Genomic DNA, 226,543 nt, shown 5'->3' on the forward strand with positions numbered 1-226,543 from the left:
GAGGTGTACCGCTTCAACCACGTTCCTGCTTCCAACACCTCAGTTGGACACCTCATTTTGACCCCGAAGGAAGACTAAGAATGACCGTCAATATTGCTGTTGTTGGCCTGGGTGCCTTCGGTCAGAAGCACCTGGATGCTCTGGCTAACATCGCTGACGCCAACATTAAATACGTCGCACACAGCCGTCAGAACGTGGCGGATGAAATCGCTGAGAAGTATGGGGCTGAGAAAGGTTTTGATAGCTATACCGAGCTTCTAGCCCAGCCAGATCTCGATGGCGTAATCTTGGCCACCCCCACCCAGATGCACCATGACCAGACCATTGAGGCACTGCGAGCAGGAAAGCACGTCATGGTGGAAATCCCTATGGCAGATAACCTGCAGGGTGTTCAAGAGATTGTGGACGTTCAGCAAGAAACCGGTTTGATCGCCATGGCAGGTCACACCCGTCGTTTCAACCCGTCACACCAGTGGGTTCACAACAAGATCACCGCCGGTGAATTCAGCATTCAACAGATGGATGTGCAAACCTATTTCTTCCGTCGCACTAACATGAACGCACTCGGTCAGCCACGTTCGTGGACTGACCACCTGCTGTGGCACCACGCAGCCCACACGGTGGACCTGTTCCAATACCAAACTGGCGAGAAGATAGTTAAAGCCAACGCTATTCAGGGTCCCAAGCACCCTGAGCTGGGTATCGCGATGGACATGTCCATTCAGCTGGCCACCGAAACCGGCAAGATTTGCACCCTGTCCCTCTCGTTCAACAACGATGGGCCACTAGGAACCTTCTTCCGCTACATCGGCGATACTGGCACCTACATTGCCCGCTATGACGACCTGGTCACTGGCAAGGAAGAAGTGATCGACGTCTCCAACGTTGATGTGTCCATGAATGGCATTGAGCTGCAAGATCGCGAATTCGTGGCAGCTATCCAGGAAGGCCGTGAACCTAACGCGAGTGTTGCTCAGGTTCTTCCCTGCTACATCGTTCTCGACAGATTGCAGCAGCAGCTGGATTACTAAAGCTTTCTGCAACCTCCAGGACTTAACGAGTTATCCCCGCACACTGTGCGGGGATAACTCGTTAAGACTTCTTAGTCGGGGGCTGAGCGTGAGGAATTTTCTTGCCATGCATGATGCGACCGTGCGTGAACTGGATGGGCGCAATCATCGTGCTTTCGTAACCGCTTTGCGACAATATCTCCACCACATCCTGCATTTCTATTTGGTGGCGTTTGAAGTTGTGCGCGGCATCATCGATGAGTTCTTGAGCGCGGGCAGCGGTCATGCCATCGAATTGCCGCTGAATTTCTTGGCACGCAAAGTCTTGCATGCCGACGCTCTCGGCTGCCCACAGAGTATCCGTAAGAGCACCGGTGAGAGATTTTGCCAGCAGATTTCGCAGTAACTGACGTAACGCAACATCTCCTGCCTTATCAGAAATGAAGTAGGCAGGAAAGGAAAGGGCAGTGAGCTCAGAAACCAGGCGCAACGCTGCTGCCCCAGATGCTTCCACTCCCAGCTCGTCAACGATGGCGGCATCCGCATGGGCTTCTTCAGGAACTGTTTGAGCAATGCGCTGTTTGAGCTCAGGAGTTGCTGTAGTGAAATCTGCATAGATTGCTCCTGCTTTCAGGACAGGAGCAATCTTCTCTGCTGTTGAATGCGCGAGATGTGGTGTGCTGTGCACAAGAACAATATCTGAGCTTGTGACAGCATCTTCGATACTGGAGCTCACCGTGATCGGGACATACTGTGGGGTGTGAGTATCAAAGCCCACCACTTCAGCGCCAGCGTCCTTGAGTGATACTGCTAACGCAAGTAGGGAATCGGATAAGCCGATTACAGCGATACGAGTCATTAGTTTCCTAGCGGTCAAACATTTTCATTTGCGCAGCCGTGTGGTGATCACCAATGGGCTGAGTGACATTATCCAGACGTGCCACGAGATCATCGCTGAGCACAATATCCACAGCTGCGAGGTCCTCTTCGAGGTGGTTGATTCGCACAGTGCCCGGAATGGGGGACCAATCAGAACCTTTCGCCAACAACCAGGCAATAGCGAGCTGAGCAGGCGTGCAGCCTGCTTCTTCGGCAATGGCGATCACTTCGGTCAGGATTTCTTTGTTCTTTTCGAAAGCTTCTGGCTCAAAGCGGGGATTCGTCAAACGCCAGTCATCAGGGTCGAACTGGTCCAGTGAGGTGATCTTTCCGCTGAGCATGCCACGACCCAAAGGGGAGTATGGAACAAAGCCAATACCTAACTCTCGCAACACGTCAAGAGTGCCGTCTTCACCATCACGTGTCCACAGCGAATACTCTGACTGCAGCGCGGTAATTGGGTGAACGGCGTTTGCCCGGCGAATGGTTTCTTTACCTGCCTCTGAGAGGCCAATGTGCCCAATCTTTCCTTCAGTAATGAGTTCCTGAAGAGTTCCGATGACGTCCTCGATTGGGACGGACTTATCCACGCGGTGTTGGTAGTAAAGATCGATGTAATCCATATCTAGACGCTTGAGAGATTGTTCCACCGAATAACGAATGTTCGTTGGAGTGGAATCCATACCAAGTTTGCGATCGGGACCCTCGCCAGTCATCAGGCCAAACTTGGTGGCAATAACAACATTGTCACGGTGTGCTTTGAGGGCCTTGCCCACAAGAACTTCATTCTTGAAGGGACCATAGATTTCAGCAGTGTCGAAGAATGTCACACCAAGATCTAGGGCACGGTGAATCGTGGCAATGTGCACTTCGTCGGGCTGATCCTTACCCGTGAACAAGTGAGACATCCCCATGCAGCCCAAACCAATTCGAGAAACGGTGAGCTCGCGTAACTGGGTGTATTTCATGCGTGGATCTCCAGGTTAGGGATGTGTCATGGACAGCACATCAAGGGCACTGTCGAGTTGTTCGAGTGTGAGCTTCTTGCCATCGACATAACCCAGTTCCAGTGTGGCTTCACGAATAGTGATGCCATGAGCAACGGCATGTTTGGCAATCTTTGCAGCTGCTTCGTAACCGATGAATTTATTCAGTGGTGTCACAATTGACGGACTGGACTCAGCCAGAGCTCGAGCTCGCTTCACATTGGCCTCGAGGCCGTCAACGGTCTTATCAGCCAAGATGCGTGCAGAGGCAGAAAGTAAACGGATTGATTCCAGCACAGAGCTTCCCATCACGGGTATAGCAACATTGAGCTCAAAGAGTCCAGACGCGCCCCCCATCACAACGGCTGCATCATTCCCGATAACGCGCATGCACACCATGAGCACGGCTTCGGGAACCACAGGGTTCACCTTGCCAGGCATGATGGAGGAGCCTGGTTGCAGATCAGGGATATGAATTTCAGCAAGGCCAGTATTTGGACCTGAGCCCATCCATCGAATGTCATTACAGATTTTGGTCAAGCTCACCGCGATGGTGCGCAAAGCACCTGAGGCCTCCACCAAACCGTCACGGTTGGCTTGGGCTTCAAAGTGGTCGCGGGCTTCAGTAATCGGGAGTTTGGTTTCTTTGGCTAGTTTCTTAATCACCAGCTGAGGGAAACCCTTGGGGGTGTTTATTCCCGTTCCCACAGCAGTCCCTCCGAGGGGAACCTCTGCCACACGGGGCAAAGCTGCTTTGATGCGTTCAACGCCTAACCGAATCTGTGCTGCATAGCCACCAAACTCTTGGCCAAGTGTGACAGGGGTGGCATCCATGAGGTGGGTGCGGCCTGACTTGACTACTTTTGCCCACTTTTTGGCTTTCTTCTCCAACGCTTTAGCGAGATATTCCAAAGATGGAATGAGATCTTTGATTAGCGCGCTGGTCACGGCCACGTGCACGGACGTGGGGAACACATCGTTGGAGGACTGTGAGCAATTCACATGATCATTGGGGTGAACTGGCTTCTTCAGCTTCTTCGACGCAAGAGTAGCCAGCACCTCGTTCATGTTCATGTTGGAGCTGGTACCAGAGCCTGTTTGGTAAATATCGATAGGGAACTGATCGTCATACTTGCCCGCAATAACCTCATCAGCTGCCCAAGCGATTGCCTCGGCAATGCGTTGGTTCAACACACCTAGTTCAGCGTTGGCCAGGGCTGCAGCTTTTTTGATCTGCGCCAGTGCTGCGATGTGAGCTGCCTCGAGAGTGGAACCTGAGATGGGGAAATTTTCCACTGCGCGCTGAGTTTGTGCTCCATAGAGTGCAGTGATGGGAACCATCACTTCACCCATCGTGTCGTGTTCGACGCGGAATTCCTTGTTTGTGGCCACGAGTACTCCTGAGGTGGTGAAGAGATGGGAAAAGTTAGATGCCGATGTCTCCTACGACAACATCGGGCTTAACAGCACCTTGGCCCAAGCGATAGTTGGCGCCCACGATGGCGAGTTTGCCGTCGGCAATTGCTTGGGTAATGAGCTCGGAGCTTTCCATCAGCTCAGCAATTGTGTCGCGCAGATGTTCGCGACCCACCTCGAGGGCATCAACGTCTGCAGGGTTGAGGGAGCCATCAGGAGCAAACTGTCCTGCTTTGCCGGCAACGCGACGAATAGCAGGAACGATCCGCGCGACCAGGCTTGCGATGTGGGGTGGAAGCTGAGAGGCATCTGGGCCCAACATGTTGATCGCGCCCTTGACGGCACCACAGTTATCGTGACCAAGCACAACGATGAGGGGAACTTCTAAGATTCCCACGGCATATTCGAGGGAGCCCACGACAGAGTCAGAAATAATCTGGCCTGCATTGCGCACAACAAATAAGTCACCCAAGCCCTTGTCGAAAATGATTTCTGCGGCGAGACGTGAGTCAGAACAGCCAAAGAGAGCTGAGAGTGGACGCTGTTCTTCCATGAGTTCAGCCCGACGTTCTACATCCTGGCGAGGGTGAGCGGGGGCACCAGAGACGAAGCGTTCATTACCGCGAATCATTTCAGCCCATGCGTCAGCTGGGCTTAGTCGCGTTCGGTTCACTGGGCGCTCCTCAGGTCTGCTGTTATCGAGGTGGCAAGCTGTTCAAATTCAGCAGGTTCTGCCGTGCCAAAAAGCACGATGGTGGCATCACCGGAGGTGGTGACCATCGCGTATTCAACATTGCCGGGGTCACTCATGGAGCTGTTGTCATAGATGGTCCAGACGTGCCCATCAATTGTCATTTCACCCGTTGGAGGATATTCCTTGAGGGTTTGCGAAACCCATGTTGCATCTGCGTCAAAGGCTTCGTTGAAAGCAATAAATTGATCGTTGGGAGTGATGAAACCGATATACCAACTGGTCACTTTGCCATTGTTGGCATTACGCAGCTCTGCTGCGTTTGCTCGCCAATCTTTTGGCATGGCCGGCACAAGTAAGTCACGGTTGAGTGTTTGTGCAGCAACCTCACTCTGGGCCACATAGTCGATATTCCATTGAGGGTCACCGTCCGGGCGAGGCACGAGGAAATAGATCACCATGACTAAAGCCAGCGTGACCAGCATGGAATAGACCAGGTTGTTGATGGTCTTGCGAGATTTGTACAGTCTGGAGTTTTCCGCTTTACGCGCAGCAGTCTCTTCTGGTGTCTCGGGCCTGCCTAGCTCCGCGACAATCTTGGGTTCTTTCTTCCGGGGGCTCATTCTGCTGAGGCGCCTGCAGAATCTATACCAGCTCGAGCGGCGTTGAGGCGCTCTTTGGCTCCAACCAGCCATTCTTCACAGCGCGCAGCGAGTGCTTCCCCTCGTTCCCACAGGGCGAGAGTCTCCTCGAGAGTGGGGCTGCCCTGCTCGAGTTGCGCCACAACAGCGACAAGCTCGTTACGTGCTTCCTCGTAGCTGAGCTTGGAGACATCTGCTGGTGTTGCCATAGCTCAATTCTACCTGCAGCTGTGCAGTGCGTTCACGTCCGTATGCACAGCATTCCTGTGGGGCAGACAAAGACCACCCTGGTGAGTCAGAATGAGGGTATGCGTGCAGCCGTAGCAATCAGTCAAGACCCCGCCAACCCTTTAGCAGGATTGGTTGTTCAAGATATGCCGAAACCAGAAGTAGTTCCTGGCTGGGTCACAGTAAAAGTGGTTGCCTCATCGGTGAACCCACACGATCTGTGGACACTCAAGGGTGTGGGCCACCCGGCAGAACGTATCCCGATGATTTTGGGATGCGATGCAGCTGGGTATCTCGAAGATGGAACCCCAGTGATTGTTCACCCCGTCTTTGGCGATGCGCAGCGCGGACATGGTGACATCACCATGGATCCGCAGCGCGCTTTGCTCTCAGAGGTTCACAACGGTGGTTTTGCTGAATGGGTGCTCGTTCCCGAAACACACGTTGTCCCCAAGCCTGACTATTTCAGTTTTGAGGAAGCAGCGGTGCTTCCCATCGCGTGGGGAACCGCGTACCGCATGCTTTTTACTCGTGCAGGACTCAAGCCTGGAGATAAAGTCCTCGTGCAAGGTGCCACCGGTGGTGTTGCCAGCGCAGCGATTTCTTTAGCGAAAGCAGCTGGTGCCACGGTCTATGCCACCACTCGCGATGACGCAAACTTTGATTTTGCGAAAAAGGCAGGAGCGGACGAGGTATTCCTCACGGGAGCCCGACTACCAGAACGTGTAGATATTGTCGTGGAAACCATCGGGGAAGCTACCTGGTCTCATTCACTCAAAGCACTTCGTCCTGGGGGAACAGTTGTTATTTGTGGCGCAACCTCGGGCCCGAATGCTTCAGCAGATCTGAACCGGGTGTTCTATCAGCAGCTTTCGGTAATTGGGTCGACAGGATGCACTGTGGATGAATTCACTCACCTTCTCGCATTTATGCAGTCTGAAGGATTACGTCCCACCATTACCGACACGGTGAGTCTCGAAAACATCCACGAAGGATTCCAGAAGCTCATCGCTGGCAAACAGCTGGGCAAGATTGCCGTGCGCGTCAGCGAAGAACACTAAGCACTTCGCCAAGCACGAAGCACACTACTTCTTTTTCGGAGCACCATTCGAGACAGCATCAACCACACCTTCGGCAAGGTTCAGTGTGAATTCTGTGTGTGCCGGAGCGTCCTTCGCACTGCGTACGACGGAGCCATCGGCCAAAACTGCGATGGCGTAGCCACGATCCAGAGTCTGCTGAGGCGAAAGCGCTCGCAGTTGAGTCTTCAAAGACACCGTCTCTTGCATGGCGTTATGGAGTGCGCGGTCGACAAGGTCAGAACCGCGCTGCACGTTGCGCACAATCTCTTCAGCCCGAGTGGCAATAATCCAGTCAGAATCCGCAAGCACTGGCCGAGAACGCAGGCTCTCTAGGCGCTCCAGTTCAGTTGAAAGGAAACTTGTGACCTTGTTGCTGATGCGACTCTTCGCATCGGCAACGCGAGCAAGTTCCTCACTCACGTCGGGAACAACGCGCTTCGCTGCATCAGTGGGGGTGGAGGCGCGCAGATCTGCCACGTTATCTAACAGCGGCGCATCGGCTTCATGGCCAATGGCGCTCACCAGGGGGGTGACACAGGCAGCTGCAACCCGCAAAAGTTTTTCATCGCTGAACGGCAACAGGTTTTGGAAATCGCCACCACCGCGGGCAATGATGATCACATCAACCGCGGGGTCGGCATCCAGTTTTTGGATTGCAGCGATAACCTCGGGAACTGTTTGGTCGCCTTGCACTTTGGTGTGGATCACTTTGAACTCAACCTGAGGCCAGCGCAAATGAGCGTTGCGCAAAACATCTTTTTCTGCGTCAGAGTCTTGACCTGTGATTAGTCCAATGCATTGCGGCAAGAACGGAAGCGGAACTTTCCGGTCTGCGTCAAAAAGACCCTCTTTGGCCAGCTGAGCGCGAAGGCGCTCTAACTTTTCCAGTAGATCGCCTAAGCCAATGTGGCGCAGTTCGAGAACATTAAGCCCCAACTGGCCATTCTTTTTCCAGAAGTCCACTTTGACCAGGGCAACAACACGGTCCCCTTGTTTGATGTCATCAGGCATCTTGGTGCGCGCATTTGACCAAATAGTGAAGCCCATAGTGGAGTCTTCGGTGAGGTCTTTGAGTTTTCCAAAGATTCCAGAAGAACGTTGATCCCACTGGGTAATCTCGCCTTCAACCCACACCAGACCGAGGCGGTCAAGGTATGCCTTGAGCTTGGTCGTCAAAGCAGCAATGGGCCACGGCTCTTCCCGGGTCGATGCTGCCTCACTCATACCTATCAGGCTAGTCGAGACCACGGGCAAACACTCATCTTCGTCGCCTAAGCTGGAGTATGTGAGCGCAACGAATATAGGTCTGGGCATGCCCCGCATTCCCCGCCCCATGAAAACCCTGGTTGAGATGCCATCGCCGAACCCTAAGAAGGTTCTCTTGGCTTCCCCACGCGGTTATTGTGCTGGCGTTGACCGTGCGGTTATCACGGTAGAGAAGGCACTTGAGACGTATGGTGCACCCGTCTATGTGCGCAAAGAAATTGTTCACAACAAGTATGTGGTTTCTACCCTCGAAGAGGCTGGCGCCATCTTCGTCGACGAAGTCGATGAAGTTCCAGAAGGTTCACATCTCGTGTTCTCGGCTCACGGTGTCTCACCAGCGGTCGTCGCTAGTGCTGAAGCCAAGAACATGCAAACCATTGATGCCACCTGTCCGCTGGTGACCAAAGTTCACCGGGAAGCAGTGCGCTTTGCCCGTGACGATTATGAAATCCTTCTTATTGGGCACGTCGGCCACGAAGAAGTAGAAGGAACCGCAGGAGAAGCACCCGACCACGTCACCATCGTGGATGGCCCTCACGCGGTTCCCGACATCGAGGTCAAAGACCCCAACAAGGTTGTCTGGTTGTCTCAGACCACGTTGAGCGTGGACGAGACAATGGAAACAGTGCGCTTACTGCGTGAACGCTTCCCGAACCTGCAAGATCCCCCGAGCGATGACATTTGTTATGCCACCCAAAACCGTCAGATTGCCATCAAGAAGGTTGCAGCAAACTCTGACTTGGTCATCGTGGTTGGTTCAGCAAACTCCTCAAACTCCGTGCGATTGGTGGAAGTTGCCTTGGAATACGGGGCCAAAGCGTCGTATCGCGTCGATTTCGCTGATGAAATTCAGCAGGAATGGTTTGACGGTGTTTCCACTGTTGGTGTCACCAGCGGTGCTTCTGTTCCCGAAGAGCTCGTTCAAGATGTTCTCAAGGTGATTGCCACTGCCGGATATACCGACATCGAAGAAGTAAAGACAGCCGAAGAAGACCTCATCTTCTCACTGCCTAAAGAATTGCGACCTAAGCGCGCAAGCTAAAACTACTTCGCAGAGTTCGCCATATTGTTGATGGCTTCCTGGAAACCAGGGTCAGCCAACAACGAAATAAAGATGCATGCGGTGGAAATAACATTTGCGGTTACTGCTCCGATAACCGGAACCCACCACGACTTCTTCTTTGCCTGCATGCGCTCGCGTGACTTCCACACAACCAAAGCAAGAATGATTGCCTGAATAGTCACGGCAATCCAGCCCATTTGTGTCGCGAATGCCACACCAGTGAACGTGCCCATGTTGAAGTCGGGCATCAGGGTGTTGAGTTCGTCAACGAGTGCATTCATCACCGGCCGAGGGTTGATGTAGTCGGCAAGTCCAGAGAAAACCGAATACACACCAACGAAGATTAAGCCCCAGGTGACGAATCGATCCAGAGCAAGGCTCCGCTCCTGCTTCTCCTCGGGAGTCAGCGGAGTCGGAGCCTGCTTGGAATCTTCAGGCTTGGGTGCCTGCGGTTTTTTATCTGACAAGAATTACTTTCCGGAGTGACCGGCAGAACCCAGCTGCTCGGTGGAGTGGACGACGCGAGCTGCCATCGCAGTCTCGGCAAGCTTGCCCCAAGCGCGGGGGTCGTAGATCTTCTTGTTTCCTACTTCACCATCAACCTTGAGCACACCGTCGTAGTTGCGGAACATGGTGTCTGCCACCGAGCGAGTGAAGGCGTACTGGGTGTCAGTGTCGATGTTCATTTTCACCACTCCGTTATCAACGGCTTCAGCAATTTCTTCATCCGTTGAGCCAGATCCACCGTGGAATACGAGGTCGAAAGGCTTGGGGCCGGTGCCGAACTTGGCTGCCACACCCTCCTGGATGTCCTTGAGCAGTTCTGGACGAAGCTTGACGTTACCTGGCTTGTAGACGCCGTGAACGTTTCCGAAGGTCATGGCGGCCATGTAGCGACCATTCTCTCCCAGGCCGAGAGCTTCAACGGTCTTGATGCCATCTTCAACGGTGGTGTAGAGGCTGTCGTTGATGTCGTGAGAGACGCCATCTTCTTCTCCACCAACAACACCGATCTCCACCTCAAGGATGGCGTGGATGTTCTTAGTCTTTGCCAGCATCATCTCAGCGATGTCGAGGTTCTCGGTCAGGGGCACTGCCGAACCATCCCACATGTGGGACTGGAAGATGGGGTTACGCCCTGCGCGGACTTCTTCTTCAGAAGCGTTGATCAAGGGGAGAACAAAGTCGTCAAGAGCGTTCTTGGGGCAGTGGTCGGTGTGCAGTGCCACGGTGATGGGGTAGCTCTTCGCTACTTCGTGTGCAAACTTCGCGAAAGCAAGTGCACCCGTTGCACGAGCCTTGACCGTGTGGCCGGCAAAGTAGTCAGCACCACCAGTGGTGACCTGGATAATTCCGTCGGAACCTGCCTCGGTGAGGCCCTGAAGAACAGCGTTCAATGTCTGAGAGCTCGAGACGTTGAATGCAGGGTAAGCAAAGCCCTTGGCTTTTGCTTTGTCGAGCATCTCTGCATACTGTTCCGGGGTTGCGACGGGCATGTCATCTCCTTGATTCTGGCGCGAATATAGGTGGGAAAGCGCCTCTCTAGTCTAATCGGGATGTGAGACCGCTCTTTATTGGTATTTCGCATCCAAATGTGTTGCCGCGCGCTCGTCGAATAGAAGGTGACGCGCGTCGACGCCTAGGCTGAAGTCGTGACGTCAACAAACACAGGCATTTTGAACCTCCACCCCGATCGCAACCTAGGTATGGAATTGGTGCGCGCTACGGAAGCGGCAGCGATTCGCGCAGTTCCCTTTATCGGTCATGGTGACAAGAATGCAGCTGATAAGGCTGCCGTCGACGCCATGCGCGCGTTTCTTTCAACCGTGAATTTTGAGGGCGTTGTCGTCATTGGTGAGGGTGAAAAAGATGAAGCCCCCATGTTGTTTAACGGGGAAAAGGTGGGAACCGGTCGTGGTCCTGCCTGCGACATTGCGGTAGACCCCATCGACGGCACCAGCCTGACGGCTGCGGGCCGTCAGAACGCGGTCTCCGTCATTGCCGTCTCTGACCGCGGCACCATGCTGGACGCCTCTTCTGTTTTCTACATGAACAAAATCGTCACTGGGGAAGCCGGTGTTGGTGTTGTTGATATTCGCAAGCCCATTGGCGAGAACATTCGTGCCTTGGCTAAAGCAATGGGCAAGCCGGTGGGCGACATTCGTGTGGCCATTCTTGACCGCCCACGTCATGAGGGTCTTATTCAGGAAATCCGCGATGCTGGGGCAGGAACACGTTTGCTGCTGGATGGCGATGTTGCCGGTGGTATCAACGCAGCTCGTTACGAATCACGCATCGATATGTGCGTCGGTATCGGTGGAAGCCCTGAGGGCGTGGTCACCGCCTGCGCTATCAAGGCCCTTGGCGGACAGATCCAGACCATGATGGCTCCCAAAGATGACGAAGAGAAGCAGCGCGGTATTGATGCTGGCCTGAAGTTCGATTACGTCTACGACCAAGACACCTTGGTCACCAGTGACAACACCTTCTTCGTTGCCACCGGTGTAACCGACGGTGGTCTCGTGGAAGGTGTTCGCCGTAAGGGGCCGATTATCCGCACCGACAGTATCATTTTGCGAGGTAAGTCCGGCACTATCCGTCGTGTGCAGACCGACTACCGTGCCGACCGCTGGTTAGAACTTTAAGTAGCTGCCGCTAATTCTGCGTCAACTGTTCGGTTGCGACGCAGAATCACTGCCGCCGGTATATTTGCAGCGATGGAAATCACCATCAATGTGGTGAGAACGACGGTCCAGTCTGCAGTCGTTCCGTACAATAGCCCCATCAGCGGGGGAGCCATAGCCGCGCTGACATAAGCAACAATCTGGGCAAAGCCACTGAGCGCCATCGAGCTTTTCATGTTAGCTGTGCGCAGGTTGACCAAGGTCAACGACAGCGGAAATTCCAAACAGCCAGTCCCGAGCACAGCGACCCAGAGCCATGTGAGGTGTTCTGGGGTATACAACAGTCCCAAATATCCCACCAGATAAAACAAGCTGGATATTGTCACAAGCCAGTGAACATGTTTCCCCATTTTTTTGGCAAGCCCCGGGGTTGCAAAGGCAAGAGGCAATCCAATGCCGGCGAATAGTGCAAGCAAAGCTCCGGCTTGTGCCGCAGATACGCCTGCAATATCGATCAAGATCACGGGCATCCAGGCATACATTGCATAACCGGTTACCGACGAAACAGCGAGCACAATTCCCACGGACCACGCAGTGGGGGAGCGCCACGGGTGAATCTTGCGAACGAGGACAGACTCTTCTGGGGCATCAAATGTGGTGTCTTGTCGATGTTTGCGAAACTCTAAAATCCACGGCACCAGTGCGATAACTGCAAAGACCGCCCATTCGAGCAATGATCCACGCCACCCAATGGCGTCTGCAACTGGAACAGCAACAAGAGCCGGAAGAAAAGCGCTCACCGACATGACCGACATATAGATGGCCGTCATTGTGCTGACACGATCAGGGAAATACTTCCTCACCGCAGGAGGCATAGCGACGTTGGCAAAGCCCATACCAACCAGCGCCAATAACGTTCCCGCGGCGAGAGTTTGCCAGTTTACAGAAAGAGCACGGATGACATGTCCAAGGGCCATGAATACCAATGCCACAATGAGTGTGCGCTCGAGCCCAATTCGTTTTTCGATTCGGGGAGTCACAATTCCCCCAAATGCAAAACTTAACGGTGCAATGGAGCCCAAAAGGGCAATGGCAGCGGTAGTGAGCTCATAACTCTGAGAGATGTGTGGAATCAAAGGGGAAAGTGCCGCAACAGCTGCGCGCATGCTGAAAGCTACGAGAACAATGCCCGCAAACGCTAAAACGCGCCCGGCGAGCAAAGCGCGGGGCGCGTTAGAAGCTGAGGAACTCACTGTCCCATCATGGCATTAGCTTGCTTCGGTCGTGTCATCGGGATCCACGAGCTCACCTGCTGTGAGTGGTTTGGGAGCTTCGTGGACCTCGATACCTTCGGGCAAGATCTTGGTGGGATCAATACCGGGGAACTTTCGAGCGGTTGAAAGAACGCGAGTTTCGAGTGAGGAAATAAAGCCGTTGTAGTGCTTGACCGTGTTCTCGATTGCTTTACGTAGATCTTCGGTGTGCTTGGTCATGGTGCTGAGTCTGCTGTATAGCTCAATACCGAGATCAAAGAGTTTCTTTGCTTCATCAGTAACGACCTGCTGCTGCCAGGTATAGGAAACCGTTTTGAGAACAGCCCACAGGTTGACCGGGGAGGCTAAAGCGACGCGTTTACCGAAGGCATAATCCAGCAGAGTGGGGTCTGCTTCCAGCGCTGAGGCCAGCAGAGATTCGCTAGGAATGAACGCGAGAACAAACTCTGGACTGAAATCAAATCCACTCCAGTAACTCTTAGAGCTCAGGGCATCAACGTGGGAGCGAACAGCCTTGACGTGCGCTTTCATCAGGCTTTCACGGCGAGCTGCTTCTTCACCAGTTGCCGTGACTGGAATCTGACTTGCTTCCAAGTAGGAGTTGAAAGGCACCTTGGCATCAATCACGATGGTCTTGCCGCCAGGAAGATTAATCACCATATCTGGACGGATGGTTCCACCATCGGTTGTCATGGTGGTTTGAGTATCAAAGTCCACGTGGGCAGTTAGGCCAGCGACCTCCACGAGGCGGCGAAGTTGTGCTTCACCCCAGGTGCCTCGGACACTATTGGAACTCAACGCTGAAGCAAGAGATTGTGTCGTCGCGCGTAGCTCTTCACCGAATTGACGAGATTGGGTCAGTTGTTGCGCTATTTGGCCGTATTGTTCCTGGCGCTGGTTTTCCAAATCATTGACTTTGGTCTGCATCGCTTGCAAGGTCTCTTTTACCGGAGCAAGTGCCTCAAGGACTTTGTGTTCCTCTTGAGCACGAGCAGCATCATCTGCTTGCCTGCGGTCGTTTGCTTCGCGGAGCTCCGAGAGCATGCGCTCAAGAATTTGGATTTGCTCGTCTTTACCCGCAAGGCGAGCCTCGGCAGTTGCGGCACGCACAGCTAAATCTCCAGCATCACTTGGAAGTGATCTGCGGGATCGAAGAGCCCAACCGATAGCTATTCCGGCAATAATTCCGGTAAATAATCCAAGAAAGAGGAAGAGTGTTGAGTCCATCTTCACAGTGTCTCAGGAGGTGCGGACATTTCGCTGTTGCGCTCGCAGTTTGACACGCGTAATCTCAAACTTGTCAATATGTCCTAACATATGTACCTTAGAGCTTAGAAATAAGCAGTTCCCTCTTTCCAGAAAGTTGTACACCGAAGTATGACCTCCGCATCCAAAACCCCATACGATGTGATTACCATCGGTCGCGTTGGTATTGACATCTACCCACTCCAGGATGGCGTTGGCCTTGAGAAGGTTGAAACCTTCGGTAAGTACCTTGGTGGCTCCGCCACCAACGTTGCAGTTGCTGCTGCGCGCCATGGACTCAAGTCTGCTGTGATTACCCGCACGGGTAATGACCCCTTTGGTACATACGTTCACGAAGAACTTCGACGTTTGGGCGTCAGTGACGAATTTGTCTCTGGCGTAGAGGGGCTCAACACTCCTGTGGTGTTCTGTGAAATTTTCCCACCTGACGATTTCCCTCTTTATTTTTATCGTGATCCCATCGCTCCTGACCTGGTGATCAAAGCTAACGAGCTGGATCTCGATGCGATTACAAACGCAAAGATTTACTGGTCAACCGTGACCGGTCTGTCTGAAGAGCCCAGCCGCACCGCACACTTTGCTGCTTGGGAAGCCCGTGGACGCAAGCCACTGACCATCCTTGATCTTGACTACCGCCCTATGTTTTGGAAGCACCCAGAAAACGCTTCGATCCAGGTTGCAAAGGCGCTGGAGAACGTCACCGTTGCAGTGGGAAACAAAGAAGAGTGTGAAGTAGCAGTCGGGGAGACAGAACCTCACCGCGCAGCAGACGCTCTGCTCGAGCGCGGTATTGAGCTTGCCATTGTGAAGCAAGGCCCCAAGGGTGTTCTGGCCAAGACCAAGGACGAGACCGTTGAAGTTCCTCCCTACTTTGTTGATGTCATCAACGGGCTGGGTGCTGGAGATAGTTTCGGAGGAGCGCTGTGCTACGGCCTACTCCAAGGCTGGAGCCTAGAAAAGATTTTGCGCTTTGCCAACGTGGCAGGTGCTGTGGTGGCGAGCCGCCGCGAATGTTCAACTGCCATGCCAACGACGGCAGAGGTAGAGGCAATTCTGAAGGAGATCGGCGCATGAGCACCATCGATTTAGACGCTCTGCGCAAAGCGCGCGCAGAATACCCCGGCAAGATTACCGAGATTCTTGCTAACCGCAAGCGCCGTGAGCTCCTTCGTGGAGATGGCAAACTCTTCATCGTTGCTGCGGACCACCCAGCTCGTGGCGCTCTCGGTGTAGGCAAGGACGATATGGCCATGGCAGACCGTAACGTTCTACTGGAGCGACTAGCCCTTGCATTGTCTCGTCCAGGAGTTGATGGTGTTTTGGGGACCCCCGACATCATCGAAGACCTTGCGCTACTCGGTCTCCTAGATGACAAAATTGTCGTCGGGTCTATGAACCGTGGTGGACTCAAAGGTGCCTCATTCGAGATGGATGACCGCTACACCGCTTATGACGTCGAAGGCATAGTTGAAGCTGGACTTGATTTTGCGAAAAACCTCGTTCGTATCAACCTCAAAGACCCCGGCTCTGTCGACACTCTCGAGGCAACTGCACTAGCTGTGTCTGAAGCAGTGGACGCACAGCTTCCTATCATGCTCGAACCCTTTATGAGCGAGTGGGTAGATGGCAAGATTGTTAATGACCTCTCACCCGATGCGGTCATCCTGTCGATTGCTATTGCGTCAGGCCTGGGTAACTCCAGCGCCTACTCGTGGCTCAAGCTTCCTGTTGTTCCAGAGATGGAACGCGTAATGGCGTCGACTACCCTTCCAACTCTCCTTTTAGGAGGAGACCCCAATGGCGATGCAGAAGAAACTTTCGCCTCGTGGGAAGCCGCCCTCGCACTCCCCGGAGTGAGAGGACTCGTTGTTGGTCGAAGCCTGCTTTACCCCGCTGACGGAGACGTAGCCTCCGCCATCGACACCGCTGCCGCACTGGTTCACGGTTCATAAGTTCGTATAGAAACCCTCACGAAAGAAGATCAATGTCTACTCTTCCCGTAGTTGGCCACTGGATTGATGGAGCTGAAGTTGTCAGCACCTCTGGCCGTACCGCTCCCGTTTACGACCCTGCTCTTGGTGAAATCACCAAGGAGGTAGCTCTTGCTAACCAGGCAGAGATTCTTGCTGCTATTGAGTCTGCTCAGGCTGCTTTCCCTGCATGGCGCGACCAGTCGCTTGCTAAGCGTCAGGCCATCATCTTCAAGTTCCGTGAACTCCTCAACGAGCGCAAGGGTGAGCTGGCAGAAATCATCACCTCCGAGCACGGGAAGGTTCTCTCGGATGCTCTCGGTGAGATCACTCGTGGTCAGGAAGTTGTGGAGTTCGCTTGCGGCATGAACCAGATGCTCAAGGGTGAATACTCCGAGAACGCTTCCACCGGTGTTGATGTTTACTCAACCCGTCAGCCTCTGGGTGTTGTGGGTGTGATTTCTCCCTTCAACTTCCCCGCCATGGTTCCCATGTGGTTCTTCCCTGTTGCTATTGCTGCAGGAAACACCGTTGTTCTTAAGCCTTCTGAGAAGGACCCCAGTGCGGCAATTTGGATGGCGAAGCTGTTCAAGGAAGCTGGTCTTCCTGATGGTGTATTTACCGTCCTCAACGGTGACAAGGAATCTGTTGATGGTCTCTTGGAGCACCCTGCAGTCCAGGCGATTTCCTTCGTAGGTTCTACCCCGATTGCTCAGTACATCTACGAGACCGCAGCGAAGAATGGCAAGCGTGTTCAGGCTCTTGGGGGCGCGAAGAACCACATGCTTGTACTCCCCGATGCAGACCTCGACCTGGTTGCTGACTCTGCCATCAACGCAGGCTTCGGTTCTGCCGGTGAGCGTTGCATGGCTATCTCTGTTGTTGTGGCCGTTGAGCCCGTTGCTGACGCACTGATCGAGAAGATCGTGGAGCGCATGAGCAAGCTGACCACCGGTGATGGTCGTCGTAATTGTGACATGGGCCCCTTGGTCACCAAGGTTCACCGTGACAAGGTTGCTTCCTACATCGATATTGCTATCGCTGATGGTGCAACTGTTGTTCACGATGGCCGTAACGACACCTTCGACGGTGCCGAGAACGGTTTCTGGCTTGGCCCCACTCTGATTGACAACGTTCCTACCTCTTCCAAGGTCTACACCGAGGAAATCTTCGGCCCTGTGCTCTCTATCGTTCGGGTGAAGAGCTACGACGAAGGTGTTGAACTCATCAACAACGGTGCGTTCGGTAACGGAACAGCAATCTTCACCAACGATGGTGGTGCTGCTCGTCGTTTCCAGAACGAGATCGAGGTCGGCATGATCGGTATCAACGTGCCCATCCCCGTTCCTGTTGCGTACTACTCCTTTGGTGGGTGGAAGAACTCCCTGTTCGGAGACACCAAGGCTCACGGTGCTGAAGGCGTGCACTTCTTCACTCGTGGAAAGGCCATCACCAGCCGCTGGCTTGACCCCAGCCACGGTGGCATCAACCTGGGCTTCCCCCAAAACTAATTACCTATCACCATGATCCCGGCCGGTTGTTCTAGGGGCCGGCCGGGATTTTTTTCTAGCGAAGGAGCTGACAAACATGGCCCACACCACCAGTGGCGAATGGTTTTATGAACGCACCTCGTTAGCGCGTGACGGCTGGGAAACAGTCGTTGACGGAGCCATCGTAGGATGGCAGTACACCGGTATTCGTGTCGCTGAACTTGCAGGAACTTCTGTTCCTCTTGAGGCAGCAGCTGTGGAACGCATCGTTGTTCCACTGTCTGGGTCGTTTACAGTTACCTTTCAACTCGATGGTGATCCGGGAACCCACACCCAGGTATTAGCTGGCCGAAAGTCTGTATTCCACGGACCTACAGATGTGCTTTATCTTCCGACCGGAACAGATGCAGAAATCTCTGGCACAGGACGAGTTGCTGTCGCGGAAGCGCCAACCAACAAAAAATTCCCTGTCGCCTACATAGCTGCTGAGGGGGTGCCAGTTGAACTCCGTGGGGCCGGACGGTCGAGCCGCCAGGTGCACAACTTTGGCACCCCTCAAGCATTAGCTGCTGACCGTCTGATTGTTTGCGAAGTCATTACTCCCGCAGAAAACTGGTCTAGCTACCCTCCTCACAAGCACGATGAGCATATTCCTGGACACGAGTCACACCTCGAAGAGATTTATTATTTCGAAACTGCGACCTCAAAGGGCCTGGATTCTCCAACCTCTGCAGAGCCTTTTGGCTACATGAGGACCTATGCATCTGCAGCTGGTCCAATAGACACCCTCGAAGAGGTTCACTCGGGTGATGTTGCTCTCGTGCCTCACGGTTGGCATGGACCCTGCGTGGCAGCACCAGGCTATGACCTGTATTACCTCAATGTGATGGCAGGGCCAGACCCTGATCGGGTCTGGCAAATCAGTGATGACCCTGCCCACGCGTGGATCCGCGAGACCTGGAATGGCCAAGAGATTGACCCCCGACTTCCTTACACGGCATAGAAACAAAGAGAGAAAACTATGACTACCCGTCGCATGACTGTCAGCCAAGCACTCATCGAGTTCTTGGGACACCAGTACACCGTGGATGGTGATTACCGTGAACGCACCATTGTGGGAACCTTCGGTATCTTTGGCCATGGAAATGTCGCTGGTGTGGGCCAAGCACTCAAGCAGTTCTCAGTTGACCAGCCAGAACTCATGCCCTACTACCAAGCCCGAAACGAGCAAGGCATGGTGCACGAGTCCGTTGCCTACTCACGCATGACACGTCGTCGTTCTACTTTTGCTTGTGCCGCATCCGTCGGCCCCGGTGCTACCAATATGCTCACTGGTGCTGCTGTGGCCACTACCAACCGCCTTCCGGTTCTCTTGCTTCCTTCGGACACTTTCGCAACCCGCGTCTCCGACCCTGTGCTTCAGCAGCTCGAGCTTCCACACGATGCAAGCATGAGTGTCAATGATGCGTTCAAGCCACTCTCTCGCTTCTTTGACCGCGTGCACCGCCCAGAGCAGCTGTTCTCTGCTGCTCTCGGTGCAATGCGTGTCTTGACTGACCCAGTTGAAACAGGTGCGGTCACCATCGCTCTTCCTGAAGATGTCCAGGCTGAAGTTATTGATGTTCCCGCTGAATTCTTAGCGGACCGCGAGTGGCACATTCGCCGCCCACGACCTGACGCTGGATTGATGGCTGAGGTTGCACGCCAGATCTCCAAGGCCAAGAAGCCCTTCATCGTTGCTGGTGGTGGCGTGATCTACTCCGACGCTGCCGAAGCACTGCGTTTGTTCGTTGAAGCAACCGGCATCCCTGTGGGAATGAGCCAGGCTGGTGTGGGTTCACTGAACTGGGATCACCCCCAGAACATGGGTGCTGTTGGTGCAACCGGTACTACCGCTGCAAATCGCCTCGCACGTGAAGCAGACCTCATTATTGGTATTGGTACCCGTTACAGCGACTTCACTGCCGCAAGCCGGACTGCTTTCCAAAACCCTGATGTGAAGTTCATCAATATCAACGTGGCATCTTTCGACGCCTTCAAGCACGGAAGTGCACTACCGGTTGTTGCAGATGCACGTGAGTCCATCATCGAGCTTCACTCCGTTATTTCTGGATTCCACATTTCTTCTGAATATGCTGCAGAAGCTGCACGTCAAAAAGAAACATGGGATTTTGAGGTTGACAAGGCATTTGTTGACCGCGGATTAGTTCTTCCCAGCCAGACAGAAATTATTGGAGCAGTTCAAGAAGCTTCTGATCCTCGAGATGTTGTAGTGTGTGCCGCCGGTTCACTCCCCGGTGACCTCCACAAACTTTGGCGCGTGCGTGACGATCTGGGCTACCACGTCGAATACGCCTTCTCCTGCATGGGCTACGAAATTGCCGGTGGTATCGGTGTAGCTCGTGCTGATAAGACCCGTGATGCCATCGTGATGGTTGGTGACGGCTCCTATCTCATGATGAACTCTGAGATCGTTTCCGCTGTGGCTGAAGGCATCAAGTTCATCATCGTGTTAATCCAGAACCACGGTTATGCCTCCATCGGTCACCTTTCAGAAGACGTGGGTTCCCAGCGTTATGGAACGCTGTATCGCACCCACGACAAGGAGGGCAACAACTTCGAGCAGGGCGAGATTCTCCCCATTGACCTCGCAGCAAACGCTGAGTCATATGGCATGAACGTCATTCGCGTTGAGCCCACCACCAATGCCATCGCTGACCTCTCAGCTGCCGTTAAGGCTGCAAAGGCTAGCGATGTTGCCACTTTGATCCACATCAACAGTGATCCTCTTCTCTACGCTCCTGATGGAGAAGGCTGGTGGGATGTTCCTGTAGCGGCGACCTCCACCTTGGCCTCCACCCAAAAGGCGCGTGCAGAGTACGAAGAAATCCAGAAAACCCAGAAGCCATACCTCGGTCGTGGCGTATCCGAAAGGAACAACTAACAATGTCTGATGCACAAATCCGTGTTGGTACGGCACCTGATTCCTGGGGTGTTTGGTTTCCTGATGACCCCAACCAGGTTCCTTGGGAGCGCTTCCTCGATGAGGTTCAGGCAGCTGGATATCACTGGATTGAGCTAGGTCCATTTGGATATTTGCCTACTGATCCTCACCAGCTCGAAGACGAGCTAGCTAAGCGCGACCTCAAGCTGTCCGCCGGAACTGTTTTCACCGGATTCCACAAGGGTGATGATCAGTGGAAGCGTGCTTGGGATCAAGCACTCGATGTCGCTGGATTGGTATCACAGCTCGGGGCAGAGCACTTGGTGGTAATTCCAGACCTATGGCGTTCAGACGCAACAGCTGAAGTTCTAGAGGCTCGTACCCTTGACAGCGACCAGTGGAAGAAGTTGGCCGCTGGCCACGACAAGCTGGGTAAGGCGCTACTAGAGGAATATGGAATCAAGCAGCAGTTCCACTCTCACGCTGACAGTCATGTTGGTACGTACAAGGAAGTCGAGCGCTTCCTTCAGGAAACCAACAAGGAATACACCAACCTCTGTTTAGACACAGGTCACTTTGCCTATTACCTGGGTGACAACGTTAAGTTGATGAATGCTTACCCAGACCGCATTGGCTACCTTCACCTCAAGCAGGTTGAACCAGACATCTTGGCCGAAGCTCTCAAGAATGACATGCCTTTTGTGGATGCTGTTGCAAAGGGTGTCATGACTGAGCCTGGTGGTAACGGTGTTCCCGAGTTCGCTCCCATCATTGAGAAAGCTGCCGAAATCGACCCAGACATGTTCGCCATTGTTGAGCAGGATATGTATGGCTGCTCGGTGGACTTCCCCTTCCCGATTGCCAAGCGCACTCGTGACCACATCCACAGTTGCACCCACGCAGCCCGTTTTCAGTAATCCCACACGTTAGAGATAAACAAAGAAAGAAGCTCATGGAAGAACTTCGTATCGCCGTTGTTGGCGCAGGCATGATGGGTGCAGACCACGTCACCCGAATAACTGAGCGAATTGTTGGCGCTCGCGTATCCGCCATTGTTGAGCCAGATGAGGCTCGCGGTAAGGCGGCAGCTGAACATGCACCTGGCGCATCTGCTTTTTCAAACATCGAGGACGCTATCGCAGCCAAGGCAATGGACGCAGTTCTCATTGCCACTCCCGGACAGTTCCACGAGCCTGTTCTGCTTCCTGCTTTGGCAGCTGGCCTTCCCATTCTGTGCGAGAAGCCACTGACCATGAGCGCTGAGGCATCTTTGCGAGTGGTTGAGGCAGAAATTGCTGGTGGTAAGCAGCTCATTCAGGTTGGCTTCATGCGCCGCTTCGACCAGGGCTACATGGATCTGCGTGAACTTATTGTTTCAGGCAAGGCAGGTGACCTGCTTGCCATGAACTGCGCACACCGTAACCCTGCAGTGCCTGACACGTACACCAACACGATGTTAATTGAAGACTCCGTTGTTCACGAGATCGATGTTGTGCGATTCCTGACTGACTCTCCAATTGCTGCAATCGAAGTCAAGCACCCTAAGCGCAATGCTCTTTCTCCAGATCACCTGGATGAGCCCATCTTCGCTCTCCTGTACACCGAGAGTGGAGTTCTAGCCAACGTCGAAATGAATGTATCTGTTCAGTTCGGCTACCAAGTCAAAACCGAAGCTATTTTCCAGAGGGGAATTGCGGAGATAGGCCGGACCGCAGGTTTGAACTTGTGGCAGGACGGACTGCTCTCCACTAACGAGCACATGTCATTCAAGACGCGCTTCGCGGCTGCCTATGACAGCCAGATTCAGCGCTGGGTCAACGCCACAATGCAGGGCAAGATTGACGGGCCAAGTGCGTGGGATGGCTACCTGGCCTCCGCGGCGGTCACCGCAGGTGTTGAGGCACTCACCACAGGCAAGCGCGTTGAGGTTGAATACGCTCCTAAGCCTGCTTTCTACAACTAAATGTCAAAAGAATAAGGATCGAAGGAGATCACGATGGTGAAAATTGCTCTGGACCCCACCCCGTTCCACCACTCACACGGACTGATGGAATTCCCTCGTGTGGCAGCGGATTTGGGCTATGAATGGCTGCAACTCACCCCGCACCCAGACATGATTCCTTTCTTCAACCATCCGAAGGCCGATGACGACTACGTCAAGGCATTCAAGAAGGCCTGCAAGGACGCAGGGGTGGGTATCGCCTCCACTCTTCCAGTGTTGCGCTGGTCTGGTCCTGATGAGGATGCGCGTGAAGCAGCTGTCCGCTACTGGAAGCGTGTGATTCGCATTACCGCTGAGTTGGGTGTGGACACTATCGGCACTGAATTCTCTGGACGTCCTGAGCGTGCTGAGGAATCAGAGCGTATGTTCTACCGATCGATGGAGGAACTCGTTCCCATCATCGAGAAGGAAGGCATCAAAGTCTTCATTGACCCGCACCCAGATGACTTCGTTGAGAATGGCCTGGCAGCTTGGCGAGTGATTCGTGGCATCAATTCCAAGAACTTCGGAATGGTCTATGTAGCGTCACACACCTTCCACATGCAAGAGCAGCCTCTCGAGATTATGCGTACAGCGGGGGAGCGGATTGGCATCGTTCACGTCTCTGACACCATGGACCACACCCGTTCGCACGGCCTGCGTTACATCTCCAACCCTCCAGGAAACGCAGTGCGCGTTCACCAGCACCTCAAAATGGGTGATGGCGATGTGAACTGGGATGAATTCTTTGGCGGCCTCAAGGAGATCGGATTCTTGGACAACCCCAATTCTGTGATGTGTTCAAGCGTCTTTGCGGAAAACGAAAACGCAGCTGAGGTTGCTAAGTTCCAGCTTGAATCAATGAAGAAATACATCGAAAAACTCACATAGATCACATTTGTCACCAAATTGTGATAATTGAAACCCCGACAGGCAAGTCCTGCCGGGGTTTCTTATTTTTAGTTTCTGAACTGGGATTTTTCTCAGCAAAAAAGGCCTATTTTTGCCAAAAAGGTGTGTCGATTTGCGCTAGGGTTATGAAATGACGTAAATATGTCATAACAAACTGTTGACCTTCTTCGAAATTGAAGTTACGTTGGCAGTAGAAAGTCGCTGAGGTTCACCGTAACCAAGGCGGTGAACACAAATCCGAAAGGGACACAAAGAAGTGAAACTCACATTCAAGAAAGGCCGCGCACTTGCCGCAGCCGCAATGGTTGGTGCAGCAGCACTCGTACTGACCGCATGTTCAGCAGCAACACCTGCAGCTGACACCGCATCTGGCCTCGAGTCAGGGCTCGGTTCTCGTGCAGAAAACCGCAGCGCTTACTTCTTCACCTACTATGACCCAACAGGTGACGCATTCTGGGCACAGATCCAGGCTGGTGCTGAAGACGCAGCAGCACTCACTAACCTCGACATGACCTACCAGACCGCTAAGGGCGACTCTGCAACAATGGTTGACCTGGTTCAGGCATCTATTGCTAAGAAGCCTGCAATGATCTTCATGCCTTTCAACGAAGGTGAAGCATGGGTTGACGTAGCTTGCCAGGCTCACGATGCAGGTATTCCTGTTATCGCATTCAACGTACCTGCTCCTGAATCAGCAGGTGACTGTGTTCTCGCATTCGTAGGTCAGGACTTCTTCGCAGTTGGTGAAATCATCGGTCAGGCTGCCCTCGCACAGGGTCTTGTCAAGGCTGGCGACACCGTACAGATCACTGCTGAAGAGCCAGACCAGCCATACGCTCTCCAGCGTGGTGGCGGTGTAAAGAAGGTTCTCGAGGCAGCAGGTGTCAACGTGCTTCCTGAGTCCGAATGGCTCCGTACCGGTGGTGACGACGCTCCTGCACTGGACGCACTGACCTCTTGGATCGTTGCTAACCCTAACGTGAACCTCATCGTTCCTGTTGGTGGTACCCCTCACCGTAACCTTCCTGCTGCTCTCGAAGCTGCAGGTAACACCACTATGAAGGTCATCGGTTTCGACACCTCTCCCCAGGTTGTTCAGGGTCTGAAGGACGGCGTCCTCACAGCTACCGCTGACCAGCAGGGCTACATCCAAGGCTTCCAGTCTGTGATGCAGGGTGCACTCTACCTTGACTTCGGTTTCAGCCCCGCTAACATCAACTCTGGTGGTAACGGTCTGATCACCGCAGACAACGTAGCAAACATTGAGGCTGAAGACCTCCAGGGAATCCGCTACTAATTAGTAGCTCCTTGAAATAACATCAATCGGGGCCGGTCGGAAATCTTCGGTCGGCCCCGATTCCTTCCCTCAGCACGAACTTGATTTAGGCATAGACGCCTAGAACCAAAGGAAAAACAATGTCAGACAGTAAGTCAGGCAAAACGGTTACCAACATTGAAGCTCCAGCTCCCACTGAAGCAGTGAAGACTGGTCGTAACCTAGCCGGCAATAAGCCCACAACCGCCATGGGCCGCTTCAAGCACAATCTTCAGTTTGTGCGCGGACGTGGTGCACTCGAAATCACTTTGGTCTTCGTTGCCATACTTGCTGTATTCAGCATTATGAGCGCGATTGACCCATCCGGTTTCCCTTTCCTAGACGCGAATAACCTCTCAGGTGTTCTCACACAGTCCATTCCGCTCATGGCTATTCTTGCCATCGGCGTGGGCATCTTGATGATCGCTGGAGAATTTGACCTTTCTCTCGGTTTTGCCCTGACATTCAACGCAGTTGTATTCGTCATGTTCACTAAATCGGTCGGACCAGAAATCGGTATCATCGCCGGTTTGCTCTCTGGCGTCATGATTGGGCTTGTCAACGGAGCAATTGTAGTTTTCACCAAGATCCCATCCTTCATTGCCACTCTCGGTATGGGTTTCTTCTGGGGTGGAGCTTCTATCTTCATCAACGGAACAAACGCAGCACAGCTGCCCCCTTCACTGTCTGCAGATGGAAGTTGGTTTGAATTCCTGTTTGCTCACGACTTCGGTTGGTTCCGTTCACAATTTGTTTGGCTGATTTTGATTGGCATCATTGCTTATCTGTTCCTTCAGCGCCACAAATTGGGTAACCACATCTACGCAGTGGGCGGAAACCCTGCAGCTGCTCAGGCTATTTCAATTAGTCCAACACGCGTCAAGTTGATGGCATTCGGTATTGAAGGTCTGCTGGTTGGATTTGCTTCCATCCTCTTTGTTGCACGTATCCCTTCCGTTCAGCCAGGTGGTTCAGCAACTCAGGACTTCACCCTCTTTGCTGTCGCAGCAGCGGTTGTTGGTGGAACCTCCCTTTTGGGTGGACGCGGAACAATCCTGGGCATGATTATTGGTGCCGCACTCATCGAAGTAATCAAGAATGGTCTGATCCTGGGTAACGCACCTGGCTTCTACCTACAGCTCTTCGTTGGTGTGACCATTGTTATCGCCGCCATCTTCAACCGATTCATGGAAGGAAAGGCGTCATGACGAACGAACTTCTCCGCCTTGAAAAAGTAAACAAGCAATACGGGCCAAACACCGTCCTCAAAGACGTCTCCTTCACCATCAACAAAAACGAAGTTGTTGGACTGCTCGGTGACAACGGTGCTGGAAAGTCCACACTGGTCAAGATCATGTCTGGTGTTGTTCCCATGAGCTCTGGTGAGTACTTCTGGGACGACAAGAAGGTCAACAACGTAACACGCGCAGAAACCGAGCGTTTGGGTGTTGAAACCATCTTCCAGGACTCTGCTCTGGTTCCACAGATGACCATTTCCCGCAACATCTTCATGGGCCGTGAAATTACCAACAAGCTTGGTTTCATGAAGCTCAAAGAGATGGATGACATCGCGGCTGAGGTTCTCGACAGCGTTGTCACCATCGAGGGAATTAAGAGCCCTAAGCAACTCGTGCAATCACTTTCTGGTGGTCAAGCACAGGCTGTAGCTATTGCTCGTGCAGTTCACTTCAACAGAAGCCTGCTCATTCTTGACGAACCAACCTCTGCTCTCGCTGTGCGCGCGACTGAGGCTTTGCTGAACTATCTCACCCAGCTCAAGAGCGAAGGTGTGAGTTCGGTTCTCGTCACACACAACCTGCACCACGCCTATCAGGTCTGCGACCGTCACATTGTGATGAACCACGGTCAGAAGATCCTGGATGTGCGCAAGGAAGACACCAGCGTTGAAGAACTCACTGCTGCCGTGGTCGAAGGCCGCACCGGTGTAGAGCGATTCCGAAAGGGCACCTTCTAGGTCGCCCTTGAGGGAGGGAACAACAAAGCCCAGGCTTCTGCCTGGGCTTTGTTGCGTTTGTCTGGAGATAGGGTGAAAACATGGCCACTCAGACAGTGAAACCCACCTGGTCGTTGAGTTCAGTGCTGTGGATCATTGTGTTATCCATCATGGCTGGATTCCAAACCTGGCGGGGTGCTTATGTGGATGGCATTTTATTTTTTGCACTAGTTGCCATGCTTATTGTTGATCGCCTCACCGGTGGCCGTCTGGTCATCATGAAGAAACCAATTATTGCCCCCAAAAAAATTACCCTCGCAATCACCGGTGTATTAGGTGTAGTGCTTGTCGTGGCTCCACGTCATAGTTGGGTAGATCTCGCTGTCTTTATTGCAATCGGTGTGACAGTACTTCTGGTTGCATGGGAGCCTGCGCCAGACCGCGAAAAACGGCCTCACAAAGCTTTACTGCGCTCGATGTGGACCTGGTCGATGTTGGCTATAGCGATATGCATATGGGAAGCCACTGCCTTTGTATTGAGCGTCAGCATGCCTGGGGGAAGCGAAGATTTTCCAACTATTTCTGTCCTTCTTGACCCCTTTGTTGAAAACATTATTGGCCGCATGATTTTTGTGGGACTGTGGCTGGCTGCGGGATACGGTTTACTTCGGTTCTGGAGACGCTCATGACTCGCTTCATCGTTATTGCTGGGTATCTCGTTATCGTTGCCGTTGCAATTTGTTGTGAAATCTATGCTCAGCACAGACCAAACAAATTTGCTCCCATCGGTGACATGCTTGAGCATGTGATGACCTCGCGTACCACCCGAGTCAGCGTCATCGCAGCCTGGTGGTGGTTCGGTTGGCACTTTGCCTTTGCCGACACCGTTCAGTTGGAGCTGTAATTGGCTACTTCTCGACGAGGGTGACGGAGAATGAATAAAGGTCTGGACGGTAGCAGTGATGACCGAATTCCACTGCACGACCAGAGTTGTCGAAAGCGGTTCGATCCATCGTTAATAGTGCAGCGTGCTTTTCTACGTCGAGAAGCTCGCTTTCGAGATTAGTTGACTTTCGTGCACCAATTCTCTGTTTTGCAACACGCATCGTTACCCCTCGAGAACGGAAGACAGCGTAGAGACCGTGTTCTGCAATATCGTCAGGATTAAGGTCGATGAACTCTTCTGGTAACCAGTTTTCTAGTACAGAAACTGGAACTCCGTCTGCCTTTCTTACTCTCTTGAGGTGGAGTGTTGGGGCGCCAACTTCTACTGCAAGTTCTTCAGCAATTTTCGCGTCGGCAGCAATTACTTCACAGATGAGCATGTCTGTCGACGGCTTTTGTCCACTTCGGCTGAGGTCGTCATTGAGGGAGGTCAGTTCAACTCCGCGTGTTACTTGGCCATGAACTACTTGGGTACCAATTCCCCGACGGCGAACAAGTAATCCCTTGTCTACGAGGTCCTGAATGGCTCGGCGGATGGTTGGCCTGCTCAGACCTAATCTTTCGCCTAGTGCGACCTCGTTCTCAAGTCGAGATCCTGCTGGCAACGTGCCATCTAATATTGCTTTTTCAATGCGGGTTGAAACCTGAAAATAAAGCGGAATTGGGCCGGTTCGCTCAAGATCCATAAAGATCGACAGAGGAAGTATCTGTTCCGTCGGGTTCACGCTTTTTCCATTCGTCTACATTGACAATTGTGCTTTGGTGGCAACTTGTTAAGACATTAGCACTACAAAAGCCTATGAGATGTGTATTCATAGCTCATGTTTTTGTTGCTTGTGGTTTGTAGGTAGGTGACACCAATCTGCCTCAGGATGTCCTCAACAATCTCTAGGGCCCTCACCGATTCCTGATGCGAATGAACAGGAGATTCCGTCATACCAGCACCAACGTAGTGTGCAAAAGCTGTTGCTTGGTAGCACAAGCCTTGGTGACCTTGTGGCAGGTTGGTATCTTCCCAAGCTTGGCCTTTCTGGTTGAAACCAGAGGGAAGGAGACTGATTCCTGAAGGCACAACAAACGGAGTCTTATATTCAATAATTCCTTGGTCGCCCGCAATAGTTGCATGGTGGGGAGCATGCGTAAGCCCTGAGACAGTAAATATTGCTCGTGCTGAATTTGCAAAATCCATTACTACGGTTACCTCTGCCTCAGCACCATGGTCATTGAGCTTTCCGATTGCCTGGACACGAGTTGGGTCGCCCATAATTTCTAAAGCGAAAGCAACGGGATAAATCCCCATATCTAACATGATGGTTCCATGGTGGGGGTCCCATTTGCGTGGATCCTGTCTTTGGTCCTGACAAAAATCAACCAACATGAGTTGTGGTTTACCAATGAGATTATTTTCCAGAATTTGCCGGACTATTGATGCTTGGGGGAGATATCGGTTCCACATTGCTTCCATTGCAAAAACACCCTGTTTGGAGGCAGCGTCAAAAATCTCTTGAGCATCTGAAGGCGTTGTTGCAATTGGCTTTTCAATGAGCACATGCTTTCCAGCATTGATGGCAATGAGGGCATGTTCAAGGTGGTCACGAGGGCGAGTAGCAATGTAGACAGCGTCAATATCCTCTCGGGCAGCTAGGCTCTCATAACTTTCGTCCCACTCAGGTAAGCCATGGCTCTCGGCAAATATTTGAGCTTTTCCAGGAGTTCGCGATGCAATGGTGACGATGTCTTGGGAGGTGTGTTTCATCGTGCTGGTGGCGAATTCTTCTGAAATCCAGCCGGTGCCAAACATCCCCCATCGCAAGATGGGAGCGGATTCGGGGCGAATTACCACCGGAGGTGGTATTTGTAATGACATATTTACAAGATTAGTCACTCTTGCTCTAAGATGACAGGAAAATACAAAAATCCGATTACAAGGACCTGCAATGAAGCTAGGCGTGTATAACGCAATCCTGCATGATCGTTCTCTGCCAGAAGCCATAGAGGTCGTGGCCAACCTTGGCTTAACTGGTCTTGAAATCAACACCGGAGGATTTTTACCACCGGTTCATGTTCCGAACATTGATGAAATTCTCTCCAGTGACGTTGCTCGCGACGAATATTTAGGGAACTTCGAAGGAACCGGGGTTGAGATTGCAGGTCTGAACTGTAATGGGAATCCCTTGCATGCCTTTGAACCAATAAGGTTGCAACATTCCCGGGATGTTCGACGGTCAATAGAGTTGGCCGGTCGCCTTGGTCAAACCCGGGTGGTGACGATGTCAGGTTTACCCGGGGCAGAGCCTAGTGCACGCTACTCGAACTGGATTGTAAACGCATGGAATTCTGCGGCATTAGACGTTCTTGAATATCAATGGAGTATTGCGGTTCCTTTTTGGAAAGAAATGGACCACATCGCTCGCGATAACGGAGTCAAAGTTGCACTTGAACTTCATCCACAGAATCTGGTGTTCAATCCTGCATCTATGCGTGAACTTGTTGAGCGAGCAGAAACAACGAATATTGGTGTCGAATTAGATGCTTCTCACTTGTTCTGGCAGCAGATGGACCCCGTAGCTGTAGTTCGCAATCTGGGGGAATTGGTTGTGCATGCCGCAGCAAAAGACGTGAGAATAAACCCCAACGTCGCAATTGAGGGGGTACTTGACAACAGTTTCCGTCGAATGGGTGAAAACGAACCCCGAACCAGTTTGGGTTTAGGCGAATGGGTGAACGAATGGCCCAAAAACTCGGCATGGGACTTTGTCGCCCTGGGACGCGGCCATGATGTGTCATATTGGGCAGAATTCCTCACAGCACTCTATGAAGTGGACCCCAACATGATGGTCAACATTGAACATGAGGATGTCTCGCTCGGCCGAATTGAAGGACTCGAGGTGGCAAGCTCAGTTTTACTAGAAGCCGCTCAGCTAGCCAAGATAACTTTGGAGTAATGGTGAACGAGGCCTCTATGAATCAAATCGAATTCACCACGCGTAAGTGGGTGCGTCCAGAAGATCTCAACGCGAACGGAACGCTTTTTGGGGGTTCGCTGCTGAAATGGATTGACGAAGAAGCCACCATCTATGCAATTTTGCAGCTGGGCAATCGTCGCGTCGTAACCAAAATAATTTCTGAAATCAACTTCGTTGCTTCCGCTATCGAGGGAGACCTTATTGAGATGGGCCTCATTGCGACAAAATTCGGCACGACATCTATCACGATGCGTGCTGAGGTGAGGAACATGATCACCAGAAAATCCATCCTTACCGTCGATCACATTGTCTTCGTAGGTCTTGGTCAAGATGGAAAACCGACCCCTCACGGATATACCTCTGTGACGACAGAACGCGACCGTATACCTACTAACTGACGGTCGGGGAAGTCATCCCAAGACCGGTACGCTTAACCCTTGTGGCTCTAACTATCGGAATCGTCGGACTACCCAACGTAGGCAAGTCCACCCTCTTTAATGCACTGACCAAAAACCAAGTTCTTGCGGCGAACTATCCATTCGCCACGATTGAACCCAACATCGGTGTGGTCAACCTCCCTGATGCACGCTTGAACAAGCTGGCTGAAATATTTGGCAGCCAACAGCTGTTGCCAGCTGCGGTGTCCTTTGTTGACATTGCCGGCATTGTGAAGGGTGCCTCCGAGGGTGAAGGTCTGGGAAATAAGTTCCTCGCCAACATTCGTGAGGCAGACGCCATTGCCCAGGTTGTGCGCGGATTCTCTGACCCTGACGTTGTTCACGTGGACGGCAAGATTTCACCGGCAAGTGACCTGGAGACCATTAACACCGAGCTCATCCTTGCTGACCTAGAAACCCTAGAGAAGGCCATCACGCGCCTGGAGAAAGAAGTCAAAGCCAAGAAGGCGGAACCCGCAGCCTTGGAAGCAGCAATCGAAGCACAAAAAGTGCTCAACGAAGGCAAGCTGCTTTCGGTTTCTGGCATTGATCTTGCTCCCATCAAAGACCTAGGTCTCATGACGGCCAAGCCTGTGATCTTCGTTTTCAACGTGGATGAGTCCGTGTTGACCGATGAGGCAAAGCGCGCTGAATTAGCTGCTCTTGTCACTCCTGCCAAGGCAGTGTTCTTGGATGCCAAGCTCGAATCTGAACTCATTGACCTTTCTGCAGAAGATGCTGCTGAACTGCTTGCATCTACCGGTCAGGAAGAGTCAGGTTTGGATCAACTGGCACGTATTGGTTTTGACACCCTCGGCTTACAGACCTACCTCACCGCAGGTCCCAAAGAAGCGCGTGCGTGGACCATCGGGAAGGGGTGGAAGGCGCCTCAAGCAGCCGGTGTGATTCACACTGATTTTGAAAAGGGCTTTATCAAGGCAGAAATCATTTCCTTCGACGACCTCGTCGAGACTGGTTCTGTCGCTGAAGCCCGCGCCAAAGGTAAGGCACGAATGGAAGGAAAGGACTACGTCATGCAAGATGGCGACGTGGTCGAATTCCGTTTCAATGTCTAACGTTGTCTACTTTGTCGCCTCATCTCTCGATGGCTACATCGCTGACTCTGATGGATCACTAGAGTGGCTCACAAATATTGAGGGGGCTCCCGAGGAGATCACCTCCAGCTTTATGTCTACTGTGGGCGTTCAAGTTATGGGTTCTCGAACCTACGAATGGCTGCTCGAGAATGAAAACATCCTTAGCCATCCAGAAAAATGGTCACAGTTCTTTGGCGAGATGAGAACAGTGGTGTTCAGTTCGCGATCACTACCTCTCCCAGAGAATGCAGATATTGCCTTCGTCCATGGCTCACCTGAAGAGCATTTTGATGAGATTGCCACACGTGCTGGTGAGGGAAACATCTGGCTGGTCGGGGGTGGTCACTTGGCTTCGCAATTTCTTGCGGCAAATCTGATTGACCGGCTTGAGGTCACCTTCGCTCCTGTAGTGCTTGGCGGTGGGGTCAAGCTGTTTGGTGATCTCAGTAACTTTGTTCGGGTCGATATTCGTGAAACACTTTCGAGTGGAAACTTCATTCACGTGAATTGTGACGTTTCTCTCAGGTCCTAAATCGCCCTCAGGAGCTCACCATGTGTGGAGGTTACGCGCTCGCAGAACCCACCGAAGTGCTTGAGGACGTCTTCCATGTCGATGTCATCGGCGAAAACCTGCCAGGTCCCAGTTGGAATATTCGGCCCACGAACCAGGTTCCTATCGTGGTCGACACCATCGATACACAAACAGGCACTCAGCTTCGCCGTCTAGAAAGCGCTCGCTGGTCCCTGATTCCCTCGTGGGTCAAAGGTGAGCCACCCAAGTTCTCCACCTTCAACGCCCGCAGCGAAGATGCGGCCTCCAAAGCTTCCTGGCGTGATGCGGTCAAGTCCAAGCGCTGCCTTGTTCCTGCCTCGGGGTATTACGAGTGGGTTGTCGAAGACGGTGTGAAAGTTCCGCATTACATTCACTCCAACAACCTGATTGCTCTTGCGGGGTTGTATTCGTGGTGGCGAGCTGCCGACAGTGATCCGTGGATACTCACGGCCACCATCTTGACAATGCCGACTGTGCTGGAGCTTGCATCCATTCACGATCGCAATCCTGTGCCGCTGCCTGAGAAGTTCTGGGATGAGTGGCTCAATCCTGCAACGGTAGGAACTCAAGAATTGGTTGATGCTGCCGTGGCTGAAGCAATCCCTGTTGCATCTAGCTTGAGCGAATTCGCTGTCAACCCTCTTCGCGGTAACGGACCTGAACTGATTGTGCCTCGCTAGCTCAAGAATCGCTGAAACTTCTGCGCCATTTATTGCTTTAGCTGGCTCAAGCGAGCAGACTGACACCTAACGGGGACTTTCTCCAGACAACACAGGACGGTGCACAGTGGCTCGGAAAATTCGCAGTGAAGACGAACAAATTAAACGGCTTCGGGTGTACAACATCGTTGCCGGAGCAATACACCTGCTACAAGGTCTTGCGTTCTTGTTTATTCTCACCAAGCTCAGTTCCCAAGTGATGTTCCCTGTCACAGTGGACTACATGACCGGCCCTCCCGGGGTCGATCTTCCCACCGAGCGTGTGACTTTGTTTGAAGTCAACTTGGGGCTTGGTGTGGTGGCGTTCTTGTTCATGTCTGCTTTCTTCCACTTCCTCATTTCTTTACCCGGTGTCTTCACCCGTTATGCCAATGGCCTCAAGCTCAACCACAACTATTTCCGGTGGACCGAGTATTCGCTCAGCTCTTCGGTCATGATTTGGCTGATAGCTCAACTCAATGGCGCGACAGACTTCGCGGCATTGTTCGCCATCTTTGCGGTGAACGCCTCCATGATCTTCTTCGGAGCACTGCAGGAGAAGTATGAAAAGCCAGGAAGCAAAGGCTTCCTGCCGTTTATTTTTGGTTCCATGACAGGCATCGTCCCCTGGATTATCATCGCGATTTACGCCCTGCAGCCAGGATCAACCAGCGCAGCAGAAGTTCCCGGCTTTGTTTATGGCATCGTGATTTCGCTCTTTATTTTCTTCAACACCTTTGCCATCAACCAGGCCCTGCAGTATCGCCAAATTGGCGGCTGGAAGAGCTACCTGCGTGGTGAGCGTGCGTACATCACCCTTAGTTTGGTCGCCAAGAGTGTGCTTGCTTGGCAGGTGTTCTCGGGAGCTCTTGTTCCTCTTTTTGTGAGCTAACTAGAAAAAGCCAAACTACTTGCTGGGCTTGATTTTCACGGTGTTGAGAATCAAGCCCGCGCCGTTGCGCATAATGAGCTTGGCATCTGGGGTGATTTTGGTCAGCAGCGGGTACACCGCTGTGGCCAACATCATTCCAATGGCCATAGCAAAGAAGGTAAGCCCTGCCGTTCCAGCAACATCGCTCAAATTTTGTGATGACTCCAGCTCACCCGTGAGAGCGACGAAGCCTGTCGATCCAGGAACAATCAGCCAGAAGGTGGGAAGGAAGATTGCCAAATCTCCTGGGCCACCACCCAAACGCGCATTGATTGCCCAAGAGGTGATGAGCCCAGCAGCTGTTGCTAACCCAGCTGAGAGGGGAACACCCAGGCTGGGAACTGCCAGGACAGAGATAGCAAAGCTAAACATCATGACAAACAAGCTGGGAAGCCACAGTCGAAGTGGCGTGCAGAAGTAAAGGAATGTTCCCACCCCGTAGATCGCAGCACCTGCCCAGGCTACCCACTGTGGGGTGAGCGTTACTGTGACGTCCTCCAGTCTGCTTGCAGGAATTCCACTAACAGTGATGGCTAACACACCTCCGAAAGCCATACTTCCTAGAATCATGAGCGCATACATCAGTCGCGATGCCCCAGAGACCATATACCCGCTGACTAATTCAATAATTCCCGAGGTCAGTGTTGCCCCAGGTAACAACACCACAATGAGCATGGCAACCATGCGGACAGGGTCTGGTTTATCAAAGAGAATTGAGATTCCAGCAACCATCAACCCGGCAACAAAGGTCGCCATCAGGGGCAGAAGCGCGACAAAGCGTGTGCTTCTACTGAGGTTGAGTACCATGATTCCCACAAGCACACCCATGACAGTGACTGCCACCAATGCTGGGAGATCCAAGCGGAACGCTGCACCAAATCCCAGAGCAGACAGCGCGTAGCCAATAACCCTCAACCAGGAAGGATAGATGGGTTTCTTGGTTGAAATAGCACGGAGGCTTTCGGCAACATCGTGGGCGTTGTCTTTGTTGTGGCGGGCTTGTGCGAGTACAGATTGAACTTGCGTCATTTGATCAAAGCGATAACTACTCTTGACCACTCGCAACTGAGGAACCCCGTGTTTATGAGTTTCTGTCAAAACCATTGTCGGCAGCAACACAATCTCAGCATCGGCGTTGTACGCCTCTGCCAGCCCCCGGAGAACACTTTCTGCTTGAGGGGCAGGGTATGTGGAACTGACCATGGCTGCAGCTGCCTCGGTGAGCATGTCTGTCACATCAGGACGTGTCGGAGGTTGCACAGCTTGCTCAGTCATGACTCAACGCTAACAAATCAGTGACACAACCTAGACTTGAGACCACAAGATCTTTGCTGAAAGAGGACAGTAATGGAATACACGGGCAGTACTGCACTGATTACCGGAGCAAGCGCCGGCATCGGTGTTGCCTATGCAGAGGGTTTTGCTGCGCGCGGCGCAAATCTTGTCCTTGTGGCACGTCGAAAAGACCGTCTTGACAGCCTCGCAGCGCGCTTGCGCCAGCAATATTCCGTGAGCGTGGAGGTCATTGCTCTGGATCTCACTTCTGCAGGTGCCGTGGCCAAGCTGGAAAAATCGATAGCCACAAAGAAACTCACCGTTGATGTTCTGGTCAATAATGCAGGTTTTGGATTGAACGGTTTCTTTGTGAAGGAAGACCGAGCACTGACTCAACAAGAAATCACGTTAAATATCGGTGTTCTTGTTGATCTCACTGCTGCATTCTTACCCGGCATGCTCGAACGTGGCCGTGGAGCTGTGGTCAACATTGCCAGTACGGCTTCTTTCCAGCCTGTTCCTGGCATGGCTGTCTATGGAGCCACGAAAGCTTTTGTGCGTTCCTTCACTGAAGCTCTCTGGGGAGAGCTAGGGACATCGACAGTCCGGGTGCTTGCTGTGAGCCCTGGCGCAACAGAATCTGAATTCTTCATCGTTGCTGGCGGTAAGCCATCGGGCAAAGCTGTTCCTGCAACGGATGTGGTCGAGAAGACTTTCTCGGCGCTCGAGAAGAACACGCCCTCTGTCGTGGTCGGTGGAGCAAATGCTGTTGCCGCCAGTCTTGTGAAGTTTTTCCCCAAGAAAATGACCATCAACTTGGTGGGCAAGATGTTCCTGCCGAAGGAGAAGTAATGCAGCACACTTTCCTATACTCCGTCGAGCGTGAGTACACCCAACCCATGTCCCGTATCTGGGAAGCATGGACCGATGCGACACAACTCGAGGAGTGGTATCACCCCACCGATCTCAAGAATGTTCCCGGGTCTTCCGTCTCAGAGCCTGAGGTCGGCGGCATGTGGGCTATTGCTGTCGATGTTCCTGAGTACGGCTTCCAATCTTGCTTTTGGGGCACCTACACCGCTCTCGAACCAGGCAAACTCATCGAGCACACCATGTTCTATTCCCAAGATCCAGCAGAATTCGCCGCCAAAGATCTAACAGGAGAATTTGCCAAGATTGTGGTCGATTTTGAAGAACGCCCTACTGGAAGCTGGGTTCGCTTTACGCAGTACGGTGAGCTACCGGAAGAGCATATTCCTCTGGCAAAAGCAGGAATGGAAAGTTACTTCCAGTCCTTAGCCGATTACCTGGGATAGCTAAGCCAACAGAGATTTCATCTGCTTGTAGATCAGGGCAGCTGCCTTTTCAGGCATAAGCCTGGTGAGCTTGTCCATGGTTTTGGCATCTGAGCCGATGAAGACTTTGTACGCATTCTTTTCAATTGCGCCGATGATGGTTTGTGCGGCCACTTCCACACTGGTCGTTTTGAACTTGTTTGCCTCATGAGGGTCCATGTTGGCGGGCATAGCCATGCCGGAGTTCTGGGCAATATTAGTTGCAATGGCACCGGGGTAGATGGCAGTGACATGCACGTTTGTGTCCATGAGCTCAGAATGTAAACCCTCGGTCAGAAGCTTCACGGCTGCCTTGGTAGCCCCATAAATAGTTTGCCCTGGAACAGGGGCGTACCCGCCCATGCTGGAAACATTGGCAATGTAACCCTCGGGGCGTTGAAGTAACTCAGGCAGGAACGCTTTCACGGTGTTGATGGTTCCATAGAGGTTGACATTCATGACCCGTTCAATGGCGTCAAAGTCGAGGTCGTTGACTTTCACAAAGGGTTGAATAATTCCGGCAACGTTGACCAGCGCATCGACCTGACCGTGCTTGGTAATCACTGTTTTGGGAAGTGCCATCACTTTGGCTCGGTCAGTGATGTTGAGCGTGTGCGTAGAAAGCTTGGCACCAGGTCCGGCAAGCTTCTTTGTCTCCTTGAGGCCTTCCGCACTCAGATCGACAGCGGCAACGGTTGCCCCTTTTGCGAGAAGTTGTAAAACCAGCTCGCGTGCAATTCCGTTACCCCCGCCGGTAACGACGAATACTTTTCCTGCGATGTCCATCAGTGAACTCTTTTCTGAATGAGAACAACCCATCCAGTTTCAGTATCCTCCTGCACAGTTACCAGTGGTTAGTGGTTTTTGCCACTGAGCGGTCCTAAACTAAATCGTCGCTTTATCACTAAGGAACACCATGTTTTTAATCGAATTGAATTGGATTGCCATTCTTGTGGCATTTGTTGCCGCATTTATTGCTGGAGCTGTGTGGTTTGGCCCAAAGACGTTCTTCCCTGCGTGGTGGCGAGCTATGGGCAAAGACCCCAACAACATGGAAGTAACCGGCAATATGGCGGTCACTTTCGGTGCCACTGCCATTGCTGCCTTTATCGAGGCCGTCACTGTTGCATCGGTCATTTATTTTGTGGCACAGTCAAACCCCAATTTTGGTGTTCTGGACGGTGGCCTCGTCGGCCTTCTCCTTGGTCTTGGTTTAGCAGCAGCGTCGTCCTTATCTCACCGGTTGTTCGCTGGTCAAGGATTCAAGGTGTGGATTATTGAGGTCGGAAGTGACGTGGTTAACCTCACCATTATGGGCCTCATAATTGGCGCGTGGCGATAATCTAGAACCACCCACAGAACAGGAGTCATCATGGGTTTTGTTGCATTTATGTCCTCAACATTTGGTCGTTGGTTACGTATCGTCGTCGGCCTTGTTCTTGCTATCGCTGCACTGACGTGGGGACCCATTGGTGCTGTCTTCTTCTTTATTGGTATTTTCTTGATCTCCGCTGGAGCGTCTGACACCTGCATGTTTGCACCGCTATTTGGCCTGGGATTCAACGGAAGTGAATCTCGCCGATAAACACGGTGTTCTGACTGTGCCTCCGGAATTTCGGAGGCACAGTTCGTTAACTTCACCTTTGTTCATGAGATGACTAGCCTCGAAGTATGAGTGAAAAAGTCACCGGACCCGCCTCCTATTTCCCGTCAATTGAGAAGAAGTATGGCCAGCCCATCGATCACTGGATGGGCCAGCTCGATGCGGTGAAAGACAAGAAACACATGGAACAAGTGGATTACCTCAAGACCGAGCACGGCATGGGGCATGGTCATGCCAATGCGGTTGTTGCGGTGTATCGCGCAAACAATGGTCTGTCATGACTGTTGCTGAGGTAGATGCCTATATCCAGGCACAACCTGAACCGCAACGCTCTACTCTGGAGCATCTGAGGTCTCAAATACTTGCAATCATTCCTGAGGCAGAACAGTGCATTTCCTATGCCATGCCCGGATTCCGTGTCAACGGCAAAGTTGTTGCGGGATTTGCTGCTTACAAGAAACACATTGGGTACTACCCTCACTCGGGTCAAGTTTTCCAAGTGATGATGGATGATCTGGCCGGCTATGAGGTCTCTGAAAAGGGTGGGGGAGTGAAGTTCCCCATCGATCAAGCTGTTCCAGATGCACTGATTGAAAAACTTATTGCCGTGCGAATGGCTCAAGCTTTCCCAGCTGGATAACAGTCGGCAGGAATACACTCGCACTATGACTGCTGAACAGCCCTATACGCTTGTGAAGCACTACGACGGTTTCGATGTGCGTCACTATCCCGATTACGTCCTTGTCCAAGTAGACGTCGTTGGCGATTTCATGCGTGCTGGGAATGTGGCCTTTGGGCCACTTGTGAGCTACATCTCAGGAAACAACACGGCGAACAAGAAGTTCGCCATGACTGCGCCTGTCATTCAAGAAACCACGGCCCAAGAAACACATACGGTTTCCTTCGTTCTTCCCGAAGGTGTCGATATTTCTGAGGTTCCTGTGCCTGCCAATGCACGCGTGCGCACGGCACACGTTCATGCTCACGATGCAGCAGTGATGAAATTTGGTGGTGGCTGGAACGCGACGCGTTTTCAGAACAACGGGGAACTCCTCCTTGAGCGTGTGAAAGAAGCAGGCCTGATTCCCGAAGGCAATGTCTACTTTGCCCGTTTTGATCCACCCTGGAAACCAGGATTTCTCAAGCGCAATGAGGTCTTAGTTGCCCTAGCGTCACGTGGTTAGGCCTGGAGGGCACAAATTATTGGGCTAGTCCGCTCACTGTTGAAACTGCGCTCACAAAGGCAGCAGCTGCCATGGCGAGTTCTTCTGCTGTGGTGTTGTGGCTAAAGCTAAAACGAATTGATGTTCTGGCAACATCTGGGTCGATCCCGCACGCCACAAGTACGTGAGAGGGTTCGTCGCTTCCAGCTGCACACGCAGAGCCGCTCGAAACAATCACACCTTGCTGTTCCAACTCCAGTAACAAGGTCTCACCGTTGAGCCCGGCACACGTGAAACTGGCAATGCCGGGGTGACGTTGTATGGGGTTTCCTGTCAATGCGGCCTGGGGGATATTTCCTACTACCTGTGCAATAAAGTCATCACGCAGTGTGCTCACGCGAGCCGCTTCTGCTGTGGGCTCCGGAAGTTGCTGCAATGCTGTTGAAAGCGCAACAGCCCATGCAACGTTTTCTGTCCCTGAACGGCGTCCGAATTCTTGGCCGCCCCCGTGGAGCACAGGCTCCACGGCCAGGCGCCCACGAATATAGGTCAGGCCGCTACCCTTGGGGCTTCCTATTTTGTGACCAGAGATGGTCAGCGCATCCACACCGAACACGAGGGTGTCAGACGAACCCACTCGTAGATCGAACCAGCCGGCAGCTTGGACTGCGTCCGTGTGTACGAGTGCCCCCACTGCATGAGCCGCTTCGATGATCTGGGGAAGCGGATGTAGGGTACCAATTTCGTTATTGGCCAGCATGAGGGTAACGAGAGTGGTGTCGGATCGGAGGGCGTCTTTGAGCTGAGCGAGGTTGATATTTCCCTGGGAGTCAACCTCAAGCCAGGTGATTTCAAAGCCGTGAACCCGTTCAAGGAAACGCAGTGTCTCGAGTACTGCCTCATGTTCTGTCAGGGCAGAGATAATGTGCTTGCCGCGAGGATAGGCCAAGGCAAGACCAGTGATGGCGAAGTTGTCTCCCTCTGTTCCACCGGAGGTGAAGATAATGTCTGAGGCTGGAACACCCAGCCACGAGCCGCAGTAGCTGCGGGCATCCTCGAGGGCGTTCTTAGCCCGGAAGCCAAGTTCATTGGTGCTCGAGGGGTTACCAAACTCGGATGTCAAGAAGGGCCAAGCAGCCTCCAGTGCAGCAGGAACCACTGGGGTGGTTGCGGCGTTGTCGAGGTAAATCATGGCGGTCTTAGTTCTCGGGAGTATCTATGGTGACGTCAAGTCCGAGGTCGAGTGCGCGGGCGGAGTGGGTCAATGCTCCAACAGAAATGACATCCACACCTGTTTCGGCGATGGCACGAACCGTGTCGAGGTTCACCCCGCCACTTGCTTCCACCACGGCACGACCGGCAACCTGGGCAACGCCGGTTTTCAAATCTGTAAGAGAGAAGTTATCGAGCATGATGATGTCGACACCACCGGCAATCACCGGTTCAATTTGGTCGAGTCGATCGACCTCCACCTCAAACTTCACGCCCTCGGGAAGTTCCTTTTTCACTCGCTGAAGTTCGGTGGTGAGATCCTTGCCTCCGGCAAGAAGCACGGCAAGGTGGTTGTCTTTGGCCATGAAAGCGGTGGAGAGGTTGAGGCGGTGGTTTGTTCCGCCACCGCACGTCACAGCATGGCGTTCAAATGCGCGCAGGGTTGGTGTTGTCTTTCGGGTATCCAAGATGGTTGCGTGAGTCCCTTTGACAGCATCAACATACGCTGCTGTCAACGTGGCAATTCCGCTCATGCGCTGGGTGAAGTTCAAGCCAATACGCTCTGCGGTCAAGATCCCTCGTGCCGGGCCAGACACGCGGGCGAGGATATCTCCGGGTTCAAAACTGTCCCCATCATCTTTGATGAGTTCTACGTGGATGCGGGGGTCTGTCAGGAAAAATGCTGCCTGAAAAACCTCAGCACCAGAAAAGGTTCCCGCTTCGCGGGCCGAGAGCACTGCTGTGGCGGTGGCGTCTTCTGGGATGACGAGCAGTGACGTGATATCTCCGGTGGGAGCATCCTCTAATAACGCTGCTTTCACGACAGTTTCGATGGTCTGTTTGTCCAACATAGTTATGCCTTTCGAACCAGCGTGATGGGGCGAGCCTGTGCAGGGTTGGTCTCGGGGAAATCTAGCCGGTAGTGACCGCCGCGAGATTCTTCACGAGAGAGAGCGGCTTCGGTTACCGTGCGAGCGAGCAGAAGGAGGTTGGCATCCTCCCAGTCGGGGAAGAGGCGGTGTGCGGGATCTGCTGGACGCCAGGAGTGAAGTTGTTCCAGTGCGCGGGTCAAATCTGTACCTGTACGTGCCAGGCCAACGCTGTCCCACATCAGTGTCTGTAACTCCACGCGGTCTACAACCTGCGCGGTTGAGGTGTGATCGGGCTCCAGGAGTTCGAGTTCTGCAAGCGGTTCGCTTGCATTCCACCGCACACTAGGTGCATCGGTAGGCCATGCTTCACCCAGGGCAGAAACTGCCCGGTGGGCAAAGACAATGCTCTCCAGTAGAGAGTTAGAAGCCAGACGGTTAGCACCGTGCGCTCCCGTGCAGGCCACCTCACCGACAGCAAACAAGCCTGGAATAGATGTGCGCCCAAAGGTGTCGGTGGCGATCCCACCCATCCAATAGTGAGCGGCTGGTGTGACCGGAATCGGGTCGCGACCCCAGTTCAAACCATAGGAACGGCATGCCTTGGTAATGCTGGGGAAACGTTGCGCAAGGAACTCACTTCCCAAAGCGGTGGCATCCAGCAATACAGGTTGTCCTCCCTGTTCGATCATGGTTTGTTGAATGCCACGAGCAACAACATCACGCGGTGCCAACTCTGCTAGGGGGTGGATCTTCTGCATAAAGCGCTCGCCCTGCGCATCAATGAGCACAGCTCCCTCGCCACGCACCGCCTCGGAAATGAGGAAGGAACCTGGCACAGCGAGCGCTGTGGGGTGGAATTGATAGAACTCCACATCTGCCAACACAGCTCCGGCACGAAACGCTGCAGCGACACCATCGCCGGTGGTCACGGTTGGGTTGGTGGTGTGGCGATACAGCTGGCCGGCACCACCACTGGCCAAAATGACAGCATCTGCGGAAATAAAGTGCATTCCGTCTGCATCGAGAACCTGAACACCACTGACGCTTCCGTTATCGACCACTATCTCGGCTACAAACGTGTATTCACGAATTTCTGTGGCACTTTTTTGGACAGTGTTAACCAAGGCGTCACTGGTCACCGCGCCGGTGGCATCGCCACCGGCATGCAAGATACGTGGATGCGAGTGAGCTGCTTCTAAGCCCATGGCAAAGTCTGTTCCACTGCGGTCAAACTCCACACCAAAGTTCACGAGGTCGTTGATGCGGCCTGGGCCCTCAGAGCACAGGACTTCCACGGCTGGCTCCCAACACATTCCCGCACCGGCAAACATGGTGTCTGCGATGTGTTCTGCCACGGTGTCTTCAGTAGAGACCACAGCTGCAATACCGCCTTGGGCGTAGTGAGTGTTGCTTTCGGCTAGGTTTGCCTTCGTCACGAGGACAACCTCGTGGTGCCGGCTCGCCTGAGCAGCGGCGATCAGTCCTGCGACGCCACTGCCGATAACAACTACTTTGGCCATGGATTAATGAGCTGGCTTGGCAGCCAACATCCTCTCCAAAGCAACACGCGCAGGCTCTGCCACGCTCTCATCGACGGTGATGTGGTTCACCACCTCACCGTCCACCAGACGTTCTAGTACCCAGGCGAGATAGCCGGGGTGGATGCGGTACATCGTGGAGCAGGGACACACGACAGGGTCGAGGCAGAAGATGGTGTGTTCAGGGTGCTGGGCCGCCAGGCGTTGCACCATGTTGATCTCGGTACCGATAGCAAAGGTGGTCGGTTCAGTGGCTGCTTCGACGGCCTTGCGGATGTAATCGGTGGAACCGTATTCATCTGACGCGTCGACGACAGCCATCGGGCTTTCAGGGTGAACAATCACGCGCACACCAGGGTGTTCGGCACGGGCTTTCTCAATCTGCTCCACGGTGAAGCGTTTGTGCACGGAGCAGAAACCATTCCACAGGATCACTTTGGCGTCGTGGAGTTCTTGCTCAGTGTTGCCACCGAGAGGCTTGCGACCCCACCACAATGGCATTTGCTCAACGGGAATGCCCATCGCCTTGGCAGTGTTGCGTCCAAGGTGTTGGTCGGGGAAAAACAGTACGCGTTGTCCGCGCTCAAATGCCCACTCCAGGACTGTGGCGGCATTGGAGGAGGTGCAGACAATGCCGCCGTGTTCACCACAGAAACCCTTGAGTGCTGCAGATGAATTCATGTAGGTCACCGGAATTACCGGAACCCGGCCATTCTCATCTGGTTCTGTTCCATAGAGTTCCTCGAGCTGTTCCCAGCACTGAGTTACAGAGTCGATATCGGCCATGTCAGCCATCGAGCAGCCAGCTGCCAGGTTGGGAAGGATTACTTTTTGGTTTTCTCCGGAGAGAATGTCTGCGGTTTCCGCCATGAAGTGCACGCCGCAGAACACAATGGCTTCTGCCTCGGGGCGTCCCTTAGCTGCTACAGCGAGTTGGAATGAGTCGCCGAGGTAATCTGCGTGCTGCACAATTTCATCTCGCTGATAAAAGTGGCCCAGCACGACAACTTTGTCACCAAGTATTTCCTTAGCAGCACGAATCCTGGCGTGAAGTTCTTCATTGGTCGCAGTTTTGTATTCCTCTGGAAGGCCGCCTTGAACAGGAGCACCAGTCGGAATGACATCGCCCATTGAAGCACCTGGGCCGTATCCGGGTGCACCGTTATCAAACTCCCAGGGGCCCTTTGCTAAAGCCGGAGAACAGGTCGTGTCTTCGCTCTTGCCTGCAGCAATGAGTTGAATGCGGTCGTTGACCGAGGCGGTCGGGGTCATGAGTGTTCTCCTCGGGTGAATGCCAGAGTGCGGGATGCCTCGAGCTGTGAGAGTGGACCATCGTCCGATAAATCAATAGAGGTGTTATAGCGATAGAGCTGTGGTGGGCGGTGTGGTGTACCGGCGAGGCGCTCGCCGGTTGGCACCACGGTTCCACTGGCCTCGACCATGCGGCGGAAGTTGCCAGGGTCTACAGGCTTGCGCAGAACCACTTCATAGACTTCACGAAGCTGAGCGAGGGTGAAGGTCTCGCCCAAGAAGCCGTGGGCAATTCTGGAATATTCCAGCTTGGTGCGTAAGCGCCACAGCGCATATTCCACAATCAGATTGTGGTCAAAAGCCAGTTCGGGAAGGTTATCGGCAGTGAACCACTGGACATTTTCGCTTTGAATGGCGCGGTCAGCCTCATCACCGGCTACCAGGGCCCAATAGACAATCGAGACCACACGGTCATCGGGGGAGCGGTCAAGCTGGCCAAATGCATAGAGCTGTTCCAGATAGCGCGGTTCCAGTGCTGTTGTTTCCAGCAGAGTCCGTGAGGCGGCCTGGGAGAGGTCTTCATCCAAGTTCAATGGTCCACCAGGAAGAGCCCAGCGCCCTTGGTAAGGCTCACGAATGCGTCGAACTAGCGGCAGAACCAGCTCTGGAGTTCCTGAACTATCCGGGCGCAGCGCAAAGATCACCGTGGAGACGGCGAGGGAGACTTGGCTTTGCTCGGTTGACATTGCTCCAACTTTGTAAGAGTCAGGATGACTCTAAGTAAATCCATCTTAGTGTCATTGTGACTCAAACGCGATGCCTAGTTTCCTACCTTCAACTCTCACTTGAAGCATCTTTTCTGTATTGGAAGTTTTCGTCCGGCGCAGTGGGAACAAAAAGGCAATACCGCCGTAGACTTGGCATGACAACTGAATATCGAGGTCAATCGATCATTGCGGGAGAGTTCACCCTCGAGGTGAACACCGAAGGAGCAATCCTCCCCGACAATCTCTCAGGTACGCGTACCGCAGTGAACGGGCCACTCTGAAAAGAAGATGGTGAAAGAACCATCTCGCCCACGGTGAAAACTGCCTTAGGTAGTGAAGCTCTCAGGCACAAATGACAGAGGGGGAGTTCCATACGAAGGTTTCTAACCGATCGGAGAACTCAATGTCTGATACACCTCGATACTCACCTCTGCACGCGGTGCATGAGTCACTCGGCGCAAGCTTCACTGACTTCGCAGGCTTCATGATGCCTGTTCGATATGACAGTGACCTCGCCGAACACCACGCTGTGCGCACTGCTGCGGGTATCTTCGATATCTCCCACATGGCAGAAATCTCCATTACTGGCCCTGATGCAGGTGCGTTCTTGGATTACGCACTCGCCGGCAAGCTGTCCGCCTTAAATATCGGTCAAGCAAAATACTCACTGCTTCTCAATGAAGCAGGCGGCATCATTGATGATCTCGTAATCTATCGCTTGGGTGAAACTCACTGGTTAGTTGTGGCCAATGCAGGCAATCGTTTCCCTGTAGTTGAGGCCCTTAATCACCGCACCACCGGCTTCGATGTCAACGTCAAGGACGAAAGTGACGCAACAGCTCTCATTGCCGTGCAAGGACCGACCGCACTCGAAATCCTCCAGCACACCGTTGGCCTCGAACTCTCTGCTGAAGCGCAAGATCGCCCAGAGAACACCCTGGAAACACTCAAATACTACTGGTCATTGCCTGCAGTATTCCTGGGCAACCCTGTCCTGATCGGACGCACCGGATACACCGGTGAAGATGGCTTCGAACTCTATGTCGATGTTCAGCATGCAGCAGTGCTGTGGAACTCACTGATGGCTGCTGGAGAGAGCCGTGGCCTCGTTCCTACCGGTCTTGCGTGCCGCGACACTCTCCGCCTTGAAGCCGGTATGCCTCTGTATGGCCACGAGCTCAACCTCACCACCGCTCCCGTTCAAGCAGGCCTGGGTAAGGTCGTTGCCTTGTCCAAAGAAGGCGACTTCGTTGGCCGTGCCGCAACAGAAAAGGGCGTCGCAGCTGATGCTCCGGTGCTGGTGGGCCTCGTTGGGGAGGGCAAGCGTGCTGCGCGAGCTGACTACGAAATCTATCTCGGAGATAACAAGGTGGGCGTAGTTACCTCTGGTGCCCTTTCTCCCACCCTGGAATACCCCATTGCTATGGCTTTTGTTGATCCATCTGTCTCCGAAATTGGAACCGTCATAGATGTTGATATCCGTGGCACTCGTCTTCCCTATACCGTTACCGCTTTACCGTTTTACAAAAGAAAGAAGAACTAATCATGGCTAACCCCTCACACCTCAAATACACCGAAGAGCACGAGTGGCTCGACATTAACGGTGACAGCGCCACCGTCGGTATCACTGCCTATGCAGCAGAGAAGCTCGGCGATGTTGTCTATGTGGAACTTCCAAAGGTTGGTTCTTCCATCAACGCTGGAACTGTCGTTGGAGAGATCGAGTCCACCAAGAGTGTTGGTGAGCTTTACGCTCCAGCATCAGGAACAGTTGTCGAGGTTAACGACGCCGTCGTTGCAAGCCCAGAATTGGTCAACGAAGACCCATTCGGTGCTGGATGGTTGATCAAGATCAGCATCACCGACTTGCCTGCACTGCTTGAGGCAGACGCCTACACCGCGCTTACCGGCGAATAATTCGTCGCTACCTTCGGGTAGCCCCCTGTACCACTTTCACAAAGCCCTGCCCTTTTCACGCAAGGAACATACATGTCGAACGCGTTCGTCAACCGCCATATCGGAACAGATTCTGCTGCTCAAGCACACATGCTCACTCAGTTGGGATACGACAGCATTGAGCAGCTCATTAAGGCTGCTATCCCTGAGTCCATTCATGTGGATCAGTTCCGTGCTGCAGGTTCTTCCCTCCTTCCAGAACCCGCAACCGAACGTGAAGCACTTGCTGAACTGCGAGAGTTGGCGTCAAAGAACACTGTTCGTCGCTCACTCATTGGTCAGGGATACTACGACACCATCACTCCTGCGGTAATCAAGCGCAACGTTCTTGAGAACCCCAGCTGGTACACCGCATACACCCCATACCAGCCAGAAATCTCGCAGGGTCGTCTAGAAGCCATCATCAACTTCCAGACGATGGTCACTGACCTCACCGGTCTGTCCACCGCGAACGGTTCCATGCTCGATGAGTCGACCTCTGCCGTAGAAGCCATGCTGCTGGCACGTCGCTCCTCCAAAGTGCAATCCAATGTGTTTGTTGTTGACTCTGATGTCTTGCCTCAGACCAAGAGCCTCATTGCTGGTCGTGTTGGTGCTGTCGATATCGAGGTCGTGGAACTGGATCTCGCCTCCGGTGCACAGCTGCCTGAAGCTTTTGGTGTGCTCATTCAATACCCCGGAGCCTCGGGTCGTATTTGGGACCCCAGTGATGTCATCGCCAAGGCGAAAGAAGCTGGTGCTGTCACCATCGTGGCTGCAGACTTGCTTGCTCTCACGCTAATTACATCCCCCGCAGAATTGGGTGCTGACGTTGCTGTGGGATCTTCACAGCGCTTTGGTGTTCCCCTGGGCTTTGGTGGACCGCACGCCGGATACCTTGCTGTTCGGGAAGGTCTTGAGCGCAGCATGCCAGGTCGTCTTGTTGGTGTCTCCGTTGACGCTAACGGTGAACCTGCTTACCGTTTGACTCTGCAAGCTCGTGAGCAGCACATTCGTCGCGATAAGGCGACATCCAACATTTGTACGGCACAGGTGTTGCTTGCTGTGATGGCTGGAATGTATGCCGTGTACCACGGTCCAGAAGGCCTCAAAGAAATTGCAACCCAGGTGCACGAGCGCGCAAATGCGCTGGCAGCGATTCTTCGCGCCGGGGGAGTCCAGGTCGCCCATGACAGCTTCTTTGACACACTCACCGTGTCTGTTCCTGGCAAGGCTCAGGCTATCTGTGATGCAGCTAAGCAGGGCGGTTTCTTGCTCAATCTTGTTGATGCAGACACTCTTTCCATCTCGGTGGATGAAACCACCACCCCTGGTGAGGTTGAAACTGTAGCTGGATTCTTTGGGGCTAACGCCGCCTACCAAGTTGTTGCCGCTACTGTTCCCGCGAAGCTAGTTCGTACCTCGCGCTACCTCGAGCACCCAGTGTTCAACACGCACCGAAGCGAAACCAGCATGATGCGCTACCTCAAGCGACTTGCGGACTTCGACTATGCTCTCGACCGCGGCATGATTCCTCTGGGCTCGTGCACCATGAAACTCAACGCGGCAACCGAAATGGAAGCAGTCACCTGGCCTGAGTTTGGCGGATTGCACCCCTTTGCGCCTGCTGATGATGTTGCCGGTTATGTTGAAATGATTGCTCAGCTTGAGAAGTGGCTCATTGACCTCACCGGTTACAACACCATCTCTCTCCAGCCCAACGCAGGAAGCCAGGGAGAGCTTGCTGGATTGCTAGCTATTCGTGGATATCACCTGGCTAACGGGGATACCCAGCGCACCATCTGCCTCATTCCTTCCAGTGCTCACGGAACCAACGCGGCCTCTGCTGTTCTTGCCGGCATGAGCGTAGTTGTTGTTGCTTGTGACGAGGTCGGAAACGTTGACCTCGATGATCTTCGCGCCAAGATTGCTGAGCACGGTGACAAGCTCGCCGCCCTCATGATTACCTACCCCTCCACCCACGGTGTCTACGAGCACGCCGTACCCGACATCACCGCCGCTGTTCACGCAGCAGGTGGTCAGGTTTATGTTGATGGTGCAAACCTCAACGCAATGACCGGTTTTGCCCGCTTTGGTGACTTTGGTGGAGACGTCTCACACCTGAACCTTCACAAGACATTCTGTATTCCACATGGTGGTGGTGGCCCCGGTGTCGGACCAGTTGCAGCCAAGGCGCACCTTGCTCCCTACTTGCCTAGCCACTTTGCAATCCAAAACCCGCACCACGTGTTGGTTGAAGATGGCATGGTCTCCACGGTTACACACGATGGTGTTCAGATCTCGGCTGCTCCCTATGGTTCACCCAGCATCTTGCCTATCTCGTGGGCTTATGTGCGCATGATGGGTGAAGAGGGTATTCGCCAAGCAACAGCCTCTGCTGTGTTGGCTGCAAACTACATCTCTCAGCGTTTGGCTCCGTATTTCCCCACTCTCTACACCGGGGATAACGGGCTTGTTGCACACGAGTGCATCTTGGATCTTCGTCCTCTGACTGCAGAGACCGGCGTAACCGTGGATGATGTCGCTAAGCGTTTGGTGGACTTTGGTTTCCACGCTCCCACCATGAGCTTCCCTGTTGCGGGAACCCTCATGATTGAGCCCACCGAATCCGAGGACCTCGATGAGATCGAACGCTTCATCAACGCCATGATCACCATTAAGGCTGAAGCAGATGCTGTTCTTGCAGGTGAGTGGCCAGCAGATGACAACCCGCTGCACAACGCGCCTCACACTGCCGCCTCCATCGCAGGGGAATGGAACCACCCCTACTCTCGTGAGAAGGCTGTCTATCCCTTCGCTGAAGGACTGGATGCTGCGACCCGCACGATGCGCGTGCGCAGCAAGTACTGGGCACCTGTTCGTCGCGTCGATAACGCGTATGGTGACCGTAACCTCGTCTGTTCATGCCCACCGCCTGAAGCATTCGAAAACTAAGGTTGAGCCCCTCGAGAGAGGGGCTCAATTCTTTTTGCGCGCTTGTCGAAATTAACGATATATCGCTATAAGCTGGGAATGTTCTACCAATATGGTGACGCCAAGCCCCAAAGTAGGGGTATTGACTTTGGGGCTTTCCGCCGCCATTAGTACGTCTCACTAATGGAAGGTTCCACCCCAATGAATAATCTGTCCGACCTGTTGACTGATAGCCAGTTCAACATTGTCTTCAACATGCTCTCGCTGGGTATTGCCAGCATGTTGTTCACTACGTTCTTCCTGGTATTAGCCAGAGATCGTGTGCTCCCGCGTTATCGACTCGCAGTCCTCATCTCTGCAACAGTGACAGGCATTGCGGCCTACCACTACTTCAGAATGTTTGACTCGTTCAACCACGCATTCTCTACTCTTGACGGAGCAGTGAACAATGCTGCTATCTACAACGTGGGATACCGCTACGTAGACTGGCTGCTCACCGTTCCACTGCTGCTGATGGAAATCGTTGCCGTACTCGCATTGACCAGACAGCTCCAAAGCTCTCTGCTCAAGCGTTTGGTACCAGCAGCGGCCCTGATGATTATTTTGGGTTACCCCGGAGATGCCAAGCTCGACATTTGGGGCATTGCTCCCTCAGTCTGGGGTCTGCTTTCCACCATCCCCTTCCTCTACATCCTCTACGTGCTCTTCATTGAGCTCAGCAAGAGCCTGGTTCGCCAGTCTCCCGGAGTTCAAAAGAAGATCAAGCAGCTTCGTCTCTTGCTGATCGCAACCTGGGGCGTTTACCCCATCGCCTTCATCTTTGCGATGAACAGCGATGGCTTCGTAGCTGACCAGTTTGTTGCACGCGAGGTCGGTTACACCATCGCCGACATTCTGGCGAAGTGTTTGTTCGGTCTGCTCATCTTCTCGATCGCTCGCATGAAGTCCGCTGAGGACGATGCAGAGTTCGCAAAGACTGAGTTCCGCGACTAAACATCACAGAAGAAAAGGCAGGCCCTCTATCGGGGGCCTGCCTTTTCTCTTATGCTCAAGACATGACGAAGAATGCACTCATTGTGGTTGATGTTCAGCAAGGTTTTGACCAACTGGATTACTGGGGACCTCGAAATAACCCCGCCTGCGAAGACAACATTCGTGCGCTTCTGACGAAGTGGCGCTCGGAAGGTCAGCCCGTTGTGTTGGTGCGACACGATTCCGTGGGTGCTAACTCGCCTCTTCGCCCGGGGCAGCCTGGAAATGATTTCAAGCCCGGTATCGACGGTGAACATGCGCTGCTGATAAGCAAACAAGTTAACTCTGCCTTTTATGGAACTCCTGACTTAGATGCATGGCTCACAGCATCAGGAATATCTGCGGTCACTATCTGCGGTATCACCACGAATCACTGCTGTGAGACCACGGCGCGCATGGCGGGAAACCTGGGTTATGACGTGACGTTTGTTCTCGATGCCACCCACTGCAATGACAAAAAAGACGTAGATGGCAACGTCATTTCTGCAGATGAGATTGCCCGGGTGACCGGTGCAAATCTTCATGGCGAGTTTGCCACCGTTCGTTCAACCGCTGAGGTGTTGAAGGACTAATTCAGAATGGCCTTGTCAATGACGGTCATGATGAGGTCAACCCAGTCTTGAGGATCAACTTTGTCAGGGGCGATATCGTCCACGACACGGCCGACAGTGTATGCCTGGACAAATACCGCGGCGGCTCGGGGGCTGATATCAGTTGACATCCAACCCTTGTTTTGGGCCTCAATGAAAAGATCAGTAAATGCGTCAGTGAGTCGTTGTTGTTCGACACCGAGCGCGTCATGAAAACGGGGGCTGCTGTAAGTTAGGCCAGCTGCTCTGGCGCGTTCCAAACGAAATTTAGCGCGTGATTGAGCTTGGTCGTGCGCATTCGCTTGGCGAAGGGCCACAACCAATTCTTCACGCGACTCAACGGTTGCCAGAATCTGTGAAAGACCGTCAATCGTTGAGTCGACGTTGACACTAAAACGTGAAATGAGTGCCGCTTCGAGCAGATCCTCAAAGTCCTCAAAGTGGTGATAAAGAGAACCTTTGGAAACGCCGCTGGCATTGAGAACCTGATCTGCTGTGATGTGTTCTGGATCTGAACCATCTAACAGCTCTGCCATCGTCTCAATGAGACGATCGCGAGTGGGATGGGAGGACTTGGGCATAGTTAATTCTACGCCCGGGATGAGGGAGCTAACGTGGACTAAAAGTCTTGCTTTATTGCGCAGGTGCTGTTTCGACTGCGCTGTTAAACAAGGTCCGAGACTCGTCGCTGATGCCGTACTTAATCACAACAATCTGAGGGTCTTGTGAACCGGAGGTGCTGCTCCAAATGTTGGACTTGTAGACAAGGTCGTCTGTCACAAAAATTTCAACAAGAAAGTCTTTTCCCTGAATCGTGAAGATGTTTTTCGCCAAGGTAACTTCGGCATCCTCAAGAAGAGGGGTGGTGAGCAGTCGCTCGAGTGCCAACAGTGAAACTGTTTCGAGAGAGTCAAAAGTCGCAGGGGACTCATCAGTTAAGTTTGCGGTTACGACCTGTTTTCCCTCAGGAGCAGTGGGGTCATAAATAATCGCGTAGGTTGTCTGACCAACGGCGAGTGTTTCAGCGCCACCTTCAGTTGTCATTTTCTTGACTGAGTTCTTCACCACTGTGTTCAGTGCTTCTTGTGCTGCCTGGCCGGAAAGGTTCCGGTTATCTGTTGCGCTACACGCAGTTACCGTCAGTGAGGCAACCAGAGAAAGGACCAGGGCAATGACAATGCGTTTGAACATAGGTTCTAGCCTAGGCGTTGTGAGCCTAGGTTCCTGCCAGGAAGCCGGGAGCTAGTGCCTTCATGGCGGCGTAGCCGGTGAAGGAGACAATATCCAAAATCCAGTGTGCAATCACTAGAGGCATTGTCCGCCCCCAGCGCTGATATGCATACCCAAAGACAACTCCCATGACTACATTGCCGATGAAGGGCCCAAAGCCTTGGTAGAGGTGATAGCTACCGCGAAGGAGTGCACTTGCGGTGATGATCTGCCAGGTACGCCACCCCAACTCCCGCAAACGAGTAAAGAGATACCCCACCACGATGAGTTCTTCCAGCAGTGCGGCACGCAAAGCAGCCAATACCAGCACGGGAATTGTCCACCAATAGGTATCCAGCGCTGTGGGAACAATCGTGACAGTAATGCCCAGTGCGTGGCCTACTAAATAGAGCGCTAAACCAGGTATGCCTATAACTGCTGCAAGACCGAAGCCGCGTAGTAGGTCCCTACCAGGTTCCTTGAAGTTGAAACCTAGTTGGGTGAATGCACTCTCGCCGGGCTTCGCCAAGAGCCAGAACACCAGCACCACAGGGACCAAGCCAAAAGTAATCCCTAAGAGTTGGTAAACCAGATCAAAAATGGGTTGATCCGCAAGTGGCTGGTTGATGACCGTCTTCTGCGCATTGAGCGCTTCAGGAGTGGTCAGCTTGCGGATGAGGGAGACGATGGAATAAATCGCAGATGAACCCAGCGAAAGCGCGAGAACGATAGCAATTTCGAGCCAGGTGCGCGCACGCTGCTGTTGTGCTGTCCATTGCATCATGGCGATAAGCCTAGTTAGTTCAGCTCAGGATTGGTGAATCATGCGTTGTGTGCAACAAATAGCTCCACATTGGAGGACTTTCACAACAAATGGAACGTCAATTGTGTCGAGTTTGTAACAAATACTGTATTTCGCCCCAGTTGCACTTTCCGAAGCGTAGTTTTGAGCTACAGCACACGCCGCTTCGTCAAGGCGGTTATTTAAATCTCACCAGGAGGAACAGTGCGTTTATCAAAAATTGCGGTGGCTGCCGTTGCGCTTGCCACTGCAACAGCCTTGGTTTTCACAGGCTGCTCATCAGGAGGTTCGAGTGGAGGAAACTCGAACATCATCTCCACTAACGGTTCTGAGCCACAGAACCCCCTTATTCCGACAAACACCAACGAAACTGGTGGCGGCAAGATTGTCGACTCTATTTTCGCTGGCTTGGTTTACTACGACGCTAATGGTGCTCCTGTTAATGAGGTTGCCAAGTCAATCGAAACCACAGACAACCAGACCTACACCATCACATTGAATGATGGTTGGACATTCACCAACGGTGAGCCAGTTACGTCAGAGTCTTTCGTTAATGCGTGGAAGTATGGAGCGCTTCTCAGCAATGCTCAACTCAACAGCTACTTCTTCGATGCCATTGAAGGATTCAGTTATGACGAAGACACAGACCTGACCGGTCTGCAGGTTGTTGATGACCTTACCTTCACCGTCACGCTTTCAAGCCCACAGTCTGACTTCCCACTCCGTTTGGGATACTCCGCCTTCTTCCCACTGCCATCAGTGGCTTTTGATGACATGGAAGCGTTCGGAGAAAACCCCATTGGAAACGGGCCATACATGCTGGCTGAAGAGGGCGCATGGAAGCACAATGTTGAAATCAACCTGGTCTCTAACCCTGATTACAAGGGTGGGCGTAAGCCAATGAACGGTGGACTTGACATTGTCTTCTATGCGACTCAGGACGCTGCATACGCTGACCTGCTCAGTGACAACCTTGACGTACTGGATGGAATTCCTGACAGCGCACTCAAGACCTACACCACTGATTTAGGTGACCGCGCAGTGAACCAGCCTGCGGCAATCTTCCAGTCATTCACCATTCCAGAGTCTCTGGAGCACTTCTCAGGTGAAGAGGGACAACTGCGTCGTCAGGCAATCTCCATGGCCATCAACCGTGACGAAATCACTTCGGTGATCTTCGATAACACGCGCACCCCAGCTCGTGACTTCACTTCTCCTGTCATTGATGGATGGTCAAAGGATCTGAAGGGTTCAGATGTTCTGGACTACAACGAAAAGAAGGCACAGGAACTCTGGGCTCAGGCAGACAAGATCTCGCCCTGGACCGGAACCTTCCAGATTGCATACAACGGTGACGGTGGCCACCAGGCATGGGTTGACGCTGTAACCAACAGCATCAAGAATGTGCTTGGTATTGACGCCTCTGGCGCTCCATACCCCACCTTTGCCGAACTGCGTACTGCAGTAACCGACCGCACTATCACCACCGCTTTCCGTACCGGATGGCAGGCAGACTACCCAGCGCTCGCGAACTTCCTCGAGCCTCTGTACCAGACTGACGCCGGTGCAAACGACGGTGATTACTCCAACGAAGAAGTAGATGCTCTCTTCGCTCAGGGTAACGAGGCCGGTTCCCTTGATGAGGCAAACAAGTACTTCCAAGACGCTCAGGTAATCCTGCTTCAGGATCTCCCTGCTGTTCCCCTGTGGTACAGCAATGTCAACGGTGGTTACTCAACCCTCGTACAAAACGTGGTATTCGGTTGGAACTCTGTTCCTCTCTACTACCAAATCACTAAGAAATAATTCCTAGAAATTAACTGAAGTGACGGGGTGGCGACAGACTGTGTCGCCACCTCGTATCTTCTAAGCTGACAATCGTGCTTGGTTATATCATTCGCCGCATACTGCAGGCGATTCCCGTATTCTTCGGCACCACCCTGCTGATTTATTTCATGGTTTTTGCCATGCCGGGTGACCCTATCGTTGCTCTTTTTGGTGACAGAGGAGTGAACGAAGCCGTCGCTGCACAATTGCGGGAACGCTATCACCTTGATCAGCCCTTCATCATTCAATACTTGATTTACATCGGTGGAATTTTCCGCGGTGATTTCGGAACCTCGTTCTCAGGCCAACCTGTTGCCGATATTCTGGCCTCCACTTTCCCTGTGACACTGCGCTTGGCAACGTTAGCTCTCTTTTTTGAAATGGTCGTTGGAATCACCGTTGGATTGTTCTCCGGGCTTCGAAAAGGCAAACTTTTTGACTCATCGGCATTGGTCGTCAGTCTGATCCTGATTTCATTGCCCATCTTTGTTATTGCCTTCGTGATGCAATTAGTTTTTGCATTGAATCTTGGCTGGGCACGACCTACGGTTTCAGCATCTGCGGAGTGGGGCGAATTGATACTGCCAGCAATCGTCCTGGCTACAGTGAGTATTGCTTATATCATCCGTCTGACGCGCAACTCTGTCATTGATACCGAAGGTCAGGACTTTGTCAGGACCGCATTTAGCAAAGGCTTGGGGAGACGGCGAGTTATTGGAGTTCACATCTTGCGAAACTCGCTCATCCCCGTAGTAACATTCCTTGCTGTTGACTTTGGAGTACTTCTGGTCGGAGCGACAGTGACCGAAGGAATATTCAATGTTCCCGGTGTTGGACGCACCCTCTACCAGGCAATTATTCGTGGTGAGGGTCCCACTGTTGTCTCATTTGTCACCGTGATGGTCTTGATTTATTTGGTCGTCAACCTGATTACAGACTTGCTGTACGCCGCACTTGACCCAAGGATTCGCTATGGCAAATAAACCAACGCATTTCGTGGCTCCCATTGAGGAGACTCCAGTTGCGGCAGTTGATTCTGTCTCCATTTCTGAGAAACCCAGCAATCTCTGGATTGATGCCTGGCGTGATATGCGCAAGCGGCCGATGTTTTACATCTCCGGTGTTCTTATCCTGTTGGTCACTCTTGTTGCACTCTTTCCAGGATGGTTTACTCAAACCTCACCAGATTCCAACTGTCTACTTGCCAATAGCAATGGGGCCCCGGTTGATGGACATCCGCTCGGATTTACCAAACAAGGTTGTGATGTATATAGCCGCATCATTTACGGAACCTCAACATCGCTCTCGGTTGGTATTGTCGTCACCATCTTGACGGCGGTACTAGGAATTGTTTTTGGAGCATTTGCCGGTTTCTATGGCGGCTGGCTAGATGGTCTGCTCTCCCGCGCTGGAGATATTTTCTTCTCCATTCCTTACATTCTCGCTGCAGTGGTCATCATGTCTGTGTTTTCGGAACACAGAAACGTCATTGTAATCTCGCTCGCAATTGGAATTTTCGCGTGGCCTTCTACGGCACGAGTCTTGCGTGCCGAAATTCTTCGAGTGAAAAACTCAGATTATGTGATGGCGTCCACTGCTATTGGAGTAAGTCGATTCCGTATTTTGCTCAGACATGTATTGCCAAACTCAATTGCACCCGTAATCGCGGTAACAACTATTTCTTTAGCCGCTGCGATTGTTGCTGAAGCCACCCTTTCATTCTTAGGTGTTGGATTGCCTCCGACGTTCATGTCGTGGGGAAATGACATTTCTCAGGCACAAGGTGACTTGCGTACCGCACCTCAAACCCTCATTTGGCCTTCTCTTGCTCTCTCCATCACTGTTCTTGCGTTCATCATGATGGGCGAAGTCATCAGAGATGCGCTCGACCCGAAGGCGAGGGCGCGCAGATGACATCCCAAAACCCACTATTAGAAATTCGAGACCTCAAGGTTGGTTTTTCCACGCAGAATGGCGAGGTGACAGCTGTTGATGGCATCGACATCACATTGATGCCAGGACAGACCATGGCCATCGTGGGGGAGTCAGGCTCTGGTAAATCGACCACAGCTCACGCCATCATCAATTTGCTCCCTGGAACAGGAAAAATTACTGGCGGAAGCATTCGTTTTGATGGCCAAGAGTTAGTTGGTCTCGGCGAATCTGACTTAGAAAAAATCCGAGGAAGGCAGATCGGATTTGTTCCTCAAGATCCCATGTCTAATCTCAATCCTGTGTGGAATGTGGGATTTCAAGTCGAGGAAACAATCAAGGCAAATGGGGTTGCTTCGGGGAAAAAAGAGGTTCGAGCCAAAGCAATCGAAGTTCTTGAACAAGCCGGTCTTGCGGATCCAGAAAAACGCCTCAAGCAGTTTCCACACCAATTCTCTGGCGGAATGCGCCAAAGAGTATTGATTGGTATCGGACTCTCCGCTAACCCCCAACTCCTCATTGCAGATGAGCCGACTTCTGCATTGGACGTGACAGTGCAGCGGACCATTCTCGATCACTTGGATGAGCTCACTCGTGAAAAAAACACTGCGGTGATTCTTATCACCCACGACCTTGGGCTTGCAGCGGAGCGGGCAGAACAACTTGTCGTGATGTACAAGGGCAAAATTGTTGAGGCAGGACCAAGTAAAGATATTCTCAGTAATCCTCTGCACCCCTACACTCAGCGGCTTGTCGCTGCAGCACCAAGTATCGCCTCAAAGAGAGTGAGTGGAACGCACGCAGTACAAGGAGCTGATAAAGACTTTGATCTAATTGAGGTGGCAGCCCAACGGACTCAAAAAAATTCAGCCAGCGATATTGCAATTGAGGTGTCACAGCTGTGCAAAGATTTTGAAATTCGTGGCGGAAATGGGTTGAAGAAATCACTCTTTTCGGCAGTAAAAAATGTTTCTTTCTCCATACCCCGGGGAACCACTATGGCCTTGGTCGGGGAATCTGGTTCCGGAAAGTCCACCGTGGCAAAGATGTTGCTGGGCTTGGAAAAACCTACCTCAGGATTTATTGAAGTTGAGGGCAGCAACGTGGGTTCTTTGAACAAGAAAGGTTTGTTTGATCTGCGCCGTCGGATGCAACCCGTTTTCCAAGATCCGTATGGCTCTCTGGATCCATTGAGGAACATTTTCAACACTATTGCTGAGCCCCTGTTGACTCACCGCGTCGGTTCGAGGCAGGAGAGAAACGCTCGAGTGATGGAGCTTCTTGATCAAGTCTCGCTACCGCAGACCATCGCCACACGATATCCCAACGAGCTTTCTGGCGGGCAGCGTCAGAGAGTCGCCATCGCTCGTGCATTAGCGCTCAAGCCGGAGATTGTCATTCTCGATGAAGCGGTGTCAGCACTCGATGTTCTTGTTCAAGCGCAAATTCTCGCGTTGCTCCATCAGCTTCAGCAAGATTTAGGTCTGACGTATCTCTTCATCACGCACGACCTTGCCGTTGTTCGTCTCATCGCTGACAATGTGTGCGTCATGAACAAGGGAGAAATTGTCGAGGCTGCAGCGACGCAAACCGTGTTTGATAATCCGCAGCAGGAATACACGAGAAAGTTACTGGAAGCTATTCCCGGCGCACATATTCACTAAGGATTTCTCCTCCTTTCTCGTTGTGTAAAGAACTCACAGCGGTATTCTTTCAGGCCTGCGGTATGCTTGAACTGCTCGATTTTCCCGGCATCGCACACTTGTGGTGCCGCTGGTACACGTTATTCGGGCGCTCACTTTTCACAAACGATGACCAGGTGAGGTCATCGAGAGGATTTTTCATGGCGCACGCCCTCCGCTCAGACCTGCGCAACGTCGCAATCGTTGCTCACGTTGACCACGGTAAGACCACTCTTGTTGACGCAATGCTCAAGCAGACCAACTCGTTTGACGCCCACTTTGCTGGCGAAGACCGCATGATGGACTCCAACGATCTTGAACGCGAAAAAGGCATCACCATCCTTGCGAAGAACACTGCAGTGTCCTACGAGGGAAAGCACGCCACCAACGGCCCGATCACCATTAACGTGATTGACACTCCTGGCCACGCTGACTTCGGTGGCGAGGTGGAGCGCGGTCTGTCTATGGTGGACGGCGTTGTGCTTCTGGTTGATGCCTCTGAAGGTCCTCTTCCTCAGACCCGCTTCGTTTTACGCAAAGCACTGGAAGCAAAGCTTCCCGTGATCTTGTTGGTGAACAAAACTGACCGTCCCGATGCTCGTATCGACGAGGTTGTGGGCGAAAGTCAGGATCTGCTGCTCGGTCTTGCTTCCGATATGGCTGACGATGTTCCCGATCTGGATCTGGATTCCATCCTTGATGTACCTGTTGTTTATGCATCTGGCCGTGCCGGCGCTGCAAGCCACAACAAGCCCGCAGATGGTTCTTTGCCAGATAACGATGACCTTGAGCCTCTTTTTGAAGCCATTCTCGAGCACATTCCTGCTCCCTCCTACGATGATGAAGCACCGCTTCAGGCGCACGTCACCAACTTGGACGCCTCGCCCTTCTTAGGTCGTTTGGCTCTGATTCGTGTGTTCAACGGAACGATCAAAAAGGGGCAGACCGTTGCCTGGGTGAAACACGATGGCACTGTCTCCAACGTTCGCATTACCGAACTATTGAAGACCAAAGCCCTCGAGCGTTTCCCTGCTGAGAGTGCTGCTCCTGGTGACATTGTTGCTGTGGCAGGTATTGATGAGATCACCATTGGTGAAACTCTTGCTGATCCGGATGATGTTCGTCCTCTTCCCGCCATTACAGTGGACGACCCCGCTATTTCGATGACGATCGGAACGAACACCTCTCCTTTGGTAGGTAAGGTCAAGGGTCACAAGCTCACCGCTCGTATGGTGAAAGACCGTCTCGACCGTGAGCTCATTGGTAACGTTTCGCTCAAGGTTGTTGATATTGGCCGCCCTGACACCTGGGAAGTTCAGGGTCGTGGTGAACTTGCGCTGGCTATTTTGGTTGAAAACATGCGCCGTGAAGGTTTCGAGCTCACCGTGGGTAAGCCTCAAGTAGTGACCAAGAAGGTTGATGGCAAGGTTCACGAACCTTATGAGCACCTCACCATTGATGCACCTGAGGAATACCTCGGTGCAATCACGCAGCTCCTTGCCGCACGCAAGGGACGAATGGAATCGATGGTTAACCACGGAACCGGGTGGGTTCGTATGGAATTCATCGTTCCTTCCCGTGGTCTGATTGGTTTCCGCACTGAGTTCCTCACGGCAACCCGTGGTACCGGTATCGCGAACGCGATTGCTCACGGTTATGAAGAGTGGGCTGGCCAGATTGTCACCCGCGTCAACGGGTCAATCGTGGCCGACCGCGCCGGTGTTGTCACACCCTTCGCCATCATTGGTCTACAGGAGCGCATGAGCTTCTTCGTTCAGCCCACTGAAGAGGTTTATGAGGGCATGGTTATTGGTGAGAACTCTCGTGCTGATGACATGGATGTGAACATCACCAAGGAAAAGAAGCTGACAAACATGCGTTCGTCGACGGCAGACAGCTTCGAGTCAATGACTCCCTCACGTCAGCTTTCTCTCGAGGAGTGCCTTGAGTTCGCTCGTGAAGACGAGTGTGTTGAGGTCACACCTGAAACGGTGCGCATTCGCAAGGTTGAGCTTGATGCTCAGTCTCGTGCACGTAACGCAAGCCGTCTCAAAAAGCAGAACGAGTAATCGGATTTAGCTACGACAAGCCCTCGCTTTATTTGGCGGGGGCTTTCGTTTTCATTGAACGTAGGAAAACCGTCATGGTTATTCCGACGTAGAGAACCCAGCCGATAACCTGCAGCCAAGACATTTCGGGCGTAAAACCAACTGTTCCTCGAAGTAAAACGGCATACCAGGTGTCTGGAGCTATGACAGCTTCCACGTTAAAGGCCTTGCTGGCATCACCTGGAAGCAAACCAGCTTCTTGCCATTCGTGGATTCCATAGCTGAGGATTCCGGCAGCCACAATGATGAGGAAAGCTCCTGACCAGGTGAAGAATTTCTTGAGATCCAGGCGAACCATTCCCTTGAAGATCAGCCATCCCAGCAGAGCTGCTATTCCGAGACCAATGACGGCGCCCAGTGTTGGCAGAAGGCGTTCACCTGTTGCGTTGGCTGCAGCCCAGATGAAGACGGCTGTTTCAATTCCCTCACGCCCAACAGCCAAAAATGCGACAAGCATGATTCCCCAACCGTTTCCGGCAAGGTTCTTGTCTACATCTGATTCCAAATGTGCTTTGATGCTGCGGGCAGTTTTGGACATCCAGAAGATCATCCAGGTTACAAGCACCACAGCCAGGAACGACAGCGCCCCTGCGAGGATTTCCTCTGATCTGTCATCCAGCGTTGCAACACCAACACCGAGAATGATTCCTATTGCAGCAGAGAGAAGTGCAGCTATACCAACACCCGCCCACATCTTGGGCAACACATCACGGCGATCTATCTTGATCAGATAAGCACCGAGAATACCGATGATCAGTGCCGCTTCGAGGCCTTCACGAAGACCGATGAGCAAGTTTGCGAACATTATTCTGGCACTGGTCTTTCTGGTTGCATCGAAGGGGTTAGGTTAACCTAAGTAAGGTTTACCTTAGTAAGGATAACCTAACTTGGTCAAACTGTATATTCTTTAGGATGGAAATAATCATACGGATACGAATGATTTTTAGCTAGGTACACTACATAAATGGTCGAACAACCCACCGCACGCCCCAGGTCCACCCAATTATTGCTGTGCCTCGGAGCACTCGTGATGGGGCTTTTGGTTGGATCAATCACCACCGTTGCTCATCAAAACGTCGTGACAGTGTTGGGAATCGATATTCCCTGGGGCTTGATTCTTTCTCTCATCGTGCTTATCGGTTTCCTCGTGGGTTTGAGAATGGTTGTTCAAGACAGGCTCATTGTGCTGTGTGCGGCACTGGGAATCATTGGCATGGTTTTTCTCTTGAGTTTGCGTAGCGTTGGGGGATCCGTTCTTGTGCCTAACAATCTGCTGGGCACAATCTGGGCTGTAGCTCCCACGCTCATTGCCCTCGTCGTCGTCGCGTGGCCCAAATTGCCTGAACACCGCCGTGGCGAGAGCATCAGCAGCTCATAAAAGAACAGTAAAGTTAAGTCAGACCCACCTGAACTTTCGATAGAGGAGCCCCACCTTGACCTACGTCATCGCCTTGCCATGTGTAGATGTCAAAGACCGTGCCTGCATCGATGAATGCCCCGTAGATTGCATCTACGAAGGTGACCGTATGCTTTACATCCACCCCGATGAGTGTGTGGACTGCGGTGCATGCGAACCAGTGTGCCCCGTTGAAGCTATCTACTACGAAGATGATCTCCCAGAGCAGTGGGCTGACTACTACAAGGCAAACGTAGAATTCTTCCAAGAAATTGGATCTCCCGGTGGAGCTGCCAAGGTTGGCGTTATCAAGGGCGACCACCCTGTCATAACTGCGCTGCCCCCACAGGCCTAAGTTTCATGCTCACAGAGCTGCCTGATTACCCATGGGATGCCATGTCGCCCTTTGTGGCCAAGGCGAAAGCTCATCCCGGCGGCGCCATCGATCTCTCCATTGGTTCACCGGTAGACCCCACGCCAGAAGTCATTCGTGCTGCCCTTGCTCAGGCAACTGATTCACACGCATACCCCACGACAATCGGAACTCCCGCCTTACGCGACGCAATCGTTGAGTGGTTCGCCCGCCGTCGTGGAGTGACGGGACTTGGTGTGGAGAATGTCCTGCCCACCATCGGATCTAAAGAATTTGTTGCCTGGCTGCCGTTTATGTTGCGCCTGGGGCCCGGTGATGTGGTCGTGCACCCCACTGCTGCCTATCCGACCTACGAGATCGGCGCTCGCATGGCTGAGGCGACTCCTTTCCCCTCAGATGATCCAGCAACATGGCCTGAGAGCACCAAGCTGGTGTGGCTCAACAGCCCTGGTAATCCAGATGGTCAGGTCCTGGATAAAGTGCAGCTCAAGGCGCGTGTTCAGCGAGCGCGTGAACTCGGTGCCTATATCGTCGGCGACGAGTGTTATGCCGAGCTGGGATGGTCTGGGCGCTGGGAACACGAACCTATTCCTAGCCTGCTTGATCCCGAGGTAACCGGGGGCGATCTCACGGGAATTCTCACCGCGTATTCCCTGAGCAAACAGTCCAACCTCGCTGGATATCGTGCAGCATTTGTTGCTGGGGATGCCGCGTTGATTGCCCAGCTCACCAACATTCGTAAGCACGCAGGCATGATGCAACCGGGGCCAGTCCAGGTGGCGATGCTTGCCGCACTCACTGATGATGCACACGTTGCAGTTCAAAAAGAACGCTATCGCGCTCGCCGGGAGTTGCTCATTCCTGCGTTGAACTCTGCCGGATACCGCATCGATCACAGTGAAGCGGGACTCTACTTATGGGTCACCGAAGGTGTGGATGCGTGGGCGTCGATTGACAAGCTTGCAAGCTTAGGAATCATTGCTGGCCCAGGGGTTTTTTATGGTGATTTCTATCCCAACCATGTTCGTTTGTCTCTGACTGAAACTGACGAGCGTATTGCTGAGGCTGCACGCAGACTTCTCAGTGTTTAGCAACAGTACTTTTTGCCAATAGGCTTGGATAACTTGGGGATTTCATCACCATGAATGAACTTGAGTATCCACTCACCTAAGACAGTTTCCACAAGGAGTCTTCGTGACTGAAGCTACTAACTCAGTGCCTGCGGGGGAGAACATCTCCCTCACATATAACGGCAAGACCATTGAGCTACCCGTTTTGCATGGTACCGAAGGCAATCCTGCAATTGACCTCTCAACTTTGACCAAGCAGACAGGCCTCACCGCACTGGACTATGGCTTCGTCAACACCGCTTCCACCAAGTCGAAAATCACCTACATCGATGGTGAGGCTGGAATCCTGCGCTACCGCGGATATCCCATTGACCAGGTGGCCACTAACCTGACCTTCCTTGAAACTGCTTACCTGCTTATTCACGGCGAAGTTCCACATGCAGTCGAGAAAGAAAACTTCGAAGAAAACATTCGTCGTCACACACTCCTGCACGAAGACCTCAAGGATTTCTTCTCCGGATTCCCACGTCGCGCACACCCTATGCCGGTGCTCTCTGCAGGTGTTTCAGCTCTGTCGACCTACTACGAAGACTCACTAGATCCCAAAAACCCGGAGCAGGTTGAGACCTCGACTTACCGTCTACTGGCCAAGCTTCCCGTTATGGCCGCCTATGCTCACAAGAAGAGCATCGGACAGGCACGTCTTTACCCAGACAACTCGCTGTCCTATGTTGAGAACTTCTTGCGTTTGACCTTCGGCAATAAGGCAGAGCCTTACGTTCAGAACCCTGTTGTCGTCAATGCTCTCGAGCGTTTGCTCATTCTGCATGCAGACCACGAGCAGAACGCCTCAACCTCGACGGTGCGTTTGGTTGGATCAACTGATGCGAACCTGTTCGCATCAGTCTCTGCGGGTATCAACGCTCTGTTTGGCCCCCTTCACGGTGGAGCGAACGAAGCGGTTTTGACAATGCTCGCAGAAATCCAAGCTTCAGGGGAATCCGTCTCGAAGTACGTTGAGCGCGTCAAGAATAAGGAAGACGGTGTCCGCCTGATGGGCTTTGGTCACCGCGTGTACAAGAACTACGACCCTCGCGCACGCCTGGTGAAGGACACCGCTGACGAGGTTCTCGCAGCCCTCGGCGTCAACGACCCACTGCTGGGTATCGCGAAGGAACTTGAAGGGATCGCGCTCGAGGATGACTACTTCAAGGAGCGCAAGCTCTACCCCAACGTGGACTTCTACACAGGTGTGATTTACAAGGCGATGGGTTTCCCCACACGCATGTTTACTGTTCTGTTTGCTCTAGGTCGTCTCCCTGGTTGGATTGCGCACTGGCGCGAAATGAACCTAGACCCACAGACCAAGATTGGTCGCCCACAGCAGCTCTACATCGGCGACCAGCTTCGTAACCTCTGAGCCTTCTCGTCTCCGCCATGAAGGCAGTCCAGTTTGAACAGTTTGCAGGGCCGCTTACTGTTGTTGACGTGGCAATGCCATCAGTTCCTGTTGACGGTGTGGTTATCGAAGTCAAAGCCGCTGGATTGTGCCGCTCTGACTGGCATGCCTGGCAGGGTCATGATCCCGACATCACGGTTTTTCCTCACATCCCAGGCCATGAGTTTGCTGGGGTGGTTCATGAGGTAGGAGCAGAGGTTTCTGGTCTTGCTGTGGGAGACAGAGTCGTTTTCCCCTTTGTGTGTGGTTGCGGACAATGCTCGTGGTGTGAAAGTGGCAATGCCCAGGTTTGTCCAGATCAATGGCAACCAGGTTTCAGTGGCCCAGGTACCTATGCTCAGTTCGTCGCTATTCCACGTGCAGACTTCAATGCAGTGAAACTTCCTGATGAAGTTCCCTTCGATGTGGCAGCAAGCTTAGGGTGTCGCTTTGCCACAAGCTATCGGGCCATCAAGCATGTCGCAGCAGTCACTCAGGGAGAGAGCGTTGCTGTATTTGGTTGTGGCGGGATTGGTTTAGCAGCCGTTATGGCGGCAGCCTCTTGTGGGGCACAAGTCATTGCTGTCGATGTGAACAAGGATGCGTTGAAGCTTGCCCGCATGGCCGGTGCGGCGCATGTGATCAATGCTCAGGACGGAAACGTGCTTCAGGCTATCCATGAGCTTGTTCCTGGGGGTGCAGATGTTTCCGTAGACGCCCTGGGCAGTATAGAAACGTCTAGGACCGCCGTGGAAAGCCTGCGAGTTCAGGGACGCCACGTTCAAATAGGTTTATTGCTACCTGCCAAGATCGGAGACCGGGCTACTGTCCCCATGCATTTAGTGATTGGCCGTGAATTACAGGTGTTGGGCTCACACGGTATGGCTGCAGCTGCTTATCCACAGATGCTGTCGGACATTGCAAGTGGCGCTATTGACCCTGGGCAGTTCATTACCCGCACCATTAGTTTGGATGAGGTACCCGATGCGTTAGCCGCGATGAGCGAAGGTACTGAACCTGGTGTGACAATTATTGCGCCCTAGACATTAGTGCAGGGCGGAGTTGAGAACAATGCCCACGCCTGTGCGCGAAGTTACCTCTACGGCACCGGTTCCCGAGTTACGGCGGAACAACAAGTTGTTCACTCCGGAAAGTTCCTTTGCCTTCATGACTGTTGTGTTCTCTCCATCAATGACATTGATCTTGGTGCCAGCGGTGACGTACAAGCCCGCCTCAACGACGCAGTCATCACCGATGGAGATTCCGATGCCTGAGTTCGCTCCTAAGAGTGAACGCTGACCAATCTTGATTTTCTCGGTTCCACCGCCGGAAAGCGTTCCCATGATGGATGCACCACCGCCAATGTCTGACCCATCACCGACGACAACCCCTTGAGAGATACGGCCTTCCACCATCGAGGTTCCCAGTGTTCCAGCATTGAAGTTCACAAAACCTTCGTGCATGACAACAGTTCCTGGAGCAAGATGTGCGCCTAAGCGCACGCGGGACGCATCTGCGATGCGGACGCGGTCGGGGGTGACGTAGTCGGTCAGGCGGGGGAATCGGTCGATTCCTTGAGCCTGAATGCCCTCACGAAGGAGCCGGGGGCGAAGCGCAGTGAAATCGGCTGGGTGCACAGGCCCCGCGTTGGTCCACACCACGTTAGGGAGTTGGCCAAAGATGCCATCGAGGTTGATGGTGTTCGGGGCAACCAGAAGGTGAGAAAGCAGATGGAGGCGAAGATAGGCGTCAGAGGTACCCTGTGCTGGTTCGTCGAGGTTGATCTCGACGGTGACAGCTTCCAAGGCGACCTTGCGACGAGCATCCTCACCGACGAGGTCTTCAAGTTCGGCAGGAACAATCCACTTGTCACGTCCAGCAGGCAGTGTGCCCAACTGGGGAGAGGGATACCAGGTGTCTAATACGGTGCCATCTGAGGCAACAGTTGCGAGCCCGTAACCCCAGGCGTGCGTGTTTGTCTGCGAAGAAACCATGCCTCTAGGTTACCGGCGATAAACTTGGGGTATGTCCTCCACGCCAACGCTTGATGTGTTCCGCACTTGCGTTGAGCTCACAGCAGACATTTGCAACATTGAGTCTGTTTCAGGCAATGAGCACGCCCTCGCAAATGCGATTGAAGCAGCACTGTCTGAATATGCGCATCTGGACATCTTCCGCAATGAAGATGCTGTCGTGGCACGAACAAACCTTGGTCGCTCGCAACGCGTCATTATTGCTGGGCATATTGATACCGTTCCGGTCAACAACAACCTTCCGGTTCGCTACAGCGAAGAAGAAGGCGCCCAATGGTTGTGGGGTAGGGGAACTGTTGACATGAAGGCCGGCGTTGCCGTTGCTCTCAAACTTGCCGCAGAACTCACCGAACCCGCTTATGACATCACCTGGATTTGGTACGACCACGAAGAAGTTGAATCTTCTCTCAATGGGTTAGGGCGCTTGGCAGTTGTTGCTCCTGAGCTGCTTACCGGTGACTTCGCAATTTTGGGTGAACCCTCCAACTCCACCGTAGAGGGCGGTTGCAATGGGACGTTACGTGTAGAGGTACGCACCAAGGGCGTTCGTGCGCACTCAGCCAGAGCGTGGATGGGTGAGAACGCTATTCACAAACTCTCACCTGCACTGGCTGCGTTAGAGGCATATACACCCGTAACAATCACAGTGGATGGCCTGGATTATCGCGAGGGGTTAAGCGCTGTAGGGATTTCTGGTGGTGTTGCCGGCAATGTGATCCCCGATGCTGCAGCGCTTACCGTGAATTACAGGTTTGCTCCAGATAAGTCAGTTGAACAAGCTCTTGCACACGTGCAGGAAGTATTTACTGGTTTTGATGTGGTTGTAACTGATAGCGCTGAGGGTGCTAGGCCTGGGTTAACTGCTGCCATCGCACAAGACTTTGTCGCTGCGGTAGGGGAAGAGCCCAAGCCCAAATATGGCTGGACGGATGTTTCGCGCTTTTCGGAGTTAGGTATTCCTGCAGTGAACTTTGGGCCAGGTGACCCTTCCCTTGCCCACACTGATGATGAGCGCGTATTGACGTCACAGATTGAGTCCTGCGAGCAGGCACTTCGCACCTGGCTTACTCAGGCCTAAAGGACTTTCGGGGGATGGCACGTACACGACTGGCCTGGTGGATTAAGGTCAGCTTGATCTTCCTGCTTGGCCGAGCCATATCCACGGCCATGCTTCTCGTCTTGGCCAGTCAACAGGCAGAGAATGCCTGGACAGGTGCACAGCCCAGTCTTTGGGATTTCTCCTCGATGTGGGACGGTCGCTGGTACAACATCATTGCTGAAGTTGGTTATCCAACCCAACTTCCTCTCACCGAAGATGGCCACATCGCCGAGAACGCGTGGGCATTTATGCCGGTCTATCCCGCTCTAGTGAGGGGAGTGATGGTGTTGACCGGCCTGCCCTGGAATATCGCTGCCATCATCATCACGGTGGTGTGCGCGTATGTAGCCACACTGGTGTTCTACAAGCTTCTGACCCGTTTCGTTCCCGCACAACAAGCCCTGTTCGCCGTGCTGTTGTTCTCGGTGGCCCCGGTTTCACCGCTATTCCAACTGGCTTATGCCGAGTCGATGCAGCTGATGCTGATTGTCATAGCGCTGTATTTGTTGGTGCGACGCAAGTATGTCTGGATGATTCCGGTCGTTCTGGTGTTATCAGTAACTCGACCCGGATCTCTCGCCATTGCTTTGACGTTGGTGCTGCACTGGATTTATCGCGCGGTGCAGAAAGCACGCTTCCCTCTCAAAGAGAAAGTCCTGGTGGCAGCAGTTGCACTTATTGCCGCACTTTCTGGGGTTGTCTGGTTGTTCATTGCCGGTGTGGTCACAGGTATGCCTACGGCATATCTAGAAACAGAATTAGCGTGGCGTTCTGCCTACATCGGCTACCAAGAACTTGTACCGTTTACGCCCTGGATTTATGCTGCTCAGTGGTGGACAACCAACTTCGGCTATCCCGAAGTGGCCGGATATGTTCTGCTTGCTGCGCTCGTGATTGGGTTTGTTATCTTCTTGGTTACCCCGGCCATGAAGCGTTTGGGTGTCGACATTCGATTCTGGCTGATCAGCTACGCACTCTACCTCTTAGCCGTTTTCTTTCCACAGTCGAGTACCTTCCGTTTGCTCGCCCCACTCTTCCCCGCCTTGGGTGCGATTGCTGCCCCGAAGTCAAAGATCTATCGCATCACCATCACAGCGCTTTTCATCGTGTTGCAGTGGGGCTGGCTGTTGATCTGTTGGCGCATTGACGGATACGACTGGAGTCCACCCTAACAACAGTCTGAAACGACGGATTCCGTAGCTGTTTGGGGCATAGCTGTGGTTTTTGAGTAGTAAACAATACGAGATAATAGAAGTACACAAAGTAAGTGAAAGGGGTGGCCTAAATGGCTGCAATGAAGCCACGGACCGGCGACGGTCCCATGGAGGCTGTCAAGGAAGGTCGCCTGATTATCGTGCGCGTTCCTCTCGAGGGTGGTGGCCGTTTGGTCGTCTCCGTCAACGACGCTGAAGCGAAGGAGCTTCACGACGTACTGGCCAAGGTTGTAAACCCCGCCTAGTTTTAACGTCTCAATGAAAGAACCCCCGCTGATCACAGCGGGGGTTCTTTTTTATGGATGTTTTAGGAAATCTTGGTGAACTGCAGCAGGCCATCACCTGCAGGGGAGAGAGCTGCCACGATGTTCTCAGATTCTTGGGCAGCGGTAAGTACGGCTCGCAATCCGTTGACTGCTGCTGTGCGCTTGGCAGGGTTGGCTACTTCGCCGTCGTGTAGGACGTGGGGAACAAGCACAGTTCCGCCCACACGAACTAGGCGCAATGCGTGTTCCACGTTCTGTTCGACCTGGTTGGGGTCACCATCAACAAGGACAACGTCATAGCTGTTCTCATTCATGCGTGGTAGAACATCAAGAGCTTTGCCGGTGATGAGGCGAACACGGCTGGCCGGGAAACCTGCTTCAGTAAAGAACTCGCGTGCTTGCTCGTGGTATTCAAACTCGGGGTCAATCGAGGTCAGAGTTGCCTCAGGAGCACCGGAAAGAAGCCACAAACCAGACAGGCCACAACCGGTGCCAATCTCAATCATGTTGGTGGCATTTGTTGCAGCAGCAACCAAAGCAAGCTGTGCTCCGACAGCTGGACTAATGGGATTTAAACCGTGTTCGAGAGAAATAGCGCGGGCTTGTGCCTGTGTGCTCGACTCAACATCAAATTCGTTGAGGAACTTCCACGTTAGTTCGTTGTGTGTCACGTCAGTCTCCTTGGGCTTAATCGTAGAGCTAACCCATGCTTTCGGAGCGGTATTCTCGTAGTGTGTTTGGTTTGACCTTCGAGAAATTGCTCATCATTGGGGTAATTGCTGTTTTCGTGATTGGTCCCGAACGACTGCCTGCGTACTCGGCGAAATTTGGCCAGTTGGTGCGCAAGCTCAAAGAAATGACCACGGGTGCCAAAGATCGCATCAAAGAAGAACTCGGTGACGATTTTGATGAGGAGGAGTGGAAGAAGCTCGATCCACGCCAGTATGACCCTCGTCGGATTATTCGTGAGGCGCTTCTCGATGACGCGCCTCAAGTAGCTCCAGTTATTGCCCCTGCAGTAGTTGCCAAGAAAGCGACACCGCGCGACGCAAACGCAGCTACCCCCTTCGATATCGAAGCTACCTAAACAGCTCTGTGGCAGCCTGCCAGGTGATCGTCAACGAGGCCGGCAGATTGCATCAGCGCATACATCGTGGTTGCTCCCACAAACTTAAACCCCAGTCGTTTGAGGACTTTGCTCAGCTGCTCAGATTCGACAGTGACAGCAGGAATTTCGGCCAAAGAGTGATACCGCACTTGCTCGTCTCCAGCACACGCATTCGCACGCTGCCTCGACAATGGTTGAAATGACCAGATGAGATCATGGAGCGCACCGGGTTGCTGTGCAATCATCCGCTGCGCTACCTGCGCATTAGAGATGGTTGCTTCAATCTTTGCTCGATGACGAATGATGCGCTCGTCACGCATGAGCCGTTCCGCATCATCTGAAGTGAAGGCAGCAACGGCATCGATATCAAAGTTGTGAAATGCATCACGAAACCCGGGTCGACGTTTCAAGATGGTGATCCAACTCAGGCCAGCTTGGAAGCCCTCGAGGGAAAGCTTTTCGAAGAGTTTGTGATCGCCAAGTAGCTTCACACCCCACTCTTCATCGTGATAGCGAGCGTATTCAGAGTCATTTCCGACCCAGCCACAGCGAGCTAAACCGTCCCCACCAATTTCGAGATCGTTGTAAGCCATCTACTTGTATTCGATACCTTCGATATCCAGAAGCTGAATCTTGGTGGAAACCCCAGAACCACCTGAGTAGCCGGTGAGTTTGTTGTTGCCGGCAAGAATGCGGTGGCACGGAACAATAATCGGAACCGGGTTAGCTCCCACTGCGCCGCCCACAGCCCGAGCTGCCTTGGGATTACCGGCACGGGCCGCAAGATCACCATAAGAGGCGTGGCCGCCATAGGGGATGGCCAGAAGTTCATGCCAGATTGCCTGCTGAAACGGTGTTCCCACAAGTTTGACGGGAACATCAAAGTCTTTTCGTATGCCAGCGAAATATTCGCCCAGTTCCTTGGACGCTTGGGTGATGACAGCATCAGGGGTACCCGGACGCCCACCGTGCTGAAGGCGTCCGTGGGGAGTTCCTTCACCTTCAATACTCAGATAAGTGATGGCTTCACCATCACTGATCAGCTCGATGCGTCCGAGGGGGGAATCGATGGTGGCAAAGGTTGCGCTCATGTGCTGATTCTTTCAGAGCTGGAAGCAGAAGTGACGTAATTGAGATAGGACCGAGGAGATTGCCCGGTTTGGATGAAGATAATCCGTTCTAATTGCCGCGTGGAAATCGACAGTGCCAGGGCATGCTCTTTGATGGTGTGTGCAGGATGTTGCTGAGCAAGAATCACTAGCTGTGTCGTAACGAATTCATGGAAAGCCTGATGCGGGGCGATGAGCTGATCAGGTCTACATCGTTTACAGGGGCGTAAACCATGAACCTGGGCATCCTGCGTTGAGTTCAGATACACCACGTTTTCTGGCCGAGGGGTTCGTGAAGGGCACCCAAAACGGCAGTAGATTCCTGTCGTGGTCACTCCATAGAACTGTGGTGTGGGCATATCCTCATTCTGGCGCGAATATGCAGCCCAAGATATGTACTCGTGCGACATCTCATTCACAAAAAAGTGGGGGCGCCGCCTTATGCAGACGACGCCCCCAGTTGGGATACTGACATCGTGCGGATGATTTCGTCAACCTCCGCCAGAGTCAGAGTCTCAATGCTTAGACGATACGAGCACCCTCTTTGAGGACACCCTCTAGGATTTCACGCATTTCTGCGAACTCCTTGGGACCAATCGTCAGTGGTGGTGCAAGCTGAACAACGGGGTCTCCACGGTCATCTGCACGGCAGAACAGTCCTGCGTCATAGAGGGCCTTGGAGAGGAATCCACGGAGCAAACGCTCGGACTCGTCATCGTTGAAGGTTTCCTTGGTGGCCTTGTCCTTGACCAACTCAATGGCGAAGAAGTATCCATCACCACGAACGTCACCGACGATAGGAATGTCCAAGAGTTTCTCGAGCTCGGCACGGAACAGTGGCGAGTTGGTGCGCACGTTCTCGTTGAGCTTCTCTTCTTCGAAGATGTTGAGGTTTTCCAGAGCAACAGCTGCTGACACGGGGTGACCTGCGAAGGTGTAACCGTGAGGGAAGTAGCTTGTTCCCTTGGAGAAGGGCTCGTAGATCTTGTCGGAGATGATGGTTGCACCGATAGGGGAGTAACCACTGGTCATACCCTTGGCGCAAGTGATCATGTCGGGGACATAACCGTAGGCGTTGCAGGCAAACATTTCACCGATGCGACCGAAGGCACAAATAACCTCATCGGAAACCATGAGGACATCGTATTTGTCGCAGATTTCACGAACACGCTGCATGTATCCGGGGGGAGGAGCAAATGCACCACCGGAGTTCTGCACGGGCTCGAGGAAAACAGCTGCAACAGTGTCTGGACCTTCGAACTCAATCATTTCTTCAATGCGGTTAGCAGCCCACTGACCGAATGCGTACAGGTCATCACCGTGCTGTTCAGCGCGGTAGAAGTTGGTGTTGGGCACACGGAAGGTGGAAGGAACCAAAGGCTCGAACATTTCCTTCATCGCAGGGATACCTGTGATGGAGAGAGCACCCTGTGGGGTTCCGTGGTAAGCAACAGAGCGAGAAATCACCTTGTGCTTGGTGGGCTTACCCATTTTCTTCCAGTACTGCTTTGCCAGCTTGAACGCAGTTTCAACTGCTTCACCACCACCGGTGGAGAAGAAGACCTTGTTCAAATCGCCTGGTGCGTAGTCAGCGAGACGATCTGCGAGCTCAATTGCGGAAGGGTGTGCGTAAGACCAGATGGGGAAGAAGGCAAGTTCTTCAGCCTGCTTCGCTGCAGCCTCAGCCAAACGCTTGCGTCCGTGACCAGCCTGAACAACAAACAAGCCGGAGAGGCCGTCAATGTAGCTCTTGCCTTGGATGTCGGTGATCATGTGACCGTCACCCTTGACGATGATGGGCACACCGTTCTCGTGCATCACTGACTGACGAGTGAAGTGCATCCAGAGGTGATCGTTGGCCTTCTTCTGAAGGTCCTTGTTGTTGTATACCGGTGCGGTGTAGGGCTTATCTGCCGATACATGCGCTGCGGGTGCAGCCACGTGTGCTGCTTCTTTTTTCTTCCGTGATGTGAATAACGGCATTTTTTATCGCGTTCCCCAGTTGTATAACTGTTTGTGGAGCTTGAGATAAACGAAGGTTTCGGTTGAAACAACGCCCTCAAGCTTTCGGATCTGCTCATTCAGAAGATTGATCAAATCATCATCTGATTCGCAGACAACTTCAGCCATGATGTCGAATGATCCTGCCGTGAGAACGACGTAATCTACAGACTCCATGGCAGCTAATTGGTCAGCAATTGCTCGGGTGTCCCCGGAGCAGCGCAATCCAATCATTGCTTGACGGTAGAACCCCAATTGCATGGGGTCTGTCACAGCGACGACCTGCATAACGCCAGCGTCGGTGAGCTTTTGGACTCGTTGGCGCACAGCTGCTTCAGATAGACCGACAGCCTTACCGATTTCGGCATAAGACCTACGGCCGTCTTCCTGCAGCTGCTCAATGATGGCCTTGGAGACCTCATCAAGTTGTGCGTTACGAGTCTTAGAGTTCATGGGGTTGATTCTGGCACTAAAAAGTGGCTGTGGCAAGTGAAACCGCAGAATTGTCAACCCAAAACTACGAAATCCACAGAATTACCCTTTATTTACTATCGGTATTCGTCATATGCTGTGTTTATGAGTGCACACACTTTCACTAACTTTGTAAATGGCAAATTCGTTGAATCGAGCTCGGATGAGCGCCTCGAGATTCTGAACCCGGCGACCGAAGAGGTTTATGCGACCAGTCCGGTCTCCAACGAGAAAGATGTTGCAGACGCTTACAGCGCCGCGGCAACAGCATTCGAAAGCTGGGGCGAGACAACCCCGAGTGAGCGTTCGCTCGCGCTCTTTCGCATAGCCGATGCCATGGAAGCTCGCGCACGTGAGTTCGCCGAGGTCGAGTCCAAGGACACCGGTAAGCCACTCGAGACACTCGTGGAATACGAGATCATGCCTTCGGTTGATCAGATTCGTTTCTTTGCCACTGCAGCCCGCCATCTCGAAGGCAAGTCTGCCGGCGAATACATGGCCGACCACACCTCCATGATTCGCCGTGAACCTATCGGTGTTATAGGTCAAGTCACTCCCTGGAATTATCCGCTGAACATGGCGGTGTGGAAGTTTGCTCCTGCTATCGCCGCTGGAAACACCATCGTGCTCAAGCCTTCTGACACCACCCCAGCCTCCACCATGTTGTTGGCTGAGATGGCCTCAGAGTTCCTTCCTGCCGGTGTATTCAATGCAGTGATGGGAAGCCGCGAAACTGGTAAAGCCATGGTGGAGAACAAGATTCCACAAATGATCTCCATCACCGGTTCTGTTCGTGCCGGAATGGAAGTAGCGAAAAGCGCAGCGACGGACCTCAAGCGCGTTCACCTTGAACTCGGTGGCAAGGCGCCCGTCATCGTCTTCGACGATGCTGATATTCCTTCAGCGGTCGAAGGAATTGTTGGTGCAGGCTACTTCAACGCTGGCCAGGACTGCACGGCAGCAACTCGTCTACTCGTGCAAGAGGGTATCTACGAAGAATTCTTGGCAGAGCTGGTGAAATATGCACGAGCCAATGCAATTACTGGTTCACCACTAGACGCCAACACCATGTTTGGCCCTGTCAACAATGTGAACCAGCTTGCTCAGGTTCAAGGCTTCATTGAGCGCCTGCCTGATAACGCGGTCATTGAATTAGGTGGTCAACGCCAGGGAGATCAGGGTTACTTCCACGAAGCAACCATCATTTCTGGTCTCAAGCAAACCGACGAAGCTATCCAGAACGAAATCTTCGGGCCCGTGATGACCGTGCAGAAGTTCACCGATGAAGCACAGGCACTCACCTGGGCAAACGACGTGAACTACGCACTCGCATCCTCGGTGTGGACCCAAAACCACGGCCGTGCCATGCGCATGGCGAAGAAACTCGACTTTGGTTGTGTGTGGATAAACACCCACATCCCCATCGTTGCTGAAATGCCTCACGGTGGTTTCAAGCACTCCGGTTACGGTAAAGACCTCTCTGGATATGGCTTTGACGACTACACCCGCATTAAGCACGTGATGAGTTACATCGGAGACTAAGCCGGAGAGATACCCAGGTTGATACCTGCACGAGACGGCCCGCTGTGAGCAATCACGCGGGCTAACTCGTTAATGGCCTGTGCTGCTGGGTCTGCAGGGTGGGAAAGGACGATAGGGATACCCTCATCTCCGCCTTCACGCAAACTCAAGCTCAGCGGAATTCGAGCCAGAACTTCTACTGCTTTGTCTTGGCCAATGCTCAGCTCGAGGGCAACAGTATCGGCACCTCCCTGACCAAAAAGCGCTAGTGCTGAACCATCCGGTAACACTAACGGGCCCATGTTCTCCACCACGCCCAGGATGCGCTGGCCGGTCTGGCGTGCAACGACGCCTGCCCGCACGGCAACCTCACTGGCGGCACTTTGCCCCGTTGTCACCACGAGCACTTCGGCATTAGGCAATTGCTGTCCTACGGTGATCGCCACATCACCGGTTCCGGGAGGTAGATCTAACAACAAGAAGTCGAGGTCGCCAAAGTACACATCGGTGAGGAATTGCGTGATGGTGCGCTGCAACATCGGTCCACGCCAAGCAACAGCCGCATTGGCGTTCTCGACGAACATGCCAATGCTGATGACCTTCACTTCGTGACCCACGGGGGGAACAATCATGTCATCGAGTCGCGTGGGTTTAGTAGCGACTCCGTTGGGTGCTAGACCCATTAACGCAGGTATTGAAAAACCATAGACATCAGCATCCAAGATGCCCACACGGAAACCTTGCTGAGCCAGTGCGACAGCTAGGTTCGCTGTGAGGGTTGATTTGCCCACGCCACCTTTTCCGCTGGTGACCGCAATGACCCGCGTGAGTGTGCCGGGGCCGAACGGGTTCTGCTTGGGACCACCGGGACGAAGCTTTGTCAGGAGTTCGGCACGCTGCTCAGCGGTCATCACCTGAACATAAACAACAACCTCGCTAACACCGCTGACACTGGCTGCAGCAGCACGAACATCGCTTTCGATTTTCTGTGCTGCCGGGCAGCCAGAGATGGTCAGTCGAACCTCAACAGTGGCAACGCCATCCTCGGCACTAACAGCACCAATCATTCCCAACTCTGCCAAGCTGCGCCGAAGCTCGGGATCAATGACTGATCCCGCAGCTTCGCGAACAGCGTTGGAGAGGTTAGTCACGTGCTATTTGGATGTGCGTGAAGCTGGACGAGTCGCTGGCTTAGCTGGAGCTTTCTTGGCTGCAGGCTTGGCAGGAGTTTTGGCAACTGGTTTGGCAGTGGAAGGAGCTTCTTCCTTCTCCAGCTCTTCCAGTAGAGATCGAAGTTCAGCTTTGATGAAGTCCTTGGTTGCCACATCCTTCATGGCAAGGCGCAGTGCAACAACCTCGCGAGCAAGGTATTCGGTGTCAGCAAGATTACGCTCAGCGCGCTGACGGTCTTGCTCGAACTGCACGCGGTCACGGTCATCTTGACGGTTCTGTGCAAGCAGAATCATCGGTGCTGCATAGGAGGCCTGCAGCGACAGAATCAGTGTCAGAGCGGTGAAGCCAATTGCATAGGAGTCAAAACGCCATGCAGGCGGTGCAAACGTGTTAAAGCCCATCCAAACAATGGCGAAGATGGTGAGGCCCAGCAAAAACCAAGGCGTTCCCATTCCGCGAGCGATTGCTTCGGTAAAGCGGCCAAAACGGTCGCGAGATCGGTTGGGGCGTGGGTTGAGCGCGCTGAAGCCTTTGGGGGAGTCGAAGCTTTCATCGTGACGGTTGAATCGTGCCATGTCAGCCCCTCCTTCCTCGGCTTGCGGGCTTAGCTGCAGAAGCAGCGGTCTTCTTTACTGGACGCTTTTTGGGCGTGCGTTTATTGGGCGTTGCATCTGTATCGTCATCGTCGTGGCTACGCCAGTCATCTGGCAACAAGTAGTCAAGAACGTCATCAACGGTCACCACACCAACTAGGCGGTGGTTTTCGTCAATAACTGGGACAGAAACCAGGTTGTAGCTGGCCAAAATACGTGACACTTCAGGTGCTGGAGTATCTACTGAGATTGGCTCAAGTCCAGGATCAATCAGAGCCCCCAGGCGCTCATGTGGGGGATAGCGCAGCATGCGTTGGAAGTGCACCATTCCTAGGAATCGACCGGTGGGTGCTTCATACGGGGGCAAGGTAATGCAGACTGCCGCTGCCAAAGCAGGGGCAGTCTCATTGCGGCGAATCATGGCCAAACCTTCAGCGACAGTGGATTCAGCAGAGAGGATGATGGGCTCAGGCGTCATCAAACCACCGGCAGTGTCAGCACCAAAGCTCAGCAGAAGACGAACGTCATCTGCTTCTTCAGGTTCCATCAGTTCAAGGAGGTGTTCACCACGTTCTTCAGGTAACTGCGCAATGAGGTCGGCAGCATCGTCTGGTTCCATCTCGTCGAGAACGTCCGCAGCGCGTTCGTCGTCGAGTTGGGCCATGATCTCGACCTGGTCGCTTTCATCCATCTCTTCAAGGACGTCAGCAAGACGGTCATCTGGAAGTTCTTCAGCAACCTCGAGCATGCGCTCCTGGGGAAGATCCAGCAAGGTTGTTGCCAAGTCAGCAGGACGCAGCTCCGAGTAAGACGCAATCAGTGCTTCAGCTGATTGTGATTCACCGTCGTTGGTTTTCTCGGTAACGAGAGACCAGGGAACAAGTGCGGTGGGGCCTTTAGCAAACGGAGCACCGCTTTGACGAGGACGGCGAACAAACAGCTGGTTGATTTCCCATTCGCCTGGACCAGTTTCTTCAATCGAGGCGTCCTCGATGATTCCCTCACCAGAGCCGTCATTGAAAGTGACCTTGCGGCCTAAGAATTCTGCCAGGAGGCGAACTTCACCGCCGCGTTGTTCAAACTTGCGGTCAGAAATAGGGCCTGTGGTGATGACCTGTCCACTGCCGATGCTGGAAACACGACCGATGGATATAAAGACACGACGCTTGCCGGGCAGCTCAGCGAGCAAACCCACTACGCGGGGGGCATTGTCTTTGCGGTAGACCACGAGGACATCACGAATACGACCCAGGCGGTCACCCGCGGGGTCGAATACGCCACTACCTGTCAGGCGCGCAACAAATACTCGTGTTCCAGTCACGTCTCTAACTTACCCGTTAAGGCCTGTTTGCGCCCCTTGAGAAGCGCAAACAGGTGGTGAATTCTGCGTCTAGATCAGTGCATCACTGAGGTGGTTGGGGGTTCCAAAACGGTGCGCTGTGATGCTCACTGCTTGCTCTCGGAGGAAGGGCAACATTTCAACTCGGCCTGCTAACAACACTGGCCCGGCATAGACAGCAAGGTCGGGCCGGCCATTGGTAGCTGCGGTCACCTGCGCTGCGCTGCCACCGATGAGGCGAATTCGGGCGTTAGTGAGGTCTGTTTCTGCCAAACTGGCCAGCCAGGACTGGTCTGATCGTTGGTCAACACGGATACCTGTTGCCTGCAATGCCCACAGGTATTTCTCACCCAATGAGGTGGGAACTGAAATGGTGAAGTCTGATTCGGCACGCAACGCAGCCAGTACAACACGGAAGAGTTCTACCGGGTTACCTTGCTCCATCAGACGAATCTTGGTGGGAACACTGCGGTAGCGGAACACATTGCGCTCGACGCCGAGTTGGGAAACATCAATTGCTTCGCCGAATTCGGTAGCCCAGGCGAACTGATCAAGGCTTGCCGCTTGGCGAATCCAAGAGAGTTCACCACCGCTGAGGGTTTCAGAACGCTCAATAGCATCGATGAGAGTGTTGACGAACTTGGAAACCGGAGCAATACCAATGTCTTGCGTGGGGGCAATTTCCCAGTTACCTAAGCCCATGAGGTAGTTTGGTCCACCAGCTTTTGTACCTGCTCCCACAGCGGATTTCTTCCAACCGCCAAAGGGCTGTCGTTGCACAATTGCGCCAGTTGTTCCGCGGTTGACGTAGAGGTTTCCGGCTTGGATGTTCTCCAGCCAGAGCCCAATCTCATCTGAGTTGAGGGAGTGCAAGCCTGAGGTAAGTCCGTAATCGATGGCGTTGACCATGTCGATGGCTTCTTCCAGGGTTTTTGCCGTCATGATTCCAAGAACGGGGCCGAAGTATTCAGTCAGGTGGTATTCACTGCCGGGTTTGACGCCATCACGCACACCTGGAGACCAGAGTTTGCCTGAGTCGTCCAGCTGTGTGGGCTCAACGAGCCACTTCTCGCCCTTGCCTACGGAGGTCAATGCGGAGAGCAGTTTGCCCTTGGCGGGTTCAATGATGGGTCCCATCTGGGTGTTGGCATCGTGGGGGTAGCCAACCTTGAGGCTGGCAACACCGTCAAGGAGTTGGTTGCGGAATCGCTGCGAAGTGGCCACAGAACCAACAAGGATCACCAAGGATGCTGCAGAACACTTCTGGCCGGCGTGACCAAAGGCAGAGTAAATGACATCTTTTGCCGCCAAGTCGAGGTCTGCGCTCGGGGTAACAATGATGGCGTTCTTCCCGCTGGTTTCAGCCAGTAGCGGCAGATCATTGCGTAGTGAACGGAACAGCTCAGCAGTTTCGTAACCTCCGGTGAGGATTACACGGTCCACGCGAGGATCCGAGACCAGCTTGCTGCCGAGTGAACGATCGCCCATGTTGACCAGTTGGAGAGCATCACGAGGAACACCTGCTTCCCAAAGAGCCTCCACCATGACCGCACCACAACGGCGTGCCTGTGCTGCAGGCTTGATAATCACAGGGGATCCTGCGGCCAAAGCTGCCAATGTCGAGCCTGCCGGGATCGCGACTGGGAAGTTCCATGGTGGGGTGACCACGGTCAATCCGGCAGGAACAAAACTTGCACCCGAGATGCGCTCAAGCTTCTTTGCCTGCTCAGCGTAATAGTGAGCAAAGTCAATAGCCTCGGTTACTTCAGGGTCGGACTGGTCGAGAGTCTTCCCTGTTTCACTAGCAGCAACCTCCATCAGTTCTGCCCGGCGTGCTTCAAGAACTTCACCTGCACGGTGAAGGATCTCAGCACGCTCCGTTGCAGACTTCTGACGCCAGCTCGCGCCAGTGCCGGTCGCTGTTGCAAAAACCTGCTCAAGCTGTGCTTCGGTGGTGATGGTGTGCTGAGCAACAGTCTCATTGCCCAGCTGCGAAGTAGCAATACGAGAAAGAATTCCATCACCCCAGGCGCGGTTGGCAGCAATGGCGGGATCAGTGTCGGCTGCGTTTTTGAACGAGTCGGTAGGCATGGGTTCGGCAGGCTTGGTGCGGTCTTGCACGCGGTGGGAGGCAGGAACGCTGTCATCGAGCTCTGCAAGCGAGTTTAAGAAACGGGTCCTTTCACGTTCGAACAACGCTTCATTAGCTGCAAGTTCAAACACGGCAGACATGAAGTTGTCCTGTGATGCGCCCTCTTCGAGACGACGAATCAGGTAGGCAATGGCGACATCAAACTCTGCGGGATGGACTACTGGCGTGTAGAGCAAAAGTCCACCGACGTCTTTCTTGACGGCTTCAGCTTGTCCCTGAGCCATACCCAGCAACATTTCGAATTCGATTCCCGACTGCACGCCACGCTTGTTTGCCAAAAGCCAGGAGTAGGCAACATCAAAGAGGTTGTGGCCGGCAACACCAATGCGGACATTCTGAATACGGTCTGGGTGTAGGGCGTAGTTGATGACGCGCTTGTAGTTGGTGTCGCTGTCTTGCTTGGTGTGCCAGGTCGCCAGAGGCCAGTCGTGCAGTGCTGCCTCAACACGTTCCATAGGGAGGTTGGCTCCCTTTACAACACGAACCTTAATGCCGGCACCGCCGCGTGCGCGGCGTGCAGCAGACCACTCTTGGAGCTGCATCATGGCGGCAAGGGCGTCTGGCAGGTATGCCTGGAGCACGATGCCTGCCTCGAGGTTCAATAGTTCAGGACGATCGAGGATGCGGGTGAACACCGCGATGGTGATGTCGAGATCCTTGAACTCTTCCATGTCCAGGTTGATGAACTTCGGAGTGGGGCTTTCTGCGGCGAGGTGGAACAGGGGGAGCAAGCGCTCAACCACATGCTCAACGTCCTGCTCAAATGCCCAGGCTGAGTGTGGTGCAACAGTGGAAGAAACTTTGATGGAAACGTAGTCGACATCATCGCGAGCCAGAAGTGCCCGTGTGCCTTCCAAACGGCGTGCTGCTTCGCGCTCGCCGAGGACGGCTTCACCGAGCAGGTTGACGTTGAGGCGAATGCCTGGCTTGCGAAGCTTGGCAATAGCTCCACCGAGTTTGGCGTCGGTGGCGTCCACGATGAGGTGACCAACCATGTTGCGCAGCACCTTGCGTGAGATAGGAATAACTACACCAGGCATCAGGGGGGCGAATGCACCACCAAGGCGCACTGCTGCCCGCATATACCACGGCAGGAAGCCAGGTACTTTGGGGGCAAGTTCACGTAGGTTATGTGCTGCAACCTTGAGATCTTCGGGGCGAACAACACCATCGACGAAGCCCACGGTGAAGGCCAGACCGGTGGGATCTTTCAAGACGCCCGCTAACATCACGGCACTGGAATCAACAGGGAAACCTTGTGCTTCGGTCAACCATTTGCGAACAAGAGCGATGGAATCGTTGGCCAGTTCAGGGGAGTATGCATCAGCGGTCATGTGTATAGTCTGGCGGGCAAAAGACTTTAGATAAAGCGCACATTTATTACTATTACTCATTAGAATTACTTAACTATTGAGAGGTGCTCATGCTCGATCTTCGAAGACTGCGTCTGCTGCGAGAGGTTAAGTTGCGTGGCACCCTTGCCGAGGTGGCTGAGGCCCTCAACTACAGCCCTTCAGCGGTGTCCCAGCAACTTGCTCTTTTGGAGAAAGAAGTCGGCGTCCCCTTGCTGCGCAAGAGTGGACGCAGAGTATCTCTCACGCCTCAAGCCGAGATTCTCGTGGCCCATACCTCGACAGTTCTCGAAGTACTCGAACAGGCTGAAGCTGAAGTCACGACCTCACTGGAGCGACCTGCAGGCATCGTTCGATTGGCTGTGTTCCAGTCTGCTGCTTTGGCATTGCTGCCCGATGCTCTGACCTTGGTGCGCCAGGAGTATCCCGAAATGCGCCTGGAAGTAACACAACAAGAACCAGAGGCTGCCTTGCATGCAACTTGGACGAGAGACTTTGATCTCGTCATTGCTGAGCAATACCCCGGTCATGCAGCACCTCGTCACCCTGAACTTGATCGTGTGGATTTGACCACAGATCCAATTCGATTGGGTGTTTCCAGAAAACTCGTCGACGAGTATCACATTAAGAACTTGGCTGACACCGCAGGGCTTCCCTGGGTGATGGAGCCTCGGGGAACGGCATCGCGTCACTGGGCAGAACAAGCCTGCCGCCAGGCAGGTTTTGAACCAGATGTGCAGTTTGAAACTGCCGATATTCAAGCCCACATTCGTTTGGTGGAGTCTGGCAATGCCGTTGCACTACTCACAGGTCTTGCCTGGGTAGGTCGCAAGGTGACCGTTGATCTCATTGATCTTCCCGGCAACCCGCGCAGAACAGTCTTCACTGCAGCCCGACGAGCAAGTGTCGGAAGCCCCGCAATCCAAGTCTGTCGGGATGTTCTCTCAAGAACTGCAGAACTGGTTAACCCTGCCGCACGTTAACCGGAGACTTCCACGCCCACCACAGCAGCAGCAGCTGCAATGGCAGACGCACAAACGCAATAACAGTCAACACGGTGTCCCCAGCCCCGATCGTGCTGAAGGCAAACCAAATATTGGCAGGCCAAATAGCCAGAAGTGTTAATACCGTAACCGTCGGTGCCCACCGTGCTCTGAGCAGAAGGCCGACAACACACACCAGCTCCACCACACCACTGACATAGACAACACCGAGGTTGACTCCTTCACCCAATTCAGGTGGCATCAACCACAGAAATCCTTGAGGCGTGACAAGGTGGAGAAAACCGCTGAGTCCTAACAGCGCAATGACTATCCAACTACCTACACCGCGCTTATTCATGGTTACTTCCGTTTCTTTTTCGCCAGAGCCTCAGCTTTGAGTTGTGCAGCTTTAGCAGCCTTGGTTGCAGCGACATGAGGGGCTAGCCATGCCTCAACATCATCTGCTGTTCTCGGAAGTGCAATCGTGAGGTTTTCCGCACCGGTGGCTGTCACCAAAATATCGTCCTCGATGCGCACACCAATTCCACGGTATTCCTCGGGGACGGTGAGGTCATCGGGCTGGAAGTACAGTCCAGGCTCAATCGTGAAGATCATGCCTTCCTTCACGATGCCGTCCATATACATCTCGCGACGTGCTTGAGCACAGTCGTGAACATCAATACCGAGGTGGTGGCTGGTGCCATGGACCATGTAGCGGCGGTGATGCTGGTTCTCAGGAAGAAGTGCCTCTTCAACTGTGACAGGAAGAAGGCCCCACTCTGCAGTTTTACGAGCGATCACTGCCATCGCTGTGTTGTGAACATCACGGAAAGTAATCCCCGGCTTCACAATGGCGAAGGCAGCATCAGCTGCCTCACGCACAGCTTCATAAACTTTGCGCTGAACCGGGGTAAACGTGCCGCTAACAGGCAGAGTTCGTGTCACATCTGCGGTGTAATAGCTATCGCGTTCAACTCCTGCATCAATCAGGATGAGGTCACCCTCATTGACGACACCGTCGTTAGTGACCCAGTGCAAGATGCAGGCGTGAGCGCCACTGGCGGCAATAGTGCCGTAACCAACGCCATTGCCCTCCAAGCGTGCACGTGAAGCAAAAGCTCCCTCGACTAGGCGTTCACCACGTACATTCCCAGCAAGAGCTGGAAGAACACGAGCAATATCTGCAAATCCACGAACGCTGGAGGCGACTGCCTCACGCATTTCTGCTATCTCAAACTCATCCTTGACCAGGCGCATTTCTGAAAGGTCGCGAGCAAGATCTTCAGGAATCTCTGTAACCGCTTTATCTGCTTCAGGGAGTTCATCAAGGTGCTTGGTTGACATACCTAGGTCACCGGCGACCTGAGCTAAAGAAGGCCGTGGGCCTATCCAAAACTCACCAATGTCGCTGTTGGCATAAAACTCATCCGAGTCACGACCGGCGCGCTCGCGGAAATACAAGGTTGATGTGTGACCATTCGCAGTGGGTTCCATCACAAGTACTGAATCTGGTTCTGAATCTGAACCCCAGCCGGTAAGCCAACTAAATGCTGAATCGGCGCGGAAAGGATAGAAGGTGTCATTACTGCGCCGTTTCATGGGGCCGGCGGGAATAACAATGCGCTTTCCCGGGTGAGCTTGACTCAGTGCCTTACGACGCGCAGCGGCATATGAGGCCTGTTCACGCGGCGAGGGAATCTGCTCTTGTCGATCTGCCCAGTTGCTTCCGATGTATTTCTGGAAAGTATCCGATGCCGGAGTTGTTGACCTGTTTTCGGTGCCGAGGGGGGCTTCGTGCTGGGCATCTTCCGCGTTCATGCTTCTAGTCTGTCATCGTCAGTCGGGAAAAGTCTCAGCTTGTCCTCAGCCAGGCATAGAGTGAAAGGGTGGAAGCATTTTTACGAGCTCAAAGTCCTATCGACTTGCACCTCCACAGCAATGTCTCGGATGGCACAGGCTCTCCATCTGAGGTGGTGCGCGAGGCACACGCCGCTGGTGTGCGCACCATGGCGTTGACAGATCACGACACTACTGCTGGTTGGGATGAAGCGCGTGAAGAGTGCCTGGATTTGGGAATGACTTTCATCCCAGGTATGGAGTTCACCTCTCGTATTGAACATGGCAGCATCCACATCTTGGCGTATCTTTTCGACCCCAACTATGCGCCTTTAGTTGAGGAGCTCAAGAAGCTCCAGAGCGACCGCGAAAATCGTCTGCGCCAAATGACAGAAAACGTTTCCGCGGACTACGACATCACCTGGGAACATGTGCTGGAGCAAGTCTCAGCCTCAGGGAAGTCTGTGGGTCGCCCCCACCTTGCTGATGCATTGGTTGCTCGAGGGATTATTTCTGAACGCAGTGAGGCATTCTCAGGAATTCTCTCCAAAGACGGGCCGTACTACGTCTCCCAATATGCCCTTGACCCTGTCTCTGCCGTGAAACTGATTAGAGCTGCCGGGGGTGTTCCTGTGATGGCTCACCCCACCACGAAGGGGCGTGTAGCTCCAATGGAATACATTGATCGCCTTATCGATGCAGGCCTCGGCGGTTACGAAATAGATCACCGAGAGAATATGGAACCGGGGAAAACTATCCTGCGGGAACTCTGTCTGGAGCGCGGTCTGATAATCACCGGCTCCAGTGACTACCACGGAACGGGCAAACCCAACCAGCCAGGAGAAAACACAACAACTCCAGAGATGCTTGCCAAAATTATTGAGCAGGGAACAGGTTCCGAACCGAGCTACCCTGCGTAGAAGGCGGACTTGCCCTTGACCTCAGCCGCAATGCTGGAAATGTTTCCATCGCCATACGACGCAATAACTTCAGTAATCACAACTTGATAGCCTTCGTACCAGCGACTGACCTTTCCTTTGGCGTCGCGGTGATCGCCAAAGCGGGCCAGTTTGGTTAGGGCCTCTTTGGTTTCGAAATAGTAGATCGAGTTCGTAACCCTGGTATCAGGTTTGACCCACTTTTCCACTCCAAGAAAGCCAGGAAGAGCTGCGACGTATTCCTCAATGGAGTCATCGAGGCGGTAGAACTCTTCGTCGTAGGTTCCTGGATTGAATATGAATTGAACAGCGAACATCAGCTAGCTTCCACATAGAGTGAACAGTATGTCCAATCACAGTAGCGCGGCCCACAGCCAGTCGCCTGTTGTTAGTAAAGATACCTTTGGGCATAAATACGCTGGACTCATTTTTGGCTTCATCGGTATTGCCTCGTTCTCCTTCTCTTTGCCTATGACAAAGATTGCTCTGCTTGGATTCCCCCCGGTCTTTCTGGGTGCTGGCCGGGCAGCAGTTGCGGCAGGTATTGCTGCGGTTGTCTTAGCGGTGACGCGCACTGCACTTCCACGTGGAATGCAATGGGTTCGATTGGGCGTTGTTGCACTCGGGGTTGTTGTGGGTTTTCCCTTTTTTACCTCATTCGCACTTGAGCATGCGCCTGCGTCCCACGGTGCAGTAGTGATTGGCTTACTACCGGCAGCAACGGCTGTTGCTGCTGTTATTCGTGGCAAAGAACGCCCTTCGAAAACCTTCTGGGCTGCTTCCATCCTGGGAGCAATTGCCGTCGTCGTGTTCTCTGGTCTCAGCTCTGGAGCGCAATTCCATCTTGAACTTGGAGATATCTATTTCCTTGCAGCAGTCGTGTGTGCCGCTATCGGCTATGCCGAGGGAGGCATGCTTTCGCGTGAAATTGGATCGTGGCAAACCATTAGTTGGGCACTGATTGTGGCATTGCCTGTGATGTTGCCTATGGCATTCACAAGCGTCTCTGGTTTGGAGTGGGCACGTGTTCCTGCTTTAGCTTGGCTGGGGTTTGCCTATATTGCGGTGATCTCGATGTATCTAGGATTTTTTGCATGGTATCGAGGTCTCGCAATTGGGCCCATGGCATCAGTGAGCCAAATACAGTTGCTACAACCGCTGTTGACGATTTTGTGGGCAGCACTATTTTTTGGCGAGAGTGTTGGTTTTGCTGAATGGATTGCTGCCGCTGCGGTTATTGCCTGCGCGGGTGTTGCGGTACGTGCTCGGGTAAAAACAGCGAGCACGAGATAGCTACCAGTTAATCCAGCCGAATTTCCCTGCACCCGCAGCAATAATGATGCAATATACGGCAAAGAAGACAGCCACAACACCAAGGATTTTGAACTGGTGATCCATCGTGAAACGGAACATCTTATCCAGCAGTTCTTCGGCTTTTTCGCCCCGGATAAGTCTCCAGATTGGGGGCAAAATAACCCCAATAAGTGCGATGAGATAGACCAGAAGCGCGGTGGGAATTTTGAACCAAATATCCACCTTGCTTGCCGCAATGTCATGAAGGGCAGGAATTAGCAACGCAAAACTGGTGACATCTTTGATGCTCAAAGCAAAAGCAACACCGAAAAAGGTGATGGGGCGGGCTTTGTTCAGACCCGCCGTGAGACGCATTTCGGAACTCTTGGCAAGTTCAGGGTGAGGCATAAATAACCACGTTGCCGAGGCGCCGAGAATGATGCCAATAATGAGCCAAATTGCGCCACCGAGTGGAGAATCTTGGCCACGGTTATCGGCAGGCAAAGAGGCAAAACCAAAGAGCAGAAGAGAAATGGCCAGTGCGAATGCGAGGCCGGCACCTGTTGCTGTCGCGATTGTTCGAGACACCCATCGTGGTGAAACTGCAGCAACGAGCTGAAGACCAAATAGAGATGGGGTGAACGCGGCTCCAATGGCCAGTGGAATTACTCGGAAAAGTAATTCAATTTCATCTTTGCCCATAAAACTCAGCCCTGTGTTGAGCCCAAACCTGGGCCGCGGCGACGGGTGCGATTGCGTGTGCGTGAGGGGTTGTTGCCGTCATGATGTTCATCCCCACGACCATCGTGTGCGCCACCGGCAACACCGTGACTGCCCTCAGGGCTGACGTGCTTTGGCGGGTTATTGGTGCGACGACGCTGGCGATCGCCACCAGATTTCTGCCCACTCTCACGATCGCGCTGGCGACCGGTGTGCCCCTCGGGGGTCTTGGTGGGAGGAGTGGACTTGAGTCGGCCCTTCGCATCTGCAGGGATGTTGAGGTCGGTGTAGAGGTGTGGTGACGACGAGTACGTCTCAGTGGGTTCAGGTTGACCAAACTCGAGAGCTTTGTTAATCAGTGACCATTTGTGCAGGTCTTCCCAGTCCACGAATGTAACAGCGGTACCGGTTTTACCCGCGCGGCCAGTACGGCCTGCGCGGTGCAAATAGGTCTGGTCTTCATCCGGGATGGTGTGGTTGATCACGTGGGTTACGTCGTCCACATCAATACCGCGAGCGGCAACGTCGGTAGCAATCAGAATGTCTTTTTTACCTGACTTGAACTGAGCCATGCCCCTTTCGCGCTGTTCCTGATTGAGGTCACCGTGCACCGCTACAGCGGGGAAGCCACGATCGGTCAGTTCTTCAACCAAGCGTGAGGCTGCACGCTTTGTGCGAGTGAAGATGACGGTCTTGCCGCGGCCTTCTGCCTGCAGAATGCGGGCAATAACCTCATCTTTGTCCATGTTGTGGGCACGATAGATGACGTGTTTGATGTTGGCTTGGGTAAGGCCTTCATCTGGATCAGTTGCACGAATGTGGATGGGGCTATTCATGAATCGACGAGCCAGGGCGACGATGGGCCCGGGCATCGTCGCCGAGAAGAGCATGGTGTGACGCTTGGGAGGGGTCTGCGAGAAGATTTTCTCGATGTCTGCCAAAAAACCAAGGTCTAGCATCTTGTCAGCTTCATCGAGAACGATTTCTTGAATTTCAGAAAGGTTCAGCAAGCGCTGGTTGGCGAGGTCGAGCAAACGTCCCGGGGTTCCCACCACAATCTGGGCACCTGCCTTGAGCTGTTCAACCTGGCCCTCATAGGACTTGCCTCCGTAGATGGAGACAACCTTAGTTTCCCGGTTGGAGGTGGCCAGTTCCATGTCTTCAGCTACCTGAACACACAATTCACGGGTGGGTACAACAACGAGCACCTTCACGCCGGGGCCAGGGTTCGTTCCAAGGCGTTGAATAATTGGCAAACCAAAACCGAAGGTCTTTCCGGTACCAGTTTTTGCCTGGCCAATAATGTCTTGGCCGCCCAAAGCAAGAGGGATGGTTTGTTCTTGAATAGGGAATGGTTCAACGATTCCCCTAGAAGCCAACGCCTCAACAATGTCAGCGTCAATATTTAAGTCTGCAAAAGTCACGTGTGTGCCTGTCGTGTAAAAGGTTCTACGCCTTTATATTCGTCACCCAGGCGTAGGGCTACCGATCCGATGCCGGTAGCGACCCTCTAAGCCTATCGGCGTCTCGCTCATATGCTCGCAAGGGAATAGGCTTGATATGTGGTCTTTTCATGGTTTGGTCTTCGCAAGCGACGTGTCGTTGCCCCTACCCTCAAACCTCGTCAAGAGAAGGTTGAGCGTGAAGACAAGGTAGATCTCTCCGATATGACCCCTGATGTGGTGCCATATTTGGGACAGGTCGCCTATTTTGAACTCGCAGTTTTTGAATCTCTCACTCGTGCAGTGACTGCAGCTCCCACCTTGGAAGCTAAAGAGGGTCTCAGTGCTGCTGCGGGAGAAGTGTTGGCCAAACATCACGGTTTGGTTGCTGAGCTTCGTAAGAAAAAGGTTGATCCAGCTGGGGCGATGGCCCCCTTTGCTCCAGCGATCGACACCTTTGAAGAACTCACCTCAGGGCGTAACTGGTATGAAATGCTCCTGGGTGTCTATCTCACTGCAGGTTTTCTGGATGATTTTTTTGTTCGATTAGTTTCAGGTCTCCCCAAAGCATTACGTCCGCGCGTTGAGGAAATTCTTGAAACGGACCGAACTGCTGACGTGATCGTGAATCTGCTCAAAGAAGGCATCGCTGCAGATCCCAAGCTTGCTTCACAATTGGCTCTGTGGGGACGTCGTCTTGTGGGAGATACTCAGCTTGTTGCTCGCTCTGCACTGCATCTTTCCGGAAACCGCGATGACGACGAGCAGCGTCTTGAACCAGTGTTTACAGATCTCATTGCCGCGCATTCGCGCCGCATGGATGAATTAGGGCTTACTGCCTAAGAAAAGTTGGTGCTAGCCAACGAAGCCGATTCGGCGAGACTGGTCTGATCCCACCTCAACAAACGCAATGTTTGCTGAGGAGACGAGGTAAACCTTGCCCTTTTCATCAGAAAGCTTGAGCAGGGGAGTCTTGCCGGTGAGAGCATCAGCAACGAGTGCTTCAACCTCTGAAACAGAAGAATTGGTCTCCAAGCCGATTTCGCGGGAAGTGTTGATCATGCCGATGCGAATTTCCATGAGAAGACCTTTCTGATAACGAACAAGCCAACACTATGACATAAGCAGAGTGAGCCAAAGCTGGAAGGGCCTGCTTTCGCCAATAGAGTAACTGCCACAACATTATTTGGGCCCGTAAGATAAGCGTTATGTCAACTGCTTCTGCTCATCAGGGCGGCATTCTCTCCGGCTTGAGAGTGCTTGATTTCTCTCGAGTACTCGCTGGCCCCTATGCGACGATGACCTTGGCAGACTTTGGTGCTGATGTCATCAAAGTTGAAAGCGACAGTGGCGATGACACTAGGGCATGGTTGCCCCCAGCTGATGAGCAAGGTGTCTCCACCTATTTTTCGAGCGTGAACCGCAACAAGCGTTCGGTTGTGATTGATTTGCGCACTGAAGAAGGATACGCACAAGTTACTGAACTTCTTGCCACTGCGGATGTCGTGATTGAAAATTTCCGTCCCGGTGTGATGACCAAATTGGGGTTGGACTTTGACCAGGCGCGAAAGATAAACCCAGGACTTATTTATTGCTCCATTACGGGTTTTGGAAGTGGCAAGGGTGCTTCCCTTGCGGGGTATGACTTGCTTGTCCAAGCAGTAGGCGGTCTGATGAGTATTACTGGGCCTGAGGATGGCGGACCCACCAAAGTTGGTGTTGCGCTTGTGGACATCCTGACCGGGATGAATGCCGTTCAGGGAATTTTGCTCGCTCTCAAAGCCCGCGATGATGCTCCCAAGGAAAGTTGGAGTGGCCAACTGATTGAGGTCGATTTGCTGACTAGTTTGCTCAGTGCCCTCACAAATCAAGCTGGTGCGGCACTCAATGCAGGAGTGACCCCCTACCGCCTCGGGAACGCTCACCCCAGCATTGCTCCCTATGAGCTCTTTGATGCTCTGGATCGCCCATTACTTATTGCTGTGGGTAACGATAAACAGTTCCACACCCTCGTGAACCTGTTAGGCCGTGAAGAACTCGCAACAGATCATCGCTTTGCTGATAACCCTCGGCGTGCGACCAATCGAACTGAATTGCGCACGGAACTTGAGAAAGTACTGGTGACAGAGTCAGGATCACATTGGGTTGCGCTGCTCAGGGCCCAAGGAGTTCCTGCTGGTTTGGTCAACACCATTCCTGAGGCCTTCGACTTCGCCAATGCTCTAGGTCTCAATACTGTCGTGGACATCGCATACCCTGAGGGTTCGTCCAGCACAAGACAAGTAACTAACCCCATTCATATTCGAGGTCGCGAAGCGACCTACCGGCTTGCCCCGCCAGCGTTGGGAGAGCATAGTGAAAAGGTCGGTTGGCTTTCGTCAACTGATACACAGTAAGGAAAACAAATGAGTACCGCTAAATATCCTGACGTATCTCTGGCCGATGAGGTCTTTGACTTTCACGCGCTGCTGAGCCCAGAAGAAAAAGAGTGGGCCATGAAGGCTCGAGACTTTGCTCAGACAGAAATCCGTCCCGTGATTGAGGAGGATTTCGATAAAAAGTATTTCCGTAAAGAACTCATTCCACTTATTGCTCAGCAAGGCTTCCTCGGAATGCACATTAAAGGCTATGGCTGCGCTGGTGCTTCCGCGGTGAGCTACGGACTCGTCTGTCTGGAGATGGAAGCCGTAGACAGTGGATGGCGAACTTTTGTTTCGGTTCAAGGCTCGTTGGCCATGTCCGCCATCTCCAAATACGGCACTGAAGAACAAAAGAACTACTGGCTGCCACAAATGGCCAAGGGTGAAAAGCTCGGTTGCTTCGGTTTGACTGAGCCTCACGGCGGAAGCGATCCTGCCAACATGAAAACTACTGCCGTGCTCGAGGGAGACACCTGGGTTCTCAACGGAGCTAAGCGCTGGATTGGTTTGGCAACACTGGCTGATTTGTGCATCGTGTGGGCAATGACTGATGAGGGGGTTAGAGGATTTATCGTTCCCACTGACACCCCCGGATTCGTAGCAACTGCCATTGACGGCAAGCTTGCCATGCGTGCCTCAATTCAGTGTGATATCGAATTGACCGATGTTCGCCTCCCTGCTGATGCGATTCTTCCGGGAGCAAAGGGATTGTCCGGACCGTTCGGATGCCTCAACGAGGCCCGCTATGGAATCATCTGGGGTGCCATGGGAGCAGCTCGAGCTTGTCTCGACGCGGCAATTTCTCGCTCGAAGGAGCGTGAGGTTTTCGGCAAAGCAATAGGTTCCTTCCAGATCACTCAAGCCAAGCTGGCAGATATGACGCTCGAATACGAGAAGGGTGTTTTGCTCGCACTCCACATTGGCCGTCAGAAAGATGCCGGAACCTTGAACCTCGCCCAAATTAGCGTGGGCAAGCTCAACAGTGTTCGTGAAGCTCTCAAGATTGCCCGTGAAGCTCGCACGATCCTTGGCGGCGATGGCATCACGGGAGAATTCCCCGTGATGCGGCACATGGCTAACCTAGAGGCCGTGCGCACCTATGAGGGTACAGATGAAATTCACCAGCTGGTGATTGGTCGTGCTCTGACAGGGTTGAACGCGTTTAGCTAGCCTAGAGTTCCGAGCTGAAGCTACCCAGGTCTTTACAGGCCTGGGTAGTCCTCGTTATAGGCAGTGATGACTTCCATGATGGGACCATCGAGTTTGAGCGTGCCCTTATCTAGATAGAGACCTCGAGTGCAAAAACGCTTGAGATCGCCCTCGTTGTGGGAGACAAAGAACAGGGTGCGACCTTCGCCGAGCATTTCTTCGATACGGCGGTAACACTTGTTGCGGAAAGACTTATCTCCTACAGCCAGCACCTCATCGACGAGAAGAACAGGTTCTTCCAAACTGGTGACCACCGAAAATGCCAGACGCACCTTCATGCCGCTGGAGAGATGCTTGTAGGGGGTGTCGAGGAAGTCATCAATTTCAGCAAAGTCGATGATGTCATCAAACTTGGCAGCAACTTGTTCCCGGGTCATGCCATGCAGGCCTGCGGTGAGGTAGACGTTATCGCGCACCGTGAGGTCATCGACAAACCCACCCGTGATTTCAATGAGCGGGGCTACGCCGGCGTGTACCTGCACGTTTCCTTCATCAGGAATCAGTACGTTGGCAACCAACTTCAACAAAGTCGATTTACCTTGACCGTTTCGGCCCACCACACCGATGGCTTCACCAGGAGCAACAGTGAAGGACACATGACGCAGTGCCCAAAACTCATTGGGCTTAGAACGTCGCGTTTTCGAGCCAAACAAATCTTTGAGGGAGCGACGTCCCTTGTGGTTGCGGCGGAAACGAATTCCGGCATTTTCCACGGTGATGACAGAAGGCGAGCTCATTAGATCTCCTTCAATACGGAACGCTCAGCACGGGAGAATACCCAGATTCCCAAACCAAGAATGATGACCGACATTGCCACAGAGATGCCAACCACGCTCCAGTTGAGCTCTTCGGGGAAGAAAGCAGCACGGTAGAGGTCGAAGATTCCCGCAAGTGGATTGAATGCCATCCACGGCTGAACCGCAGCAGGCAAATCTCCGAAGGCATAGATGATGGGGGAGGCGTAGAAGAGGAAACGCAGGAAGAGTTTGATGACTCGTTCCAAATCTCTGAAGAACACCACCAGCGGAGCAACAATCAAGCCAATACCAAAGGTGAGGATTGCTTGGATAAGAATCGCCAGTGGAAAAAAGACCACTTCCCAGCCCAGCTGCGCACCGGCGACAACGGCAAAGATTGCAAGCACCGGCAGGGAAAACAGAAATTCCATACCCTTACCCAGCACAATGCTGGCAACCCAAATGCTGCGCGGAATTGAAGTGGAGCGCACCAGCTTCGCTGATTTGATGAATGCTCTCGTGGAGTCTGAGACGGCACTGTTGAACCACATCCAGGGCAGCAAACCGGCGAGCAAGAAGACGATGTACGGTTCAGTTCCGGCTGCGCGCTGGAAAACCTGAGTGAAGATAAACCAGTAGATTCCGCTCATAATCAGCGGATCAAGAATGGACCAGAGATAACCTAAAGCACTCGTTGAGTAACGAACCTTGAGGTCACGACGAGTCAGCAGCCACAGTGCGTGCCAATAGCGTGCGAAAGCAGACCGTTGATACGGCGACTGTTCTACGGTTGCGCTCACGACTTAGAGCCTACGGCTTTGGCGCAGGTTAGACGAAGAGGTTGGCGCGCTCGAGGTCCTCTGCGAAGTCAATTTCGACTGCGTAGAGGTCAGAGATATCCATGGGCTCAACCAGGAGGCGATCCTGTTCAATAGCTAGCTCTAGTCCACGCTCAAAGTAATCCTGGTCGTTGACCTTGGTGAGGTGGTGCAGCAGAACGGGCTTGTCCTTGGCGGAGATGTAGTTGATACCGACGGCCTCACCCAGACCGTTTTTGACGGTCTTGGACAACTCGTTGATGTAACCCTCTGCGGTGGTGGTGTACTTGACCTCTTCGTCAGAGACTGAAGAGGTGTTCACCGACACGAATGACTGGTCGCGCACGATGAGTTCAGACGCACGCACGAGAGCAGCTGGATCGAAAACTACGTCACCGTTCATCCACAGCACCCCGCCATTGCTCGAGGCACGCAGTGCACGCATGAGGGATTTAGAGGTGTTGGTGGTGTCGTATTGCTCGTTGTAGACAAAGTTCACGTCAGGGAAAGCTTCAATGATGTGCTCAAGCTTGTAACCAACCACAACAGTGATGTGTGCGTCATTGCCAAAGGCGTGACGAATGTTTTCCATCTGCTGTTGCATGATGGTGCGGCCGTCACTGAGTTCAGTCAGCGGCTTAGGCAGTGAGCGTCCGAGACGGCTACCCATGCCAGCGGCAAGAATTACTACCTGTGTAGTCACGATAAAGCTCCTTGTGCGGTGTCAGATGCACCAGAAGAACAAGAGAAACGGGCATCAGAAAATGTCGATAAGAACGACACCCCGTTATGTCTCCTATAGTTTACCCGCCGTTTACCCAAAAAAGCCAGAAGTTAAGCCCGTTTGTTGCCTTTTCGTGACACTATTCACAGGGTTCACTCAGGAGGCTTCCGCCTCGTAGAATTGGCGTATGAGCTCGACATTTCCTGACGGCACACCATTGGAGACCGGTGGTGGCACCGCAACCCTCGACCGTGAACTCGAAGAGCTGCTGCGTAACGAGCAATTAGATGAAGGCGATCACGATCGTTTCGCTCATTATGTGAAGAAGAACGACATCATGAAGTCGGCCCTGTCGGGAAAGCCAGTTCGTGCACTGTGTGGAAAAAAGTGGACGCCCGGACGCGACCCAGAGAAGTTTCCCGTGTGCCAAACCTGTAAAGAAATTTACGAAAAGCTCCAAGATGACTAGCGGCCGGTTCAACCGCAATGCGCCCATCGGTATTTTTGACTCAGGCGTGGGTGGACTGACCGTAGCAAGGGCCATTCGTGATTCCCTCCCACACGAATCAATCACATATATCGGAGACACTGCACACTCGCCCTATGGCACAAAAAGCATCGCGGACGTGCGTACCTACGCACTTGATGTTATGGACGGGCTAGTCGAGCAGGGCGTCAAAATGCTTGTCATTGCCTGCAATACAGCAAGTGCTGCCATGCTGCGTGATGCGCGTGAACGCTATGACGTGCCCGTGGTTGAGGTTATTCAGCCCGCTGTTCGCGGTGCACTCGCAGCCACACGCAATAACCGCATTGGTGTGATCGGCACAACAGCAACCATCACCTCCAGGGCGTACAACGACGCCTTCGCTGCCGCTCCACACTTGGAACTTTTCACTCAGGCCGCCCCCAAATTTGTGGAATTTGTCGAAGCCGGACAAACCAGCGGAGCAGATGTCTTGCGCGTAGCCAGGGAATACCTGCAACCTCTGATCACTGCCAACATTGACACCCTCGTCCTTGGCTGTACGCACTACCCCTTCCTCCGAGGAGCTATCTCCTACGTCATGGGTGATCACGTCCGCCTCGTCTCCAGCGACAATGAAACAGCCAAAGATGTCTACCGGGAACTGGTCACCAGAGAATTAGACCGTGTTGACCCCACTCCACCTACCTACATTTATGAAGCAACCGGCGATAACACAGCAGAGTTCCTCCGTTTGTCATCACTCTTTTTAGGTCCCCAGGTCGTTTCTGTGGACTACACCCCAACGGGGGCAATCAATCTTCCCCTCAACTAAAGGAACCTATGTCAGAGAACATCACCCGTGCTGACGGCCGTGCCGTCGACCAGCTTCGTGAAATCACCATCGAACGAGGCTGGAGTGAACAAGCAGAAGGCTCAGCTCTCATCTCCTTTGGTAAAACCAAGGTTCTGTGCACTGCCTCATTCACCAGTGGGGTGCCTCGCTGGATGACAGGATCCGGTAAAGGCTGGGTGACTGCTGAATACGCGATGATTCCTCGCTCGACCAACTCGCGGATGGACCGTGAAGCGGTCAAAGGCAAAATTGGTGGTCGTACCCACGAGATTTCTCGCCTCATTGGCCGCTCACTGCGCGCAGTGGTCAATACCAAAGCTTTGGGCGAAAACACCATCGTGATCGACTGTGATGTTCTTCAAGCTGACGGGGGAACCCGCACAGCTGCAATTACGGGAGCATATGTTGCTCTGGCTGAGGCCATTACGTGGGGTAAATCACAAAAACTCATTCCCGCCTCTGCCGAACCACTAATCGACAGCGTTTCGGCCGTATCGGTCGGAATTATTGATGGTGTGCCCATGCTGGATCTTGCCTATGTTGAGGATGTCCGCGCGGAGACAGACATGAATGTCGTAGTCACCGGTCGCGGACTCTTTGTTGAAGTTCAAGGAACTGCTGAGGGCGCTCCTTTCGACCGCAACGAGCTGAACTCGTTGCTGGATCTTGCCGTTGCTGGGGCACACGACCTCACCAACTTCCAGCGACAAGCACTTGCTTAGCTCATGAACACTTTCGTGTTGGCAACCCACAATCAGCACAAGATTGAGGAATTCAATGCCATCCTGGGCTCACTTGTTCCCGGCATAACGGTGATTGGCTATGACGGGCCTGAGCCCATCGAAGATGGTGTGAGCTTTGCCGAGAACGCGCTCATTAAAGCGCGTGCAGCGGCCGCTCACACAGGACTAACGTCCCTGTCAGATGACTCCGGTATCTGTGTGGATGTTTTAGGCGGTGCCCCAGGAATCTTTTCTGCCCGCTGGGCAGGATCCGCCAAAGACAATGCTGCGAATGTTCAACTCCTACTGGATCAACTCGGTGATGTCAGAGATGAAGACCGCAGTGCGCACTTCCAATGCACTATTGCTGTGGTGAACCCTGTGACCAATGAGGAATATGTGGTCGAGGGGAAGTGGCCTGGCCGCATTGCCCGTGAAATTCACGGAGCAAACGGTTTTGGCTATGACCCCGTTTTTATTCCTGAAGGTTATGAGGTCACTGCGGCAATCTTGGATCCCGATGAGAAGAATCAATTAAGTCATCGCTCTCGCGCTTTACGGGCCTTGGCTGACAGACTGAGCTCATGACTGAACTAGCAGGTAAGCGTATTCTCGTCACCGGTGGAACCGGTGCGCTCGGCTCCCGTATTGCACGTCAACTTTCTGAAGCTGGTGCTCACGTTGTTCTCACGGGACGCGATGGCGCAAAGCTCCAGGAACTTGGTATCTCCAGTGAGCTCTTCACGCTTGATTTGGCACTGCCGGGCGCTGCGGAATCCCTGGTGAACACAGTCACCTCTGCAGGCCAGCTTGATGGAATTGTGATTGCTCACGGCTTGGTTGCATTTGGGCCAGTTGCCGAACTCGAGGTGGGGACGCTGAGCACCTTGGTTGCTGTCAATGAAACCAGTGCTATCGAACTTATTCGAGAAGCTATTCCTGCTTTGGTTGCTTCCAAGTTAGCTGGAAGCGATCCTTTCATTGTCACCATTTCTGGTGTGATCGCAGATATGCCAACAGCTGGCATGGCCGCTTATGGTGCCAGCAAGGCAGGCTTGAAAGCTTTCGTCAATGCTGCCCAACGAGAACTGCGCCGTGAGGGTATTCGCATACTAGACACGCGTCCACCGCACACCGAAACAGGTCTTGCCTCACGCGCTATTTCTGGTGTTGCCCCAACAATGCCTGAAGGACTTTCGCCCGATGCTGTTGCAACGCGTATTGTCACCGCGATCACAGCCGATGAAAAGGATGTCCCCGCTGACGCTTTCAGCTAGAAGGTTGTTGTGAGCTGTCCCACAACTTTGCCGCCGCCGTAAACCTCGGTGTGCAAGCGGGGGATAAGTGCATCAAGAGCACTCTGTTCGAGAGCGCCTGCACGCACCAGAGCCCGCAGGGCAACAAGAGGTGCTGTGCGCAAATTTCCATCAAGAATCTTGGTCGCCACGGTTGTTCCATCTGGGGTGGAAACAAGGAACACACCTTCGTAACCTGACTTCGCGACGAAGCCGAGCTCTTCCATGATGAGTGTGTCGGGCTCCCCGTGATCTCCCACAACCCAGGGGTGCGCGAGCATGGAAGCAAACAGTTTCTGTGCAGAGGAAGCGATGTTCATGGGCGCAGATTCATCTGCTGAACGCATCTTGGCAACACCCTGAGCAAGGGCAACCAGCGGCATGGCGTGGACGGGAGCACCACAACCATCAACGGCGGTGGCTGTCACAGTCTCACCTGTGAGATATTCCACAGCTTCGAGAATGCGCAGTTGAAGAGGGTGACCTGGATCGGTGTAGTTGTCAGTAGGCCAGCCTTCGGCCTGGCATGCCAGCAACATCGCCGCGTGCTTTCCTGAACAGCAGTGATAAATAGGCAGTGCCAATCCATCAGCTTTGTATACCTGCTTGAGCATCTCTTTGTTGACGGGCCATTCTGTGGCACAACGCAGATCAGTTTCAGTGAAACCGCCCATGCCTAACACCTCACGCACCATCTCGGTATGTGCTGCCGAACCTGTGTGGCTGGAGGTTGCTAAAGCGGTGTGCTCGGGAGAGAGGTTAATCCCGGTCGAGAAGATACCCATTGCCTGGAATAGCTTCATGGCTGAGCGAGGAAAAACTAGTGCTGTGGGATCGCCTTTACTGAAGATCACATCGCCCTGAGGGTTGACCACAACCACGCTTCCTGCGTGACGTGATTCGATGAAGTCATTCCGAACCAGAACGGCTAATTCTTCGGATGTGGCGACGCTGCCTGTTTCTGCCATGAGTATTCCTTGTGCTGTTCAAAAAGGAAGGGGTCACCAGCAACTGGTGACCCCTCACAATCTACTTGTTCTTTAGAGTGAAGCCAGTGCTTCATCGAGAACACTCAGTGCATCTTCGAGGAGTGCATCGCTGGTGGTCACTGCGGGGAGGAAACGCAGCACGTTGTAGTAGCTTCCTGCACTGAGCAAGAGCAGGCCGTGTTGGGCACCATAGGCAATAACCTTCTTGACTGCATCAGGGTTGGGGTCTTTGGTGCCGGGCTGGACAAGCTCAATTGCGAGCATCGCGCCACGGCCACGGACATCACCAATCACGGGGTATTTTTCCTGCAGCTGACGCAGTCCACCACCGAGAGTCTTTTCGATGCGCTTAGCTTCAGCAAAAAGCTTTCCATCTTCGAGCTGTTCGAATACAGACAAAGCTGCAGCACAAGCAACAGGGTTACCACCATAGGTTCCACCCATTCCGCCGACGTGAACAGAGTCCATAATGTCTGCGCGACCAACGACAGCAGACAGCGGCATACCACCGGCAATACCCTTGGCAACGGTCATCATGTCGGGAACAACACCCATGTTGGTGGTAGCGAAGTAGTCACCGGTTCGAGCAATACCACTCTGAACCTCGTCGGCTACAAAGACAACATTGTTTGCGGTGCACCACTCTTGTATGGCTGCGAGGTAGCCATCGGCTGGAACAACGAATCCACCTTCACCCTGGATGGGTTCCATGAAGATACATGCGAGATCTTCAGCGCCTACAATCTTTTCGAAGTAGGAGAGGGTGCGCTTGGCAGCCTCAGCTCCGCTAAGACCATCGTGGAAAGGGTAGGAGCTGGGAGCGCGGAAAACGGAACTTCCGAGAGGACCAAATCCGGTTCCGTAGGGGGCGTTCTTGAAGTTCATACCCATGGTCAGGTTGGTGCGACCGTGGTAAGCGTGGTCGATAACGCCCACACCGTTCTTGCCTGTGAACTTGCGGGCAAACTTGACGGCGTTTTCTACTGCTTCTGCACCAGAGTTGGCGAGCATGACGCGCTTGTCGTGGTTACCGGGGGTGTGCTTGATGAGCTGCTCAGCTACTGCGACATAACCTTCGTAGGGTGTCACGGTGAAGCACAAGTGGGTGTAATGACCGGCCTGCTCGGCGACAGCAGCAACGACGCCGTCGTTGCTGTGGCCGACAGTTGTTACACCAATGCCTGCTGCGAAGTCAATGAACTGGTTGCCGTCCACATCAACCACGATAGAACCGTGTGCGTTTTCAATGAACACAGGAAGTGCAGCACCCACACCTGCAGAAACGACAGCGTTACGTCGCTTCATCATTTCTTGTGACTTGGGTCCAGGGATTGCGGTAACAACCTTGCGTTCTTGTGTAACAACGGTTGCGGCGGGGGCTGAAGTGTTCGTCATAGTGCAATCCTAACTTCCTCGGCACTGGGGTAAATGGTGGGTGTGGAAGAAAAAAGTCCAGTTTTTCTCGCAATTTTCAAGGATAGTTCGTATCCGAACAATATTGCTAGTTCGAAAGAAGTGGAAAGATGGTGATTATGCGTCGCGTCCTTATCCTTGGCTCCTCAGGTTCTATCGGAACTCAGGCGTTGGACGTGATCCGAGCCAACCGTGACCGTTTCGAGGTTGTCGGGCTCTCTGTGGGGTCAAATCGTGATGTTCTTCACGAGCAAGCCACTGAGTTTGGCGTCAGCAACATTGCACTTGGCCACGAAGAAGCAGAACAACTTGTTCGCAGTGTCGATGCAGACGTCGTCCTTAACGGCATTACCGGATCTGTTGGTCTAGGGCCTACTCTCGCGGCACTAGAGACCGGAAAAACACTTGCGCTGGCCAATAAAGAAAGCCTCATCGTCGGCGGTACCCTCGTGACCGACCTTGCGAAGCCAGGTCAGATAGTTCCGGTTGACTCAGAGCACTCCGCGATAGCTCAGGCACTCGTTTCGGGAACGCATGCCGAAGTTCAACGCCTCGTCTTGACCGCTTCCGGTGGCCCGTTCAGGGGTCGTAGCCGTGAATCGTTAGTTTCTGTGACGCCCCAGGAGGCACTTGCACACCCCACCTGGGATATGGGATTGGTAGTTACAACCAACTCGTCAACGCTGGTCAATAAGGGGCTTGAGGTTATCGAAGCCCATTTGCTGTTTGACATTCCTTTTGACCGAATTGATGTCACGGTTCATCCTCAGTCGATTGTGCACTCCATGGTTGAGTTTGTGGATGGTTCAACCATTGCTCAAGCATCTCCGCCAGATATGCGTCTGCCCATTTCGCTGGGATTAGATTGGCCACATCGTGTTGCCGGTGTTGGCGAACCATTGGACTGGACACAAGCACAATCCTGGACTTTTGAACCGCTCGATGAAGATGCATTCCCCGCAGTCTGGCTTGCAAAACAAGTTGGAACTGCTGGTTCAACTTTTCCCGCAGTTTTCAACGCCGCAAACGAGCAAGCGGTCATGGCTTTCCACGCAGGAAAAATTGGCTACTTGGATATCCTCACAACGATTCAGCGCGTCGTGGATGAACACACTCCCGCATCTGGGGAGCTGACTCGAGAAGCAGTGCTTGAAGCAGAGCGCTGGGCTCGTCTGCGAGCTGATGAAGTAATTGGTTCCTGAGGTTGTTCTCGGTTGATTGTCAGACGGTCGGGTTAATCTTTTTCTAATGGATACTTTCTGGCTTTACTTCCTCGGCGTCGTCATCTTTGCAGTTGGACTGGCGGTCTCTATCGGGCTGCATGAAATCGGGCACCTCCTGCCTGCCAAACTCTTTGGGGTGAGGGTAGGCCAGTACATGATTGGCTTCGGGCCCACCCTGTTTTCTCGCAAAGTTGGTGAAACCGAATACGGTCTCAAGGCCATTCCTTTGGGCGGCTTTATCTCCATGGCAGGAATGTATCCTCCCGGTGACGAACCGGTTGACTCAAAGAATCGTGTGCGTCGACTTTTTGGCAAGCTCGTTCAGGACGCACGTCAAGCCAGTGATGAATCGATGATTGATCTGGATAAGTCTCGAGCTTTCTACAACCTTCCCGTCTGGAAACGCATCATCATCATGGTGGGTGGCCCTTTCATGAACTTGGTGCTCGCATTCGTATTGTTTGCGATCTTGGTTGTTGGATATGGGCAACCAGCCCCCACAACTCAAGTTGCCACGATCACTCAGTGTGTAACTGCTGAAGGTGTTCCCGCCGAATGCTCTGACTCAACACTTGAAGCCCCGGGTGTAACAGCGGGCCTTCAAGCAGGAGACACCATTCTTTCGATTAATGGTCAAGCAGTGACCAACTGGAATGAAGGAACTGAGGTTATTCGCTCTTCTGCCGGCGAAACCCTCACCGTGGTTGTCGACCGAGACGGCCAAGAAGTTTCACTCAGCGTTGTACCTGTCTTAGCTGAGCGCACCAAAGTTGATGACCAAGGTAATCCAGTGCTGGATTCCAGTGGTCAACCAGTTGTTGAAGAAGTCGGCTTCGTTGGTATTTCACCGGACTACGCCATGACACCTGGATCAATTGCTGAAGTGTTCCCCATGATGGGGGAAAACATTGCCGGTGTCACCAACATGATTTTGCACTTGCCTCAGCGCATGGTTGATGTTGCGAACGCCGCTTTCGGTCCTGAAGAACGGGACATCAATGGCCCCATCGGCATCGTGGGTGTTGGTCGTGTAGCTGGAGAGGTTGCCAGCACGAACATGGTGGATGACACCGCGAAGGGTGCCACGCTCATTGGCATTCTGGCGTCGTTGAATATTGCCTTGTTCGTATTCAATATGGTTCCACTGCTCCCTCTTGATGGCGGTCACATTGCTGGTGCTCTGTATGAAGCAACACGTCGCAAGATTGCTCAAATGCGGAAGCGCCCAGATCCTGGACCCTTCGATACTGCAAAGCTCATGCCCCTGACATTGCTGGTCGTTATCTTGCTGGCATCGATGAGCGCACTCTTGCTGTATGCGGATATCTTCAAGCCAGTGAGCATTTTTGGCTAAAGAACTTTCCACTTCACGCGTAAGCTAAAGCCGTGCCTGCTGTAAATCTTGGAATGCCGAAGACTCCTGAAGTTCTTTCGCCACGTCGTAAAACCCGTCAGATCAAAGTTGGAAAAGTCCTGGTCGGGGGAGATGCGCCCATTAGCGTGCAGTCGATGTGTACCACCCCCACTACCAACATCAATGCCACCTTGCAGCAGATTGCCGAGCTAACTGCATCCGGCTGTGACATTGTTCGCGTGGCTGTGCCCAGTCGTGACGATGCTGAGGCTTTGCCTATCATCGCCAAGAAGAGCCAGATTCCTGTCATCGCAGATATCCACTTCCAGCCCAACTATGTTTATGCAGCAATCGATGCAGGGTGTGCCGCTGTTCGTGTGAACCCTGGAAACATTCGTAAATTTGATGACCAGGTGGGTGAAATTGCACGCCGTGCCAAGGAAGCTGGCGTGAGCATTCGTATTGGCGTCAACGCGGGTTCTCTGGATCCACGTTTGCTTGAAAAATATGGCAAAGCCACTCCTGAAGCGCTTGTTGAAAGCGCCGTGTGGGAAGCAAGCCTGTTTGAAGAGCATGATTTCCATGACTTCAAAATCTCGGTCAAGCACAACGACCCTGTCGTGATGGTGAAGGCGTATCGCCAGCTTGCTGAACGAGGAGATTGGCCACTGCATTTAGGCGTTACCGAAGCAGGCCCTGCATTCCAAGGAACTATCAAATCCGCTACCGCCTTCGGAATTCTCCTCGGTGAGGGAATTGGTGACACTATCCGCGTTTCCCTTTCTGCCCCACCTGCTGAAGAGGTCAAGGTCGGTCTACAGATTCTGCAGTCCCTGAATTTGCGTGAACGCAAACTTGAAATTGTTTCCTGCCCCAGCTGTGGACGTGCACAGGTTGACGTGTACAAGCTCGCCAATGACGTCACTGCTGGTCTGGAGGGTATGACGGTTCCATTGCGTGTGGCAGTTATGGGTTGTGTTGTTAACGGCCCCGGTGAAGCACGGGATGCTGACCTTGGTGTTGCATCCGGTAACGGAAAAGGCCAGATTTTCGTCAAAGGTGAAGTCATCAAAACAGTTCCTGAGAGCGAAATTGTCGCAACGCTAATTGAAGAAGCCAACCGTCTTGCTGCAGAAATGCCTGCGGGAGAAATCGGTTCTGTCGAAGTCATTACTCCCTAAGGAATAAGAACATGTCAGGCCCATTTCTTGTTGCTGCCTTTGTTTTTCTAGTCCTGATGGCCGTTGGTGTCGTCATTTTTAGGCGTATGAAGTAAGCCCCCGGGGGTATAGCTTGAAGTAGTGAGCATCACCGACTATCGAGCAATTCAACGCCGCTCATTACGCGTGTTGGCGGCCGGCCAAATACTCGGTGGGCTAGGAATGGGCGCAGCCTTTTCCTTAGGCTCGTTGCTAACGGCAGAAGTTGGTGGCTCACCAGCATATGCCGGTCTTTCGGCGACAATGTCCACACTCGGCACTGCACTATTTGCGATTCCTCTAGCTCGTTTAGCTGGTCGCGTGGGCCGCCGTTATGCGCTCGCCGCCGGCGGTGCCATAGGTCTCGTCGGAGCTGTCATGGTGATTGTTGCAGCCGGTTTGTCGAATTTGCCCCTGCTGTTGGCGAGCATGTTGACCCTTGGAGCGGGTGGGGCAGTGAATCTGCAAACTCGCTTTGCGGCTGCAGATTTAGCGGCTACTCAAACGCGCGCGCGAGATTTGTCTCTTGTCGTCTGGGCAACAACTATTGGCATAGTTGCTGGGCCTAACCTCGTGGGTCCTGGAGATGCTCTGGGGGACTCCCTGGGATTGCCATTGTTTACTGGAGCATTCGCCATCGCAGCCATCGCACAACTGTGCTCGGCAATTCTTTTCCTTACTGCCCTTCGCCCAGACCCACTTCTGCTGGCAAGACAACGGGCTATTGACGAGGGTGTTCCCGCTCTTGCGGCACGCAGAGGTTTTGGCGTTGCCGTGAAAATCCTGGCAGAGACTCCCGCCGGAGCAGTTGCCGTGTTTACCCTTGCAATGAGCCACGCCACAATGGTTGCCGTGATGGCAATGACGCCCGTGCACCTCGCACTGCATGATGTTGTTCTTCCTTTGATCGGACTTGTGATTAGCCTGCATACCGCGGGAATGTATGCGTTCTCCCCGGTATTCGGCTGGCTTGCCGATCGCATTGGTCGCACAACCACCATCTTGATCGGCCAAGCGATTCTTTTGACTTCCTTAGTTGTGAATTTTTCAGCTCCAGATTCAGTCGGTGCTGTCACTATTGCTCTGGTGCTGTTGGGTCTGGGCTGGTCTGCGTCAACCGTTTCCGCCAGCGCGTTATTGACTGAATCTGTCGCAGCAGAGGATAGAACAACAGTTCAAGGTTTCTCAGACTCAGTGATGAGTTTTGCTGGTGCAGGCGGAGGGGCATTAGCTGGTTTGGTCCTTGCCGCTGTGGGATATGGCCTTTTGAATGTGTGGGTAATGTGCCTGGTTGCTCTGGTTGCTATTTCTGTCCTCCTGTTGGGCTGGCGTAACAAGAGCGTGCACACGGCTTAAGATTGAAAGCGTGCCTACACGTCTATCTCACCTGTTCCTGCGTACTCTGCGCGAAGACCCCTCTGAAGCTGAAGTAACCAGCCACAAGCTGTTGCTTCGCGCTGGATACATTCGCCGTCAAGCTCCGGGTGTATTTGCATGGTTGCCGCTCGGGCTTCGCGTCAAGGCGAACATTGAGAAGATCATCCGTGAAGAGATGACGGCAGCTGGAGCGCAGGAAGTTCACTTTCCTGCGCTACTGCCCAAAGAGCCATACGAGATCACCGGTCGATGGACTGAATATGGGGATGGAATTTTCCGGCTTAAGGACCGTAAAGAAGCTGATTATCTGCTGGCTCCTACCCACGAAGAAGTCTTTACTCTCTTGGTCAAAGATCTCTACAACTCATATAAAGACTTGCCAGTGTGCCTTTACCAAATTCAGGACAAGTACCGTGATGAAGCACGTCCCCGTGCAGGTTTGCTACGTGGACGTGAATTCACCATGAAGGACGCCTACTCCTTCGATATCTCTGATGAAGGGCTGGCGCAAAGCTACCAAGCACAGCGTGATGCCTATGAGCGCATCTTTACTCGTCTTGGACTGGACTACGTCATTGTGAAAGCAGATGCTGGGGCCATGGGCGGTTCGCGCTCAGAAGAGTTCCTTCATCCCACCGAGGTTGGCGAGGACTCCTTCGTGCGCAGTGCAGGTGGATACGCCGCCAACATTGAAGCGTTTACAACAGTCGTCCCTGAGTCACTACCTATTGAGGGCCAGCCTGCTGCTCGGGTATTTGATTCACCAAACACACCCACAATCGAGTCGTTGGTCAATCACCTCAATGAGCACGAGCCTCGTGAAGATGGACGCAGCTGGAGCGCGGCAGACACGCTCAAGAATGTCGTGTTAGCACTAACCCATCTTGATGGCACTCGTGAACTCATTTCCATTGGTTTGCCAGGTGATCGCGAAGTTGAACTTGCCCGCGTGGAAGTGGCTTTTTCACCTGCAGCAGTTGAAGCGGCAACAGAAGAAGACTTTGCCAAGAACAAGGCTCTCGTCAAGGGATACATTGGCCCCTGGTCAGAAAATGGTCCCGTTCTCGGTGAACAGGGAAGCAGCAAGATTCGCTACTTCGTTGATCCTCGTGTTGTAGATGGAACTGCATGGGTTACCGGTGCCAATGTTGATCAGAAGCACGTGCTCAATGTTGTTGCTGGCCGCGATTTCATCGCAGATGGAGTTGTGGAAGCTTCGGATGTTCGCGATGGTGACCCTGCACCCGACGGGTCAGGGCCTGTTGAAATTGCACGCGGTATGGAAATCGGTCACGTCTTCCAGCTGGGACGCAAATATGCCGAAGCACTCGGCCTCAAAGTTCTTGACGAAAACGGCAAACTTGTTACCGTCACCATGGGGTCCTACGGAATTGGTGTGACACGTATCCTCGCCGTGATTGCCGAGACGAACAATGACGACAAGGGTTTGATCTGGCCAGAAAACGTCTCACCATTCGATATTCACGTTATTGCCACAGGTAAAGATGATGAGGTCTTCGAAGCCGCAGAGAAGCTCGTTGCTGAGCTTGAAGGCGCTCGCTACGAGGTTCTTTACGACGACCGTCCCAAGGTTTCACCAGGAGTGAAATTTGGTGATGCTGAACTGATCGGTGTTCCCAAGATTGTGATTGTCGGTAAGGGATTATCGGAAGGTGTTGTTGAACTGTGGGATCGTCGCACCAATGAGCGTACGAGTGTCCCTGTTGGAGAGGTACTTTCTCACCTATAAAGCTGGGCTAGTGACCTCACGGTTTTTTCTCACACATTCGTCAGGTAACCTTGTAGTTCGGCGCCGGGAGGCGCACGCTTACAGGTACGAATAGAGGAGGCCCATCGTGGACATCGATCTCAGAGTTCTCAAGCTCATGGAATCAGAGAAGGGAATTCCCTTCGATGAGTTGGTCGAAATTATCGAAGCAGCCATCCTCACCGCTTATCAGAAGCATGTAATCCAGTCGGAACCTCGTGTTGCGCCTGTGAAGCCCGCTCAAGATGACGACGATGCACCTCGCCCCGCACGAGTTCCTGTCGAGCTTCCTGAAGCACGTGTAGAGCTGGACCGCAAGACCGGTATTGTCACAATTTACGTTCCAGAAAAGGACGAAGAGGGTGTTGTTATCGGTGAAGCCGTGGCAACTCCAGATGATTTTGGCCGCATCGCAGCCTTCGCGGCAAAACAGGTTATCAACCAGCGTCTTCGTGACCTCGCTGACGACGCAGTTATTGGTGAATTCAAGGGCCGTGAAGGGGACATTGTCTCTGGCGTGATCCAGCAGGGCCAAAACCCCAAGATGGTCTTCATTGACCTGGGCACTGTTGAAGCAGTGATGCCGCCGGAAGAGCAGGTTCCTGGTGAGGATTACACCCACGGAAACCGCATTCGTGTCTACGTCACTGCGGTCAACCGCGGGGCTAAAGGCCCACAGGTCACGGTCTCACGCACTCACCCTCAGCTCGTGCGCAAGCTGTTCACGATGGAAGTTCCAGAGGTTCAAAGCGGACTAGTTGAAATTGTTGCGCTCGCCCGTGAAGCTGGCCACCGCACCAAGATTGCGGTCAAGGCTACCGATCCAGCAATCAACGCTAAGGGCGCCTGCATTGGTGAACTTGGTCGTCGTGTCCGCGCTGTGACGGAAGAACTCAACGACGAAAAGATTGACATCGTTGATTACTCCCCAGATTTGCCTACCTTCGTGACGAATGCACTGTCCCCTGCGAAGGTGTCAAGCGCATTCATCTTGGATGCGGCCACTAAGGCAGTTCGTGCCCTCGTTCCTGACTACCAGCTCTCGCTAGCTATTGGTAAGGAAGGGCAGAACGCTCGCCTGGCAGCAAAGCTCACTGGAGCCAAGATTGACATCCAGCCTGACTCCGTTATGGACGAAGACTAGGCAGTACCGCACGGCGGGACACCCCGCCTAGGCGGTACTGGGGTATCATGGAACCTGTAAGGACGTGCATCGGCTGTCGTCAACGATCTGAGAAGTCTGCTTTGTTGCGGGTTATCGAGGTTGATGGCCGTGTTGAACCGGATCTTTCCGGCTCAGCGCCAGGTCGCGGTGCGTGGCTACACCCCACACCAGAGTGTTGCAATGAAGCAGTGAAGCGCCGGGCTTTTGGCCGTGCACTTCGCGCAGAAATTACTAACACTGACACCATCACACAAAGGCTGAACGGCTAATGGACAACTAATGAGCGGCTCGAAATGAGTACCGTCCGTAAGTAATGGTCTGGTCCTGTTTTACAGGGCTCAGGCCCTAAGACAGGAGAATTGTGGCTGCCAAACCACGCGTACACGAAGTTGCTGCCGAATACGGCATCGACAGCAAGTTTGCTCTAGCTAAGCTGAAAGATCTCGGTGAGTTCGTTAAGGGACCATCGTCAACCATTGAGCCTCCCGTAGCGCGCAAGCTACGTAACGCTTTAGAAGCAGAGGGCATGAAGCCAGTTCCTGCTGGCGAAGCTGCACCTGCAGCAAAGAGCGCAGCAAAGGCGCCTGCCAAGGCTGCGCCTGCTGCCGAAGCTCCTGCTGCACCAGCCGCGCCCACCCCTGGTCCGGCTGCACCCAAGGCGGAAGAAAAGCCCGCTCCCGCTCCAGAAGCTCCTCAAGCCCCAGCTGCTGATGTACCAGCACCTAAAGCTGCCGGCGGCGCTCGCCCCGGGAACAACCCCTTTGCTTCTGCACAAGGCATGGGTACGCGCCCTGCCGGTGCACCACGTCCAGGTAACAATCCTTTCGCTTCTGCACAAGGTATGGGAACCCGCCCCGCTGGTGCGCCTTCCCCTGGAAGTATTCCTCGCCCGATGGCGCCTCGCCCAGGCGGCATGCCACGTCCCGGTGGAGCCGGTGGTGCAGGTCGCCCCGGTGGTCCCGGTCGCGGTGGTGCAGGCGCTGGATTCCAGCGCCCAGCTGGCGGCGGTGGATTCCGTCAAGGTGCTCCCGGTGGAGCTCCTGGTGGTGCAGGCGCGCCCTCACGTCCAGGTTTTGGTCCCAACCGTCCACCAGCAGGTGGCGGTGGCGGCCGTGGCCGTGGCCCCGGCGGTGGAACCGCTGGTGCGTTCGGTCGTGGCGGCGGAAAGTCCAAAGCACGTAAGTCGAAGAGAACGAAAAGAGCAGAGTTCGAACTCCGCGAGGCACCATCGCTTGGTGGCGTCAGTGTTCCGCGTGGTGATGGAAACACTGTTATTCGTTTGCGCCGCGGTGCATCACTTGCTGACTTTGCCGACAAGATTAATGCAACCCCAGCAAACTTGGTAACTGTTCTGTTCCACCTCGGTGAGATGGCAACAGCAACCGAATCCATCGACGAAGCAACCTTCGAAATTCTCGGTGAAGAACTGGGCTTCAAAATCCAGATTGTTTCCCCTGAGGAAGAAGATAAGGAACTGCTCGACGCGTTCAACATCGACCTCGAGCAAGAACTTGCTGACGAGAGCGATGAAGATCTCGAGATTCGTCCTCCTGTTGTGACAGTGATGGGTCACGTTGACCACGGTAAGACTCGTTTGCTCGATGCCATTCGTAAGACAAATGTCATCGCTGGTGAAGCCGGTGGAATTACCCAGCACATTGGTGCCTATCAAGTTCACGCAAACCATGATGGTGTTGACCGTCTGATTACCTTCATTGACACCCCAGGTCACGAGGCGTTTACCGCTATGCGTGCTCGTGGTGCACAGGTAACAGACATCGCGATCCTGGTAGTTGCTGCAGATGACGGCATCATGCCTCAGACCATTGAGGCCTTGAACCACGCTCAGGCAGCGAACGTGCCTATCGTGGTTGCTGTCAACAAGGTGGATAAGCCTGATGCGAACCCTGCAAAGGTTCGTCAGCAGCTCACTGAGTACAACCTCGTTGCTGAAGAATACGGTGGAGACGTCATGTTCGTTGACGTATCTGCACTGTCTGGTCTGGGTATTACCGAACTTCTGGATGCTGTTCTTCTGACTGCAGATGCAGGTCTGGATCTGCGCGCTAACCCCAACAAAGACGCCCGCGGTATCGCGATTGAAGCTCGTCTGGACAAGGGACGCGGTGCTGTTGCAACCGTGCTCATTGAGTCTGGAACTCTTCGAGTTGGTGACGCCATCGTGGCAGGTACTGCCTATGGTCGTGTTCGCGCCATGGTTGACGAGAACGGTACTGCAGTTGAAGCTGCAACCCCATCACGTCCTGTCCAGGTACAAGGTCTGTCTTCAGTACCTCGCGCCGGTGACACCTTCCTCGTCACCGAAGATGACCGTACCGCTCGTCAGATTGCTGAAAAGCGTGAGGCTGCTGAACGTAACGCTCAGCTGGCTAAGGCTCGTAAGCGCATTTCGCTTGAAGACTTCACTAAGGCTCTCGAGGATGGCAAGGTTGAATCCCTCAACCTCATCATTAAGGGTGACGTTTCCGGTGCTGTGGAAGCGCTGGAAGAGTCCCTGCTCAAGATTGAGGTCGATGAGAGTGTGCAGCTGCGCATCATCCACCGCGGTGTTGGTGCGGTTACCGAAAGCGATGTTAACCTTGCAACCGTTGATAACGCTGTCATCATCGGCTTCAACGTTCGACCTGACACCAAGGCACGTGAACGTGCCCTGCGTGAAGGTGTTGACATCCGCTTCTACTCGGTCATCTACTCGGCACTGGAAGATATTGAGAACTCCCTCAAGGGCATGCTCAAGCCAGAGTTCGAAGAAGTCCAGTCCGGCGTTGCAGAGATTCGCGAAATCTTCCGCTCTAGCAAGTTCGGCAACATTGCCGGATGTATTGTCCGCAGCGGAACAATTACACGTAACTCGAAGGCCCGTGTTATCCGCGAGGGTATCGTTATCGCAGATGGTCTCGCCATTGAGTCTCTGCGCCGCTTCAAAGACGACGTCACCGAGGTCAAGACTGACTTTGAATGTGGTATCGGTCTGGGTAAATACAACGACATCCAGCTTGGCGATGAGATCGAGACCATCGAACTCAAGGAAAAGCCCCGCGTCTAAATGTGAGAGGAGGGGCCAGGTTGAGACACTCTCAGTACGGCCCCTCTTTTATTCGCAGGTAAGGGAACATCATGGTTGATCACGCAAGAGCACGTAAACTCGGCGAACTGATTAAGGTCATCGTCGCTGAGGCACTTGAGCGCGGCATTATTACCGATACGCGTCTCGGTTTTGTCACCATCACCGACGTGCGCATGACCGGTGACCTGCAGCATGCCTCCATCTTCTACACCGTCTATGGCACAGATGAAGAGCGTGAAGAGACTGCTGCGGCGTTGAAGGCTAACACTGGTCGAATTCGCGGCGAGGTTGGCCGAGGCCTGACGGTTCGACTGACTCCCACCATTGAATTCATTCTTGATGCACTTCCTGACACAGCAAAGTCAATCGATGACTTGCTTGCCAAAGCGCACGCACAGGATGAAGAAGTTGAGGCTTTGGCGAAGAAAGCTCAGTACGCCGGCGAGAAAGATCCCTACATCAAACCTCGTGAAGCTGACGAAGCTTAGAAATGAATAAAGGCCCAGATTTCTCTGGGCCTTTATCTTTTTTGGTTGTTACTTTTTCTTGAGGCGCTCTACTTCAGCATCAATCTGTGAATCAGTAATGATCTTGGGGTTCTTGGAGTAAGCATCAATGCCAGTAAATAAGGCTCCAATTCCCATGCCAAAGATGGCCCAGATGGGCCAGAAGTATTGCCCGGGGGAGGTAAGGAACCACACTCCGGTCAGGAGAATTGATACAGCGAGCCATACCCAGAGGTATTGCTTGAAATCTGCTTTTTTCTTCAGCTGTTTGCGAGCAACGTCGCGAAGTTCTTCATCGTTCATGGGCTTACTCTACGCCGGCAATTGGTACCTGTCATCAGCGACAAGCTCTATGAGACCATCATGCAATAGTCCCGATATCGCCCGTCCGAGCTGCGCATGATCAGGCCAGCACGCCTCAAGTTCTTCTGTGTTGACTGTGTGTTGCGCTTGCCTGAGCACAGCCATTACGGCACCACGAGCTTGGCGATCACTGCCCTCATACTTTTTCTGCACAGTTTTCTTAGGCCCCACATGTTCGGGATAGCCTGCCTTTTTCCATGCGCAGGTGTGAGCAATTGGGCACACGTCACAGCGAGGGTTTCGTGCTGTGCAAACCAGGGCACCCAGCTCCATGATTCCGGCGTTGAAAGCAGGAGATTTATCTGGCGAAGGTAACAGCGCTGTCATTGCCTCAAGATCACGTTGTGTTGAGGGTGGCCCCTGGTCAGCATTACCTTGATTGTGCCGGGCAATAACGCGACGAATGTTTGTATCCACCACAGGTTCGTGAGCACCGAAAGCAAAAACCGCTACTGCGCGGGCGGTATAGGGTCCTACGCCGGGGAGGGAGAGTAAATCCTTGACTTCACGGGGGACTTCACCGTTGAACTTCTCCACAATTGTGACGGCACACTGGTGCAACCATAGTGCCCTCCGGGGATAGCCAAGATTCGCCCACGCTCGCACAGCATCACCAGACGGTGATGACGCGAGCGCTCCCGGCGTTGGCCAGCGTTGGAGAAATTCTTCCAACTTGGGAACGACACGAGCTACAGGGGTTTGCTGCAGCATAAATTCTGAGACCAAAGAACCCCACGGGGTGAAGCCGGGTTGGCGCCAAGGGAGGTCTCTGCCCTCGGCCTCAAACCACTCAATGATTTCTTGCTGCACGCGCTCCAGCGTAGAGGGTTTTTAAGGGGTCTGAGTTTTGACTGTTCGCAAGCTCAACAGTGCGGCAAGCCACAACGGCACGACAGCAAAAAGCGCAACGCCGACCATGGCATCAGCAATCACGAGGGCGTCATGGTCAAACGCAGAGCCTTGAACCAGCGGAGTCAACGCAATGGTGAACGGGAATGTTCCGTAGAGTAGGACCCCTTGCAGCCAGAATCCTCGAGGTTTGGGTTCGGCAATGGTAGCCAGCGCTCTAGTGCGATTGAGTAGTGCCTGAATAATCAGCAGGAATACCAAGGTTTCAAAGAACCAGCCAAAGAAGTTGTGAATGGGGACACCAAAGTAGGAGCCACCATCGCGCCAAATCCACTGTTGCAAAACAGTGGCATGCCAGGGGTCACTTGCCAGATCAAGTAGTGTCATGGCGAATGCGGCCATGGCAGAAACGCCTACCATCAACCAGCCTCTGGCAGCTGTGGTGAGCACGCCACCAATAGATCTAGCAACCATCAGTGCGGCATAAGCCATGGCAAAGTATTGGAATTGAATCAGGGGAGGAACGCCCAACAGGAGTGGCCCCAGAGGCCCATCCGGGTAGTAGTAGTTGCCGAAAACTAATCCAGTAGCAACACCAAGTGCCTCACCGGTGAAACTCACCACGACGACGGCAAGAAATGATAACCAGGCAGTTGCTGCGCCAGCCCACCGAGTGAAATGCCAAAGGGAGAAAATAACAGGCATAAACCCTACGACCAGAGTGATACTTCCGGGGGTACCCGCCGGGACAAATGCTGCAACAAAGGAGAGTGCGAGAAGAATCCAGAGGCCGCGAGAGCCGCGAATTGTGGAACGAGTTACAGAGGTCATGTTCTTCCGGCCTTGTCGGGGTGAAGTTGATTTACTTTACCTCCTGATTGAGAGTAATGCTCTGACTTTTTACAAGATCACTACTGGGATAATTGAGCTATGGCTTCCTCCTCGACTACAGCGCCCAACGGCATATTGTTGGTCGACAAGCCACAAGGTTTCACCAGTCACGATGCGGTAGCGCGTGTTCGCCGCTTAGCCGGAACACGCAAGGTTGGTCATGCGGGGACGTTAGATCCCATGGCTACCGGATTGCTCATCATGGGGCTGGGGCCCTCTACTCGGCTTCTGACTTATATTGTCGGTTTGAGCAAGGAATATATAGCCACCATTCGTTTAGGTTCCTCCAGCACTACAGATGATGCTGAAGGAGAACTCCTCGGCTTTGCCCCGCAGGCACAGCTGAACAAGGTCACAGAGGAAGACATCCTTACCGGAGTTCACTCCTTGACTGGTGACATAGAACAAATTCCCAGTTCAGTCAGCGCTATTAAAGTCAATGGAAAACGCGCCTATGACCTCGCCCGGGCTGGTGAAAGTGTCGAACTCAAGGCTCGTCCAGTCACGATCCACGCTTTCGAAGTCAACAACATTGAGTTTGGTCAAGATGATTCAGGCAATGGCTTTATCGATGTTCAGGTTCGAGTTGAGTGTTCCTCAGGAACGTACATTCGTGCCCTCGCCCGTGACTTGGGATTCAAGTTGGGTGTCGGTGGGCATCTCACTGCGTTGCGTAGAACACGTATCGGTGACTTCCACGTGATGGATGCCGTGGATATTGAGAACATGGCTGGTGCTCCTCAGCTACAGAAACCTTCGGATGTTGCACGGAGAATATTCCCCGCAATTGACCTGAATGAGACCCAAGCTCTCGAACTGAGCCAAGGCAAAAGAGTTCAACTTGATGGTTATCCCGATAGCGCTGAGCCGGTCGCTGCAATAGGCCCACAGGATAGGCTGATTGGGCTGATTACGGTGAAGAAAAACCTCTCTCGCGTCGTTGTCAATTTCCCCACAGAAACGGAAAGTTCCTAGGTCATGATCGACTGGTTTACTGCCTTGCAAATTGGCGTTGCCGTGACCGGCGGCCTGTTAGCTGTTGTGTTGGGAGCAATCGGCCGCAGGCCTAGTGACCTCACTATGGCATTTGCTGGTGTGGTTGCACTTCTGCTCATTGTTCAGTTGGCTGTCACGATTGCTTCCCCGTTGATGGGAAATGAGCCAACTGGAAGCTTGTTTGAGTTTTATATTTACCTCATCAGCGCGATTTTCATTCCGATTGCGACAGGTTTCTGGGCACTTATCGATCGCAGTCGATGGAGCACCATCATTGTGGGTGTTGGTCAATTGGCTGTGGCCATCATGCTTTATCGCATGGGTCAAATTTGGTTTATTCAGGTTGCCTAGGCGCGAACTAGACTCATTCACGACATGACTGACCACTTCCCACCCCAGCAGGCTGACCGTCGCTCAGGTGTTGGGCGCATTCTTATCTCGATTTATATCGTGTTGGCTTTGGCTGCCACTGGGCGTTCGGTTTATCAACTCATTGAAAAGTATGAGCAAGCTCCATTGGCTTACTCGCTGTCAGCTGTGGCAGCTGTTGTGTATATTTTTGCCACCATTGCACTAATTGCTCCGGGGCCAATCTGGTATTCGGTTGCTCAGTGGACAATCGGTTTCGAACTCACCGGTGTCATCGTGGTGGGAATGCTCAGCCTGTTCATGCCAGAGATTTTTGCTCACCCCACGGTGTGGTCATACTTTGGCGCTGGATACCTTTTCGTTCCACTTGTCATGCCCATTTGGGGTTTGTTGTGGCTGCGCAAGCACCCTGAGAAGGAAGCTTGATGATGAAGCGGTGGTATTCGCTCTCAGAAGTTCCTGCAGGTTGGGGCCCAAGTGCGGTCACCATTGGCAAATTTGATGGCGTGCACCTCGGCCACAGAGAAATATTGCGCCAACTGCGTGAACTAGCTGATTCTCGTGGTTTAGCTTCCACGCTCATTACCTTTGATCGTCATCCTGCGGAAATAACAGCACCTGATGCAGCGCCGTTAGAAATTCTGAGTGATGCAGATCGCCTCGATCTCATCGCTCAGCAAGGAGTTGAGGCAGCACTTGTGCTTCCCTTTGATCAGGAACTTGCTGCGGTGAGTCCACGAGAGTTTGTGACCGAGATTCTCTTAGGCACTCTTCAAGCCCAGGCAGTACTTGTCGGTCACGACTTCCGTTTTGGTGCACATGCCCAAGGAACCGTGGAACTCTTGATCGAGTTGGGGCAAGAACTCGGTTTTGATGTTGTCCTCATCGAGGATGTGAAAGAGGACGGACACGGCCGTATTTCTTCTTCACATATTCGTCAGCTCATTGCAGCAGGTGAAGTTGCACAGGCAACTGAACTTCTGGGAAGTTACCCCCGGGTCAGCGGTGAAGTTGTTCACGGACATAAACGAGGACGCGAACTAGGTTTCCCCACCGCCAATATTGGTCATGATGCACGAATTGTGATTCCTGGTGATGGGGTCTATGCGGGCTGGTTTGTGGATGCAGGAAAGCGTTACCCTGCAGCTATTTCCGTAGGAACAAACCCGACCTTCGAAGGAAATATGTCTCGCACCGTGGAGGCGTATCTCTTGGATGAAAACCTTGACCTCTATGGCCACATGGCCACTGTTGAATTTGTCGCACGCATTCGAGGAATGGTTGCTTTCAACGGGGTTGAAGACCTTGTGAAACAGATGCACGACGATGTTCGTATCACGAGAGAGCTCGTGGGATCGGGAAAGCAATGACGGAAGAATTCAACACCACTAATGATGACTTGGGTGAGTCCCAAGATGTCGGCGGAGTGAAAATAGCTGTTGCACAGTTCGGTCCTGGACCTAACGTTGCCGAGAACGTCAAAACAATCCAAGCTCTTGTCCACGCGGCAGCTGATAACGGTGCTCGTCTGGTTATCTTGCCGGAATACTCCTCAGTGCTTGGTGGAAAACTGGGGGATTGGGTCTTTGATTATGCGGAGCCGCTTGATGGTCCCTTTGTTGAGGCAATGACTGAACTAGCAGAGGAATGCAATATTGGGATTGTTGTTGGCATGCTCGAGCAATCTTCTGATCCTTCCAACAAGCTTCCCTTCAACACGGCTGTTGCCGTTCTCCCTGGCGCTGGGTTAGTGGCTAAGTATCGCAAAGTTCACCTCTTTGATGCTTTCGATTACAAAGAAAGCGAGTGGATGCAAGCAGGAAATCCTGCCGATGCTCCAGAAGTCTTTGAAATAGATGGCGTTGTTGTGGGTATGCAAACGTGTTTTGATTTGAGATTTCCTGAAACAACACGTGAGCTCGTTGATGCTGGGGTGCACCTGGTTGCACTCATCGCCGAGTGGATTTCAGGACCGAAGAAAGCCCACCACTGGGCAGCACTTACCTCTGCACGAGCTATTGAAAACACCGTGTATCTCGCTGCAGCCGACCAAATTCCACCCATTGCTGTGGGAATGTCTCGCGTCATTTCTCCACTTGGCGAGACCTTGATCGATATGGGACAGCAAATGGGAGTTTCCATTGCAACCATCAACGTGAAGGCGGTAGAGGATGCGCGGGCTCACAACCCCTCTCTTCAACTTCGCCGCTATAGCGTCACGCCAAGAACCTAGAAGGAATTCACAGGTTCTCAGGCGTAGTGTGTACTTCATGAGCACGCTCAAGAAAGCATCAGATGCCACAGCGCTAGTGTCCCAGCTCCGTGAGAGTTTTGATTCTGGTCTGACAAAGAAGCGCCAGTGGCGCATCAACCAACTCAGTGCACTGAGACAGTTGATCACCGACAATGAAAGCGTTCTGGAAGCAGCTCTCGCGAAAGACCTGGGAAAATCTGCCACCGAAGCGCAGTTGACAGAAATTGGCATCATCCTCGGTGACATTGATTATGCTCTCAAGAATTTGTCGACATGGCTAAAGCCTCAGAGAGTCTCCATCCCGCTTGCGATGATGCCGGGTAAAGCGTTTGTCGTCAGTGAGCCCTTAGGTGTGGTGTTGATTATTGCGCCGTGGAATTATCCGTTGCAGCTTTTGCTTGCACCCTTGATTGGCGCCATTGCAGCGGGAAATGCCGCAGTGCTGAAACCCAGTGAAATGTCCGCAGCAACCTCTGCTGCCTTAGCCAAGCTCATCCCGGTGTATTTGGACACTCGTGCCGTGACAATCGTGGAGGGTGCTGCGAAAGAGACCGGTTGGCTACTTGAGCAGCGCTATGACCACATTTTTTACACCGGCAACGGACGGGTCGGTCAGATAGTTCTCGAGGCTGCAGCCAAGCACTTGACTCCCGTGACTCTCGAGCTTGGCGGAAAATCTCCCATCTATGTCGATGAGTCGGTTGACCTCGAGGCAGCCGCGCAACGCATTGCGTGGGCAAAATATCTCAATGCTGGTCAAACCTGTGTTGCGCCGGACTATGTGCTGGCCACCTCAGCTGTGCAACATGAGTTGGAGGCGCACCTGGTAGCCGCTATTGCTTCTCTATATGGCCCTGTGCCCAAGAATTCTCCCGACTATGGCCGGATTATCAATCAGGGACATTTTGAACGGCTTACTGGACTCCTTCAAGACGGACGCGTTGTTGCAGACGGTGCCCCAGATGCCAAACAGAAATTTATTCCGCCCACGGTGCTCGCTGAAGTTTCCCGCGATGCACCTGTGATGCAGGATGAAATCTTTGGGCCTATTTTGCCAATGATTACCGTGCAAGATCTTGATGACGCTATTGATTTCATCAATTCCAAGCCAAAACCTTTAGCTCTCTATGTTTTCAGCGAAAACACTCTGGTTCGTCGCGCCTTCACCGAACGAACCAGCTCAGGCTCTCTAGCTTTCAACGTCGCTGTGGTGCAGCTCAGCGTTCCTGAGCTTCCGTTTGGGGGAGTGGGTGCCAGTGGTATGGGTGCCTATCGTGGCAAGCGTTCCTTCGACACGTTTAGCCATGAGAAGGCAGTCTTTGCAAAGTCCTTCAAGCCGGAAACTCTTGCGCTGATTTTTCCTCCCTATACCGAGTCAAAAAAGAAAATGATTCGTGGTTTGTTGCGCAAACTGAGCTAAATCTTCAAGAAGCTGACTGTTTGTCAAAAAACGCTGTTTTTTGTCTGAAAAACTGGACAGTCTTCTTGTTTGGCCCCAAAAGACACACATAGACTCAAATTCGACCCACAAAGTCCTTTCAACACAGCAATGGAGCTGATAACCAGTGTCTGAACAGACAACACCTTCAACACGTCCAATCGACACTCTTGGATTGTCCTCAACCGACAAGGTGGGCAATTTCTCGGGGAATGCGCAACTGCCCATCGCGCCGGCAGCTACTCGCACAGAAACTGACTCGCTGGGAGCCATGCAAGTTCCTGCAGACGCATATTGGGGTGTTCACACCGCTCGTGCACTGGAGAATTTCCCCATCGCTAAGCGTCCAATTTCGGTTTTCCCTGAACTTATTGTTGCTTTGGCGTGTGTGAAGCAGGCTGCAGCCCGTGCCAACCTCGAAATTGGTGTACTCGACCCGCACAAGGCAGAAATCATCGACCGGGTGTGCCAAGAAATCATTGACGGCGCCTGGCATGAACAATTCGTCGTGGGAATCATTCAAGGTGGCGCTGGTACCAGCACGAACATGAACGCCAATGAAGTTATTGCTAACCGTTGTTTGGAGATCATGGGCCATGCCAAGGGCGCATACCAATACATGCACCCCATTGATGATGTGAACAAGTCCCAGTCCACCAATGACACCTACCCCACAGCAGTCAAGTTGTCTCTGGCTTTCGCCTTGCCTCACCTGCTCAAGGAATTGGGTTTACTTCGTGACGCCTTCAACGCCAAGGGTGAAGAATTCAAGCACATCCTCAAAGTTGGTCGCACCCAACTTCAAGATGCTGTGCCCATGACTTTGGGTCAGGAATTCCACGGATTTGGTACCACCTTGGGCGAAGACTATGACCGTCTGACAGAAACCGTCTGGATGCTCAGCGAAATCAACCTTGGCGCTACCGCTATTGGTACAGGAATCACCGCTGATCCTCGCTACCGCGAGGCAGCTGTGCGTCACTTGGCCAAGATTTCTGGTCTCGACATTCAAAGCGCCCCAGACCTCATTGAAGCAACCAGCGACGCCGGTGGATTTATGAGCTTCTCCGGAACCCTCAAACGCTCGGCCATCAAGCTCTCGAAGATCAGTAATGACCTTCGTTTGCTTTCCTCTGGTCCTCAAGCAGGTTTGGGAGAAATAAACCTTCCTGCCCAGCAGGCAGGGTCCTCCATCATGCCGGGCAAGGTTAACCCTGTTATTCCTGAGGCGGTGAGCCAAGTTGCCTATGCAATTGCCGGAAATGATGTCACAGTCACCATGGCAGCCGAGGGCGGCCAGCTTCAGCTCAACGCATTTGAACCTGTCATCGCCTACTCCCTGCTTCAAGGCATTAGTTGGTTAGCCCAGGCGTGTATGACACTGCGCGTGAACTGTGTCGAAGGCATTACTGCCAACGTTGAGCGTCTCGAAGGAATGGTGGCCTCCAGCGTTGGTGTTATCACTGCACTCATTCCATTCATTGGTTACGCTCCTGCAGCAGAGCTGGCCAAACAGGCTCTCAAGACTGGCCGCCCAGTGGCTGATCTTGTTGTTGAAGCAGGTTTGATGTCCAAAGAGGATGTTCTGCGTGAACTCTCTCCAGCCAAGATTTCAGGGATGGAAGCTTAATCCTCAGCGTTCTCTGGTTACGCTGGAGAGATGAGTAGCGCATCCGAGGTCGTCATGCAACGCATGTTGACCGTGCCAGATTTTCCCTCCGAGGGGATCCTGTTTCGGGACTTAACCCCGGTTTTTGCCCACGGGCCTTCATTCCGTGCCGTAGTGGATGGGCTCATCGAGCCTTTTGCAGGCAAGTTTGATGCGGTGGCTGGCTTGGAAGCCCGTGGCTTCTTGCTCGCGGCTGCCGCAGCAATTGATGGGGGTGTGGGGGTACTTCCTATTCGCAAGGGTGGCAAGCTTCCAGGAGACATTATTGGTGAAACCTATGACCTCGAATATGGCACCGCCACATTGGAGGTCAACCCGATTTCACTTCCAGCAGGAGCACGAGTTTTGGTCTTGGATGATGTGTTGGCAACAGGTGGAACAATTAATGCATCCGTCTCACTTATTGAGCGTGCGGGCTGGACAGTCGCTGGTATTGCAGTGGTGTTGGAGCTCGAAGCCCTCGAGGGGCGCCAGCGTTTAGCTGGCCGCGAGATTCATTCACTCGTTACTCTGTAGAACCCAACAAACCTCTACGCTTAGAGTCATGACAATCCCTACCGTGACGCTCAATGATGGACTCGTACTTCCCCAGATTGGCTTGGGAACATACAAACTTACTGACGATGACGGCATTGCCTCAATTGTGTCTGCCATTCACTCGGGATACCGTCTGATTGATACGGCAACTCGCTACAACAACGAGGTTGAAGTCGGCAAAGCCATTGCTGCATCGGGTGTTCCACGCGAAGAGATTATTGTCACCACCAAGCTTCCGGGTGCTGCACACGGGTTTGACGAAACCATGGCCTCATTTGAGCTCAGCCGTCAGGCGCTGGGCTTGGACTTCATCGACCTTTACCTCATTCACTGGCCCAATCCCAGCGTGAACCGCTATCTCGATTCGTGGCAGGCCATGATCGAGCTCAAAGAGGATGGCCTCGCTAGAAGTATTGGTGTGTGTAACTTCACAGAAGAGTTCCTCACCCGCATTATTGATGCAACCGGGGTCGTGCCCTCGGTGAATCAAATTGAATTGCACCCCTATTTCCCCCAAGCGCATATGCGTGAGGTCCATGCCAAGTTGGGCATCCAGACTGAAAGTTGGAGTCCACTGGGTAAGACAGAGGAACTGCGCAATGAGAAGATCATCACTGATCTTGCCGAAGCACATCAAATAACCCCAGCCCAGCTCATTCTTCGCTGGCACACGCAGCAGGGCATGATTCCTCTGCCGAAGTCTGGTGACCCAGAGCGTCAAGCCTCGAATCTGAACAGCTTTGGTTTTGACCTTACTGTTGAGGAGATTAGCCTCATCTCCAGTCTTGAACGTGGTCGCTTGTGGGGCGGAGACCCCAACACCCACGAAGAAATGTAACCGGGAAGTTCCCAGCTAGAAAGTTTTCGAAGATGTCTGTGCGCGATTCACGTTTTCTCTTCAGCGGCGGTACCGTCTACACCCTCAACCCTCAACAGCCCGTTGCTGAGGCCTTGGTGGTGGAGGGAAAGAGCATTATTTATGTCGGGGATCTCTCAGGTGCACGTGAATTCGTGACAAATGACACTAGGCAGATAGATTTCTCCGGCGGCATGTTGCTTCCCGGGTTTATTGACGCGCATGATCACCTGATTATGGGTGCTGCCACAAAAGTGGGAGTTGACCTCAGTGGGATAACCGGGACTGCCCAGGTGTGTGCTGCCATCAAAGAGTGGGTCGATGCAGCACCTGAAGGAACACTTCTTCGAGGACACGGGTGGATGCCGGCCTCATTTGAAGAGGGTTCTCCTCGCAGACAATGGCTCGATGAGATTACTGGAGATCGTCCGATGGCCCTGCTGTCGGCCGATGCTCACGATATTTGGTTCAACACTGCTGCAATGAACGTGTGTGGACTGACCAAGGACAGCCCCGATCCGGTTCCGGGTGCACAGTATTTTGTCCGAGATGAGGACGGATGGCCCACAGGCCACGGTGTTGAGGGCGCAACCTGTTTGCTTATCGGCTCACGCTTAGGTTTCTTTTCACCCGAGGGCATCACCGAAGCAATGAAGCTCACAGTTGATCCTGCACCTTCTTGGGGGATAACAGCTACCTATGACGCGGGAATTCTCATCGGAGAAAAGCAAGACGAGTCAGAACCGATCTTCCAGATGCTCGTCGAACGAGATAAAGCTGGCAATCTGCCGATTCGAATAGTTGGGTCGGTCTGGACCAGGAACGCAGATGATGTGCCCCAGCACGTCACGGACACTTTGGTGCAATGGAATAAAAAATACGCTTCAGAGCATGTCAGCGTTAGTGTCAACAAACTCTGGGCAGATGGAACCATGATGAGCTATGGCTCATTGCTTTTGGAGCCTTTCTGCACAGGACACCATGGCCGCGGAACCATGTCATTCACCCCGGAGCACATCGAAGCTCAAATTGAAGCTACGCAACGTGCTGGTTTCGATATGCACATCCACAACGACGGTGATGGCTCTGTTCGAGTAATCCTGGATGCCATAGAGCGCGTGCAACAACGCATTGGGCGTGGTGATTCTCGTCACACCGTCTGCCACAACACTTTGGTTCACCCTGACGATATTCCGCGCTTTGCCGAACTGGGCGTCATTGCAAATGTGACACCGATGTGGGGAACCAACTACAACGGTGTTTACATCGATGTCTATGAAGAACTCCTTGGGCCACAGCGTGTCGAATTGGAATCTTTTCCCTATGGCGATCTTGTCAGAAGCGGCGCTGTCGTCACCTATGGTGCAGATATTCCAGGGGTTCTCATCTCAGAAATCGCTCCCTTGATTCAGATTGAAGCGGCTGTTACGAGACAACGCCCAGGGTTTCCTGAAGACCGCGTCTTTATTGAGCGCCAGCGGGTCAGTGTGGAACAAGCACTTGCGGCCGCAACGATAAACGCTGCCTACCAGATACGCATGGAAGACCAGATTGGTTCACTAGAGGTTGGTAAGCGTGCAGATCTTGTTCTTCTAGCCAACAACCTGTTTGAGATAGACCCACACCAGATTCATTCCACGCCTATTGTGCTGACCATGATGGACGGAAAAATTACGTTCGAGCAGAACGTGAACGCTTAACCAGGGTCACACTAACGGCAACGATAACCACCCCAAGAGTGAACAACACGTTGGGGCCGTTTAAGACCAGCAACACAATGGTCATAACCAGTGCCACGATGGCAACCCACCAATCCCAGCTCCAGCGAGGGAAGATCAACACTGCAGCAGTCATTCCTAAGACATAGATAGCCACCATGGAGCTGAGGTGAATGGGAATGAGGGTAAGCAATTGGAAATCTTGCGCAAAGAGCACGCAGAAGAAAACAATCGAAATAATCAGTGAAAGCATCAAGCTTCGGCGAGGAATTTCATCGGGCTCTGCCCCCTTGGCTAAATAGCGGGGGAGATCCCCGTCTCGGCCCAAGGAAGCACCGAGCTTGCCGATGGCCGCCAGATAGGCATTGAGTACACCCAAAGACACGATGGCGGCAATGCTAGCGATGATAACTGCACCTGCCTTGGGTGCTGTTTCGTTCACCAGCGTGAGCAAAGGGACGCTTCCCTTGCCTGCGTCTTCTCCCAGAACACCAATGGTGACCCACTGAAGTGCTAGATATGCCAGGCCAACAATCACGAGTGCAATTGCGGTTGCTATCGGGATGGTTCGGCGAGGGTTCTTAAACTCGGCGGCGATGTGGGTTCCAACCTCCCAACCAGCAAAGGCCCACACAAACAAACTGATGGCAACTCCCACGCCAATCCAGCCGTGAGGCATGAAGGGAGTGAAACTTTCTTCCTGCACCGCAGGTGCACCGTAGGTAATCACACCCACGACAACGACAACCAGGAGTGCACTCAAGCCCAGCTGAACCCAGCCGGCAACTTTCACTCCGAACAGGTTCAGGGTGAAGGGAACCAGGAACAACACCCCGGCAACCAAGGGCAACAGGGCGCGGTCAGTGCCCGTAATGGCAATGACATATTCAGCACCCATCACCGCGACCACCGGCTCGCCAGCAGCAACACCGAAGTAGAAAAGATACCCAGCTACACGAGCCCAGGTGTTTCCCATTGATTTGCGCACATAACTGGCAACACCACCAGAGTCTGGATAACGTGCAGCCAACGCGGCAAAGGTTCCAGCCAAGGGGATGGAGAGAAAGAAGATGATGGCGACCGACAGAATGGAGGCAGGCCCGGCAACTTGTGCTGCTAAACCAGGTAAAACCAAGATTCCGGTACCGAGAACGCTGGCAATGTAGAGAGCGGTTCCTTGCGCAATACCTAAGGTGCCCTTGTGTTCGCTCACTTATTCACTCTGCCATGAAAACTGGCGCCAGCATGACTTCTGACGCCTGAAGATGCGACATCTCATTCCGGGCTAGCCGAGGAAACCACGAAGAAGTGCAGCAGATCCTGACACGTGGTCTGCCATGGCAGCACGTGCCTTTTCGGAGTCACCAGTCAAGATGGCCAACACAATTGCCTCGTGCTGTTCGTTGGAGTGAGAGATATTCGGCGCCAAAAGGGGAATACCATCGAGCAATTCGTTGATTCGCATGCGCGAGGAGGCCACTTCCGACAGTAACGAGGGTGAGCCGGTGAGCTCAGCAATGAGTAAATGAAGTCTGGAATCGAGCATGCGGTAGTTCTCTGCTGTGGACAAAGAAGTCTCTTTCAACACTGCCCACAGTTGTTCCCGCTCCACGGAGGTCAAACTCCGTACGGCAGCAAATTCGGCAGCACCGCACTCCAAAATCTCACGAAGGATGAGTGCGTCTTCTAGTTCGTCATGGGTAAATTCCACGTTGTGAGTGAGCTCGCCATCACGCCCCATCCGCAGAGGCTGACTGGGCAGATTTTCTGCCACGAATGTTCCGCCGTAACGGCCACGTTTGACGAAAAGATAACCAGCATCAACCAGCGCAGATATTGCTAAGCGCACAGTGTCCCGACTGACCTCAAGCATTGCCGCGAGTTCTCGCTCAGGAGGAAACTGTGCCCCGGGAAGGGCAAGACCTAAGCGAATAGTTTGAAGAAGCCGCTCGACAGTTTCCTCATAGGTGTTTCCACCACGAACAGGCCGAAGCAACAAATCTCCATTAAGTGGATTTGCCGCGACGGCCTGGTCGGAGTGGAACTCTGGCGACATTGGAGGTGCTTAGTCCAGAGGGGTGACGTACGCAGAAGAAATTCCACCATCAACCAGGAAGGTAGATCCTGTAATGAAGGAGGAGTCATCACTTGCCAAGAACGCAACGGCTGCAGCTAGTTCTTCTGGTTTGGCGAAGCGTCCGATAGGGATGTGAACCAGACGACGCTGCGCCCTCTCAGGGTCCTTCGCAAAGAGTTCCTGAAGCAGGGGAGTGTTCACGGGCCCAGGGCACAGTGCGTTAACCCGGATTCCTTGACGAGCAAACTGAACACCCAGTTCACGGCTCATCGCAAGAACACCACCCTTGGACGCGGTGTAAGAGATCTGAGAAGTTGCAGAACCCATCACAGCAACAAAAGAGGCGGTGTTAATGATCGAGCCGCTTTGCTGCTTGACCATGTGGCGCAGTGCAGCCCGAGAACACAGGTACACAGACTTGAGGTTCACATCCTGGACCTTGTTCCACGCAGGTAGTTCGGTTGTTTCGATGGAGTCATCATCGGGGGGAGAAATACCTGCGTTATTGAAGGCGATGTCTACTGAGCCATAAACCTTAAACGCAGTATCGAAAAGGTTGTTGACCTGATCTTCATCTGTTACGTTCACCAGAACAAAAAGGCCACCTACTTCTGCAGCAGCTTTTTCTCCGGACACAGGGTCCATATCACCGATGACAACAGTTGCGCCTTCAGCAGCAAAGCGCTTGGCAGTGGCGAGCCCGATACCGCTTGCACCACCGGTAATGACAGCAACCTTGCCAGCAAGGCGCTGGGTGAGGTCTATTTTTTCGATACTCATTGTTTTCTCCTTTGTGAGGTTTATGAAAGTTGTTTAGTCAGCAGGGATGAAGACGTTTTTGGTCTCCGTAAATGCCAAAGCCGCATCGGGACCCAGCTCACGACCCAAACCGGATTGTTTGAAGCCGCCGAAGGGAGTGTTGTAGCGCACGGAAGAGTGCGAATTCACAGACAAGTTACCTGATTCCACACCGCGCGAAATACGGATGGCGCGGCCGACGTCTCGAGTCCAGATGGAACCTGACAGGCCGTACTCCGTTGCGTTAGCGAGCTCAATCGCGTCTGCATCATCATCGAAAGGAAGCACCGTGACAACAGGGCCAAAGATTTCCTCAGTTGCACTCACGTGGTCACGAGATCCTGGAGTGAGGACTGTGGGAGCAAACCAATATCCTGCCCCCTCAGGTGCGGTGCCTCGAAATGCCACAGGAGCGTCACTGGGCACATAGCGCGAAACACTGTCGTAGTGGTTCTTGTGCACCAGAGGTCCCATCTCTGTTGCCTCATCGCGGGGATCACCCACTTTGACGCCCTTGACGGCAGGCTCGAGATATTCCATGAACTTGTCATACACACTTCGCTGAACCAAGATGCGACTGCGAGCACAACAATCCTGCCCAGCGTTTTCAAAAACCCCGTAGGGAGCGGTTGCCGCCGCTTTTTCGATGTCAGCATCAGCAAAGACGATGTTGGCACTCTTACCGCCCAGTTCCAGCGTGACGCGCTTAATCTGGTCAGCAGCGCCTGCCATGATCCGCTTGCCTACCTCAGTTGAGCCGGTAAAGACGACTTTGCGAACGGTTGGGTTCGTGACGAAGCGCTCACCAACGACAGAACCTTTTCCGGGTAAAACTTGGAATAGTCCTTCGGGTAGCCCAGCTTGAAGTGCAAGTTCACCTAAGCGAATACTGGTCAGTGGAGTCCACTCGGCTGGTTTGAGGACGACAGCATTTCCAGCCGCCAGTGCTGGAGCAAAACCCCACGAGGCAATGGTCATGGGGAAGTTCCATGGGGTAATGACCCCGACTACCCCAAGAGGTTCTTGGAAGGTAACATCGAGTCCGCCGGCGACAGGGATCTGCTTACCAAAGAGGCGCTCAGGTGTTGCTGAGTAGTATTCCAAGACATTGCGCACGTGTTCTGCTTCCCAGCGGGCTTGGCCGATGGGGTGGCCAGAGTTGCGTACTTCAAGTTGCGCCAGGTTTTCAACATCCGCATCAACCGCATCGGCGAATAAACGCAACGCTGCTGCACGGTCTGCTGGGTTGCGTGTCGCCCACTCTTTTTGTGCTTTCTGGGCCTTATTGATGGCCTCATCGGTTTGTTCCAGGCTGAGGTGCTCAATAGTTTCCCCGGCCTCTTCGGTAGCGGGGTTGATGATGGTGTAACTCACGATGAGCTCCTTTGTGATGAGGAAAGACTGCGACGGTGGGTGAGGGCATACTCGCGAGCTGCCTCAACGAGGCCTTCAAAGAGGCCTATGTCTTCAGGGGTTTGTTCTGGGTGCCACTGCACAGCTAGGCCAAACGGAACATCATCTAACTGCAATGCCTCGATCACCCCGTCTTCAGTAGTGGCAACGACGGAGAGGCCTTCCCCGACTTCCCCGATGGCTTGGTGGTGGTACATCGCACCAACAGGGGAGGAGTTCCCCAAAACGTGTGCAAGAAGTGAGTCTTCTTTTACTTGTACAGGGATATGGCTAAAGTTTCCCTGCCCTTTTTGATATCGGTCATCTCCGACAACTTCCGGCAGGTGTTGAATGAGATCTCCGCCACGAATCACGTTGAGCATTTGTGCGCCACGGCAGATGCCTAGGAAGGGGAGCTCTCGTTCAATAGCTGCTGAGAGGAGTTCATCTTCGAGTTTGTCTCTATCAGGGCGGGGTTCATCGGTGAGGGGGTGGGGTGTTTGGCCATAACGGGCTGGGTTGACGTCTTTTCCGCCGCAAATAATCAAGCCATCGAGGCCGTCAAGAATGGTGTTGGCGATTTCAGCGTTGACGGCCTGGGGCGGAATGAGCACAGCTATTCCGCCTGCTTTGTTAACTGCGTCAAAATACACCTTGGGTAGGAAGGCAGCCTGAACATCCCACACGCCTGAGGTGGCTTGTTCGAGGTAAGTGGTTAGCCCGATGACAGGCTGTGGTTTAGAGTCGTTCGAAGCCACGGACACGCTCCCAGTCGGTGATAGCTGCATCGTAAGCTGCCACTTCAATGCGGGCATAGTTGAGATAGTGATCAACTACTTCTTGGCCAAAAGCTTTCTGGGCAATCTCTGACTGCGCGAAGAGTTCAGCGGCCTCGCGTAGGGTCGATGGAACACGTGGAGCGCCCCCGGTATAGGCATTTCCGGTTGTGATTGGTTCGAGTTCCAGTTCGTTTTCGATACCGTGCAGTCCGGCTGCAATCAATGCAGCAACCGCGAGGTACTGGTTCACATCTCCACCAGGAACACGCTGCTCTACACGCATCGCGTGGCCTTGGCCCACCACACGCAATGAACACGTGCGGTTGTCGAGACCCCACGCAACTGCGGTGGGGGCAAAGCTGCCGTCAACGTAACGCTTGTAGGAGTTGATATTCGGTGCAAAGAACAATGAAAGTTCACGCATTGCAGCAATCTGACCTGCCAAGAAGTGGCGGAACAGTTTGCTCATTCCGTGTTCTTGGCTCTTGTCTGCGAACACAGGGTTGCCGTCGTTGTCACGCAGGCTGATGTGAATGTGGCATGAGTTTCCTTCGCGCTCATTGAATTTCGCCATAAAGGTCAATGATTTGCCGTGCTTATCGGCGATAACCTTTGCTCCGCTTTTGTATACGGAGTGGTTATCGCACGTAACGAGTGCATGGTCGTAGCGGAACGCGATTTCTTGCTGTCCCAGGTTGCATTCACCCTTGACGCCTTCGCAATACATTCCTGCTGCATCCATCGAATTGCGAATGTCACGCAATAGGGGTTCCACGCGGGTTGAGGCCAGGAGGTCGTAATCCACGTTGTAGTCCGTGGAGGGACGCAGGTTGTCATACCCCTTGGCCCACGCTTCGCGGTAGGTGTCATCAAAAACAATGAATTCAAGTTCTGTTCCGACATAGGGGACCAATCCCAGTTCAGCTAGACGATTGATCTGAGTGCGCAGAATTTCACGAGGGGACTGCTTCACGGGGGTGTGGTCCAACCATTGCATATCTGCCATCACCATGGCTGTTCCTTCAAGCCAGGGTGCTGTTCGCAGCGTGCTCATGTCGGGAATCATGGCCATATCTCCATAGCCGCGTTCCCAGCTGGAGATCGAATAACCATCAACGGTGTTGTTTTCCACGTCAACAGCAAAAAGATAATTGCAGCACTCAGCACCGTGTGACATGACGTCTTCCACAAACAAACGCGCAGAAACACGCTTACCCACCAAGCGGCCTTGCATGTCCGTAAATGAGACGATGACGGTGTCTATGCTTCCGTCCTCGACGAGGGCTTTAAGCCCTTCAGGGGTGAGGTTTCCTGCGGCACTGGACATCGTCACTCTCTTCCTTGAGGTAGGTATTTCAACCATTAGACCACCCTATTGGGTGATGGCTGTCAAGTCTTATCAGGTAAATAACAGATTTATTTTTGAAAAAATTTTTGTTAAAGGTAGTTACAAGAACCAATTTGAGGCATATAGTCATCTCCAAGGAATCTCACAGCGTTGTGTGCCTCGCCTCGTATAGAGGTGCTCAACCCGAGCAGAAGGAAATTGTAAATGTCCAAAGACACCTTGAACGTCTCGGGTGTGACGTACACAACCGCAGACGCTAACTATTTCAAGAAACGGACGCTCAAGCGTTCTGCTGGATTGTGGGGCCTCTGGGGTCTCGCCGTCGCAGCAGTTATCTCTGGTGACTTCTCCGGATGGAACTTCGGAATTGGGTTCGCTGGCTTTGGTGGAATGCTGATCGCATTCGCCGTTTTGATCTTCATGTACTACGGAATGATGTTCAGCATCGGTGAAATGGCCGCTGCGATGCCTCACTCTGGTGGTGCTTACTCCTTCGCCCGATCTGCCCTGGGTCCCTGGGGCGGTCTGGCAACTGGGCTTGCGGAGACAATCGAGTACGTGGCAACCACTGCTGTTATCGTGTTCTTCTCTGCTTCTTATGCGAACAGTATTACCGCAGAACTGCTGGGAGTGTCCCTGCCCATGTTCGTCTGGTACATCATTTTGTACGCAGTGTTTGTCTTGCTCAATGCTGCAGGGTCAAACATCTCATTCAAGTTCGCAATTGTGGTGTCCATCATCTCGATTGCTATCTTGCTGGTCTTCTCAGCAATGGCCCTTTTCTCCGGCAAGCTCGACTTTAACTCGCTGTGGAACATTGCTCCTGAAGAAGGACAGTCCGCATTCCTGCCATACGGTTGGTTGCCAATCCTCTTCGCTCTTCCCTACGCAATGTGGTTCTTCCTCGGTATTGAAGAGCTTCCACTGGCTGCAGAAGAATCTCACAACCCCGTTCGTGATATCCCACGTGCTGGTTTGATTGCTCGCACCACACTGATCATTACCGGTCTGTTGGTTCTCTTCCTCAACACTGCCTTGGTTGGTGCTGAAGAAATCAGTGCCGCCGGTGAGCCACTGCTTGATGGCTTCCGTGCCATGGTTGGTGATGGTGCAGCTGCAGTCCTCGCATTGTTCGCACTCATTGGTTTGCTTGCTTCACTGCAAGGAATCATGTTTGCTTACGGACGTAACATGTACTCCCTGTCTCGTGCTGGTTACTACCCCAAGGTGTTCTCCCTCACCGGAAAACGCCAGACCCCTTATGTCGCATTGACCGTGGGCGCCATTATCGGTTTTGTCGCCTTGGTCACTGTTGACAGCCTGGGTGGTGCCGGTGGTGTTGCTGGAGCAATCGTGCTGAACATCGCTGTATGGGGTGCAGTAATTGCCTACGTGCTGCAGATGATCTCCTTCATCGTTCTGCGCAAGAAGTTCCCCAAGGCAAACCGCCCCTACAAGAGCCCCTGGGGTATTCCTGGTGCTGTTATCGCAGCAACAGTATCGATTGCAATCTTCTTCGGGTTCTTTATCAACGAACCCGCACGACCAGCAATCATCGCTATCGCTGTGATCTACGCCATCATGCTGCTGAGCTTCGCTGTCTATGGTCGAAAGAATTTGATTCTTTCTCCCGAAGAGGAGTACGCAGTCTCAGGTGGTCTCCACGGTGACCCACAAAAGGAAGGTTACGGCGGAAAGGTTGAGGAAGAGCTCCTCGCCATGGACGGCGTAGACGACGACAAGAAATAACAACAACACAGTTGGGGGTCGGTTCCTTGAGGGAACCGGCCCCCTTTTCTCTGACAGTATTGATGCATGACTGAACACAACCTCACAAAGCCAGAAATCGATGCTCCTATGGAGCCAGCTCCCTCGGAGCTCGTTATCACCGACATCGTCGTGGGTGACGGTGCTGAAGCAACCCCCGGTGCAACCGTTGACGTTCACTACGTCGGTGTTGAATATGAAACCGGTGAAGAGTTTGATGCTTCCTGGAACCGAGGTGAATCCATCAACTTCCCCCTGCAGGCACTCATTTCCGGTTGGCAAGAAGGTATCCCTGGAATGAAGGTCGGCGGACGCCGTATGCTCGTATGCCCTCCAGCAAAGGCATACGGTCCAGCTGGTGGCGGACACCGCCTCTCTGGCAAGACCCTCATCTTCGTAATCGACCTGCTGGGCGTTAGCTAAGTATGACCTTTCCTGCCATCGACAGCACCGCTGTGCGCTGGTCAATACCACGCGAAAAGGTCGCCTCCGCTTTGGCCGAACGTCCCCTGCTTCTGATGATGCATGGCTACGGCTCGAACGAGGGTGACCTCTTCTCGTTGGGGCAATACATGCCCGAGGAATTTGTGATTGCGTCTCTTCGTGCTCCGTTGAGTGCTGGCCCGGGTTATGCCTGGTTCCAGATTGACTACGACGCAGAGAATGCGACTCTTCGACGTGACGTGAGCGAGGTGACGCGCTCCACACATCAACTGATTTCCTGGATCGATGAGCTCGAGGACGAAGTTGGCGGTTTTCAAGATGTTGCCCTGCTGGGCTTCTCCCAGGGTGGGGTTATGCTCACCCAGCTCTTCCGTCACCAGCCAGAGCGTTTTAGCGCTGGAGTATTCTTAGCTAGCTTCGCCGTGGATGACACCACAGAAGGTGGGAAAGAACGCGATGCTGCGCTCGCTGCGGTTAAGCCACCCATTTTCTGGGGCAGAGATCCTCAAGACCCCGTGATTACCCCCGACCTCATTGAATTTACTCGTCGTTGGCTTCCGGCACATTTTGATGTTGATGCACAGCTTTATGCTCACGTTGGGCACGGGCTATCTCTAGAAGAAATTGAAGACGCTACCGCCTTCCTCAGAAAGCACGTCGGGCTTTAGTCGTCAATTTCAATCTGTTTGATGCGTGACGTGTGACCACGCACCACTCGAACGCGAGACTTGGCAGTGCTGTAGTGCTCAGCAATCAATTTCACAACAGCCTCATTGGCGCCGCCATCGATTGCTTTTTCTTTCACAAAGACAACAAGTCCTTCGGCATCCTCTTCAATGAGAGGTCCTTTGCTGCTGCCAGGTTTGACCCGAACAACAATGCGCATGGAAATTACTTGGCGAGGTAGGGGGCGCCGTACTTGTTTGAGCCAGGCTGGCTGGGCTGCAACATGAACACCAGCTCGATAATCCAGCCCACACTGGGAATGAGAAAGAGCAGGAAGAACCAACCGCTAACGCCCTGGTCGTGAAGTCTACGCACGGTCACAGTAATGGTCAGTAACCACAAGAACACGGCAATGGCACCAGCTGCGATGAGGAAAGGGAACAATGCCCAGACATCACCCTGACGCACCATCATGGCGACAAGGACCACCGGGATAACTGCCACTAAGGAGACGATGAAAACGAACAATCTCCAGTACCAATACTCTGAGCGAGGGGAGCGGCCCTGGAGCTTATTGAACTTGGAAAAGACGGACTGAATAGCTTCTGCAAAACTCATGCATCCATCTTCTCGCATTAAGCGACTGCTGCCTCCCACATTGTGGGAGGCAGCAGTAATAGCGACAGATATTTATGCAGCTTTAGGGTTGGGCCCAAATCGGTTGTCAGTGGGGTCACTGTCTTTGACGTACCACACCAGCAGGAAGATCCAGCCAACTAGTGGAATAAAAGCAAAGAGGATGAACCATCCGGATTTGTTGATGTCGTGCAGGCGACGAATGGAATAAGCCAGTGATGGTAAGAAGATTGCCAAAGCAGCAAGTCCTCCCAAGAAGCCAAAGAAGCTCTCTGACTTACCTCCAGAGAGGACATTGAACACGAGTGATACAAGGATGGTGAAAAGGTACCAGTACCAGAAACCTGAACGGCGACTGCGTCCCTTGAAGTTCACGTAGTTGCTAAAACCAAACTTGATGGATTCAACGAAATTCATGATGAATCTCCCTATTTCTTCGGTTGTGTCGTTCACAACCTCTTCTTTCAGGGTACCTCGGTAGTCATCGGATAGAGCTGAGTTGTGGTTTTGGGCGTGCCAAAGCTCTGCTAATCTTGTGAAGTTGCCGTCTAACGGCCGCGGATACAGAGAGCTCCACGCACAAGGCATGGGGCGCCGCGCAACGAGGTACTAAGAAAGGGGATCCCACTATGGCACTTGAAGCAGATGTCAAAAAGGCGATCATCGACGAATACGCAACTCACCCCGGTGACACTGGATCTCCTGAGGTTCAGGTTGCTCTTCTCACCAAGCGCATCAAGGACTTAACTGAGCACCTCAAGGAGCACAAGCACGACCACCACTCACGTCGTGGACTGCTGCTGCTCGTTGGTCAGCGTCGTCGTCTTCTCGGCTACCTAGCTGATGTAGACATTAACCGTTACCGAAAGCTCATCGAGCGACTCGGACTGCGTCGATAGTCGACTTTTCGTTCTTCACCAGATGCCACTGTTCGCGGTGGCATCTGGCATTTAACCTGACATTCACCTTCTCATACCAGCCTTCATGGGTTTATTGAGGGTTTTGGGGTACTCTTGAAGTAGAGCAGGCAGGCAGTTCGCTGGTCTTCGGTGGTGGTTTACCAACATTTGTTGGTGGATTTCTACTGGTGGCCAGCACGAAGTCTGATACTCGTGCAACGTATGTCCGTGTTTGAGCGGCTTCGTTCTGCCATGCTTCGCTCCGGATGTATGAGTCGGTACCCACACGGGGTAACGACGATAAACAAAGGAGAAAGACCTTAATGGAAGGTCCAGAAATCAAATTCGCCGAAGCCGTTATTGACAACGGTAAGTTCGGTAAGCGTGTGGTCCGCTTTGAAACCGGCCGTCTCGCACAACAGGCTCAGGGCGCAGTTGCGGCCTACCTAGATGACGAAACTATGCTGCTTTCGGCTACGTCTGTCAGCAAGCAGCCCAAGGATAACTTCGACTTCTTCCCACTGACTGTGGACGTTGAAGAGCGTAGCTACGCAGCAGGCAAGATCCCCGGTTCGTTCTTCCGTCGTGAAGGCCGTCCCTCGACTGAGGCCATCCTGGTCTGCCGTCTGATCGACCGCCCACTGCGCCCATCCTTCGTTGATGGTCTGCGTAACGAAGTTCAGATCGTTGTGACCGTTTTGTCTATTGCTCCAGGTGAGTTCTATGACGCACTAGCTATCAACGCTTCTTCTGCATCAACCCAGATCTCCGGTTTGCCCTTCTCCGGTCCTATCGGTGGTATCCGTATGGTCTTGATTGATGGCCAGTGGGTTGCATTCCCCAACGTTGAGCAGCTCAAAGACGCCGTCTTTGACCTCGTCGTTGCTGGTCGCATCGTTGTGGATAAGGATGGCAAGGAAGACGTCGCCATCATGATGGTTGAGGCAGAAGCTACTGAAGTGAGCTGGGACCTCATCAAGGCTGGTGGCATCAAGCCTGACGAGGAAATCGTTTCTCAGGGTCTTGAAGCATCCAAGCCTTTCCTCACCGCATTGATTAAGGCTCAGGAAGAGCTCGCACGTCAGTCAGCTAAGGAAGTTCAGGACTACCCTGTATTCCCTCTCTACTCTGACGAGCTCTACGAGGCAGTGAGCGAACTCGCTCTTGCTGACCTGGAGAAGGTCTACCTCATCGCTGACAAGATTGAGCGTCAGAACGCTGACGACGAGGTCAAGGCACGCGTCAAGGAAGCCATTGTGGCCAAGGTTGAGGCTGGCGAGCTCGATGAGGCTGCACTGAACCAGTTCAGTGCTGCTTACAAGTCGGTCACCAAGAAGGTTGTTCGTGGACGTATCCTCACCGAGGGTGTTCGTATGGACGGCCGTGGTTTGCGTGACATTCGCGCACTGGATGCTGAAGTTCAGGTCATTCCTCGCGTTCACGGTTCGGCTATCTTCCAGCGTGGAGAGACCCAGATCATGGGTGTCACCACCTTGAACATGCTGAAGATGGAACAGCAGATTGACTCGCTGTCTCCTATCACCTCGAAGCGCTACATGCACCACTACAACTTCCCGCCATATTCCACCGGTGAAACCGGTCGTGTGGGAACGCCTAAGCGCCGCGAAATCGGTCACGGCTTCCTTGCTGAACGTGCACTTGTGCCTGTTCTTCCTGGACGTGAAGAGTTCCCTTACGCTATCCGTCAGGTATCTGAGGCTCTCGGATCTAACGGTTCTACCTCGATGGGTTCGGTGTGTGCATCGACTCTGTCGCTGCTTAACGCAGGTGTTCCTTTGCGCGCTCCTGTAGCAGGTATCGCGATGGGTCTCGTCTCTGACGAGGTCAACGGCGAAACTCGCTACGCAGCTCTGACCGACATCCTCGGTGCAGAAGATGCTCTCGGCGACATGGACTTCAAGGTTGCAGGTACGTCTGAATTCATCACCGCGATTCAGCTCGACACCAAGCTCGATGGCATCCCTGCCTCCGTGCTCACTGGTGCGCTGACTCAGGCGAAGGAAGCTCGTACCGCAATCCTTGCTGTGATCAATGCAGCAATCGATGGTCCAGACGAGATGGCACCTACTGCTCCTCGCGTGATCAGTGTTCAGATTCCTGTCGACAAGATTGGTGAACTCATCGGTCCTAAGGGCAAGACCATCAACACCATCCAAGATGAGACTGGTGCAACCATCTCGATCGAGGACGACGGAACCGTCTACATCGGTGCAACCGATGGTCCTTCGGCTGAGGCAGCTCGCGCACAGGTCAACGCCATTGCGAACCCCACCAACCCTGAGGTTGGCGAGCAGTTCCTCGGTACCGTCGTCAAGCTCGCAACCTTTGGTGCGTTCGTCTCTTTGCTTCCTGGCAAGGATGGCCTGCTACACATCTCTGAGGTGCGCAAGCTTGCCGGTGGCAAGCGCGTGGAGAACGTTGAAGACGTTCTCTCCGTTGGCCAAAAGGTTCTCGTGAAGATCACCAAGATTGATGACCGTGGCAAGCTTTCGCTTGAGCCTGTTCTCGAAGGTGAAGAAGGCGAAGCTACCGCTGAAAACGACGCAGAGTAACACTTACTCATCAGCAGATGCCCGTCCACGTTTGTGGACGGGCATCACTGTTGTATGGGGGAAAACTCTTGAAAAAGGGTGACAATTAATGCCCGGTCGGGGGACATTTTTCCAAGATTGCAAGACCGAAGGTCTGTCGTAACATTGCTGTGACATTTCTGCTCTAATGTCAGATTTATGAGTGGGGAAAACATCGGTACACAAGGGGGAGTAACTCCTGCCGCTGATGTTCCAGATGTCTCTCGCACTATTGGTCAAACAGACATCAGCGTGTTTCCACTTGCTCTTGGTGGTGCCGTGTTCGGCTGGACACTTCCCAGTGGTCGATCCATTGATCTTCTTGATCGGTTTGTCGAACTCGGTGGTCGCATGGTTGACACATCAGACTCCTATTCTTCCGGGATGTCTGAGCAGATTATTGGCAAATGGATGCGCGAACGAGGCAACCGCTCTGATGTTGTTGTGGCAACAAAGGTGGGACGCCACCCTGATTTTTCTGGCCTGTCTGCTTCCAACATTGTGGAGGCAGTTGATGCCTCATTGGAGCGACTGCAGACCGATTACATCGACCTTCTGTATTTCCATGCTGAAGACCCCGATGTGTCATTGGAAGAAAGCCTTTCTGCAGTAGAGAACCTCATCCAAGCCGGAAAAGTGAGAGCTTTAGGTGCTTCCAACTTCTCTGCCGATCGTTTGCTCGAGGCCCGCATCATTGCGGCAAGCGGCTTACCTCGTTTTGAAGCAGTTGCCCTGGAATATTCACTGCTTCGACGAGACATCGTGGAAGGCAACATCACCATGATGGCGATTGCTCAGCAGATGTCGATCATGCCGTATTTCATACTGGCTAATGGTTTCTTAGGCCGACACCGCAATATCAAATCGTTCAACCCAAATGACACCCGATCTCGTCGTGCTGCACAGCACGGAGGTCGTCATGGAACTCACGTGCTTAGAGTATTAGACAACGTTGCGATGGCTCAGGGGGTAGATATTTCAACGGTCGCAGTTGCCTGGGTCCTAGGAAGGTCAGCGGTGGGAATTCCTACTATCGGTGCTGAATCTATTCGTGAGCTCGAAGCACTTATGCATGCACCACATCTTCAGCTTTCTCGTCAGCAGATAGCTGACCTTGATCGTGCTTCTGTTGAGCAGGGTCGGAACTGGCTACCTTCGCTCAACCGTTCGTAATCGATCGGCACAAAGTCAGTACTGTGCTCTAGGCTTGAGCACCGTATGAATAAACCCATTCCTTTCCCTCTAGACCAAGCAGAACTGAGCTTTGTTGCTTCGGGTGATGCCTTAGTACGCCGCAGTGTTTTACCCTCCGGGGTTCGTATTTTGACTGAACGTGTTCCTGGTGCACGCAGTGTGACCCTGGGCTACTGGGTTGCCGTCGGCTCTCGGGATGAAGTGCCAGCTGAATCAGCTCACGATGGTGTTGCAGCGCACCCTGCCAGCCTGGGCTCCACTCACTTTCTGGAACACCTGCTGTTCAAAGGAACACCTACTCGTTCTGCATTGGATATTGCGATTGCTTTCGACTCCGTTGGCGGTGAACACAACGCCGCGACCGCCAAGGAGTACACCTGCTACTACGCCAAGGTACGTGATCAAGATCTTCCCATGGCGATTAACGTGATGAGCGACATGCTCACCTCGAGCGTGATTGATCCAGACGAATTTGAAATAGAGCGCGGAGTAATCCTCGAAGAGCTTGCCATGGCAGAAGATGATCCTTCTGATGTTGCTCAGGAAAGATTTTTTGAGGGAGTGCTCGGAGATCACCCGCTGGGGCGTCCAATCGGTGGAAATCCTGAGACAATTCGCTCTGCGAGCAGAGAAGCAGTTGTTGCTCACTACAAAGCCAACTATCGCCCCAATGATCTAGTGATTACAGCTGCTGGTTCACTCGATCACGATGACCTCGTTGCTCAAGTGCAACGAACACTCGAGGCAGCTGGTTGGGACTTGAGTATCGAGGCAACCCCCGTTCCACGCCGGTCTACTGCCCCAGCTCTGATTACACAAGGCACACCGCTGCAGGTGATTGAACGCCCCATCGAGCAAGCAAACATCATGGTCGGTGTCCCGGGCATTGTCGCCACGGACGAACGTCGTGTCGTACAAACGGTCATGAATTCCATTCTCGGTGGCGGAATGTCTTCACGCCTTTTTCAGGAAATCCGCGAAAAACGTGGCTTGGCATACTCCGTTTTCTCTTTTGCATCGTCGTATTCGGATGCTGGAGCGTTTGGGCTTTTTGCTGGAACTTCTCCCAAAAAAGCACCAGAGGTTGCTGAGCTGTTAATTGGTGAATTCCACAAACTTGCTGAGCAGGGAGTTACAGCGGACGAGCTTGCTCGAGCACGTGGACAGCTAGCCGGTGGTTCAGCGTTAGCTCTTGAAGACACTGACACCCGTATGTCACGACTGGGGAAGTCTGAAATTTCTTCTGGAGAATTCGTCGATTACGACGCAGCTCTCGAACTCCTTGATGCCGTTACTGTTGAGCGGGTTCAAGAACTTGCCAAGGAGCTTGCAGCTGGCAAGCTCTCTGTGGTTTCGGTTGGCCAAGCAGATGAAGCTGCGTTATCGCGTATCCTTGCTCAGGGGTAATTCATGGCACACAACATCATCTTGGTTCGTCACGGCGAACAACTCGACGCCGAACACGGCGTTATTGACGGTCCTCTCTCACCTCGAGGTATCGCACAGGCAGAAGCAGTGGGACGCCGTCTTGCTGACGTTGAGTTCTCCCACGTCTGGCATTCACCTTTGGAGCGGGCTTGGGAAACCGTGCGCGTCATGAGTGAGCAGATTCAAGGCGTTTCCGCAGAACCCTCAGCACTGTTGATGGATTGCATTCCCTCCGGAAAAAGTGAGGAAACGCCCTCGGTTTTTGATCCCTTCTTTGGCTCCGTGACTGATGTCGATATCGAGGCCGGTGCTGCACAAATGGCAGATGCTGTTGCCGAATTTCTTGCCCCGGGCCGCCAGGGTGAAACCGATCTCCTTGTTACCCACAACAACGTTATTGCCTGGTTCGTTCGCGAAGTTCTTGGGGCTCCTGACTGGAAGTGGGTCACCTTGAATCAAGCGAACTGTGGCATCACTGTATTGCAGCAGCGGCCAGGTCGCCCCTGGGCGCTTGTCTCGCATAACGATCTTGGTCACTTGCCTGTGGAATTGCGTTCGGGTATTCCTGACGCCTACACAATCTAGACTTGAGACGTGACTACTTCTGTTGCTGTTGTTGGCGCCTCAGGCAAGCTGGGGTCTTTGGTATGCCGTCTGATCACTGAGTCAGAAGATTTTGAACTTGCCGTCCAGCTGGGCTCCTCCAGTGACTTGTCCGAGATGCTTGTTGCAGACATCGTGGTGGATGTGTCGCTTCCCTCCATCAGCCGTAAAGTTCTCGAATTCGCTGTGGAGAATGGGAAATCAATTCTGATTGGAACCTCAGGGTGGTCTGCTGAGCGCATTAACCAGGTTGAGCCGTTGATCGATCAGCACCCAGAGGTTGGTGTGATCTTTATTTCCAATTTCTCCCTTGGCTCAGCTCTGTCTGCACACCTGGCCACCATTGCTGCCAAGCACTTTGATTCCATTGAAATAATCGAAGCTCACGGAATTCACAAGGTTGACTCTCCCTCGGGCACCGCGGTGAGCACTGCCGAGCGAATCGGCAAGGTTCGAGATCAGGACATCCAAGCTCCTCACGCTGATCAACGTGCCCGTGGTCAACTCGTTGCAGGTGTTCCTGTGCACTCTCTGCGTATGGAGGGTGTCGTTGCCAAGCAGGATGTAATCTTTGGCGGTAACGGCGAGACGCTAACCATTACACACACCACGCTTTCAGACCGTTCCTACGAAGCCGGAATCATGGCCGCAATTCGAGCGCTTCCTGGGCTTTCTGGAAAAATCGTCGGCCTCGACCGTGTAATTTCACTTTAATCACGTGCGAACTTTCCTCGGAGTACTCCTGATGGCAGCGCTGCTGGTGCTGTATTTATGGGCTGCCTTTTACCAAGGAATTATCTTGATTTCCACCGGAGTGCCTGTGGCAGTCGTGATGGGATATGCCCTCATCGTGCTACCTCTGGTGGGTGCATGGGGTTTGTGGCGAGAACTTGCTTTTGGCTTCACCACAAGCAAACTCGTCAAAATCTTGCAGGCTGAAGGCGCTCTCCCCGGAGAAGAAATTCGTCATCGCCCCAGTGGCCGGCCTCTTCGCGAAGATGCCGACAAGGAGTTTCCTCGCTATGCCGCAGCGGTAGAGAAGGATCCAGAAAGCTGGCGAGCGTGGTTTGAACTGGGAATGGCTTATGACGCTTCGGGTGATCGCAAACGAGCTCGTCATGCTATTCGAACGGCAATCTCTCTCCATAAAGCTAATCCTGCCTAGTTAGCTATCCCAAGGCAGTAATACTGCGGGTGGAATTGTTGCTAACAGAGCTAAGGGTGAGAGATAGTCCTCACCTTTACGGGCACCCATATGCAGGCACTCGCAGTGGGACCCTGTTGAAACAACACCAATTACCTGTCCGCGATTGACCAGGTCTCCTTTTTTCAACCCTGAGCTGACAGGTTCGAAACTGGACAGATACTGCCCGTGTTGAACAGAGATGACATCGCGGTTGACCACGTGCCCTACAAAGTGCACAACACCGTCTGCTGGAGCGTAAACTTCTTGGCCTAAGTCTGCAGGTAGGTCAATGCCGCGATGTCCGGGTGCATAAAAGCGCTCAGGCGCCTCGTAGTGTCGCAGGACTGAGCGCTGACCAGAAAGCGGCCAAGACCAGGTTCCTGAAAGTAAGGCATGTGCACTTTGTGCATTGAGGCTCACCACAACAGTGATTGCCAACAGGCTTGTTGCGAGTATCCGAATTGCTTTGACATTCCACATGCGCACGAGCTTGGGGCAATGTCATCATCAAGAGGTGGTGCACAGCATTCTCTGAGCACAACGTCACATTTAGTTGGTTGTGGAGGACTCCTTGGCGTACTCGGCATACAGTTCACGTTCCCGGTTCTTGCGGGGGAAGAAGAAGAACGTGATGAACATGCCAATAATCATGACGAAAATGCCTGTGGCATAGGCCCAGTTAGCACCTGCGAGGAATGATGCTTGAGCTGCATCCACAATTGCGGTGGCATAGTCGGGATATTGCTTCGCAACGTCCTCGGCACTTCCGAAGGATTTCTGTAATGCCTGGCTGACATCCGAGGTGATGAGTGATTTTGTTGCTTCTGGAGCATCCGCGATTGCTTTCGAAATAGCTGAGGCGTAACCTGCGCCCAAAATTGCGCCCAATAAGGACTGCATGATGGAGCCACCGAGATCGCGTTGAAGATCACCAGTACCGGAGGCCATACCCACCTTGGTGACCGGAACAGAATCCGTCAGGGCGTGAGAAGCGGGGGTTCCAGCAAAGCCCACCCCGATGCCGACCAGAATGTAGCTGAGCAAGACAAAAGCAACTGGGGTGTGGATATTCCACAAGAGGAGCATGCTGACGAAGCCAAGCATGCACACAACAAAACCTATGAGAAGAGTTGTGCGTGATCCATAGCGTTCAATCATGCGACTAGAAAATGGAGCCACGATGACCATCGAAATCGCACAGGGCAAGATGGCGGCACCAGCTTCGAGCGTGTTGTATCCCAGGACGTTTTGGAGAAACTGCTGCCCAACAAACATTGCGCCCATCAACGAACCAAAGACGATAATTCCGGACACGGCAGCAACCCAGAAAGGCGGCCTCGCAGCATAGCGAAGATCAAAAAGAGGTTCGCTGGCACGTTTTTGTCGCCAGAAGAAGAGAACTCCCATCACAGCAGCAAAGCCGAGCATGCCCAGGGCAATGCCTTCTTGAGAATCCAGAGCGAGGTAATTGATTCCCAACACCAATGAACCAATAAACAACGCAGAAAGCACACCGCCAAGGTGATCGACTTTGTCGTCTGTTTCATTGATGTGGGCTGGTACTAAGCGCCACACCATGAAGATTGCCACGATGGCAAAGGGAACAGCAATAAGGAAGCTGTAACCCCAGGGAAGAACCAAAAGAACAGCACCTGCGAGCAAGGTGGATGAGGCGGACATTGCTGCACCTATCGCAGACCACAGCGCAATGGCCCTTGTTCTGGCGGGGCCAGACCACAACGCTGTAATCAAGGCCAACGTCGTGGGATATGCCATACCTGCAGCAAAACCACCGATGAGGCGAGACAGTGCCAACATCTCAATCGTGGGGGAGAGCGACGACATCACCGCGGCAGGAATGCCGATAATCAAACCCAGTAAAAGCATTCCCTTACGGCCGAAGCGGTCACCGAGAGCACCCAAATACAGAACTGTGGCAGCAAGACCCAACGAAAAGCCGACAGCGACAATGTTGAGCCCAGCTTGAGATGCACCCAAGTCTCGACCAATATCGGGAAGCCCGACGTTAGCTACCGACAGGTTCATGTTGGCAACGCCAGCCCCCAAAATCAGGGCGGTAAGGATGAGGCCAGCGTTCTTGGGAGAAGTGCTGGGGGGAAGAGCTTCGGAAGCTGAAGATGCCATACCCCTATTGTGCCTGTTATGCTAGCTAAGCACTCCATTTATGGGGTGACTTCGCGTGCCCACCACGTATGACAAAACCCTTCGGTCGAATCTGAGCAATCAGATTCGCGGGAATTGCATCGGGCACTAGGGCAGAAACCAACCGGTTATCTGCGACAAAACCGCAAGCGGTATGAGTTGTGCTGTGCACAAAACATGCCAAGAAAAGGAGATGGCCATGGCCGTCGTAACAATCCGCCAGCTGCTTGACAGCGGTGTTCACTTCGGACACCAGACTCGTCGTTGGAACCCCAAAGTAAAGCGTTTCGTTCTCGCAGAGCGCTCCGGTATCCACATCATCGACTTGCAGCAGTCTTTGGCACACATTGACAATGCCTACGACTTTGTTAAGGAAACTGTCGCACACGGCGGCACCATCCTCTTCGTGGGAACGAAGAAGCAGGCTCAGGAAGCAATCCTGGAGCAGGCAACTCGTGTAGGTCAGCCCTACGTCAACCAGCGTTGGCTCGGTGGCCTCCTCACCAACTTCAACACAGTTGGTAAGCGCCTTGCTCGCATGAAGGAGCTCGAAGAGCTCGACTTCGAAGACACCACAAAGAGTGGCTTCACCAAGAAGGAACTGTTGATCAAGAAGCGTGAACTCGACAAGCTCCACAAGAGCCTCGGTGGTATCCGCAACCTGACCAAGACTCCTTCCGCTATCTGGGTTGTTGACACCAAGAAAGAGCACCTGGCTATTCAAGAAGCAAAGAAGCTTGGTATCCCTGTTATCGGTATCCTCGACACCAACTGTGACCCAGATGAGATGACATACCCCATCCCAGGTAACGACGATGCAATCCGCTCTGTTGGTCTACTCACTCGTGTGATTGCAGATGCAGTTGCTGAGGGTCTTATTCAGCGTCACCAGAAGCCTGCTGAGGGCGAATCTGCTGAGCCTTTGGCTGAGTGGGAGCGCGAACTCCTCGAAGCCAGCGCTGAGGCAGTAGTCGAAGCAGCAGTTGTTGAAGCGGTAGCTGAAGAAGTTGCAGCAGAAGTTGTTGCTGAAGAAGTAGCTGCACAAGAGAAGAAGCCTGCTGCAAAGAAGGCTGCTGCTCCTAAGGCTGAGGCTGCAGAAAAGAAGCCAGCCGCCAAGAAGCCAGCTGCTAAGAAGCCAGCTGCCGAATAATTTCCGACACTCAATCCTTAAATAGGAGATATAACTATGGCATCTTTCAGCATGGAAGACCTCAAGACCCTGCGCGAGCGCCTCGGCACCGGCATGGTCGACACCAAGAACGCCCTCACCGAAGCAAACGGTGACTTGGAAAAGGCAACCGAAATTCTTCGTCTCAAGGGAGCAAAGGGTAACGCCAAGCGTGCCGACCGTTCCACCAGCGAAGGTCTCGTTGCTGCCAAGGAAGAAAATGGCACCGCGACAATGATCGAGCTCGCCTGCGAGACCGACTTCGTGGCCAAGGGTGACAAGTTTGTTGCTCTGTCTGAGAAGGTTCTCGACGCAGTTTCCGCAGCTGGTGCAACCAGTGTTGAAGCGGCACTGGCAGCACCTGCTGGTTCACAGACTGTCGCTGAACTCATTGCAGATGAAGCAGCAATTCTTGGTGAAAAGATTGAACTTCGCCGTCTCGCATCATTCAGTGGTGACAAGTTCTCCATCTACCTGCACCAGACCAGCCAGGACCTTCCTCCACAGGTCGGTGTTGTTGTTGCTTACACAGGTGACGACGCAGAGACCGCTCGTGCTATTGCGCAGCACATCTCCTTCGCTGACCCCGTGTACCTCAGCCGCGCAGATGTTCCTGCAGAGGACATCGAGAAGGAACGCGCAATCGTTACCGAAATCAGCCGTAACGAGGGCAAGCCCGAAGCGCAGCTGGAGAAGATTGTTGACGGTCGTATCACTGCCTACATCAAGCAGATTGCTTTGCTCGAGCAGGAATACTCTCGTGACAACAAGTTCAAGGTTCAGCAGGTCGTTGACAACGCTGGCCTGACCATCACCGGCTTTGCCCGTTTCAAGGTTGGCGCATAGTCACAAGCACAATTGGTAAAGAAGCCCAATCCCGTTGGATTGGGCTTCTTTCATGTGTGCCGTAGTGGGCACCACGTTTCACCAGAGTAAATTAGTAGCAGCATTACTTCACTAGATAAGGATTCTCATGCCGACACACACCCGCCGTCGAGTACTTCTCAAGCTTTCGGGTGAGGCGTTTGGTGGCGGTGGACTTGGTGTCAATCCTGACGTCGTCAGCGCCATTGCCCGTGAGATTGCCGTTGCCTCAGAAAAGGTAGATGTTGCGGTAGTCGTCGGTGGTGGAAACTTCTTCCGCGGAGCTGAGCTGTCTCAGCGAGGTATGGACCGTGCGCGAGCCGACTACATGGGAATGCTGGGAACAGTTATGAATGCCCTCGCACTGCAAGACTTCTTAGAGCAAGCAGGTGCCGCTACCCGTGTGCAATCCGCTATCGCAATGAGTCAGGTTGCAGAGCCTTACCTGCCGCTTCGCGCAATTCGCCACCTTGAAAAGGGACGTGTCGTTGTCTTCGGTGCCGGTGCTGGTCTGCCGTTCTTCTCCACAGATACTGTCTCGGCCCAGCGTGCACTCGAAATTCACGCTGATGAGGTCCTGGTTGCAAAAAACGGTGTCGATGGTGTCTACACCGCAGATCCGAAAACAGACCCCAGTGCTGAAAAACTTGAGACAGTCACCTTTCGGGATGCTCTCAAACGTGGACTCAAAGTTGTCGACTCCACCGCCTTCAGCCTGTGCATGGACAACAAGATGCCCATGCGAGTATTTGGTATGGAACCTTCCGGAAATATCACCAAGGCAATCCTGGGAGAAAAGATCGGCACGCTGGTCACCAACTAGACTGGCATTCTCGCACCAAATTTCAAGGAGTTACCGTGATTGCGGATGTATTGTCAGATGCTTCAGAGCGTATGGCCAAGGCTGTTGAAGTAGCCAAGGAAGATTTCTCGAGCGTTCGCACCGGCCGCGCTAACCCAGCCATGTTCCAAAAGGTCATGGTGACCTACTACGGCAGCCCGACACCTTTAGCTCAGCTGGCTTCTATGCAGAACCCTGAAGCACGCACCCTCCTGATCACCCCGTTTGATAAGGGCGCACTGCGCGACATCGAGCAGGCCATTCGCGACGTACCAAACCTGGATGCGAACCCCACCAATGACGGCAACGTCATTCGTGTGACCATGCCCGAGCTCACTGAAGAGCGACGTAAGGAATACGTCAAGATCGTGAAGGCTAAGGCCGAAGACGCCAAAGTTTCTCTGCGGAACATCCGACGCAGTGCCAAGGATGGCATTGATGCATTCAAGGGTGAACTCGGTGATGACGAGCGTGCTCGTGGCGAGAAGGAACTCGAAGCGCTCACTAAGAAGTATGTTGATGCTATCGATGAGGCTCTCAAGCACAAGGAAGCTGAACTTCTGAAGGTATAGTGAACTCTGGTTCCTGCCATGAACGAGAATCCACATCGCGATGAACACAGCAAGAGAAATCCTGCTGGAGAATTGCATGCCCAGTTAAGGGCTACCCGGGCAGATTTCGAACGCCAACTTGAGGCTCGGCGTCTCCAATTCGAAAAAACGAACGAAAAAATCAAGCAAAAATCGGGACGTAATCTTCTCGGAGCCATTGGCATCGGAGTTGGCTTAGGCGCACTGTTACTTCTGAGCCTCTTGGTCACCAAAGAGCTATTTATGTTCTTTGCAGCTTTTTTGCTGGGGATATCTGCTGTTGAGTTATCTACAGCGCTGAGGGCTATGGGGCGGCGCGTACCACGCATTCCCTCGGCAGCCACAGCTGTCGTAGCTGTACCAGTGGCCTATTACTTTGGTGTTATCGCTGCCATTGGGGTTGCCATCATCGGGGTAGTTTTTGTCTCCGCATGGCGTGCTCTCGAAATCAAGAGGGGGGTTCATGCCATTGCGGATGTGAGCCTGTTCAAAGATTTCAAAGCTGCTGCTTTTGTTCAGGCCTACGTCACCGTTTTGGGAAGCTTTGCCGTGGCATTGGTGTCACAACCCAACGGACAATGGTGGACTCTGGCCTTCTTGATCATTGTTGTCTCCGTGGACACTGGCGCTTATGTCAGCGGTTTGAACTTTGGCAAGCACCCCATGGCGCCCAAGATCAGTCCCAAGAAAACCTGGGAAGGTTTTGCTGGGGCAGGCGTCGCTGCGATTATTGCCGCAGTTGTGTTGAGCATATTTATGCTTGGACAACCGTGGTGGTTTGGTCTTATTCTGGGCCCCATTCTGCTTGTAACTGCGACGCTGGGTGATTTGGGTGAATCTCACATCAAGCGCACCATTGGTGTGAAAGATATGAGTTCCTGGCTTGCTGGTCACGGTGGTTTTCTCGATCGTTTGGACTCGATTTTGCCTTCAGCTCTGGTGACATATGTGATCTATGTCCTAGTTGTGCACTAACGCACATAATTCTCTGAAACAATAAGTCTTGTGAGTATGTCTTTTCCCCGCGTCAAGCGCGGCGCCCGCGGATACAACGCAGAGCAAGTCGATGCATTTATTGCACAGGCACGCGTTGCCTATGACAGCAATATTGCTGGGGCGGTGACTCTGACCTCTACAGACATTCGCAACACAGCTTTCTCGTTACAAAAGGGTGGTTACTCTACTCGTCACGTTGATGGTGCACTAGAGAGACTAGAAACAGCCTTTGCCGAGCGGGAACGTGCGGTTGCATTGGCCACGATGGGTGAAGCTGCCTGGCTGCAACAAACCAGCGAGCTTTCTGCAGCTCTCACGTCACGTTTTGCACGCAAGCCTGGACAGCGATTCAACAAAACTAAATTCCTCGCTCAGGGTTACAAGGTCAAGGACGTGGATGCATTTGCCGAGCGGGTTAATGCATTCCTGACAACGGGTGAACCACTGAGTGTCGCTGATGTGCGTTCTGTAACCTTCCGACCAGGTCGTGGGGGTTACGACGAGGCGCAGGTTGATGCTGTTCTTGATGCTCTAGTTGAGCTGCTGTTAGCCCTCGGAAACAACTAAAACCCCTGTTCAGACGCTCTCCATTGGCTGATTATCAGCCTTCTGAGCTAAAATCAGAGCACTGTGGGTAGACATTCAGAAGTAACTCGCGCGTCGAACCGTTCGGTTCCACGCGCCACGAGTGACTCTGCAGCCTCAGCTTCATCGGCGCGCAGAGGTTTTTCGCTTGCCCTGCCGCGATTTTCAGGCCCACAACTGTTCCCATCTCAGCGTTCATTCAAGCTGTTCTCTTCAGCCTTTTTTGTCACCGTTGGTTTGCTGCTGGTCAACGTAGTTGATCCTTACTCTGGTGCCGTGGCTTCGCCGTACTACATCCCGGCAACAATCGTGGCTCCTGATGGTCAAGATATTGATGTTGACGGCACCTACACCACTGCGGCAGGCCGTGATGGTGTGAGTATCAGTGCGAGAGTTGCCGCTAAGGCTGCTTCTGCTTCTGCTCCTGCAGCAGGAATTCCTGATCCAGATACTGCTCAGGCGATTGGTCTTCAGGCTGTGTTGGCACGTGGCTGGGGTATGGAACAGTTTGATTGCCTTGTTGCGCTGTGGAACCGTGAATCCCACTGGAACGTATACGCACACAACAAGAGCAGTGGCGCCTACGGTATTCCACAATCTTTGCCTGGTGAAAAAATGGCAACCGTGGCAGATGACTGGCAAACCAATCCGGCAACACAGATTGAGTGGGGACTTCGATACATCCAGGGCCGTTACGGTTCGCCCTGTGGTGCGTGGGCTCATTCTGAAGCCGTTCACTGGTACTAATGGCCAAGAACAACCGATCCCGCAAACGGGAAGCGGAGTATGAACCTTTAGACATCGAGCGTCTCACAACGGGATTTCGACGTACAGAGGTCCGTAATGGGCGCGAATGGACCGTACAGCCCATTTCAGCGCTCAATGCGAACAAGACGTATACCTGCCCAGGATGCTCGCTGATGATTCAGGAGGGCGTTGCCCACCTGGTCACATGGCGTAACGATGGAATCTTGGGTGATCAGGCAGATCTGGAAGCACGGCGCCACTGGCACCAGGCATGTTGGAAGATGAGTTAGATATGGCTGTTGAAATTCGTGGCGGGATCAACCTGCCCGCACGTCGAGAAGACATTGAATTGCACACCAGTGACGGTCTGACCTTGGTGGGGGAGTTAGCACTCCCGCTCGAAGGAGAACCGGTTGCCACGTTAGTAACCTTGCACCCACTACCCACGGCAGGCGGCTTCATGGACTCCCATATCCTGCGGAAAGCTGCCGGCAGACTGCCTGCGCTAGCGCAGTTAGCCGTATTGAGATTCAACACCCGTGGCACGAAGTCTGCTCGCGGACACAGCCACGGCGAATTTGGCCACGGTGTTGATGAACGCGCTGATGTCGCAGCCGCCATGGATTTTGTTCACCAGCGAGGACTTCCACACCCCTGGCTTGTTGGTTGGTCCTTTGGAACTGAGCTGGCGTTGAAATATGGCCGAGAGCACGCCATCGAGGGCGCCATTTTGCTGTCCCCGCCATTGCACCGTGCTACAGCAGAAGAAGTGGCAGCGTGGAATAACGACCACCGTCAGCTTGTTGCGTTGGTTCCCGAGCATGATGACTATTTGAAGGGACCTGAAGCGCGTGAGCGCTTCTCCACGGTCTCTCATATTGACATCGTTGAGGTTGAAGGTGGAAAGCACCTGTGGGTGGGCGAGAACCAAACAAAGCGTGTTCTCAACGAAATAGTTGAAAGAGTCAACCCCCCAGCCGCGCCATTGCCGGAGTTCTGGGAAGGCGATTTCGAGGGCTCAGCGCAATAACGAGGTTAGACCTGGTCTTGAGCCGGATAGACGACCTGTTTGACCACCAGCACAATTGAGGCTGCGATAGGAATCGCCACAAGTGCTCCGAGAACACCCATCAATGTTCCGCCAGCCAATGCCGCAATAACGACAATGGAACCTGGGATAGAGATGGCCTTGTTCATGATGCGCGGGCTGAGCACGTAGGCCTCAATCTGCATGTAAATCAAGAAGTAGATGCAGATAATGAGAGCGGTTTCAGGTCCTGCCAAAAGAAGCTGACCAGAGGTCACCAAAATCCATGACAGCACTGTACCTACGAGAGGAATCAGTGCGAACAAGAACGCAAGGAATCCAAAGAGCAGTGCTTGCTTTCCACCGATGAGGGTCAAAACAATGAAAGCGAGCAAACCGTTCAGTACAGCCAAAGAAATCTGTCCCACAACATATTTACCGACACCGCCGGTAATTTCCTCGCTCATGCGAATGAAGTTGTCGCGACGGCTCTTGGGTACAAACTTGTAAACGGTGTCCTTCACCAGCTGCAGTGATGCGGTGAAGTACAAGGTCAAAATAACCACAATCAGCGTTCCACTGACGGCATTAGCTACACCAACTCCAACAGCTAATGCACCGCCGGCAATCTTGCTGATGTTGGCAGGGTCACTAAAGAATTTCCCAATCTCAGAAATAACGGCATTGACATCAACGACATCGCCAAACTGCTTGTCAAGGAAGGCGATCCAATCCTGGGTACGCAGCTGGGTAATTTCTGCAGGCAAATGAGTCCACAGTGAGACCATCTGGTCAATCATTGCCGGAACAATGGCAAACAAGACTCCGATAAACACTCCAAGCACACCCACAACAACGGTGGCAATGGCAGCCCACTTGGGGAATTTCTTTGTTTCCAGCCACTTCACTGCAGGGTCAAGGCCCAAAGACAGGAACAAGGCAATGAAGATATAGGTGAGAACTGTTGCCAAGGACTGCACCGCAGTCATTAGGATGATTCCTAGACCAACGCCCAAGCTACCGATTAGACCGGCGCGGAATGCGTTTTGAATTTTCACTGGGAAAGCTCCTTTTTCGTGGCACGCTTCGTGGGGCGCGGCGCCACCGGAAGTGTGTTCTCTAACTCCAACCGTAGCGCGTCAAAGAATGAAGCGACGGATTCACGCTCAAGACGAATGTCTTCAAGTTGGGTATAAATCGAGGCCAGAACTGCAGCAACATACTTTTCGGCGTCAGCAATGATTTTGCGGGCATGAGAAGTGGCTGCATCCTCAGTGGCAGCTGCCTTCCTTCGTGCCTGCTCGATAATGTGTTGGGCGTCCATATCAGCTGAGTTTTCTTGTGCAGCCAACTGTGCTTCCAGTTCACGCTGGGCGGTTCTCGATATTGCGAGCTGTGCCTCAGCAGAGGCGAGGTACTTATCAGTCTGCAAAACAGATTCCTGGTGTCGTTGTTCAATATCGTGTTCCATCTGAGCACGAACAGCTGCGCCATCAGCGTTGAGCTTGAGAATGTGCATAATCTCGTCGCTGACCGTGACGCCCTTGTCTCGGCCAGCTACGAGGACCAAACGCAACTCGGCAGCCTCACGCTGAGCATCAGCAATGATTCGACTTGCTTCATTACGAGACTCTGCACGCATTTTTGCGCTCAATGTCGAACTGTCACCATGAATTTTCTTTGCTTCTGCCTGGGCCTCAGCAATGATGCGATCTGCTTCAGCCTTTGCGGAAGCAATAATGTCTTCAGCGTCAGCAGCTGCTTCCTCGCGAATCTCGTGAGCATTCTGAAGAGCTTCAGCTTGAACCTGCTCATAACCTTCGCGCGCAGATTCAATGAACTGGCTTGAAGTTTTCTCCGCAGCTGATCGAATCAGCAACGCATCACTTTCCGCGTTGAGAATAATCTGTCGTGCGTGTTTGTCTGCCTGAGCAAATTTCTTGGTCAGTTGTGCTGTGAGTCCGGCAGGAGTGGGGCTTGCTTGATTGCTGAGTTCGAGTTCGAGCTCAGATACACGTTCTTCTAGGGCTTTCAGTTGATTGAGTGTGTCATCGTGCAGCGTTTTGGCGGCGAGCAGCTCACGGCGAAGTTTCTGCACCAACGCGTCGACTTGCTGAGGATCATATCCACGCAAGACGCGAGCAAACGAGGATTCAGAAGACACTGTTCCCTTTCATACTCTCGACTTTCGAGAGAAAGCAACCCTGCGAGTCTACCTAGATGTGAGGCTCCAATCTGCGCCGAATAAGGGGAAACAGCCCCTCACAGGTTTCCCTCACGCGTTTCGGGTATCTTTATTAGGACTTAACGTGACGTTGGTGACCAAATCTGGTGTCATGAACGTGCATACGTACTAGGAGACAAATCGTGCGGTTCATTATTGCTATTGGCGTGTTCGTCGTAGCGGCCATTCTGCTTGGCATCGGTGTAACCCAGAAACTATTTTTCTCCGGACCCGAAATGATCACCCTTAGTGCGGAAGTAAAACCAAACACTCCCTACATGGTCATCGACGGTAAGACTCTTACTCTCCACGGAAACACCCCCTACATCACCGTTTCTGGTGCTAGTGCTGGCAACTTTGTTGGTTATGGTCGCACCACAGATGTCAGAGCGTGGATTGGAACAGACGACTTTGATGCTCTCGGTTATTCGACAAACCAGAGCAAGTTTGTTGTTGCGGCAGGAAAGCCTCTGGAAGTAGATCCAGAAAATCCTGCTTTGACTGAACTACCTGAACAAACCATGACAAACCCTGCAGGCAGCGACTTATGGCTTGGTGAAGCCAGCGCACAAAAAGCTGCGACCGTGCCTACCGAACTTGATAAAAGCATGTCGGTTATCATCGCATCAGATGGAACGGCAAATGCTCCAGGTGATGTAACAATTTCGTGGCCGCTCCCCAGCGCTGTCCCGTTTGCTACTGGATTCATCATCATCGGTGGCGTGTTGGCACTGGTCGGCCTGATTTTGTATTTGTGGGCACTGCGCCATGACCGCAATTCTCAAGGACCCAGGCGTCGGGGATCAGGTCCCAAGCCGCCTAAACCTCGTAGCTTGAGTATGCCGAAACCTCAATCTTTGGTCAGTGCCGCGACCAAGGGTCGCCGTGCACTGCCACGAGGTTCAAGTTTCGTGGCGCTGGGTCTCGCCGGTGTGCTGACTGTGGGATTGAGCTCGTGCAGCCCTTTCCAAGCCCCACAGGCACCTGCTGAACAATCAACTCCTTCAGCAACGCCAACCCCCGGTATCGAAGGTGAACCCCCAGCAGTGACCGAACGCCAACTGGGTGTGATTCTGGAGAAAATTTCTACCGTTGTATCTTCGGCAGATTCCACGCTGGATGCAAACCTATCGGCAACCCGTTTGATCGGACCTGCCCAGGAGATTCGTGCGGCGAACTACGCCATCCGCAAGGTTGACGGCGGAGTTCCCGCTTTGCCAGCCCTCGCAGCTTCGCCCATTACGTTTGTCATGCCACAGGCAACTAACGCTTGGCCCCGCCAGGTCATCGCAGTTGTGCAAAACGAGAAAGATCCTTCTGTACCCACCATGGGTCTGATGATGATCCAAAACTCCCCTCGAGAGAACTACCACATTGAATATTTGGTCACGCTGGAACCAAATGCCTCAGTGCCCACTGTTGCGCCAGCAAATGTTGGATCGGCTCTGGTTATGCCAGACTCTAAGCTTCTGTTGATTTCCCCCGACCAACTTTCTGCCGCATATGGCTCAGTCTTGATGCAAGGTGAAGCAAGCCCTTATTACGGTTTGTTTGACCTCACTGCTGACACCCTCGTCACGCAGGTGGGTAAAGCCTATAAAGACCAAAAAGTTGGATCACTCTCTGGTCGTGCATCGGTTGAATTTAGTCAGTCACCGGGAACTGGAGTCCCGATGGGCTTGGCAACACTCGACTCTGGTGCCATAGTGACCGTCGGTTTGAACGAGATTGAAACCGTCAAGCCCACTGAAGCCGGAGCATCCGTCAGCCTCGAGGGTCAAGCTAAAACCTTGAGTGGTACTTCGTCTTCGCCAACAGGTGTGGAAACTACTTATGGGTTGCAACTTGCCTTTTATGTTCCGCCACTTGGCAGCACAGAAAAGATTCGCCTGCTGGGTTACACCCAGGGCCTGATTGCAGCAAAGGGACTCTAATGTCGATGCCGTCACTTCCTAACCTGCGTGGCGCGGTTGATCTCAGCTCGCTGGTAAACCGTCCTGCACCAGGATCTGTGCATACAGCTGGTGGAACTCGAGCACCGGGTGAACCCTCTGCGCCAGTTTCTGCGGGAACTTCGGTTCCAGTTCCACAATTGGTTCTCGAAGGAACAGATACTAACTTCACTGCCATTTTGGATCTGTCTAATCAGGTACCGGTCATCGTTGACCTGTGGGCAGACGAAGCTCCCCAGTGTGCTGAACTTTCTCCGATTCTGGAAAAGGTTGTTCTTGCATTTGAGGGACGCCTGATCCTAGTTCGCGTGAACGCCGTCGAGAACCCTCAACTAGCCCAAGCTTTCCAAGCACAAACCGTACCAACGACCGCTGCAGTGTTAGCTGGCCGACCCCTTCCACTCTTTGCCGGGCTTGCCGCACAAGCGGACATTCAGAACCTCTTTGAACAAGTTCTAGAACTTGCCGCACAAAACGGTGTTGTGGGCATCGCCAAACCTGCAGGAGCTCCTGCAGGGGAAGCAGGTGCTCCAGTAGAGCCACCAGTACCTGCTCTTCCGCCGTTGCACCAGGATGCCTTTGATGCTGCAGAACGTGGAGACTACCCAGCAGCGATTGCAGCGTGGGAAAAGGCCCTGAAGCAAAACCCTAACGACGCTGATGCGAAAGCTGGTCTAGCTCAGATTTCTCTGCTTCATCGTCTGCAAGGCAAAGCGATGGCAGATATTCGTGCTGCAGCCGCAGCTAACCCTCACGGGCTAGAGCAGCAGCTGGATGTTGCAGATCTCGACGTCTCCGGCGGCCACATCGAGGACGCTTTTGATCGTCTCCTCGTGCTTTTTCCCACCTTGGATCAAGATGGCAAGAACGTCGTTCGTGCCAGGTTGCTTGAGCTTTTTGAGGTTGTCGGTGTGACAGACCCAGTAGTCAATGCCGCACGGATGCGACTGACAAACCTGTTGTACTAGTTACTTTGCAGGCTTGTAGAAGAACAGCACACCTAATGGGGGAAGGCTGATTCTTGCCGAGTGCTCGAAGGAACCCCACTGATCCCGAGTAGCAGTTACTTTGCCCATATTGCCCACACCGGAACCACCAAAGTCCTGTGCATCAGAGTTGAACAACTCAGCCCAGACTCCACCCGAGGGTAAACCAAGTTGGAAATCATGGTGAGGGTTTCCTGCAAAGTTTGCCACCACAGCTAATGCGTTGCCCTTGGCGTCATAGCGGAGAAATGAAACAACATTGCGGCCGTTATCGGCACCATCAATCCACTGGAAGGCTTCAGGGTCGCTATCGCGCTGCCACAGTGCGGGGGTGTCCTGATAGACACTATTGAGTTGCTTCACCATCCGCTGCAAACCTTGGTGGGCAGGCTGGTCCAAAATCCACCAATCCAGGGAGCGTTCCTGGCTCCACTCAGAGGGTTGACCAAACTCTTGCCCCATAAAGAGCAGTTGCTTTCCAGGATGGCCCCACATAAATGCCAAATATGCGCGCATATTTGCCAGCTTTTGCCAGTGATCGCCGGGCATTTTTGCCAGAAGCGATCCCTTTCCGTGAACAACCTCGTCGTGAGAAATCGGCAGGATGAAGTTTTCACTAAACGCATACTGGAAGGAGAAAGTGATGTCCCAGTGGTGATACTCCCGATACATCGGATCGGTGTGAATGTATTCGAGGCTGTCATGCATCCAGCCCATGTTCCATTTGAAGCCGAAGCCTAAACCGCCGCCTTCGGTGGGAGCGGTGACACCACCCCAGGAAGTGGATTCTTCGGCGGCCATAATGACACCGGGGTGGTGTTTATACACGGTGGCGTTGGCTTCTTGAAGGAAGTTGATGGCTTCGAGGTTCTCGCGCCCACCGTATTGGTTAGGCAACCACTGGCCATCTTCGCGACTGTAATCCAGGTACAACATGGATGCGACGGCGTCGACGCGTAATCCATCAATGTGGAACTCTTCGATCCAATACAGCGCGTTGGCTACGAGGAAGTTGCGCACCTCATTGCGACCAAAGTCAAAGATGTAGGTTCCCCAGTCGGGATGCTCCCCCTTGCGAGGGTCAGCATGTTCGTAGAGAGGCTGGCCGTCAAAACGCGCCAAAGCCCATTCATCTTTGGGAAAGTGGCCGGGAACCCAGTCCAGGATTACACCGATTCCTGCATCGTGCAGGCGGTCGATGAGATACTTCAGATCATCTGGGTCGCCAAAGCGTGCAGTTGGAGCGTAGTAGCCAGTGACCTGGTATCCCCAGGAAGGGCCGTAGGGGTGTTCCGCCAATGGCATGAACTCCACGTGGGTAAATCCAGTTTCCAAAACGTGACCAATGAGGTCATCAGCCAGTTGGCGGTAGGACAATCCTTGACGCCATGAACCCACGTGCAGTTCATAAATACTCATGGGGGCAGCATGTTGAGCAGTTTTTGCTCGCTTGGTCAGCCACTTCTTATCGCCCCAGTTGTAGGTGGAGTGCGCAATGATGGAGCCCGTCAGCGGTGGGCACTCAGTTTGCCGAGCCATCGGATCAGCACGTTCAACCCAGTGGCCTGCCTTGGTGAGAATTTCAAACTTGTAGACCTCACCGGGGTGCACATCGGGCACAAACAATTCCCACACACCACTGGAGCCCAGCGAACGCATCGAGTGCCCGTCCCCGTTCCAGTTGTTGAATGTTCCTTTCACGCGCACAGCCTGAGCGTTAGGAGCCCACACACTAAATGCCGTTCCTTGAACTGTCCCCTTGACTCCGCCGTGGCCGATATAGCGAGCACCGAGAACTTCCCAGAGCCGCTCGTGTCGACCTTCACGAATCAAGTGAAGGTCTAGCTCACCGACGGTGGGGGCAAAGCGATAGCCGTCTTCTGCAACCCACTCCGAACCGTCGGGGTAACGGGTTTCTATTGTGTAATCCTGCAAACCGAGGGTGTGTGCACCCTCCCAGATGCCATGGCCTGCGTGAGCGAGTTCAATACGTGCTTTACTGCTCAAGACAGCGATAACCTCAGATGCCAATGGGCGTCGAGTGCGAATAATCGTGACCTGGTCTGTTGAGCCTTCCACAGTAATGAGGTGCTGTCCGAGCACACTGTGCGGGTCGTAATGGCTTCCCTGAGCAACCCAGGCAAGCAAACCATCATCTAGCTGGGGTGTGTGCCAATCCGAGAGGGCAGCTTTCTTTGTGGCAGTTTTTTTGGCTGTAGCTTTTTTCACGGTTGGCTTTTTCTCTGTCACGCGTTCACTCCGCTCACGTGCAAAATATGGACTGGCTCAGTGAAAGGATCCAAGCGCACGTAGTTATCTGCACCCCACGTCCATTCGGTACCGGTGATCAGGTTGGTTACTGTGAGGGTGTCGCCGTGTGAGGCACCCAGGGTGGTCAGATCCAAATGCACGGTGGTTTCACGCACAGAGTGAGGGTCTGTGTTCACGACGATGATGAGGGTGTCGGATTTTCCGGTTCCCGTGAATTTAGCATCCAAGTGTTTGCTGTAACACAGGATGGCATCGTCATCAGTGCGCTGAATGCAGATGTTGCGCAGCTGTCCCAACGCAGGGTGTTCTGCGCGGATTGCGTTCAACGCAGTCAAATAGGGAGCAAGTGACGTTCCGGCTTTATCAATGGCAGCCCAATCGCGGAATTTGTATTCGAATTTTTCGTTATCGATATATTCCTCAGCTCCTGGGCGGGCAACAGATTCATAGAGCTCGAAACCGGTGTAGACACCCCACAGCGGTGCTGCCGTTGCTGCGAGCGTGGCGCGAATTGTGAAGGCGGCAGGGCCACCAAATTGCAAGTATTCGGTGAGAATATCTGGCGTGTTCACAAAAAGGTTAGGTCGCATGAAATCTGCGGTGTCATGAGAAATGGAACGGAAGAATTCTTCCAGTTCCCATTTGGTGTTGCGCCACGTGAAATAAGAATACGACTGCTGGAATCCCACTTTGGCAAGTGTTTGCATCATGGCCGGGCGAGTAAACGCTTCCGCTAAGAACACAATCTCGGGATGTTTGCTGTTGACTTCAGCAATTAGCCATTCCCAGAAATCGACTGGTTTGGTGTGTGGGTTATCTACCCTGAACGTGGTTATGCCTTGGGAAATCCAGAACATAACCACCCGAAGAACCTCAGCACGAATGCCTTCGGGGTCGTTATCAAAGTTGATGGGGTAGATGTCTTGATATTTCTTAGGTGGGTTTTCTGCGAAGGCAATGCTGCCATCGGGCAGGGTGGTAAACCATTCGGGGTTTGTTTTCACCCAGGGGTGATCAGGAGCAGCTTGGAGGGCAAGATCTAACGCAACTTCGAGCCCGTTCTTTTTTGCTTCTTTGAGAAAGAACGCAAAGTCAGAAAAGTCACCCAGGTCAGGATGGATTGCATCATGGCCGCCGTCTGCAGAACCTATAGCCCAGGGAGAGCCTGGGTCGCCTGGCTTCGTTACCAGGGTGTTGTTGGGGCCTTTACGGTTGATGGTGCCAATGGGGTGAATGGGGGGCATGTATAAAACGTTGAAGCCCATTTTTGCCACAGCTGGTAAACGTTTTGCTGCAGTGCGAAAGGTCCCTGACGTCCACGAGCCATCTTTATTGAGCTTGGCACCTTCAGAACGGGGGAAGAATTCATACCAATTGGCATACCCGGCACGCACACGTTCCACACGAAGCGGATATTCAGCGGAGTAAGTTTCTAAGCTAGAAATCGGGGCGTGAGCAAGCAGGGCTTCGACCTCCTCGCCACTTGATTTTTCAAAGCGAACCAGTGGGTCAATAGATGTATCTACCAATGTGGCCGCGATGGCCGCCAGTTTCTTACGGTGGGTTGCAGTCCTTGAGGGTTCCTTGGAAGCTCGACTGAACAGCTCAAAGCCGATGGTAAGCATCAACTCCACATCAATTCCCAAAGGAATCTTCACCTCAGCGTTGTGGTGCCAGGTTGCATAGTCATCCGAGTAGGCCTCAATGGTGAAAGTCCACGCACCTGGCTTATCTGGTTGTGCGTGAACAATCCACCTGTCGGTGCCAGGACCGGCAGAGTTCATCTGCAGCCTCGAAGACTTTCCCTCGGGGTTCCGTAAATGAAGGGCTACACCAATGAGATCATGGCCTTCACGGAAACATGTTGCACTGAAGGGCACAACTTCTCCCACGAATGCCTTAGCGGAAAGCTCTGGCACCCCCACATCAGGGCGAACGTCGAGAATGGGAATGCGGCCGATGGATGAGGGTTCCATAATCGAAAACTACTCTCTTGCAGTGTGTTCTGGAAACTACGAGTTTGCAGCGTTGAACAACAAAATGGATGTTCCTGTGAGTTTGAATGTCTCACCAGGGCGTAGCACGCCGGGGACATCTCGAGGAGTGTGGTGGGGGCTAAACCACAGTGGCTCGTAGAAGAGAACCCCCTCATGTTTGGGAACCACTACAGAAGTGGGTTGTTCGGTTCCATGGATGATCATCAAAATACGGTTGAAATCACCAGATTCTGGGGTACTTGCGGCAACATACTGCAATGTTCGGTTGTGAGGATCTTCCCAATCCTCCAACTCCATCATTTCGCCCTGGGTGTTGTACCAATCAACTTGGCTGGCACTGGGAATGCGCTCGCCGAACACACCAAACTTTGTCGGACGCAATGCGGGGTGTTCGCGGCGCATCTTTGTGAGGTGTTTGGTGGTCGCTAGCATGTCTTGCTGCCACTCCTGAAGCTCCCAGTTCACCCAGGTCAAAGGGGAGTCATGACAGTAGGCATTGTTGTTTCCGTGCTGTGTGCGACCGAACTCATCCCCGGCAGTAATCATGGGGATACCTGCCGACAGAAGCAATGTCCCCATCAAATTACGCATAGTGCGCCGGCGTGCAGCAATCACATCAGGATTATCTGTGGGGCCCTCAACGCCGTGGTTAAAGGAACGGTTGTTATCCGTTCCATCGCGGTTATCTTCACCGTTACCGATGTTGTGCTTGTAGTTGTACATCGTTAGATCGTTCAACGTAAAGCCATCATGTGCGGTGATGAAGTTCACGGAGGCGACAGGACCGCGCTCGGCAGAGAATGTGTTGCTTGATCCAGCTAACCGAGTAGCGAAGCCGCCCACGCCGGTGGGGGCGATGCCGGTCTCTCGAGCCTGTGCAATATCAGGCAACCAGAAGTTACGAATGCGATCGCGGTAGCGATCATTCCATTCGTGCCAGCCGTCAGCAAAGTTTCCGGTCTGCCAGCCCCCGAGGCCAACATCCCACGGTTCTGCGATGAGTTTGGTGGTGGAGAGCACGGGGTCTGTGCGAATAGCTTCGAGCAGAGGGTGGTCTTTTTCGTACTCTGCGTCTTTATTGCGACCCAACGTCACAGCAAGGTCAAAACGGAAACCGTCTACCTGGACCTCCTCGGCCCAGTAACGCAGCGAATCAAGAATCAGTTGTTGAACAACAGGCTGAGAAGCATTCAAAGAATTGCCGCACCCTGTGGTGTCGATGTATTCACCATCGGGCGTTTGGCGGTAGTAGCTCGCGTTGTCTAAGCCGCGAAAGCTCAGACGTGGGCCGAACTTACCTTCCTCAGCGGTGTGGTTGTAGACCACATCAAGGATGACCTCTAATCCAGCAGCGTGGAGGTCCTTGACCATCTGTTTGAATTCGCGAAGTACCGCAGAAGGTCCCTCCGCACGAGATGCATGGGTGGCATAGGCCTCGTGGGGAGTAAAGAAGTTCAGGGTGTTGTATCCCCAGTAGTTGGTCAGGCCCTGGCGAAGAAGGTGTTCTTCGGAAACAAAGGTGTGGACCGGAAGTAGTTCAACCGCTGTTACTCCCAACTCAGTGAGGTAGGTCGTCATGGCTTCGTGACCGAGACCGGCATAGGTACCGCGCAGTTCTAGCGGAACGCCAGGATGCATCTTGGTCAGGCCGCGAACATGTGCTTCATAGATGACCGACTGGTCAAGTGGGGTTTGGGGTTTGGTCGAGTCTTCCCAATCAAAGCTGGTGTCCACCACGACATTGCGCCACTGGTTTCCAACTTTGCTCAAACCTTTGGCGTAGGGGTCAATGAGGAGTTCTTCAACCGAGAACGAATCTTGTGGACCTGCAGGGCCCCACGCTTGCAGTGAATACTCAGCACCAGGGATGAGCTTGGATGATGTGGTACTCCACACCCCTGCCTTCCCTTTTTTCAAAGAATGGCGTTCAGCAATGTGGTTGCTACCGGGTGCCTCATAGACAAGTAGGTCAATTCCCTCAGCATGCGCACTAAACACCTTGAGCTCGCCACCGTTACCGGTTTGGCGCACGCCAAGGTTGTTCAGTGCAGGAGGGATAGTCACTCGAAATAGACTATCCAGATACATTGCCAGTATGTTTCGAACGCGGTGGACCGGCAGAAAATAGGTTCAACCACTGGTTTAAGGACAGGAGAGTACTCATGGCTTATCTCGACCATGCCGCCTCCACTCCAGTGCGGCCCGAAGCAGCCAAGGCTTACACAGACGCTCTTGAACTAGCAGGAAACCCCTCTTCAGTTCACCGTCACGGTCAAGCGGCTCGAGCACTTGTTGAAGACGCTAGGGAATATTTGGCTACTGTGCTCGGGTGTGAACCTATCGAAATCATCTTTACCTCTGGTGGAACCGAATCAATCAACCTCGCCCTAGTCGGACTCTTTCGGGCATCTGTCGAGAAGGACGCTAAGCGTAATCGCATTATTGTTCCTGAAGCTGAACACCATGCCACCTTAGACACCGTCCTGTGGTTGCAAGAGCATGAGGGTGCGGTACTCGAGTGGATCTCCGTCGACAGTCTGGGTCGCATAGATATCTATGAACTTGCAGAGACTCTCGAGCGTGCCGGTAGTGCTGTAGCTCTGATGACCATGTTGTGGGCAAATAACGAAGTTGGCACCATCCAGCCCGCGGTGGACGTGGCAGCGCTCGCCGCACAACACAAGGTTCCTCTCCATATCGATGCGGTTTCTGCTTTTGGCCATATCCCCATCAACTTTGCTCAGCTGCGTGAAGAAACAGGTGCAGAAGGAGCAACAGGTCTTGTTGCAATGAGTCTTTCTGGTCACAAGTTCGGTTCCGTGCCCGGTGTCGGTCTTCTCATCGCCAGCAGGCACGCCCAGCTGGAACCGCTTATTCATGGCGGGGGACAGCAGCGTGGTCTGCGCAGCGGAACACTCGATGCTCCAGCCATCTCTTCGATGGCTATTGCCGCGTTGATGACTGACATAGGTTTTGCTGAGCAAACCACACGATTGAGCACACTGCGTGATCTGACTATTGCGAAAGTGCAGGAATTGGTTCCGGACGCCATCCTCAGTGGTGATCGAGTTAACCGCCTCGATAACAATGTCAACTTCACTTTCCCTGGGTGCCAGAGTGATTCATTGTTATTTTTGCTCGATGCCATGGGGGTCTCCGTCTCGACTGGCTCTGCATGTCAGGCAGGCGTCGCCCAGCCTTCCCACGTATTACTCGCCATGGGGTACGACGAAAAGGGAGCATCTTCTGCTATCAGAGTCTCGCTAGGTCACAGCACTACCGAGGAAGAACTCGAAGAATTCTTTGCTGCTTTGCCCGAGGCCTATGAGCGCGCCCGCAAGGCGGGCACCACTTCCTAGGCATTGGTCAGCTAGGGCACTGCCACACGGCTTAAACTTGATTTATGCGTGTTTTAGCGGCGATGAGTGGTGGAGTGGATTCAGCCGTTGCTGCTGCGCGCGCTGTGGAAGCTGGTCATGACGTTGTGGGTGTTCACCTTGCCCTCAGTCGCATGCCAGGAACTCTCCGCACTGGAGCTCGAGGTTGCTGCACCATCGAGGATTCGATGGACGCCCAGCGTGCTGCCACACTCCTGGGAATTCCCTATTACGTGTGGGATTTCTCAGAACGCTTTAAATCAGACGTGGTGGAAGATTTCATTTCCGAATATCAGGCAGGGCGAACACCAAATCCCTGTATGCGCTGTAACGAGAAGATCAAGTTTGCTGCCCTGATGGAGAAAGCGCTGGCATTAGGTTTTGATGCCGTGTGCACCGGCCACTACGCCAACGTTGTTCCAGATGCTCACGGAAATCTTGAACTCCACCGGGCAAGTGCCTGGGCCAAAGATCAGTCTTATGTTCTTGGTGTCCTCACCAGTGAGCAGTTAGCTCACGCCATGTTCCCTCTAGGGGATACCCCGTCCAAGGATCTCATCCGCGCCGAAGCTGCACAGCGTGGCTTGAGCGTTGCGCAAAAGCCCGACAGTCATGACATTTGTTTCATCCCCGATGGAGACACTCGAGGCTGGTTGGCAGACAAAGTCGGTATCAGTGAGGGCGACATCGTTGACACTGAAGGCAACAAGCTCGGTACCCACGAAGGAACTCCTGGTTTCACCATTGGTCAACGTAAGGGACTTCACATTGGAACCCCCGCCCCCGATGGTCAGCCTCGGTTTGTCCTTGAAATTCGCCCCAAGACCAACACCGTCGTGGTTGGCCCTCGCGAAGCACTCGACATCACTGAGATTGCAGGCACCAGTTACACCTGGTGTGGCCAGGCGCAAGAAAACCCTGAAACTGCTTTTGATGTTGATGTTCAAATCAGAGCTCACGCAGATCCAGTTCCTGCGATAGCTCAGTTGGTTGGTGACGAACTTGTCGTTCGTCCGACCACCCCACTGAACTCCGTCGCAGCCGGGCAAACAGCTGTCATTTATGTGGGCACGAGAGTATTGGGTCAGTTCACAATTTCTCGCACTGTCAGCGATCTCAACACGGTTCTCACTGAAAAGGTCTCCACATGAGTGGGGATGCGTTGTTCGGTGATGATTTAGAAATCGTTCCAGAACTTAGTGACTTTGAAAAGGCACAACACGAAGCCGAAGAGCTCACTTCCAAAATCTTGGATGCCCGTGATGCCTATTACGAGCGAGACGAAAGCCTAATAGCGGACGTCGAATACGACGCACTGATTCACCGTCTCGAAGAAATCGAGGCTCTCTATCCAGAGCTCCAGGGCCAAGACAGCCCCACGCTCTCCGTGGGAGGGAAAGCAACTGAACTCTTTGCCCCTGTAACCCACGCAGCGCGCATGATGAGTCTGGACAATGTCTTCTCCGAAGAACAGTTCATGGACTGGGCTGCGCGCATCAAGAAAGACACCGGGCGTGAGGTCAGCTACCTCTGTGAGCTGAAGATAGATGGCTTGGCCATCAACCTTCGTTATGAAAACGGTGTGCTCGTTTCTGCTGCAACCCGAGGTGATGGTGTTGTTGGAGAAGATGTCACTGCAAATGTGTTGACGATCAAGTCCATTCCCACGCGTCTTGCCGGGCAAGGGCACCCTGCACTGGTGGAAGTTCGTGGGGAGATCTTCTTCCCGGTTGAAGCGTTCAGGAAACTCAACGTTGAACTTGCACAGGCAGGAGAGAAGGTTTTTGCTAACCCTCGCAATGCAGCCAGTGGTTCATTACGGCAGAAAGATCCGGAAAAGACCGCCACACGCCCACTAGCAATGCTGGTGCACGGTATTGGCGCGTGGGAAGACGCACCTGTTCCCACCCAGTCTGAAGTGTATGCACTCTTGAAGAGTTGGGGACTACCCACTTCAACCCACTATCGCGTGGTGAATTCAGCAGCAGATGCTGCTGCCTTCATTCGTGAAATGGGCGCAGCCAGGGATTCTGTTGAGCACGAAATTGACGGCATTGTGGTCAAAGTCGATGACATGGCCACCCAGCGTGAGCTGGGTGCCACCTCTCGAGCACCTCGTTGGGCTATTGCTTACAAATATCCACCAGAACAGGTCAACACCAAACTGGTTGATATTCGAGTCAGTGTGGGTCGCACCGGGCGGGCCACGCCCTATGCGGTCGTCGAGCCCATCAAAGTAGCTGGCTCCACTGTTGAGTTCGCCACCCTCCATAACCAAGACGTCGTCAAAGCCAAGGGTGTACTCATCGGTGACACTATCGTCATCCGCAAAGCAGGAGATGTCATCCCTGAGGTTCTCGGCCCCGTCATCGAACTCCGTAATGGCACGGAACGTGCCTTCGTCATGCCGGAAGGGTGCCCTGAGTGTGGCGCACAACTCGCACCTGCATCTGAAGGTGACATTGATCTGCGGTGCCCCAACCAGAAGAGTTGTCCCGCCCAGGTTCGTGGCCGTGTGGAACACATCGGTTCACGAGGTGGCCTCGACATTGAAGGTCTTGGTGAAGTTGCTGCCACGGCACTGACCAACCACAAGGATGGCGAACAGCCACCGCTAGAAACCGAAGCCAACCTGTTTGCGTTGACCCTAGAAGATCTCAAAAAAGTTCCCTACTTCGTCAACGCTGACGGCACAGAGTCTAAGAACGCGGTTGAACTCATCGCCAACCTCGAGCTAGCCAAGACCAAGCCACTGTGGCGTTTGCTAGTTTCGCTCAATATTCGCCACGTGGGACCTGTTGCAGCGCGAGCACTGGCAAACCACTTCGGTTCACTGGATGCCATTCGCGCAGCCACTATCGACGAGCTGGCTGCTGTCGATGGCGTAGGAACCATCATTGCTGAGTCGCTGAAGAACTGGTTCGAGGTTGACTGGCATCAGGACATCATCCAGCAATGGAAGGCAGCTGGTGTTCAGTTTGAAATTCCAGGACATGCGGGCCCTGGAGCGGTTGCAGATATCGATGGCCCTTGTTCAGGTTTGACCATCGTTGCTACAGGTTCTCTCGAGGGATTTTCCCGTGAAGGTGCACAAGAAGCCATCATTGCTGCTGGCGGTAAGCCAGCATCGAGCGTGTCAAAGAAGACAGACTTTGTCGCTGCCGGCCCAGGGGCAGGATCTAAGCTCACGAAGGCCGAAGAGCTGGGCATACCAGTGCTGGATGCTGCAGGTTTCAAGAGACTGTTAGAAGGCGGCCCGGCAGCGGTCTAGACTTCCCGGCGTAATGATCTGAGCCCCACGAGTGAATCGCGGGGCTCAGATTGTTTAGACGCTTCGTCGTCTGATGATTGCAATTGCCAGCAGAGTGATTCCGCCCAAGAAGAGAAGGCTTGCAAAGCCGATCAAACTCTCGCCGTTGCTACCGGTGTGAGGTAGGCCTGAGGTTGAACTACTTGAACCATTAGCTGAAGTATCAACACTCCACTGCGCATACAACGTGATGTCAGTAATGACACCTGGGGTGTAGGGGGATGTGAGAGCTGTTCCACCAGTTGCGGAAGTAAACCACCCATCAAATGTGTAACCGCTCTTAGTCGGCGCCGCTGGTAATGCCATAGTCGCGCCGGTGAGGAATGTCCCGTTGGAGACTGCTGAACCCCCCTGGGTGTTGTAGGTCACAACGTGTGAATCTGCCAACCACTGAGCAAAGAGTGTTGCATTGCCGCTGAAGGGATACTGACCCTGGTTGAGGTAGGTCGTGCCCGAACCATCTGAAAAGGTGCTCCAGTAGCGGAAGGTATACCCAGCCTTTGTGAAGGAATTAGCGTTCAAGTTGTTGGGCCCAGCTGCAGTCTGGTTCCCCATCGTGCCTGTTCCCCCACCAGGGTTGAAGGTTACGGTGTAGGGCGTAGCTGCAGTTCCGGTCAGGGTAACGGCATCGAAGTAGCTGCCAGAAACCTGCATGGAATAGGAACCGTTGAGCAGCGCTCCTGCTGCAGAAGGGTTCCATTGCAGGATCACGGTGCACTCTGAACCGGCAGCAATCGTTCCACCACTGGCATTACATGATCCGCCCTGACGCGATACGCCAGTACCTCCAACTGTTTCGTTAGAAATTGAGGTGGATGCTGAACCGCTGTTGTAGGCGTAGATAGTGATCTGACTGCTTGAACCTACTGCGGTGTTGGGAAACGCAATACTGGCCATAGGGTTTGGAGTCGTCAGGAACGAAGTTGTTGAGTATTGAACTGGTCCACCGGTCCAACGAGCTTTAAGGACAACATTTGAGGTAGGAGTGACGCTTTGCCCTGTCGAAGGGAAACTTGACCCACTTGAGAGGGTTCCTGAAGTTACTTCCCATCCGTTTTGTCGCTGTCCAGATGGTGCTGTGAAACAAGGATCTGTGGCGCTGAGCGGACAAGCGATAGGGCTAGGAAGTGTGAGCGCACTTCCCTGGGCGATTGTTTGAACAAGATCTGCTCCGGTTGCACCTGTTCCATGTTGATAAGTGACGGTGTAGGTAAGTGGCGCCATAACCATTGCAACAGTTGCGAAAGCTGCCAGCGTTCCTTGTTGGGTTGCTGCTGAAATTACATTTCCTGAGACAGTGAAAGTCGATAATTTTGATGAAGGATCCAAGACCCAAAATGTTCCAGTGCTGTCAATTTGTAATGAGTAACTTCCAGAGACACCTGTGATGGCACTTGTTCCTACCTGACTAGTGGCACCTGTCGTTACATTGATGCGATAGAGCTTGCTATCGGCTCGATTCATCATGTAGTACAACCCATCTACAGGGTTGTAAGCAAAACCATTCCAGGTTTGGTTCGCAGGAGCATCTCCTGTAAGTGGAATCCCGGTGCCAAGGCTTCCATTAGAAATATCAACAGGGTAAAGACCATTTCCAAGACCAAAAACCCCTTGAGGCCCTTTGGCCATGCCGAAGATATCTTGAGCGCCTGAAGTTCCAACAGTTATTGGAACGCCAGCGTTCGAACCTGAGAGTGCAAACTTTTGCAAGGTGAAACGAATCCCACCTGCACTAGTAGCAGTGTAAATGGAATTATCGCTCGAGTTATAGAAACCACCAGATGATTGATCAAGGGCACCACTACAAGTTCCTGTACAAACTGAAGATGTTGTTAGTGTGCCAGCGCTAACTCCAGTTATTTGGTTTAGCGGTGTAGCTCCTGCTGTGTAGTTTACGTAATAAAGATTGGTTGCCGCGGGGAGTGGAAGTGCTGCCGCATATGCTGCGGTGAGGTTACCCGGGAGGAAAAAACCAAACCCAGCAATCAAAGAAATAGCAACTCCCCTTGTAAAGAGTCGATTTAGAGGCATTCGGCCTAACAAGGTCCCTAATTTCTTCATGTGTCCAAATTCTTATTTTGAATATTCTTCAACAAGGTTACCTCCTGTTATGAATAATGTTCAAAACCTCACCGATAAGCTTTTTCTATGCCATCACCCGCTAGCGGACTCAAGACGCGTCAATCTTTGATTGACGCGGCAAAGGGGTTCCTGGGGCAAGGTAATAGAGACGTTTCTATTCAAGAAATAGCCAAAGCAGCAAATGTCTCCGTCGGTTCGGTCTACACCTACTTCAAAGACAAAAACGAACTTTTTGACGCTGCAGCTGCCGATGCTCTGATGGATAACGTTCCACAGCTGGAGAAAATACTCAGTGGAATCGACGACTCAGCTCTAGGCTTTTTGGCAACGGGAATATGGGCATGCAGAAGACCAAGTTTTTCACCTGAACTTGCTCGAATTATCTTGACGGTGGGACCATTGGGCTTTGCCCGGTTTGATGATTATTTCCAGGGGCCAATACAAGCTATTCAGCAAAGTGTTGATCGTGGTTTGTGTCACTGCGAAGATATCGAAGCATTTGTTTTAGCTGCCTCGGGGGCTTACCAAAACATACTTGCTCACGTATACGCGGGAACAGCAAGCGAAGATCTAGCTGAACGGGTCTATTGGCAATTTGCTAAAGAACTGGGATATTCCCGTGAGCAATACCAAGAGGTAATTGATTACGTTGCCTCCTTGCCTGCCTGATTACTCGGTACGTTGGCAGAGTTCACGCCCGGTAAACTTGTGCCTTATGTCTGACATTTCTGCCGAGCAAGTGCGCCACCTGGCAAACTTGGCTCGTATTGACCTATCCGACGCGGAAATCGCGACGATGACCACTGAGTTGGGCCAGATCATGGAAGCTGTGGCTTCCGTGCAGGCCGTTGCCACGCCTGATGTGCCTGCAACCAGCCACCCTATTCCGCTGAAGAACGTTTACCGTCCCGATGTCGTTGCTGATGTGATTCCTACCGAGAAGGCTTTGGCTTCTGCTCCTGAGCACGATGGTTCTCGTTTCAAGGTTTCGGCCATCTTGGGGGAGGAGCAGTAATTATGTCTGACCTCATTCACAAAACTGCTGCTGAGCTAGCAGAAATGCTCGCTGCTGACACCACCACATCTGTTGAAATCACTCAGGCGCACCTCGACCGCATTGCTGAAGTTGATGGAGATCTCAATGCTTTCTTGCACGTTAACGCTGAGGTGTCGTTAGAAGCAGCGAAAGCTTCTGATGCGCGTCGTGCTGCAGGGGCACCACTAAGTCCTCTCGACGGTGTTCCTATAGCCATCAAGGATGTTCTGGTTACAACCGACATGCCATCCACTTCGGGTTCCAAGATTCTCGAAGGCTGGATGTCTCCCTATGACGCCACCGTGGTGACCAAGGTCCGTGAAGCAGGACTTGTTCCTCTTGGAAAGACCAATATGGACGAATTCGCTATGGGTTCCTCTACCGAGCACTCTGCCTATGGTCCTACACGTAATCCTTGGGATCTGGAGCGCATTCCTGGTGGTTCCGGTGGTGGATCTGCTGCAGCTGTTGCTGCCTATGAAGCCCCACTTGCCTTAGGTTCAGACACGGGCGGTTCCATTCGCCAGCCAGCACACATCACGGGAACGGTTGGTGTGAAACCAACCTATGGCGGTGTGTCTCGTTACGGCGCTATTGCTTTAGCATCCAGCCTGGATCAAATTGGCCCCGTTACCCGCACAGTAATGGACTCTGCTCTGTTACACGATGTGATTAAGGGTCATGACGTCCATGACAGCACCTCATTGAAAGACGAGTGGCCTTCATTTGTTGAGGCAGTCAAGAATGCCAACGTTGCCGGCCTCAAGATTGGTGTCATTGAACAGCTCGATGGTGAGGGATTCCAGCCTGGTGTTCTTGCTCGTTTCCACGATGCACTCGAACTTCTCAAAGAACATGGCGCAGAAATTGTTCCTGTTTCCTTGCCCAGCCTGGAATATGCGGTTGCTGCGTATTACTTGATCCTCCCTGCAGAAGCATCGAGTAACTTGGCCAAGTTTGACTCCGTTCGTTTTGGTCTGCGTGTGACCCCAGAAGGCGGTGGAACCGTGGAGCAGGTGATGTCTGCAACCCGTGAAGCAGGTTTCGGTGCTGAAGTAAAGCGACGCATCATTTTGGGCACCTACGCACTGTCTGCTGGGTACTACGACGCCTACTACGGCTCTGCCCAGAAGGTGCGCACACTCGTTCAGCGTGACTTTGCTGAGGCCTTCAGCAAGGTTGATGTTTTAGCTTCTCCCACGGCACCCACCACTGCATGGAAGCTCGGCGAACAGCTCGATGACCCTGTCGCTATGTGGCGCGGAGATGTGGCTACCATTCCTGCCAACATGGCTGGTATTCCTGGCATCAGTATTCCTGCTGGACTCGCGGACGAGGACGGATTGCCTGTCGGCATCCAGTTCCTCGCACCTGCTCGTGAAGATGCACGCTTGTATAACGTCGGCGCTGCACTCGAAGCTTTGCTGGAGCAGAAGTGGGGACACACACTGATCAGCCAAGCACCAGAACTCAAGGGAGGAGCGCGCTAATGGCTAAAGCAAAGCTCATGGATTATGACAAGGCGCTTGAACTGTTTGAACCCGTCCTCGGTTTTGAAGTTCACGTTGAACTCTCAACCAAGACCAAGATGTTCTCGGCAGCTCCCAACAACTTCGGGAGCGAACCCAACACCAACATCACCCCCACCTGTTTAGGTTTGCCCGGCTCCTTGCCCGTCGTGAATGAAGAAGCAGTTCGCTACTCCATCAGCTTGGGGCTCGCCCTTGGCTGTGAGATTGCGGAATCTTCGTCCTTTGCTCGAAAGAACTACTTTTATCCCGACCTGGCGAAGAATTACCAGATTTCCCAATACGACGAACCCATTGCCTTGAATGGAAATGTGGAAGTTGAACTGCCTAACGGTCGCATCATCAACGTCGATATTGAACGTGCTCACATGGAAGAGGACGCTGGCAAGCTCACCCACGTTGGTGGCTCCACAGGTCGTATTCAAGGCGCTGAATATTCTTTAGTTGACTACAACCGTGCTGGTGTTCCTCTAGTGGAGATTGTGACCCGCATGATTGAGGGCGCCGAGCATGACGCTCCAGAACTAGCCAAGGCCTACGTGGCAACTATTCGTGACATCGTGATTGCCCTGGGTATTTCTGACGCCAAGATGGAACGTGGAAACTTGCGCTGTGATGCCAACGTGTCGCTGCGTCCCCGTGGCTCTGACAAGCTGGGCACGCGCACCGAAACCAAGAACGTGAACTCACTGCGTTCTGTCGAGCGTGCAGTACGGTACGAGATACAGCGCCAGGCGCAGATCTTGGCTGATGGTGGAACCATCATCCAAGAAACGCGCCACTGGCACGAAGACACTGGTGCAACCAGTGCCGGCCGCCCTAAGTCAGATGCAGATGATTACCGTTATTTCCCCGAGCCAGATCTCCTTCCCGTGGTTCCAGACCCTGCGCTGATTGAAGAATTACGCGCTGCACTTCCGGAAAAGCCAGCTGAACGTCGCCGTCGCCTCAAAGCAGAATGGGGCTTTACTGACCTTGAGTTCCAAGACGTAGTGAACTCTGGCTTGCTTAATGAAGTTTCCGAAACGGTTGCTGCCGGTGCCACAGCTCAGGCTGCACGTAAGTGGTGGACCGGTGAAATAGCTCGTTTGTCTAATGCTGCCGGCGAAGAGGGTATCGACATCACCCCTGCACAGGTAGCCGAATTGCAACAGCTGGTTGACGAAGGAACTCTCAACGACCGTTTAGCGCGTCAAGTGCTTGAAGCAGTCGCAGCTGGTGAAGGCTCGCCTCGCGACATCGTGGAAGCCAAGGGCCTTGCAGTGGTCAGCGATGATGGTGCTTTAATTGCCGCTATCGACGAAGCACTTTCCGCTCAGCCGGATGTCTTGGAAAAGATCAAGGATGGCAAGGTTCAAGCTGCCGGTGCTGTTATCGGTGCAGTCATGAAGGCAATGCAGGGTAAAGCGGATGCGGCACGCGTTCGTGAGCTCGTGCTTGAGCGGGCCGAAGCGCTCTAAACTAAATGTGTGGTTGGCGTGAGATTACGCCCTGATATGAAGGAGCTTCCATGCGAGTTCTCTTGTTTATCGTCGTGATGGCACTTTCTGTTGGCTCCTGCTGGACCATGGGACAGGCATTCGCTTACCCCGAATACGGCGCATACATCTTCACTGCTGGTGTTCTCGGGGCAACCCTGGCATTCGGTCTCGCTTCAAGGTGGAACCGCGCCTAACATTCTTCACATCGACATGGACGCGTTCTTCGCGTCCGTGGAGGTATTGGATCGACCCGAGGTTGCCGGCAAACCGGCCGTTGTTGCTCACGATTCACCACGCTCGGTAGTGACAAGTGCAACGTATGAAGCTAGGGCTTTAGGTATTCGTTCGGCGATGGCGTTAGCCACAGCCAAGCGACTGTGTCCAGATGTCATTGTGTTAGAACCCCACTTTGAGAAGTATCGGGCGTATTCCAAGAAAGTGATGTCTATCTTCTATGACTTCACTCCCGTCGTTGAGCAGCTTTCTATCGACGAAGCATTTTTGGATGTCTCAGGTGCACAAAAAATTTTTGGCACACCAGAACAGATAGCCCAGCAGATAAAAGATCGTGTTCGTGAAGAGACGGGATTGCCCTGCTCTGTGGGGGTCGCGAGTACAAAGTTTGTCGCCAAACTGGCCTCAACAAAATCGAAACCTAACGGCTTGCTGGTTATCCCCGAAGAAGAAACTTTGGCATTTCTGCATCCCCTTCCCATTGAAGCAATCTGGGGTGTGGGTAAGAAAACAGCTGAAGTGCTGCACAAGCGAGGGTTACACACCGTTTCAGATATTGCCCAGTCGCCACCAGCAAGTTTGATTTCAGCTCTTGGCCAGGCTGCCGGAACTCACCTCTATGAATTGTCCTGGGCGCGGGATCCGCGCCCGGTGACAACGGAGCGCGCAGAAAAAAGCATTGGGAAGGAACACACCTTCACCGAAGATGTCACAGACACCGAAAAGCTCAAAGCCACACTGTTATTCCAAGCCGACCATGTTGGAGCCCAGCTGCGCAAAGCGCAGCTCGAGGCTCGAACAATCGGCTTGAAGGTCACCTTCTCAGACTTTGAATCACTCACTCGCAGTCGCACACTGCCAGAAGCCACCAGTGTTGGTAGAGAAATCCACAAAGTAGTGTGTGAACTTCTCGATGAACTGAAAACTGGTGGAAGAGCCATCCGTCTTATCGGTGTTCGCGCGGCATCTTTGGTTGATCCAGGTAGCCAACCACTGTCGTTGTGGGGGGACGAGGGAGACGCGTGGAAAGAAGCAGAGATTGTGATGGATCAGGTGGGCGAAAAGTTTGGCCCAGATAGTGTTCGTCCCGCCTCGTTCTTGCGTAAGATTGAACCAACACGGGAGTCCGGTACACCGGGCTGAGAGGAAAGTTTCGTAACTTTCGACCGTCGAACCTGATCTGGATCATGCCAGCGCAGGGAGGCATTCTCAACGAATAATCCCGTGCCCTCATTTCAACCGAAAGGGGCACACACGTGCACGCAACAACTGTAAGTAAGTACCGCTGGCGCGTTGTCGATATCGTCGTCGCAAGTGTGATTGGTGTCGCATCCGGCATCATTTTCTGGGCCTGGGGTGTGGCATATGGGCCACTCTCGGCAGCACTGTCCGCCACACCCGGCTTCACTGCACTACTTGGCGGTGGGTGGCTGTTCGCCGCGGTCCTGGGCGGTTTGATAATCCGCAAACCTGGCGCCGCAATTTATACCGAACTCATTGCAGCAACCGTCTCAGCATTGTTGGGTAGCCAGTGGGGTTTTGGAACGCTCATCTCAGGTCTCGTTCAAGGCCTCGGTGCGGAGATTGTCTTTGCCCTATTCCTTTATGCCAAATGGTCTGTGTTCACAGCTGTTTTGGCTGGAGCTGGCGCAGGTGTCGCGATGAGTATCAATGACTTGGTTGTTTGGTACCCCGGTGTCGACCTCGGATTCCAGGTCACGTATGTCATCTGTGGAGTGATTTCTGGTGCCGTCATCGGTGGATTAATGTCCTGGTTTATTGTTCGAGGTTTAGCCAGGGCGGGGGCTCTGAGCAGATTCGCTGCAGGGCGAACAAGCTAGGTGGCAATTCTTTCAGCGCAGGAGTGGGGCTGGCAGTACGCTGCCCGCTCTACCCCTGCAATGAGCAATATTTCCTGTGAAATTACCCAAGGGGAGCGGGTGCTGCTCCTTGGCGCCTCTGGTGTGGGCAAAAGCACCCTGCTCAGAGCTTTCGCGGGTGTGCTTGGCGAGGATGAAGGAACTGAACAGGGTTCTGTCTTGCTCAATGGGATGCCCCCGCTAAATTCCAGAGGTCACGTTGGCCTCGTGTTACAAGATCCAGAGAACCAAGTCATTCTGGAACGCGTCGGTGACGACGTTGCTTTTGGTTGTGAAAATCTTGGCATTCCACGTGAAGAAATCTGGCAGAGAGTGGAAGCAGCCTGCGATCTCGTCGGGCTGAATGTTCCACTCAACCACTCAACTTCAGCACTATCTGGCGGTCAAAAACAGAGACTGGCGCTAGCGGGAGTGCTGGCAATGCAACCTGACATCATTGCCTTAGATGAGCCCACGGCAAATCTTGATCCGGCAGGAGCTCTCGCATTGAAGAATGCGTTGACCAAGGTCGTCGATGCTACCGGCGCAACCACTGTGATGGTTGAGCACCGTGTGGAGCTGTGGTGGGACTTTGCCACGCGCATTATTGTGCTGGGACACAACGGAGTGTTGTGGGATGGTGCGCCGTCAGAGTTACCCCAGGAGAAAGCTATTGAGTTCGAGAAGGCGGGTATTTGGCTCCCTCATGTGACTCAACCAACCCAGCTCAGAGGCAAAGCAGGGGAAATACTACTGGCTACGCACCAACTAGAAGTTGGATATCCCGGTTCAACTGCCACCCTTCACGTTCCCAACCTCGAGGTACATGCCGGTGAAGTCTTGGCGATCATGGGCCCCAATGGAGCAGGAAAAACAGCGCTTGCGCTGACGTTAGGTGGACTCATACCCGCGCAGTTAGGCAAGGTTGTTGCTTCTGAACAGCTTTGTGGAACTGCTCGTTTGTCAGAGCCTTTTCACTGGCGCTCCCGTGAACTCTTGAGTCGTATTGGCAGTGTCTTCCAGGCACCCGAACATCAATTTATTACAGCAACAGTTCGAGAGGAACTCTCGGTTGGGCCAAGGGCGCTGAAACTTCCTGAGGTCCAGGTACATACTCTCGTTGATTCGCTCATGCAACGGTTACATCTTTCAGATCTGGCGGATGTTCATCCCTTTACGCTCTCTGGTGGGCAACAGAGACGGCTATCTGTAGGTACCGCATTAGCAGCACAGCCCGCTGTGCTGATTTTGGACGAGCCTACCTTTGGCCAAGATGCCGCAACCTGGTTGCAGATGGTGGAGCTGCTGAGTGAGCTTCGTGATGAGGGCCATGCCATCGTTGCAATCACTCATGATGAGGCTCTTGTTTCTGCTCTGGCCGACCGGGTTGTGAGCGTAGGTGGTGCGCATGGCCTCGATTAATCCGATTGCCAAACTCTGTGCAGCAGCCATTCTTGGCGTGGTGTTGCTGTTAACGCTGGATCCTGTTTCAGCGGTAGTTGGACTGTTGTGTGAATGTGCATTGTTACCTTTTGCCGGGGTTCCAGCTAAGAAACTTGTGAAGATTCTCTCGCCTTTACTCATCGCTGCACCGTTCGCTGGATTATCTGGTCTGCTGTACGGGCGTGATGAAGGCAACACTGTTGTTCTTCTTGGGCCGTGGAACATTACTCAGGGCGAGGTTGCACTGGCGGTAACCATTACATTGCGCATTCTGGCTGTAGCACTTCCTGCAATTGTGCTTTTTGCCACAACTGACCCCACAGATTTAGCCGATGCTCTGGCGCAGTTGTGGAAGCTTCCTGCACGGTTCGTCCTTGGCGCGCTTGCGGCTATTCGCATGTTGGGTCTGATGCGTCAGGACTGGAACATGCTCAGACTTGCCCGCCGTGCTCGGGGTGTTGCTGATGGCGGTGGGCCAATTAAAGCCAGTTCCCGGTTATTGAGCCTGGCTATGGCCTTACTCACGCTTGCAATCCGCAGAGGTAGTCTGCTGGCAACAGCCATGGAGGCTCGGGCATTTGATGCACCGATTGCCAGGACCTGGGCACGGCAGTCTGTGTGGCGGGCGCGAGATGGTTGGTTTATTGGTGGAGCATTCTTTGTGGCAGGAGTATCTGTCACCGTGGCTGTGACGACGGGAGCGTGGAATTTTGTTATCTCCTGATTTGGAGCACGTCATTGCTCATATCTATCGGCTGTCCACGGCGTATGACGAGAATACAAAACACAATATTGGTGCCCCTGCACCCACTTTCCTACTCGATGGTCCGAGCGGAGCGGGAAAAACCACACTTTCTGCTGAAATTGCGAATAACTGGAACTGGGATGTGAAACTACAGATCGTTCACATGGATGATCTGTATCCAGGCTGGGATGGACTTTTTGAAGGTGCCCAGATTGTCTCGCGCATGCTCGAGGAGCGCACTGTCGGCCGGAACACCCAATGGCAGAAATATAGCTGGGCCAGGGCAACGCTCACAGAGTGGCATTCGGTTGACGCACATGTACCACTCTTAATCGAAGGGTGTGGGGCAATGCCTGCGGGATCTCAGGAACATTCACAAGTGCGTGTGTGGCTCGATGCCGACACAGAAGTACGCAAGCAACGAGCTCTTTCTCGAACAGGAGAGAACTTTGCCGAGCACTGGAGTGACTGGGACGCCCAATTTGCTGAATATGTGCGTATCCACAACCCGCAGTCCATTGCGACACTTCAGGTGCGCTCAACCGAGTAGCCTAGAAGTATGACTACACCAGATCACACCGACGTCTACTTCACCGCCGAGTTCATTGACGGTCCTCTCGCAGGTACCGCTGAGGAACGTGTTCTCGTTCGTGGCACCCACGACGAAAAACTCAGCGAGGTCGCCCTCGTCGACGGTATCGAGTCCATCTTCCGTTACTTCGCTGTAGATACCCGTGAGGTTGCTGGCAAACTCCACGTTCGCTACACCTTCAACGAACCAGCAAGCGACACCTACACCTCGGAAGACGAGAACGAATAGACGTTCCCCTCAACGAAACAAAAGCCCCAGAATCTAAAAAGTTCTGGGGCTATTTTCTTCTCTGGTTAGCTATCCTCAGTTTCCACCAAGGCTGAGGCAATTTCTCTGGTTGCTTTGGCCTGGCGTGCAGTGACTGCGCGAACTATCCAAAGTGCGAGCGCAACGAGTGCGAAAACTATGCCGAGAAGGAAAGCTTGAGCTACTGCAGAGAGCACGATAACGCCAATGCAGAGGACTGCGATGGCGGCATAACCAGAGAAGGCACTGAGGGTTTCTTTGCTTCGAGCTGACTTGGTGTAGTTCTCCGACAGGAGAGCTAAGCCTTTGTTGCTGTCTGTATCGGTACTCACCGTCTCGGTGACCTCTATTGCCGTCTCACTGTTGTCGAGATCTTCCTCGACAGCGGAAGGATTGCGTAAAAGTCGGATGTATTTGTTCGAGATGGAATCCGTATCCATTGTTTCAAGAACGTATTCCGGGTCTGTACGCGCTTTGTTCCGATTCTTGAAATCATTGAGGAGGTCATCAAATGCATCTTTCCCGTCTGACGCAGGTAAAGGCGATGCATTCATAGTGTTTATTCCCCTAGATAAATCTCTTCAAAGTATAGGGGAAAAGACCTATCAGGTAGGGAAAGAATCCTGTCAAATAATGGGTTTACACCTGATAAAAAGCGAAGTCCCGGAAAAGTAACCTTTTCCGGGACTTCAATCTTGGGGTGAGTAACGGGGCTTGAACCCGCGACCCCCTGAACCACAATCAGGTGCTCTACCAACTGAGCTATACCCACCAAGGGTGTTTCCGGCGAACCGTCAACTCAATAATCTTACACGCTTGAGGCAGGGAGAAAAACTTGGTTTATGCGTGCTTGGACACAACCTCGGCAGCGATTTTCCCTGCCTCTTCGCTGGATGGCCCAGGGCTGGGAATCAAGAGTGCGCGGCGGTAGTAATCAAGTTCACGAATCGACTCTTGAATATCTGCCAGAGCACGGTGGCCACCATCTTTGGTGGGTGAGTTGAAGTAGACACGAGGGAACCAGCGGCGAGCGAGTTCTTTCAACGAGGAAACATCAATGTTGCGGTAGTGCAGACGAGCATCCACCTGAGGCATGTAGCGCACTATGAACGCGCGGTCAGTACCAATGGAGTTGCCACACATCGGTGGCTTCTGTCCTTCGGGCACATGCTCATTGATATACGCAAGAACTTGAGCTTCAGCATCGGCGAGGGAAAGTCCGTTGGGAATTTCGTCAATCAGTCCCGAAGTGGTGTGCATGGTGGTAACAAACTCACCCATGTTCTCCAAGGCAGCCTGACTAGGGTTGATCACAACATCGAAACCCTCGTGAACTGCGTTGAGTTCGGAGTCAGTAATGATCACTGCCACTTCAACTAACTCATCAACATCGAGATTGAGTCCGGTCATTTCACAGTCGATCCAGACCATGTACTCATTCGGTGTTCCCATACTCACAATTCTAGGCGTGAGCACAGACAAAGATTCCCTGGCCAATAGCTGGCCAGGGAATCTGTCGAGGATTTGTTCGCTTTACTTCAGAATGCGAATGAGCTTGCGGTTAACGAACTCTTCGATTCCGTAGCGTCCCAATTCGCGACCGAAGCCAGAACGCTTGATACCACCGAAAGGAAGCTCTGGGCTATCAAGGCCAACGCCGTTGACGTACACCATTCCCGCTTCAATCTGATCAGCCACACGAAGGACCTGCTCCTTGTCAGTGGAGAACAGATACGAGCCCAAACCAAATGGAGTGTCATTAGCGAGAGAAATTGCCTCTGCTTCATCCTTGACGGAGTAGACAATGGCCACAGGACCAAAGAATTCTTCGTGGTGAGCATCCATGCCTGGTTTGACGTCAGTGAGAACTACACCGGAGAAGTACGTTCCGTTGCGGTCGCCACGTGCGTGAACAGTTGCACCCTGTTTAACCGCACGAGAGATCTGTTCTTCGAGACCGTCTGCAGCGCCTGCAGAGGAGAGGGGACCGAGGTAGGTGTCCTCATCCATAGGGTTGCTAGGAACCATCTCCAACATCTTGGCGGTGAACTTCTCCAAGAACTCTGAGTAGAGACTTTCAATAACAACAAAACGCTTGGCTGCGTTGCAGGCCTGGGCGTTGTTGTCGTTACGTCCTGCAATTGCAGCGTCAACGGCATAGTCCATGTCATCGGTGCTCAGCAGAATGAAAGGGTCGGATCCACCGAGCTCGAGAACGACCTTCTTGAGGTAACGTCCAGCAGTCTCGGCAACAGCAGCGCCTGCACGCTCAGAACCGGTGAGAGAAACTCCCTGCACGCGGTCATCAGCAATAACAGTTTCAATCTGCTTGCTGTCGGCATAGAGGTTTTGGTAGGCCCCAGCAGGGAAGCCTGCGTCGAGGAACATCTTCTCCATAGCTGCAGCAGATTCAGGGCACTGTGATGCGTGCTTGAGCAAGATGGTGTTACCCAAGACGAGGTTGGGTCCTGCAAAGCGTGCAACTTGGTAGTAGGGGAAGTTCCAGGGCATGATGCCCAGCAGTACACCCAGTGCAGAGCGACGAATGAAGGCTTCGCCCTCACCTTCGAATTCCACAATGGGCTCATCTGCTAAATACTTTTCGCCGTTGGCAGCATAGAAGGAGTAGATGTCTGCGGTGAAGTCCACTTCACCGAGTGCCTGGGCCAGAGGCTTACCCATCTCGCGAACGATAATTTCTGCAAGTTCTTCACGGCGCTCGCGGTGAAGCATTGCCACTTTCTCAATCAGCGCAGCACGTTCGGCAACTGAAGTCTTCTTGGACCAGTTTTGGTATGTGTTATGGGCTGCTTCGATAGCAGTGCTGATTTGTGCGTCGGAGTCTTGCGCATAGGGTGCGCCGCTTTCTCCGGTAGCAGGGTTGGTAACGATGTACTTGCTCATATCCACTCCTATGTGGCGTCAATGGTGATGCTTCGATACTAACTGTTTGGTTGCGAATAGAAACAGGGTTCACCCTCTGTTCACGGCGCATTCTCGGGATAAAAAGTCCCCCCGGCAGGAATCGAACCTGCGACCAAGAGATTAGAAGGCTCTTGCTCTATCCACTGAGCTACGGAGGGTTATCCCTTAAGTTTACGGGGTGTTTCTGATGGGGTTTTCAGTTCAGAGTTACTTCTTCGCCACGGGAATAGTTCCAGTTGTTGCTGCAAGATCTAAATCCATAACCACCTTGCCCTGACGCGATGTTTGGGCCAGCACGATTCCTGCTGTCACAATTAGTGCACCAATGACCTGGATGAGAGAAAGCGCCTCTCCCAGCCAGAGCCACGCCACGATGAAGGCAAAGATCACCTCAGAGGACGCAATAATTCCTGCCGAGGTGGCCTTGAGCAAGCTCAATGCCTTAAAGGAGAGATAGAACGCCACGAAGGAACCCATGGTGATGGCCCATAAGAAGGGCACCCAGAGCGGAACATAGATGGCAGCGAGGGAGCCTGAGAGGGAAATCTGATGGGCAAAGACGGAGTAGTCCATGTTTTGCCAACCGCTAAAGAATGCCCAAAACAGCGAGGCAAACAACATAGCCCAGAACGTCATTCCTAAGACGTTCATTCCCTTAAGGGCGTGCTCGCCGATGAGGAAGTAGACGGTGTACGCAGCGGCTGCGATGAGGGCAAAGATCATGCCCAAGCCATCTACAGAGCTATTCCATACCTCGGCAACGACGGCCAGGCCTACAAGGACAAGAGCAATAGCTGCCCACAAACGGGCACGTACTTTTTCTTTGAAAACAAAACGTGCAATGACAGCTACTGCCAGAACTGCCAGGTATTCAAAAAGAAGAGCAATACCTACCGGAATACGCGCAATAGCGAGCGCATAGAACCACTGCAGCATCGCCACACCAAAGACACCTAATGCGGCCATTGTGAGTAGTTGCTTGAAGGTTATTTTGAAGGCACTGCGGTCGGTGAATAACAACACAATGCCGGCAATGATCATGGTTGCTGTGGCACGAAAGAACGTCATCTGCGCGGCAGTCACGCCTTCGGAAAGTACGAGTTTGACCACGCTTCCGTTCGAACCGAACAAGATCGCGGCCAGGAAGCCAATGATGTAACCCATGTCAGTTACTAATCTAGAGGAATGACAACTTTCGTAGTAGCTGGTGGATGCTTTTGGTGCTTGGATGCGGTGTACCGCACCCTCAACGGAGTGACCGATGTCATATCCGGTTATTCCGGTGGTACCACTGAAAACCCCAGCTATGAAGAAGTATGTACGGGAACCACAGGTCACGCTGAAGTGGTGAAAGTTGTCTTTGACGAGAACGTCATTCCTGCCGAGGTCATCTTGGATGTGTTCTTCACCCTGCACGACCCACGTCAACTCAACCGCCAGGGCAATGACATTGGCACGCAGTATCGGTCTGCCATGTTCTATGACGGCGAAGCACAAAAAGAACTCTTCCAAGCAGCTATTGATCGCGCTAACGAGTATTGGGGTGGGGGATTGGTGACCACTCTCGAGCCGCTGGGTGCTTTTTATGACGCTGAGGAATATCACCAAAACTTCTTTGCTAGAAACCCAGGCCAGGGATATTGCCTCGCGGTTGCTGTTCCTAAGGTAAACAAGGTTCGCGCGTCTTTCGCCAGCTATATCAAGGACTAGTCCTCCACAGGGGTTAGATATTTGGTTCGTCCCCGAAAGTCGAAACACATTCGGTCTTGGCCTGCATATCGGCGCATCCTTCCTACACGTGTTCACACTTAGGAAGGACGTCATCATGACTGACACGATTACCCTCAGCGGATTGGTTGCCACCACTCCGCGCCATTTGACCACAAGCGAAGGTTTGGCCATTACAAGTTTTCGTCTAGCCTCGAGCCAGCGACGCTTTGACCGTGCATCCTCCCGCTGGGTAGATGGTGACACCAATTGGTACACCGTTTCAGCGTTTCGACAGCTTGCCGAAAACGCTGCAGTATCTGTTAATAAAGGAGACCGTGTCGTGGTCTCAGGCAAACTGCGCATTCGCGATTGGGAAAACACCGATCGTTCGGGAACAACCGTGGAAGTAGAAGCAGATGTCCTCGGGCACGACCTAACCTGGGGAATCTCCCACTACACCCGAAACTCCACTTCCTCCGATGTCACGACCATCACAGAAGATGACTGGGGTGGCCTGCCTGACCGTGACAATGACGAGGAGGACGAGCTACCTCTTGCAGCGAAAACTCGCAAAAAGGTTGCCGCCTAACGCCTGTCTCAGCTGCTACTCAGAACGCCCCCTTTAGACTTGGGGGCGTTCTGTGTTGCGCAGAAGAAGACCCGAGGACAATAACTGTGAAGAAAAGAAGCGTACCTGCTGTGCTGGTGCTCGCCGTAGCCAGCTCGCTCATCTTGAGCGGTTGTGCAGGTGGTGCCTCTGAATCTTCCTCATCTTCTCAACCCAGTTCTAGCCCAGTTGCTAGTGAAACGGCGAAGGCACAGAAAGCACCACAATTCCTGCCTGAAGGAAGTGCCAAAGACAACCTGTACTACTTCACATGGGTAATGGAACAGACACTTGCAGCAGACCCTGCAACTGAGGCCACCACAATGGCACAGAAGATTGCTGATTCAGGTTTTGGCGTCGCGGGAATTCAATTCACGCTCGATCGCACCGCTGTCGGTCTGGCCTCTGACTCCATGTTTATTGGTGTTCCTTTTGCGGGGGAGTGCTTAGTCGGCCAATTTGGACCCAAGATCTCAGGTGTGAAGACAGATGTTGAGCCTGCACTAGCCTCGGGCGGCTGCTTACTGGGGACGGGAATTCAAACCCTGGGCTAACACCTAGAATTAAGCCATGGCTGAGTTCATTTATTCCATGGTTCGTGCGCGCAAAGCGGTGGGCGACAAGCTCATTCTTGATGACGTCACAATGTCATTCTTTCCCGGCGCAAAGATTGGAGTCGTTGGTCCCAACGGTGCTGGTAAGTCAACGATTCTGAAAATCATGGCAGGGCTTGACACCCCTTCCAACGGTGAAGCCAAGCTCAGCCCCGGTTACTCGGTCGGCATCCTCATGCAGGAGCCTGAACTTGATGAAAACAAGACTGTTCTTGAAAACGTCCAGGAGGGCGTTGGTGAGATCATGGGCAAGATTAACCGCTTCAATGAAATTTCTGCCGCCATGGGTGAGCCCGACGCGGACTTTGACACCCTGCTTGCTGAGATGGGCACACTGCAGGAAGAAATCGACGCTGCCAACGGGTGGGACCTGGACTCCCAGTTGGAGCAGGCCATGGATGCTCTACGTTGCCCACCCGGTGACTGGCCAGTAGACAAGCTCTCCGGTGGTGAGAAGCGTCGTGTAGCGCTGTGTAAGCTCCTGTTGCAAAAGCCAGACCTTTTGCTGCTCGATGAGCCCACCAACCACCTCGATGCTGAGTCTGTGCTCTGGCTCGAACAGCACTTGGCTAAGTACCCCGGTGCTGTTCTCGCCGTCACCCACGACCGTTACTTCCTTGACCACGTTGCTGAGTGGATTGCGGAAGTCGACCGCGGGCACCTCTACCCCTACGAGGGCAACTACTCCACCTACCTCGAGAAGAAGCGTGAACGTCTAGAGGTTCAGGGAAAGAAGGACGCAAAACTTGCTCGTCGTCTCTCGGAAGAACTTGACTGGGTTCGCTCGAATGCCAAGGGACGTCAAGCTAAGTCCAAGGCACGTCTGGCTCGCTATGAAGAAATGGCTGCCGAGGCTGAGAAGACTCGCAAGTTGGACTTTGAAGAAATCGTTATTCCTGCAGGTCCGCGTCTAGGACAAGTTGTTCTCGAGGTCAAAGACCTTAAGAAGGGCTTTGGAGATCGCACCCTTATTGATGGATTGTCCTTCTCCTTGCCTCGCAATGGCATTGTTGGAATTATCGGCCCCAACGGCGCTGGCAAGTCCACCCTCTTCAAGACCATTGTTGGTCTTGAAGAGCCAGACGGTGGTGAAGTCAAGATTGGTGAAACAGTCAAGATCTCCTATGTTGACCAGAGCCGCGGCGGCATTGACCCTGACAAAAACCTTTGGGAAGTTGTCTCTGACGGACTGGACTTTATTCAGGTTGGAAACGTGGAAATCCCTAGCCGTGCGTATGTCTCCACTTTCGGTTTCAAGGGTCCAGACCAGCAGAAAAAGGCTGGTGTTCTTTCCGGTGGTGAGCGTAACCGCCTGAACCTGGCGTTGACCCTCAAACAGGGTGGAAACTTGTTGCTTCTGGATGAGCCCACCAACGACTTGGACGTGGAAACTCTCGGAAGCCTCGAAAATGCTTTGCTTGAATTCCCCGGCTGTGCTGTGGTCATCACTCACGACCGGTGGTTCCTCGACCGCATTGCCACACACATTTTGGCTTACGAAGGCACCGACGAGAACCCCAGCTACTGGCACTGGTTCGAGGGGAACTTCGAATCCTACGAAGCTAACAAGATTGAGCGTCTCGGCCCGGATGCTGCCAAGCCTCATAGCAGCACCTACCGCAAGCTCACACGCGACTAGGACTTCACTATGCGTTTACACATCCCCACCAACATCCGCTGGTCTGACCTGGATGCCTACGGGCATGTGAACAACGCAGCCATGTTCGGTTTGCTCGAAGAAGCTCGTATTCATGCTTTTTGGGCGGGGGATTCTGGTCACGGAAATGACCACATGGCTACCCGAATTCTTGAGGGTGGCCCGGACGCCGATACTTTCACCCTCATTGCACACCAGGAAATTGAATATTTAGCTCCCATTCATTACATGCGTGAACCATTGGATTTACAGATGTGGTTAGGACATGTCGGCGGGGCAAGCTTGGAAGTCTGTTACGAAATCTATTCCCCGCTACAAACTGCCACAGCAGAGAATCCACAGCAGCTTTTTGCGCGTGCAACGACAACCATCGTCTTGGTAGATGCGAAAACATCTAAACCTCGTCGCATGACGGACGAAGAGCGTGAAGCTATTGCTCCCTACGTGGAGGATGGCATCCAGTTCAAGCGTCGAAGCTAGAAAAGGTAACCAATAACTATGCGGTGTAGATCACGCCGTCTTTGACTTCAATCGCATAGCTAGGCAGAGGCGAATTTGCTGGGCCGCTCATCGGATCGCCGTTGACCGGATTGAAGGTTGCCTCATGGCAGTCGCACTTGATAATTTTCTCGCGGCAGCCCACGACACAGCCTTCATGCGTGCAGATGGCGCTGAAAGCGTGAAATTCATCTGCGACAGGTTGCGTGACGACAAGCTTGGTTCCCTCGACTTCGAAGTTGCGTCCTGCACCGACGGGAACATCGGATGTGGGTCCGATTTCAAGCCCCTGTGGGAGCATTCCGCTCCCACCAGCACTAGCGCTGACAGCATTGGAGCACCCCGTCAGGGCAACGGCAACACCGGCAGCACCAATTGCACCCAGGCCGAGTACTTCACGGCGGGAAAGCTTGGGAGTGAGATTACGTGCAGCCATTATGTGTCCAATCCAGGAACGCGAACCATGCCCTCTTGGGCAACGGAAGCAAGAAGTATTCCATCTCGAGAATAGATACGCCCCAAGGATAAACCACGACCCCCTTGTGCACTGGGAGATTCTTGAACGTACAGCATCCATTCATCGACACGTCCAAACCGATGGAACCACATGGCGTGATCCAGGCTCGCTGCTTTCAGGCCGGGTGTGGCCCAGGGGATTCCGTGGCGGCGATAAATCGGTTCAAGGATTGTGTAGTCGCTGACATAGGCCAATGCGGCACGGTGAAGCATGGGGTCATTAGGGAGTGCGGACAGTGATTTCATCCACACTGCTTGGTGAGCGACTTGTTTCCCCTCAACACTCATATAAATCGGAGATTCACAGTGGCGAAGATCGAAGGGGCGCTGAGTGGCCCAATACTGTGCCACAGGATGGTCAATGGGACCTAAGAGTTCACCGGCGGTGGGCAAGCTTTCAGGTTCGGGAAGTCCTGTGGGCATGTCCATTTGATGATTCACTCCTGGATCTTCGTCTTGGAAGGAGGCAATCATCGAAAAGATGGGGAGCCCTTCTTGATAGGCCTGGGTTCGACGGGTTGAAAAAGAGCGCCCATCGTGAATGCGGTCAACAGAGAAGGTAATTGGTTTAGTGATATCTCCAGCACGCAAAAAGTAACCGTGCAAAGAATGAACCGGACGATCTGTCGGAATAGTTAACGAAGCTGCGGTGAGTGATTGAGCCAGAACCTGGCCGCCATAAACGCGACCATGTGGCATGAACTGGTTGGGAGCAGAGAACACATCTTCCCCATTGACACTGGGCTCCGGGGTGAGGTGAAGAGTCTCGAGCAATGCTTCGATGTTTTCGTGCATATGTTCTGGCTGCATATCGTCCCCAGTGAGGTGAAGAAGTGATTCATTCGCTAGTTTAGGTTGCGAGATGACGAATACGGTGACCCTGGCTAGCGAATATGACGCTGCTGATCTGAAGACCTATCTAGAACGCGCGGATCGACTGGGATGTGAACATGTCTGGCTAGTTGGCGCCGGTGGCGCTCTCGCTGCTTATGTCGCAGTGCTCACACCGCAAGGTCTGCTCGATGTTGCTCCCACCGTTTTGGGCTTAAGGATCTTCGAAAGAGTGGAAACAAGCCAGCTGGACACGGTTGTTCACGTCCGTGCCATGCTTGATCGTTTAGCTCGCGACGAACTCGCCATTGCACTTCCGGTCGGGCAAGCAGGTATCGCCTGGACAGGAGTTGCACCACCACGGTCTAATTGGGCTCCAGTGGGACGTTTGAGTGAGATTGAACTTCAACTCACGGCCAAAGCTGGAATCGAAGAAGTTGCGAAAGCCAATGGCTTAGGTACAAACATCGTCACGGCTGTCCGCGAAGAGGTATGGCGCAGACCGCTCAATGTTCTTGGTTCTGAAGGGCTTACTGTTCCCGCTGGTGTTGCCTTTGCGGCCTTTGGGCTTGGTTTTCTCGGCACAGTAGAAGCACATGTCACGAGCTCTGCTGCATGGAAGCGTATTTCGACCCAACGCGGCCACATACTGGTGAAGTAGTTAATCCTCAAACGTATTCGTCATCGCATAGGCGGCGCGTTCGAGATACTCCAAGAGTGTTTCTCTTTGCAGTGGTGGAAGGTTCAGTTTGTCCACGGCATGTTCCATATGACCTAGCCAACGATCTCTGGCGTCAGGGTTGATTTTGTAGGGCATGTGGCGCATCCGTAGCCGTGGGTGTCCCCGGGTGTCACTATAGGTCGTGGGGCCGCCCCAGTACTGTTCCAGAAAAAGTTTGAGGCGCTCTTCAGCAGGTCCCAGATCCTCTTCGGGATACATGGGCTTGAGAACGGGGTCTTTGGCTACGCCTTTGTAAAACTCATGTGCCAGTTTGGCAAACACAGCTTCGCCACCAACCTCCTCATAGAAGGAGAGAAGTTCCTCGCTCATTACTCAGAAGCCTGAATTGCTGAGATGTCGCGAGTGGTCTTCTTGACTGGCGCTTTCTTTGCAGCTGGTTTTTTGGCGGGCTTCACAAACGCAGCAATAGGCTCGGCAGACTGGCCATAGGTCATGTTGCCCACTCGAGTAATCTCACCGTTGCGCACAAACCAGATGGTTCCGTCATCACCTTTGATAGTGGTGATGCGCACACCTACAGATTCAACGACCCCCACGGCCAAACCGACATCGACGCGGTCTCCCACGCCCAACTGATCTTCAAAGACCATGAACATTCCATTGAGCACATCTTTGACAATGTTCTGGGCACCGAAACCTAGGGCAGCTGCACCAATACCGGCAGACGCCACAATCGCTGTGACGGAGACCCCCAGCTCTTGAAGAACAACAATGGCTGCAACAGCAATAACCATCCAGGAAATGGAATTGCTAAAGACGGTTCCCATGGTTTGGGTGCGCTGAACCTGGCGCAAAGCGGAAATGTTTGCTGGGACACCAGCAAGTTGGTGCTTTTGGTTCTTGTTATGGGCATCAGAGACCATGCGGCGAATGACTCTGCGGCTCAGTGCCAACAATGTCCAGCGAATAATCGCTGCGGTGATGATCGTTATAGCGATGTTGATTGGGATTGAAGCCGAGTTATAGATGGCATCCAAGGTTTCTGAGAGGTTCATGCAGATTCCTTTGCGTCACGAGCTTGCGCAGCAAGAGTGCGTTCAGTTCCAGCCAAGTTTTCAACAATCAAACGGCGTAATGGAGCCGGTGTGTTGTTGTTTTTGAGGTAATTGCGAGTTGCCTCAGCCAATGCCTCATCAGCCAACGGTGCGGGGTAGTAGCTTTCGACAAGTTCTTCGGCAATGGCGTAGCTTCGGCTAGCCCAAATCTTTTCAATTGAGTCGAAATATTGCTTGACGAACGGCTGCAGCACGTCGAGGTTGTGTGCTTTGTTGAAACCTAAACCGGTGGCGCGCACAATCAGATTGGGTTTGTCATCTGCAACCCAGACCGAATCCCATGCTGCTTGTTTTTGTTCCAGGCTCGGCAAGGCAGCCTTGGCGTGAGCGGCAGACTGAGCACCGGTTGCAGTGTTGTCTTCTGCGAGGTAGGCATCGATATCTGCCTCGGTTGCGTGACCGCCAGCAGCAAGGGAAATCAGCAGTTCCCAGCCAAGATCAGTATCGATGTCTAGTTCACCAAGAGAAATCTTCCCATCACGCAACGCCTTGACGTTGTTGAGGTGTTCTTCCGTAGTCGCGATAGCGGCAAAGTTTCGTAAGAACTGGAACTGGTTGTCGCTACCTGGTTCCGCCTTCTTTGCGAGCTCCCACAGTGCATCGGCTACACGGACCGTTTGTGCATCTCGAGTTGCAGGATCGACATAGCTGGAGGCAACAAGCAGAAGCTGCCCCAGAACTGTGCGCACAACTGTGGACTCTGTTTCGGTGGCAATATTGCCCAAGACCAGGTCAATGAAGTCTCGGCCAGCGGTTTCGGCATCGCGTGTGGAATCCCACACGGAGCCCCACACCAGAGAGCGAGCCAGAGGGTCCTCAATGTCCTTGAGGTTCGCTATCGCCACGCGCAGAGAAGCCTCATCGAGGCGAATCTTGGCGTAGGCAAGATCGTCATCGTTGATGAGGATCAGATCGGGGCGTTTCAGGCCAACGAGTTCTGAAACCTCCGTGCTCACACCATCAACATCGAGTTCCACGCGGTGTTCGCGAACGAGCTTGCCCGCCTGGAGGTTGTAGAAACCAATGGCCATACGGTGAGGACGGATGGTGGGCCAATCAGCTGGTGCACTCTGTTCAATCGAGAACGCCGTGATGGTGCCATCGGCATCCGTTGAGAGTGCTGGACGCAGCGTGTTCACGCCTGCTGTTTCCAACCAGAGCTTGGACCAGGTGGTGAGGTCGCGGCCTGAGGTGGCTTCTAACTCGACGAGGAGATCGGTGAGCTCAGTGTTGCCATAGGCGTGCTTTTTGAAATATTGGCCAACACCTGCGAGGAACTGCTCCTGGCCAACCCATGCGCCCAGTTGCTTGAGTACCGAGCCACCTTTGGCATAGGTAATGCCATCAAAGTTCACGCGCACAGCATCCAGGTCGGGGATATCCGCCACGATCGGATGCGTCGAGGGAAGCTGGTCCTGTCGATATGCCCAGCTTTTTTCCATGACGGCGAAGGTAGTCCATGCTTCATGCCATTCGGTTGCTTCTGCTGTAGCCAGGGTAGAGGCATACTCTGCGAAGCTTTCGTTCAGCCACAGGTCATTCCACCAGCGCATGGTGACGAGGTCACCAAACCACATGTGGGCAAGCTCGTGCAAGATAGTGACCACGCGACGTTCACGGATGGCGTCTGTCACCTTAGAGCGGAAGACGTAAGCCTCGGTGAAGGTGACACATCCCGCATTTTCCATGGCACCGGCATTGAATTCGGGTACAAAGAGTTGGTCGTATTTGTCAAAGGGGTAGGGGTAGTCAAATTTGCTTTCAAAGTAGGCAAAACCTTGGCGTGTTTTTTCGAAAACGTAGTCGGCGTCCATGTATTCAGATAGTGACTTGCGGCAGAAGACACCCAAAGGAATTACGCGACCATCTGCACTAGTGAGTTCACTGCGAACCACGTCATAGGGGCCGGCAACAAGCGCAGTGATGTAGCTGGAGATACGCGGGGTGGGCTCAAAGTTCCAGGTGGCTGAGCCATCGCTGTGCTGCACGGGCGCTGGTGTGGGTTGGTTGCTGGTAACCACCCAGTAGTCGGGAGCCGTCACGGTGAACTGGAATGTTGCTTTCAAATCTGGCTGTTCAAAGACAGCGAACATGCGCCTTGAGTCAGGAACCTCAAATTGTGTGTAGAGGTACACTTCGTTGTCGACAGGGTCAACGAAGCGGTGCAAACCTTCACCAGTGTTGGTGTATTTGGCATCAGCAACAACAGTCAACGTGTTGTGTGCCTGCAAGTTATCGAGCTGAATGCGCACACCGTTACTGACCTGTGCGGGATTAAGATCAACACCGTTGAGCGTGACCGAGTGAACTTTCTCAGTAATGGCGTCGATAAAGCTGGAATACCCTTCCGTCGCAGAAAACTCGACAGTAGTGGTGGTGCCAAAAACGTGCTCACCACGCAGTAGATCAAGATCAACCTTGTAGCTGTGCACGGCAATGTGCTCAGCGCGTTCAATGGCTTCGTGGCGAGTGAGGTTTTCTCCGGACACTACTTTTCCTTCCAGCGGTTTGGTTAAGAGCCTAACCCGGACTACGTCCCCCTAAAATCGAGGAATGCGCATACATATCGCCACCGACCACGCTGGCCTCGAATTTAGCCAGTTCTTGCAAACTCACCTCACCGAAGCAGGACATGAGGTTATCGATCACGGCCCCAGCGAATATGACGCATTAGATGACTATCCTGCGTTCTGTATTAATGCTGCTGCGGCTGTTGCAGCGGATCAGGCCGCAGGTGTTGAGGCACTCGGTGTAGTTTTTGGCGGTTCTGGAAATGGTGAACAAATTGCTGCCAACAAGGTCAAAGGTATTCGCGCAGCTCTTGTATGGAGTCAAGCAACCGCTCAGCTTGCACGTGAACACAACAATGCGAATGTGATTTCAATCGGTGCGCGCCAGCACAGTTTGGAAGAGGCTGTGAGCTTCATTGACACGTTTATTGCTGAACCATTCCCCGGTGATGAGCGTCACGTTCGCCGTATCGCCCAGCTCGCTGAATACGAAGAAACCGGCGAGATCGTGGGTAAAGGCGTAGTCAAGTACTAGCGACGAATTAGTGCACCATGCCTGAGGGACATTCCGTTCATCGCATTGCCCGGCAGTTTGATCGAAACTTTGTCGGGCAGCGAGTTGCAGTCAGCTCTCCCCAGGGACGTTTTGCTGCCGGAGCAGCAGTGCTCAACAACCTCGAGTTGGAAGAAGCCTGGGCAGTGGGCAAACAACTCTTCATGCGTTTTTCTGGAGATCACTGGTTGCGTGTGCACCTAGGGATTTATGGCGCATGGGATTTTTCTGGCACTATCCAAGCCGATGCCACGATTGCCTCTGCAAATGGTCGGATAGGACAAACCAATCAGCGCGGCACAGTATTCGATACTGCCGGCGAAAATTCGCTCAGTTCTATCGGTGCACCTCGCAAAACGCGCATGCGCATGGCCGAGGAACAACAAGAACGTGAACTCGAGCAGACAACTCAGTTTCCACCCGAGCCCATCGGAGCTGTCCGTGTTCGACTGCTGACCGAGACGGTCTGTGCAGATCTTCGCGGACCAACCGCGTGTGAAGTTCTCACCGCAGAACAAGTTGATGCCGTGCTATCTCGCTTAGGACCTGATCCGCAGCGTGACTCCAGCGATGAGGCAGGCCAGAAGTTTGTCGATGCTGTTGTGAAAAAGAACACACCTATTGGTCTTTTGCTGATGGATCAATCTGTTGTTGCTGGAATCGGCAATGTTTACCGGGCAGAGATTCTCTTTCGAGTAGCAATAGACCCTTATCGCCCCGGAAAGAAAATCACCTCAGACGAAGCGTGGGCACTCTGGCGTGACTGGATCTACCTTCTTGAGATAGGTGTTCAAACCGGACAAATGATGACCATTGACGGGCTTGAGGGCGAAGCGTGGCGTAAAGCGATGGCAAACCGAGCCGATCGGCACTGGGTGTATAAACGTGAAGGACTGCCCTGTCTGAAATGCGGAACACATATTCGCCTCGATGTGATGGCTAATCGCAAGCTCTATTGGTGTCCTTCGTGCCAAACTTGAGCCATGCAGCTCACTCTCACTAATGCACGTATCCCCGGTGAACGCGGCCTGATGGGCAGCCTGATTAATGTGGTCATCACCGATGGGGTAATCAGCGACATTGAATTTGTTGGGGCCACAGGGGCGATCGACATGACAAAGGTTCTCGACGGCGAGAACATTGATGCTGGTGGACGCTATCTGATACCTGGAATGTGGGATACCCACACCCACTTCACCTCGTGGTCGTTGATGTTGCAACGACTGAACCTAGAAGGTGTTGAATCTGCTCGTGAGGTGGGTCAGCGTGTGAAAGAACGTCACCACACACATCCAGGAACTATGGTGGGTTTCGGCTGGCGTGGCAGCCTGTGGGAAGAAGAGCCACACTTCAGCATTCTGGACGAGGCGTGTGCTGATGAAGAGGTCTATCTCTTCAGTGGCGATGGTCACAGTGTGTGGCTGAACTCGAAAGCACTTGAGGTTCGCGGCCATGCCGGGCACCCCACAGGGCTTCTCGTTGAAGATGACTGTTTTGCAATCTGGGGTTCACTCTCTGATCAAACTCCTGAACAGCTCGATAAGGCAGTCCTTGATGCCTCACGTGCGGCTGCTGCACGAGGAATTGTCGGCATTGTTGATTTCGAAATGGGATGGATTCTGCCGGATTGGCGCCGCCGCATCAGCAACGGAAATGACCTCCTGCAGGTTGAATTCAGCGTGTACACCGAGTACTTGGATCGTGCCATTGAGACCGGTTTGCGCACCGGTGATGTTATTGCCTCCACAGAGGGCCTGCTTCGTATGGGAAATTACAAAGTCATCTCTGATGGCTCACTCAACACCCGCACCGCCTTCTGTCACGACCCCTATCCAGGCCTCACGGGAAAGAATGCCCGCGGGATTCTCAACGTCCCCTATGACGAACTGGTTACCTTGATGACCAAAGCCAGCTCTGCCGGCATCAACCCCTCCATTCACGCCATCGGTGATGACGCCAACACCTTCGCCCTCAACGCTTTCGAAGAAGTGGGCTGTGAAGGAACCATTGAACATGCCCAGCTGTTGGCATGGGAAGACATTGAGCGTTTTGCTCAGCTCGGGGTGATCGCTTCAGTACAACCCGAGCATGCCATGGATGACCGAGATGTCGCTGACGTTCTCTGGGAAGGTCGTACCGACCGCTGTTTCCCCTTTGCATCCATGCTCAAAGCAGGTGTGAAGCTCTCCATGGGCTCTGACGCTCCAGTTGCACCCTTGGACCCCTGGTTAGCTATCGCTTCCGCTGTTGAGCGCACGCGAGATTCTCGAGAGCCTTGGCACCCCGAACAACGCATTGAACCTCAGGCGGCACTAGATGCCTCTGCTCGCACCCGCATTGCTGTGGGGCAGCCCGCGGACTTATGCCTGGTTGATATTGACCCGCTCTATGCATCAGTTGATGAATTGCGTACGATGCCTGTTGTGCTGACCCTCAATGGTGGGCGTATCACTCACAACTCATTGGTCTAAGGCTCAATTCATGGGGGATCTCGAGAAGAACGAAGAGCTTGACGGTGATGTCATGCGTGAATTCGAAGATGACTCTGGTCCAGATCCACAAGGAATATTTGCCTCATTTTTCTCTGGAATTGTGAATTTTTTCGGTAACTTTTTTCGCTAACGCGCATACACGGTTGCAAGCTCGTCCCACCTTGTTGTGGCGCGAAGTGAGAGCATCTCTCGCTTCATTTCCCACTCTCGGGCACTCTTGAAACCTGCTGCACCTAACCCGATGCTGAATGCACCGTGCTTTTCCATCACCTTGTCTAAGGTTTCCCCCAATTGCCTACGTTCATGAACAGGAGTGAATAGATCTAAGTATTGATGTGATTCCTTAGGGCTGACATCATGCAGCAGTATTCCTGCGCGGACATATTTGCGGCCTTCTTCAATCCGGTTTAGCAGCACTGAACTCGATGCTTTAAGAATTTCCACCGGGTCGTTGGTGGGGATAGAAAAGACAGCGTTGACATAGGGGGAGTGGAAGGGTTCGTTGGCAAAGCGAGAGGTACCAGCAAAACAGGTTAATGCTCCTGCCACAGAGCCTTGTTTGCGCAGACGTTTACTGACCCGCTGGGCATAAACGGCCAAGACTTCTTCCATTTGTTTGCGGGTGGTCACGGGTGTTGCAAAACTGCGCGAATACATCACCTGGTTTTTGACCAGACGTTCACCTTCGAGTTTGATGCAGTCAATTCCGCGCAGTTCGTACACAGAGCGTTGCACCACCACACCAAACTTTTTCTTGATGCGAACCGGGTCCGCATCCCGCAAGTCTTTGATGGTGTGGATCCCTTGTGCAGCGAGCCGTTTACTCAAACGCCTGGCAATGCCCCACAGATTATCCACGGGAAGAGCAGCCATGATGAAATCCAGTTTTTCTGCAGAGAACATGTCCAGATTGCAGACCCCGTTCATTTCCGCAGATTTCTTGGCGCCGGCATTAGCCAGTTTTGCTTGCGTCTTCGAGCGGCCAATGCCCACGCAGACGGGCAACCCTAATCGGGTCTGGATGGCTTCTTTGATGCGGCGCCCTGTTTCAAGGAGCTCTTGTGGTGTTCCGGTGAGCTCCAAGAACGCCTCATCGATGCTGTACACCTCCACATGAGCGGAGAACTCCTGCAAAATACTCATCACTCGGGCAGACAGATCCCCATACAGCTCATAGTTGGATGAACGTGCGACCAAGCCCACACTCGGTGCCCACGCAGAAATCTTGAACCAGGGAACACCCATCGCAACGCCTAAAGCTTTCGCTTCACTGCTACGGGCAACAACACACCCGTCATTGTTTGAGAGCACCACAACGGGTTTGCCCATCAGTTTGGGGTCGAAGACGCGCTCGCAGGAGGCGAAGAAACTGTTGACGTCCACGAGTGCGATGCGGCGCTGTGACGAATCAGACATGATGCAAACACCTGGTCACAACACCCCAGATAATCAGTTCACTCAAAGACGCCACAGAAATATCTGGATACCTGGGGTTCTCTGCTTTGAGCAGGACGTTCTCGGAGCGAATGTGCAGGCGCTTGAGGGTGAGCTCACCATCGAGCACTGCCACCACGACGTCTCCGTCGCGAGGTGTCAGGGCTCGATCCACGATGACCTCATCGCCGTCACTAATGCCCGCGTTTTTCATGCTGTCGCCGGAGACGCGAACAATAAACGTGGAGTTCACGTCTTTGATCAGGTGAGTGTTCAGATCTACGCGACCGTCAAAATAATCTTGGGCAGGGGAGGGCCACCCCGCTGAAACGGCGGTTAATGCGGCCAAAATAGCCGGAATGGATTCCCCACGCAGTGGTCTGACCACTGCAGATGGTGCAGTGTGTGCCATGGTAAGCCCCTCTGTTTATTCGAATATATCTTCGAATAGTTGAGCATATCCCACGGACACTGGGTGTTGTCTAGTCCTGAATTGCGGCATTAGAAAAACAAGAAATCCCCCGGAATTCCGGGGGATTTCTTATGTTTGGAGGGGATGACGGGAATCGAACCCGCGTAATCAGTTTGGAAGACTGAGGCTCTACCATTGAGCTACATCCCCAGAAGGGTTGGCACCAGTTTAGCGTGGGCCAGCCATCTCATCTTATACGTTAGAGTAGTACTCGGTCATTTCGCCTCGGCGAATGCCGGACTTGCTTGAAGTTACCTTCTGCGTAACGTGAGGGCAGGACCGGGGCGTAGCTCAGCTTGGCTAGAGCGCCCGCTTTGGGAGCGGGAGGTCGCAGGTTCGAATCCTGTCGCCCCGACCACATCCAGATCCACACCATCACAAGCAGGAGTACCCCTTCGTGAAGACTACGGTCGAAAAAGTAAGTAACACCCGTGCCAAGCTCACCATCACGGTGACCCCAGAAGAGCTCAAGCCAGCTATCAAGCACGCGTATGAGCACATCTCTGAGTCGCTCAACGTTCCTGGTTTCCGCAAGGGCAAGGCACCGGCAGCTTTGATCGACCAGCGTGTAGGTCGTATGGCTGTGCTCGAGCACGCTGTCAACGAAGGCCTTGAAGGTTACTACCGCAAGGCAGTCGTTGACGAGAAGGTGCGCCCCATGGGTCGCCCCGAAGCAGACATCGTTACCTGGCCAGCTGAGAAGGACTTTTCCGGTGACCTGGTTGTCACCATCGAGGTTGACGTTCGTCCCGAGATCAAACTTCCCAAGCTTGACGGTCTCTCAGTTGAGGTTGAGGCAGCAGCAGTTTCTAAGGAAGATGTTCAGAAAGAACTCGACGATCTGCGTAGCCGTTTCGGCACCCTCGTCACCGTTGACCGTCCAGCAAAGAAGGGCGACTTCGCTCAGCTCGACCTAGTTGCCACCATTGGTGGTCAGGAAGTAGACACTGCACAGTCCATCTCCTACGAAGTTGGTTCTGGCGAGCTCATCGAAGGTATCGATGAGGCTATTGAGTCTCTCACCGCTGGTGAATCCACCACTTTCGAGTCCAACCTGCTCGGTGGAGACCACGAAGGTGAAAAGGCACAGATTGCTGTCACCGTTACCGCTGTCAAGGAGCGCGAACTTCCCAAGGCAGATGACGACTTTGCTCAGATTGCTTCTGAATTCGACACCATCGCTGAGCTGACCGAGAGCCTCAAGGCTCAGGCCGAGCAGCGCAAGGTTGCCGTTCAAGCTCGCGAAGCTCGCGAGAAGCTTGTAGACAAGCTCGTTACCGAAACAAAGATTGAAGTTCCTCAGGCTCTCATCGATGACGAAGTTCACCGTCACCTCGAGGGTGAGGGTCGTCTTGAAGATGACAAGCATCGCGCTGAAGTTATTGAAGAGACTCAGAAGCTTTTCGCAACCCAGATTCTTCTGGACACCATTGCCGAAGCCGAAGATGTTCAGGTAAGTCAGGATGAACTCACGCAGTACATCATTCAGGGCGCCATGCAGTACCAGATGGATCCTTCAGAGTTTGCCAAGATTCTCACCGACAACAACCAGATTCCTTCCATGGTTGCTGAGGTTGCCCGCAACAAGGCAGTCAGCATCATCTTGGGCAAGGCCAAGGTTGTGGACTCCAAGGGTAAGGCTGTCGACATGAGTGCATTCGCTCTCGTTGAAGACAAGAAGGCCGACAAGCCAGCTAAAGCTGAGAAGACTGACACAGCTGAGAAGACTGACACAGCTGAGAAGCCTGCAAAGAAGCCTGCTGCTAAGAAGCCCGCAGCGAAGAAGAACTAGTTCTTCGAACGAATTAATCACCCCCGCAGGAAACTGCGGGGGTTTTCGTTTTCGCTAAGCGCCCAAACTCGCCGCGAGGTGCTGAACAAAGCTCACTAACAAGCTCGTTCCCAAGGCGAACATCACGAGAGCAATAATGGCGTCAAGCACACGCCAGGAGGTGGGCTTCTTGAATACAGGATCTAGCACGCGAGCACCAAAGCCCAGAGTGCTAAACCAGAGCACGCTTCCGAGCATCGCACCTGCGGCAAACCACCACCGGTTTTCTTCGTAGGTTCCGGCGACAGAGCCCAAGAGAAGAACTGTGTCGAGGTAGACGTGAGGGTTCAAATAGGTCAGTGCCAGTGCTGTTCCCACAGCAACCTTAAGGCTGACTGCTTTACCGCCGGTATCAGTGTTCAGAACCTCAGGTTTCCAGGCGCGCTTGGCCGCCATTACGCCATAGGTGCACAAGAAAACACCACCAACGAGCTCAATGAGAAGTAGTAGCCATTCCAGCTGTTGAATAATGGCGCCTAGCCCGGCAACACCAACGGCAATCAGGAGAGCATCAGAGAGTGCGCAAATGGCGACAATCGCGAACACATGTTCTTTGCGAAGACCTTGGCGCAATACATAAGCGTTTTGCGCACCAATAGCCACGATGAGGGAGAGCCCAAACCCCAGGCCAGCCAATGCGGCAGCAAGAGTGGGAGTCATGAATTTAGTGTACTTCTCAGCACACCTCACATATTCTCTAAGACTTTTCTCAGACTAAACAGATTGACTTAGACCAATCCCACCGACCCCTTGGAGTGTGCAATGAAGTGTCCAACTGACGGAGCAACACTGGTGATGTCTGATCGCTCAGGAGTAGAGATTGACTACTGCCCTGATTGCAGAGGTGTCTGGCTTGATCGTGGTGAATTGGACAAGATTCTCGAGCGCTCTGTTTCTGCTCCGGCCCCCGCAGTAGCTGCTGCACCGCCTCAATATAGTGCTCCACCTCAATACAACTCGTATCCGCAAAACGGCTATAAGAAGAAGCCCCACAGCTGGCTGACAGAAATTTTTGATTAGACCCCACTCCTCATTGGGTAGTCGGGCCTCCTTCGTCTCGGGAGGCCCGACATTTTTAATCCGTGCGCCTGGGGCGAACGGCACTCCGCCTGAGGCGAACACTGCCGTGTTGAGTGTGTCCGCTCCAGTAGTGTGAAAAACATCGCAAGCGAAATCTCTTGCGGTTGTTGAAATGGAGCTGACATGGCCGAAATGGTAATGCCGAACAACGTCTTTGAGCGTCTGTTGAAAGACCGCATCATTTGGTTGGGTTCGGACGTGCGTGACGACAACGCCAACGAGATTTGCGCGAAGATGTTGCTTCTTGCTGCTGAAGATGCAGAGAAAGACATCTACCTCTACATCAACTCTCCCGGTGGATCGATCACCGCGGGTATGGCCATCTACGACACCATGCAGTTTGTTCCTAACGACATCGTGACCGTGGGGATCGGTATGGCTGCGTCCATGGGGCAGCTGCTGCTGACCTCGGGCACCAAGGGTAAGCGCTACATCACCCCCAACGCTCGTGTTTTGCTGCACCAGCCACACGGTGGCTTCGGTGGTACTGCTTCTGACATCCAGACCCAAGCACAGCTGATCAACTCGATGAAGCAGAGCTTGGCTGAGATCACCGCTGCTCAGACGGGTAAGACTGTTGAGCAGATTAACGCTGATGGTGACCGTGACCGCTGGTTCACTGCTCAAGAAGCTCTCGAGTATGGCTTTGTTGACCATGTTCGTGCCTCAGCAAGCGATGTCACCGGTGGTGGCGGAACCAAGACTGCGTAAGCGCCAGAGACAGATTCGAGGACTACAGATGACTATCCCAAACTTTGGCGGAACTGCGTTCAACGGTCAGGAAGCTCCTTCCAGCCGCTACGTTCTTCCTACTTTTGAAGAGCGCACCGCTTACGGGTACAAGCGTCAAGACCCATACGCCAAACTTTTCGAAGACCGCATTATCTTCCTAGGCGTCCAAGTTGATGACGCTTCAGCAGATGACGTGATGGCTCAGCTTCTTGTACTAGAAAGCCAGGACCCTGACCGCGACATCGTGATGTATATCAACTCTCCGGGTGGATCTTTCACCGCGATGACGGCAATATACGACACAATGCAGTACATCCGCCCGCAGGTCCAGACAGTGTGCCTCGGCCAGGCAGCATCAGCTGCGGCTGTGCTGTTGGCAGCAGGTGCTCCGGGTAAGCGTTTAGCTCTGCCAAACGCACGTGTTCTCATTCACCAGCCTGCAACAGGTGACGCAGGTCGTGGTCAAGCATCAGATATCGAAATCCAAGCCAAGGAAATCATGCGTATGCGTGAATGGCTGGAGGAGACTCTGTCCAAGCACTCGAACCGTTCTGTTGAACAAGTCAACAAGGATATCGACCGTGACAAGATTCTCTCGGCCGCTGAAGCACTCGAGTATGGTCTGATTGACCAGGTTCTTACCTCGCGTAAGAACGCTGCTATCGGCGTCTAAGTCCTGTACATTTCACGAAAACCCTGACTTCGGTCGGGGTTTTCGCTTTTCGGCACGCCGACGCCACGCATTCACAGGTGAACAGCAACGTCTGTGGTTCGGGTTAGGCTCGAATGTCTCGTATTTCCAGATGAGAAGGAGTTGACCATGGCACGTATCGGCGAAAGCGCTGACTTGCTCAAGTGTTCCTTCTGTGGCAAAAGCCAGAAGCAGGTAGCCCAGCTCATTGCAGGCCCTGGCGTTTATATCTGCGATGAGTGCGTTGAACTGTGTAACGAGATCATTGAAGAACGTCTGGCAGAAGCCAACGAAGAGGGCGTTATTGCAGATTTCGATTTGCCCAAGCCTCGAGAAATTTTTGCTTTCCTTGAGGAATATGTCATTGGTCAAGAACCAGCCAAGAAAGCCCTCTCCGTTGCGGTTTACAACCACTACAAACGCGTACGTGCTGGCGAGGGTGTTAAGACGGCAGAAGAGAAAGCCAACGAAGTTGAGATTGCTAAGAGCAACATCCTCCTTATTGGGCCCACTGGATGTGGAAAGACCTATCTTGCGCAGACTCTTGCTCGCCGTCTGAATGTTCCGTTCGCTGTCGCTGATGCAACATCGCTGACGGAAGCAGGGTATGTCGGTGAAGACGTGGAGAACATTCTTCTCAAGCTCCTGCAGGCCGCTGACTTTGATGTCAAGCGTGCAGAGCAGGGCATCATTTACATCGATGAAATCGACAAGATCTCACGCAAAGCAGAGAACCCCTCGATTACGCGTGACGTTTCTGGTGAAGGTGTTCAGCAGGCACTGTTGAAGATTCTTGAAGGCACCGTTGCTTCCGTCCCGCCACAGGGCGGTCGTAAGCACCCTAACCAGGAATTTATTCAACTCGACACCACCAATGTGCTCTTCATTGTTGCCGGTGCATTCGCAGGGCTCGAAGACATCATTCAGTCCCGTGCAGGAAAGACCGGTATCGGCTTTGGTGCTCCACTGCAGAGCAAGGATGAAGCACGCGACTTCTTTGCTGAGGTACTCCCGGAAGACCTGCACAAGTTTGGTTTGATCCCTGAGTTCATTGGCCGTCTGCCGGTTATTGCGACAGTGTCGCCACTAGATCGCAGTGCACTGATTGACATTCTCACCGAACCCAAGAACGCACTGGTCAAGCAATACCAGCGCATGTTTGCTCTCGATGATGTTGAGTTGGAATTTGAACCTGCAGCGCTGGATGCCATCGCTGACTTGGCTGTCCTGCGCCAGACAGGTGCCCGTGGCTTGCGTGCCATTCTGGAGAACGTCCTTGGGCCCATCATGTTTGAGGTTCCTTCAACCGACCAGATTCATAAAGTCATCATCACGGCAGAGTGCGTCACGGAAAACGCAACTCCTACCGTTGTCCCTCGCTTGAGCTCAGCAGTGATTGAGCCAGAGGAACGCACAGCCTGATAACATTCTTCTACCTGATTTATTCAGGTGTAAGCGGCTGCCGAGCCCGGCCCACGCTTCGCGGATAACTATATGTTGTCTTTTTCGCGATGAGTGTCCCGAGGAAAATATGAGCAACGCATCACCGTCTAGTTCTCGTGAACTGAGTATTGGCGTGCCTTTTTCTTTTGAGGTGTACCCACCACGCAACCCCGAACTCCGAGATGCACTGCACGCAACCATTCTGGAACTTGCCGCATCAGGTCCAGATTTCATCTCCGTTACCTATGGTGCAGGAGGCTCTTCTCGAGATGCCACCTTGGAGTGCGTGAAATATATTCTGGATAACACCGATGTTGAGCCGATGGCGCACCTCACCTGTGTTGCCGAGTCCTATCAGGGCGCCAATGAGCTCGTACGGACATTTCTCGACGCAGGTGTACGATCATTCCTCGCCCTGCGTGGCGACCCGCCACAAGGCACACAGGAAGGCGAGGACTTCCTGGGAGACCTCGGTAGTGCAGCGGAACTCACACAGCTCATTCACCGTGTTCAAGCTGAACGTGAACCATTCGTGTTTGTGGAAGAACCCAGGTGGCACGCCGGCGCAACACGTCTGAGCCAAAAACGTGAGTTTGTCCGTATCGGTGTTGCCGCATTCCCTAATGGGCACCCTCAGTCACGTTCTAAGACCCAAGACATTGATGTTTTGCTGGCCAAAGAAGCTGCGGGAGCAAACCTGGCCATCAGTCAGTTGTTCTTCCATGCAGATGACTATCTATCCTTCGCTCAGAAGGCGAAGGAGGCAGGCCTGAGAATGCCCATTATTCCCGGCATCATGCCGGTGATTAGCCCTGGACGTTTGCGTCGCATGATTGAGATCTCTGGGGAAGATATGCCCAGTGATTTGGAGATTGCTCTTGAAATTGAGCCCACAGTTGAAGGTCAGCGGGAGATTGGTGTTGAGCACGCAGCGAACTTAGCTCGTGAGCTGATGGCCGGGGGAGCGCCCGGTATTCACTTGTATGCCTTCAACCAAAGCGGACCGGTATTGGATGTTCTGCGTAGGCTCGAAGCCTAAAGATTGAGATACATCAATGGCCCGCACGCTGTATTCAGCATGCGGGCCATTAGTTTGTGGGTGTTTAGACCGAACGAAGAACCGTGACGACCTTGCCCATGATGGTGGCGTGGTCTCCCAGGATGGGTTCGTAGTTGCTGTTGCGAGGAAGCAACCAGGTGTGGCCATCACGTTGACGGAAGACTTTGACAGTTGCCTCATCATCAAGAAGAGCAGCAACAATGTCACCGTTTTCTGCTGTCTGTTGACGACGGACGACGACAAAGTCACCATCGCAGATTGCTGCGTCAATCATCGACTCGCCTTTGACCTTGAGCATGAAGAGTTCTCCGTCACCAACAAGCTGGCGAGGCAGTGCCATCGTATCTTCGGTGTTCTGCTCGGCAGTGATGGGTCCACCTGCGGCAATTTGGCCCACTAATGGAACCTGAACCGCTTCGCCAAGGGGAATGATGTTGTCTGCCACAGGGGCGACCTGGCGAGGAGCTGATCCTTGGCCGAGAACCTCGAGGGCGCGAGGAAGTTTGGGGTCACGGCGAATATAGCCACCGAGTTCTAGCTGTTGAAGTTGGTAGGTCACGCTCGCCAATGAGGACAGACCAACTGCATCCCCGATTTCTTGCATAGAAGGGGGGTAGCTGTTTTGGTCAATATACGCGGTGATGACGTCGAGGATAAGTTGCTGCTTTGCGCTCAGTCCTTTGCGACGTTTGCTTGTGCCAGCTGCTGTCTCAGTCATGGCTTATTCCGATCTGTCTGGGAGTGTTCCAATCCACAAACCGGAATGTCCGTGGTTGGTGATGAACTATCTCCATTACCGAAAGAGTATTCGAAATATGTAGAGAAAACAAACACATATTCGAAAATTCCGCAAGTAATGTCCAAAAAACCTTCAATATCTACTTGACATTGAAGAAATACGAATATATCTTCGAAATATATCTTCGAATCGGGTTCTCCCGGCCGAGGGCCCGATTCGAGAAAAACAGGAAAAGGAGAATCTCATGAGCGCAGTACTCGCATTCACCGCACCAATTCACCGCCCCGTCGAACCTGACTACATTGATGAGCCATGCAGCGAAGCCGGCATTGTCCGTGGCTCTGGTCACACTAACAATGTGACGTACGTAAACTTTCTTCCCGCAGCTACCCCCACCACTCGTCTTCGTATCACCAAGCGTGGTCGTCGAATTCTCACTGCCTTTGTCGCGCTTCCTCTCGTGATTGGTGCCCTTGTCGCGGCACTCAACAGTGGTGGTGCTGTGGCCACTGCTGAAGGTGCATCACAAGACTTCACATACGTGACCTTGTCTTCGGGCGAGACCCTGTGGCACTTAGCTGCTGAAATCGCACCCAACGCTGACCCCCGTGACGTTGTGGCAGAGATTGTCTCGCTGAACAACCTAGAAGGTCCTGTACAGGCAGGACAGAAGATTGCTCTACCCGCAGGTTACTAAGTCACTTATTTCTGTATTCTTCTTTCCGAACGCCGGCTCCCAGACGGGAGTCGGCGTTTTTCCTTTCTTTCACGGCTTAAACTGAAGAGGTGACTTCTCTTGACGACCTCCCCATTCGCGACGATCTTCGGGGCCTCAAGCCTTATGGCGCTCCTCAAGAGCACGTGCGCGTGGAGCTTAACGTCAACGAAAACACTCACCCTGTACCACCGCAGGTTGTTGAAGACATCATGGGGCGAATTCACACAGCCCTGGGGCGCATCAACCGATACCCGGATCGTGAATTCACCGAACTGCGCAGGGCGCTTGCAACTTATTTAGGTCACGGGCTGACTGCAGAGAACATCTGGGCGGCAAACGGATCCAATGAGGTCATACAGCAGCTACTCCAGGCTTTTGGTGGTCCTGACCGTTCGTTGTTGGCATTTCCGCCCACTTACTCCATGCACTCCATCATTGCCTCCGGGACAGGTACGCAGTGGATTCCCGCCCAGCGTGATGCTGACTTTGAGATTTCCCCCGCAACGGCGGTTGCAGCCATCAAGGAATACAAGCCTGACATCGTGTTCTTCTGTACCCCCAACAACCCCACGGGCACTCCTGTTTCCTTGGAGACCATCGCCGCTGCCTACGATGCGACGGACGGCATTGTTTTCGTTGACGAGGCTTATGCCGAGTTTGCGCCTGAAGGTGAGCCCACTGCACTGACATTGTTGGCTGGTCGTCCACGCCTGGTCATCTCCCGCACCATGAGTAAAGCTTTTGCCTTTGCTGGTGCCCGCTTGGGGTATCTAGCTGCTGATCCTGCTGTAACTGATGCTCTTCGCTTGGTGCGTTTGCCCTACCACCTCTCTGCACTGACGCAGGCAGCTGCGGAAGGAGCACTGGCGCACACTCCAGCAATGCTGGCGATGGTCGATGACATTCGTTCTCAACGAGACCGCCTCGTCACTGAGCTTGCTGCCCTCGGATACACGCCTTATCCCTCGAGTGCGAACTTCGTTCTCTTTGGCGGGGTTCGTGACCCCCAAGATGTTTTTGAGAAACTCCTTGCTCAAGGAATCATCATCCGTGACATCGGTATGCCCCACCACTTACGAGTGACGGCAGGTACAGAAGCAGAAACAACCGAATTCTTGAACGCACTGGCAGCCATTGATGGCTCGATTAATGGCGCTCTTTAAGCTCCACTAAACTGGAGCTATGACACAGGCACCGCGCATTGCGAGCATTTCTCGCACCACGAGCGAGTCGAGCATTGAACTCACCATCAATCTTGACGGCACGGGTGTGAGCAACATCGAGACGACTGTCCCTTTCTTCGATCACATGCTCACAGCGTTTGCTAAGCACTCTCTTTCTGACCTCACCGTCAAGGCTTCTGGTGATATCCACATTGATGTTCACCACACTGTTGAAGACATTGGTATTTCTCTCGGTCTCGCTATTCGCGAAGCACTGGGAGACAAAGCCGGTATTTCTCGATTTGGTGACGCACTTGTTCCACTTGATGAAGCCCTGGTTCAGGCTGTTGTCGACATTTCTGGACGCCCATTCTTGGTGCACTCTGGTGAGCCAGCAGGTTTTGAATTCCACCTTATTGGCGGCCACTTCACCGGTTCCATGGTTCGCCACGTATTTGAAGCCATCACCTTCAATGCGGGTCTTACTACCCACATCACAGTATTGAACGGTCGTGACCCTCACCACATTGCTGAGGCAGAGTTCAAGGCGTTTGCTCGTGCATTCCGTCAGGCCAAAGCACTTGACCCGCTCGTACAGGGAATCCCCAGCACGAAGGGTGCTCTGTGACCCAAAAATCCGTCGTTGTTTTCGACTACGGCACGGGAAACATTCACTCCGCAATCAAAGCGGTAGAGCTCGCAGGGGCGAAGGTTGAACTCACGCGGGATAAATCCACATGTGCTGAGGCAGATGGACTTCTCGTTCCCGGTGTTGGAGCTTTTGCGGCCGTAATGGAAGCGCTTAACGCAGTCGACGGCGGAGAAATCATTGAGCGTCGTCTTGCTGGTGGCCGCCCAGTGATGGGCATCTGCGTAGGAATGCAGATCATGTTTGCCAATGGTCTTGAAGGTGGCGTGGACACTCCAGGTTTGGGCGAGTGGGATGAGACAGTCCACAAGCTAGAGGCTCCGATTCTTCCCCACATGGGATGGAACACAGTTGACGTAGGGGAGAACTCGCAACTCTTTAAGGGCATCGAAGATGAGCGCTTCTACTTCGTGCACTCATACGGTGTCACAGAATGGAATCTAGACGTCATTCCGCCCTTCCCACAACCAACTGTCACATGGGCTGAACATGGACAGCGATTCATTGCTGCTGTTGAAAATGGACCACTGGTCGCAACCCAATTCCATCCCGAAAAGTCCGGTCAAGCAGGTATTCAGCTCCTGCGCAACTGGCTCGAAACTCTCTGACCCCGATATAAGGAACATCCCATGACTGCGCCTATTCTTGAACTTCTGCCCGCTGTTGATGTTGCCGAAGGTAAAGCTGTCAGACTTACTCAGGGTGCTCTAGGAACCGAAACAGACTTTGGCGACCCCGTTGATGCCGCCTCTGACTGGGCTGAGCAAGGAGCTGAATGGATTCACCTCGTCGATCTCGACGCAGCGTTTGGACGGGGTGAAAACCGCGCCTTGCTGCGTCGTGTGATCGTGGAAGTTCCTGGTGTGAAGATCGAACTCTCTGGCGGTATTCGCGATGATGCATCCTTAGAATCTGCACTTGAAAGCGGAGCAACCCGCGTTAACCTCGGAACTGCAGCGCTGGAGAACCCAGATTGGGCGGCTTTAGCAATAGCTCGGTATGGTGACCAGATTGCTGTGGGTTTGGATGTTCGCGGCGAGACGCTGGCAGCCCGTGGCTGGACAGAAGAAGGGGGAAACCTCTGGGATGTTCTTGCCCGCTTGGAAGAAGCTGGATGTGCACGTTACGTTGTTACCGATGTCACACGCGATGGCATGCTCAACGGCCCCAACATTGAGTTACTCAGTGCTATTACGCAGAAGACCGGTAAACCCGTTGTGGCCTCTGGTGGAATTGCTAGCCTTGATGATCTTGTTGCCTTGCGTTCACTGGTTCCATTGGGCGTTGAAGGTGCCATTGTGGGTAAAGCACTCTACGCGCACAAGTTCACGCTTGAACAAGCAATTGCTGTCGCGTACAAATAAGCCTCTCAGATAACCTGATGTCTCACTCCCACGACGGTCATATGTTCGGTTCAACCGATCATGCAGACTCTGCCGGTCAGCCCTGGGAAGGGCGTCAATTTGAAGCAAATCCCTTTGCCGATGACAATGGTGAAATCTCTGAGGAATTAGCTGCAGCGCTGAATACCTTTCGTTCTCTTGGCGTTGATGACCTTCTTCGCGCAGAGGCTCTGATTAGTGTCATTGACACAATTCGTTCCACACGATTCCTCATCCCTTTGCTTGCCGAGGCTGGAGAAGTTGGCGTCAACGCTGCCGGTCTTGTTGTCGATAAGACTCAAGAGCTTGCTATCGTCACTGTTGAAGGGCCTCAGGGGCAACGAGTATTGCCCGTATTTACGAGCGTTGCCGCTTTACAGCGGTGGAATCCCCAAGCTAGACCTGTGCCGGTTGAAGCCAGACGTGCCGCATTGGCTGCCGCCGCTGATGGTGCGCAGTGGATCGTCATAGACCCACAATCGCCAACAGAACTTATTCTGCGCAGACCGGTTATCGCTGCTATTGCACAGGATCTGAGCTGGCAACCTGCTCATGCGGATGTTGAGGTTCAGCAGGCATTCAACAGATCTTTAGAGGGACAGGACATCGTGAAATCCATCACTCTGTTGGCGGGTGACCCCGACGCTCGCGGAATGAGTGAAGACCTCATCGTTCAGATTGGATTGCCACCTCAGATGAGTGCTGAGCAGATTCAGGACGTCGTTTCGCTGTTGTCCACGCGCTGGGCTCAGGATGAAACTATTGCATTGCGTGTTGATTCAATGAAGCTTCAGTTGACCACTGTGCACTAAGTACTTTCCAGAGAAACTCTGCCCTATACGGGCTGAGTTTCTCTGGTTAGTGCGGTGATGGAAACGTGCCGCTTACGAGAGATCGTAATTGCAGTTACCGCAATGGCTCCCAGTGTCCACAGCACCATTGCAGTGATGGCAGCAGCGAAACCTGAAACCTGCCCCTCACTGATGATGGCCTGTAACGCAGTCACTGCTTCGGTAGCTGGGGTGTAGCTCAAGATGCTATCCAGAATCTGTGGCACCGTTGAGATAACGCCGGTGACGAGGATAAGAATTCCAATCGCAAGTGAGACCAAGCGGCCAAAACCTTCCAAAACAGCGACTAGAGCTTGGTTTGTTGCTGTGAACGCCAGGCTGATGAGCGCTGAAACCACTGTGATCGAAGCCCATTCCGCAACGTCATAGCCTTGCGCAAAAGCAATCACGGTAGCAACTGCCACTGCTTGCAAGATCGCCGCCACGGCAGGGATTCCATAAGCACGTGTTGCCAGCGAGAGTGAGGATCGTGTTGATTCAAGTACTCGAAGCGGAATAGCTCTGAGCACGATAAAGATGGCAAGTGCACCTAACCAGAGTGACAAGACCACATACAGGGGAGTGCTGTTAGCACCGAAGGTGAGCCCGCCACCGTTCTTGATTCCGACGGGCGCAGTAACAAGATCAGCAAGAGTGCTGACTTGATCTTCGGTGTAGGTCGGGATGTTGGCTACAGCTTCGTCCAGCCCGTCTGCAAGCTTCTGTGAACCATCGCCCAGCGCACTCGCACCAGAAGCGATTCCGCTTATTCCGGTAGCGATACCGGCGCTGCCGGCAGCAAGTTCACTAATTCCTGACGAGAGTGCAGGCATCCCGCCCGCGAGGGCTGAGGTCCCACTGGAAACTCCAGTTGTTCCCTGGGCGACACCCGCGGCTAGAGGGACTAGTTGTTGGGAGAGTGTTCCACTAATAGTGTCCAGTCCGCCACAGTACTGCTGATTGTTGCTCGTCACAGCAAGACAGGTGTTTCCAGACAGTGCGGCCAGGCCACCAGCTGTTTGACCGAGTGCTCCAGACAACTGCTGTGCGTAGCCATCCGTTGTCGCTGCTCCGGTCGCGAGCTGTTGCGTTTGTGAAGGAAGTTGGGAGGTCTGAGCGTTCAGTGCCCACATTCCTGAGGAGAAAGTAGAAGCGCCAGTTGCTAACTGGTTTGCACCATCGGCAAGGGCATATATTCCCTTGGTTAGTTCGTCTGAACCTTGCGCAGCTTCGGATAAGCCTTCGCTGAGGTCACTAAAGCCAAGCAATACACGCTCCAAATAGAGCGAGGTGAGTTGTTGGTTCATCAAGTTCACAGCCGTGGAGGTAATCGCTGTGGTGATCGCATCATCGACGAGTCGGCTCTTCTCGCTGGTTGTTACCTCAATCAACGCCTGAGTGGCATCTGTAGCATTGCCCATCGCCGAGGTAGCAACCTTGGAAAAGTTCTCGGGGATGGTTACTGCAGCAACATAGGTTCCGTTCTCAAGGCCTTTCTTAGCGCCTGATTCGTTAGTGATGACCCAGACATAATTTGTGTCGGAGCCATCGCCTTTAACTAACCCCGCAGTCAACAGCCGTCCCAAGGGCGTGATCTGGCCATTGACGGTTACAGGCTCATCATTATTGACGATGGCTGCTTTGACCCGGTCGAGTCGTTCAGTGGGGTTCCACAGTCCCCACATCAACCCACCAACGACAATGAGAGGAACAAAGATCAACCCGAGGACGACAAGAAGTTTGGGCTTGGTTTCGGTTTGACCGCTGAGTCTGGTGAATAACGAAGCCATGATTATGCCTGCACTTTCTTGCGTGAGGACGACGCATTGTCGAGATCAAGTACCTGAGCATCAACTCGAGCACTGAGGAAGCTTCCCCATGTTTCGACCGGCATGTCATCGGTGGTGCCAACGAGGACTGTGAGGGGGTGACCCGTTCGTGATGCCATTTCGCGAGCGGCAGCGAGAACATCTGCCACCGCGTAACGTTCACTTTCAGAAGTGAGGAAGTCGATGTTGTCCAAGATGATGATCTGCGGTTTTTCCGACGAAACATCTTCGATCGCTTCAACGGTGTTGCGGTTGGCGTGAGTGGAAACATCAATCAGTGCCACGCGCGAGCGAACTGCTCCTGATCGAACCGGCAAGACCATGTTGGCAACTTTGAGCTTTCCAGTTTCGATATCCAAACGACCGCTAAGTGCCAGGAGAAGTGCCGAGGTGGCAATCTTGTCGCTTCCGGTCACAAACAGGGTTGTTCCTGTAGGGAGAGTGAATGAAAGTTTACGGAAGTAGGACCGTGTTCCTTCTGCGTTGGTCAGGCCAATATCTTCTGCAGCAATAGCGAGATTGTTATCGCCTGGCCAGTCAGCCAGCTCTAGTTCGTGCTGAACTCCTTCACCCTCGACATCAAAGTGGGGCAGCGCGCGATCAAGCCACTTGGGCATGTACCAGGCTTTATTGCCCAGTAGCTGCATCACGGCAGGAACAAACGTCATGCGCACAATAAAGGCATCAACGAAGATACCCACTGCCAGCGCGAGCGAAATGCTCTTCATATTGACGTCACCTTCGGGAACGAAGGCGGCAAAGACAGCAAACATAATCACGGCAGCAGCAGTAACTACTTTCGCTGAGCCAACAAAACCAGTCACGATCGATTGACGAGCTTTACCCGAGTGGACGTAGTCCTCGCGCATGCGAGCAACCAAGAACACTTCGTAGTCCATGGCCAAGCCGAACAAAATACCCATCACAATAATCGGCATAAAGCTCAAAATTGGACCTGGACGGTCGACGTGAATCAGCTCGGATCCAAATCCCTCCTGCATAACAAGAGTGACAACACCGAACGCCGCAGCGACGCTGAATAAGTAGCCAACCGCTGCTTTGATGGGCACCCAGATGGAGCGGAAGACCATGGTGAGCAAAATCAGCGACAGGCCCACCACCACTATTCCAAACGGAAGCAGGGCGTTACCGAGGCGTTCTGACACATCGATACCACTTGCGGTGAAGCCTGTCACAGCAAGGTCTACACCATATTTGTCCAGGAAGTAATCGTGTTTGTCACGAATGGCCTGAACGAGCGCTTTCGTCTCTTCCGAAGCAGGGGCACCCGTGGGGATGACTTGAATAATGCCTGTGTCAGCGGTCATGTTCGGAGTTGCTAAAGGAACGGCGGCAACGCCCGGAATCTTCTCCAGTTCTGCTTTGAGGTCATCCATCAAACCCAATGGATCGGTGCTGGTAACGATGGTTCCGGTGACAAGGAGTGGCCCGTTATATCCTTCCCCAAAGTTTTCGGCAACGAGGTCGTAGGTAATACGAGAGCGGTCACTGGAGGCATTTGAGCCTGCATCTGGCAAGGCAAGGCGCAGGTTTAAGGCAGGTAGTGCAACCACCGTTATCACTGCGACAACGGCCAGGATGGTCACTATCGGGAAACGTGTGACGGCGGTAACCCAGCCGAGGAAGAAGCGGTTCGGCGTATGAACTTTGGCTTCTGCCTTTTGGGATTTCATTGGCTTAGGGCGCAAGCGCTCTCCGGCAAAGCCCAATAGTGCAGGAATGAGTGTGATGGAAATCACGACGGCCACACCGACCCCGACCGCAGCGGCCACACCCATCGTGGTGAGGAATGGAATGCCTGCAATGCCCAGACCAACCAGGGCGATCATCACAGTCAAACCGGCAAAAATCACGGCAGAGCCAGCAGTTCCGGTGGCTCGGGCAGCTGCTTCTTCGGGGGTGTCTCCCTTACGAAGTTCGTCTTGATGTCGGGAAATAATGAACAACGCGTAGTCGATACCCACAGCAAGACCCAACATAAGCGCAAGCATGGGGGTTGTGGAGGTGACCTTTGCGAAGGCAGTTGCTAAGAAAATCAGGGCAATAGAGATCCCCACACCCAGAAGGGCAGTAATCAGGGGCATTCCAGCAGCAAGGAATGAGCCAAAGGTGAACACCAATACAACTAGGGCCACACCCACACCAATTAGTTCGGTGGCTGTCACGGTGGGCATACTTTGGCTGTATATCTGACCACCGAGAGAAACGGTGCTGCCCTCGGGTAGATCGGCTTGGAGCTTCTCTGTCGCCTTTTCCAATTCGGCAAGTGACGCGTCGGTAATTTCTGCCGTAGGTCCAGAGAACTGGATGCTCAGCAGGCCTGCTTTGTCATTATCGCTAATTGCTCCGTTGATGCGTTCGTTGAAGGGAGAGGTTGCGTTATCAATCTGGGGGAGGGTTGCCATCTTGTCGGCAGCGGCATTGAGTGCGTCTTCATAGGTTGGGTCAGTGATGAATTGTCCGTCAGCAGCCACCACGATGATTTGTGCTGAGGCACCACTGACTTGGGGAAATGTGGTGCTCAAGGAATCCAAAGCAGCCTGTGACTCAGTTCCAGGAATACTGATGCTGTTATCAAGTCCTTTGTTGAAGAACGCGGCGGCACCACCAATTGCAACAAGGATGACCAGCCAGGAAACGAGAACGAGGCGGCGTGAACGATAAGCCCAGCGGCCCAGCGAATACAGCAAAGATGACATGACTGCCCTTGTTGTCAGGCGACTGCCGGTGATCAGCCGGTGCCGCGCGGAAGAAATACACTTCGATACACCGGTGTATCCGATACATCAGTGTATCCTTAAGTTCATGGGAACCACAACAGAAGCAGAGCACAAACCTGCAGAGTCCGCGCGACGTCTAAAAACGCGCGAACGCCTGATGGATGCTGCTTTTGAAGTCTTCTCTGAAGTGGGCATTCACGCCGCCACGGTCGAAATGATTACCGAGAGAGCAGATTTCACCCGCGGAGCTTTTTACTCCAATTTCGACACGAAGGAAGAACTCTTCCTCGCGCTGGCCGAACGTGGCTACAACGAACGGCTTGAACTACTTCGAGCTAGCGTGGCAAACATCGACGTCATCATGCCTACGCTGCTTGAACAAAATCCCGGAACACTCACAGCAACTGAGCTTGGACCCATCGTGGCGAGCTTCCTGGAACAACAGGGAGATAACCGGTTATGGTTCCTCTTCCAGTCGGAATTGAGATTGCTCGCAATGCGAGATCTAGAGGTGGGAAAACTATTTCTCGAGCAAAAGCATGCAGCCGATCAAGAATTTGGAAATATCATCGCCGCAGCATTCACCGCGGTTGGCATCACTCCAGCCATCGATTCTGAAGAACTTGCCGTCGTGCTGATGAATATCTATGAGGCGTCACTTCAAGAGGCCATCATGGCTGGTGGTACCAGGGTTCAAGAACGTGCGCATGAGCTATTTATGCAGCGCATGCTTGGGCTGATTAGCCAACTAGCTAGTTGACGGGGCCAGTCCACTTTTCACCAGGGCCCTTGCCAATGTCATCAGGTATGGGTGACGCCTCTCGGAAGGCCAGCTGCAACGAACGCAACCCATCACGCAGGGGACGAGCGTGAGAATCACTAATGTCTGGAGCTGCTGCCGTGATCAGACCAGCGAGTGCATTGATGAGTTTGCGAGCCTCGTCTAAATCCTTGAGGGAATCAGCGTCGGGCCCCTCGGCAAGGCCGCACTTGATGGCAGCTGCACTCATCAGGTTGACGGCAACCTCCACAATGACCTCGATAGCGGGGACTTCGGCAATGTCAAGAACGGCCTTGTGTAAGGCGTCGTTCTGGTCGCTTTCGCTCACAATGTATTCCTCTGCTAGGCTTATGCAGGTTTCTTAGCGAAAGCCAAGAAATTGAAAGAGGAGATATCTCCCACCCGTATCCCGCAACATCAGGTTACTGGGTTCTTGCACTCCGCTTCGCTCAGCTCGCTGAGCAAGTAGGTTAGGGTGCCGCAAGGAACATTCCTTGCGTCGTGTTTATGTGGATATCAATCTGCGTTGCGCGTAAGACTCCTCTTTCTCCCCGAACAAGGGTTAGAGAAATAACAAGGAGCACCGCATTAGCGATCCACGCACAAACGACCGTATCCGCGTCCCAGAAGTTCGCCTCGTTGGTCCCAACGGCGAGCAGGTAGGTGTCGTGGCGATCGATGTTGCCCTTCGACTTGCACAGGAGGCTGACCTCGATCTCGTTGAGGTTGCTCCCGAAGCTAAGCCGCCAGTGGCCAAAATCATGGACTACGGAAAGTTCAAGTACGAAGCTGCGCAGAAGCTCAAGGAAGCACGTCGTAACCAGGCCAACACCATCCTCAAAGAGGTACGTTTTCGCTTGAAGATTGATGTTCACGACTATGAAACCAAGAAGAAGCGCGCGATTGGCTTCCTCAACGATGGTGACAAGGTCAAGGCAATGATTCTCTTCCGTGGTCGCGAACAGTCACGCCCTGAGCAGGGTGTTCGCTTGCTTCAGAAGTTGGCAGAAGAAGTTGCCGAATACGGAACAGTTGAATCCAGCCCCACCATCGATGGTCGCAACATGGTTATGGTGATTGGTCCACTACGTAGCAAGTCAGAAGCCAAGGCAGAGCAGAACGCTAAGCGTGACGCCAACAAGCGGGCTGACAAGCGTTCAGATGCCAAATCTGGTGAATCGGTTCTCGCTGTTGAAGATGACAAGGCAAATGCCGTCAAGGTCGTTGAGGCTGAGGTTCTAGCCCCAGTCAAGAAGGCCCCCGCTGCAAAGGCAGCACCAAAGAAGTCCACCAAGTCGGTCTCAGACGAGCTCGACGACTAATAGACCCGCTTTCCCACAACTGGGAAAAGTGAAACCCCCAAGGAGATCCAATGCCAAAGATGAAGACCCACTCCGGGTCCAAGAAGCGCTTCAAGGTAACCGGTACCGGCAAGCTCAAGAAGCAGCAGGCCGGCATGCGTCACAACCTCGAAGTTAAGTCCGGAAAGCGTAAGCGCAGCCTCAACCACGACGAGGTTCTGTCTCCAGCTGACTCCAAGGTAATCAAGAAGCTTCTCGGTCTGTAATCGGCTGATTTAAAACTAAAAGGATAAGAACATGGCAAGAGTAAAAAGAGCCGTCAACGCTCACAAGAAGCGTCGCGTCATCCTCGAGCGCGCCTCCGGTTACCGTGGACAGCGTTCACGCCTTTACCGCAAGGCTAAAGAGCAGGTCATCCACTCGCTCGTCTACAGCTACCGTGACCGTCGTGCCCGCAAGGGTGACTTCCGTCGCCTCTGGATTCAGCGCATCAACGCAGCAAGCCGTGCAAACGGTCTGACCTACAACCGTTTCATTCAGGGCCTCGCTCTGGCTGACATCCAGGTTGACCGTCGCATGCTTGCAGAGATCGCAGTATCTGATCCTGCAACTTTCACCAAGTTGGTTGAAGCAGCACGCAAGGCACTTCCTGCAGATACTTCTGCACCAAAGGCAAAGGCCTAAGGAAACATCATGCTTGACAACCCCCGCGCTCCTCGCGTGAAGGCGGTTGCGAAGCTAGCCACGAGGGGAGCCCGGTCCGAGACCGGGCTCTTCCTCTTGGAAGGCCCGCAAGCCGTCGCAGAGGCGCTGGCATATCGCCCACAGTTGATTGTGGAGCTCTATGCTACGCCCACCGCGTTAGAGCGTTACCAAGACATCGCAGCAACTGCTGTGGATGCGGGGGTTGACGTTGAGTTCGTTTCGGAAGATGTCCTCGCCGCAATGGCGGATACGGTCACACCCCAAGGATTCATTGCGGTTGTGCACCAGTTCCCCACAGCACTGAAGGATATTTTCACTGAAGACCCCAAGCTGGTCGTCATCCTCGAAGAGGTGCGTGATCCAGGCAACCTGGGCACCATCATTCGCGTGGCTGATGCTGCTGGCGCTGACGCAGTTATTCTCACAGGTCGTTCGGTTGATCTCTACAACCCCAAGGTTGTGCGATCCACCACTGGTTCCTTGTTTCACTTGCCCATCACGGTGGATGTGGAGCTGGAGAACGTCCTTCCTTATGTCCGCGAAGCCGGTTTGCAATTGCTTGCTGCAGACATCAAGGGCGAGGACCTTGTGCTTGCTCGTGCACACGGGGTACTAGACGCCCCCACTGCGTGGTTGTTTGGCAATGAGGCCCGTGGTTTGAGTGACGAACACTTTGCCCTGGCAGAAAAAGCCATCACCGTTCCTATCTACGGTGATGCTGAATCCATGAATTTAGCTACAGCAGCTGCTGTGCTGATCTACGAAAGCGCTTTTGCCCACAACAAGGCCTAGGCCTGTCGAGTGAGTGAGAGCTCTCTCCCAACATAAAATTGAGAACTGTGTCTGCACCTACTGAAATTACTGAAGCCGCTGTCGCGGCAGCGGTCAACGACGCCCTGACAGCTATTGCTGATGCCGTTGATTCCGCCGCACTCAAAGCTGTCCGCACTGCACATCTGGGGGAGACTTCCACTCTTGCTCAGCTCAATGCCCTGATGAAGGATGTTCCAGCTGATCAGAAAGCTGCAGCAGGAAAGCTGGTTGGGCAGGCACGTGCTCAAGTGAACCAAGCATTTACTTCTCGTGAAGAAGCCATTGTTAGTGAAGAGCAAACTGCCCAGCTAGCTGCCGAGAAGGTCGATGTCACTGCTGCGGCTTCTCGCTGGAGTGCTGGTGGTCGCCACCCACTCATGTTGCTTCAGGAGAGCATCTGTGATGCGTTCGTGGGCATGGGCTGGGAAATTGCCGAAGGCCCTGAGCTTGAAGGCGAATGGTTCAACTTTGATGCCCTCAACTTCGATGCAGATCACCCTGCGCGGGCAATGCAAGACACTTTCTTTGTTGAGCCGGTAGATTCTCACCTTGTTCTGCGCACTCACACCTCTCCAGTTCAGGTGCGTTCGATGCTCGAACGCGAAGTTCCCATCTATGTGCTTGCTCCGGGTCGCGTTTATCGCACCGATGAACTCGATGCCACCCACACTCCTGTGTTCACTCAGGTAGAAGGACTGGCCGTGGATAAAGGCCTGACCATGGCTCACCTGCGCGGAACTCTCGAGCACGCAGCTCGGATTATGTTCGGTGAGGGTGCCAAGATTCGCCTACGCCCCAACTATTTTCCGTTTACGGAGCCCTCAGCAGAGCTCGATGTTTGGCATCCCACCTTCGCTGGCGGTGCTCGCTGGATCGAATGGGGTGGTTGCGGCATGGTGAACCCTAATGTTCTCCGCTCGGCAGGAATTGATCCTGAGGTGTATTCCGGTTTTGCTTTTGGTGTTGGTGTTGAGCGCACGCTCATGTTCCGCAACGACGTCAGTGACATGCATGACATGGTCGAAGGCGATGTTCGCTTCAGTCAGCAGTTTGGAATGGTGGTCTGATGCGCGTCCCACTGAGTTGGTTAGCTGAATATGTTGACCTTGCCTCTGACATCACTCCTGAGCAGGTTCAAGCAGATCTGGTTAAGGTTGGTTTCGAAGAAGAAGACATCCACGGTGGAGACATTTCTGGTCCCATCGTTGTGGGCGAAGTCCTCGAATTCACTCCGGAAGAACAAAACAACGGCAAGACGATTCGCTGGTGCCAGGTTCGTGTTGCACCAGACGGGCAGCTTGCAGCCGATGGCGGCGACGCCATCCATGGCATTGTGTGTGGAGCAAGTAATTTCTTTGTTGGAGACAAGGTTGTTGTGACCCTGCCAGGCGCTGTTCTGCCCGGGCCCTTCCCCATTGCCGCACGCAAGACGTATGGTCATGTCTCTGACGGCATGATGGCCTCGGCAAAGGAATTGGGCCTCGGCGAAGGTCACGATGGCATTATCCGTTTATCAGAGATGGGACTCGATCCTGAGGTTGGAACGGACGCTCTTGAGCTCTTGGGTCTTTCTGAAGCTGCTGTAGAGATCAACGTCACCCCAGATCGCGGATATGCATTCTCCATTCGTGGTGTTGCTCGTGAATACTCACACTCAACCGGTGCTGCTTTCCGTGACCCAGCAACAGCGGTGATTACTTCACGTGGTGTGACCGAAGTCAAGAAATTTGGGAAAGAATTCCCCGTTTCCGTCGATGACACTGCACCTATTCGCGGTCGCGTGGGCTGCAATGTCTTCGCTACCCGTATTGTGCGCGGAATCGACGCCACAGCGCCCACGCCATCGTGGATGGTTTCTCGTCTGAAACTTGCCGGTATTCGTTCCATCTCCCTTCCAGTCGATATTTCGAACTACGTCATGATCGAGACTGGTCAGCCCAACCATGCCTACGATCTCGACAAGCTTTCGGGTGACATCGTTGTTCGCCGTGCTGCTCCGGGAGAGAAAATCATTACCCTCGATGAAGCAGAGCGCACTCTCGATGTGGAAGACCTCCTGATTACCTCAGGTGGTAAACCTGTTGGTCTTGCTGGCGTGATGGGTGGTGCAAACACCGAAATCTCGGATGAAACCACCAACGTCCTCATTGAGGCGGCAAACTTTGACCCCGTTTCCATCGCGCGGTCTGCACGTCGACACAAGCTTTCCTCAGAGGCATCTAAGCGTTTTGAGCGCGGTGTTGACCCGGAGATTGCTGCTGTGGCAGCTGGACGAGTTGCTCAACTTCTCGTGGAGTTTGCCGGTGGTCAGATTGTGGATGAAGGTTCTTATTTCAACAACTTTGCTGCGCCAGTTGCTATTGAACTTCCTGCAGGTTTCGTCTCCAACCTCATTGGCTTGGAATACACCGATGCGCAGATTGAGTCCTCGTTGACAGAAATTGGGTGTGAGGTTGTCATGGCAGGTAGCGGTTTCACCGTTACCCCGCCAACCTGGCGTCCAGACCTCACAGATAAGTGGACTTTGGCAGAAGAAGTAGCCCGTATTGTCGGATATCACTTAATTCCTGCGCAACTTCCAGTTGCTCCTCCAGGACGTGGTTACACCGTTGCCCAGGAGGTTCGTCGCCGCGTCTCGAACACCTTGGCTGCAACTGGTCATACAGAAGTTTTGAGTTATCCCTTCTTCGATGAAGAAACAAATAACCTTTTTGGATCTGCAACGCAGAACAGTGTTCCTCAGGTTCGCCTAGCTAATGCTTTGGATGCTACCCAGGGGTGGATGCGCACTTCCTTGCTTCCAGGTCTCATTGGAACCGCAGCGCGTAACCGTTCACGTGGTTTGACGGACCTCGCCCTGTTTGAAACGGGACTCGTGTTCCTTCCCGAAGCAGGTAAGATCTATGGCCAAGACATTGTCGCCGGGGGAGTGCGACCTGCGCCCGAAGTTGAAGCAGCCCTTTATGCGGGAATTCCGCCCCAGCCTCGCTACATTTCTGGCCTCTATGTTGGAGATGCGCTGACCAAGCAGGTGGGGCAGAAAGCTGTTTCTTACAGTTGGCAGGATGCTCTCACCGCAGTTCAACAAATTGCTCTCGGTGCAGGTGTTCAGATCACCGTCCGCCAGGGAAGTCACAAGGCTTTCCACCCTGGCCGCACAGCTGAACTCCTGCTCGATGGCAAAGTAGTCGGATATGCCGGTGAACTCTTACCCTCCATCGCCGAAGAAGCACATCTTCCTCGGACAGTGGCGGCATTTGAACTCAACCTAGATGCAGTCTCTGCGGCAGCAGGCGTGCCGCACACCGCTGTTGACGTGAAGACAATGCCTGCTGCTACTCAAGATCTCTCGCTCGTTGTTGACGAAAGCGTTCCTGCAGCAGATGTTCGCGCTGCGGTCATTGAGGGTGCAGGGGAACTTCTAGAAAGCGCCACCCTTGTCGATGTCTACCAAGGCACAGGGATTCCTGAAGGACAGCGTTCCTTGACTTTTGCTCTTCGATTTAGAGCTGTTGACCGCACGCTCACTGCTGCTGAGGCAACAGAGTCCAAAGAAGCCGGTGTCGCGCTCGCAGCATCTCGCTTTGGCGCGACACTTCGCGAGTAAGCAACTTCACAACAAATGAAATTGTTATTTGGAGCTTCGCCACGAAGAATAACGCTTCTTCTGGCTCTGATCTCTGGAATAACTTTGGGTTTGTTTGCCTTATTGCTACAAAACTCTCTGCAGTGGAACTCAATATTTACTTCAATCCTTGCAGTAGATATTGGAGCTGGATTAGTCAGTAACGCTTCCACGTCCACCAATGAGGCATGGAGAGCACAGAGCCATGCGCGTCAATGGGTATTTGTAGCGTTCCATCTCACCATTTACCCACTGGCTATCATGCTGCTTTCCACCTCAAATGTTTTAACAGTTACTCTCATTACGGTGCTTCTAGTGAAAACAGGTTTGTTTTATTTCAGAGTGCTGAATCCACCATTACGTCGGAGGTGATTTGTGGGATGGCAGAGAACAAGACAGTCCCAACCACAGCCTCAGTAGCTGATTTCATGAATTCAATTGATCATCCGTGCAGGAAAGCAGATGCTCTAATCCTTCTTGAGATGATGAAGAACTCTTCTGGTGTCGAGCCAGCGATGTGGGGCCCAAATATCGTAGGTTTCGGATCCTTTCACTACCGGTATGCCTCTGGGCACGAAGGGGATATGCCTGTCATCTCTTTTTCGCCCCGAAAAGCTGCGATGTCGGTTTATGGCGTTTACTATCCAGGCTTTGAAGCTCGGATAGCAGAAATTGGCCCTTACAAAACCGGTAAATGGTGTTTGTACCTTGGGAGTTTTAAGTCACTCAATCTTGAAAAACTTCAGTCAGCTCTCGACTGGGCTTGGAACGGCGGCATTCCCATCATTTCATCCGAATTGAGTCATTAGATATGGAGATGTTGCACCAACCGGGTAAAGTTCAATAACTGGTTGAAGGTTTTAGATAGAGTTATCTAATGACATACTCGGTTGCTATTGCTGGAGCCAGCGGTTATGCCGGTGGCGAGGTACTACGTCTGCTCGCAGACCACCCCGAGTTTGAAGTGCGCACTGTCACAGCTCACTCCAATGCAGGGCAACGGTTAGTTGATGTGCAGCCTCATCTACGCAGCTATGGCAATCTCGTCTTGCAGGACACCACCGCGGAAATTCTTTCCGGCCACGATGTTGTTTTTCTTGCACTACCTCACGGCTCTTCCGGTGCCCTGGCCGCACAACTCAGTGCTGAGACTCTGGTCATTGACTGCGGTGCTGATCACCGTCTTGAAGAAAAAGAAGATTGGGATGCGTTTTATGGGGGAGAGTTCAACTCTGCCTGGACCTACGGCATTCCCGAGCTTCCTCTGTCAACAGGTTCGCAGCGTGACCTTTTGGTGGGAACCAAGCGCATTGCTGCGCCAGGGTGTAACGCGTCGGCCATTTCTTTGGCTATTGCCCCTGGTGTGAAGGAAGATCTGATTGACGCGGTGGACATCGTCTCCGTTTTGTCTGTCGGGCCTTCGGGGGCCGGTAAATCTTTGAAAGTTAACTTACTTGCAAGCGAAATCATGGGATCTGCGTCGGCATATTCTGTGGGTGGCACACACCGTCACACTCCGGAAATAGAACAGAATCTGCGCAAAGCAGGTGCCGCTGAAGTATCCGTGTCCATGACACCAGTGCTCGTGCCAATGGCTCGCGGCATCTTGGCCACAACAACCGCGCGCGTGAAACCAGGTGTCACGTTGGAAAAGTTGTATGCAGCATGGAGTGCAGCGTATGCCAATGAACCATTTGTTCAGGTTCTCCCATTGGGCGAATTTCCTCGTACCGCAGACACCCTGGGCGCCAACACCTGTTTGATGGGTATTGCCCTGGATGAACATGCAGGCCGTGTCGTCGTCATCAGTGCTTTGGATAATCTCACAAAAGGAACTGCCGGAGCTGCCATCCAGTCAGCGAATATTGCTTTAGGTATTGAAGAAACCACTGGTTTGACCACGAATGGAGTAGCCCCGTGAGCGTAACCGCTGCAGCAGGCTTTAGCGCCGCAGGTGTGGTGTGTGGATTGAAGTCCACCGGAAAGAAAGATTTCGCCATGGTGCGCAATCTTGGACCTCTCAAATCTGCAGCTGCCGTGTTTACCTCTAATCGGTGCAAAGCCAACCCTATTTTGTGGAGCCAGCAGGTCATGGCTGACCCTGTAGTGGAAGCGATTGTCTTGAACTCTGGCGGGGCAAACTGTTACACCGGTGCGCGCGGATTCCAAACCACCCACGAGACCGCAGAAGCTGTCGCAGAACGTTTAGAGATTTCGGCAGGGGATGTCCTCGTATGCTCCACCGGACTCATCGGAGAGCAGCTTGATCTGGACAAGCTCAAGACCGGGGTCTGGGATGCTGGGCTTGCCGTGCTCTCCGATGCTGGAACTTCCGAGCAGGCAGGAATCGATGCTGCCGAAGCAATCATGACCACTGATTCGGTTCCAAAGCTTTCTGTTTCAACCGGAGCGGGCTACACCATAGGCGGTATGGCCAAGGGTGCTGGCATGTTGGCCCCAGGACTGGCCACCATGCTGGTCGTTATCACGACAGACGCGGTATTGACGAGCGAACAACTCGATACGGCGCTGCGTGCGTCAACACGTGTCACCTTTGACCGCCTGGATTCAGACGGTTGCATGTCCACCAATGACCAAGTAACTGTGCTTGCTTCGGGAGCCTCGGGTGTGGAACCAGACCTCTCGGAATTTACGGCACGACTAACCGAACTTTGTCGTGATTTGGCCCTGCAACTTCAACGCGATGCTGAAGGCGCCAGTCACAACATTCACATCACGGTTTCTGGTGCCGCTTCGGAAGAGGATGCTGTGAATGTCGCACGTGCAGTCAGTCGTTCCAACCTGTTCAAAGCAGCCATTTTCGGTAACGACCCCAATTGGGGCCGAGTTCTTGCTGCCGTGGGAACTACCTCGGCGGTCTTTGACCCTTACAACATCGATGTCAGCTTCAATGGGGTGCAGGTGTGCACCGCTGGAGAGCCTGATCAGTCACGAGAGCTAGTTGATCTCACACCCCGTGAAGTAGAAATTCGTATTGAACTCCACAGTGGCTCAGCCACTGCCACAATTTGGACGAATGATCTCACCCACGATTACGTGCACGAAAACAGCGCCTACGCGAGCTAAAGAATTCAAGGATTTTGTTATGACCCAAATGCGTGAAGAGGATGCCGCAGCAACCATCAAAGCTGCCACGCTGATTGAGTCTCTGCCGTGGCTCAAGAAGTTCAATGATCAGATTATTGTCGTGAAGTTTGGTGGCAACGCCATGGTGAGTGAAGAGCTCACCCGTGCTTTTGCCGAAGACATGGTGTATCTGCGGACCGTCGGAATTAAGCCTGTTGTTGTGCACGGCGGCGGCCCCCAGATCACCAAGATGCTTGAGCGTTTGGGCATCGAAAGTGAATTTCGTGGCGGATATCGTGTAACCAGTCCTGAAGCTATGGATGTTGTGCGAATGGTACTCACCGGCCAAGTGTCACGTGACTTGGTTGGCCACATGAACGAACATGGTCCGCTTGCTGCATCAATCTCGGGTGAAGATGCGGGTCTGTTTGTGGGCGAACGTCGTGGTGTTGAAATCGACGGAGAAATGGTTGACCTCGGTCTTGTGGGAGACGTTGTTGATGTAGATCCTAAGGCTGTACATGCGCTCATCGATGCTGGCCGTATCCCCGTTGTTTCTTCCATTGCTCCTGATAAGGACACTCCTGGTCAGTCTCTCAATGTGAATGCGGACGCGGCTGCTGCATCACTGGCAGTCGCCCTCGGTGCTGCCAAACTGGTCATTCTGACCGATGTGGCTGGACTATATAGCGACTGGCCC

General features: G+C 53.2%; 230 protein-coding genes, 4 tRNA genes, 1 pseudogene and 2 riboswitches (2 of these 237 only partly in view). Of the genes and pseudogenes, 150 read left to right on the top strand and 85 right to left on the bottom strand.

Annotated features, from left to right (window positions below; translation table 11 throughout):
• Both AURUGA1_RS02055 and AURUGA1_RS02060 read left to right on the top strand, forming a co-directional pair.
• A protein-coding gene (locus tag AURUGA1_RS02055) for a class III extradiol dioxygenase subunit beta (protein ID WP_114128659.1) crosses the window boundary here: on the top strand, positions 1-78 show its final stretch. It extends 768 nt beyond the left edge of the window; the window shows 78 of its 846 coding nt (coding positions 769-846); the start codon falls outside the window, past its left edge; its stop codon occupies positions 76-78.
• 2 nt (positions 79-80) lie between these two features.
• Positions 81-1,031 (top strand): Gfo/Idh/MocA family oxidoreductase, encoded by a 951-nt coding sequence (locus tag AURUGA1_RS02060; RefSeq protein ID WP_114128660.1) that lies wholly within the window; start codon positions 81-83, stop codon positions 1,029-1,031.
• A 61-nt stretch (positions 1,032-1,092) separates the two neighbouring features.
• On the opposite strand, the gene AURUGA1_RS02065 is transcribed toward AURUGA1_RS02060, so the two are convergent.
• Genes AURUGA1_RS02065 through AURUGA1_RS02090 form a run of 6 tightly spaced genes read right to left on the bottom strand, consistent with a single transcriptional unit; the run spans position 1,093 to position 5,832 of the window.
• Complete coding sequence (locus tag AURUGA1_RS02065) at positions 1,093-1,869, bottom strand: NAD(P)-binding domain-containing protein (protein WP_114128661.1); 777 nt, start codon at positions 1,867-1,869, stop codon at positions 1,093-1,095.
• Between the two features lie 7 nt (positions 1,870-1,876).
• The gene (locus AURUGA1_RS02070) at positions 1,877-2,857 is read right to left on the bottom strand and encodes an aldo/keto reductase (protein WP_114128662.1); all 981 of its coding nucleotides are present in this window, start codon (positions 2,855-2,857) and stop codon (positions 1,877-1,879) included.
• Between the two features lie 15 nt (positions 2,858-2,872).
• Positions 2,873-4,267 (bottom strand): aspartate ammonia-lyase, encoded by a 1,395-nt coding sequence (locus AURUGA1_RS02075; protein WP_256372961.1) that lies wholly within the window; start codon positions 4,265-4,267, stop codon positions 2,873-2,875.
• 34 nt (positions 4,268-4,301) lie between these two features.
• On the bottom strand, positions 4,302-4,922 hold the full coding sequence (locus tag AURUGA1_RS02080) for a carbonic anhydrase (RefSeq protein WP_114129680.1): 621 nt from the start codon (positions 4,920-4,922) through the stop codon (positions 4,302-4,304).
• Positions 4,923-4,960: 38 nt separating this feature from the next.
• On the bottom strand, positions 4,961-5,605 hold the full coding sequence (locus AURUGA1_RS02085) for a DUF4245 domain-containing protein (RefSeq protein WP_114128663.1): 645 nt from the start codon (positions 5,603-5,605) through the stop codon (positions 4,961-4,963).
• Complete coding sequence (locus AURUGA1_RS02090) at positions 5,602-5,832, bottom strand: exodeoxyribonuclease VII small subunit (RefSeq protein ID WP_114128664.1); 231 nt, start codon at positions 5,830-5,832, stop codon at positions 5,602-5,604. The genes AURUGA1_RS02085 and AURUGA1_RS02090 overlap by 4 nt, the downstream gene beginning before the upstream one ends.
• A 99-nt stretch (positions 5,833-5,931) precedes the next feature.
• Between AURUGA1_RS02090 and AURUGA1_RS02095 the strand changes: the two genes are divergently transcribed.
• On the top strand, positions 5,932-6,912 hold the full coding sequence (locus tag AURUGA1_RS02095) for a zinc-binding dehydrogenase (protein WP_114128665.1): 981 nt from the start codon (positions 5,932-5,934) through the stop codon (positions 6,910-6,912).
• Between the two features lie 24 nt (positions 6,913-6,936).
• Here AURUGA1_RS02095 and xseA read toward each other — a convergent pair whose 3' ends face one another.
• A complete protein-coding gene (gene xseA, locus AURUGA1_RS02100) occupies positions 6,937-8,181 on the bottom strand; it encodes an exodeoxyribonuclease VII large subunit (RefSeq protein WP_371412368.1) in 1,245 nt (414 codons plus the stop codon).
• 64 nt (positions 8,182-8,245) lie between these two features.
• On the opposite strand from xseA, the gene AURUGA1_RS02105 reads away from it, so the two are divergent.
• Positions 8,246-9,241, top strand: coding sequence for a 4-hydroxy-3-methylbut-2-enyl diphosphate reductase (locus AURUGA1_RS02105; protein ID WP_114128667.1), 996 nt, complete (start codon positions 8,246-8,248; stop codon positions 9,239-9,241).
• A 2-nt stretch (positions 9,242-9,243) separates the two neighbouring features.
• On the opposite strand, the gene AURUGA1_RS02110 is transcribed toward AURUGA1_RS02105, so the two are convergent.
• Both AURUGA1_RS02110 and fbaA read right to left on the bottom strand, forming a co-directional pair.
• Complete coding sequence (locus AURUGA1_RS02110; protein WP_114128668.1) at positions 9,244-9,729, bottom strand: DUF6264 family protein; 486 nt, start codon at positions 9,727-9,729, stop codon at positions 9,244-9,246.
• Positions 9,730-9,732: 3 nt separating this feature from the next.
• Positions 9,733-10,758 (bottom strand): class II fructose-bisphosphate aldolase, encoded by a 1,026-nt coding sequence (gene fbaA / locus AURUGA1_RS02115; RefSeq protein ID WP_114128669.1) that lies wholly within the window; start codon positions 10,756-10,758, stop codon positions 9,733-9,735.
• Positions 10,759-10,968: 210 nt separating this feature from the next.
• On the opposite strand from fbaA, the gene glpX reads away from it, so the two are divergent.
• On the top strand, positions 10,969-11,907 hold the full coding sequence (gene glpX, locus AURUGA1_RS02120; RefSeq protein ID WP_114129681.1) for a class II fructose-bisphosphatase: 939 nt from the start codon (positions 10,969-10,971) through the stop codon (positions 11,905-11,907).
• Here glpX and AURUGA1_RS02125 read toward each other — a convergent pair.
• Positions 11,904-13,139, bottom strand: a complete 1,236-nt coding sequence (locus AURUGA1_RS02125) for a CynX/NimT family MFS transporter (protein WP_114128670.1) — start codon at positions 13,137-13,139, stop codon at positions 11,904-11,906. The two genes, glpX and AURUGA1_RS02125, sit on opposite strands and share 4 nt — an antisense overlap.
• A gap of 15 nt (positions 13,140-13,154) precedes the next feature.
• Positions 13,155-14,387 carry a DNA recombination protein RmuC gene (gene rmuC, locus AURUGA1_RS02130; protein ID WP_114128671.1) on the bottom strand — a complete coding sequence of 411 codons (1,233 nt, stop codon included), beginning with the start codon at positions 14,385-14,387 and terminating at the stop codon, positions 13,155-13,157.
• Between the two features lie 150 nt (positions 14,388-14,537).
• On the opposite strand from rmuC, the gene iolC reads away from it, so the two are divergent.
• The 13 genes from iolC (at position 14,538) to AURUGA1_RS02195 (ending at position 27,896) form a co-directional block, all read left to right on the top strand.
• Positions 14,538-15,500, top strand: a complete 963-nt coding sequence (iolC, locus tag AURUGA1_RS02135) for a 5-dehydro-2-deoxygluconokinase (RefSeq protein WP_114128672.1) — start codon at positions 14,538-14,540, stop codon at positions 15,498-15,500.
• On the top strand, positions 15,497-16,378 hold the full coding sequence (locus AURUGA1_RS02140) for a class I fructose-bisphosphate aldolase (RefSeq protein WP_205214663.1): 882 nt from the start codon (positions 15,497-15,499) through the stop codon (positions 16,376-16,378). The genes iolC and AURUGA1_RS02140 overlap by 4 nt, the downstream gene beginning before the upstream one ends.
• A gap of 32 nt (positions 16,379-16,410) precedes the next feature.
• Entirely contained in the window at positions 16,411-17,907 is a 1,497-nt protein-coding gene (locus tag AURUGA1_RS02145) for a CoA-acylating methylmalonate-semialdehyde dehydrogenase (protein ID WP_114128673.1), read from the top strand.
• Between the two features lie 76 nt (positions 17,908-17,983).
• Positions 17,984-18,889, top strand: a complete 906-nt coding sequence (gene iolB / locus AURUGA1_RS02150; RefSeq protein ID WP_114128674.1) for a 5-deoxy-glucuronate isomerase — start codon at positions 17,984-17,986, stop codon at positions 18,887-18,889.
• A gap of 18 nt (positions 18,890-18,907) precedes the next feature.
• Positions 18,908-20,830 carry a 3D-(3,5/4)-trihydroxycyclohexane-1,2-dione acylhydrolase (decyclizing) gene (gene iolD, locus AURUGA1_RS02155; RefSeq protein ID WP_205214664.1) on the top strand — a complete coding sequence of 641 codons (1,923 nt, stop codon included), beginning with the start codon at positions 18,908-18,910 and terminating at the stop codon, positions 20,828-20,830.
• A 2-nt stretch (positions 20,831-20,832) separates the two neighbouring features.
• The gene (locus AURUGA1_RS02160; RefSeq protein WP_114128675.1) at positions 20,833-21,747 is read left to right on the top strand and encodes a sugar phosphate isomerase/epimerase; all 915 of its coding nucleotides are present in this window, start codon (positions 20,833-20,835) and stop codon (positions 21,745-21,747) included.
• A gap of 35 nt (positions 21,748-21,782) precedes the next feature.
• Positions 21,783-22,793, top strand: coding sequence for a Gfo/Idh/MocA family protein (locus tag AURUGA1_RS02165; RefSeq protein ID WP_114128676.1), 1,011 nt, complete (start codon positions 21,783-21,785; stop codon positions 22,791-22,793).
• 36 nt (positions 22,794-22,829) lie between these two features.
• Positions 22,830-23,702: a sugar phosphate isomerase/epimerase gene (locus AURUGA1_RS02170; RefSeq protein WP_114129684.1), complete on the top strand. Its 873-nt coding sequence runs from the start codon at positions 22,830-22,832 to the stop codon at positions 23,700-23,702.
• 277 nt (positions 23,703-23,979) lie between these two features.
• Positions 23,980-25,020, top strand: a complete 1,041-nt coding sequence (locus tag AURUGA1_RS02175) for a substrate-binding domain-containing protein (protein ID WP_114128677.1) — start codon at positions 23,980-23,982, stop codon at positions 25,018-25,020.
• 119 nt (positions 25,021-25,139) lie between these two features.
• Entirely contained in the window at positions 25,140-26,246 is a 1,107-nt protein-coding gene (locus AURUGA1_RS02180) for an ABC transporter permease (RefSeq protein ID WP_114128678.1), read from the top strand.
• Positions 26,243-27,013 carry an ATP-binding cassette domain-containing protein gene (locus AURUGA1_RS02185; protein ID WP_114128679.1) on the top strand — a complete coding sequence of 257 codons (771 nt, stop codon included), beginning with the start codon at positions 26,243-26,245 and terminating at the stop codon, positions 27,011-27,013. Before AURUGA1_RS02180 ends, AURUGA1_RS02185 begins: the two co-directional genes overlap by 4 nt.
• A gap of 80 nt (positions 27,014-27,093) precedes the next feature.
• The gene (locus tag AURUGA1_RS02190) at positions 27,094-27,681 is read left to right on the top strand and encodes a hypothetical protein (protein WP_114128680.1); all 588 of its coding nucleotides are present in this window, start codon (positions 27,094-27,096) and stop codon (positions 27,679-27,681) included.
• Complete coding sequence (locus AURUGA1_RS02195) at positions 27,678-27,896, top strand: DUF6186 family protein (protein ID WP_114128681.1); 219 nt, start codon at positions 27,678-27,680, stop codon at positions 27,894-27,896. The genes AURUGA1_RS02190 and AURUGA1_RS02195 overlap by 4 nt, the downstream gene beginning before the upstream one ends.
• Before the next feature lie 4 nt (positions 27,897-27,900).
• Here AURUGA1_RS02195 and AURUGA1_RS02200 read toward each other — a convergent pair whose 3' ends face one another.
• Both AURUGA1_RS02200 and AURUGA1_RS02205 read right to left on the bottom strand, forming a co-directional pair.
• Positions 27,901-28,662, bottom strand: a complete 762-nt coding sequence (locus AURUGA1_RS02200; RefSeq protein WP_114128682.1) for a GntR family transcriptional regulator — start codon at positions 28,660-28,662, stop codon at positions 27,901-27,903.
• Positions 28,663-28,724: 62 nt separating this feature from the next.
• Entirely contained in the window at positions 28,725-29,804 is a 1,080-nt protein-coding gene (locus tag AURUGA1_RS02205; RefSeq protein ID WP_162784033.1) for a Gfo/Idh/MocA family protein, read from the bottom strand.
• A gap of 70 nt (positions 29,805-29,874) precedes the next feature.
• Between AURUGA1_RS02205 and AURUGA1_RS02210 the strand changes: the two genes are divergently transcribed.
• The 6 genes from AURUGA1_RS02210 to heR all read left to right on the top strand — a co-directional run bounded on the left by AURUGA1_RS02210 (position 29,875) and on the right by heR (position 34,580).
• Complete coding sequence (locus tag AURUGA1_RS02210; protein ID WP_114128683.1) at positions 29,875-30,882, top strand: sugar phosphate isomerase/epimerase; 1,008 nt, start codon at positions 29,875-29,877, stop codon at positions 30,880-30,882.
• 17 nt (positions 30,883-30,899) lie between these two features.
• Positions 30,900-31,301, top strand: coding sequence for an acyl-CoA thioesterase (locus tag AURUGA1_RS02215; protein WP_114129686.1), 402 nt, complete (start codon positions 30,900-30,902; stop codon positions 31,299-31,301).
• A gap of 41 nt (positions 31,302-31,342) precedes the next feature.
• The gene (ychF, locus tag AURUGA1_RS02220; RefSeq protein WP_114128684.1) at positions 31,343-32,416 is read left to right on the top strand and encodes a redox-regulated ATPase YchF; all 1,074 of its coding nucleotides are present in this window, start codon (positions 31,343-31,345) and stop codon (positions 32,414-32,416) included.
• Positions 32,382-32,969 (top strand): dihydrofolate reductase family protein, encoded by a 588-nt coding sequence (locus AURUGA1_RS02225; protein ID WP_114128685.1) that lies wholly within the window; start codon positions 32,382-32,384, stop codon positions 32,967-32,969. Before ychF ends, AURUGA1_RS02225 begins: the two co-directional genes overlap by 35 nt.
• A gap of 20 nt (positions 32,970-32,989) precedes the next feature.
• Positions 32,990-33,670, top strand: a complete 681-nt coding sequence (locus AURUGA1_RS02230) for an SOS response-associated peptidase (RefSeq protein ID WP_114128686.1) — start codon at positions 32,990-32,992, stop codon at positions 33,668-33,670.
• A gap of 106 nt (positions 33,671-33,776) precedes the next feature.
• Positions 33,777-34,580, top strand: coding sequence for a heliorhodopsin HeR (gene heR, locus AURUGA1_RS02235; protein WP_114128687.1), 804 nt, complete (start codon positions 33,777-33,779; stop codon positions 34,578-34,580).
• 15 nt (positions 34,581-34,595) lie between these two features.
• On the opposite strand, the gene AURUGA1_RS02240 is transcribed toward heR, so the two are convergent.
• A complete protein-coding gene (locus AURUGA1_RS02240; RefSeq protein WP_114128688.1) occupies positions 34,596-35,894 on the bottom strand; it encodes a threonine/serine exporter ThrE family protein in 1,299 nt (432 codons plus the stop codon).
• 72 nt (positions 35,895-35,966) lie between these two features.
• Here AURUGA1_RS02240 and AURUGA1_RS02245 point away from each other — a divergent pair, with 72 nt between their 5' ends.
• Both AURUGA1_RS02245 and AURUGA1_RS02250 read left to right on the top strand, forming a co-directional pair.
• Complete coding sequence (locus tag AURUGA1_RS02245; protein ID WP_114128689.1) at positions 35,967-36,746, top strand: SDR family oxidoreductase; 780 nt, start codon at positions 35,967-35,969, stop codon at positions 36,744-36,746.
• Positions 36,746-37,210: an SRPBCC domain-containing protein gene (locus AURUGA1_RS02250; RefSeq protein ID WP_114128690.1), complete on the top strand. Its 465-nt coding sequence runs from the start codon at positions 36,746-36,748 to the stop codon at positions 37,208-37,210. The genes AURUGA1_RS02245 and AURUGA1_RS02250 overlap by 1 nt, the downstream gene beginning before the upstream one ends.
• Here the strand turns inward: AURUGA1_RS02250 and AURUGA1_RS02255 are convergent, their stop codons facing one another.
• On the bottom strand, positions 37,211-38,014 hold the full coding sequence (locus tag AURUGA1_RS02255; RefSeq protein WP_114128691.1) for an SDR family oxidoreductase: 804 nt from the start codon (positions 38,012-38,014) through the stop codon (positions 37,211-37,213).
• 130 nt (positions 38,015-38,144) lie between these two features.
• Between AURUGA1_RS02255 and AURUGA1_RS02260 the strand changes: the two genes are divergently transcribed.
• The 5 genes from AURUGA1_RS02260 (at position 38,145) to AURUGA1_RS02280 (ending at position 40,015) form a co-directional block, all read left to right on the top strand.
• Positions 38,145-38,570, top strand: a complete 426-nt coding sequence (locus AURUGA1_RS02260; RefSeq protein ID WP_114128692.1) for a DUF1761 domain-containing protein — start codon at positions 38,145-38,147, stop codon at positions 38,568-38,570.
• Positions 38,571-38,600: 30 nt separating this feature from the next.
• Entirely contained in the window at positions 38,601-38,813 is a 213-nt protein-coding gene (locus AURUGA1_RS02265; protein ID WP_114128693.1) for a YgaP-like transmembrane domain, read from the top strand.
• Positions 38,814-38,899: 86 nt separating this feature from the next.
• Positions 38,900-39,112: a DUF4287 domain-containing protein gene (locus AURUGA1_RS02270; protein WP_114128694.1), complete on the top strand. Its 213-nt coding sequence runs from the start codon at positions 38,900-38,902 to the stop codon at positions 39,110-39,112.
• Complete coding sequence (locus tag AURUGA1_RS02275) at positions 39,109-39,471, top strand: iron chaperone (RefSeq protein ID WP_114128695.1); 363 nt, start codon at positions 39,109-39,111, stop codon at positions 39,469-39,471. Before AURUGA1_RS02270 ends, AURUGA1_RS02275 begins: the two co-directional genes overlap by 4 nt.
• A gap of 25 nt (positions 39,472-39,496) precedes the next feature.
• Positions 39,497-40,015, top strand: a complete 519-nt coding sequence (locus tag AURUGA1_RS02280) for a heme-binding protein (RefSeq protein WP_114128696.1) — start codon at positions 39,497-39,499, stop codon at positions 40,013-40,015.
• A gap of 16 nt (positions 40,016-40,031) precedes the next feature.
• Here the strand turns inward: AURUGA1_RS02280 and AURUGA1_RS02285 are convergent, their stop codons facing one another.
• From AURUGA1_RS02285 to AURUGA1_RS02305, 5 genes are read right to left on the bottom strand one after another with little or no spacing between them, the layout of a single operon-like run.
• Positions 40,032-41,186: a cysteine desulfurase family protein gene (locus AURUGA1_RS02285; RefSeq protein WP_114128697.1), complete on the bottom strand. Its 1,155-nt coding sequence runs from the start codon at positions 41,184-41,186 to the stop codon at positions 40,032-40,034.
• Between the two features lie 7 nt (positions 41,187-41,193).
• Positions 41,194-42,057 carry a carboxylating nicotinate-nucleotide diphosphorylase gene (gene nadC, locus AURUGA1_RS02290; protein WP_114128698.1) on the bottom strand — a complete coding sequence of 288 codons (864 nt, stop codon included), beginning with the start codon at positions 42,055-42,057 and terminating at the stop codon, positions 41,194-41,196.
• Positions 42,058-42,059: 2 nt separating this feature from the next.
• Positions 42,060-43,598: an L-aspartate oxidase gene (gene nadB, locus AURUGA1_RS02295; protein ID WP_114128699.1), complete on the bottom strand. Its 1,539-nt coding sequence runs from the start codon at positions 43,596-43,598 to the stop codon at positions 42,060-42,062.
• Between the two features lie 3 nt (positions 43,599-43,601).
• Positions 43,602-44,888 carry a quinolinate synthase NadA gene (nadA, locus tag AURUGA1_RS02300; RefSeq protein WP_114128700.1) on the bottom strand — a complete coding sequence of 429 codons (1,287 nt, stop codon included), beginning with the start codon at positions 44,886-44,888 and terminating at the stop codon, positions 43,602-43,604.
• Positions 44,885-45,613 (bottom strand): NUDIX domain-containing protein, encoded by a 729-nt coding sequence (locus AURUGA1_RS02305; RefSeq protein WP_114128701.1) that lies wholly within the window; start codon positions 45,611-45,613, stop codon positions 44,885-44,887. The genes nadA and AURUGA1_RS02305 overlap by 4 nt, the downstream gene beginning before the upstream one ends.
• A gap of 200 nt (positions 45,614-45,813) precedes the next feature.
• Positions 45,814-45,905: riboswitch (glycine riboswitch) on the top strand.
• A gap of 132 nt (positions 45,906-46,037) precedes the next feature.
• On the opposite strand from AURUGA1_RS02305, the gene gcvT reads away from it, so the two are divergent.
• The 5 genes from gcvT (at position 46,038) to AURUGA1_RS02330 (ending at position 52,107) form a co-directional block, all read left to right on the top strand.
• Entirely contained in the window at positions 46,038-47,177 is a 1,140-nt protein-coding gene (gcvT, locus tag AURUGA1_RS02310) for a glycine cleavage system aminomethyltransferase GcvT (protein WP_114128702.1), read from the top strand.
• Between the two features lie 2 nt (positions 47,178-47,179).
• Entirely contained in the window at positions 47,180-47,551 is a 372-nt protein-coding gene (gene gcvH / locus AURUGA1_RS02315) for a glycine cleavage system protein GcvH (protein WP_114128703.1), read from the top strand.
• A 72-nt stretch (positions 47,552-47,623) separates the two neighbouring features.
• Positions 47,624-50,524, top strand: coding sequence for an aminomethyl-transferring glycine dehydrogenase (gcvP, locus tag AURUGA1_RS02320; RefSeq protein WP_114128704.1), 2,901 nt, complete (start codon positions 47,624-47,626; stop codon positions 50,522-50,524).
• Positions 50,525-50,704: 180 nt separating this feature from the next.
• Positions 50,705-51,496, top strand: coding sequence for a bacteriorhodopsin-like (locus tag AURUGA1_RS02325; protein ID WP_114128705.1), 792 nt, complete (start codon positions 50,705-50,707; stop codon positions 51,494-51,496).
• Between the two features lie 62 nt (positions 51,497-51,558).
• Positions 51,559-52,107: a cysteine hydrolase family protein gene (locus tag AURUGA1_RS02330; RefSeq protein WP_114128706.1), complete on the top strand. Its 549-nt coding sequence runs from the start codon at positions 51,559-51,561 to the stop codon at positions 52,105-52,107.
• Here the strand turns inward: AURUGA1_RS02330 and AURUGA1_RS02335 are convergent.
• Genes AURUGA1_RS02335 through AURUGA1_RS02345 form a run of 3 tightly spaced genes read right to left on the bottom strand, consistent with a single transcriptional unit; the run spans position 52,104 to position 54,118 of the window.
• The gene (locus tag AURUGA1_RS02335; RefSeq protein WP_114128707.1) at positions 52,104-52,706 is read right to left on the bottom strand and encodes a TetR/AcrR family transcriptional regulator; all 603 of its coding nucleotides are present in this window, start codon (positions 52,704-52,706) and stop codon (positions 52,104-52,106) included. The two genes, AURUGA1_RS02330 and AURUGA1_RS02335, sit on opposite strands and share 4 nt — an antisense overlap.
• A 52-nt stretch (positions 52,707-52,758) precedes the next feature.
• A complete protein-coding gene (locus AURUGA1_RS02340) occupies positions 52,759-53,316 on the bottom strand; it encodes a hypothetical protein (protein WP_114128708.1) in 558 nt (185 codons plus the stop codon).
• A 25-nt stretch (positions 53,317-53,341) separates the two neighbouring features.
• On the bottom strand, positions 53,342-54,118 hold the full coding sequence (locus AURUGA1_RS02345; RefSeq protein WP_114128709.1) for a CPBP family intramembrane glutamic endopeptidase: 777 nt from the start codon (positions 54,116-54,118) through the stop codon (positions 53,342-53,344).
• 222 nt (positions 54,119-54,340) lie between these two features.
• Here AURUGA1_RS02345 and AURUGA1_RS02350 point away from each other — a divergent pair, with 222 nt between their 5' ends.
• From AURUGA1_RS02350 to typA, 5 genes are all read left to right on the top strand, one after another.
• Positions 54,341-55,942 carry an ABC transporter substrate-binding protein gene (locus tag AURUGA1_RS02350; protein WP_114128710.1) on the top strand — a complete coding sequence of 534 codons (1,602 nt, stop codon included), beginning with the start codon at positions 54,341-54,343 and terminating at the stop codon, positions 55,940-55,942.
• 74 nt (positions 55,943-56,016) lie between these two features.
• Positions 56,017-56,946 (top strand): ABC transporter permease, encoded by a 930-nt coding sequence (locus AURUGA1_RS02355; protein WP_114128711.1) that lies wholly within the window; start codon positions 56,017-56,019, stop codon positions 56,944-56,946.
• Positions 56,936-57,877, top strand: coding sequence for an ABC transporter permease (locus AURUGA1_RS02360; protein WP_114128712.1), 942 nt, complete (start codon positions 56,936-56,938; stop codon positions 57,875-57,877). The genes AURUGA1_RS02355 and AURUGA1_RS02360 overlap by 11 nt, the downstream gene beginning before the upstream one ends.
• Positions 57,874-59,559: an ABC transporter ATP-binding protein gene (locus tag AURUGA1_RS02365; RefSeq protein WP_114128713.1), complete on the top strand. Its 1,686-nt coding sequence runs from the start codon at positions 57,874-57,876 to the stop codon at positions 59,557-59,559. The genes AURUGA1_RS02360 and AURUGA1_RS02365 overlap by 4 nt, the downstream gene beginning before the upstream one ends.
• Before the next feature lie 179 nt (positions 59,560-59,738).
• Positions 59,739-61,646, top strand: coding sequence for a translational GTPase TypA (gene typA, locus AURUGA1_RS02370; RefSeq protein ID WP_114129687.1), 1,908 nt, complete (start codon positions 59,739-59,741; stop codon positions 61,644-61,646).
• Between the two features lie 28 nt (positions 61,647-61,674).
• Here the strand turns inward: typA and efeU are convergent, their stop codons facing one another.
• Positions 61,675-62,490: an iron uptake transporter permease EfeU gene (gene efeU / locus AURUGA1_RS02375; protein WP_114128714.1), complete on the bottom strand. Its 816-nt coding sequence runs from the start codon at positions 62,488-62,490 to the stop codon at positions 61,675-61,677.
• A gap of 159 nt (positions 62,491-62,649) precedes the next feature.
• On the opposite strand from efeU, the gene AURUGA1_RS02380 reads away from it, so the two are divergent.
• From AURUGA1_RS02380 to AURUGA1_RS02400, 5 genes are all read left to right on the top strand, one after another.
• Positions 62,650-63,063 (top strand): hypothetical protein, encoded by a 414-nt coding sequence (locus tag AURUGA1_RS02380; RefSeq protein ID WP_162784034.1) that lies wholly within the window; start codon positions 62,650-62,652, stop codon positions 63,061-63,063.
• A gap of 55 nt (positions 63,064-63,118) precedes the next feature.
• The gene (gene fdxA, locus AURUGA1_RS02385; RefSeq protein WP_114128716.1) at positions 63,119-63,436 is read left to right on the top strand and encodes a ferredoxin; all 318 of its coding nucleotides are present in this window, start codon (positions 63,119-63,121) and stop codon (positions 63,434-63,436) included.
• Between the two features lie 5 nt (positions 63,437-63,441).
• Complete coding sequence (gene dapC / locus AURUGA1_RS02390) at positions 63,442-64,545, top strand: succinyldiaminopimelate transaminase (protein ID WP_114128717.1); 1,104 nt, start codon at positions 63,442-63,444, stop codon at positions 64,543-64,545.
• A gap of 103 nt (positions 64,546-64,648) precedes the next feature.
• Positions 64,649-65,944, top strand: coding sequence for a citrate synthase (locus AURUGA1_RS02395; protein ID WP_240187379.1), 1,296 nt, complete (start codon positions 64,649-64,651; stop codon positions 65,942-65,944).
• Between the two features lie 74 nt (positions 65,945-66,018).
• Positions 66,019-67,005: an alcohol dehydrogenase catalytic domain-containing protein gene (locus AURUGA1_RS02400; RefSeq protein WP_240187401.1), complete on the top strand. Its 987-nt coding sequence runs from the start codon at positions 66,019-66,021 to the stop codon at positions 67,003-67,005.
• 3 nt (positions 67,006-67,008) lie between these two features.
• Here AURUGA1_RS02400 and dapD read toward each other — a convergent pair whose 3' ends face one another.
• Positions 67,009-67,956, bottom strand: coding sequence for a 2,3,4,5-tetrahydropyridine-2,6-dicarboxylate N-succinyltransferase (gene dapD / locus AURUGA1_RS02405; RefSeq protein WP_114128719.1), 948 nt, complete (start codon positions 67,954-67,956; stop codon positions 67,009-67,011).
• A 31-nt stretch (positions 67,957-67,987) separates the two neighbouring features.
• On the opposite strand from dapD, the gene dapE reads away from it, so the two are divergent.
• The 3 genes from dapE (at position 67,988) to AURUGA1_RS02420 (ending at position 70,553) form a co-directional block, all read left to right on the top strand.
• Positions 67,988-69,073, top strand: coding sequence for a succinyl-diaminopimelate desuccinylase (dapE, locus tag AURUGA1_RS02410; protein ID WP_114128720.1), 1,086 nt, complete (start codon positions 67,988-67,990; stop codon positions 69,071-69,073).
• Positions 69,074-69,087: 14 nt separating this feature from the next.
• Entirely contained in the window at positions 69,088-70,266 is a 1,179-nt protein-coding gene (locus AURUGA1_RS02415; RefSeq protein ID WP_240187380.1) for a hypothetical protein, read from the top strand.
• A gap of 113 nt (positions 70,267-70,379) precedes the next feature.
• Positions 70,380-70,553, top strand: coding sequence for a DUF3117 domain-containing protein (locus AURUGA1_RS02420; RefSeq protein WP_096381811.1), 174 nt, complete (start codon positions 70,380-70,382; stop codon positions 70,551-70,553).
• Between the two features lie 62 nt (positions 70,554-70,615).
• Here the strand turns inward: AURUGA1_RS02420 and AURUGA1_RS02425 are convergent, their stop codons facing one another.
• Entirely contained in the window at positions 70,616-71,245 is a 630-nt protein-coding gene (locus tag AURUGA1_RS02425; RefSeq protein ID WP_114128721.1) for an O-methyltransferase, read from the bottom strand.
• A 62-nt stretch (positions 71,246-71,307) separates the two neighbouring features.
• Between AURUGA1_RS02425 and AURUGA1_RS02430 the strand changes: the two genes are divergently transcribed.
• Positions 71,308-71,661 carry a twin-arginine translocase TatA/TatE family subunit gene (locus tag AURUGA1_RS02430; protein ID WP_114128722.1) on the top strand — a complete coding sequence of 118 codons (354 nt, stop codon included), beginning with the start codon at positions 71,308-71,310 and terminating at the stop codon, positions 71,659-71,661.
• On the opposite strand, the gene AURUGA1_RS02435 is transcribed toward AURUGA1_RS02430, so the two are convergent.
• The 5 genes from AURUGA1_RS02435 to AURUGA1_RS02455 all read right to left on the bottom strand — a co-directional run bounded on the left by AURUGA1_RS02435 (position 71,658) and on the right by AURUGA1_RS02455 (position 75,245).
• Positions 71,658-72,275 carry a DNA-3-methyladenine glycosylase I gene (locus AURUGA1_RS02435; protein WP_114128723.1) on the bottom strand — a complete coding sequence of 206 codons (618 nt, stop codon included), beginning with the start codon at positions 72,273-72,275 and terminating at the stop codon, positions 71,658-71,660. The genes AURUGA1_RS02430 and AURUGA1_RS02435 overlap by 4 nt on opposite strands.
• Positions 72,276-72,773: a methylated-DNA--[protein]-cysteine S-methyltransferase gene (locus AURUGA1_RS02440; protein ID WP_114128724.1), complete on the bottom strand. Its 498-nt coding sequence runs from the start codon at positions 72,771-72,773 to the stop codon at positions 72,276-72,278.
• Positions 72,770-73,201 carry an Ada metal-binding domain-containing protein gene (locus tag AURUGA1_RS02445; RefSeq protein ID WP_114128725.1) on the bottom strand — a complete coding sequence of 144 codons (432 nt, stop codon included), beginning with the start codon at positions 73,199-73,201 and terminating at the stop codon, positions 72,770-72,772. Before AURUGA1_RS02445 ends, AURUGA1_RS02440 begins: the two co-directional genes overlap by 4 nt.
• 112 nt (positions 73,202-73,313) lie before the next feature.
• Entirely contained in the window at positions 73,314-74,732 is a 1,419-nt protein-coding gene (locus AURUGA1_RS02450) for an aspartate aminotransferase family protein (protein ID WP_256372962.1), read from the bottom strand.
• Between the two features lie 45 nt (positions 74,733-74,777).
• Positions 74,778-75,245: an Lrp/AsnC family transcriptional regulator gene (locus AURUGA1_RS02455; protein WP_114128727.1), complete on the bottom strand. Its 468-nt coding sequence runs from the start codon at positions 75,243-75,245 to the stop codon at positions 74,778-74,780.
• A gap of 123 nt (positions 75,246-75,368) precedes the next feature.
• Here AURUGA1_RS02455 and AURUGA1_RS02460 point away from each other — a divergent pair, with 123 nt between their 5' ends.
• A complete protein-coding gene (locus AURUGA1_RS02460; RefSeq protein WP_114128728.1) occupies positions 75,369-76,805 on the top strand; it encodes a gamma-aminobutyraldehyde dehydrogenase in 1,437 nt (478 codons plus the stop codon).
• Here AURUGA1_RS02460 and AURUGA1_RS02465 read toward each other — a convergent pair.
• The 4 genes from AURUGA1_RS02465 to AURUGA1_RS02480 all read right to left on the bottom strand — a co-directional run bounded on the left by AURUGA1_RS02465 (position 76,802) and on the right by AURUGA1_RS02480 (position 83,375).
• Complete coding sequence (locus AURUGA1_RS02465) at positions 76,802-77,935, bottom strand: Mrp/NBP35 family ATP-binding protein (protein ID WP_114128729.1); 1,134 nt, start codon at positions 77,933-77,935, stop codon at positions 76,802-76,804. The genes AURUGA1_RS02460 and AURUGA1_RS02465 overlap by 4 nt on opposite strands.
• Before the next feature lie 3 nt (positions 77,936-77,938).
• Entirely contained in the window at positions 77,939-78,532 is a 594-nt protein-coding gene (locus AURUGA1_RS02470) for a DUF1003 domain-containing protein (protein ID WP_114128730.1), read from the bottom strand.
• Position 78,533: 1 nt separating this feature from the next.
• Positions 78,534-79,871: a magnesium transporter MgtE N-terminal domain-containing protein gene (locus tag AURUGA1_RS02475; RefSeq protein WP_114128731.1), complete on the bottom strand. Its 1,338-nt coding sequence runs from the start codon at positions 79,869-79,871 to the stop codon at positions 78,534-78,536.
• Between the two features lie 69 nt (positions 79,872-79,940).
• Complete coding sequence (locus AURUGA1_RS02480) at positions 79,941-83,375, bottom strand: proline dehydrogenase family protein (RefSeq protein WP_114128732.1); 3,435 nt, start codon at positions 83,373-83,375, stop codon at positions 79,941-79,943.
• Between the two features lie 89 nt (positions 83,376-83,464).
• On the opposite strand from AURUGA1_RS02480, the gene AURUGA1_RS02485 reads away from it, so the two are divergent.
• Entirely contained in the window at positions 83,465-84,376 is a 912-nt protein-coding gene (locus AURUGA1_RS02485; RefSeq protein WP_114128733.1) for a LysR family transcriptional regulator, read from the top strand.
• On the opposite strand, the gene AURUGA1_RS02490 is transcribed toward AURUGA1_RS02485, so the two are convergent.
• Together AURUGA1_RS02490 and AURUGA1_RS02495 are read right to left on the bottom strand one after the other, a co-directional pair.
• Entirely contained in the window at positions 84,357-84,734 is a 378-nt protein-coding gene (locus AURUGA1_RS02490) for a DoxX family protein (RefSeq protein ID WP_114128734.1), read from the bottom strand. The two genes, AURUGA1_RS02485 and AURUGA1_RS02490, sit on opposite strands and share 20 nt — an antisense overlap.
• A gap of 2 nt (positions 84,735-84,736) precedes the next feature.
• Entirely contained in the window at positions 84,737-86,194 is a 1,458-nt protein-coding gene (locus tag AURUGA1_RS02495; RefSeq protein ID WP_114128735.1) for an aminopeptidase P family protein, read from the bottom strand.
• A 68-nt stretch (positions 86,195-86,262) separates the two neighbouring features.
• Here AURUGA1_RS02495 and AURUGA1_RS02500 point away from each other — a divergent pair, with 68 nt between their 5' ends.
• The gene (locus AURUGA1_RS02500) at positions 86,263-87,132 is read left to right on the top strand and encodes a PHP domain-containing protein (RefSeq protein ID WP_114128736.1); all 870 of its coding nucleotides are present in this window, start codon (positions 86,263-86,265) and stop codon (positions 87,130-87,132) included.
• On the opposite strand, the gene AURUGA1_RS02505 is transcribed toward AURUGA1_RS02500, so the two are convergent.
• A complete protein-coding gene (locus AURUGA1_RS02505) occupies positions 87,120-87,467 on the bottom strand; it encodes an antibiotic biosynthesis monooxygenase (protein ID WP_114128737.1) in 348 nt (115 codons plus the stop codon). The two genes, AURUGA1_RS02500 and AURUGA1_RS02505, sit on opposite strands and share 13 nt — an antisense overlap.
• Positions 87,468-87,495: 28 nt before the next feature.
• Here AURUGA1_RS02505 and AURUGA1_RS02510 point away from each other — a divergent pair, with 28 nt between their 5' ends.
• A complete protein-coding gene (locus AURUGA1_RS02510; RefSeq protein ID WP_114128738.1) occupies positions 87,496-88,443 on the top strand; it encodes a DMT family transporter in 948 nt (315 codons plus the stop codon).
• Here the strand turns inward: AURUGA1_RS02510 and AURUGA1_RS02515 are convergent, their stop codons facing one another.
• Together AURUGA1_RS02515 and AURUGA1_RS02520 are read right to left on the bottom strand one after the other, a co-directional pair.
• A complete protein-coding gene (locus AURUGA1_RS02515; RefSeq protein ID WP_114128739.1) occupies positions 88,444-89,145 on the bottom strand; it encodes a GAP family protein in 702 nt (233 codons plus the stop codon).
• Between the two features lie 5 nt (positions 89,146-89,150).
• Positions 89,151-90,587: a DEAD/DEAH box helicase gene (locus AURUGA1_RS02520; RefSeq protein ID WP_114128740.1), complete on the bottom strand. Its 1,437-nt coding sequence runs from the start codon at positions 90,585-90,587 to the stop codon at positions 89,151-89,153.
• Between the two features lie 138 nt (positions 90,588-90,725).
• On the opposite strand from AURUGA1_RS02520, the gene AURUGA1_RS02525 reads away from it, so the two are divergent.
• On the top strand, positions 90,726-91,448 hold the full coding sequence (locus tag AURUGA1_RS02525) for a ferritin-like fold-containing protein (protein WP_240187381.1): 723 nt from the start codon (positions 90,726-90,728) through the stop codon (positions 91,446-91,448).
• A 12-nt stretch (positions 91,449-91,460) separates the two neighbouring features.
• Here the strand turns inward: AURUGA1_RS02525 and AURUGA1_RS02530 are convergent, their stop codons facing one another.
• Positions 91,461-91,685 (bottom strand): DUF3107 domain-containing protein, encoded by a 225-nt coding sequence (locus tag AURUGA1_RS02530; protein ID WP_114128741.1) that lies wholly within the window; start codon positions 91,683-91,685, stop codon positions 91,461-91,463.
• A gap of 128 nt (positions 91,686-91,813) precedes the next feature.
• Here AURUGA1_RS02530 and AURUGA1_RS02535 point away from each other — a divergent pair, with 128 nt between their 5' ends.
• Positions 91,814-93,001: a CaiB/BaiF CoA-transferase family protein gene (locus AURUGA1_RS02535; protein ID WP_205214667.1), complete on the top strand. Its 1,188-nt coding sequence runs from the start codon at positions 91,814-91,816 to the stop codon at positions 92,999-93,001.
• Positions 93,002-93,010: 9 nt separating this feature from the next.
• Complete coding sequence (locus AURUGA1_RS02540; protein ID WP_114128742.1) at positions 93,011-94,195, top strand: acyl-CoA dehydrogenase family protein; 1,185 nt, start codon at positions 93,011-93,013, stop codon at positions 94,193-94,195.
• 32 nt (positions 94,196-94,227) lie between these two features.
• On the opposite strand, the gene AURUGA1_RS02545 is transcribed toward AURUGA1_RS02540, so the two are convergent.
• From AURUGA1_RS02545 to AURUGA1_RS02555, 3 genes are read right to left on the bottom strand one after another with little or no spacing between them, the layout of a single operon-like run.
• On the bottom strand, positions 94,228-94,971 hold the full coding sequence (locus AURUGA1_RS02545; protein ID WP_114128743.1) for an ABC transporter ATP-binding protein: 744 nt from the start codon (positions 94,969-94,971) through the stop codon (positions 94,228-94,230).
• Positions 94,971-95,771 (bottom strand): ABC transporter permease, encoded by an 801-nt coding sequence (locus AURUGA1_RS02550; protein ID WP_114128744.1) that lies wholly within the window; start codon positions 95,769-95,771, stop codon positions 94,971-94,973. The genes AURUGA1_RS02545 and AURUGA1_RS02550 overlap by 1 nt, the downstream gene beginning before the upstream one ends.
• A gap of 28 nt (positions 95,772-95,799) precedes the next feature.
• Complete coding sequence (locus AURUGA1_RS02555; protein ID WP_096381749.1) at positions 95,800-96,492, bottom strand: NTP transferase domain-containing protein; 693 nt, start codon at positions 96,490-96,492, stop codon at positions 95,800-95,802.
• Between the two features lie 208 nt (positions 96,493-96,700).
• Between AURUGA1_RS02555 and AURUGA1_RS02560 the strand changes: the two genes are divergently transcribed.
• From AURUGA1_RS02560 to AURUGA1_RS02580, 5 genes are read left to right on the top strand one after another with little or no spacing between them, the layout of a single operon-like run.
• Positions 96,701-96,982, top strand: coding sequence for a DUF3039 domain-containing protein (locus tag AURUGA1_RS02560; RefSeq protein WP_096381746.1), 282 nt, complete (start codon positions 96,701-96,703; stop codon positions 96,980-96,982).
• Positions 96,975-97,814, top strand: a complete 840-nt coding sequence (gene murI / locus AURUGA1_RS02565; protein WP_114128745.1) for a glutamate racemase — start codon at positions 96,975-96,977, stop codon at positions 97,812-97,814. The genes AURUGA1_RS02560 and murI overlap by 8 nt, the downstream gene beginning before the upstream one ends.
• A gap of 8 nt (positions 97,815-97,822) precedes the next feature.
• Positions 97,823-98,557, top strand: coding sequence for a ribonuclease PH (rph, locus tag AURUGA1_RS02570; protein ID WP_114128746.1), 735 nt, complete (start codon positions 97,823-97,825; stop codon positions 98,555-98,557).
• 3 nt (positions 98,558-98,560) lie between these two features.
• Positions 98,561-99,145: an RdgB/HAM1 family non-canonical purine NTP pyrophosphatase gene (gene rdgB / locus AURUGA1_RS02575; protein WP_114128747.1), complete on the top strand. Its 585-nt coding sequence runs from the start codon at positions 98,561-98,563 to the stop codon at positions 99,143-99,145.
• The gene (locus AURUGA1_RS02580) at positions 99,142-99,834 is read left to right on the top strand and encodes an SDR family oxidoreductase (protein WP_114128748.1); all 693 of its coding nucleotides are present in this window, start codon (positions 99,142-99,144) and stop codon (positions 99,832-99,834) included. The genes rdgB and AURUGA1_RS02580 overlap by 4 nt, the downstream gene beginning before the upstream one ends.
• On the opposite strand, the gene AURUGA1_RS02585 is transcribed toward AURUGA1_RS02580, so the two are convergent.
• Together AURUGA1_RS02585 and gabT are read right to left on the bottom strand one after the other, a co-directional pair.
• Positions 99,831-100,820 carry an asparaginase gene (locus AURUGA1_RS02585; RefSeq protein WP_114128749.1) on the bottom strand — a complete coding sequence of 330 codons (990 nt, stop codon included), beginning with the start codon at positions 100,818-100,820 and terminating at the stop codon, positions 99,831-99,833. The two genes, AURUGA1_RS02580 and AURUGA1_RS02585, sit on opposite strands and share 4 nt — an antisense overlap.
• Before the next feature lie 72 nt (positions 100,821-100,892).
• Entirely contained in the window at positions 100,893-102,236 is a 1,344-nt protein-coding gene (gabT, locus tag AURUGA1_RS02590; protein ID WP_114128750.1) for a 4-aminobutyrate--2-oxoglutarate transaminase, read from the bottom strand.
• A 137-nt stretch (positions 102,237-102,373) separates the two neighbouring features.
• Between gabT and dxr the strand changes: the two genes are divergently transcribed.
• From dxr to rbfA, 9 genes are all read left to right on the top strand, one after another.
• Positions 102,374-103,456 carry a 1-deoxy-D-xylulose-5-phosphate reductoisomerase gene (gene dxr, locus AURUGA1_RS02595; RefSeq protein ID WP_114129692.1) on the top strand — a complete coding sequence of 361 codons (1,083 nt, stop codon included), beginning with the start codon at positions 102,374-102,376 and terminating at the stop codon, positions 103,454-103,456.
• Positions 103,457-103,502: 46 nt separating this feature from the next.
• Positions 103,503-104,831: an RIP metalloprotease gene (locus tag AURUGA1_RS02600; protein WP_114128751.1), complete on the top strand. Its 1,329-nt coding sequence runs from the start codon at positions 103,503-103,505 to the stop codon at positions 104,829-104,831.
• A 32-nt stretch (positions 104,832-104,863) separates the two neighbouring features.
• Positions 104,864-106,012 (top strand): flavodoxin-dependent (E)-4-hydroxy-3-methylbut-2-enyl-diphosphate synthase, encoded by a 1,149-nt coding sequence (gene ispG / locus AURUGA1_RS02605; RefSeq protein WP_205214668.1) that lies wholly within the window; start codon positions 104,864-104,866, stop codon positions 106,010-106,012.
• A gap of 120 nt (positions 106,013-106,132) precedes the next feature.
• Positions 106,133-107,386, top strand: coding sequence for an MFS transporter (locus AURUGA1_RS02610; RefSeq protein WP_240187382.1), 1,254 nt, complete (start codon positions 106,133-106,135; stop codon positions 107,384-107,386).
• Between the two features lie 10 nt (positions 107,387-107,396).
• Positions 107,397-109,157 carry a proline--tRNA ligase gene (locus AURUGA1_RS02615; protein ID WP_114128752.1) on the top strand — a complete coding sequence of 587 codons (1,761 nt, stop codon included), beginning with the start codon at positions 107,397-107,399 and terminating at the stop codon, positions 109,155-109,157.
• A gap of 106 nt (positions 109,158-109,263) precedes the next feature.
• Positions 109,264-110,319 (top strand): transcription termination factor NusA, encoded by a 1,056-nt coding sequence (gene nusA, locus AURUGA1_RS02620; RefSeq protein WP_114128753.1) that lies wholly within the window; start codon positions 109,264-109,266, stop codon positions 110,317-110,319.
• 47 nt (positions 110,320-110,366) lie between these two features.
• Positions 110,367-110,609: a YlxR family protein gene (locus AURUGA1_RS02625; protein WP_114128754.1), complete on the top strand. Its 243-nt coding sequence runs from the start codon at positions 110,367-110,369 to the stop codon at positions 110,607-110,609.
• 92 nt (positions 110,610-110,701) lie between these two features.
• Positions 110,702-113,407 carry a translation initiation factor IF-2 gene (gene infB, locus AURUGA1_RS02630; RefSeq protein WP_114128755.1) on the top strand — a complete coding sequence of 902 codons (2,706 nt, stop codon included), beginning with the start codon at positions 110,702-110,704 and terminating at the stop codon, positions 113,405-113,407.
• Between the two features lie 71 nt (positions 113,408-113,478).
• Entirely contained in the window at positions 113,479-113,916 is a 438-nt protein-coding gene (gene rbfA / locus AURUGA1_RS02635) for a 30S ribosome-binding factor RbfA (RefSeq protein ID WP_114128756.1), read from the top strand.
• A 48-nt stretch (positions 113,917-113,964) separates the two neighbouring features.
• On the opposite strand, the gene AURUGA1_RS02640 is transcribed toward rbfA, so the two are convergent.
• The 3 genes from AURUGA1_RS02640 to AURUGA1_RS02650 are packed head-to-tail and all read right to left on the bottom strand — an operon-like array spanning position 113,965 to position 115,977.
• On the bottom strand, positions 113,965-114,237 hold the full coding sequence (locus tag AURUGA1_RS02640; protein ID WP_114128757.1) for a 2TM domain-containing protein: 273 nt from the start codon (positions 114,235-114,237) through the stop codon (positions 113,965-113,967).
• Positions 114,238-114,246: 9 nt separating this feature from the next.
• Complete coding sequence (locus AURUGA1_RS02645; RefSeq protein WP_305764472.1) at positions 114,247-115,107, bottom strand: A/G-specific adenine glycosylase; 861 nt, start codon at positions 115,105-115,107, stop codon at positions 114,247-114,249.
• A gap of 21 nt (positions 115,108-115,128) precedes the next feature.
• The gene (locus AURUGA1_RS02650; RefSeq protein WP_114128758.1) at positions 115,129-115,977 is read right to left on the bottom strand and encodes a carotenoid biosynthesis protein; all 849 of its coding nucleotides are present in this window, start codon (positions 115,975-115,977) and stop codon (positions 115,129-115,131) included.
• 99 nt (positions 115,978-116,076) lie between these two features.
• On the opposite strand from AURUGA1_RS02650, the gene truB reads away from it, so the two are divergent.
• From truB to AURUGA1_RS02700, 10 genes are all read left to right on the top strand, one after another.
• A complete protein-coding gene (gene truB, locus AURUGA1_RS02655; protein ID WP_114128759.1) occupies positions 116,077-117,012 on the top strand; it encodes a tRNA pseudouridine(55) synthase TruB in 936 nt (311 codons plus the stop codon).
• Positions 117,013-117,015: 3 nt separating this feature from the next.
• On the top strand, positions 117,016-117,384 hold the full coding sequence (locus AURUGA1_RS02660; protein ID WP_114128760.1) for a hypothetical protein: 369 nt from the start codon (positions 117,016-117,018) through the stop codon (positions 117,382-117,384).
• A 24-nt stretch (positions 117,385-117,408) separates the two neighbouring features.
• Complete coding sequence (locus AURUGA1_RS02665) at positions 117,409-117,828, top strand: hypothetical protein (RefSeq protein WP_114128761.1); 420 nt, start codon at positions 117,409-117,411, stop codon at positions 117,826-117,828.
• Positions 117,828-118,772: a bifunctional riboflavin kinase/FAD synthetase gene (locus AURUGA1_RS02670; RefSeq protein WP_371412364.1), complete on the top strand. Its 945-nt coding sequence runs from the start codon at positions 117,828-117,830 to the stop codon at positions 118,770-118,772. Before AURUGA1_RS02665 ends, AURUGA1_RS02670 begins: the two co-directional genes overlap by 1 nt.
• Positions 118,769-119,635 carry a carbon-nitrogen hydrolase family protein gene (locus tag AURUGA1_RS02675; RefSeq protein ID WP_114128762.1) on the top strand — a complete coding sequence of 289 codons (867 nt, stop codon included), beginning with the start codon at positions 118,769-118,771 and terminating at the stop codon, positions 119,633-119,635. The genes AURUGA1_RS02670 and AURUGA1_RS02675 overlap by 4 nt, the downstream gene beginning before the upstream one ends.
• Positions 119,636-119,672: 37 nt before the next feature.
• Positions 119,673-121,076 carry an aldehyde dehydrogenase family protein gene (locus AURUGA1_RS02680; protein ID WP_114128763.1) on the top strand — a complete coding sequence of 468 codons (1,404 nt, stop codon included), beginning with the start codon at positions 119,673-119,675 and terminating at the stop codon, positions 121,074-121,076.
• A gap of 211 nt (positions 121,077-121,287) precedes the next feature.
• Entirely contained in the window at positions 121,288-122,724 is a 1,437-nt protein-coding gene (locus AURUGA1_RS02685; protein ID WP_256372994.1) for an aspartate ammonia-lyase, read from the top strand.
• 30 nt (positions 122,725-122,754) lie between these two features.
• The gene (locus AURUGA1_RS02690; protein WP_114128764.1) at positions 122,755-123,279 is read left to right on the top strand and encodes an adenine phosphoribosyltransferase; all 525 of its coding nucleotides are present in this window, start codon (positions 122,755-122,757) and stop codon (positions 123,277-123,279) included.
• 28 nt (positions 123,280-123,307) lie between these two features.
• Positions 123,308-124,138, top strand: coding sequence for an aldo/keto reductase (locus tag AURUGA1_RS02695; protein ID WP_114128765.1), 831 nt, complete (start codon positions 123,308-123,310; stop codon positions 124,136-124,138).
• A gap of 32 nt (positions 124,139-124,170) precedes the next feature.
• Positions 124,171-125,856, top strand: a complete 1,686-nt coding sequence (locus tag AURUGA1_RS02700; RefSeq protein WP_114128766.1) for an amidohydrolase — start codon at positions 124,171-124,173, stop codon at positions 125,854-125,856.
• Here AURUGA1_RS02700 and AURUGA1_RS02705 read toward each other — a convergent pair.
• The 6 genes from AURUGA1_RS02705 to AURUGA1_RS02730 form a co-directional block, all read right to left on the bottom strand.
• Entirely contained in the window at positions 125,828-127,087 is a 1,260-nt protein-coding gene (locus AURUGA1_RS02705) for an APC family permease (RefSeq protein ID WP_114128767.1), read from the bottom strand. The genes AURUGA1_RS02700 and AURUGA1_RS02705 overlap by 29 nt on opposite strands.
• Before the next feature lie 72 nt (positions 127,088-127,159).
• Positions 127,160-127,930, bottom strand: a complete 771-nt coding sequence (locus AURUGA1_RS02710; protein ID WP_114128768.1) for a FadR/GntR family transcriptional regulator — start codon at positions 127,928-127,930, stop codon at positions 127,160-127,162.
• 9 nt (positions 127,931-127,939) lie between these two features.
• The gene (locus AURUGA1_RS02715) at positions 127,940-128,731 is read right to left on the bottom strand and encodes a 3-oxoacyl-ACP reductase (RefSeq protein ID WP_162784035.1); all 792 of its coding nucleotides are present in this window, start codon (positions 128,729-128,731) and stop codon (positions 127,940-127,942) included.
• A gap of 33 nt (positions 128,732-128,764) precedes the next feature.
• Positions 128,765-130,126, bottom strand: a complete 1,362-nt coding sequence (locus AURUGA1_RS02720) for an aldehyde dehydrogenase (RefSeq protein ID WP_114128769.1) — start codon at positions 130,124-130,126, stop codon at positions 128,765-128,767.
• Positions 130,120-130,899: a gamma-glutamyl-gamma-aminobutyrate hydrolase family protein gene (locus tag AURUGA1_RS02725; protein ID WP_114128770.1), complete on the bottom strand. Its 780-nt coding sequence runs from the start codon at positions 130,897-130,899 to the stop codon at positions 130,120-130,122. Before AURUGA1_RS02725 ends, AURUGA1_RS02720 begins: the two co-directional genes overlap by 7 nt.
• A complete protein-coding gene (locus tag AURUGA1_RS02730; protein ID WP_114128771.1) occupies positions 130,880-132,247 on the bottom strand; it encodes a glutamine synthetase family protein in 1,368 nt (455 codons plus the stop codon). The genes AURUGA1_RS02725 and AURUGA1_RS02730 overlap by 20 nt, the downstream gene beginning before the upstream one ends.
• A gap of 225 nt (positions 132,248-132,472) precedes the next feature.
• Here AURUGA1_RS02730 and AURUGA1_RS02735 point away from each other — a divergent pair, with 225 nt between their 5' ends.
• The 3 genes from AURUGA1_RS02735 (at position 132,473) to AURUGA1_RS02745 (ending at position 135,147) form a co-directional block, all read left to right on the top strand.
• Positions 132,473-134,017 (top strand): amino acid permease, encoded by a 1,545-nt coding sequence (locus AURUGA1_RS02735; RefSeq protein ID WP_114128772.1) that lies wholly within the window; start codon positions 132,473-132,475, stop codon positions 134,015-134,017.
• Positions 134,018-134,083: 66 nt separating this feature from the next.
• Positions 134,084-134,458, top strand: coding sequence for an FKBP-type peptidyl-prolyl cis-trans isomerase (locus AURUGA1_RS02740; protein ID WP_096381664.1), 375 nt, complete (start codon positions 134,084-134,086; stop codon positions 134,456-134,458).
• Positions 134,459-134,460: 2 nt separating this feature from the next.
• Positions 134,461-135,147 (top strand): alpha/beta hydrolase, encoded by a 687-nt coding sequence (locus AURUGA1_RS02745; protein ID WP_114128773.1) that lies wholly within the window; start codon positions 134,461-134,463, stop codon positions 135,145-135,147.
• Here the strand turns inward: AURUGA1_RS02745 and AURUGA1_RS02750 are convergent.
• The 3 genes from AURUGA1_RS02750 to AURUGA1_RS02760 all read right to left on the bottom strand — a co-directional run bounded on the left by AURUGA1_RS02750 (position 135,144) and on the right by AURUGA1_RS02760 (position 136,234).
• Positions 135,144-135,365, bottom strand: a complete 222-nt coding sequence (locus AURUGA1_RS02750) for a DUF167 domain-containing protein (protein WP_114128774.1) — start codon at positions 135,363-135,365, stop codon at positions 135,144-135,146. The two genes, AURUGA1_RS02745 and AURUGA1_RS02750, sit on opposite strands and share 4 nt — an antisense overlap.
• Before the next feature lie 5 nt (positions 135,366-135,370).
• The gene (locus tag AURUGA1_RS02755) at positions 135,371-135,763 is read right to left on the bottom strand and encodes a DUF805 domain-containing protein (protein WP_162784036.1); all 393 of its coding nucleotides are present in this window, start codon (positions 135,761-135,763) and stop codon (positions 135,371-135,373) included.
• 72 nt (positions 135,764-135,835) lie between these two features.
• A complete protein-coding gene (locus tag AURUGA1_RS02760) occupies positions 135,836-136,234 on the bottom strand; it encodes a DUF805 domain-containing protein (RefSeq protein WP_205214670.1) in 399 nt (132 codons plus the stop codon).
• 176 nt (positions 136,235-136,410) lie between these two features.
• Here AURUGA1_RS02760 and rpsO point away from each other — a divergent pair, with 176 nt between their 5' ends.
• The 7 genes from rpsO (at position 136,411) to AURUGA1_RS02795 (ending at position 143,661) form a co-directional block, all read left to right on the top strand.
• Positions 136,411-136,680 carry a 30S ribosomal protein S15 gene (rpsO, locus tag AURUGA1_RS02765; protein WP_096381651.1) on the top strand — a complete coding sequence of 90 codons (270 nt, stop codon included), beginning with the start codon at positions 136,411-136,413 and terminating at the stop codon, positions 136,678-136,680.
• 323 nt (positions 136,681-137,003) lie between these two features.
• Positions 137,004-139,253: a polyribonucleotide nucleotidyltransferase gene (locus tag AURUGA1_RS02770; RefSeq protein WP_114128776.1), complete on the top strand. Its 2,250-nt coding sequence runs from the start codon at positions 137,004-137,006 to the stop codon at positions 139,251-139,253.
• A gap of 177 nt (positions 139,254-139,430) precedes the next feature.
• Positions 139,431-140,444, top strand: coding sequence for an aldo/keto reductase (locus AURUGA1_RS02775; RefSeq protein ID WP_114128777.1), 1,014 nt, complete (start codon positions 139,431-139,433; stop codon positions 140,442-140,444).
• A gap of 45 nt (positions 140,445-140,489) precedes the next feature.
• Positions 140,490-141,872: a pitrilysin family protein gene (locus AURUGA1_RS02780; RefSeq protein WP_114128778.1), complete on the top strand. Its 1,383-nt coding sequence runs from the start codon at positions 140,490-140,492 to the stop codon at positions 141,870-141,872.
• Positions 141,873-141,875: 3 nt separating this feature from the next.
• Positions 141,876-142,478, top strand: coding sequence for a histidine phosphatase family protein (locus AURUGA1_RS02785; RefSeq protein ID WP_114128779.1), 603 nt, complete (start codon positions 141,876-141,878; stop codon positions 142,476-142,478).
• Positions 142,479-142,487: 9 nt separating this feature from the next.
• Positions 142,488-143,210: a 4-hydroxy-tetrahydrodipicolinate reductase gene (gene dapB, locus AURUGA1_RS02790; protein ID WP_114128780.1), complete on the top strand. Its 723-nt coding sequence runs from the start codon at positions 142,488-142,490 to the stop codon at positions 143,208-143,210.
• A gap of 4 nt (positions 143,211-143,214) precedes the next feature.
• Positions 143,215-143,661, top strand: coding sequence for a tetratricopeptide repeat protein (locus AURUGA1_RS02795; protein WP_114128781.1), 447 nt, complete (start codon positions 143,215-143,217; stop codon positions 143,659-143,661).
• Here the strand turns inward: AURUGA1_RS02795 and AURUGA1_RS02800 are convergent, their stop codons facing one another.
• On the bottom strand, positions 143,662-144,162 hold the full coding sequence (locus AURUGA1_RS02800; protein WP_162784037.1) for a M23 family metallopeptidase: 501 nt from the start codon (positions 144,160-144,162) through the stop codon (positions 143,662-143,664).
• Positions 144,163-144,231: 69 nt separating this feature from the next.
• A complete protein-coding gene (locus AURUGA1_RS02805; RefSeq protein ID WP_114128783.1) occupies positions 144,232-145,827 on the bottom strand; it encodes an MFS transporter in 1,596 nt (531 codons plus the stop codon).
• A 217-nt stretch (positions 145,828-146,044) separates the two neighbouring features.
• On the opposite strand from AURUGA1_RS02805, the gene rpsB reads away from it, so the two are divergent.
• The 9 genes from rpsB (at position 146,045) to AURUGA1_RS02850 (ending at position 152,666) form a co-directional block, all read left to right on the top strand.
• Positions 146,045-146,995, top strand: coding sequence for a 30S ribosomal protein S2 (gene rpsB / locus AURUGA1_RS02810; protein WP_114128784.1), 951 nt, complete (start codon positions 146,045-146,047; stop codon positions 146,993-146,995).
• 36 nt (positions 146,996-147,031) lie between these two features.
• Positions 147,032-147,859, top strand: coding sequence for a translation elongation factor Ts (tsf, locus tag AURUGA1_RS02815; RefSeq protein ID WP_096381626.1), 828 nt, complete (start codon positions 147,032-147,034; stop codon positions 147,857-147,859).
• Between the two features lie 127 nt (positions 147,860-147,986).
• Positions 147,987-148,700, top strand: coding sequence for a UMP kinase (gene pyrH, locus AURUGA1_RS02820; RefSeq protein WP_114128785.1), 714 nt, complete (start codon positions 147,987-147,989; stop codon positions 148,698-148,700).
• Between the two features lie 35 nt (positions 148,701-148,735).
• Positions 148,736-149,290, top strand: coding sequence for a ribosome recycling factor (gene frr, locus AURUGA1_RS02825; RefSeq protein ID WP_096381621.1), 555 nt, complete (start codon positions 148,736-148,738; stop codon positions 149,288-149,290).
• An 18-nt stretch (positions 149,291-149,308) separates the two neighbouring features.
• Positions 149,309-150,283: a phosphatidate cytidylyltransferase gene (locus AURUGA1_RS02830; RefSeq protein ID WP_114128786.1), complete on the top strand. Its 975-nt coding sequence runs from the start codon at positions 149,309-149,311 to the stop codon at positions 150,281-150,283.
• Between the two features lie 36 nt (positions 150,284-150,319).
• Entirely contained in the window at positions 150,320-150,871 is a 552-nt protein-coding gene (locus AURUGA1_RS02835; protein ID WP_114128787.1) for a DivIVA domain-containing protein, read from the top strand.
• A 63-nt stretch (positions 150,872-150,934) separates the two neighbouring features.
• A complete protein-coding gene (locus tag AURUGA1_RS08100) occupies positions 150,935-151,636 on the top strand; it encodes a lytic transglycosylase domain-containing protein (RefSeq protein WP_205214671.1) in 702 nt (233 codons plus the stop codon).
• Positions 151,636-151,926 carry a hypothetical protein gene (locus AURUGA1_RS02845; protein ID WP_114128788.1) on the top strand — a complete coding sequence of 97 codons (291 nt, stop codon included), beginning with the start codon at positions 151,636-151,638 and terminating at the stop codon, positions 151,924-151,926. Before AURUGA1_RS08100 ends, AURUGA1_RS02845 begins: the two co-directional genes overlap by 1 nt.
• Positions 151,908-152,666, top strand: coding sequence for an alpha/beta hydrolase (locus AURUGA1_RS02850; RefSeq protein WP_240187383.1), 759 nt, complete (start codon positions 151,908-151,910; stop codon positions 152,664-152,666). Before AURUGA1_RS02845 ends, AURUGA1_RS02850 begins: the two co-directional genes overlap by 19 nt.
• Positions 152,667-152,671: 5 nt before the next feature.
• On the opposite strand, the gene AURUGA1_RS02855 is transcribed toward AURUGA1_RS02850, so the two are convergent.
• Together AURUGA1_RS02855 and AURUGA1_RS02860 are read right to left on the bottom strand one after the other, a co-directional pair.
• Positions 152,672-153,721, bottom strand: coding sequence for an AI-2E family transporter (locus AURUGA1_RS02855; RefSeq protein WP_114128790.1), 1,050 nt, complete (start codon positions 153,719-153,721; stop codon positions 152,672-152,674).
• On the bottom strand, positions 153,718-154,827 hold the full coding sequence (locus AURUGA1_RS02860; protein ID WP_114128791.1) for a DivIVA domain-containing protein: 1,110 nt from the start codon (positions 154,825-154,827) through the stop codon (positions 153,718-153,720). Before AURUGA1_RS02860 ends, AURUGA1_RS02855 begins: the two co-directional genes overlap by 4 nt.
• A gap of 203 nt (positions 154,828-155,030) precedes the next feature.
• Here AURUGA1_RS02860 and AURUGA1_RS02865 point away from each other — a divergent pair, with 203 nt between their 5' ends.
• The gene (locus tag AURUGA1_RS02865; protein ID WP_114128792.1) at positions 155,031-156,821 is read left to right on the top strand and encodes a hypothetical protein; all 1,791 of its coding nucleotides are present in this window, start codon (positions 155,031-155,033) and stop codon (positions 156,819-156,821) included.
• Positions 156,821-157,807: a tetratricopeptide repeat protein gene (locus AURUGA1_RS02870; RefSeq protein ID WP_114128793.1), complete on the top strand. Its 987-nt coding sequence runs from the start codon at positions 156,821-156,823 to the stop codon at positions 157,805-157,807. The genes AURUGA1_RS02865 and AURUGA1_RS02870 overlap by 1 nt, the downstream gene beginning before the upstream one ends.
• Here AURUGA1_RS02870 and glgB read toward each other — a convergent pair whose 3' ends face one another.
• The 3 genes from glgB to glgX all read right to left on the bottom strand — a co-directional run bounded on the left by glgB (position 157,808) and on the right by glgX (position 164,157).
• Positions 157,808-159,973 carry a 1,4-alpha-glucan branching protein GlgB gene (gene glgB / locus AURUGA1_RS02875; protein WP_371412369.1) on the bottom strand — a complete coding sequence of 722 codons (2,166 nt, stop codon included), beginning with the start codon at positions 159,971-159,973 and terminating at the stop codon, positions 157,808-157,810.
• Positions 159,974-160,071: 98 nt separating this feature from the next.
• Positions 160,072-162,072, bottom strand: coding sequence for an alpha-1,4-glucan--maltose-1-phosphate maltosyltransferase (locus tag AURUGA1_RS02880; protein WP_114128794.1), 2,001 nt, complete (start codon positions 162,070-162,072; stop codon positions 160,072-160,074).
• A 36-nt stretch (positions 162,073-162,108) separates the two neighbouring features.
• A complete protein-coding gene (gene glgX / locus AURUGA1_RS02885) occupies positions 162,109-164,157 on the bottom strand; it encodes a glycogen debranching protein GlgX (protein ID WP_240187385.1) in 2,049 nt (682 codons plus the stop codon).
• 98 nt (positions 164,158-164,255) lie between these two features.
• Here glgX and AURUGA1_RS02890 point away from each other — a divergent pair, with 98 nt between their 5' ends.
• From AURUGA1_RS02890 to ligA, 3 genes are read left to right on the top strand one after another with little or no spacing between them, the layout of a single operon-like run.
• A complete protein-coding gene (locus tag AURUGA1_RS02890; protein WP_114128796.1) occupies positions 164,256-165,452 on the top strand; it encodes a cysteine desulfurase family protein in 1,197 nt (398 codons plus the stop codon).
• A gap of 44 nt (positions 165,453-165,496) precedes the next feature.
• Positions 165,497-166,621: a tRNA 2-thiouridine(34) synthase MnmA gene (gene mnmA, locus AURUGA1_RS02895; RefSeq protein ID WP_114128797.1), complete on the top strand. Its 1,125-nt coding sequence runs from the start codon at positions 165,497-165,499 to the stop codon at positions 166,619-166,621.
• Positions 166,618-168,741 (top strand): NAD-dependent DNA ligase LigA, encoded by a 2,124-nt coding sequence (ligA, locus tag AURUGA1_RS02900; protein ID WP_114128798.1) that lies wholly within the window; start codon positions 166,618-166,620, stop codon positions 168,739-168,741. The genes mnmA and ligA overlap by 4 nt, the downstream gene beginning before the upstream one ends.
• Positions 168,742-168,795: 54 nt before the next feature.
• Here the strand turns inward: ligA and AURUGA1_RS02905 are convergent, their stop codons facing one another.
• Positions 168,796-170,841: an InlB B-repeat-containing protein gene (locus tag AURUGA1_RS02905; protein ID WP_114128799.1), complete on the bottom strand. Its 2,046-nt coding sequence runs from the start codon at positions 170,839-170,841 to the stop codon at positions 168,796-168,798.
• An 87-nt stretch (positions 170,842-170,928) separates the two neighbouring features.
• Here AURUGA1_RS02905 and AURUGA1_RS02910 point away from each other — a divergent pair, with 87 nt between their 5' ends.
• The 11 genes from AURUGA1_RS02910 to AURUGA1_RS02955 all read left to right on the top strand — a co-directional run bounded on the left by AURUGA1_RS02910 (position 170,929) and on the right by AURUGA1_RS02955 (position 180,009).
• Positions 170,929-171,531 (top strand): TetR/AcrR family transcriptional regulator, encoded by a 603-nt coding sequence (locus tag AURUGA1_RS02910; RefSeq protein WP_114128800.1) that lies wholly within the window; start codon positions 170,929-170,931, stop codon positions 171,529-171,531.
• 46 nt (positions 171,532-171,577) lie between these two features.
• A complete protein-coding gene (gatC, locus tag AURUGA1_RS02915) occupies positions 171,578-171,877 on the top strand; it encodes an Asp-tRNA(Asn)/Glu-tRNA(Gln) amidotransferase subunit GatC (RefSeq protein WP_114128801.1) in 300 nt (99 codons plus the stop codon).
• Positions 171,878-171,879: 2 nt separating this feature from the next.
• On the top strand, positions 171,880-173,388 hold the full coding sequence (gene gatA / locus AURUGA1_RS02920) for an Asp-tRNA(Asn)/Glu-tRNA(Gln) amidotransferase subunit GatA (RefSeq protein ID WP_114128802.1): 1,509 nt from the start codon (positions 171,880-171,882) through the stop codon (positions 173,386-173,388).
• A complete protein-coding gene (gene gatB, locus AURUGA1_RS02925) occupies positions 173,388-174,887 on the top strand; it encodes an Asp-tRNA(Asn)/Glu-tRNA(Gln) amidotransferase subunit GatB (RefSeq protein WP_114128803.1) in 1,500 nt (499 codons plus the stop codon). The genes gatA and gatB overlap by 1 nt, the downstream gene beginning before the upstream one ends.
• A gap of 50 nt (positions 174,888-174,937) precedes the next feature.
• Positions 174,938-175,102 (top strand): hypothetical protein, encoded by a 165-nt coding sequence (locus AURUGA1_RS08050; protein ID WP_162784038.1) that lies wholly within the window; start codon positions 174,938-174,940, stop codon positions 175,100-175,102.
• Positions 175,047-176,285 (top strand): DNA polymerase IV, encoded by a 1,239-nt coding sequence (dinB, locus tag AURUGA1_RS02930; RefSeq protein WP_256372975.1) that lies wholly within the window; start codon positions 175,047-175,049, stop codon positions 176,283-176,285. The genes AURUGA1_RS08050 and dinB overlap by 56 nt, the downstream gene beginning before the upstream one ends.
• Positions 176,251-176,358: riboswitch (TPP riboswitch) on the top strand. It overlaps the preceding gene by 35 nt.
• Positions 176,359-176,398: 40 nt before the next feature.
• Positions 176,399-176,983 (top strand): ECF transporter S component, encoded by a 585-nt coding sequence (locus AURUGA1_RS02935; protein ID WP_240187386.1) that lies wholly within the window; start codon positions 176,399-176,401, stop codon positions 176,981-176,983.
• Entirely contained in the window at positions 176,984-178,423 is a 1,440-nt protein-coding gene (locus tag AURUGA1_RS02940) for an ABC transporter ATP-binding protein (RefSeq protein WP_240187387.1), read from the top strand.
• A complete protein-coding gene (locus AURUGA1_RS02945; protein WP_114128805.1) occupies positions 178,410-179,168 on the top strand; it encodes an energy-coupling factor transporter transmembrane protein EcfT in 759 nt (252 codons plus the stop codon). The genes AURUGA1_RS02940 and AURUGA1_RS02945 overlap by 14 nt, the downstream gene beginning before the upstream one ends.
• A complete protein-coding gene (locus AURUGA1_RS02950) occupies positions 179,155-179,739 on the top strand; it encodes an AAA family ATPase (RefSeq protein ID WP_162784040.1) in 585 nt (194 codons plus the stop codon). Before AURUGA1_RS02945 ends, AURUGA1_RS02950 begins: the two co-directional genes overlap by 14 nt.
• Before the next feature lie 9 nt (positions 179,740-179,748).
• Positions 179,749-180,009 carry a hypothetical protein gene (locus AURUGA1_RS02955; RefSeq protein WP_114128807.1) on the top strand — a complete coding sequence of 87 codons (261 nt, stop codon included), beginning with the start codon at positions 179,749-179,751 and terminating at the stop codon, positions 180,007-180,009.
• A 65-nt stretch (positions 180,010-180,074) separates the two neighbouring features.
• Here AURUGA1_RS02955 and AURUGA1_RS02960 read toward each other — a convergent pair whose 3' ends face one another.
• The 6 genes from AURUGA1_RS02960 to AURUGA1_RS02985 form a co-directional block, all read right to left on the bottom strand.
• Positions 180,075-180,581: a hypothetical protein gene (locus AURUGA1_RS02960; RefSeq protein ID WP_114128808.1), complete on the bottom strand. Its 507-nt coding sequence runs from the start codon at positions 180,579-180,581 to the stop codon at positions 180,075-180,077.
• 142 nt (positions 180,582-180,723) lie between these two features.
• A tRNA-His gene (locus AURUGA1_RS02965) sits at positions 180,724-180,799 on the bottom strand.
• A gap of 68 nt (positions 180,800-180,867) precedes the next feature.
• Positions 180,868-181,479, bottom strand: a complete 612-nt coding sequence (gene orn, locus AURUGA1_RS02970) for an oligoribonuclease (protein ID WP_114128809.1) — start codon at positions 181,477-181,479, stop codon at positions 180,868-180,870.
• An 81-nt stretch (positions 181,480-181,560) separates the two neighbouring features.
• Positions 181,561-182,931, bottom strand: coding sequence for an NAD-dependent succinate-semialdehyde dehydrogenase (locus AURUGA1_RS02975; RefSeq protein WP_114128810.1), 1,371 nt, complete (start codon positions 182,929-182,931; stop codon positions 181,561-181,563).
• A gap of 106 nt (positions 182,932-183,037) precedes the next feature.
• Positions 183,038-183,110 (bottom strand) — tRNA-Arg (locus tag AURUGA1_RS02980).
• 49 nt (positions 183,111-183,159) lie between these two features.
• A complete protein-coding gene (locus AURUGA1_RS02985; protein ID WP_114128811.1) occupies positions 183,160-184,116 on the bottom strand; it encodes a DMT family transporter in 957 nt (318 codons plus the stop codon).
• A gap of 21 nt (positions 184,117-184,137) precedes the next feature.
• Here AURUGA1_RS02985 and msrA point away from each other — a divergent pair, with 21 nt between their 5' ends.
• The 5 genes from msrA (at position 184,138) to AURUGA1_RS03010 (ending at position 188,020) form a co-directional block, all read left to right on the top strand.
• Positions 184,138-184,662 carry a peptide-methionine (S)-S-oxide reductase MsrA gene (msrA, locus tag AURUGA1_RS02990; RefSeq protein ID WP_114128812.1) on the top strand — a complete coding sequence of 175 codons (525 nt, stop codon included), beginning with the start codon at positions 184,138-184,140 and terminating at the stop codon, positions 184,660-184,662.
• 115 nt (positions 184,663-184,777) lie between these two features.
• Positions 184,778-185,251: a single-stranded DNA-binding protein gene (gene ssb / locus AURUGA1_RS02995; protein WP_114128813.1), complete on the top strand. Its 474-nt coding sequence runs from the start codon at positions 184,778-184,780 to the stop codon at positions 185,249-185,251.
• A gap of 86 nt (positions 185,252-185,337) precedes the next feature.
• Positions 185,338-185,823 carry a hypothetical protein gene (locus AURUGA1_RS03000; protein ID WP_162784041.1) on the top strand — a complete coding sequence of 162 codons (486 nt, stop codon included), beginning with the start codon at positions 185,338-185,340 and terminating at the stop codon, positions 185,821-185,823.
• A gap of 16 nt (positions 185,824-185,839) precedes the next feature.
• Positions 185,840-187,522 carry an energy-dependent translational throttle protein EttA gene (gene ettA, locus AURUGA1_RS03005; RefSeq protein WP_114128815.1) on the top strand — a complete coding sequence of 561 codons (1,683 nt, stop codon included), beginning with the start codon at positions 185,840-185,842 and terminating at the stop codon, positions 187,520-187,522.
• A gap of 9 nt (positions 187,523-187,531) precedes the next feature.
• Entirely contained in the window at positions 187,532-188,020 is a 489-nt protein-coding gene (locus AURUGA1_RS03010; RefSeq protein ID WP_114128816.1) for a thioesterase family protein, read from the top strand.
• Between the two features lie 16 nt (positions 188,021-188,036).
• Here the strand turns inward: AURUGA1_RS03010 and AURUGA1_RS03015 are convergent, their stop codons facing one another.
• Together AURUGA1_RS03015 and AURUGA1_RS03020 are read right to left on the bottom strand one after the other, a co-directional pair.
• Complete coding sequence (locus AURUGA1_RS03015; RefSeq protein WP_114128817.1) at positions 188,037-188,474, bottom strand: Rieske (2Fe-2S) protein; 438 nt, start codon at positions 188,472-188,474, stop codon at positions 188,037-188,039.
• Positions 188,474-189,349 (bottom strand): acyl-CoA thioesterase II, encoded by an 876-nt coding sequence (locus AURUGA1_RS03020; protein ID WP_114129702.1) that lies wholly within the window; start codon positions 189,347-189,349, stop codon positions 188,474-188,476. Before AURUGA1_RS03020 ends, AURUGA1_RS03015 begins: the two co-directional genes overlap by 1 nt.
• Positions 189,350-189,416: 67 nt before the next feature.
• On the opposite strand from AURUGA1_RS03020, the gene AURUGA1_RS03025 reads away from it, so the two are divergent.
• Positions 189,417-190,046 carry a hypothetical protein gene (locus AURUGA1_RS03025; RefSeq protein WP_162784042.1) on the top strand — a complete coding sequence of 210 codons (630 nt, stop codon included), beginning with the start codon at positions 189,417-189,419 and terminating at the stop codon, positions 190,044-190,046.
• On the opposite strand, the gene AURUGA1_RS03030 is transcribed toward AURUGA1_RS03025, so the two are convergent.
• The 3 genes from AURUGA1_RS03030 to pepN are packed head-to-tail and all read right to left on the bottom strand — an operon-like array spanning position 190,047 to position 193,671.
• On the bottom strand, positions 190,047-190,436 hold the full coding sequence (locus AURUGA1_RS03030) for a globin (RefSeq protein WP_114128819.1): 390 nt from the start codon (positions 190,434-190,436) through the stop codon (positions 190,047-190,049).
• A complete protein-coding gene (locus tag AURUGA1_RS03035; RefSeq protein ID WP_114128820.1) occupies positions 190,436-191,122 on the bottom strand; it encodes a mechanosensitive ion channel family protein in 687 nt (228 codons plus the stop codon). The genes AURUGA1_RS03030 and AURUGA1_RS03035 overlap by 1 nt, the downstream gene beginning before the upstream one ends.
• Entirely contained in the window at positions 191,119-193,671 is a 2,553-nt protein-coding gene (gene pepN, locus AURUGA1_RS03040; RefSeq protein WP_114128821.1) for an aminopeptidase N, read from the bottom strand. The genes AURUGA1_RS03035 and pepN overlap by 4 nt, the downstream gene beginning before the upstream one ends.
• 64 nt (positions 193,672-193,735) lie before the next feature.
• Here pepN and AURUGA1_RS03045 point away from each other — a divergent pair, with 64 nt between their 5' ends.
• The 4 genes from AURUGA1_RS03045 to AURUGA1_RS08055 are packed head-to-tail and all read left to right on the top strand — an operon-like array spanning position 193,736 to position 196,867.
• Complete coding sequence (locus AURUGA1_RS03045) at positions 193,736-194,227, top strand: ribose-5-phosphate isomerase (protein WP_114128822.1); 492 nt, start codon at positions 193,736-193,738, stop codon at positions 194,225-194,227.
• Positions 194,228-194,244: 17 nt separating this feature from the next.
• Positions 194,245-195,225, top strand: coding sequence for an Fpg/Nei family DNA glycosylase (locus AURUGA1_RS03050; protein ID WP_114128823.1), 981 nt, complete (start codon positions 194,245-194,247; stop codon positions 195,223-195,225).
• 3 nt (positions 195,226-195,228) lie between these two features.
• Positions 195,229-196,716 (top strand): amidohydrolase, encoded by a 1,488-nt coding sequence (locus tag AURUGA1_RS03055; RefSeq protein WP_114128824.1) that lies wholly within the window; start codon positions 195,229-195,231, stop codon positions 196,714-196,716.
• 10 nt (positions 196,717-196,726) lie between these two features.
• Positions 196,727-196,867 carry a hypothetical protein gene (locus AURUGA1_RS08055; RefSeq protein WP_162784043.1) on the top strand — a complete coding sequence of 47 codons (141 nt, stop codon included), beginning with the start codon at positions 196,727-196,729 and terminating at the stop codon, positions 196,865-196,867.
• Here AURUGA1_RS08055 and AURUGA1_RS03060 read toward each other — a convergent pair.
• The 3 genes from AURUGA1_RS03060 to AURUGA1_RS03070 form a co-directional block, all read right to left on the bottom strand.
• Entirely contained in the window at positions 196,864-198,153 is a 1,290-nt protein-coding gene (locus AURUGA1_RS03060) for a Y-family DNA polymerase (protein WP_114128825.1), read from the bottom strand. The two genes, AURUGA1_RS08055 and AURUGA1_RS03060, sit on opposite strands and share 4 nt — an antisense overlap.
• Positions 198,146-198,583, bottom strand: coding sequence for a LexA family transcriptional regulator (locus tag AURUGA1_RS03065; RefSeq protein WP_114128826.1), 438 nt, complete (start codon positions 198,581-198,583; stop codon positions 198,146-198,148). Before AURUGA1_RS03065 ends, AURUGA1_RS03060 begins: the two co-directional genes overlap by 8 nt.
• Positions 198,584-198,719: 136 nt before the next feature.
• A tRNA-Gly gene (locus AURUGA1_RS03070) sits at positions 198,720-198,793 on the bottom strand.
• A 130-nt stretch (positions 198,794-198,923) separates the two neighbouring features.
• On the opposite strand from AURUGA1_RS03070, the gene AURUGA1_RS03075 reads away from it, so the two are divergent.
• Positions 198,924-199,001 (top strand) — tRNA-Pro (locus tag AURUGA1_RS03075).
• Between the two features lie 39 nt (positions 199,002-199,040).
• Positions 199,041-200,435 (top strand): trigger factor, encoded by a 1,395-nt coding sequence (gene tig / locus AURUGA1_RS03080; protein WP_114128827.1) that lies wholly within the window; start codon positions 199,041-199,043, stop codon positions 200,433-200,435.
• 54 nt (positions 200,436-200,489) lie between these two features.
• On the opposite strand, the gene AURUGA1_RS03085 is transcribed toward tig, so the two are convergent.
• Positions 200,490-201,134 (bottom strand): LysE/ArgO family amino acid transporter, encoded by a 645-nt coding sequence (locus tag AURUGA1_RS03085; protein ID WP_114128828.1) that lies wholly within the window; start codon positions 201,132-201,134, stop codon positions 200,490-200,492.
• Between the two features lie 102 nt (positions 201,135-201,236).
• Between AURUGA1_RS03085 and AURUGA1_RS03090 the strand changes: the two genes are divergently transcribed.
• The 5 genes from AURUGA1_RS03090 to AURUGA1_RS03110 all read left to right on the top strand — a co-directional run bounded on the left by AURUGA1_RS03090 (position 201,237) and on the right by AURUGA1_RS03110 (position 205,459).
• Positions 201,237-201,494: a zf-TFIIB domain-containing protein gene (locus tag AURUGA1_RS03090; protein ID WP_114128829.1), complete on the top strand. Its 258-nt coding sequence runs from the start codon at positions 201,237-201,239 to the stop codon at positions 201,492-201,494.
• A 183-nt stretch (positions 201,495-201,677) separates the two neighbouring features.
• A complete protein-coding gene (locus AURUGA1_RS03095; RefSeq protein WP_205214672.1) occupies positions 201,678-202,265 on the top strand; it encodes an ATP-dependent Clp protease proteolytic subunit in 588 nt (195 codons plus the stop codon).
• A gap of 28 nt (positions 202,266-202,293) precedes the next feature.
• Positions 202,294-202,959 carry an ATP-dependent Clp protease proteolytic subunit gene (locus AURUGA1_RS03100; protein WP_114128830.1) on the top strand — a complete coding sequence of 222 codons (666 nt, stop codon included), beginning with the start codon at positions 202,294-202,296 and terminating at the stop codon, positions 202,957-202,959.
• Between the two features lie 147 nt (positions 202,960-203,106).
• Complete coding sequence (gene clpX, locus AURUGA1_RS03105; RefSeq protein ID WP_114128831.1) at positions 203,107-204,399, top strand: ATP-dependent Clp protease ATP-binding subunit ClpX; 1,293 nt, start codon at positions 203,107-203,109, stop codon at positions 204,397-204,399.
• Between the two features lie 109 nt (positions 204,400-204,508).
• Positions 204,509-205,459: a methylenetetrahydrofolate reductase gene (locus tag AURUGA1_RS03110; protein WP_114128832.1), complete on the top strand. Its 951-nt coding sequence runs from the start codon at positions 204,509-204,511 to the stop codon at positions 205,457-205,459.
• A 64-nt stretch (positions 205,460-205,523) separates the two neighbouring features.
• On the opposite strand, the gene lexA is transcribed toward AURUGA1_RS03110, so the two are convergent.
• Entirely contained in the window at positions 205,524-206,198 is a 675-nt protein-coding gene (gene lexA, locus AURUGA1_RS03115) for a transcriptional repressor LexA (protein ID WP_114128833.1), read from the bottom strand.
• A 265-nt stretch (positions 206,199-206,463) separates the two neighbouring features.
• On the opposite strand from lexA, the gene AURUGA1_RS03120 reads away from it, so the two are divergent.
• The 6 genes from AURUGA1_RS03120 to AURUGA1_RS03145 all read left to right on the top strand — a co-directional run bounded on the left by AURUGA1_RS03120 (position 206,464) and on the right by AURUGA1_RS03145 (position 210,943).
• Positions 206,464-206,916: a hypothetical protein gene (locus AURUGA1_RS03120; RefSeq protein WP_240187388.1), complete on the top strand. Its 453-nt coding sequence runs from the start codon at positions 206,464-206,466 to the stop codon at positions 206,914-206,916.
• 89 nt (positions 206,917-207,005) lie between these two features.
• Positions 207,006-208,100 carry a histidinol-phosphate transaminase gene (locus AURUGA1_RS03125; RefSeq protein ID WP_114128834.1) on the top strand — a complete coding sequence of 365 codons (1,095 nt, stop codon included), beginning with the start codon at positions 207,006-207,008 and terminating at the stop codon, positions 208,098-208,100.
• A gap of 19 nt (positions 208,101-208,119) precedes the next feature.
• On the top strand, positions 208,120-208,728 hold the full coding sequence (gene hisB, locus AURUGA1_RS03130; protein ID WP_114128835.1) for an imidazoleglycerol-phosphate dehydratase HisB: 609 nt from the start codon (positions 208,120-208,122) through the stop codon (positions 208,726-208,728).
• Positions 208,725-209,357, top strand: coding sequence for an imidazole glycerol phosphate synthase subunit HisH (hisH, locus tag AURUGA1_RS03135; RefSeq protein ID WP_114128836.1), 633 nt, complete (start codon positions 208,725-208,727; stop codon positions 209,355-209,357). Before hisB ends, hisH begins: the two co-directional genes overlap by 4 nt.
• A gap of 21 nt (positions 209,358-209,378) precedes the next feature.
• Positions 209,379-210,113 carry a bifunctional 1-(5-phosphoribosyl)-5-((5-phosphoribosylamino)methylideneamino)imidazole-4-carboxamide isomerase/phosphoribosylanthranilate isomerase PriA gene (gene priA, locus AURUGA1_RS03140; protein ID WP_114128837.1) on the top strand — a complete coding sequence of 245 codons (735 nt, stop codon included), beginning with the start codon at positions 209,379-209,381 and terminating at the stop codon, positions 210,111-210,113.
• Positions 210,114-210,130: 17 nt separating this feature from the next.
• Positions 210,131-210,943 carry an SseB family protein gene (locus AURUGA1_RS03145; RefSeq protein ID WP_114128838.1) on the top strand — a complete coding sequence of 271 codons (813 nt, stop codon included), beginning with the start codon at positions 210,131-210,133 and terminating at the stop codon, positions 210,941-210,943.
• 23 nt (positions 210,944-210,966) lie between these two features.
• On the opposite strand, the gene AURUGA1_RS03150 is transcribed toward AURUGA1_RS03145, so the two are convergent.
• Both AURUGA1_RS03150 and AURUGA1_RS03155 read right to left on the bottom strand, forming a co-directional pair.
• Entirely contained in the window at positions 210,967-212,751 is a 1,785-nt protein-coding gene (locus tag AURUGA1_RS03150; protein WP_114128839.1) for a YhgE/Pip domain-containing protein, read from the bottom strand.
• 2 nt (positions 212,752-212,753) lie between these two features.
• Positions 212,754-215,510 (bottom strand): MMPL family transporter, encoded by a 2,757-nt coding sequence (locus tag AURUGA1_RS03155; protein ID WP_114128840.1) that lies wholly within the window; start codon positions 215,508-215,510, stop codon positions 212,754-212,756.
• Between the two features lie 106 nt (positions 215,511-215,616).
• On the opposite strand from AURUGA1_RS03155, the gene AURUGA1_RS03160 reads away from it, so the two are divergent.
• Positions 215,617-216,291, top strand: coding sequence for a TetR/AcrR family transcriptional regulator (locus tag AURUGA1_RS03160; protein WP_162784044.1), 675 nt, complete (start codon positions 215,617-215,619; stop codon positions 216,289-216,291).
• On the opposite strand, the gene AURUGA1_RS03165 is transcribed toward AURUGA1_RS03160, so the two are convergent.
• A complete protein-coding gene (locus AURUGA1_RS03165) occupies positions 216,284-216,640 on the bottom strand; it encodes a DUF1844 domain-containing protein (RefSeq protein ID WP_114128842.1) in 357 nt (118 codons plus the stop codon). The two genes, AURUGA1_RS03160 and AURUGA1_RS03165, sit on opposite strands and share 8 nt — an antisense overlap.
• Before the next feature lie 259 nt (positions 216,641-216,899).
• Between AURUGA1_RS03165 and infC the strand changes: the two are divergent.
• The 10 genes and pseudogenes from infC to argB all read left to right on the top strand — a co-directional run.
• A pseudogene (infC, locus tag AURUGA1_RS03170) lies at positions 216,900-217,461 on the top strand (translation initiation factor IF-3); the annotation flags it as partial.
• A 223-nt stretch (positions 217,462-217,684) separates the two neighbouring features.
• Positions 217,685-217,879, top strand: coding sequence for a 50S ribosomal protein L35 (gene rpmI / locus AURUGA1_RS03175; protein WP_096381479.1), 195 nt, complete (start codon positions 217,685-217,687; stop codon positions 217,877-217,879).
• Positions 217,880-217,910: 31 nt separating this feature from the next.
• On the top strand, positions 217,911-218,297 hold the full coding sequence (rplT, locus tag AURUGA1_RS03180; RefSeq protein ID WP_096381478.1) for a 50S ribosomal protein L20: 387 nt from the start codon (positions 217,911-217,913) through the stop codon (positions 218,295-218,297).
• Positions 218,298-218,306: 9 nt separating this feature from the next.
• Entirely contained in the window at positions 218,307-219,110 is an 804-nt protein-coding gene (locus tag AURUGA1_RS03185; protein WP_114128844.1) for an RNA methyltransferase, read from the top strand.
• Between the two features lie 47 nt (positions 219,111-219,157).
• Entirely contained in the window at positions 219,158-220,198 is a 1,041-nt protein-coding gene (pheS, locus tag AURUGA1_RS03190) for a phenylalanine--tRNA ligase subunit alpha (protein ID WP_114128845.1), read from the top strand.
• Entirely contained in the window at positions 220,198-222,738 is a 2,541-nt protein-coding gene (gene pheT / locus AURUGA1_RS03195; protein WP_114128846.1) for a phenylalanine--tRNA ligase subunit beta, read from the top strand. Before pheS ends, pheT begins: the two co-directional genes overlap by 1 nt.
• Before the next feature lie 398 nt (positions 222,739-223,136).
• Positions 223,137-223,565, top strand: a complete 429-nt coding sequence (locus AURUGA1_RS03200; RefSeq protein WP_114128847.1) for a DUF1801 domain-containing protein — start codon at positions 223,137-223,139, stop codon at positions 223,563-223,565.
• 68 nt (positions 223,566-223,633) lie between these two features.
• The gene (gene argC / locus AURUGA1_RS03205) at positions 223,634-224,677 is read left to right on the top strand and encodes an N-acetyl-gamma-glutamyl-phosphate reductase (RefSeq protein WP_114128848.1); all 1,044 of its coding nucleotides are present in this window, start codon (positions 223,634-223,636) and stop codon (positions 224,675-224,677) included.
• The gene (gene argJ, locus AURUGA1_RS03210) at positions 224,674-225,843 is read left to right on the top strand and encodes a bifunctional glutamate N-acetyltransferase/amino-acid acetyltransferase ArgJ (protein ID WP_114128849.1); all 1,170 of its coding nucleotides are present in this window, start codon (positions 224,674-224,676) and stop codon (positions 225,841-225,843) included. Before argC ends, argJ begins: the two co-directional genes overlap by 4 nt.
• Positions 225,844-225,862: 19 nt before the next feature.
• On the top strand, positions 225,863-226,543 hold the 5' portion of the coding sequence (gene argB / locus AURUGA1_RS03215) for an acetylglutamate kinase (protein ID WP_114128850.1). The gene runs 216 nt beyond the window's last position; 681 of the gene's 897 nt are visible here — the first part of the coding sequence; its start codon is at positions 225,863-225,865; its stop codon lies off the right edge, out of view.

The sequence above is a fragment of the Aurantimicrobium sp. MWH-Uga1 genome (assembly GCF_003325955.1).
Lineage (GTDB): Bacteria > Actinomycetota > Actinomycetes > Actinomycetales > Microbacteriaceae > Aurantimicrobium.

Excerpts from the sequence above, each read along its gene's own strand:
- AURUGA1_RS02870 (WP_114128793.1), top strand. The coding sequence starts at position 156,821 with ATGTCGATGCCGTCACTTCCTAACCTGCGTGGCGCGGTTGATCTCAGC.
- rpsO (WP_096381651.1), top strand. The coding sequence starts at position 136,411 with ATGGCACTTGAAGCAGATGTCAAAAAGGCGATCATCGACGAATACGCA.
- dxr (WP_114129692.1), top strand. The coding sequence starts at position 102,374 with ATGCGTCGCGTCCTTATCCTTGGCTCCTCAGGTTCTATCGGAACTCAG.
- AURUGA1_RS02445 (WP_114128725.1), bottom strand. The coding sequence starts at position 73,201 with ATGTCGCACGAGTACATATCTTGGGCTGCATATTCGCGCCAGAATGAG.
- AURUGA1_RS02070 (WP_114128662.1), bottom strand. The coding sequence starts at position 2,857 with ATGAAATACACCCAGTTACGCGAGCTCACCGTTTCTCGAATTGGTTTG.
- AURUGA1_RS02580 (WP_114128748.1), top strand. The coding sequence starts at position 99,142 with ATGACTGAACTAGCAGGTAAGCGTATTCTCGTCACCGGTGGAACCGGT.
- AURUGA1_RS02785 (WP_114128779.1), top strand. The coding sequence starts at position 141,876 with ATGGCACACAACATCATCTTGGTTCGTCACGGCGAACAACTCGACGCC.
- dapD (WP_114128719.1), bottom strand. The coding sequence starts at position 67,956 with ATGGTTTCTTCGCAGACAAACACGCACGCCTGGGGTTACGGGCTCGCA.
- AURUGA1_RS02240 (WP_114128688.1), bottom strand. The coding sequence starts at position 35,894 with ATGACTGAGCAAGCTGTGCAACCTCCGACACGTCCTGATGTGACAGAC.
- murI (WP_114128745.1), top strand. The coding sequence starts at position 96,975 with ATGACTAGCGGCCGGTTCAACCGCAATGCGCCCATCGGTATTTTTGAC.
- dapC (WP_114128717.1), top strand. The coding sequence starts at position 63,442 with ATGCTCACAGAGCTGCCTGATTACCCATGGGATGCCATGTCGCCCTTT.
- truB (WP_114128759.1), top strand. The coding sequence starts at position 116,077 with ATGGCTTCCTCCTCGACTACAGCGCCCAACGGCATATTGTTGGTCGAC.
- AURUGA1_RS02690 (WP_114128764.1), top strand. The coding sequence starts at position 122,755 with ATGAGTAGCGCATCCGAGGTCGTCATGCAACGCATGTTGACCGTGCCA.
- AURUGA1_RS03100 (WP_114128830.1), top strand. The coding sequence starts at position 202,294 with ATGACTATCCCAAACTTTGGCGGAACTGCGTTCAACGGTCAGGAAGCT.
- AURUGA1_RS02325 (WP_114128705.1), top strand. The coding sequence starts at position 50,705 with ATGAATAATCTGTCCGACCTGTTGACTGATAGCCAGTTCAACATTGTC.
- pheT (WP_114128846.1), top strand. The coding sequence starts at position 220,198 with ATGCGCGTCCCACTGAGTTGGTTAGCTGAATATGTTGACCTTGCCTCT.
- AURUGA1_RS02910 (WP_114128800.1), top strand. The coding sequence starts at position 170,929 with ATGCCATCACCCGCTAGCGGACTCAAGACGCGTCAATCTTTGATTGAC.
- AURUGA1_RS02330 (WP_114128706.1), top strand. The coding sequence starts at position 51,559 with ATGACGAAGAATGCACTCATTGTGGTTGATGTTCAGCAAGGTTTTGAC.
- AURUGA1_RS02890 (WP_114128796.1), top strand. The coding sequence starts at position 164,256 with ATGGCTTATCTCGACCATGCCGCCTCCACTCCAGTGCGGCCCGAAGCA.
- AURUGA1_RS02960 (WP_114128808.1), bottom strand. The coding sequence starts at position 180,581 with ATGAATGCATCGCCTTTACCTGCGTCAGACGGGAAAGATGCATTTGAT.
- gcvT (WP_114128702.1), top strand. The coding sequence starts at position 46,038 with ATGTCTGATACACCTCGATACTCACCTCTGCACGCGGTGCATGAGTCA.
- AURUGA1_RS02275 (WP_114128695.1), top strand. The coding sequence starts at position 39,109 with ATGACTGTTGCTGAGGTAGATGCCTATATCCAGGCACAACCTGAACCG.
- nadA (WP_114128700.1), bottom strand. The coding sequence starts at position 44,888 with ATGACCCCGACCGCCTCGGTCAACGACCGCATTCAACTCATTGCTGCA.
- rpmI (WP_096381479.1), top strand. The coding sequence starts at position 217,685 with ATGCCAAAGATGAAGACCCACTCCGGGTCCAAGAAGCGCTTCAAGGTA.
- AURUGA1_RS03055 (WP_114128824.1), top strand. The coding sequence starts at position 195,229 with ATGCAGCTCACTCTCACTAATGCACGTATCCCCGGTGAACGCGGCCTG.
- AURUGA1_RS02165 (WP_114128676.1), top strand. The coding sequence starts at position 21,783 with ATGGAAGAACTTCGTATCGCCGTTGTTGGCGCAGGCATGATGGGTGCA.
- AURUGA1_RS02360 (WP_114128712.1), top strand. The coding sequence starts at position 56,936 with ATGGCAAATAAACCAACGCATTTCGTGGCTCCCATTGAGGAGACTCCA.
- AURUGA1_RS02255 (WP_114128691.1), bottom strand. The coding sequence starts at position 38,014 with ATGGACATCGCAGGAAAAGTATTCGTCGTTACCGGCGGGGGTAACGGA.
- AURUGA1_RS02850 (WP_240187383.1), top strand. The coding sequence starts at position 151,908 with ATGTTGGAAGATGAGTTAGATATGGCTGTTGAAATTCGTGGCGGGATC.
- AURUGA1_RS02245 (WP_114128689.1), top strand. The coding sequence starts at position 35,967 with ATGGAATACACGGGCAGTACTGCACTGATTACCGGAGCAAGCGCCGGC.
- AURUGA1_RS02680 (WP_114128763.1), top strand. The coding sequence starts at position 119,673 with ATGAGCACGCTCAAGAAAGCATCAGATGCCACAGCGCTAGTGTCCCAG.
- fbaA (WP_114128669.1), bottom strand. The coding sequence starts at position 10,758 with ATGCCCGTCGCAACCCCGGAACAGTATGCAGAGATGCTCGACAAAGCA.
- AURUGA1_RS02730 (WP_114128771.1), bottom strand. The coding sequence starts at position 132,247 with ATGTCCAGTGCCGCAGGAAACCTCACCCCTGAAGGGCTTAAAGCCCTC.
- AURUGA1_RS02095 (WP_114128665.1), top strand. The coding sequence starts at position 5,932 with ATGCGTGCAGCCGTAGCAATCAGTCAAGACCCCGCCAACCCTTTAGCA.
- AURUGA1_RS03025 (WP_162784042.1), top strand. The coding sequence starts at position 189,417 with ATGACGAATACGGTGACCCTGGCTAGCGAATATGACGCTGCTGATCTG.
- AURUGA1_RS02365 (WP_114128713.1), top strand. The coding sequence starts at position 57,874 with ATGACATCCCAAAACCCACTATTAGAAATTCGAGACCTCAAGGTTGGT.
- typA (WP_114129687.1), top strand. The coding sequence starts at position 59,739 with ATGGCGCACGCCCTCCGCTCAGACCTGCGCAACGTCGCAATCGTTGCT.
- AURUGA1_RS02435 (WP_114128723.1), bottom strand. The coding sequence starts at position 72,275 with ATGGCTTACAACGATCTCGAAATTGGTGGGGACGGTTTAGCTCGCTGT.
- AURUGA1_RS02230 (WP_114128686.1), top strand. The coding sequence starts at position 32,990 with ATGTGTGGAGGTTACGCGCTCGCAGAACCCACCGAAGTGCTTGAGGAC.
- AURUGA1_RS03120 (WP_240187388.1), top strand. The coding sequence starts at position 206,464 with ATGAGCGCAGTACTCGCATTCACCGCACCAATTCACCGCCCCGTCGAA.
- AURUGA1_RS02625 (WP_114128754.1), top strand. The coding sequence starts at position 110,367 with ATGGAACCTGTAAGGACGTGCATCGGCTGTCGTCAACGATCTGAGAAG.
- AURUGA1_RS02845 (WP_114128788.1), top strand. The coding sequence starts at position 151,636 with ATGGCCAAGAACAACCGATCCCGCAAACGGGAAGCGGAGTATGAACCT.
- AURUGA1_RS03110 (WP_114128832.1), top strand. The coding sequence starts at position 204,509 with ATGAGCAACGCATCACCGTCTAGTTCTCGTGAACTGAGTATTGGCGTG.
- AURUGA1_RS02210 (WP_114128683.1), top strand. The coding sequence starts at position 29,875 with ATGAAGCTAGGCGTGTATAACGCAATCCTGCATGATCGTTCTCTGCCA.
- gatA (WP_114128802.1), top strand. The coding sequence starts at position 171,880 with ATGTCTGACCTCATTCACAAAACTGCTGCTGAGCTAGCAGAAATGCTC.
- AURUGA1_RS02270 (WP_114128694.1), top strand. The coding sequence starts at position 38,900 with ATGAGTGAAAAAGTCACCGGACCCGCCTCCTATTTCCCGTCAATTGAG.
- AURUGA1_RS03155 (WP_114128840.1), bottom strand. The coding sequence starts at position 215,510 with ATGTCATCTTTGCTGTATTCGCTGGGCCGCTGGGCTTATCGTTCACGC.
- AURUGA1_RS02345 (WP_114128709.1), bottom strand. The coding sequence starts at position 54,118 with ATGATGCAATGGACAGCACAACAGCAGCGTGCGCGCACCTGGCTCGAA.
- lexA (WP_114128833.1), bottom strand. The coding sequence starts at position 206,198 with ATGACTGAGACAGCAGCTGGCACAAGCAAACGTCGCAAAGGACTGAGC.
- AURUGA1_RS02060 (WP_114128660.1), top strand. The coding sequence starts at position 81 with ATGACCGTCAATATTGCTGTTGTTGGCCTGGGTGCCTTCGGTCAGAAG.
- rpsB (WP_114128784.1), top strand. The coding sequence starts at position 146,045 with ATGGCCGTCGTAACAATCCGCCAGCTGCTTGACAGCGGTGTTCACTTC.
- AURUGA1_RS02905 (WP_114128799.1), bottom strand. The coding sequence starts at position 170,841 with ATGAAGAAATTAGGGACCTTGTTAGGCCGAATGCCTCTAAATCGACTC.
- AURUGA1_RS02215 (WP_114129686.1), top strand. The coding sequence starts at position 30,900 with ATGAATCAAATCGAATTCACCACGCGTAAGTGGGTGCGTCCAGAAGAT.
- efeU (WP_114128714.1), bottom strand. The coding sequence starts at position 62,490 with ATGTTCGCAAACTTGCTCATCGGTCTTCGTGAAGGCCTCGAAGCGGCA.
- AURUGA1_RS02880 (WP_114128794.1), bottom strand. The coding sequence starts at position 162,072 with ATGGAACCCTCATCCATCGGCCGCATTCCCATTCTCGACGTTCGCCCT.
- AURUGA1_RS02545 (WP_114128743.1), bottom strand. The coding sequence starts at position 94,971 with ATGAGCTCGCCTTCTGTCATCACCGTGGAAAATGCCGGAATTCGTTTC.
- rph (WP_114128746.1), top strand. The coding sequence starts at position 97,823 with ATGTCAGAGAACATCACCCGTGCTGACGGCCGTGCCGTCGACCAGCTT.
- AURUGA1_RS02515 (WP_114128739.1), bottom strand. The coding sequence starts at position 89,145 with ATGGGCAAAGATGAAATTGAATTACTTTTCCGAGTAATTCCACTGGCC.
- rplT (WP_096381478.1), top strand. The coding sequence starts at position 217,911 with ATGGCAAGAGTAAAAAGAGCCGTCAACGCTCACAAGAAGCGTCGCGTC.
- rdgB (WP_114128747.1), top strand. The coding sequence starts at position 98,561 with ATGAACACTTTCGTGTTGGCAACCCACAATCAGCACAAGATTGAGGAA.
- AURUGA1_RS03045 (WP_114128822.1), top strand. The coding sequence starts at position 193,736 with ATGCGCATACATATCGCCACCGACCACGCTGGCCTCGAATTTAGCCAG.
- dapE (WP_114128720.1), top strand. The coding sequence starts at position 67,988 with ATGTCCTCCACGCCAACGCTTGATGTGTTCCGCACTTGCGTTGAGCTC.
- AURUGA1_RS02740 (WP_096381664.1), top strand. The coding sequence starts at position 134,084 with ATGACTGAACACAACCTCACAAAGCCAGAAATCGATGCTCCTATGGAG.
- ligA (WP_114128798.1), top strand. The coding sequence starts at position 166,618 with ATGAGTGGGGATGCGTTGTTCGGTGATGATTTAGAAATCGTTCCAGAA.
- ettA (WP_114128815.1), top strand. The coding sequence starts at position 185,840 with ATGGCTGAGTTCATTTATTCCATGGTTCGTGCGCGCAAAGCGGTGGGC.
- AURUGA1_RS02675 (WP_114128762.1), top strand. The coding sequence starts at position 118,769 with ATGACGGAAGAATTCAACACCACTAATGATGACTTGGGTGAGTCCCAA.
- mnmA (WP_114128797.1), top strand. The coding sequence starts at position 165,497 with ATGCGTGTTTTAGCGGCGATGAGTGGTGGAGTGGATTCAGCCGTTGCT.
- iolD (WP_205214664.1), top strand. The coding sequence starts at position 18,908 with ATGACTACCCGTCGCATGACTGTCAGCCAAGCACTCATCGAGTTCTTG.
- AURUGA1_RS02780 (WP_114128778.1), top strand. The coding sequence starts at position 140,490 with ATGAATAAACCCATTCCTTTCCCTCTAGACCAAGCAGAACTGAGCTTT.
- ssb (WP_114128813.1), top strand. The coding sequence starts at position 184,778 with ATGACTGACACGATTACCCTCAGCGGATTGGTTGCCACCACTCCGCGC.
- AURUGA1_RS02280 (WP_114128696.1), top strand. The coding sequence starts at position 39,497 with ATGACTGCTGAACAGCCCTATACGCTTGTGAAGCACTACGACGGTTTC.
- AURUGA1_RS02495 (WP_114128735.1), bottom strand. The coding sequence starts at position 86,194 with ATGAACGCGGAAGATGCCCAGCACGAAGCCCCCCTCGGCACCGAAAAC.
- orn (WP_114128809.1), bottom strand. The coding sequence starts at position 181,479 with ATGGGAACACCGAATGAGTACATGGTCTGGATCGACTGTGAAATGACC.
- AURUGA1_RS03200 (WP_114128847.1), top strand. The coding sequence starts at position 223,137 with ATGGCAGAGAACAAGACAGTCCCAACCACAGCCTCAGTAGCTGATTTC.
- AURUGA1_RS02700 (WP_114128766.1), top strand. The coding sequence starts at position 124,171 with ATGTCTGTGCGCGATTCACGTTTTCTCTTCAGCGGCGGTACCGTCTAC.
- AURUGA1_RS02400 (WP_240187401.1), top strand. The coding sequence starts at position 66,019 with ATGCCATCAGTTCCTGTTGACGGTGTGGTTATCGAAGTCAAAGCCGCT.
- clpX (WP_114128831.1), top strand. The coding sequence starts at position 203,107 with ATGGCACGTATCGGCGAAAGCGCTGACTTGCTCAAGTGTTCCTTCTGT.
- AURUGA1_RS02560 (WP_096381746.1), top strand. The coding sequence starts at position 96,701 with ATGAGCTCGACATTTCCTGACGGCACACCATTGGAGACCGGTGGTGGC.
- AURUGA1_RS03010 (WP_114128816.1), top strand. The coding sequence starts at position 187,532 with ATGCGTTTACACATCCCCACCAACATCCGCTGGTCTGACCTGGATGCC.
- AURUGA1_RS02585 (WP_114128749.1), bottom strand. The coding sequence starts at position 100,820 with ATGGCAGAAACAGGCAGCGTCGCCACATCCGAAGAATTAGCCGTTCTG.
- AURUGA1_RS02945 (WP_114128805.1), top strand. The coding sequence starts at position 178,410 with ATGGCCTCGATTAATCCGATTGCCAAACTCTGTGCAGCAGCCATTCTT.
- AURUGA1_RS02695 (WP_114128765.1), top strand. The coding sequence starts at position 123,308 with ATGACAATCCCTACCGTGACGCTCAATGATGGACTCGTACTTCCCCAG.
- AURUGA1_RS02470 (WP_114128730.1), bottom strand. The coding sequence starts at position 78,532 with ATGGCACGATTCAACCGTCACGATGAAAGCTTCGACTCCCCCAAAGGC.
- gatC (WP_114128801.1), top strand. The coding sequence starts at position 171,578 with ATGTCTGACATTTCTGCCGAGCAAGTGCGCCACCTGGCAAACTTGGCT.
- AURUGA1_RS02190 (WP_114128680.1), top strand. The coding sequence starts at position 27,094 with ATGGCCACTCAGACAGTGAAACCCACCTGGTCGTTGAGTTCAGTGCTG.
- AURUGA1_RS02800 (WP_162784037.1), bottom strand. The coding sequence starts at position 144,162 with ATGTGGAATGTCAAAGCAATTCGGATACTCGCAACAAGCCTGTTGGCA.
- gabT (WP_114128750.1), bottom strand. The coding sequence starts at position 102,236 with ATGACGAACACTTCAGCCCCCGCCGCAACCGTTGTTACACAAGAACGC.
- rmuC (WP_114128671.1), bottom strand. The coding sequence starts at position 14,387 with ATGGACTCAACACTCTTCCTCTTTCTTGGATTATTTACCGGAATTATT.
- AURUGA1_RS02180 (WP_114128678.1), top strand. The coding sequence starts at position 25,140 with ATGTCAGACAGTAAGTCAGGCAAAACGGTTACCAACATTGAAGCTCCA.
- nadC (WP_114128698.1), bottom strand. The coding sequence starts at position 42,057 with ATGTTGGACAAACAGACCATCGAAACTGTCGTGAAAGCAGCGTTATTA.
- AURUGA1_RS02600 (WP_114128751.1), top strand. The coding sequence starts at position 103,503 with ATGGATACTTTCTGGCTTTACTTCCTCGGCGTCGTCATCTTTGCAGTT.
- AURUGA1_RS02420 (WP_096381811.1), top strand. The coding sequence starts at position 70,380 with ATGGCTGCAATGAAGCCACGGACCGGCGACGGTCCCATGGAGGCTGTC.
- AURUGA1_RS02285 (WP_114128697.1), bottom strand. The coding sequence starts at position 41,186 with ATGATTTACCTCGACAACGCCGCAACCACCCCAGTGGTTCCTGCTGCA.
- AURUGA1_RS03030 (WP_114128819.1), bottom strand. The coding sequence starts at position 190,436 with ATGAGCGAGGAACTTCTCTCCTTCTATGAGGAGGTTGGTGGCGAAGCT.
- AURUGA1_RS02205 (WP_162784033.1), bottom strand. The coding sequence starts at position 29,804 with ATGTCATTACAAATACCACCTCCGGTGGTAATTCGCCCCGAATCCGCT.
- AURUGA1_RS02065 (WP_114128661.1), bottom strand. The coding sequence starts at position 1,869 with ATGACTCGTATCGCTGTAATCGGCTTATCCGATTCCCTACTTGCGTTA.
- AURUGA1_RS02735 (WP_114128772.1), top strand. The coding sequence starts at position 132,473 with ATGTCCAAAGACACCTTGAACGTCTCGGGTGTGACGTACACAACCGCA.
- AURUGA1_RS03150 (WP_114128839.1), bottom strand. The coding sequence starts at position 212,751 with ATGGCTTCGTTATTCACCAGACTCAGCGGTCAAACCGAAACCAAGCCC.
- AURUGA1_RS02975 (WP_114128810.1), bottom strand. The coding sequence starts at position 182,931 with ATGAGCAAGTACATCGTTACCAACCCTGCTACCGGAGAAAGCGGCGCA.
- AURUGA1_RS03035 (WP_114128820.1), bottom strand. The coding sequence starts at position 191,122 with ATGAACCTCTCAGAAACCTTGGATGCCATCTATAACTCGGCTTCAATC.
- AURUGA1_RS02745 (WP_114128773.1), top strand. The coding sequence starts at position 134,461 with ATGACCTTTCCTGCCATCGACAGCACCGCTGTGCGCTGGTCAATACCA.
- AURUGA1_RS03015 (WP_114128817.1), bottom strand. The coding sequence starts at position 188,474 with ATGGCTGCACGTAATCTCACTCCCAAGCTTTCCCGCCGTGAAGTACTC.
- AURUGA1_RS02955 (WP_114128807.1), top strand. The coding sequence starts at position 179,749 with ATGACTACACCAGATCACACCGACGTCTACTTCACCGCCGAGTTCATT.
- AURUGA1_RS03185 (WP_114128844.1), top strand. The coding sequence starts at position 218,307 with ATGCTTGACAACCCCCGCGCTCCTCGCGTGAAGGCGGTTGCGAAGCTA.
- AURUGA1_RS02710 (WP_114128768.1), bottom strand. The coding sequence starts at position 127,930 with ATGTCGCCAGAGTTCCACTCCGACCAGGCCGTCGCGGCAAATCCACTT.
- AURUGA1_RS02105 (WP_114128667.1), top strand. The coding sequence starts at position 8,246 with ATGCCCCGCATTCCCCGCCCCATGAAAACCCTGGTTGAGATGCCATCG.
- AURUGA1_RS02485 (WP_114128733.1), top strand. The coding sequence starts at position 83,465 with ATGCTCGATCTTCGAAGACTGCGTCTGCTGCGAGAGGTTAAGTTGCGT.
- AURUGA1_RS02305 (WP_114128701.1), bottom strand. The coding sequence starts at position 45,613 with ATGTCAACCGAGCAAAGCCAAGTCTCCCTCGCCGTCTCCACGGTGATC.
- AURUGA1_RS02640 (WP_114128757.1), bottom strand. The coding sequence starts at position 114,237 with ATGAACGATGAAGAACTTCGCGACGTTGCTCGCAAACAGCTGAAGAAA.
- AURUGA1_RS02195 (WP_114128681.1), top strand. The coding sequence starts at position 27,678 with ATGACTCGCTTCATCGTTATTGCTGGGTATCTCGTTATCGTTGCCGTT.
- hisB (WP_114128835.1), top strand. The coding sequence starts at position 208,120 with ATGACACAGGCACCGCGCATTGCGAGCATTTCTCGCACCACGAGCGAG.
- tsf (WP_096381626.1), top strand. The coding sequence starts at position 147,032 with ATGGCATCTTTCAGCATGGAAGACCTCAAGACCCTGCGCGAGCGCCTC.
- AURUGA1_RS03060 (WP_114128825.1), bottom strand. The coding sequence starts at position 198,153 with ATGTCTGATTCGTCACAGCGCCGCATCGCACTCGTGGACGTCAACAGT.
- pyrH (WP_114128785.1), top strand. The coding sequence starts at position 147,987 with ATGCCGACACACACCCGCCGTCGAGTACTTCTCAAGCTTTCGGGTGAG.
- gatB (WP_114128803.1), top strand. The coding sequence starts at position 173,388 with ATGGCTAAAGCAAAGCTCATGGATTATGACAAGGCGCTTGAACTGTTT.
- AURUGA1_RS02140 (WP_205214663.1), top strand. The coding sequence starts at position 15,497 with ATGAGCACCATCGATTTAGACGCTCTGCGCAAAGCGCGCGCAGAATAC.
- AURUGA1_RS02755 (WP_162784036.1), bottom strand. The coding sequence starts at position 135,763 with ATGAGTTTTGCAGAAGCTATTCAGTCCGTCTTTTCCAAGTTCAATAAG.
- AURUGA1_RS02090 (WP_114128664.1), bottom strand. The coding sequence starts at position 5,832 with ATGGCAACACCAGCAGATGTCTCCAAGCTCAGCTACGAGGAAGCACGT.
- AURUGA1_RS02455 (WP_114128727.1), bottom strand. The coding sequence starts at position 75,245 with ATGAACTCTAAGACTCGTAACGCACAACTTGATGAGGTCTCCAAGGCC.
- AURUGA1_RS02830 (WP_114128786.1), top strand. The coding sequence starts at position 149,309 with ATGAACGAGAATCCACATCGCGATGAACACAGCAAGAGAAATCCTGCT.
- AURUGA1_RS02260 (WP_114128692.1), top strand. The coding sequence starts at position 38,145 with ATGTTTTTAATCGAATTGAATTGGATTGCCATTCTTGTGGCATTTGTT.
- AURUGA1_RS02085 (WP_114128663.1), bottom strand. The coding sequence starts at position 5,605 with ATGAGCCCCCGGAAGAAAGAACCCAAGATTGTCGCGGAGCTAGGCAGG.
- AURUGA1_RS02480 (WP_114128732.1), bottom strand. The coding sequence starts at position 83,375 with ATGACCGCTGATGCATACTCCCCTGAACTGGCCAACGATTCCATCGCT.
- AURUGA1_RS03160 (WP_162784044.1), top strand. The coding sequence starts at position 215,617 with ATGGGAACCACAACAGAAGCAGAGCACAAACCTGCAGAGTCCGCGCGA.
- AURUGA1_RS02225 (WP_114128685.1), top strand. The coding sequence starts at position 32,382 with ATGGCGACGTGGTCGAATTCCGTTTCAATGTCTAACGTTGTCTACTTT.
- AURUGA1_RS02505 (WP_114128737.1), bottom strand. The coding sequence starts at position 87,467 with ATGTTCGCTGTTCAATTCATATTCAATCCAGGAACCTACGACGAAGAG.
- AURUGA1_RS02750 (WP_114128774.1), bottom strand. The coding sequence starts at position 135,365 with ATGCGCATTGTTGTTCGGGTCAAACCTGGCAGCAGCAAAGGACCTCTC.
- AURUGA1_RS02415 (WP_240187380.1), top strand. The coding sequence starts at position 69,088 with ATGGCACGTACACGACTGGCCTGGTGGATTAAGGTCAGCTTGATCTTC.
- AURUGA1_RS03095 (WP_205214672.1), top strand. The coding sequence starts at position 201,678 with ATGGCCGAAATGGTAATGCCGAACAACGTCTTTGAGCGTCTGTTGAAA.
- AURUGA1_RS02440 (WP_114128724.1), bottom strand. The coding sequence starts at position 72,773 with ATGAGCGCAACCTTTGCCACCATCGATTCCCCCCTCGGACGCATCGAG.
- AURUGA1_RS02665 (WP_114128761.1), top strand. The coding sequence starts at position 117,409 with ATGACTGACCACTTCCCACCCCAGCAGGCTGACCGTCGCTCAGGTGTT.
- iolC (WP_114128672.1), top strand. The coding sequence starts at position 14,538 with ATGACCTCCGCATCCAAAACCCCATACGATGTGATTACCATCGGTCGC.
- AURUGA1_RS02340 (WP_114128708.1), bottom strand. The coding sequence starts at position 53,316 with ATGTTCAAACGCATTGTCATTGCCCTGGTCCTTTCTCTGGTTGCCTCA.
- AURUGA1_RS02650 (WP_114128758.1), bottom strand. The coding sequence starts at position 115,977 with ATGACCTCTGTAACTCGTTCCACAATTCGCGGCTCTCGCGGCCTCTGG.
- AURUGA1_RS03090 (WP_114128829.1), top strand. The coding sequence starts at position 201,237 with ATGAAGTGTCCAACTGACGGAGCAACACTGGTGATGTCTGATCGCTCA.
- AURUGA1_RS03085 (WP_114128828.1), bottom strand. The coding sequence starts at position 201,134 with ATGACTCCCACTCTTGCTGCCGCATTGGCTGGCCTGGGGTTTGGGCTC.
- AURUGA1_RS02510 (WP_114128738.1), top strand. The coding sequence starts at position 87,496 with ATGTCCAATCACAGTAGCGCGGCCCACAGCCAGTCGCCTGTTGTTAGT.
- AURUGA1_RS02185 (WP_114128679.1), top strand. The coding sequence starts at position 26,243 with ATGACGAACGAACTTCTCCGCCTTGAAAAAGTAAACAAGCAATACGGG.
- AURUGA1_RS02265 (WP_114128693.1), top strand. The coding sequence starts at position 38,601 with ATGGGTTTTGTTGCATTTATGTCCTCAACATTTGGTCGTTGGTTACGT.
- iolB (WP_114128674.1), top strand. The coding sequence starts at position 17,984 with ATGGCCCACACCACCAGTGGCGAATGGTTTTATGAACGCACCTCGTTA.
- gcvP (WP_114128704.1), top strand. The coding sequence starts at position 47,624 with ATGTCGAACGCGTTCGTCAACCGCCATATCGGAACAGATTCTGCTGCT.
- AURUGA1_RS02250 (WP_114128690.1), top strand. The coding sequence starts at position 36,746 with ATGCAGCACACTTTCCTATACTCCGTCGAGCGTGAGTACACCCAACCC.
- AURUGA1_RS02985 (WP_114128811.1), bottom strand. The coding sequence starts at position 184,116 with ATGGGTTACATCATTGGCTTCCTGGCCGCGATCTTGTTCGGTTCGAAC.
- AURUGA1_RS08050 (WP_162784038.1), top strand. The coding sequence starts at position 174,938 with ATGCGAGTTCTCTTGTTTATCGTCGTGATGGCACTTTCTGTTGGCTCC.
- AURUGA1_RS03020 (WP_114129702.1), bottom strand. The coding sequence starts at position 189,349 with ATGCACGAAAACATCGAAGCATTGCTCGAGACTCTTCACCTCACCCCG.
- AURUGA1_RS02335 (WP_114128707.1), bottom strand. The coding sequence starts at position 52,706 with ATGCCCAAGTCCTCCCATCCCACTCGCGATCGTCTCATTGAGACGATG.
- AURUGA1_RS02805 (WP_114128783.1), bottom strand. The coding sequence starts at position 145,827 with ATGGCATCTTCAGCTTCCGAAGCTCTTCCCCCCAGCACTTCTCCCAAG.
- AURUGA1_RS02080 (WP_114129680.1), bottom strand. The coding sequence starts at position 4,922 with ATGATTCGCGGTAATGAACGCTTCGTCTCTGGTGCCCCCGCTCACCCT.
- AURUGA1_RS02715 (WP_162784035.1), bottom strand. The coding sequence starts at position 128,731 with ATGAGTATCGAAAAAATAGACCTCACCCAGCGCCTTGCTGGCAAGGTT.
- AURUGA1_RS03145 (WP_114128838.1), top strand. The coding sequence starts at position 210,131 with ATGTCTCACTCCCACGACGGTCATATGTTCGGTTCAACCGATCATGCA.
- AURUGA1_RS02835 (WP_114128787.1), top strand. The coding sequence starts at position 150,320 with ATGTCTTTTCCCCGCGTCAAGCGCGGCGCCCGCGGATACAACGCAGAG.
- AURUGA1_RS02460 (WP_114128728.1), top strand. The coding sequence starts at position 75,369 with ATGAGTGCACACACTTTCACTAACTTTGTAAATGGCAAATTCGTTGAA.
- AURUGA1_RS02670 (WP_371412364.1), top strand. The coding sequence starts at position 117,828 with ATGATGAAGCGGTGGTATTCGCTCTCAGAAGTTCCTGCAGGTTGGGGC.
- rbfA (WP_114128756.1), top strand. The coding sequence starts at position 113,479 with ATGGTTGATCACGCAAGAGCACGTAAACTCGGCGAACTGATTAAGGTC.
- AURUGA1_RS02540 (WP_114128742.1), top strand. The coding sequence starts at position 93,011 with ATGAGTACCGCTAAATATCCTGACGTATCTCTGGCCGATGAGGTCTTT.
- AURUGA1_RS02535 (WP_205214667.1), top strand. The coding sequence starts at position 91,814 with ATGTCAACTGCTTCTGCTCATCAGGGCGGCATTCTCTCCGGCTTGAGA.
- AURUGA1_RS02530 (WP_114128741.1), bottom strand. The coding sequence starts at position 91,685 with ATGGAAATTCGCATCGGCATGATCAACACTTCCCGCGAAATCGGCTTG.
- AURUGA1_RS02490 (WP_114128734.1), bottom strand. The coding sequence starts at position 84,734 with ATGAATAAGCGCGGTGTAGGTAGTTGGATAGTCATTGCGCTGTTAGGA.
- AURUGA1_RS02160 (WP_114128675.1), top strand. The coding sequence starts at position 20,833 with ATGTCTGATGCACAAATCCGTGTTGGTACGGCACCTGATTCCTGGGGT.
- glpX (WP_114129681.1), top strand. The coding sequence starts at position 10,969 with ATGGAATTGGTGCGCGCTACGGAAGCGGCAGCGATTCGCGCAGTTCCC.
- AURUGA1_RS03065 (WP_114128826.1), bottom strand. The coding sequence starts at position 198,583 with ATGGCACACACTGCACCATCTGCAGTGGTCAGACCACTGCGTGGGGAA.
- gcvH (WP_114128703.1), top strand. The coding sequence starts at position 47,180 with ATGGCTAACCCCTCACACCTCAAATACACCGAAGAGCACGAGTGGCTC.
- nadB (WP_114128699.1), bottom strand. The coding sequence starts at position 43,598 with ATGGCCAAAGTAGTTGTTATCGGCAGTGGCGTCGCAGGACTGATCGCC.
- AURUGA1_RS02145 (WP_114128673.1), top strand. The coding sequence starts at position 16,411 with ATGTCTACTCTTCCCGTAGTTGGCCACTGGATTGATGGAGCTGAAGTT.
- msrA (WP_114128812.1), top strand. The coding sequence starts at position 184,138 with ATGACAACTTTCGTAGTAGCTGGTGGATGCTTTTGGTGCTTGGATGCG.
- AURUGA1_RS02380 (WP_162784034.1), top strand. The coding sequence starts at position 62,650 with ATGGTCGAACAACCCACCGCACGCCCCAGGTCCACCCAATTATTGCTG.
- AURUGA1_RS08055 (WP_162784043.1), top strand. The coding sequence starts at position 196,727 with ATGGGGGATCTCGAGAAGAACGAAGAGCTTGACGGTGATGTCATGCGT.
- AURUGA1_RS03050 (WP_114128823.1), top strand. The coding sequence starts at position 194,245 with ATGCCTGAGGGACATTCCGTTCATCGCATTGCCCGGCAGTTTGATCGA.
- AURUGA1_RS02770 (WP_114128776.1), top strand. The coding sequence starts at position 137,004 with ATGGAAGGTCCAGAAATCAAATTCGCCGAAGCCGTTATTGACAACGGT.
- AURUGA1_RS02660 (WP_114128760.1), top strand. The coding sequence starts at position 117,016 with ATGATCGACTGGTTTACTGCCTTGCAAATTGGCGTTGCCGTGACCGGC.
- AURUGA1_RS02775 (WP_114128777.1), top strand. The coding sequence starts at position 139,431 with ATGAGTGGGGAAAACATCGGTACACAAGGGGGAGTAACTCCTGCCGCT.
- argC (WP_114128848.1), top strand. The coding sequence starts at position 223,634 with ATGACATACTCGGTTGCTATTGCTGGAGCCAGCGGTTATGCCGGTGGC.
- priA (WP_114128837.1), top strand. The coding sequence starts at position 209,379 with ATGACTGCGCCTATTCTTGAACTTCTGCCCGCTGTTGATGTTGCCGAA.